Origin of the sequence: Brucella grignonensis, assembly GCF_002252505.1 — a bacterium.
Lineage (GTDB): Bacteria > Pseudomonadota > Alphaproteobacteria > Rhizobiales > Rhizobiaceae > Brucella > Brucella grignonensis.
In genome coordinates this window covers 1-230686 of sequence record NZ_NNRL01000151.1, presented here as the reverse complement: position 1 = coordinate 230686, position 230686 = coordinate 1, and the positions used below count along the sequence as shown (strand labels likewise).

The window sequence follows — 230686 nt, the reverse complement described above, 5'->3', positions numbered from 1 at the left end:
TATCCGAATGCAGCCGCGCAAGTGATTGCACTGTGGTTCGGCGAAGGCGATTTCGACCGCACGCTCGAAATCGTCTGCGGCATTGGCCACGACGTCGACTGCAATGCCGCGCAGATTCTGAGCATGATCGCCATACAGCGCGGGTCCGCCATCATCGCCGAACGATGGTCGAAGCCGCTGCTGGCCGACGACATCGTCACCTATATGCGCCGCCCGGCGAAAATCTCCTTCGACGCGCTTGTCGATCAGACGGTCAGTGCCGCGCGCAACGCTCTCTAAATCCCCTCATCAGGAAACCATCATGGCCCGTAAAATCATTATCGATACCGATCCCGGTCAGGACGATGCAGTCGCCATTCTTCTGGCCTTGGCAAGCCCGGAACTCAACATTCTCGGCATCACCGCAGTGGCAGGCAACGGCCCACTGGCGCGCACCGAAATCAACGCCCGCACAATCTGTGAAGTGGCTAAAAAGCCGGAAACCAAGGTTTTTGCAGGCTCCATCCGTCCTCTGGTGCGCCCGCTTGTGACGGCTGAAAACGTCCACGGCAAGACCGGTCTCGACGGTTACGACCTGCCCAAGCCGACCATGCCGCTGCAGGCGCAGCACGGCGTCGATTTCATCATCGAAACGCTGATGAAAGAGGAGCCGGGCACCGTCACGCTTTGCCCGCTCGGACCTCTGACCAACATCGCATCCGCACTGATCCGCGAGCCGAAGATTGCTGAGCGCGTCAAGGAAATCGTGCTGATGGGTGGCGGCTATTTCGAGGGCGGCAACATCACGCCGTCGGCGGAATTCAACATCTATGTCGATCCGCATGCCGCTGCGGTCGTGTTCAAATCCGGCATCAAGATCACCATGATGCCGCTCGATGTGACACACAAGGTGCTCACCACCGAAAAGCGCATCGCCGCCATTCGCGGCATCGGCACGCATGTCGGCGAAGTGGTTGCGGCATGGCTCGAATTCTTCGAGCGCTATGACGAAGCCAAGTACGGCACCGATGGCGGCCCGCTGCACGATCCGAACGTCATCGCCTATCTCATCAAGCCGGAGCTCTATTCGGGCCGCGAGTGCAATGTAGAAATCGAGATCAATTCGGAACTGACGGTCGGCGAAACAGTCGTCGACTGGTGGGAAGTGACCGACCGTCCGAAGAACGCGCTCTTCATCAAGGATGTGGATGCTGACGGCTTTTTCAGTCTGCTGACCGAACGTCTCGCAACGCTGTAAAATCTGTCTCCCAAAAACGGGACCCGGTTTTGGGAAAAGACTTGCGAACGGATCATAAGCAAAAAGCCGCGCTGGCAGAACCAGCGCGGCTTTTCAATATTGATCCGCTCTAGTTTTTGCCCAAAAGTTGCGCCACTTCCTGAGCCGTTGGCGCAGCCGATCCGGCACCCACACGAGTGACAGCAATTGCACCGGAAGCCGACGCAAAGCGCACGCAATCATGCAGCGACTGACCTTGCGAATAAGCAACGGCAAAGCCGCCATTGAAACTATCGCCAGCAGCAACCGTATCGACCACCTTCACCTTGAACGGTTCAAAGTGCTTGACCTCGTCGGCAGTGACAAGCAATGAGCCGCGCCCGCCAAGCTTGACGATCACGATCTTCGGACCGCGTTCGAGAAGCTTGCGCGCCGCAGCTTCTGCCGACGTAAGATCGGTCGGCTCAATGCCTGTGATTTCCGCAGCTTCCGTTTCATTGGGCGAAATGATTTCGCTCAATGAAATCAGGTCAGCCATTTGGCTTGCATCACCCACAGGTGCTGGATCGAGCAACACAGTGCCGCCTGCAGCTTTTACAGCCTTTGCCACGGCCAGATTGGCTTCATGTGGAACTTCGCGTTGCAATAGCGTGATTTTGGCCTTTGCAATATCAGACGCATAGCCGTCGATATCGGATGCCGCCCAATTTGCATTGGCGCCCGCACAAACAGCAATCGTATTCTGCCCGGCTTCTTCAACCTGAATGATCGCTATGCCGGTATCGACACCGTCAATCACGCGCACGCTTCCGGTATTGAGGCCAAATTCCTGCATCTGCTTCAAGGCCAGTTCGCCAAAGGCATCGTTGCCAACGGCACCGACGAAGCGAATGTCGCCGCCAAGCTTGGCGACCGCAACCGCCTGATTGGCACCCTTGCCACCAAGGCCGATACCATAGCCAGACGCATTGACAGTCTGGCCGGGACGCGGCAGTGCTGCCATTCTGGCGCTGACATCCACGTTCACACTGCCGAAAATGAAAATCTTCAATGGAATTCTCCATGATTGCAATTACCGCCGAACATAGCGTCGGTTGTGGCAAACTTCCATGCCACGGCGCAAGCCATACACAAATACCCAAAGCCGCACACTCTGATCGACGGTGCCCGAGCGGGTCTGATCAGCAAGCGGACAAAGTGCAGAAAACAACCGGAACGGAAAGACGCGGAGCGGAGTGTTTCAAATTCATACCAAATACCTGAAATTACTGATCGACCGATTTCATATCGCAGGTTGTTTCTGCATTTGAACACAGACCTCTGAACCAGGCACGCCCGGTGAGCCGTTCATCACTCGCAAGTTCGACAAGTTCTTCGCCCGCCATACGCTTGCGCAGCATCGTATAATCCAACAGAACCCAGTCCTCATTGCAGGCGAGAATATTGTTGATCCGGCCCATTTCCGTCAGCCAGTCGCTGCCGATATCGAGGAGCCGCTCGCTCTGAGGATCGGGCATCAGAAAGCCCCGCGCCGACTGAATGCCAACTCTCGCTTCGTCCGATTTGATCCAGCCTTCGCCCTTATAGACCTCACGCGGAACATAGTCGTCGCTCTCTTCATTATAGGCGTCGCTCGCATTGGCGATCTTCAGCCAGCCATCTTTGGCTTCGAGCACGTCAAAGCCGATGCTGTAGGCATATTCCGCTTCTCCGACTTTGGAGCCGGTCGGTATTTGCCCTAATAATTTGGCATCGGTGGATGGCGCTTCGCGCACCTCAATCGCGGCCTTGTCATTGTTGGTCCAGGCACTGAAAGCGCATGACGTGGCACCTGCTGGAGCTTCCGCCTGATTGCCTGCCGCTTGTGTCGGGACGATTTGCAAAAGCATTGGCAAAGAAAGAGCAAAAACTGCCAAAAGAGGACGAAAGCGCATTAAAACCTCCAAATATCAATTCTCCCGATTGAGCGGACTGTATTTATGAGCCTCACTCAATGAAAACCTTCACACTGGCTGCGCGTCCGCCCGCATCAACGACGGTCAGCGTCGAATAACCGGTGCCATCCGGCAGCCAAGTGGCCGTGCGGCGGCGATTGGGTTCAGCAATCGGTTTACCATTGGCAAGCCAGCGAAACGGTGCGCGTCCGCCCTGTAATTTCAGCACCAATGGCGAGGCATTATCGGTCAGGGCTTTCAATTCGACATGCGCGCCATCAGGCGGAAATACGATGCGCGGCGCAGGCTCAATCGTGGCTTTGAGAACCGGCAGAGGATCGCTGCTCGATGAAAAACGTATCTGCGTCACCGGGAGATCAGCGCGTGCCGTGCGAAATGCGCCAGCAGGCGCACGCGGTAACGGCACGGAAACAACGCCTGAGCGCACAAAGGCTTCAAACAAGATGGGCGCTGCCGAAACATAACCGGCAAGGCCCGGCACCGAGCCACCATCGGCACGCCCGACCCAGACACCCAGCACATAACGCCCGTCATAACCGACCGACCATGCATCACGATATCCATAGGACGTGCCGGTCTTGTAAGCGAGGCCGAGGCGTTTCGCGCCTTGCGGCGGCACGACACCGGCCAGAATATCGCCAATCTGCCACGATGCCTGCTCGCTCAGAATAGGAGCCGATGGCTGGACAGGTTCTGAACCTTCGGTGCCGTCACGAAGGGCTGCCCCTCGCCCGCCATTGGCAAGGCCAGTATAGAGCTGCACCAGATCGCGCAGGCTGATGCCCGCGCCACCAAGGCCGATAGCCAGTCCCGGCGCTTCACCTTTCGGCAATTGCAGATTAACCGCCGCCTGACGAATGCGCGTCGTGAGCCGTGCAGGACCGACAGCATCAAGCAGGCTGATGGTCGGAACATTCAGTGACATTTGCAGCGCCTGACGGATGCTGACATCGCCCTGATAGCTCATATCAAAATTGCGTGGACGATAGCCTGCAAAATCCTGCGGGCGGTCCTCGATGATGGTTTCCTGCGCAATCAGTCCCTGCTCGAAGGCCAGCCCATAGATGAAAGGTTTTAACGTTGAACCGGGCGAGCGCACGGCGCGGGTCATGTCGATCCAGCCCTGCCGCTTGCCATCAAAATAATCAGCGGAGCCGACTTCGCCTAAGATATTGCCGTTGCGACTGTCGGCCAGCACGATTGCCACAGAGACTTTTGGCCCAAGCTTGGCAGCAGCTTCGCGCGCCACCGCTTCCAGTCCCGCCTGTACCGATTTTTTAAGCGTCAGGTGATGCCGGGCCTCGGTCGGTGCCTGTTTCAATACGAGATCGGCAAAGTGGGCAGCCAATGCGGGCAGCGGATGACGCGTAGCGGATATGCGCTCACGCGATGCACGTTCGGCTTCCTCGCTAGTGAAAACTGCAGAGGTTACCATGCGTGTTAACACACGATCCCGCGCGGCAACCGCGTTCTTCATCTCGCGATCCGGGCGGCGGCGTTCAGGCAATTGCGGCAGAGCCACAAGAAGTGCTGCTTCCGAAGTGGTGAGGCGCAACGGCTCCTTGCCAAAATAGACAAGTGATGCCGACCGCACGCCCTCCAGATTGCCGCCATAAGGTGCAAGCGTCAGATAGCGTTCAAGAATTTCAGACTTGCTTAACCGCCGTTCGATCTGGATTGCACGCGCCAGCTGTCGGAACTTGGAGCCGAAGCTGCGGCTTTCGCGCGGTTCGATCAGACGGGCAAGCTGCATGGACAGTGTGGAGCCGCCGGAAACAATACGACCACTCCCTGCAAGCTGATAAGCGGCGCGCAACAGCGCCCAGCCATCAATGCCGCCATGATCGTAAAAACGCTTGTCCTCATAGGCGATCAGCATTTTCACGAATTTCGGATCGACATCTTCGATGCGGGTATTCAAACGCCAATAGCCGTCCGGCGTTGCGTAGGCACGCAGCAAAGCGCCGTCGCGATCCATGACTTCGGTGGAAATGGTCAGCCGTTCCGGCAAAGGCGGAGGATAAGCGCGGTCGAGCCAGTCAAGCCCAGCAACCGTTCCTACAGCGGCGATGCCGAGAAACGCGGCACCGCCAATCGCTATTTTCATCTTTCTGACCATGATCTTGTCCGAAAACCGGTTCCCACTTTTCGGGATCATGGCTTACGGTGCCGCCACCTCCATCATGCCCGTTGCCGTGCGCGCTGCAAATTGCGGACGATACATGTCCTCAACCGTTGCTGCCGGATGGGTATAAAGACCCGGCGTCACCGCACGCACCACATAAGCCAGCGTGATCGGCTGCTTCTCACCTGCCGAGCGGTCGAAAGCGGCCACAAAACGATCATTGCGGAATTCGAGATGCGCAGCCTGTGTGCTGGTCAGCCAGGAGAAATTGCCAAGATCGGCACTGGAAACAAGGCCCGGATTATCGATCTCAAAACCGGCTGGCAAGAGATCAGTCACAAGCAGACGCGACTGCCATTGCTGCAGATCATCGATTTTCAGAACAACCACATAGCGCTCATTCTGATTGACGCCGGTGACATTGGCCGGTTCGCCATCAAGCGTATAATAAGTGCGCTCGATGTTGAAACCTTCACCACCCGCAGGCAGTGACTGAGCGGGTGCAGCAACAGCCGTGACGACCGCATCGACCGAGCCTTTGCCGGTATTTGTGACGACGAGAGGCTGCGCTTCAAGGGTCGCGCCGTTGAGACGCTCGGAGAACGCACCTTCATGCGCGGTGCCATTGATGTCGAGGCTGATTACACCATTGTCATCCTGAAGCCCACGTGCTGCAAGCAGCATCCATGCCTGATCCTGCGTGCTCAGATAACGCGCGCGCTCACGTTGGAACTCGACCAGCGTAATCAGCGACGGCAGCACTTTCGGCGCAGGCTTGGTTTCCGCAGCAAGCGCCAGCATGGCCGCACCATCACGCAGCGGCGAACCATAATCGGAGCGATTATAGTCGTAGCTGGACTGGTTGGTTGCAAGCTGGAGCGACGCATTGAACACGCGTTCCGAACGCGGCTGATCTCCATAAAGAGCAAGTGCTGCACCGAGCTGGGCGACGGCCATCGGGCTTGCGAAGTTTTCGAGCTGGGTATCGGCGAAGTAACGCAGATCGCCAACAGAAGCCTTCTTGTTGCGGGAGAGAACATAGAGCGCATAGGCAATGTCGTTGCCGCGTTCCTTGACGTCGGTGGTATAGCCGAGCGCGTTCTGCAGATTGGCAAGTGCGGAGAGCATCGCCTGCTGCGGAACGTCATAACCCTTTTCACGGGCACGCGTGAGGAAGTCGGTCACATAAGCGTCTATCCAGAGATCACCCGATCCCGGCGACCAGAGGCCAAACGAACCGCTTGAAGACTGGTTGTTCAGCACGCGGAAGATCGAGTCCTGAACGCGCTTCTTGAGCTCTTCCTGACTTTCCAGACCTGCTGCCGCTTCCGTACCTGCAGCCATTTCGCTCAAATAAAGCAGCGGTAACGCGCGGCTGGTGGTCTGCTCTGTGCAGCCATAAGGATAGCGGTCGAGCGCCATCAAAAGCGCTGGCACATCAAATGCAGCGCTGCGCGTCACACCAACGCTGACAAAAGCACCATCAAGCAGGCTTTCCGACAGAAGGCCGCCGTCGACTTTCAGGCTTCCGCCATTGGCCGCGAGATTGACGACATGACGGCTCGTGACCGGCAGATCGACCGGACGCACCGGCAATGCCAAGGCTTGTTCAACGTTAAGGCCTGCATCGTTGGAAAGCCGGATCGTCACACCACCGGCACCTGTCGCCACTGCATTCAGCGGCACGGTGATTGACTGCCGCTTGCCACCTGTAAGCGCAATGCTTTCAGGATAAGAGCCAACTTCGACACCGAGATTATCGGTGGTCTCAAGGCTCACACGATAATCGCCGTCCGGTGCATCCGTATTGGCAATATCGAAGCGGATATTGGCCTGATCCCCGGGGGCCATGAAGCGCGGCAGACCAGCGGTGATGACCACAGGATCGCGGATGATGACATCTGTAACCGCGTGACCGACAGCCTTCTTGGTCCATGCAACCGCCATGACACGCGCGGTGCCGTTGAACTGCGGTATGTCGAAGGTGATCGTAGCCTTGCCGTCGCTATCCAGTTCAACTGGACCGGAGAACAGCGCAACCAGCTTTTCGGTGGGCGGGCTGCCTTCGGCTGCCATATTGCCACCGTCGCCACCTGTGCGCAGCTTGCCGGTGACACCGAGCGAACCATCGATCAGGCGACCATACATATCGCGCATTTCAAGGCCCAGCTGACGCTGGCCGAAGAACCAGTCTTCAGGGTTCGGCGGCTGATAGCGGGTCAGGTTGAGAATACCGACATCGACTGCCGCGACCATGACATAGGCCTGCTCGCCACCCGCATTTTCAACCGAAACAGGGATGGAAAGTGTGGAACGCGGTGCGATCTTTTCAGGCGGGGTCAGCTTGACTGCAAGCTGCTTATCGGCAGGGTCAACCTTCAGCCATTTAAGACCAATCGCACGCGCAGGCATACGGCTTTCAATCGCCTCACCCGGACGGAACAAAGTTGCCGTAACGTAGGCGCCCGCACCCCAATCCTCACCAACCGGAATATCGATGGTCGTGCCACCTTCCGGCACACTGGCCGTGATGGTCTGGAGCAGCTTTTCTGCACCAATGGTGATGAGCAGTTCACCAGCAAAACGTGGGGATATTTTCAGTTCAGCCGTATCACCCGCCGCATAATGTTCCTTGTCGAGCGCGATTTCCAGCCCGTCCGGTGTTTCGGTCGAAGTGGAGCTCACATACCAGCCCGCGTCGAATTCGTAGCTTGTGGTCGGACCCGAGGCATCAGCCGTTTCGATTTCAAGACGATAACGACCCCAATCAACCGGCAGGCTGATTTCAGCTTCGCTATCGGTTTTCAGGTCGATCTTGCCGTTGGAGACAGCCTTGGTGAACGTCACCGGCTCGTAGTTCCAGCTGTTGCCGCTGCGATACCACTGATAATTACGCTCAATCTTGACCAGCGACCATTGTGCGCCATCGAGCGCCTTGCGATCACCCTTGCTATCAGATGCGATTACACTGAACTTAGCGGTTCCGCCCTGCGGAACTTCCCCGCCGGAGAAATCCGGACGAATGCCGATCATGTCGGTTTCCGGCTGCACGGCAACATTGATGGTGCGTTCAACCGCACGACCGCCGGTTTCGCGCATACGAACGGTCACGGCTGCATTGACGAGACGTGTCGTCGACGGCATCTCATCGACAGCAAGCGGAAAACTCGCCTTGCCGTTGTCATCGACCTTCGACAGACCATCAAGCGGAAGGCGCGAGGCTTCACCCTGTTGCTCATCCGTGAGGCCGAAATAATAGCCAGCAAAGCGGTCCCACTGGCGTTTGGTTGAAAGCGTGACTTCGCCTTCAAGAGCGAGACCCGCAGCAGGCGCACCATAGAGGAAACGACCATCCACGGTGATATTGGCGGTTTCACCCACAGCAATTTCTGGTTTGTCAGACGTCAGATCGAACTCGATCCGGTCCGGTACAAAATCTTCAACCAGAAACATCTGCGTTGCAATCGCTGGCTGTTTGGGATCGGTATAGACCGACACAGACCATGTGCCGCGCATGGCGTTGGTTGGCAATGTCAGGTCGATGGCATGACCACCGGCCAGTTTGCTGTCGGAAACGAGACGGCGATCTTCCACGCCATCGGGACGCGTGAAGATGAAGGTGAGCGGCAGATCTTCAATTGCGTTGGCACTATCATCACGCGCCAGCGCACCCACATGCACAACTTCGCCCGCGCGATAGATACCGCGCTCGGTCCATGCATAAAGATCAAGTGCTTTCGGGACTGCACGGCCCGTCACACCACGATCGGAAAGATCAAAACCAGCGCGCGCCATATCGAGGAATGTGAAATCCTCATCATGCTGACTTGCCATCAGCACCGCTGGCACCATGCCGTCCGTGCCGCGTGTCAGTCCCGGCGTAAACGTCGCACGGCCATCGCTGTCGGTGGTCGCTTCGCCCAGCACTTCATTGTTGCGTGCAAGCAGCGTCAGCTTCACGCCTTTAAGCGGCTCTGCGCTTTCCAGCGAACGGGCAAACACATTGATGCCGTCCTGTCCGGTATAGGTCGAAAGGCCGATGTCGGAAACAACAAACCACTGCGTTGCCTTGGTGCCATATTCATCATCGGACTTCTTGACCAGCGGTTCAGCGGTCAGCACATAGACGCCGGGTTTACGTTCCGGCAGTGCTTCATCAACCGGGAAACTGGTCGTTGCTTCCTTGTTCAGCTCATTGCCTGCAACCTCGATCTCACCTTCCCAGACAGGCGACCCCATCTGTTCGGAAACCGTGCTGATGTCGTAGCTGTCCAACTGACGCAGGAACTGGTAGCCGGAAAGGAGCTGTGCCAGCGAACGGTCGCCGACACGATAAAGCTTGACTTTCGCTGCATCGAGATTGACGCTGACCAGCGGAATGCCGCGACGGGCTTTCGCAGGCAGCACGAAGCTGTCGCCGGTAAAGCGCACGGATGGCGCACGATCCTGCACATAGATCGAAAGGCTGACCGGCGCTGGCAGCACTTCGCCAACAGCTGACGGCAGGCCCTGACGGAACGTCACCGTATAATTGCGGCCATGCTCCAGACCCTCGACACAGATCTGACGATCCTTGGCTTCAACTGCCTGCGGCGTGCCATTGTCAAGCTTGACGAAGCTTGAATATTCGACACCACTCTTGACCAGTTCTTCCGAGAACTGCGCGCAAATGCGCGGGGCGGCATTATCATTATCGACCGTGTTGTTGACGATGCGGAAACCTTTGCGGGCTTTCAGATCTTCATAGGCAGCACGAACCGATGCGGAGTTAACGAGATCAAGGCTCGCTTCATAGGCCTGCAAGGCCGGGCGCGATGCATCGCGCTTTTCGAGTGCCTGCGCCATGACGGCAAGCGCTTCCGCGCGCTCTTCTTTGGTGCGTGAAGCCTGATAGGCAAACCACGAAGCCGACGTCGCATCGCGCTGGAACTTTGCACGTTCCTGACCGTTGGAAGGCTCAGTGGCAAGCGCTGAAAGTGCATATCCGGTCCAGATTTCGCTTTCATCCGGCGACATGCTGGCAGCCAAGCGGAACTTTTCCATCGCCATGCGCGGATCGCCATTCAGGCCCGCTGCACCTGCTTCATTTCGCAAAGTGCGCAGACTGTCGGAGCTTTCAAGGCTATTGATTTCGCGCTTCAGACGACGGGCTTCGTCAATCAGATTGGTGGCGAAGAACGAGATGGCAGGTGCGGCACCAAGATCTTTGCCCTTGGCGGCTTTTGCTTCCGTCACAACCTTGCCGGCAACGGAGCCGACAGACTCGTTGAGCTTATTGAAATCGGCTTTCAGAAAGCACCATTTGACCTTGGGATTATAAGTGAAGGCCAGACAGGAATTATCACCAAGGCAGATGCTTTTGCATTGCTCAAGCGAGACATTCTTTTCGGTTCTCAGATCGAAGCCGAAATAATCGGCATCCTGCGTGGTTTCGATGCGCCGGGTTTCGGCGGCATTGGCCCCGGAGGATAATCCGAATGATGTCGCAAGGCAGAACGCAGTCGTAAAGGCCAGTATCAGCCGATTAAACCGATCAGACATGAGTGTCACTCTTCTGTAGTTGTCCCTCATCCCGCGCGGTTGTCGTCGACCCGGACCCGCACGCTCTCCAGATCAGACCTTACCAATTTATCCAGAACTGGATAGTTGGATTCGTGCCTGAACTTCCGAATAGAGTCTGATACAGCACAAACCTGATCAGACAAGGGTTCTTTTAGCGTCGGCTCAATCAGCTCGCCAGAATTTCATGCCAATTTTCAAATTTATTAGAACGATATTCTAATTCTCTTTTCAGCAATGGAATTCCGTTCGTCGTAAACAGGGTTCTCCTTCCTGTAAATTCGCACCAGCTTAAACGAAGGAATTCCCCCATGATCCTCAGCGTCAAAAACCTCACCAAGACCCTTGTTGCGGGTTCTCTCATAGCCCTTGCAGCATCGGGTGCGGCCCATGCAGACGCAACATTGGATCGCATCAAAGCCAAGGGCAAACTGACCGTCGGTGTCATCCTGTCAGGCGCGCCATTCGGCTATATTGATCCCAAGACGCAAGAGCAGAAGGGTATCAACATCGACATCGCCAATGAACTGGCGAAGGGCCTCGGCGTGGAACTTGCAACGCAAACCGTTACACCACCAAACCGCGTGCAATTTCTTCAGCAGGGCAAGGTCGATATCCTGATCGCCAACATGCAGTACACGGAAGAACGCGCCAAGTCGCTCGGCTATGTGAAGACACCCTATGACCGTATGGGCGGTGCAGCCCTTGGCCGCAAAGACAGCGGCATCAAGGACTGGAAAGACCTCAAGGGCAAGATCGCCTGCGTTTCACAGGGGTCTAACTACACTCAGCCGCTGATCGAAGAATATGGTGCGAACGTCAAGGCGCTGCCAAGCCAGCCGGAATCACTGCTGGCACTCAAGGGTGGCAATTGCGACGTTTCGGTTCATGTCAGCGGTACACTGGGCCTGATGCTTCAGGACCGTGCTGATGAGTGGAAAGATTATGGTATCCTGATCCCGACCGACCTCATCCCTTCGGATTCAGTCATCTGGCTGAAAAAGGACGAGAACGACACGGAAGCCGCTCTCGACAAGATCGTCCGTGATCTGCACGCGTCCGGCAAGATGATCGAGATCGCCAAGGCAAACCGCCTGCCGAACCTGAGCTATCTCGAAGAAGAGCACAACAAGCTCAAGGCACAGTAAAGCGCTCATTTCTACGTCACCATGACATTTGCGGACGGTTCATCCGTCCGCAATTCCAAAGCGTTTGCATAACGCAATCGGATTATTTCAATGAAAGAAGCTCTGATTTCGCGCTTTATCGAGCTCACCAGCGCAATCGGCCTCAATTATGAATTTCTCAATAGTGGCTATGAGCTTGATATGTGGCTCAATGGCATGGTCACGACGCTTGAGCTTGTCGCGATCACTATCCCGCTGAGCCTGTTTTTCGGCGTTTTGTTTGCAGGTGCACTGACATCCGGCAAACGCTGGTTGTCGGTGCCGGTACGCGGCTATGTCGAACTCACCCGCAATACGCCTACGCTCGTTCAGCTGATGTGCGGCTTTCTCGTGCTCAATATGCTGATTTCCAACGCAATCGGCGGTGCGCAGAATAATCCACTCACGCCGTTCTTCTGGCTGGTGGCGGTCACCGGCCTGCATATTGCCGCCCTTCACGCAGAAGCACTGCGTGGCGGCATTGAAGCTGTTCCCGGTACGACCATCGAGGCTGCACGCGCCATCGGTTTCAATTCGTTTCAGGTCTTGATCTATGTCGAACTGCCGCTGGCAATCCGCACGGCACTTCCGGCAATTGTCAACAATCTCGTCAACTTGGTGAAGCTCACGACCGTTGGCTCGGCCATTGCCGTGGGCGAGATAACCTATGCTTCGATCCTGATCTGGACACAGCGCGATAATGTGGTCGAGCTGATGTTGGTCATTCTTCTGTTCTTCAGCATCATCAATCTCATCGTCGCGCGCGTTGGCTACTGGTTTGAAAAGCGACTTGCAATTCCGGGATATGGCCAATGAACATCGCTATCGAACAAAAGCCTGGCATCTGGCTGTCGCCTGCGACCCTCACATTCACGACCATCATTCTGGCCACGGCACTCTGGTTCTATCTTGATCCGTCGCTGGGCCGGATTTGGCTCGACTGGTTGCCCTATCTTGGCAAAGGCTTTGCCATGAATGTTTTGATCAGCGTTTTTGCGATCACGCTCGGCACCTTTGCGGGCGTGCTGCTCGGCATCATGGAACTGGCCCCTTACAGGATCATTCGCGCGCCGGCTGTGACCTATGTGCAAATTTTCCGCAACGCGCCGCATCTCGTGCTGATCTTTGCTGCGACCTATATTTTCCCGTTCGAACTGGTGATCTTCGGCAATTACATTGCTTTCCCCGACTGGATCAAAGCAGTCGTCGGCCTTGCCATTCCAGCGAGCGCGCATATCGCGGAAATCACCCGCGGTTCCATCCAGTCGATCCCAACTGCTCAATGGGAGGCAGCGCAGGGCCTCGGCTTTTCGCGCCTGCAATCACTGCGCTGGATCATCCTGCCGCAATGCGTGAAGCGTTCGCTGCCGCCCTGGATGAACCTCTATACCTCCATCACCATGGGCACGGCTTTGGCCTCGCTCGTGGGCGTGCATGAGCTGTTGCATTCGGCAACCGATGCAAGCACCGCAGTCCAGCGCAACGACTTCACCGTCATCATCTATCTGACCGTGCTGATGGCGTTCTTCCTCTTCTGCTATCCCGTGTCGCGCTTCACGCAGCGGCTCGAAAAGCGGCTTTCCTCCCGCTGACAAGGATCTGAAATTCACATGAGCGACACCACCAAAACTACACTGGTCGAACTGGAGAACGTTCATCTGTCTTTCGGGCAGAATGAAGTGCTCAAGGGCATCGACCTCAAGATCAACAAGGGTGATGCAGTCTCGATCATCGGTCCATCTGGGTCGGGAAAATCTACAATCCTGCGCTGCATCAACGGCCTTCTGATCCCGCAATCGGGCAAGATCACCGTGGGTTCGACCCGCGTTGACGAGCTGAAAAACGAAGCCGAGCGCATCAGCCTGCGCAAGCGCATCGGCATTGTGTTTCAGCAGTTCAACCTGTTTCCGCACTTAACGGTTCTGGAAAACATCACCATCGCGCCGGTCAAAATCCTGCGAACGTCAAAGGCAGAAGCCGAACGCCATGCGAAAGAACTGCTAAAAAAAGTGCGTCTTGAGCACAAGACCGATGCCTATCCGGGCGAACTTTCGGGCGGTCAGCAACAGCGCGTCGCCATTGCCCGCGCCCTTGCCATGCGTCCGGAACTCGTTCTGTTTGATGAAGTCACCTCCGCACTTGATCCGGAAACCGTCGGTGAAGTGCTGTCGGTCATTCGTGATCTCGTCAATGAAGGTATGACCAGCATCCTCGTAACCCACGAAATGCGCTTTGCCGAAGAAATCAGCGATACCATCGTGTTTACCGAAAATGGTCGCATCATCGAGCAAGGCACGCCTGAGCAGCTTTTCTATAAGTCAACGAACCCACGCATAAGCGCCTTCGTCAACGGCTTAGGCGGCAATGTAAGCCGCGTCAATGAAGGCGGTGAAGGGATCTGATATGACCGATCATGTGACGGAGGCATTAAGCCGGGCCATCATTGGTTCCAAGCCATCAGCAGAAGCAGTCGCCATTGCCCGAACAGCAATCGTTGATTTTCTCGCTTGCGCAGTTGGCGGTGCGAATGATCGCAGCACGCGTCTCGTCAGCAAGGTTCTGGGTGCCAGTGGCAATGTCGTGCTGATTGGCCAAAGCGGGACCGCTGACCCTTTCACGGCAGCACTCATCAATGGTCATGCGGCGCATGTGCTCGACTATGACGATGTGCATGGCAGCGTGCGCGGACACCCGACGATTGCCATCATTCCGGCCCTTCTGTCGGTTGCCGCTGAACGAAAAATCAGGGCCGATGCTCTGATCTCGGCCTATATTGTCGGACTGGAAACCATGGCCCGGCTCGGCCTTGCCATGGGCACAAAGCATTACGAAACCGGCTTTCATGCAACTGCAACGCTCGGCACAATAGGAGCTGCAGCAGCAATCGCGCATCTCCTGAAATTTGATGCATCAACCACTGCAATTGCGCTCGGCCTCGCCGCCACGCAATCGGCTGGGCTTCGTCTGCAATTTGGCTTTGATGCCAAACCGCTTCATGCGGGGTTTGCCGCGCGCGCTGGCCTCACGGCTGCCCGACTGGCGGAAGCCGGTTTCCTTGGTGCGCCTGATTTCATTGACAATGCAAACGGCTTTTTCAAAGCCTTCGCCTTTGGTGCAGACGATGTATCGCGCGTGACGCAAGGCTGGGGTGAGCCGTGGCAGATCATCGTGCCGGGCCTGACACTCAAAGCTTTCCCGTGTTGCACCGCCGCCCATCCGGTTGCCGTTGGCGCTCTGGCGCTACGCAATGAGAAAGCTTTGCAGCCCGATCAGATCTCAGCGGTTTCGATTACTTTTCCGCCTGGTGGTGATGCCGCACTGGTAACGACCAGGCCCGTGACGGGTATCGATGCGCGGTTCAGCCCCGAATATATTTTTGCGGCTGCTTTGCGTGACGGAAAACTGGCAATTGCTCACTTTGATGAGCGTCCGGTCGATGCTGATCTGGCGCAACTTTCGGCCAAAGTGACACGGCGTCATGACGAGAACGCCCCGCGGCTCTCGCCCGATCCGAAAACCCGCTTCGTCGTCATCGATGTCACGCTCACCGACGGATCCAAACTTTCGCAACGCGTCGATGGTCTGCCGAGCATCAGCGACCCGACCGATAAATTCAAAGACGCAACGAAGAATGACCAGCGCTTTGCAGGCATACCCGACCTCGTGCAATCCATGACGACGGTGGACGACTTGCAGACACTCATCTCGTCGCTCAACCAATCCCCGGAGTAAAAAACATGACCAAGAAACAGATGCATCTCGGCCTTTTTCTGCAAGGTGCAGGCCACCATGTTTCCGGCTGGCGGCACCCGGATGCGGAAGCGGGCAGCGAAAATTTCGATCTGCTGCGTCGCGTGGCGAAAGAAGCGGAAGACGCAAAGTTCGACATGGTGTTTCTGGCCGACGGCCTGACCAGCGGCGTTGATGCGCATCCATCGATGGTTGCGCGGTTTGAACCGCTGACCCTGCTATCCGCACTGGCCATGGTCACGGACAAGATCGGGCTGGCTGCCACCGCTTCAACCACTTACGGCGAGCCCTATCATACAGCACGCGCATTCGCGTCCATCGATCATTTGAGCCACGGACGGGCTGCGTGGAACATCGTCACCACCTCTTACGCCCGCACGGCCAACAATTTCTCGAAGAGCCACCCTGAACATGACGAGCGTTATGCGGTTGCCGGGGAATTCGTCGATGTCGTGCGCGGTCTTTGGGATAGCTGGGACGACGATGCCTTTCCGAAAGACAAGGAAAGCGGCGTCTATGCCGATCCCAACAAGGTGCATGTGCTCAATCATGCAGGCAAATATTATTCGGTTCAGGGTCCGCTCAACATTCCGCGTTCTCCGCAGGGCCATCCCGTTCTCATTCAGGCAGGCTCGTCCGGGCCGGGTCAGGATCTCGCAGCGCGTATTGCAGATATTGTGTTCACGGCACAGCAAAGCCTTGCCGAAGCACAGGCCTTCTATGCAAGCCTGAAGGATCGTGTGGTCAAGGCTGGTCGTAACCCCGACAGCGTTGCAGTGATGCCCGGTTTCATGCCGGTGATCGGCGACAGTTTTGAAGATGCTGCGGAGAAGCTCAAGGAGCTGAACCGCTGGACAGACATCAAGAGCGCCATGCCGCTTCTTGAAGAACGCATCGGCCATAGCCTTGCTGATTACGATCTCGACGGTCCGCTGCCTGATCTGCCGATTTCCGATCAGCTTCGCAGCCGTGCAGAGCTTCTGCGCGATCTGGCACGCCGTGAAAACCTCACCATCCGTGATCTCGCGCTTCGCGTTGCCGCTGGCCGTGGCCACCACATCGTGCTCGGCACGCCTGAGCAGATTGCCGACCGGATGCAGGAATGGTTTGAGGGCAAAGCCGCTGATGGCTTCAACGTGATGCCACCTTATTTCCCGGGCGGTCTTGAAGACTTTAATAAGAAAGTCGTGCCAATCCTTCAGGATCGCGGATTGTTCCGCACCGAATATACGGGCTCGACATTACGTGATCATCTCAATATTGCTCGGCCCGAAATAAAGCATACATAACGACAGTAGCCGCATCGCCCTCCTCCCCCAGGAATACGATGCGGCCGCAACATTTATATCCCCCAAACAAAAGGCCGGAAGCGCTCCCAAGGTTTCCGGTTGGCATGATTGATGGCACATCCCAACAGACTGAACTCTGCAGCGCTCGATTTAATCCCCGGTACGGCCACGGCGGATGAATTGAAAGCTGCGATGCGACAGCTTGCTGCCGGCATCAGTGTCCTGACCACAGGAACTGGAAACGCGAAAACCGGCGCAACCGTGACATCTGCGACCGCTCTTTCGGTTGAACCGCCGACAATCATCGTCAATATCAATCTGAAGGCCTCGGTCTGGCCGACACTCAATGCCGAACGCCGCTTCTGTCTCAACATTCTTTCGGGTGAGCAGCAGGCCGTGGCCGACCGTTTCGCAGGCCGGAATGGCGAGAAGGGTGCGGCGCGCTATGAAGGTGCGGAATGGTATGCACTTGAAAGCGGCGCGCTGGCACTGAAAGGCGCGCTTGCTTCCATCGATTGCGAAGTTGAAGAGATCATCGAGCGTCATACCCACGCCATCGTCATCGGTCGTACGCTCAAGATTGTCACCAGCGAGGGTGAACCACTCGTTTATCATCACGGACGCTATCACACCCTGTAGCCCTAACTTCTTTGTCAAACATTCGTGTTGCCTGAAACAACTGTTGCCCTACTGTCATAAATTGCCTAGCTGTTAGACAAGTTGCATAGAAGTGAGAGAGTTTGGCGTGGTGAAAGAATGGTTGGCCAATAGCAGGCCGGTAAATCGGAAAAATGCGGCTGAAATCGTATTCGAGGATATCCGCTCTGCAATTACAACCGGACGGCTGATCGTTGGAACACGCCTACCCTCCGAAGCTCAACTTGCCGCAAAATACAGCGTGAGCCGCCCCATCGTGCGCGAGGCTTTGCGCTCATTGCAAACACTTGGCCTCACCCAGACACGCACCGGCAGCGGCACTTATGTGCTCAAAGCTGCCCCCGGACCGGAACTGAGCTATGACGGCTATTCAGCCCGCGATCTTATTGAAGCCCGTCCTTTCATCGAAGTGCCAGCTGCGGGCTGGGCCGCAATCCGCCACACGGATGATCAGATGGCAAAGCTTATTGATCTCTGTGATCGCATGGACAAGCAGACCGATCCGCATAAATGGGTGCTGCTCGACACCGAGTTTCACAGCATGATTGCGTCTGCTTCCGGCAATGTCATGTTTGCAAAAATCGTGGCCGATGCCCGCGTCGCACTTTCGCGCCAGTCTGAACTTGTCAATCTGATGGCCGGTCGTCGTGAGGCTTCCAACATCGAGCATCGCCAGATTGCCGAGGCCATCAAGAGCGGATCTGAGGAACAGGCACGTCTTGCCATGCAAAGCCATCTCGGGCAGGTGAAACTGGCCGTCACCATCATCATGGCCGAGGACAAAAGCGCATCAGACTAGAACGAGCGCATTTAGAGCGCATCCCGAAAAGTGTAAAACGGTTTTCGGACAAAGATGCGCGTTATAACAAATATTTAGAGCGCCGATCTGATCCAATCAGATCGAAACGCGCTCTAATCGTACGCACCGCGCTCGCTCTATCTCTTTATTTTCACGCATGTTGGTATCGGAAAACCGGTTCCCACTTTTCCGCGATATGCTTTAGAGCATAATCCGACCGGAGTGAAACGAGGATCGGCTCAAACGCATTCAGCCACAACTGACTGCATTCGGCTGCCATGGCGATCGTCATATCGCGGCCGATGATTGCGAAAGCCGTCTGATTGGCCACTTCCGGGATCACCGAATTGATCTTTTCCGCATGATACTGGAGTCTGCCTGAACGATTGGCAGATTGCATTATCTGCAGTGTTGTCAGACAGATATGATCCGGATGCTCCTCTTCGTGACGACCGTCAACACACTTGTGAACTTGACTAGCTTTTTCTGATATGCGTTAAGACCTCCATAAAACCTGTCATGCAGCTTTACAGAAGCTCAACAAGGACCATTGAGGCATGTCAGGACCGGTTCGTTCTGCGGGAAACTGGTCTTGCCAGAAAAACATGCGTCAAAGCACAACTGAAGATGCATTGCCTGGCCGCGTTTGAGCCCCATGTATTTTGACAGCTTCGGGATTGCCGTTCTTCGTTGCGAGCACTGCATAAAGCTATTGCCTTTATTCAAATCTGAGCTCTCAGGGAGGAGCAATGACAACGGAATTTATCAAGGCCACCCCAGCCGAACGCGAAGTCTTCACCGAAGAAGATCGCGGCTATCACAAGGCGCTGAAACCGCGCCAGATCCAGATGATTGCCATCGGGGGAGCAATCGGTACGGGTCTGTTTCTGGGCGCGGGCGGACGTCTGGCCCAGGCTGGCCCGTCACTTGTGTTCGTTTATGCCGTCTGTGGCTTTTTCGCATTTCTGGTGTTGCGCGCCCTTGGCGAGCTGATCATGCATCGCCCGAGCTCCGGCTCCTTCGTCTCCTATGCCCGTGAATTCTACGGCGAGAAGATGGCCTTTGCGGCTGGCTGGATGTACTGGCTCAACTGGGCCATGACATCGATTGCGGATGTGACCGCAGTCGCGCTCTACATGAATTTCTTCAAGCATTATGTTCCATGGCTCGAAGGCATCGACCAGTGGATGTTTGCGATGACCGCGCTCATCCTCGTGCTGTCGATGAACCTGCTCTCGGTCAAGGTTTTCGGTGAGCTGGAATTCTGGTTCAGCCTTGTCAAAGTGTTGTCGCTGGTAATCTTCCTGGCTGTCGGCATTTATTTCGTCGTGTCCGGCACACCGATTGACGGTCAGCAACCGGGTTTCCATCTCATTCGTGAAAGCGGCGGTTTCTTCCCGAACGGCATCCTGCCCGCCCTTGTAATCATACAAGGCGTCGTTTTCGCCTATGCCTCGATCGAGCTGATCGGCACCACGGCGGGTGAAACCGAAGACCCACGCAAGATCATGCCGGGTGCAATCCGTACCGTCGTTTTCCGCCTGCTGGTTTTTTATGTCGGCTCGGTTCTGCTGCTCACCCTTCTGCTACCGCACACACTCTATTCGGCCGGCGAAAGCCCGTTTGTGACCTTCTTCAGCAAGATCGGCGTTCAGGGTGCGGATATCATTATGAACCTCGTCGTGCTGACTGCGGTTCTGTCATCGCTGAATGCCGGTCTTTATTCGACCGGACGCATTCTGCACTCAATGGCTGTCTCCGGTTCTGCTCCGGCGGCACTTGCCAAGATGAACAAGAGCGGCGTTCCTTATGGCGGCATTGCTGTTACCGCAGTCGTCACCGCATTGGGCGTTGCACTCAACGCGGTTGTGCCTGCCGCAGCTTTTGAAATCGCGCTCAATCTGGCTTCGCTCGGTATCATCACGGCCTGGGGCGTGATTATCCTTTGCCAGCTCAAGCTCTGGCATCTCGCACGCAAGGGCGAGATTGCCCGCCCGGACTTCCGTATGTTCGGCGCGCCTTACACCGGCATCCTGACGCTGTTCTTCCTATTTGGCGTTCTGGTTCTGATGGCGGCAGACTATCCGGTCGGCTCCTACACCATCGGCTCGCTGATTATCATTGTACCCGCACTGGTTATTGGCTGGTATGGTCTGCGTGACCGAATCTATCGTCTGGCGGCAGAACGCGCAGCTGAGACGCAAAAAACAGCTGATTGAGGGGCAGAGTGAATAATTCGCAATTCAAACCATTGGTGGCGGTCATCGCCACCGGTGGAACTATTGCAAGCAAGCGCGGGGAAGATGGCGCAGCCACGCCGACGCTCAATGGCGACGATCTGCTTGCAACCCTTGGCGATGTCGGCGCACGGCTGCGCCCAATCGATCTGATGGCCAAGGATTCATCCAGCCTGACACTGATCGATATGCAAACCATCTCCGATGCGGTTGCAGCGCAGATTGCAGATCCTGAGATTCATGGCATTGTGGTGCTGCATGGCACGGATGCCATGGAAGAAACGGTGCTGCTCGTTCACCTGCAACGCCATCTTTCCAAGCCGGTGATTTTCACCGGCGCGCAGTTCACCGCTGATCATCCCGGTGCGGATGGTCCATCCAATCTGACGACTGCAATCAATCTCGCAACAGACCCGGCCAATGCGGAAAAAGGCGTGCTTATCGCCTTTGGCGGCAGGATCGTGCCTGCATGGGGCGCATTCAAGTTCAGCAGTGACCACGCCGATGCTTTCCGGTCGGTTCGCGATCTGGAAAGACCGGATGCAATCCGCCTGCCCGCATCGGTCAGCGCAACACGGGTCGATATTGTTGCCATCCATCCCGGTTGCGATGACGTGCATATTCAGGCCAGCATTCAGGCAGGGTGCCAGGGTATCGTGCTGGCAGCTCTCGGCTCCGGCAATGCCAATGCGACAATCGTTGAAGCCGTGAAGCAATGCACGAAACGCAATATCCCGGTGGTGGTTTCAAGCCGTGTTCCGACCGGCGTGCTGGTGCCGGGTTATGGCGGCGGCGGTGGCGGCCATGACCTGGTTGCAGCCGGTGCTGTGCATTCGCAGACCCTGCGTCCGGGTCAGGCGCGGATTCTTCTGGCAAGCCTGATTGCCAGCAAAAGCCCGAAAGATGCGATCACAAAGGCTTTTGACGATCTGAACCCATAACGCGCATCGCAAAATTGAAACCTGAAGCGCGTCGCAACCAGCTGCGCGCTTTTTGTTTTCATGCACATCCGACGCCAAAACATATATGACTTTTTTATTTTTCGGCCTTTTCCCCTCTCTCGAAACCCTATGCACAGCGGCAGCATAATGCCCGCGTGAAACAGGGAGCCCCACAGGCAATCAGGCCGGGGGCAATCAAAATGACAATGGATATCGCCGTTCTTGGTATCGGCATCGCTTTTTTCGTAATGCTGTTTGGCTATTTGCGTCTTTGCGAGAAGCTTTGAGGAACCTGCCATGCTGATTGAGTATATCGCAGGCGCTTTGGTCGCGGCCTTTGTTGCCGCCTACCTTCTTTACGCGCTGATACGTCCGGAACGGTTCTGAATAAGCAGTTAATTTGAGCCTAGAGCGCATCCCGAAAAGTGGGAAGCCAATTTCGGATAAGATGCGCGTTAAACCAAAGATTTAGAGCGCCGATCTGTTTCAATCAGATCGAAACGCGCTCTAATCGGGCTTGGGAAAAACCATGACAATCAATGGATGGATACAGATCCTCATCTTTTGCGGGATCATCATCGCGCTCGTAAAGCCGCTCGGCGGCTATATAACGCGCGTTTTCAATGGCGAGCGCACCTTCCTTTCGCCTGTTCTCGTTCCCATCGAACGGGGACTTTATCGTCTGGCGGGCACAAGCGAGCGTGAGGAACAGCACTGGACGAGTTATACAGCCGCCATGCTGCTGTTCAATCTCGCGGGCTTCCTGCTGCTCTATTTCCTGCAGCGTTCGCAAGGTTCTCTGCCTTTCAACCCGATGGGCATGAGCAATGTGCCTGCGGACCTCGCCTTCAACACGGCAACAAGTTTTGTGACCAACACCAACTGGCAGAACTATGGCGGCGAAAGCACCATGTCCTACCTCACTCAGATGGCTGGTCTCACGGTTCAGAACTTCGTTTCGGCCGCAACGGGTGTGTCCATTGCCATGGCGCTCATTCGCGCTTTCTCGCGCAAATCCATGAAGACGCTAGGCAATTTCTGGATCGACCTCACGCGCTGCGTACTCTATATCCTGCTGCCGCTTTGCATCCTCATGACACTGGCCTTTGTCGCACTTGGCGTGCCGCAAACGCTCGGCTCCTATGTCGAAGCCACCACGCTTGAAGGTGCGCGTCAGGTCATAGCACTTGGCCCGGTCGCCTCGCAGCTTGCCATCAAGATGCTCGGCACCAATGGCGGTGGCTTTTTCAATGCCAACTCCGCACATCCGTTTGAAAATCCAGACGCCATCTCGAACATGATCCAGATGGTAGCGATCTTCGCGATCGGTGCCAGCCTCACCAATGTGTTTGGCCGCATGGTCGGTAATGAGAAGCAGGGCTGGGCGATCTTCGCCGCGATGGGCGTGCTTTTCGTGGCTGGTGTTGCCATTTGCTACTGGGCAGAAGCTGCGGGCAATCCGCTGATCCATGCGCTTGGCATTGATGGCGGCAATATGGAAGGCAAGGAAACCCGCTTCGGGATCGCCATGTCGACCCTGTTTGCAGTGGTGACGACAGCCGCGTCCTGTGGCGCAGTCATTGCCATGCATGACAGCATGATGGCGCTTGGCGGCATGATCCCCATGATCAACATGATGCTGGGTGAAATCATTATCGGCGGCGTGGGCGCAGGCTTCTACGGCATCATTCTGTTTGTGGTTGTTGCAATCTTTGTCGCCGGTCTGATGGTCGGACGCACTCCGGAATATCTGGGCAAGAAGATTGAGGCCAAAGAAGTGAAGATGGCCATGCTTGCCGTCCTCTGCCTGCCGCTGTCGATCCTTGGCTTTACCGCTATTGCCTCGGTCATTCCGACCGGCCTTGCATCGATTGCCAATCCCGGACCGCACGGCTTTTCGGAAATCCTCTATGCCTATACGTCTGGCACAGCCAATAACGGCTCAGCCTTTGGCGGTCTCTCGGGCAACACGCCCTGGTACAACATCACCATCGGTCTTGCGATGCTGATGGGCCGCTTTCTGGTCATCGTTCCGGCACTGGCAATTGCAGGTTCACTGGTTGCCAAGAAGGCAGCGCCCGAATCTGCCGGGACATTCCCGACCCATGGGCCGCTTTTCGTCGGTCTTCTGATCGGTGTCATTCTCGTTGTGGGTGGCCTCATCTTCTTCCCGGCGCTGGCGCTCGGACCTGTGGCTGAACATCTTGCAATGATCAACGGGCAGACCTTCCAATGATCAGCCCCTTAAACATCATTCTCTTCTTCCTCGCAGCAGTGCTGATGATTGTCTTTGCTGCAGAATTTCTGGGTCCGCTTTTCCGGAGTTCCCTATGAGCAAGTCCCAATCCACAAAAGTAGTTAAAACCGGCATGCTTGATGCCCGCATCCTCATTCCCGCCATCGGCGATGCCTTTCGCAAGCTCAACCCCAAGAGCCTTGCGCGCAATCCCGTCATGTTCGTCGTGGCTGTCGTCTCGCTGCTCACCACCGTTCTTCTGTTGAAGGACGTCGCGACCAGCGGTGCCAATATCGGCTTTTCGTTCCAGATCGTGCTGTGGCTCTGGTTCACGGTGTTGTTTGCCAATTTTGCCGAAGCCGTCGCCGAGGGTCGCGGCAAAGCACAGGCGGAATCCCTGCGTCGCACCCGCACGGAAACCCAGGCCAAACTGCTCCGTGATATAGGCCAGAAAGACTTTACGACCGTACCTGGCACAAGCCTCAAGGTCGGCGATGTGGTGATCGTTGAAGCAGGCGACATCATTCCATCCGATGGTGAAGTCATCGAAGGTGTCGCTTCCGTCAACGAAGCAGCCATCACCGGTGAATCCGCTCCGGTCATTCGTGAATCGGGCGGCGACCGCTCTGCGGTCACGGGCGGCACGCAGGTTCTGTCTGACTGGATCAAGGTCCGCATCACGGCAGCACAGGGTTCGACCTTCATCGACAAGATGATCAGCCTTGTCGAAGGGGCTGAACGCCAGAAGACGCCAAACGAAATCGCGCTCAACATCCTGCTTGCAGGCATGACGCTGATCTTCGTTCTGGCTGTCGTGACAATTCCGAGCTTTGCCTCCTATGCGGGCGGCTATATCCCCGTCATCGTGCTGGTTGCCCTTTTCGTGACCCTGATCCCGACCACAATCGGCGCACTTTTGTCGGCAATCGGCATTGCAGGTATGGACCGTCTGGTGCGTTTCAATGTGCTTGCGATGTCCGGTCGTGCGGTGGAAGCTGCCGGTGATGTTGACACGCTTTTGCTCGACAAGACCGGCACGATCACGCTCGGCAATCGACAGGCCACCGCCTTCATGCCGGTCAGCGGTGTGAATGAACTGGCCCTTGCCGATGCCGCACAATTGGCCTCGCTTGCCGACGAAACGCCGGAAGGCCGCTCCATCGTCGTTCTTGCCAAGGAAAAATACGACATGCGCGGCCGCGACATGCAGAGCCTGAATGCGAGCTTCGTGCCTTTCACGGCGCAAAGCCGGATGAGCGGTGTCGATGTTGACGGATCATCGATCCGCAAGGGTGCGGTTGATGCGGTGCTCAAACATGCAACGTCGGATGAGAAGACCGTTCATGAACTGCAAGCCATTGCCGACACGATAGCCAAATCCGGCGGAACGCCGCTGGCAGTCAGCAAGGATGGCCGCCTGCTTGGCGTCATTCACCTCAAGGATATCGTCAAGGGCGGTATCCGCGAGCGTTTCACTGAACTGCGTCGCATGGGTATCCGCACTGTAATGATCACCGGCGATAATCCTATGACCGCAGCTGCGATTGCTGCAGAAGCAGGTGTCGATGATTTTCTGGCGCAGGCAACACCTGAAAACAAGCTCGAACTCATCCGTGAGGAACAGGCCAAGGGCAAGCTTGTGGCCATGTGCGGCGATGGTACCAATGACGCGCCAGCCTTGGCACAGGCCGATGTCGGCGTTGCCATGAATACGGGTACGGTTGCCGCGCGCGAGGCCGGTAACATGGTCGATCTCGACAGCGATCCGACCAAACTCATCGAGATTGTTGAGATCGGCAAGCAATTGCTGATGACACGCGGAGCGCTGACGACCTTCTCGATTGCCAATGATATCGCCAAGTATTTTGCGATCATCCCGGCGATGTTCCTCGCCTTCTATCCGCAGCTTGGCGCGCTCAACATCATGGGTCTTGCAACACCGCAAAGCGCGATCCTCTCAGCGATCATCTTCAATGCACTCATCATCGTGGCGCTGATCCCGCTGTCGCTGAAGGGCGTCACTTACAAGCCCGTCGGTGCAGGCGCCCTGCTGTCGCGCAATCTGCTGATCTATGGCCTTGGCGGCGTCATTGTTCCGTTCATCGGCATCAAAGCCATTGATATGGCCATCGTCGCTCTTGGTCTGGTTTAAGGATAAGAAAATGCTGAAACAACTTCGTCCAGCCCTCGTCATGATCGTTGCCCTTACTGCCATCACAGGGCTGATTTATCCGCTCGGCATGACCGGTCTTGCGCAGGCCATCTTTCCTCAACAGGCCAATGGCAGCCTGATCGAGAAAGACGGCAAGGTGATCGGTTCCGAACGGATCGGGCAGAAATTTGCAGGCGACCGCTATTTCCATGGCCGACCTTCTGCAGCCGGCAAGGAGGGCTATGATGCAGCCAGTTCAGGTGGCTCCAATTTGGGGCCAACCAATCCGGTGCTGATCGAACGCATCAAAGCCGATGCGGATGCTCTCAGGCAAGGAAATCCCAACGCTGAGGTGCCGATTGATCTCGTGACGACATCGGCAAGTGGTCTCGATCCGCATATCTCGCCGGAAGCAGCCCTTTTTCAGGTGCCGCGTGTTGCCAAAGCACGCGGACTTGATGAGGCAAGCCTCCGCGGTATCGTCGAACAGCAGATCGAGCAGCGCGAACTTGGTTTTCTGGGCGAGCCTGTGGTCAATGTGCTGAAGCTCAATCTTGTTCTGGACAGAATGGGTAGTAATTAGAATAGATCAAAGCATTTCCAGCAAAAATGCATCGCGGCTTTGCGTGGGATAATGCTTGAAAACAAAGAAATAGAGCGGTTCCAACGATTCTGCTAAACCCGGAACCGCTCTACCGGCGGGTTTTCCCGCCGCCTTATCATTTCAAGGATCTTGCTCTTGGTATCGGATGATCTTCGCGCTGGCGATATGAGACCCTCCCCCGATGCGCTGCTTGAACAGGCGGAGCGCGAAATGCGCGGCCGTCTGAAAATATTTCTGGGCGCAGCTCCGGGCGTTGGCAAGACCTATGAAATGCTGATGTCGGGCCGCGCCCGCAAGGCTGATGGCATCGATGTGGTGATCGGCATCGTCGAGACGCATGGTCGCCAGGAAACCGAAGCGCTTGTCGACGGGCTTGAGATCATCGACCGTAGGCAAGTGTCCTATCATGGCCACCGGCTCGACGAGATGGACATCGACGCTATCTTGGCAAGGCAGCCGCAGCTGGTTCTGGTGGATGAGCTTGCCCATACCAATGCACCGGGCAGCCGTCATCCCAAGCGTTATCAGGATGTCGAGGAAATTCTGGCGCGCGGGATTGATGTCTATACCACGCTCAATATCCAGCATGTCGAAAGCCTCAATGATGTGGTGGCGCAGATCACGCGCATCCGCGTGCGTGAAACCGTGCCAGACAGCATCATTGACCGGGCCGACGATATCGAACTGATCGATCTCACGCCGGATGATCTCATAAAGAGGCTCGATCAGGGCAAAATCTATCTGCCGAAAACCGCAAAACGCGCCATTCGCAACTATTTTTCTCCCGGCAATCTGACTGCTTTGCGTGAGCTGGCACTCCGCCGCACCGCACAGCGGGTTGACGAGCAGTTGCTGACCCATATGCGCGCCAACGCTATTCAGGGGCCATGGGCTGCGGGTGACAGAGTGCTTGTCGCGGTCGACCAGCGTCCAAACAGCGCTTCACTGGTCCGCTATGCGCGGCGACTCGCGGATCGGATGCGGGCACCTTGGGCCGCCATTCATATTGAAACGCCGCGTTCGGCAAATCTTTCCGATGAAGCCAAGGATCGGCTTGCGGCAACCATGCGACTTGCCGAGCAGCTTGGCGGCGAGACCATCATTATTCCCGGTCAAAGCATTGCCGAAGACCTCGTACGTTATGCCACAACGCATAATTTCACGCATATCGTTGCCGGAAAATCGGCCAAGCCGCGCTGGCGCGAGGCAATCGAAGGCTCCGTCGGACATGCACTGATCCGCCATTCCGGCGCAATCGACGTTCATATCACGGCCGCCGCGAACCACGACAATGCTGGTTCTTCCGCGCGCAGCATTAAAACCGTCAGCCATCCAACCGGCTATAATCTCAAGCCTTATCTCGCTGCATCTCTTGTCACAGTCTGCGCGCTTGCTGTCGGTCTTCTGCTCGATCAATTTCTCGATGTGCGAAGCATCGCACTGGTTTTCGTGGTCGGGGTTCTCGGTGTTGCAGTTACCCTCGGCCTCTGGCCAGCATTGTTCGTCTCGGTTTTAAGCGCATTTGCCTATAACTTTTTCTTCCTCTCCCCGCTCTACACGCTATCCATCGCCGATCCCGAAAGCGTGGTGGCGCTGTTATTCTTCCTGCTAGTCAGCTTCGTTGCCAGCAATCTGGCAAGCCGTGTCCAGCGGCAAGCGACCGCCGCACGCCAGCGCGCGCATATGACGGAAGACCTTTATCTTTTCAGTAAGAAGCTCGCAGGAACCGGCTCGCTCGATGATGTGCTCTGGGCAACCGCCTTTCAGATCGCTTCCATGCTCAAGGTACGGGTCGTCATCCTGTTGCCGGAAGGCGAAAGCATCGCCGTTCGTGCGGGCTATCCGCCGGATGACAGTCTTGTCGACGCCGATATTGCGGCCGCACATTGGGCCTGGGAGCATGAACTGCCAGCGGGACGCGGGGCTGATACCCTGCCCGGTGCCAAGCGGCTTTATCTTCCGCTTAAAACCGCGCGAACTTCCGTGGGCGTGATCGGTCTCGACAATGATCGGCAGGGGCCAATTCTTACGCCGGAACAGCAAAGGCTTTTTGAAGCGCTCAGTGATCAGGCGGCCATTGCCATCGAACGCGTACAGCTTGTTGGCGATGTTGAGCGCGCAAAGCTTGCAGCAGAGGCAGACAAGCTCCGCTCGGCGCTTCTCACTTCGATATCGCATGATCTCAAGACCCCGCTTGCAGGCATCATGGGTGCGGCAACCACATTGCGCGACTATTCTGCTTCGCTGCCCGAGAGTGATCGCACCGAATTGCTATCCACCATTGTCGAGCAATCCGAGCGGCTCAATCGTTTCATCGCCAATCTGCTCGACATGACGCGGATTGAATCGGGCGCTATGGAGCCCAATCTGTCGCAGTATTATCTCGGTGATATTGTCGGCGCAGCGCTGCATCGTGCCACCAAGATTTTGGCGCACCACAAAGTTGAGGTGGCAGTGCCAACCGACCTTCCCATGGTGCGGCTCGATGCGGTTTTGTTCGAGCAGGTGCTGTTCAATCTTTTGGACAATGCCGCAAAATACGCGCCGCAAGGTTCAGAAATCGCCCTTGAAGCGCATGTCGAACGTGATCGTGTGATGCTCGAAATCAGCGATCATGGCCCCGGCATTCCCAATGTCGATCTTGAACGGATTTTCGATACGTTCTATCGCGTGCGCAAGGGTGATCATGTGCAGGCAGGAACCGGTCTTGGTCTTTCCATCGCGCGTGGCTTTACTGAAGCAATGGGCGGAACCATTCGGGCCGGGAACAGGGCTGACGGGTCCGGTGCGTGTTTCGCAATAACCATACCGCTGCCGGTTCAAGAAACGGACAAGAACGCATGAACGACCCCAAGCCGAAAATTCTGGTCGTCGACGACGAACCGCCCATTCGCAAATTGTTGCGGGTCGGGCTTACGACCGAAGGCTATGCTGTGGTCGAAGCGACCAATGCACAGGAAGCATTTGCCCTTCTGGACAGCGAAAAGCCCGATCTCGTTCTGCTTGACCTTGGCTTGCCGGATACGGACGGTCACGCAGTTCTGCGTTTATGGCGCGAACAGGGGCTGACGCTGCCAATCATCATTCTTTCAAGCCGCACCGATGAAGCGGGCATTGTGCGCGCCCTTGAAACAGGCGCGGACGATTATGTCACCAAGCCCTTCGGCATGAAGGAACTGGCTGCCAGAACGCGCGTTGCTCTGCGTCACAAGTTGCATCAGCAGGGCGAAAAGCCAGTGTTTCAAAGCGATGGCCTGTCGGTCGATCTGGTCAGACGCATCGTCAAGCTGGATGAGACAGAGATAAAGCTCTCGCCAAAGGAATATGAAATCCTGCGCCTGCTCGTGCAGCATGCGGGCAAGGTGCTGACGCATCAGTATATTCTGAGTCATGTTTGGGGACCGGCAGCCGATGTGCAATATCTGCGCATCTATGTCCGCCAGTTGCGCCAGAAGATCGAGAAATCTCCCGATCAACCGCACTATATTCTGACGGAAACAGGCGTCGGCTATCGTCTGCGCGAAGCCGACCCAATGGGCATCTGATCAGGCTTTCGTCGTTTTGGACTTTTTCAGCGTCTTGCCGTGATTGGCAATCCAGTCCATGGCCGCCAGAAGCACGCCGGAAATCACGAAAACCAGATGGATGATGACCATCCACTTGATGTGATCGGCGGAATATTTAGCAACGTCCATAAAGACTTTGAGAAGATGGATACCGGAAATCGCCACGATGGACGCGACCAGCTTCAGCTTGAGCGTCGAAAAATCGACTTCGCCCTGCCAGTCCGGACGGTCCTTATGATCTCCCAAATCCATGCGGCTGACAAAGTTTTCATAGCCTGCGAAGATCACGATCATCAACAGATTGGCTGCAAGGCTGAGATCGATCAGGGCCAGCACACCAAGAACGGCGTCATTGACAGTCATCGAAGGGACGATCAGGGCAAAGCGCCAAAGCTCGACAATGAAAACCCAGACCAGAATGACCAGTGCCAAGGCCAGACCGATATACATCGGGGCCATCAGCCAGCGACTGGCGAAAAGGCTGCGTTCGATCAGTCGTTCCATGGCATGCTCCTAAAATCTGGCAGGAGACGCCACTATCACGCGGGCGTGATCGCAGCAAGATAGTGTTTTCACCACGCCACGTTCAAACCGATATTGCCTTCCCCTATGCAACTGCGTTGGCCATAAAGGTCGGTGGTCGCGCAAAGTCAGAGCCGTGTCTATTCAGACGTCACAAAACTTGCATAGCCATCACCAAGCGTCTTATTGATAAAACTGGAATACTGGCCATAAGGCAGGTCAGCTGGGGATACCCGGCCAAAAACCGGTGTTTCAAACACCTTCATCGGGATCAGTGCCAAAGGTACGGACACAGGCGTCAGTTGTGCGCCCTGCCCCGCACGCAAGGTCGTAAGAATTCCATACATTTCGCCAGCGATACTCGGGCGCGATAGAACCGCCATCCGATATTGCCCGGACGTGTTGGTCACAAGATAAACATGACCTGAAAGATGTGGAACAGAAACTCGCCCATGCTGTGAAAACGACGTATCGGTGCGTTCGCGCTCCTCGAATTTCAAATGCGTGTTCTCGGCATCCCAGCTGATATCCGTGCAATAAGCGAAGATGTCGTTTCGATTGCCGAATGACGGACGCAAAGTGAGAAACGTTCCCTCAAGCCAGGAAACGGCAACGCGCGAATAGGCACCAAGTTCTTCCGCTGCATGTCCGTTGTTCGCGGCAGGCTTTGGTTTTTCTGTTTCCGCCTGATCGCGCAGTTCAAATCCCATCGCCTGCTCAAGCCGGATGATCGTCGCAAGCGTGAAAGGCCTGTGCCCTGAGAGCGCTTTTTCAAGTGTCGAGAGACTGATACGTGCCTCATCAGCCAGATGCTGGCGGGAAATCCTGCGGCGTGCGATCTCCTCACGCACACGTTCAGCGACGCGGAGATTCAATTGATCGGACAAAACCGCATCGTGCTGAGACATGAGAACTTCCTGAATCCGTACTTTCCTTCACAATTCCACACATAGGTGGAGCCTGCAAGGTGGCTTGCGGCAAAGTACGGACAAAACTTGGCAAAGCTTACGCTGGCGAGGAAACAGCACTCCGGCGCAAAATGTCTCCAGTTATCCGATAGATACAGGAGCGCACAATGTCGCCTGCCTTCAGACACTCCCATAACAGCGCAAGGGCAATCAGCCTCTCGCAATTCTGCAAACTCATCTGGTTTGTGAATATGCTGATACTGCCAATCTTGGCTGTTGTTCTTTCGCTTCTCAACGTGGCTGCGGCCCGTGCGGAAAAGCCAGCCTATGTAACACCGAATGCCGTGCAGAGCGGCAGCCTCCTCCTTCAGAGCAGTGAAGCTGGCCAATATGTCGAAGCGCCACGGCTTGCCACTGATTTCAACATCGATGTCAGTGGCCCCACCGCCCGCGCCCGTCTCAGTCAGGTTTTTGAAAACCCGACCAGCGGCTGGGTCGAAGGGCTTTATGTCTTCCCTCTGCCCGAAGACAGTGCGGTCTATTCCCTGAAAATGATCGTCGGCGATAAGGTCATCATTGCCGATATCAAGGAAAAACAGGCAGCACGCGAAATCTATGAGAAGGCCAAAAGCGAAGGCAAGAAGGCTGCTCTCATCGAACAGCAGCGCCCCAACATCTTTACCAATGCAGTTGCAAATCTCGGTCCGAATGAAAAAGTCGTCATTCAGATTGAATATCAGCAGGCGGTTCGCCTGAACGACAATCGCTTTTCTCTCCGTGTGCCGCTCGTTGTCGCGCCGCGCTATAATCCTGAAAATAACGACCCGATTATTGAAACCGCAGATATTCAGAGTGGCTGGGGACAGCAGAAAACGGAACCAACCCATGGTCCCGACAATGGCGCCATTGAAACGCCTATCGTGATGCCGGGCGAAGACCGCACCAATCCGGTGACGATCACTATCAATCTCAAGCCCGGTTTCCCCGCCGCCAATATCAAGAGCCTTTATCATGCTATTAAAATCGACCAGCAGGGCGAGCAGACATCAAAAATTGTTCTGGATGGCAAAGCTGCGGCCGATCGCGATTTCGTTCTCGAATGGCAGACTGCTGAAACCGCTATGCCCAATGTCGGCCTGTTTCGCGAACGCGTGGGAAATGACGACTATGTGCTGGCCTATGTCACGCCGCCGGTTGTCAAAAGCTCTGCAAATCAGTCACGAGAAATCGTGTTCGTCATCGACAATTCAGGTTCGATGGGCGGAACTTCGATCAAGCAGGCCAAAGCCAGTCTCGATTACGCCCTCTCCCGCTTGAAGCCCAGCGACCGTTTCAACGTCATTCGTTTCGATGACACTTTGACCAAGGTTTTCGATGACTCAGTCCCTGCTACGCCACTCAATATTACCGATGCCCGCGAATATGTGGCCACGCTTGACGCAGTCGGCGGAACAGAAATGCTGCCCGCATTGCACGCGGCTCTTGATGACAGCCACCAGAAAGACGGTTTGCGCCAGATCGTGTTTCTGACCGATGGCGAGATCAGCAACGAGCAGCAAATGCTTGATGTCATCGCATCACGCCGGGATCGCTCCCGCCTCTTCATGGTCGGTATTGGTTCGGCACCCAACACCTATTTGATGAACAAGGCCTCTGAACTTGGTCGTGGCACCTTTACACACATCGGCTCTGTTGAAGAGGTCGACCAGCGCATGCGTGAACTGTTCGCTAAGCTCGAAAACCCGGTCGTCACCAACGTAAAAGCCAGCTTCTCGCAAGAGGGTGTCAATCTGACGCCAGGACTTCTTCCCGATCTTTATCAGGGCGAACCGTTGGTGATCGCCGCCCGCACAAAACAGGCAACTGGCACCATTACAATTGAAGGTACAGTTGGACGTCGCCCATGGACAGTGACCTTACTGCTTGATGCGGCAAGCCCGGCAGAAGGCATTTCCAGGATCTGGGCGCGCCGCAAGATCGATGATGCTGAGGTGGAAATGAAGCTTGGCAAGATTACAGGACTGGCAGCCGATACACGGATTCTCAGCCTCGCGCTAGAGCACCATCTGGTAACACGTCTTACAAGCCTTGTTGCCGTCGATCAGACACCGAGCCGTCCAGCAAATACCCCACTCACCCGCGCCGACATTCCTTTGCAGCTTCCTGCCGGTTGGGATTTTGATGCGCTGTTCGGTATTCGTGCAGACCGTAATGTGCTTGATCATGCTGATGGTCAGGAACAGATACTGGTTCGAAACAATGATCGTCCAGCATCGCCCGATGCTTCAGCACCCGCAATGCCGCTGCCGCAAACCGCAACCCCGGCAACGCTTAACATGCTTCAGGGATTGGGCGTTCTGTTCATCGGGTTTCTCATCTTCTGGTTCTCACGCCGCAAGGAGAATGCATGATGAATGTCATTGTTGCACGAAACACAAAGGCAAAGGAGCGCACATGGTTGCGCTCCCCCCTCTCCCTTCTGTCGATCGTCGTTATGGCCTGCGGTTTCATTCTTCTCGGTCAGGGCGTCTGGATCCATGCCAAAGCCTATGCGGCTCAAATTCTTCTTGAACGTGCTTTCACACAGAGCATTGTGACAGGTGAAACGGTTAAGCCTTGGGCATGGGCGGACACATGGCCGGTAGCGCGTATCGAAGCACCACGTCTGGCTGCATCAACAATCGCTCTTAATGGAGCAAGCGGACAGGCTCTCGCTTTTGGTCCTGGCCATCTGCAGAACACACCGCAAGCTGGCGAACAGGGAACTGCGGTTTATGCTGCCCATCGCGACACGCATTTTGCGTTTCTCAAAGATGTCGAGAAAGGCGACCTTATTCGTATTACCCGCACTGACGGTAAAACATACACCTATCGTGCCACTCAGATGAGCGTTGCGCGTTGGGATGAAGCGCAGATCGATGTCCATGCATCCGGCTCTCATCTGGTTCTTGCGACCTGCTATCCCTTTGATGCTGTTACACAAGGTCCGCTTCGTTATCTCGTCTATGCGGATCTGGCAGAATAGTCTTAGCCACCCGGTCGGCAGTTCATCTCGGTGAAGGCCGCGAGTTCGCTTTTGACCTTGCTGAAACCAAAAGCTTTGATGGTGAGCTTGCCTATCATCGTGTCGTTGCACAGCATGATGGAAGTGGGCTCTTTGCCTGAGATCTTCATATCGCAAACCGCGCCGACGCTTTCGTCGTTAGATTCGCCCCGAGTTCCGATCAGGAGATCGCAGGTCAGCTTTGCCGCGATGCCCAGCTGTTTCAGATCTTTTTCAAAATCACCGGTACGTTTTGATGTCTCCTGTTTGTCCGTGATATCGCGGACCGTGAAAGTTTCGGCAGCCACTGGCGCAGTCAAAAGTATCAACCCTGCGGTCATCAAGCTACCCAATTGGAAATACATGCTTTCTTCTCCTTAGCCGTCACCAGATCTGAAATTTCAAAGCAGATTGTCAATACGATCACTCTGCCTATGTCTAGACTTTATGTGGTTCAAGCCAGTCCCAAGGTCAGCGGATCGTATAGGCCTTCATTCGCTCGATCATCACCAGTTTACGAAAGTTAACTCTTTGTTAAGTTTCAACACTGTGACTACACCAAAACCCTGCTCAAATCCTGTTTCAAAACGCTCTCAGGAAATATGAGCAGATATCAGTTCATTGCATTTGCCTTTGTTGAATATGCAGAGCGCTGACCATGAGAGCTTTTATCGAAAACGCGTCTTCAGCAGCTTTTTCCGTGAGAATGCGAAGATAACCACTCACAGAGCGAATATCGTTATAGCGCTGGAGCAGATAGGCAATTGTGATAGCGGTATTCTGCCTTCCAAGCATTTTCAGAGCCATTTCATAGAGTTTGGTATCGATGCCGATAAAGCCTCGTACCTTCTCTGCTGTGGCTATCAGATGTTCCCACTGACTTATCCGATTTGATGCGTAAGCGCTGATCTCTGGACAGGCTCTGAGAACCATATCGAGAGAAATGCCGGCCTCAATTGCGTAATCGGTTATCGTTGTGATCGCAACTGTTTCTGAATTTGCCACGTTCCTATCAAAATGGGAATCTGGTTTTGATTCATTATGCTGCCGCTCATTTTGGGATTCATTGTCGCTCAGATTTTGAACTTTTTGATTATTATTCAAAGCCTTATCAACAGAAGCATGAATATCCTGCAGTTTTGAGACCAATATAGCCAGTTCCTGCATCTCTGCACGACGTGGAATGCTGTCGACAACCGTACGGAACTGGACTTTGAGCTCATCCCAAGGACCAATAAGAGATGCTTCGATTGCATAGTCGAGCAGCTTTGATATGTCGCGACGCAGCAAAGTCAGCTGTTCACGGATTTCACGCAGAGCGATCTTCTCGGATTTGACCTGTTCGGCAGCAGCCTCAAACTCATCTGCTCGCGCCAAAAGTGGTGCAAGCGAGAAACCAAAGGCAACCTTTAACTCACCGGATTTGCTGCGACGAGCATAGCGTTTGCCATTCGGGCTATCCTGACGAGTGATGATACCAGCCTCGACCAGCGCTGCCAGATGACGACGCAATGTTGCATCAGCCATGCCGTGTGCGCGCAAGGTCAGCTGTTTGTTGGATGGAAACACCACCAGAGCGCCGGTTTCGACCAGCGTGTTCTCAGGATAAAACGACAGCAAAGCAGACAGAACCGCCAAAGAACGGTCACTAATGCCAATGATATTCTTGCCTTCGCACAGCCAACGATGAAGCTGCCACTTATCTGCAGTTGCTCCTTGAGGGATTTCTCGAGCTTTTTGATGCACTGCCAACAAGGCATGTGTCATCCGCTGACTGCCGAAAGGCGTCAGTCCGAATTGAGACTCCATTTTCTTTCACCTTCCACAAGGCAAAAGAAATCCACCCGCCGAAATGACGCTGATAACACTTGACAGTGATTCGTGAATTTGCGATTCTCTAGCTGCTAAACCAATGAGAAGGGCTTCCACGCGGCAACGTTTGGGGGCCTTTTTCTTTTGCTGCTGTTTCCTCTTCGTCAAATTATGCAGATGATCATCACCTGCACTCTTCCACTTTTATACGTTACGCTGATTAGGCGGGGGATAAGTCCCCTCACCTGATACGCTTACTCACTTCTCGTCGTCGCTGAATGACGCATAAAGCGTATCCAGATTACGCGAAATCCATTCAGCAAAACGCGGACCATTGGCTGCACTCAGCGCCAGAGTTGCTGTCTTGCCGTTCTGCTTGATGGTGGCACTGACGCTTTTGTCAGCGGCACTCCAGGTCGAACCGGCGCGGGAAGCGGCCTTCGTAACCGGCTTCTTCTGGTTTGAACCTTTGAGATAACCGTAAAGCTGTTCAAAGCGCGTGCCAGACTGTGCTACCTTGAAGGCATCGGTTGCCATTAGTTCACGCGCTGCATCAGCCTTACCGGGCATTTCAATCAGCTTGCGCAGTTCAAGCCAGCGGTCACGTCCGATGCCTTTCGCTGGTCCGATAGCAACGAGCATATCTTCGGAGATTGCGCGCGGAATGGTCAGCATCTTCGACAGGGTCTGATAATCGATGGAAAGGGCCGCCTGAATAGCTTCACGGCTATACTGCAGTTCCTCAAGGCGCGCTGCAAACAGCACGCGCTCAATGAAGCTGAGATTGGCACGAGCAGAGTTTTCCTGACCCTGGCTCAGAATATGCTCAAGATCGGCTAGTGGCTTGATGACGGCCTTGACCTTGATGCCAAGTTCACGCGCAACCTTGGCCCGACGATGACCGAACACGATCATATAGCGACCGCTGGTCTCCGGGTGAGGGCGCACGAGAATAGGGCTATCCTGTCCACGGTCGCGAACAGCTTCCAGAAGCTCGGCATATTCTTGATCGTCAGCCTCTGGCAGGCGATCGGCAATGAACGACGCGTCGAGAACAGAAGGATCGAGTTCGACGATGGCTTCACCATCGAGTTTCTGAGAAGCCTGCTTGGCAAGTTCATCGATAGATGCAGACAAAGACTTTGCAGCACCAAAACGGCGCGAAACATTTTCGACCGGAGAAACGGGCTTTTCTTCCGCTTCTTCGGTCTGCATTACGCTCTGAAAAATGTTCTTCCGTGCCATTCTCTTATCCTCAAATCAGTCATAAGCCTGATTTCATTTCATATTTTCCGAATTAGACTGCCGTCTAACGACCCCAGGCTTCATGAATAAGCCCGCGAATTTCCGAATTAACGCCCTCAAGAGCCTCCATAGCGCGATCATAAGTTCCGCGGTTCATGGAAGAACGTTCAACTTCATAGAGTGTCTGTTTTGTAAGACCCGCATCCGACACCGCAGTCGATTTGAGCATCTGATGCTTAAGCATGTGGGACGCCAGCATGCTCTGCATGAAACCAACCATCTGCGCCTGCGGCACATCGGTCGGTTCATAGCGTGTGATCAGATAACGGAACCAGTCGAGCTGTACCGCACCGCCAGCCTGACGAACGGTCTTGAGGATATCGCCAAGCATCAATAGGAACTGCGACATTGACATAAGATCGAGCATCTGCGGATGAACGGTAATGAGAACTGACGTTGCCGCTGAAAGAGCGGTCAGCGTCAGATAACCAAGCTGCGGCGGGCAATCGATGACGACCACATCATATTCCGCATCCACTTCAGCGAGTGCAGACGCAATACGATTCCAGAAGGTTTTGCCTTCGCCGCCGTTCTGCATTGCAAGCGGCGTGTCGTATTCATATTCCTGCAACTCGAGCATCGCAGGGATAATATCGAGACCCGGGAAATTGGTCTTGCGAATGACGTCGCGGATGGATTTGCGCTGCTCGTCATAGCGAACGGCTTCGTAGAGCGATGGGAACTCATCAAGCTCTGGCTGGATGCCGTGAAGTGCTGAAAGCGACGCCTGTGGATCGAGATCGATTGCAAGTACGCGATGGCCGGTGAGGGCAAGATGCTGCGCCAGATGCGCAGCGGTCGTCGTTTTGCCGGAGCCACCCTTGAAGTTTACAACACCGATGACCTGCAATTTATCATTGCCACGACGATGGGGAACATAACGTTTCACTTCGGCACGACCGTTCTGATCAAGCCAATGACGGAGTTCCTGAAGCTGTTCAATTGTATAAGCACGGCGCCCACCGGAAAGGATGATCGGCTCGACGCCTTTGCCTTCCAGATGAAGCTTCTTGAGATTGCTCGGAGAGACACCAAGGAAGTAAGCCGCTTCTGCCATAGAAAACTGGCGCAGGTTTTTGCGCGCATCCGGCGGGAAGTTCTCATGACGCAGCAGATTGAGCTTGCGCGAGATCTCTCGCCCTTGCGTCAATATCATGTCGTCAAACGACACTTGCTCTGCTTTATTTGCGATATTCATAGACTTGGGATCCCTAGTGACGGCACTGGAACTAATACCGTCTAAATACCGTCATTATGTCCGATTCTTATTTTGCCGCAAGGGGCGTATATTAACAAACAGTTAGCATCGCTGGCGGGCCGGTCTGGAATCTATGTCCATTGGAATCGAAATAACCCTATCTAGCTGAATACAAAGAGAATTAAGGATAATAGACGGCAGTCTATTCAAGGCTGTCGTTTAAAATTATGAGATTCTCTCCTGCATTCAAGCAGGATCGGCACTGCGAGGAACAATACTTGTGGGAGAATCGGTCTTCTATCTCATAGTCAGTAAAGCAGCTCAAATAAGCAATGGTGTGCGCTGGTCACCGGATTATTGGAGATGTGCTGCTAAGACAGTTGGAGAAGCCTATCGGTTGCATGTAGCGGACAATCTGCTCGAAGGTGTCGTTCTTAATGTGCCGCTTCTTGTGAAGGGGCAAGCAGAAGCTTCTTGTTTGGGTGTCGCTCAATAAGAGCGCCGCAATTTCCCGGAATCGGTGATCGTGTTGAACGGAGCTTCATTAGATTGTGCTGACGGCAACGCAAAGCAGGAATAATGCAAATCAGTTTAGAGCGCATCTCTGTCTGAATGAACACTCTAACGCTATATTCTAATGCGCGGTTGGGTTCCAAAAGTACCCCACACTTTACAGGATGCGCACTGATTGGCTGCGCCGTGAAGGGACATGTGTAGCTGCGTAATGCTTTGAACAATTTCTTGAAAAGCGCTCAAAGGGCAGGGCAGTTATCATGAGGCGGTGGAGGGACAGCGTTTGCAAGGATGAAGGCGGACTGTGAAGTTATGTATGTTAGACGTAGACATTCTTAACCAAATCGTCCTATAGTGCCCATCAGTGAAGGTGAGCAATTTCAGGAACTTCTTCACGCTGGTTCTGGGAAAATAAGCCTCCCAGCTGCTTGTCTAAGTGGCTAAACAAAAATCTCATTTAAGTTAAATTACACGCGATATCTTGTTCTTTTTCAAGAACATAGATTTACAGCACATTGATCCGTTGCGGAGGCGTAACGATCAATAAACGCCTCGTTGGGGTGCTGGTTGTATGATTCCCGAACTTTTATTTCCCGAGCTTCTGATAGCGCTTGATGAGCCGGTCGCGCTTGAGCTTTGACAGACGCTGTATCCAGAAAATGCCGTTGAGCTGATCGATCTCGTGTTGATGGCAGACCGCAAGCAAACCGTCGGATTCTTCCGTGTGCTCATTGCCGTCCATGTCCTGATAGCGGATATGGATACGGGCATGTCTTTCAACATCATCCACGATACCCGGCATAGAAACACTGCCTTCCTGATGGCGGATCGTCTCATCGGAAGCCCAGATGATTTCGGGATTGATGTAGGTCCTGGCACTGCCAGGGCCTGAAAGCTCGAGCACCACCACGCGTTTCATGACACCAATATGCGGAGCCGTGATGCCGATACCGGGTGCAGCGCGCACCGTATCGAGCAGGTCCTGCGCGAGAATGCGCAGATCTTCATCAAAAACCGTGACGGGCGTGGCTGGTGCTTTCAAACCTGTATCCGGATATTTGACGATCTCTCTCACGCTCATTCTGCTTCTCTGCTCTTTGCTGTCCGTTGGCTATGCGCTTGAGCAATGTCTTCATTTCGCAAAATGCGCAAGCGGGCACTGCAAGATGCAGTGCCCGTCAGCGATTTTAAAGTTGGGTCAGTTAGACACGACTACTTGGCATTCAAAAAGTCTGCGACTTCGAGCAGGATAAACTCGTTGTTCGCAGCTTCACCAATTTGACGACCGCCCGAGAATGGCAGGTTGTTGTCGTTGGCGATCAGAATGTGCGTATCGTCAACGCGCATCACGTCTTCGATGGTGAAGAACGGGAAGGTGAATTTGCCCTTGAGGTCACGTGCTGATGCGGTTTTCAGGATTGCCTTGTTGTCCGGGTCCTGAATGTCCATCAGATTGATATGACCGATACGATGGATGTAACCATCAGCGTCAATCTTCGATGTGTCGACGAGAACGATATTCTTGACTTTGGCTGGCAGCGGGTAGCAGGCTGAAAGATCGTCGGTCTTGCACTCAAGGCTCGGATCGCCTTCGCCATTGTCACGTTCGATGACCAGCGCGCGGGTGTCATCGATGAAGTTGAAGTCGCCGATAGCCGTCGCACCTTCAGCGAGGCGGAAGCGGTAGCTGTTGCCAGTCCATTCGCCCTTGCCTGTATCGAAAGTGATGACACGCAGGAAATCGCCTTCCGGCTTGCCGTTCTCATCAGAAAGCGGCTTTTCAAGCATGGCCCAGAGCTGATTGGTTTTTGGCTGCAGCGCCATGCCTTCATAACCGCCCGAACGCTGAACGCGATAATCCTTGCCGGCAACCGCAGGCACCACGATGCCCGGCGTATCCGGACCCATCAGCTGCTTGCCATCGAGCATGGTTGGGTAGACGGCTTTCACATGGCCATCAAGACCAGCGCGAATGATGTAAGGGCCGAACTCATCACCGATCCAGATCTCGTCATTGAGATATTGAATGCTTTCCGGATCGAAATCTGCACCCGTCAGGTAGCGGCCATCGGTGCCTTCATAGGCGATACGAAATGGCACTTTCTTATCAGGATCGCGCAGAAACACCGATTCCACGCGTTCAACCTTGCCGGTTTCAAAATCAGGCTTCATGCGATGGAAGAACAGCAGTGCGTCCGGGCTGTTTGCTTTGGTGCCGAAACCATTGTCGGTCAGGGTGAAGACGCTGCCATCGGCTGCACGGTTCATCGCAAAGCCCGACATGCCCTGTACCGGCTGGCCAATGAAGGGAAGGGAGATGCCGGTGGTGTGGCTGCCATAGGCCTTGCCGACATCACCCATGACGGTCATCGGCTTGTCGTTGCGGGTCTTGCCGGTGAACTTGCCGGAAACCCACGCGTCGCGAGGGGCATCGGCAGGCGGTGTAATCAGCGTCAGAGCTGGCAGATAAGCGTGACCTGCCAGTTTTGCGGTAAATGTCTCTTCAGCCATTGCTGAAGATGTCATTGCAATTGTTGCAATGGAAGCAAGAAGATAGCCAAGGCGCATAGGGAACCCCTCAAATTGCGGAAACAAACGCAATGGTCCTTAAAGGTGCCCTGTGACGCGTGATTATCATCACGATAAAGGTTTGATGACAGGTCCTATGGAAGTCTGATTGCCACGAACTGCGTGAACTGACCGGCATTGAAATTATTGTCGGATGCAATCACCAGCGTTTTGGCACCATCAATTTCCGGGCCCCATGTGATGGATTCGATATTGTCGATATCGAGGTCGAACGTACCTTCATCAAGGCGCAGCAAAAGCGCTTTCTTCAGCGGTGTTGCGGCGACGTTCTCAAGTGATGGCTTGCCGTTGACATCACTCGCTCCATCGAACGATGTGCGATAGATGCTGATGCGGTTTCCTACACCGTGCGCATAGCTTCGTTCGACCGTGAGAAGGTTCGGGCCGTCCGTCACGAATTCGCTCAGCCCATTGTCATTCCAGAAAGGTGGCAGCGTTGCCTTTGCAAAAATGGGATCGGTTTCATAGACATGCTCGGCGGTTGCTGCGCCTGATGCAATATCAAAGGAGACGATCCGCGACTTGCTGCCTTTATCAAGTGTGGCAATGTCACCATCCTGAGCCAGGGCGTTTTCTGTACCAGCCAGAAGCATCTTCCCGTCCGCAGTGATTGCGAGACTTTCAAAAGCCAGATTGTTTCGCGTGCCGTGTGTTTTATTTTCATCCGGCAGATAGGCTTCCGGCAGTTTGAACTCACGAACAAAGGTGCCGTCGAGTTTCATTTCACGGATAGATGGCTTTCCTGTGAGATCGCCTTCGCTGGACCAGTAGAGCGTCTGGGTTTCAGGGTTGAAGCGAATGCTTTCCGCATCGACATCCTTGACGGTGAAAGGCTTGCCGCCAGCATCAAGCAGCGTAGTCGTTTCAAGAATATCCAACCCATGAATGCCAGCTCCATCAATATCGAGCTTGAGCTTGTAGAATCGGGCAGGGGCCTTCTCCGACCTATCATCGGAAATCGCATAATAGACATTTTGGGCCGGATCGTAATCAAGGCCGGAAATACCGCCAAATTCCACACCATTGAGTTTCAGCCCGGTCGGCAGAACAAACTCGCCGACCAAAGTGGGCACTTTTTCTTGCGCAAAGACAGGCAGGGCTGTGCTGAACAGGATTGCGGTCAATGGAATGATCGAGAGCGTTTTGCGTATCATATGTCACCTGTCTGATTGATCCGCAGACAATTAGCCCACGTTTTTTACATTGCCATGAAGGGGTATGAAACGTGTACGTAAAACTGTCGATCGATAAAGATAGCCGGCAAACTAAAATTTATGAATAAATAGGCTCGCTGTTATACCAGTGTCATCTAGCTTTCTTATTTGAGCTTCGCACGCATTACACAGTGGGGATTTCCGATATGCGCAAACTGCTTCTTGCTCTCGCCTCCGCAACTATGTTGACGACGGCAGCTGGTGCTGCAACGGTCTATCCGATTGACCGGGCGACAATCCTTGTCAATTCGCCATTCGATTTCAAGGTTGAGTTCGATAAGGTCGTCAAGCCAGAGGACGTGAAGATCACCGTCAATGGTCAGGACTATGAAGCTGTATTTGGCAGCAAAGCCGAATTTACGGCTGAAGAAAAAGGCGCTGAAGACAAGGTTCTGGGCTCAGCTCTTATTTTGCGCGGCCTGAAAATCGGCAAGGCTGGCGATTATAAGGTTGAAGTTTCTGCTGGCGATGAAACAAAGTCGGTCAACTGGGATGTTTACTCGACTGGCAATGAAGCCAAGGCCAAGAACATCATCTTCCTGATTGCCGATGGTCTTTCGGTTGCTCACCGCACCGGCGCGCGCATCATGTCCAAGGGCATGAGCGAAGGTAAAGCCAATGGCCGCCTTGCTATGGACGACATTCCACCGGTCGCTTTCATCGGTACTTCGTCGACTCATTCGATTGCGACCGACAGTGCGAACACCATGTCGGCATATATGACGGGTCATAAGTCGCGCGTGAATGCACTCGGCGTCTATGCCGACCGCACGCCGAACAGCCTGGACGACCCGAAGGTCGAAACCATTGCAGAAGCGATGCGCCGCGAAACAGGCAAGTCGATCGGTATTGTTTCGACCTCCGAACTGCAGGATGCAACTCCTGCCGCACTCGTTGCACATACGCGTAAGCGCGCCGATAAGGCTGATATTGTCGGCATGATATATGACGTGAAGCCAGATGTTCTTTTGGGCGGTGGTTCTGCTTACTTTCTCGGAAAAGACGTTCCCGGCTCCAAGCGCAAGGACGACAAGGATTATATCCAGCTATTCAAAGATGCGGGTTACGCATTGGTCACCAGCAAGGACGAGCTTGCTGCATCGGGCACGTCCAATCAGGACAAGCTGCTCGGCCTTTTCCACACCGGCAATATGGACGTGACGCTTGACCGTGAGTTCCTCAAGAAGGGCACTGTCGAAAAGTTCCCGAACCAGCCGGGTCTTGTTGAAATGACCAAGACGGCTCTCGAAAAGCTCTCCAAGAATCCGGAAGGCTTCTTCCTGATGGTTGAAGGCGCATCGGTTGATAAGATGAGCCATCCGCTCGATTGGGATCGAGCGCTGGTCGAAACCATTGAGTTCGACAAAGCCGTTGGCGTTGCACGCGAATTTGCCGAAAAGAACCCGGATACGCTGATCATTGTCACCGGCGACCACACCCATGGCGTTGCCATTATTGGCACGGTCGATGATGAAAAGCCGGGCGATGAAATGCGCGAAAAGGTTGGCACCTATGATGCCGCCGGATTCCCGAACTACGAAGACACCAATGGCGACGGTTATCCGGATCGTGTTGACGTATCGCGTCGTCTGTTCCTCGCCGCCAATAACGGCCCGGATCATTACGAAACCTTCCGTCCAAAGATGGATGGTGCTTTCGTGCCTGCCGTTAAGAACGAGAAGGGCGAATATGTAGCCAATGAGGTCTACAAGGACGTTCCGGGTGCGGTCTTCGTTCAGGGCAACTTGCCCAAGGAAGATGATACCGGCGTTCATGCCGTCGATGACGTTGTTCTGCAGGCAACGGGTCCAGGTTCCGAAGGTCTTCGCGGCTATATGGAACAGAGCGACGTTTACCGTGTGCTGGCCGATACTTTCGCGCTTGGCAAAGCAAAGTCCGAGTAATCGTCTTTTGAATAAGGGCAGGCGGGCTTCCCGCCTGTCCATTTAGACAGGAGTTCAGGATGCGCACAGGACAGCATTTCAATCGCAGGCAACTCATGCTTGGTGCATTGGCAACCGCGCCCTTGATGTGCATTGCCAACAGAGCGCAGGCAGCAGAACAGCTTGGTTTCGACAACCTCTATAAGAGCTTTGGCGTTCTGGGCCTTGAGTTCTCCGATCAGGTCAAAAATGCTTCCGGTAAGCAAGTGGCGATCAGCGGGTTTATGGCGCCGCCACTCAAGGCCGAGGCCAATTTCTTCGTTCTGACGGAAATTCCGATGTCGATCTGCCCGTTCTGTTCCTCGGATTCCGACTGGCCGGACAATATCGTGGTTGTTTATCTGGCTTCCAAACAGACATTTGTTCAGTTCAATGCACCGATATTGACGCAGGGCACGCTCGAATATGGTTCCTGGACCGATCCTGAAACCGGTTTTGTCAGCCAGCTTCGCCTGCGTGACGCTTCTTTCAAAACGGTCTGATGATGATGCTTGCCAAGCCATCGGGCCTGTCGCTCGATATTGCCAATCTGGAAGTGCGGTTTCCGGGTCTTGCATTGCCCGTGCTTTCCATTGAAAAATTCAATCTGGTTGCTGGTGGTCATCTGGCAATTACCGGTGCCTCCGGCTCGGGTAAAAGCACGCTGGTCAACGCCATAACCGGTCTCGAACCTGTGAAAGCAGGCAAAATCGTCTGGGACGAAACGGAAATCAGCAGCCTGTCTTCTTTCAGGCGCGATGCGTTTCGTGCGCGCAATATCGGGCTGGTGATGCAGGATTTTCATCTGTTTCCCGGTCTTTCGGCACTGGCCAATGTGCTGTTGCCGCTCAAGCTGAGTGGTAGGGTGAAGCTGGCAGATCGCGAGCGGGCACTTCAATTGCTAAAAACAGTCGGGATTGTGCGCCCCGCCCAACATATCGAAACCCTGTCACGTGGCGAGATGCAGCGCGTGGCTATCGCGCGTGCGCTTCTTTCAAAGCCAGGTGTGATCGTGGCCGACGAGCCGACCGCAAGTCTTGATCAAAAAACCGGTGGCGATGTTGCCGAGCTTCTGGTGCGGCTTGCGACTGAAGAAAAGGCGACATTGGTGGTCGTCACGCATGATCCGCAGCTGATGCAATATTTGCAGCGCCGCATCCGCCTTGAAGGCGGAAAGATTACAAGTGACAGCGCGGAGATGGAATTGTCATGATCGCATTCATTCTTGCCGATCTGCGCCGTTTCTGGAGTGGTGCTGTTGCCATCATCGTTCTGTTGGCTTTGTCGGTTGCATTAAGCTCGGTCGTAACCTTGCAGGAACGCGCCATACGGCTTGGCACGGCGCGGGCATCTGACAAGTTCGATCTTGTGATCGGTGCTGCAGGAAGTGACACGCAGCTCACACTTTCATCGGTCTTTTTGCAGCCGTCGCCTCTGCCGCTTATGTCGGGTGCGATGCTGGGCAAACTTGCCAATGACAAGCGCGTGGCCTTCGCAGCACCCATAGGCTTTGGCGACAGCGCGATGGGCTTTCCCATTGTAGGCACGACAACTGAGCTTATTTCCGCCCTGTCACCACAGCTCGCCGAAGGCACGATGTTCGCACGTCTGGGCGAGGCGGTTATCGGTTCGGCAGTCGATCTGCCTGTCGGGGCTAAAGTCAATCCAATGCACGGCACTGTTGAAACCGGTGGACATGCACATATCGAAGTCAGCTATCATGTAGCTGGCAAAATGGCTCCGACCGGCACTGCATGGGATCGGTCCATTCTGGTTCCCATTCGCACTGTCTGGCAGCTGCATGGCATGGAAGCTCATGAAGAGCACGAGCACGACGACCATGCTGAAAAGCCGGGTAACGGATTTGGTGTGCTTATCAATGAAAAGCCGCATGACCATGATCACGAAATCGACGTCAATGCGCGGCTTGATGAGGCTTTTGATGCCGATAGCCCCGGCGTTCCGGCCATTCTTGTAAAGCCAAAGACCATTGCGGATGCCTATCGGCTGCGGCAGGAATATCGTTCTGATCGCACATTGGCGGTCTTCCCGGCAGAGGTTCTCACACGGCTCTATTCGACGCTAGGCGATGCGCGCAGTCTGTTGCTTGGCATAGCGGTCGGTACTCAGGTGATTGTGGTTTTCGCCTTGCTGCTGGTGGCTGTCATGCATATCGGCGCGCGCAAACGCCAGATCGGAGCATTGCGGGCGCTTGGTGCACCGTTGCGTTCCATCATGACGATTGTCTGGGGCGAGTTGTTTTTCCTGCTGCTGCTTGGAATCTTCCTTGGGCTGGCAATCGGATATACTGTTGCGCACGCCATTACATCATGGCTCACGGCAACAACAGCGGTCAGAATGCCGGTGGAGTTCGCGATGAGTGATGTCCGGCTTGCCCTTGGGTTTATCGCCGTTGCGGCGGTGGTTTCGCTGGTTCCGGCATTGATGACACTTCGCATGAGTGCGGCATCGGCTTTGCGTTCGTAATCTGGAAAAGCAGACGTCGCCAAAAGAAGTTTATGCAGCGTTGGAGAGAGCAGGCGTCAAGATAATCTATGGAGTTTTTAGAGCGCATCCCGAAAAGTATGAAACGGTTTTCGGACAAAGATGTGCGTTAAAACAAATATTTAGAGCGCCGATCTGATCCAATCAGATCGAAGCGCGCTCTAAAGAAGGCCCGAACCTTTAGGTCCGGGCAGATGTATGTCCATCTTTACGACTGATGATGGATTACCGGCTTTTCCACATCCTTGGTTTTTACAAGCGAGACAATGACGCCTGTGCCAAGGATTGCGAAGGTAATGCCCAGCGACCAGGCAGGCGGGAACTTTTCCCAACCCATCAGATCGGCAATAAACATCTTCGAGCCGATGAAGATCAGCAGGATCGACAGCGCATATTTAAGATAGGCGAAGCGATGCAAGATGGCCGACAGGGCAAAGAACAGCGCTCTGAGACCAAGAATTGCGAAGATATTCGACGTGTAAACGATGAAGGGATCGGTGGTGATGGTGAACACTGCCGGAACAGAGTCGACCGCAAAGATCAGATCGGCAACTTCGATCATGATGAGCGCCAGAAACAACGGCGTTGCGAAACGTACCATCTTGCCGGTCGTGCTGTCTTTCAATCGAACGAAGAAGGCATTGCCGTGCAGCTCATCCGTGACGCGCATATGCTTTCGGGCAAAACGCAGCAGCGGATTGCGGCTCATATCCGGCTCGTCATCTTCACCCGAAAACAGCATCTTGATGCCGGTGATGATGAGGAATACCGCGAAAAGATAGAGAACCCAATGATAGTTCGCGACGATTGTTGCGCCAAGGCCGATCATGATGCCACGCAGAATGATGACGCCAAGAATGCCCCAGAAGAGAACGCGATGCTGGTATTTGCGCGGGATAGCGAAGAAGCTGAAAATCAGCGCGATGACAAAGATATTGTCGAGCGCCAGCGTCTTTTCCACCACGAAGGCCGTAAGATACTGTGCCGTTGCCTCACTGCTCAACTGCCACCAGACGAAGCCGGAAAAAGCCAGTCCGAGTGTAATGTAGAAAGCCGACATTTTCAGGCTTTCAGCGATTTCGATCTCATGGTCTTCCTTGTTGAAGACGCCAAGATCAAGCACCAGCAATGTCAGAACAATGCCGATAAACACCAGCCACATCCAGACCGGTGTTCCCATAAAAAGAGATGTAAAGAGTTCCATATCCGACCTCTGTTCAAAATATCACAAGGTCGGCTGGGAGTTTCCGGGCTGACCTCGAGCGCGCTCGAAGTGGTCCGACATCACGGTTTGAAAAAACCGCCAGAGGGGCCCGGTCCACTTTCCAACAGTTAGTAAGCGAAATTTCAGTTTCAAGCCGGGTTTGGAATTTTTTCGGCGATTGACTGTTGGAAGGGCGAGTGAATCTCGAAAAGGATGAAAGGGGGCTCTGGAAAAGATCGTGTTCAGACAAGGGATGAGAGCATCAACCTCATTCAATCAGATTTGGAGCGCTTTCTGAATGTGCTCTCAAGCACTGTAAGTCACCTTAAGAATCGCCGTCTGCAAGACGCTTGATGCCGGACATATTGATCACTGTGAGCTTTTGACGTCCACCGCGAACGAAGCCTTTTGTCTCCCAGTTGCTGAGAATACGGGAGACGGTGTGAAGGGTTGTTCCGGTCATTTCGGCAATGTCCTGACGGGTGATCGGAAAATCGATACGGATGCCGTCGTCTTCCTTTTTGCCGGCTTGCCGGGCAAGGCGGAGAACAGCATGGGCCACGCGGCGTTCAACTTCCTCGGTCGACATTTCGCGAATGCGGGTGTGGGCTTCTTCAAGCCGCTTGCCGATGGTTTGGATCGCATTCATGGCGAGGCCGGGATTCTGCTCGACGAAATAGTCCCAAAGCTCCGTCGGCCAGGCCAGAACAATGCTTTCAGCAACAGCCATTGCGGTGCCGGGATAGTCTGTGCGTTGCAAAGCCTTGGCAAAGCCGAACAGATCGCCGGGATGAACCATGCGAACAATGATCTGCTGTCCGTCCGGTGTTACCTGATTGACTTTGAGGCGACCGTGAAGCAGCAAAAAGAACAGGACGGCATCGTCGCCCTGTTCGAAAATGGTTTCGCCAGCAATGACACGCCGCGTTGAGGCATAAGATACAAGCTTGTCCAGCTCGTCATCGCTCATTTTAGCGAATAACGATAGTTTTCTGACAAGCCCGCGATCTATCGTCGCCATCACGCATCCCCTGCTGAAAATCCCCGTCGTCGCTTTAGCACAGCAAGAGGAAGCAGGGATAGTCTCAGGGACATAAAATTGGGCATTCAAGCATAAACCATCATATTGAGAATTCTTTCAGCCGTTTCAGAACGACCGCATACCAGCGACCGTCGCGAACCAGACGAAAGCCCAGATTGTCGGGCGGTACACCCACGCTGCAGCCGCCTGTCTTGGGATTGCGGATGAAGGAGCTCATGGCTGCGCGATGTTTGCCATTGACCACGTAGACGCCACAGACAGGCGTCTCGGCAACGATCTTGCCATAGGCGTCGATATTCACACGGCGATGGCAGGTCTGCGTCCATTCCCAAACATTACCGGCAACATCCGCAATACCAAGTTCGTTTTCACCAAATGCCCCCGCAGAACGGACTTCAGGGCTGCGTTCGAGCTTGCGCGCGCTTTGCTGTTCATAATCTTTCAGCCATCTTAGAGCAGGATTGGCCGCATCATCGTCCGCAATGCCAAGAGCAGTATCGGTAAAGCGTGAACCGGCAGCAAAAGCCCATTGCTCGTCGGTTGGCAGGTGCCAGACTTCGCCGGTCTTTTGCGACAGCCAGTTTGCATAGCTTTCCGCGTCATCGTAGCTCACGCCGACAATTGGTGCGTCTGCGCTTAGCCCGTTTCGATTATGCGGCAACGCTTCTGCCGGTTGGCAGCCGCCATCGGCAATGCATTGCTCATAATCGGATGCACTGACTTGATATTTCATGATCTCAAAAGACCGCGTGAGTTTACGCGTCGTCAGCGGTGCATCCACCGGATAGTTGTTTTTCTGAAAGTCGCCATCGGCGCGATAGGTCATGCTGCGTGGAGCGACGATAACGGTCTGTGGGCGCTCAAATTTTGTATCCTGAAATGTGCGGTCCACGCGTCCCGCAGCATTGACCACGAACAGACCCGCGACCACAGCCAGCAAAACGGCAGGCACAGCCACGGCCAAATCGCGCAGGCACTTTTTCTTGTTACCTTTGGTCATTCGGTATCAGGGAGCCGTGTCCTTTTGCAGATACGGCCCCGAGCCTTTCCTCATTCGACAATCACCAAAGAAGTTTTCAGTCCGGGAGAACGCGCCTTCCGCTTGGGGAAGGCGCGATCGCGTTGTTACATGCCTGACGGCGCCAGAACCGATGTCATCAGATCGTCATTCCATTCGCCGGTGACTTTGAAGTGCGCAGCCGCACCCAGTTCAAAGGCTTCGATCAGATTGTGGTTCACATAGGCATAGATGCCGGGTTGCTGGAATGTGTAGAAGGCTGCTGCCGCGGCCCCACCCGGAATGAACCATGTTTCCTGATCAAGATCTGGCGGCGTGTTGAACTTGCCTGTTGCCCAGACATAGTCGCCATGCCCGCCAATAAGATGCGGTCTGGTATCGCGATTGGCCTGCGAGTGAACGATCAGCACCTTCTCGCCAACCTTGGCGGTCATTGCCTTATCGCCGGTCAAGGCACCGACTGCACCGTTAAAGACAACATGTGTCGGTGTCAGGGTCCGCATTACCTTCACTGTGTCTTCATAAGCGTCACCCGGCGTATCGTATTTTTTATACTGACCGGCCTCATCGCGAGGTACATAGAAATCCTGCTCACCGACATAATAGACCTTGTCATAAGAGAGCTTGTTGCCCTTGCCGTCGTGCAGTCCTTCGCGTGGCAACACCATGATCGCCCCGTTCATGCCCGAGACAACGTGCCAGGGAACCATTCCGGGAGGTGCGCAGTGATAGACGAAGACGCCAGGCTTGGTGGCCTTGAAGCGCAGGATCGTCTTTTCACCGGGGTTGATCTCGGTGAGCCCACCGCCACCCAATGCACCGGTCGCCGCATGGAAATCGATGTTGTGCATGAGCGTGTTGGTTTCAAGATTGATGAGTGTCAGCTCAACGTAGTCGTCCTGATGCACCACCATCAGCGGTCCGGGAACCGTGCCATTGAAAGCCATGGCATGAACTTCAGTCCCCGCATCATCGATGACGATCTTCTTTTCTTCGATCACCATCGTAAACTCGATGACCTTCGGCCCACCCTCTGCGACCTGGCTGTGAGCGTGAACGAATGGCGGGTCCACCAGTTCCACTTTCTGCCGGGGAAGCGCTGCAATTTCCGCTGCACTGGCCTTCCGGATCGCACCGCCACCCCAGGCGGATGTTGTCGCAAGCACCGGTGCAAGTGCACCCGCGAGTGCTGCTCCTGCCAGTATCGTGCGGCGGTTGATCTGCATCTGGTCTGCCATCGATTCTCTCCTATACGATAGGACCGAGCGCTCTTTGCTCTGTCGTTGTATGTATAGGAGATCGGGCAGGTCGCTTCCTTGAGCGTAATCAACATAGAACATAAATCGATGAAATAATTATTGTTTATTTACAATATGTTGAGCGTAGTCCACCAAGTTTGCCAGCGCTTGTTTGCGATAGCACAAAGGCCGATTACAGCTTGCTTGTGTTGTCAAAAATAAAACCAGCGATTGAAATTTATCAATCGCTGGTTTTCGTGAAATGGTTGAAACCGATGCTTGTTATAAAGAAAAGCCCGTAAAGCGAGACTGAACTTCCGGGAGCGCCATCTCTGGCATCCAAGGAGGTTCATATGTCAAATCGATATTGGCACGTGAGACACCGTCAACGGCTTCCACACATGTCTGCACGGCTTCAATGAGAAATCCGGCAGCAGGACAGCCCGGTGTCGTCGTGGTCATCTGCACATTGACCGTTCCGTTGTCCACGATCTCAATGTGGTAGATCATGCCCAGATCAACCAGATTAACGCCCAGCTCCGGGTCGAGTATCAGCCGCAGCGCATCGAGTATGGCATATTCGAGTTGGGCATCGTTCTCGCTGTGCATGGATTTGTCCTCACGCTTCACCAACGCGGATCATGATGCGATAGGCGCTGCCCGTTTCATCGAAATTGCCTACCCATTCATGACCGCGCCTTTCAAGCTCCGGAAACAGGAAGAGTGGTTCGCGATGCAGCAGAGCGAACAAGACCTGACCGCCTGTCATACGTTCGAGTTCTGCCAGAATATGAACCATCGGTTCAGGTGGCTGCATGTCCGAGCAATCGAGGTAATGCGAAGGCTCGGGCCAGATATCGGGTGAACTCACATTGTTGGAAAGCTGTATTTCCGGCACTGCTTCTTGCGACGGAGAAAAGAGCGTTTGCCAGTCGCCCTCACCGATAGGCTGCGGCTCTGCAAGGTAGCCTTTGCGTTCCATGACCGCAAAGAGCGGAACCGGCTTGAAGGGTGTTATAAGCAGAAGGCTTTGGCCGGGCAGCAGATTTTCCGCAGCATCCATGATTGCCTGAAACGGCTCCACCCCGCTTTTAAGCAAAGGGCGCACATCCAGCTCACGATGAGCGATTTCCTGAATGGATAATGTCATTTCGACCTCCTAAACACGGGCGTACCGGCATGGATAAGGTTGGGTAGGGTCACGCCTTTAGGCAAGCGTAAACTGGTCGGTACGTCCAGAAGCCGCCGGGCGCGGAAAAAGTGAATGCTCAAAGCCAGAATGGCGATGAGGCTGAGTGCAGATGACAATCTGAAAACGGTTGGATAGTTGAAGATCAGCGCCAATGTGCCAAACCCGACGCTCCCATAATAAAGGACGAACCAGTGGCGGGCATTCTGCTCACGCACCATGTCCTGAACGCGTGGCGTCTGCACGCGGCCCATGACAGGGCCATAGCATTCGAGCCAGGTGAGAAACGGTACGATCTTGTAAAGCTGTGCGAGGCTCAGACCTGACAGCCAGCCGAAAACAAAGAGATAAACGAGGGCGGCGACCATCCGATCGGTCATCCCTGTCCAGAGCATTGTCAGGGCAAACGCCATAGAAATCAGCAATGCAGCAAACGCGGAAATACTGGCAATGCTGTTTAATTCAATCGCCTTGCGTTTGCGTTGCCGGTAGATCGCGCGCACGTCGAGAGCATAAAGAGTAATACAAGCGATCCCCGGAACGAGCGCGACGGATAATGCGATCTCCGGCTGACCGATACCGAAGGCAAAAACTGCGATGCTGAGGCCAAGAATTAGCAATGCAGCAAGACCGAGCCACCATAGAAGCCTGGTTCGTTTCGCGTTGCTGTCTGGCGAAAGCATGAACATGGTAAGCAATCGGTAGCTTACACCCATCGCGGTGAAAGTCATCCAGCCGCCAAGTGCAAGCGCCGCATGGATGGATATGGTCGATCCGGCAATATCAAGGGCCAGCACCTGTTCGGTCACGCCTGAAAGGACGAAAGTATAAAGCCCCCCGAGGCAGGCGACGATCAGCAAGCAGCTGATGCCGACGACAACAAAGCGTGTAGGTAGCGATATAGGTCGTGCTTTCCAGATGGTCACTCCGAGCATCAGAACGATCAGCGAAAAGCCTGTGATCAAAAGCAGTCCAGATATGGGAAGCAGCCAGATCGTATCGTCGAGCAGCCCGGCCATGCCTGCGAAGCCTGAAAGCAGCCCGATCAACCCTGCAAACAGCAGCAGAAGTGCTGGCAGTTGTGCGGAACTTCCCCAAAGAGGTTTTGCAACCAAAACCGGCACAAACTGCAGCAGCGCGCCGCTCATCAGCAATGCCAGCCAGCCGATGGCGATGATATGGACGAGAATGAGAGTTTCCGGTGCCCGAATTCCGTGGAACGGATAGCCAAAGCCGCCTGCCATCAATCCAACCCCAATGATGAGGAAGGTGAGGGAGGCTGCAAAATAGGACAACGTCCAGCGGGAAAGCGCGGCACCGATCATCTCAACCCTCCATGAGGAGCTGGTTAGTGATTACCGCAAGTGCATTCATGGTCTGAACCATGGAGCTTGCGTCGTGCAATTTCGACACGCCAGATAGGACCAGCCTCTTTATAGACCCACGAAAAGTCGCCCGGATTGCGGGCTTCGAGCTGGCGGCGTAAAGGCACCGGATCGTGGTCGTTGACGATTTCCAGTGCGTCGCCCGGCTCCAGCGCATCAATCATAGAAAAGATCGTCGCATGTCGTGTGATGGGCGGAATGGTGCGTACATCGATGACAGGATTTACCGAAACTGGTTCGATTGACATTATAGTTTTCCAAGGCCGTCACTGTCGAAAGATGATGACGACAGCCAACGCCATCATGAGAGCTATTCTAATCTGGATGATGCGGTGCTGCTTTGTTGCATCTCAAACAAGATGACAAATAATGGCTCCCAGGCAAAGCAGCCTTGTTCTGGATCAATTATGATATGTTCGTGCTCCACTATGATGCAGTTCTTGGAAATGTTCACTGAAACACGATTTCTGAGGTGAAACTTGCGGATGATATCAGATCTCTTCGATCATAACCGGCAATGGGCTGCGGAAAGAGAGCGGGAAGACCCTGACTATTTCAGGCGACTGTCTGCCATGCAGCGACCGGAATATCTTTGGATCGGCTGTTCCGATAGCCGTGTACCCGCCAACGTCGTAACGGGTTTGCAGCCGGGCGAAGTTTTCGTCCATCGCAACGTCGCCAACCTCGTTCATCGTGCTGATCTCAATCTGCTTTCCGTGCTTGAATTTGCGGTGGAGACGCTGGAGATCAAACACATCATCGTTTGCGGTCATTACGGTTGCGGTGGTGTGCGCGCAGCCATGGATGGGTATCGTCACGGGATAATCGATCATTGGTTGCAGCCTGTTCGCGATATTGCGCAGGCGTCAGAAACCGAACTCGAGGCCATAACGGAGCCGGAAGAGCGGTTAAACAGACTTTGTGAGCTGACGGTCGTTTCTCAAGTGCAGAGCCTTTCCCGAACCCCCGTTTTGCAATCGGCATGGAAGGAGGGAAAGAGCATTGCTATCCATGGTTGGATTTACGGCCTTAAAGACGGATTGCTGCGTGATCTTGGTTGCAATTGTACCGGCCCCGATGGGCAATTGTCCTGTATGGATGCGGACAGTTACAGCGGTTCCAGTTAAGAAAGAATCGTTGGAACCACTGTAACTGTTTGTTTTTACGCATTATCCGACGCAAAACCGCTTCGCACTTTTGCTGGAAATGCTAAAAGACAATTTGAGCAGTCACTTATCCAAACACTTCCCGTTTTTCCGATTTGGCAGCAAGCAAGGCTTCCAGCATCAGATTTTCAGAGAGGATATGGCGGCGCAAGCTCTCGAGAAAGCCGCTGATCATATAGGTCACGGTATCGGCTGCGAGCGGGCATCGTCCTTCAGACAAGGCTTGCAGGGTTGCTGCAAGCTCTTCGGCGGCAAGCCGGTCGCAGCGGTGTTCAGCCTTCAACCGCTCAATAACGACCGTTGCAAAGCCCGATCCGGCATGATGGTCGAAATCCGGAAACAGCACGGTCTCTTCCAGCAAATGGGCTTCTGAAAGGAGCGCAGGAATTGCTTTGGCGAGTGCCTGATAATCGAATGCTGTCGCGGCACCGGTCGTTACATCCTCCGCGGCTTCTTCGAGCTGCAGGCACAATTTAAGCAAGGCATTGTGGTGTGTTTCCAGCCGACTAATGTCGGCTGCATGAAGAGGGGAGCCAGCGGTCATGTCCGGTTCCACCTATTGGCCAAAGAACAGCACGATGGCGATCACGATGGATGCTGCAACTGCTGAAAGCGTGCCCGCACCCTGCAAGGCCCCCATACGATAAAGAACCAGTGAAAAACCAATGATTGCGGGCGTGGCAACCATGAGTCCGATCTGTGCATCCGTCATTGAAACATTCCTTGCGTTGAAAAGGAACGATGCATCCGCGCACATGATTTTTCTTTGTCACAACGCAAAGAAGATGGGCGATGAGCGGGCTAGGCAGATCCATGCTTGGAACAGAAGACACTGCCTTCGCGGTAACAATTTCAGATGAAGAACCAGCGGACAACCTCCTGCTTTGGATTCTCGTCTGGAGTGAACTCATCACCTTTGCCATTTTGCTGATTGCCTTCATGGTGATGTCGATCATCAATGTGGAAGGCGTTGCGCAATTGCGCGCGTATCTCAGCCCCGGCCTTGCTGCAGCCAACACAGTCGTTCTGCTGATGAGCGGCTGGCAGGCCGCAATCGCTGTGCGACAACGACATGATACAAAGGCGGTAAGACGCCCGCTCCTGGGAGCGGCCTTTTTCGGTCTTGCTTTCGTGGTCGTCAAACTCGTCGAATATTCGCACGAAATCCACTTCGTGGGCGATGAAGCTGTGGGGGCATTTTTCGAACTCTACTTTCTTCTCACCGGCTTTCACCTCATGCACGTTCTGTTCGGATCAATCATTCTGGCGCTGGTCGCATGGCGACCGTCTGCTTCCAATGTTCTGCTGATCACCACTCTCTGGCACGCGATTGATCTCGTCTGGCTGGTGATGTTCCCGGTGCTTTATCTTGCGTGAGGCTATCAAATGACAAGCGACAAATACTCTTCCCTGAACCGCACGCTTCTCATTTTGCTGGCACTTGCACTCAGTGGTGCACTGATTGCCGGTTTCAGCGCCGGGCTGCTCGCAGCAATCGTTGTTGTGTTGATCCTCGCTTTTGCCAAAGGCTGGTTCGTCATCCTCGACTTCATGGAAATGCGCGGAACCGACGGCATATTGAAGCCTGCCTTGCTGGCTTGGCCCGCCGTTCTGCTCACACTGGCGCTGGTGCGTTCTGTCGCAGTACGCTTCCTCCTTTGAAGAACAGGTGTGGTCTTTGCCAAAACGCAAAGACGTCTTTCCCCTGCCCGATAGAAGGATGAAGTCCCGTGATGCTGGCGAGGGGATTGACCAGCCACACTATCGACGGGGGATTTGATGCCGAGGCTCCGCCTTCGGCCAATGAAAGGACGAAGGGGATGGCAGAACGCCTAACCAAGACCGGTGCCCGAAACGTCTTCTACGGCGGTTCAATTTTCTTTTTCGCGATCTTCGTGGGACTGACTGCGCACAGCCACTACTACATGAAAACCACATCCACGGATGAATCGACGCTCACCGAAGGGGTCGCGCGAGGCAAGCACGTCTGGGAGAAAAATTCCTGCATCAACTGCCACACGCTGCTGGGTGAGGGCGCTTACTTCGCTCCTGAACTCGGCAATGTCTGGAAGCGCTGGGGTGGCGAAGAAGACCCGGAAAGCGCACGCGAGACGATGAAAGCCTGGATGCAGGCGCAGCCTACGGGAATTGAGGGGCGTCGTCAGATGCCGCAGTTCAACCTGAGCGAACAGGAACTCAACGATCTGGCTGATTTCCTCGAATGGACAAGCCGCATCAAGACGCAGAATTGGCCGCCCAACGAGGCAGGCTGAGGCGCGGGATGAACGGAGTTTTATGATATGAAATATGAAAGCCAAAAGGTTGCGATGCTCTATTTCTACGGAGCACTCGTGCTGTTCATCGCGCAGGTCGCGTTCGGTGTGCTGGCCGGGACAATCTATGTCCTGCCCAATACGCTCTCCGAGCTTCTGCCCTTCAACATTGTCCGCATGATCCACACCAATGCGCTGGTCGTCTGGCTGCTGATGGGGTTTATGGGTTCGACCTATTATCTTCTGCCTGAAGAAACGGAAACCGAGCTTTACAGCACCAAACTCGCCGTCATCCAGTTCTGGCTGTTCTTCGTGGCGGCCGGTATCGCTGTTGTCGGTTATCTGTTCCACATTCACGAGGGGCGCGAATTTCTCGAACAGCCATTCATCATCAAGGTCGGCATCGTCGTCGTCTGCCTGATCTTCCTGTTCAATATCACGCTGACGGCGCTCAAGGGCCGCAAGACCACCGTGACCAACATCCTTCTGTTCGGTCTGTGGGGCCTTGCCCTGTTCTTCCTGTTCGCCTTCTACAATCCGATCAATCTCGCGCTCGACAAGCTCTATTGGTGGTATGTGATCCATCTCTGGGTTGAAGGCGTGTGGGAACTCATCATGGCGTCGATCCTCGCCTTCCTGATGATCAAGCTGAACGGCATCGACCGCGAAGTCGTCGAAAAATGGCTCTATGTCATCGTCGGTCTGGCCCTGTTCTCGGGCATTCTTGGCACTGGTCATCACTATTACTGGATCGGTGCGCCGGGCTACTGGCAGTGGATCGGTTCGCTGTTCTCGACACTGGAAGTCGCTCCGTTCTTCACCATGGTTATCTTCACTTTCGTGATGACATGGAAGGCCGGGCGCAAACATCCAAACCGTGCAGCCCTTCTCTGGTCCATCGGTTGTTCGGTGATGGCCTTCTTTGGAGCAGGCGTATGGGGCTTCCTGCACACACTGTCGTCGGTCAACTACTACACCCACGGCACGCAGCTTACCGCCGCCCACGGACACCTCGCCTTCTTCGGTGCCTATGTCATGCTCAATCTCGCAGTCATGGCCTATGCGATCCCGGAACTGCGCGGACGGGCGCCATACAATCAGATGCTCTCCATGGTGAGCTTCTGGGCCATGTGCACGGCGATGTCCGTGATGACCTTTGCGCTCACCTTCGCAGGCGTGGTGCAGACCCATCTGCAGCGTGTTCTGGGTGAGAGCTTCATGGTCGTGCAGGACCAGCTGGCGCTGTTCTACTGGATCCGTCTTGGCTCAGGCGTCGTCGTGGTGATCTCGGCCTTCATGTTCATCTGGGCCGTTTTGGTTCCGGGCAAAGAACGCCGCGAAAGCACCTCTGGCTTCGTACAGCCCGCTGAATAATCGACGCAAAAGCCCTGCCGGAAGGTGGGGCTTTTTCACTTAAACAAATAGGAAGACGGCCATGAATAGCGTTCTTAAGAATATTGAAACAATCAATGCATCCATCCCCGCTTACAGCCCTTCGGACAATGAATGCGCCCTGTTTGAACTGGCATGGAAGCGCAAGCTTCCGCTGCTTCTTAAAGGTCCGACCGGCTGCGGTAAGACACGTTTCGTAAGTCACATGGCAGCAAGGCTTGGCCTGCCGCTCTCGACGGTTTCCTGCCATGACGATCTGGCGGCTGCCGATCTGACCGGGCGCTATCTGCTCAAAGGCGGCGATACCATATGGGTCGATGGCCCGCTGACCCGCGCGGTGCGTGAAGGTGGCATCTGCTATCTCGATGAGATTGTCGAAGCGCGCAAGGACGTGGCCGTGGTTCTGCATCCGCTGACTGACGACCGCCGTCTTCTTCCTTTGGAACGCACCGGCGAAATGCTTGAAGCACCGGACCGCTTCATGCTCGTCGTGTCTTACAATCCGGGTTACCAGAATCTGCTGAAATCCCTGAAGCCGAGCACGCGCCAGCGCTTTGTCGCCATTGAGTTCGACTTCCTGCCAAAGGAGCAGGAAATCGCGGTGGTGAGTGAAGAAAGTGGCCTTGCGGCTCAAAAGGTTGCGCCACTGGTAGCACTTGCCCATCGTCTGCGTGGTCTTAAGGGGCACGATCTGGAAGAAGGTGTTTCAACACGTCTGCTGGTTTATTGCGCTACGCTGATCGACGCCGGCATGTCGCAACGCGAAGCCGCACGTGCCGCGATGATCGAGCCACTGACCGATGAGCCGGACGTGAAAGCCGCCTTGCTTGAAGTTGCCGATGCAATGCTGAAATAGGCGGGTGCACAATGCTGGATTTTCTGGAACTTGAGGAAACCGTTGGCCGGGCCTGGCACCGCCTGATCGGCAAGACCGGATCATGGCCGCATTATCCCGATCAGGCCGTGAAGCTTGCCGATATTCGTCAGCGACTTGCGATTTGCTTCCGCGGTTTTGGTGGTGATGTTGCGGTGCAGATTGCCCCAGCCCGTGCCCGTACGTCCGGGCACAGGCTGGGCTTGCGGCAGCGTATGGCTCTGGGCGAAGAAAAACTGAACCACCCCTTGCGCGATGAAGCAACATTGATGCTACCGCCCGAGATTGCGCTCTTTCCCGATCGCATGCTCAATTACGATCTCTATGTCTGGCTCGCGGGCTATATGGCGACTATGCCGACTGATCTGGAAACAATGCCCGATGATCCGTTACGCCGCGATCTTGCTGCTCTCGATATGGCAGCGGAAACGGCGGCAAAAGCCTGCGAATTGTTTCCGGGGCTGGAAGATCGCTATGCGCGGCTTTGTGATGCGATCCTGGACGCACGACCGAATAGACGGCTCAATCAGTTGGAGCAATTGATCGAAGAGCGTATTCTCTCAATGCTGAAAGATGGTGCGGGTCTGGCGGATTTCAGTCTTCCAGCCATTTTCCCGCATCGTGCTCCCGCGGGCTATCTGCCAATCCTTCCCGTTCCGCTTTGGCCGGGGCTTATCCGGCGCGATGAAACAGCATCCCGCGCAGCGGAAGACGAACCGGTCCGCAACTCTCAGGCTGAAGGTGCTGAAACCGGTCGCCAGATAGCGCAGCGCGAGAAGCAGGATACACGACTTACCGATAGAAGCCCGTTCATTCTCAACCGTTTCGAGAAAATTCTCGCTATGGCAGAAATGGTCAGTGTTGACCGACCTTCGGATGACAGTGACGAGCAGAATGCAAAATCCGCCGATGAGCTTGATGATCTGACATTGGGCGAACGCAGAGGCAGACCTGCGGCCCGTTTCCGTTTCGATCTCGATCTACCGCCAGAAGCGGTTGATCGCAGCCTGCTGACTGCCAAGCTTACCTATCCGGAATGGGATTATCGCAGGGCGACCTATTTGCAAGATCATTGTAGTGTTCTGGCAGCGCCGGTGCAGGAGCGTGAAGACGCGCTGGAACTGGATGACGAAGCGCAAAGCCTTGTGCGTCGGGTGCGCCGCCAGTTTGAAATCCTGCGGCCGGGCCGCGAATTGATGCGTGCGCAGCTTGATGGCAATGATCTTGATCTCGATGCGGTGGTCCGTTCTCGATGCGATTTTGCGGCCGGAGGTCAGGGCAGCGAGCGGGTGCATCTGATGAGCCGCCCGCAGGCCAATGATCTGGCCGTGACCATTCTGGTCGATGTCTCGCTGTCCACCGATGCGTGGATCGATAATCGGCGCGTGCTGGATGTGGAGAAAGAGGCGCTTCTGGTTCTGGCCAACGGCATTGCTGCCTGTGGCGACCGCTGTTCGATCCTGACTTTCACGTCGCGGCGACGCTCCTGGGTGCGGGTTGAAACTGTGAAGGATTTCGATGAGGCTTTCAGCCCAACGGTTGAGCATCGCATTGCAGCGCTGAAGCCGGGCTTTTATACCCGTATGGGTGCTGCCATGCGCCATGCAACGGCAAAACTCAGCGAACAGCACAACCGAAAAAAGCTTCTGCTGCTTTTAACCGATGGCAAACCGAATGATGTTGATCATTATGAGGGGCGCTTTGCACTGGAAGATACACGCCGGGCTGTGAGTGAAGCGCGCGCCAAGGGCGTCAATGTCTTTGCCGTGACGGTTGACCGCGAGGCCAATGCTTATCTGCCTGCACTTTTCGGACATGGTGGCTTTGCAATGGTTGCAAAACTTGCGAAATTGCCAGTTGCTTTGCCCGCGATCTATCGAATGCTCGCGGGCTAATTGCAGCAAAATCACGATGCCGGAAGCTTCCGGCATCGATCATTGTGGCCAATGAGAAATGAGCAAATGACTACACAGCCTATCCTCGCAGCAGTTCTTGCCGAGAAAGACGCACCCGTTGATCTGCTTTTGGCAGAAGTTGTTGCGCAGAGTGAGGCTTGCGGATTGAAGGTCGCGGGGTTCTTGCAGCGCCGCAGCTCTGATGCAGACGATTGCTGCCGTGAAATTATCATCGAACGGATCGGCGACGGAGTCCGACAGGTTATCTCGCAGCCGCTCGGTTCAGGATCGCGCGGCTGCCGCCTTGATCCCGCAGCACTTGCAGATGTCGCTGGTTCTTTGCTTGCCGAGATCGATGCAGGCGTCGATTTACTGATCCTCAATCGCTTCGGCAAAAGTGAAGCCGAAGGTCACGGCTTTCGTGCGGTCATTGAAGCTGCTTATTCAAAGCAGATTCCGGTGCTGACCGTTTTGCGTGATGCTTATGTAGGCGATTGGCACGACTTTGCGGGCGATTGCGGTGTGTTGCTGTCACCCGACAAGGCGGCTCTTGCAGCGTGGCTGGAAAGCGCCGTCTCGCTCAAAGTTCTGTCAGCTGCCAGCTAACTTTCCTCAATTATGCATGATGGACGCGGTTTTGTGTCGGCTGACCCAGGCTGCACCAATGCCGCCATGCAGAAAGCCGTTGGAAAGCGGAACGGCTGGATAGATCGCCTGCAATCGGGCAAGGCCTTCTTCAGTATCGATACGTTCCTGCAGCACATCGTCATGCACTTTTGCGACCGCAACCATATCGCAATCCTGCGGCGACAGCCTGAACCGGGCAACGCCTGCGGCTTTCAAGTCAGGCATGTCTTCAATCAGTGCCTGACACGTATGCGACAGTGTCTGCACCCCATTCAGGGCAAGGAACGACTGGCTATCGAGTGTCTTGACTGGCAAACCGTCCGGCTCTTCGGCACAAACAAACTGACAATTGTCTTTGATGTGTCCTTTAGAGCGCGCATGGGCGCAACGCGCTGAAATTGCGAGTGGTACCCGGCCGAAAGTGAAGATTTCGAAGGCAACATCTGGCGCTCCCTTGATGATTTCCCGGATTGAAGCCAACGGAAGTTCCGGTGGCAGGCAGATGGATTGTGCGCCGCGCTGAGCCAGGACCTTGGCGGTGGCAGCGTTGTAAACATTGACCAGTGGACCAACCATGTGCGGCTTGCCAGACAACAGGCCCAATGCGGAGAGATCGTTGGCTTCGACCGGAAAAAGCGATTGTTCAACGGTCTGCCGGACATGCTTTGCTTCGCGTTCTAGCATGACGAGTGCAAGCGAGCCGAGACTGATTGTCTTGCCTGCCTGTTCCAGGCGCTCGATCACATCTGCCATATAGGGATCGATGAAATGGAATCGTTTGGAGCAGACGATTTCACCGAGCGTGACGTGATCGACCGGCGCTTCATCGGCAATGCGGAAATAGAAATCGCGCCATTTCGGACCGTCCCAGAGAAAGAGAACAGGCCCGAGGCTAAGGCTGGGATTACAGCTTGAAACTGACATGGCTATCTCCAGCGTTTTTCATAGGCGCCCGATGTGGTCTGCTGACCTTCACTCAATGCGCGCAGTCGTGAAAGCAGAGCGGCCCGTTTTTCGGGCCCGGCTGCAAGTGTTTGGCGGAGTGTTGAAACCACTTCCGCGACATAGGCTTTGCCGCGCTGTCGCCCCTCGATTTTCAAGGCTGAAACACCAGCTGCACGAAGTTCGTCAATGTGGTTCATCACATCAAGAGACACCGGGTCTTCAAAGGCGTAGCCTTCTTCATCACCGATATTGAAGCGCCCTTTGCAAAGGGTCGGATAGCCTGCGGCTTCGCCTGCCGGAAAACGGTTGATGGTGTAATCGCCGAGTTCCGAAACGAGCTCGGAACCTTCGTTCCGATACCGCACATGGCTTGCAGGCGAGCAGACACCATTCATATTGGGTGAGCGTCCGGTGGCATAGGACGAAAGGGAGCAGCGCCCTTCGGCCATGACGCACAAGCCACCAAAGACGAAGACTTCCATTTCGCAGGCAATCTTGCGTCCGAGCTTCGCGATATCGGGGATCGTCAGCACGCGCGGCAGTACCACGCGCTTTGCCTTGAAGGCATCAATCAGAAAGCTGATCGCATCGGCATTGGAGGCAGATGCCTGCACTGAAACATGCAGCCGCTGTTGTGGATGCCGTTCAGCTGTGTAGGCCATCAGGCCAAAATCGGCGAGGATCACGGCATCGGCACCCAATGCCGAGGCATCGTCAACGGCCTTGTACCAGAGTTGCTCATCGCCTGCGCGCATGAAGGTGTTGATGGCGACGAAGACCTGCGTGCGACGCGCATGGGCGAAACTAATCGCCTCCCGCAACTCCCCGCGGCTGAAGTTGAGACCCGGAAAATTGCGTGCGTTGGTTTCATCGCGGAAGCCGCAATAAACTGCATCCGCTCCGGCTTGCACAGCTTCGCGAAATGCGGAGGGTGTTCCGGCAGGACAGATCAATTCCATGAGCGCGCGCCCTCTTTTGTGTCGGTGGCGAGCGCTTTGTCGCGAACAAAGCTTGCGATGGTTCGCACCACCGGTGCGAAAGGCCCCGCACCTTTCCCAAGGTCCGCTGGCAGATCCACATTGCAATCGTCCAGCGCATTGCGCAGGGCAAGCATGGCTTCCATGTCGCCAGTTACCGTGATGTCGCGCGAAAAGAACAAGGCATCGCCATCAAGCTTGCCTTCCAGAAGGGCAAGCAACATCACGAGCGGGCCTTCGATAGCGGCATCGGTCACAAGTTCTGCGCTGCTGCGCAGTACCGAAATGCGCGGGGCTCCTGGTTCAACCAGAAAAGCGAAGGGCAAATCTGATGGTTTGAACCCAAATCGCTTGTTGACGTGCTCCCCCAACCGTTCAAACAGGCCCGGATGGGCGCGGATAACCTGAAAGAAAACGCGAGAAACAAGCGGGCTGAGGAGAAATGGCGGAACAAACCGAACCGGGGCAACCACGGCGGGCGGGATTTTCATCATGATTTTGCTCCAGACACTTCTATGTGCACCTGCTCTACGACGTCTTCATAAGGACTAGGCGATTCAAGCCTTTAAGAATTTGATTTGGATCAAAGACGGCAGAAGAATTGCGTATTCAAAGTGAGGCATGAAAAATGCCTCATCACTGCCTTCCTCTTTTGACGATCTACAGAGTTTCGTGTCGGAACTTGAAAGACGCGGCGATCTTGTCCGCATCCAGCGTCCGGTTTCGCTCGTGCATGAGATCACCGAGATTCATAAGCGTGTTCTGGCGGCCGATGGCCCGGCCTTGCTGTTTGAAAAGCCGGTCGATGCAGAGGGCAAAGTGCAGTCCATTCCGCTTCTCGCCAATCTCTTTGGTGCCAAGCTGCGGATTGCCTGGGGGCTTGGTCGCGCGCCGGAGGAGCTGCCTGCTTTGGCCAATTTGTTGGCCGAACTGCGAGCGCCAACACCGCCGCGTTCCGCAGGCGAAATATGGAGCAAGCTGCCTTTGGCAAAAGCCGCCATGGCGATGCGACCACGTCGTGTCGCTCGCGCGCCAGTACATGAAATCGTGCGGGAGGGAGAGGCGATTGATCTCGGCATGTTACCGATACAATGGTGCTGGCCGGGAGAGCCCGCGCCACTCGTGACATGGCCTCTGGTGATCACCTGCGCGCCAGATGATCCGTCCGATATCAATGTTGGCATCTACCGGATGCAGAAGCTTGGACCCGACAGGCTGATCATGCGCTGGCTGGCGCATCGCGGTGGTGCCCGGCATCATCGCATGTGGCAAAAGGCTGGGAAGGATATGCCGGTTGCCGTTGCAATCGGTGCAGATCCGGCAACGATCCTTGCGGCTGTCATGCCTTTGCCGGAAGGGATGAGCGAGCTTGCGTTTTCAGGCCTTTTGTCGGGGCGGAGGCCTGCGATCGCAGAGGGGCGCACGGTGCCTCTCAGTGTGCCAGCCAATGCGGAAATTGTGCTTGAAGGTTTTGTATCGACAACTGAAACCGCGCCGGAAGGCCCTTATGGCGACCACACCGGCTATTATAACAGTGTTGAAGAATTTCCGGTTGTGCGTCTTAGCGCAATCACCATGCGCAAGAACCCGATCTATCTTTCCACTTACACGGGGCGACCGCCTGACGAGCCTTCAAAGCTTGGCGAGGTGATGAACCAGCTGTTTGTGCCGGTTGTGCGCAAGCAGTTTCCAGAGATTACCGATCTCTGGCTGCCGCCTGCCGCCTGTTCCTATCGCGCGATGGTAGTGGCAATCGATAAGCGATATCCGGGGCAAGCGCGCAGGGTCATGATGGGGCTTTGGTCGATGCTGCCGCAATTCAGCTACACCAAGCTTATCATCGCCGTCGATCCAGACATCGATATACGCAATTGGGATGATGTGCTCTGGGCACTGTCCACGCGCTTTGATGCAAGCCGTGATCTGGTGACGCTCGATCATACGCCGGTGGATTATCTCGATTTCGCGTCACCGCGCTCAGGGCTTGGCGGCAAGCTCGGGCTTGATGCGACCAATAAGATCGGTGCGGAAACGGATCGCGAATGGGGCAACGTCCTTTCCATGAATGAAGAGACCATTGCGCGTGTGGATGCAATGTGGGGCGAATTGGGCATTGACCGGGAGACGAGACGATGAAGCGTGTAGTCGTGGGTGTGTCCGGTGCGTCCGGGTCGTTGATCTCACTGAAAATACTGGAATGTCTGAACAAGATGCAGGGCGTTGAAACGCATCTTGTCATATCGCAAGCGGCCGAGCGGACACTGCGTTATGAGCTTGGCCCGAATGGCTATTCAATGCTGCATCGGCTGGCAGAAAAGACCTATTCGATCGAGGATGTGGGAGCGGCGATTGCGAGCGGATCGGTTCCGACCGCCGGTATGATCGTGGCGCCCTGTTCCATGCGCACGTTAGCATCGATTGCCCATGGTTTCAGCGATAGTTTGCTGACGCGCGCAGCCGATGTGCAGCTGAAAGAGCGGCGCAGGCTGCTGCTGATCACGCGCGAGACACCGCTGCATCTGGTCCACTTGCGCAATATGTGCACGGTCACCGAAATGGGGGCAATCGTGATGCCACCGGTACCGGCCTTTTATCTGCATCCGCAAACGGTAGAAGATGTTGCCCAACAGATCGCAGCGCGCGCCATTGATCTGATGGGACTTGGGGAGCATCAGGCCGAAAGCTGGTTTGGTTCCGATAAGGTTGATAAGTAGTCAGCAAAGATGACAGGCTGTTGCTTCATGCCGGTCCAAGCATGATGAAGGTTTCACTTTTGCTGACCCCTTGAAGCGAACGGATTGTCGAAATCACTTCATTGAGCTCGGAAATGGTCGAAACCTCCAGCTCTGCAATCACATCCCAGATGCCATTGGTGTTGAATACGCCGGTGAGCCCCGGAACGCGCTTGATTGCGCTGATTGTTGCTTTCAGCGACGAGCCTGACATTTCAATAAGCATGAGGGCACGTATCTGATCCTTGCCGATGTCATCGCGAACGCGAACCGTGAAGCCTTTGATGTCGCCATTGGCAATCAGCCGATCGAGGCGCTTTTGCGCTGTGGCACGTGCAACGCCCAAGAGTTCCGCAAGCTGTGGAACAGATGCGCGACCGTTAATGCGGAGCTCAGTGACCAGTCTCTTGTCCAGCTCATCCATGGCGTTATCTTTCTTTAAAGTAAGTCAGACTGACGATATCGTCACTATTTTATAAAAATAATCACTTTATATTCTTTTTTGTCAATCTGATTGCAGATAATGATTTTGCCAAGGGGAATGCAAAAGCAGCTTCTAATGCAGACGAAGTGATAGGAGCGTTGTGCAATCAAATCCCTGTTCAGGCCGGTTACAAGGTCACGAAGACAGCATTAATGTAGCTCCGAAACGGGGCTCTCTTAGGGGAATCTTCAATATGAAATTTGCGAAACTTTTTTCCACCGCCCTTGTGGCGCTTGGCATTTGCGTTTCCTTGAACGCAGCCAAAGCCGACGATCTGGAAAAGATCCAGAGCAAGGGCAAGATGACGATTGCCCTATCGGGTGTGTTCCCTCCGTTCAGCTTTGTCGACGAGAGCAATAAGGTTGTCGGCTTTGACGTCGATATTGGCTCGGAAATCGCGCGTCGCCTGAAGGCCGAACCTGAAATCGTCACAACGGCCTGGGACGGCATCATTGCAGGCCTCGTTACCGGTCGTTACGACACGATCGTCGGCTCGATGGGCATCACGGAAGAACGCAAGAAGGCAATCGATTTCGTTGGACCTTACTATCGTTCAGGCTTGGCTCTGTTCATTCGCAAGGGTGATACAGTCAAGTCGCTTAACGAACTGGAAGGCAAGACAATCGGTGTGACGCTGGGCGAAACCTCCGAAAAATGGGTTCGTGAGCAGGGCAAATATGAAGTCCGCACCTATAAGGGCTTGCCTGAAATGCTTCTCGATCTTGGTTCGGGCCGTATCGATGCTGTGGTCGCCGATGATGTTCCTGTGCTTGTTGCAATAACCAAGAGCAACGCGCCGATTGAACAGGTGAAGGACGATCAGCTGCCGCGTTACGATATCGGTATTGCGGTTCGCAAGAACAACCCGGAACTTCAGGCTGCCATGCAGAAGGCGCTCGATGATATGATGGCTGATGGCACCTATAAGGCCATTTCCGAAAAATGGATTGGTACGGATATCCGCTAATTCGAGCTGTTTCGGGTGAGGGTAGCAAAGTGAGCTGCTCTCATCCGACTAATAGTCCCTAAACTCTGCTTTACAGCTTCTCCCCAGCCCCTCGGCTGAGAGACATATGCGCCATAGGAGATGTTTCCTGATGGAGCAGAAAGGTTGAAGGATGGATATCGCACTTATCGGGCGGGTTTTTCCCTTCATTGTTGAATCGGCCTGGGTCACAGTCCAACTGACTATCGTATCCCTGATAATCGGCCTCGTTGTTGCCAGCCTTCTCGTTATGGCGCGTTTTTCGCGCTATGCACCCATTCGCTGGGTTGCCATCGGCTATATCAGCATCATGCGCGGCACGCCGCTTCTGGTGCAGCTATTCCTGGTCTTCTTTGGTGGTCCCCAGTTCGGTTTTGAGTTTACCCCGTTTGTGGCTGGCGTCATCACGATGGGCTTCAACATCGGTGCCTATATGTCCGAAGGGATGCGTGGGGCAATTCTGGCGGTCGATAAAGGCCAGAACGAAGCGGCACGCTCGCTGGGCTTTGGCAGGGCCGGAACCATGCGGCTCTTCATCCTGCCGCAGGCGGCTCCTCTGATGATCCGCTCGCTCGGTGTCAATACGGTCATCCTGACCAAGAGCACCGCGCTCGTTTCAACGATCGGCGTGGTTGAACTGACCTATACCGCCCAGCGCTTTGTGACTTCGACATACAAGCCATTTGAGGTTTTTGCGATTGCCGGTGCGGCATACATCGTCATCATTGCTATCATTTCACTGATCATCCGCGGCATTGAGATATTCTTCAACGCTGACAGGAGGGCGGAAGCATGAGCCTGGATTTCACCGTTGTTCCGTCTTATCTGGAACTGCTGCTGATTGGTCTGCTCTGGACCGTTCTGATTACCGTACTTGCCGGTGTGATCAGCATTGTGCTTGGTATTCTGATCGCAATCACCACGCTTCACGCGCCCAAAATAATCAGCCTGCCCGTGCGCGGTATTGTTTTCCTTTTCATGGGAACACCTCTGCTGTTGCAGCTCTATCTGCTCTATTATGGCCTTTCGCAGATCGGGATTATGGTGCCGGCGTTCTGGACCGGCGTGTTCGGTCTTGGCATGCATTATGCAGCCTATAATGCCGATATTTTTCGTGCATCGCTTGAGGCTGTCGACGAAGGACAGATGGAAGCCGCCCGGTCACTTGGTTTTAGCCGTGGATCGTCGCTTCGCTATTTCATCATTCCTCAGGCGATCCTCACGGCGCTGCCGCAGGTTGGCAATAACAGCATTATTCTGCTCAAGGACACAGCCGTTCTCTCGGTGCTCGGCATCACAGAACTGGTGTTGAATGCGCAACGCGCTATCAGCGAAACCTATCGTCCTTTTGAGTTCTACTTCGTTGCAGCCGTGCTCTATTATCTCGTCAATCTCTTGATGGAATGGGGTTTGAGCAAAGCGGCCAAGAAAGCGGAAGCTATCCGATGAACACACAGACCCCCATGATCGAGTTGCGTCAGATCAGGAAATCCTACGGCGAGCATGAGGTGCTGAAAGGCATCGACCTGACCGTCGCACGCGGTAAGATCGTTTCCATTATTGGTCCCAGCGGATCGGGCAAGAGCACACTGCTGCGTTCGATCAACATGCTGGAAGAAACCTCGAGCGGTGAAATCTGGCTTGATGGACATCAGGTCAATCGCCCGCTTAAAGGCCGCGCTTTTGAAAAACACATCAACCATATCCGTCAGGAAATGGGGATGGTTTTCCAGCAGTTTAACCTGTTCCCGCATTTGACGGTTCTGCAGAACATCATGGTCGGACCGATGAAGCTCAAGGGTCTGTCCCGAGCCGATGCACTGGAACGCGCCAACAATCTGCTCGCCAAGGTCGGTCTTGTCGATAAGGGCAATGCTTATCCTGCACGTCTTTCCGGCGGACAGAAACAGCGCGTTGCGATTGCCCGCGCTCTGGCGATGCAGCCCAAGGTCATGCTTTTCGATGAAGCAACCTCTGCGCTCGATCCAGAGCTGGTTGAGGAAGTCAATCAGGTCATGAAGCAGCTCGCAAATGAGCACATGACCATGTTGATCGTGACGCACGAAATGCGCTTTGCGGCGGAAGTGTCCGATCATGTGATGTTCATGGATGGAGGTGTGGTGGTCGAACAGGGTTTGCCGCAGCAGGTCCTGTCCGATCCAACCGAGGAACGGACGCGGGCATTCCTGCGAAAGCATCTCTCGCATTAGAGCATTTGAGCCAAAAATGCGAAGCGGCTTTGCGCGGGATAATGCGTAAAAACAAATAGTTACAGCCTGTCTGAAACGACAGGTGCCTTAAAACTTATATTCTGCAGCGTATTTCTATCGTCTCGGAATACGCTCTAATCGACGGAGACTAGAGTCCATGACTGCGAATGTTTCAAACGGCGCGCAAAACGCCGTAACGACCGCGCACAACCATATCGATGCGCAGCATGTCGAAGAGCTGGCCCTGCGTATGGTCGGTTGGAGCAGCGAAACCGGCACTCCCGGTGAAGCCGAGTTCTCCGAACGTCTCGTCGGGTTGTTGAAGGAAATTCCATATTTCCAGCAAAACCCGGACAATATTCGTACCGTTGCCAGCCATGGCGATCCACTGACGCATAATGTGGTGGCGCTGGTGCGTGGCAGAGGCAAACGCACGCTCGCATTGGCAGGCCATTTCGATACAGTCGCGACGGACAATTATCACGAGCTGAAGTCGCTTGCTTGCGACAGCCGCAATCTCAAAGATGCCCTTATCAGGGATTTGTCGAAGCGTGCCCGTTCCGCCCAGGAAGAACGCGCGCTCGAAGATCTGCTCGGTGGCGATTTCCTTCCCGGTCGTGGTCTGCTTGATATGAAAAGCGGCCTTGCCGCCGGTATTGCATGCGTTGAGAAATTCGCAGCCGACCCGGATCGCAGCGGAAATCTCCTGCTGGTCTTTACGCCTGATGAAGAGCGCGAAAGCCGCGGCATGCGCTCAATGCGCAATGCATTGCCGACGATTGCCCGCGATTTCGACATTGAAATTGCAGCAGCGATCAATCTCGATGTGACCTCTGATCAGGGGGATGGCAGCGAAGGCCGTGCCGTCTATGCAGGCACAATCGGAAAACTATTGCCCTTTGCGCTGGTTATCGGTTTGAGCTCGCATGCAAGCTACCCTTATGAAGGTGTTAGCGCACAGGCGATGGCCGCCAGCATTCTGGCACGCTTTGAAGGCAATGCAGCGCTCGCCGACCGTGATGAGAATGACATCTCGCCACCACCCATCTGCCTTGAAGCGAAAGACCTCCGCGACGGCTATGAAGTGACGACGCCGGAGCGCTTCTGGATCGCGCTTAACTGGCTTTATCATGCCATGACTGCTGATGAGCTGTTCAGTCGTTTTAAGAGTGAAGTGCTTGCCGGCGCGACAGAGGCTGTCGAACGTTTTTCCGCACAATCCGAAGCTTTCGGTCAGTTGATCGGCAAACGTGCGGGCGCCGTTCCGGCAGCACCAAAGCTCATCACTTTCGAGCAGTTGCGTGCTATGGCGGCCGATGTGGCCGGCGAGAAATTCGAGGCGCTTTACGACGAGCAGGAGAAGCGTCTTGCCGATATCGACAATCCGCTGTCAGTCAGCCGTCAATTGACCGAGTGGCTCGTCGGCGTTGCGCATCTGTCAGGTCCGGCAGTTGTTGTTGGTTTTGCTGGTTTGCATTATCCGGCAAGCCATCTCGACCATGCTCAGGCCGATGATCGCGCTTTCAAGCAGGCCATCGACACAACGATGCAGACATTTGCAGCCTTTCCGGATCAGTCGCTTGTCTGGAAACCGCATTTCCAGGGTATCTCTGACATGAGCTTCCTGGGGCAGGCAACGCTTGGGCAGGATATCGTGTCGAACAATACGCCGGTTGCGCGTCTTGTTGATCATCCAGCGGGCGATGCTTTGCGCTTTCCGGTGGTCAATATCGGCCCATGGGGGCGTGAGTTCCATCAGAAGCTGGAGCGTGTACACGCGCCTTATGCCTTTGAAGTGCTGCCGCAGATCGTTTCGATGATCGCGGAAAACTTCCTCGCAACCAAGGCCTGAGCCTGCAGCGCTCTGCTGAAATATGTTGGATAAAGGTTCATATCAATGACCAATGAAAAGCTGAACATTGTTCCTTTCGTCAGCGTCGATCACATGATGAAGCTCGTGCTCACCGTGGGTGTCGAAACCTTCCTCAAGGAACTTGCTGAGGTTATCGAGGAAGATTTCCGCCGCTGGGAACAGTTCGACAAGACGCCGCGCGTTGCCTCGCATTCTGATGAAGGCGTCATCGAGTTGATGCCAACGAGCGACGGTACGCTTTATGGCTTCAAATATGTGAACGGTCATCCGAAGAACACCAAGGAAGGTCGCCAGACCGTCACTGCCTTTGGTGTGCTGGCCGACGTCGGCAATGGCTATCCGATGCTGCTGACCGAAATGACGATCCTGACAGCCTTGCGCACGGCGGCTATGTCGGCGGTTGCTGCCAAACATCTAGCGCGGCCTGATTCAAAGACCATGACGATCATCGGTAATGGTGCCCAGAGCGAGTTCCAGGCACTGGCGTTCAAAGCCATTCTGGGGATTGAAAACCTGCGTCTGTTCGATATTGATCGCTCTGCAAGTGAACGTTGCGCACGCAATCTGAGCGATAATGGCCTTTCGATTACGATCCACGCCACCTCGCAGGAAGCCGTTGAGGGTGCTGACATCATCACGACGGTCACAGCCGACAAGCAATATGCGACCATTCTGAGCGACAACATGGTTGGCCCGGGCGTGCATATCAACGCAGTTGGCGGCGATTGCCCCGGCAAGACGGAACTGAACAAGGATATCCTGTTGCGCTCCGACATTTTTGTCGAATACCCGCCGCAGACCCGCATTGAAGGTGAGATCCAGCAGCTTGATGCCGATTATCCAGTCAAGGAACTGTGGGAAGTGATCACCGGAGCAATTGCTGGTCGTTCGTCAGATCGTGCCATCACGCTGTTTGACAGTGTCGGTTTCGCAATCGAAGACTTTTCTGCGCTGCGTTATGTTCGCAGCAAGTTGCAGGAAACAGGTCTCTATGTCGAGCTCGACATGCTTGCGGACCCTGATGAGCCGCGCGATCTCTATGGTATGCTGCTCCGGTGTGAAAAGGCACTCAAAAAGGCAGCCTAACAGGAAGTGTAATACCAAAGTTCATTGAATGGAACTCATTGGACTTTGGTTAAGCCCGAGTGGCGCTTGAACTTTATCAAGGCGCGATCAATAATCCGGCCAATTCACCAATGGCCAGCGACGCGCCACAATTGCGCGCACTCATAGTGAAGCCCGAACTCACGTTGCTTTAACTTCAGAGAGAAATGCGCCGCAAATCCTTATCGAGAGCGAGAACCTCTGGCAGGGGCATTCCGGGAGCAAGGTTCGGTGCAGCTCTGCCCATCACATCGGCAGGCACGATGCATGCCGCGCGGATGGCCTCTTCAAGTGGCACGCCGACCTGTTGAACCAGATTGGCAAGACAGCCAACCATATCGATATGTGCACCTGCAAGAGAACCGGCGGCATTGACGAGTGCGCCGTCACGCACTTCGATTTGTTCGCCGTAAAGCTCGAAATGATCCGGTCCCCCAATTGTGGACATGGCGTCAGATACAAGGAACATGTGGTCACGCTTTGGCCGTGCGCGCCATGCGATACCGACCATTTCCCAGGCTACATGATGCCCGTCGACAATGATGCCGACGAAAGCATCGCTGCCAATTGCTGTGCCGACCACTCCGGGTTCACGCGAAGTCATTGGCGGCATGGCATTGTAGAGATGGGTAAAGCAGCTGATGCCAGCGTCAAGCCCTGCTTTTGCCTCAGCGGTCGTGCCATTGGTATGGCCTGCCGAAACGACGACACCCATATCGACGATCTGGCGGATCGTATTGCTTGGCACCATTTCGGGCGCAAGCGTGAGCATCACCGGCACATCGGCCTTGCGCAGAATTTTCAACGCTTCAAGCGTGGATGCATCCATCGGACGGATAAATTCGACGCGATGCGTGCCCTTGCGGACAGGGTTGAGATGCGGCCCTTCGATATGCAGGCCGAAGAAGCCATCCATTCCTTTGCATTCCACTGCCGCGTGAGCCGCCTGAATGATACGTTCCGGCTCGCAGGTGATCAGCGTCGGAAGCACCCAGCCAGTGCCGCGTTTGCGCAGTGTCGAAATGATATGCCCAATACTCTTTGCGCTGGTGTCTGAATTCAGCATGACGCCGCCCGCACCATTGACCTGCAGATCAATACAGGCAGGCATCAGGATATGTGGGGTGAGGTCTGGAGTTTCATTCGATTTGCGCGGACGCAGGCGGTGGATAGCCGCATTGCCGACCTCGGCCACGAGACCAGTCTGAAGCTGCCCGTTCAGGAATACATAGTCGGGGGCGACAAGACGGGTCATTGGCTTGCTCCTGAATGCTTGAGTGCGTAAAGGGCAACGCCGCGTGCACCCGAACTGTCGCCGAAACGTGCAGTCCTGATGGCGGGTATGCGGGTTGGACCAAGCTTTTGCTTTTCGAATGCTTTCGATACGCGTTCGGCAACGCCATCCATGTTGGAAAGACCGCCACCAAGCACAATGCAATCGGGGTCGACAACCATCTGCATGGTCAGAAGCGATTCCGCCATCAATTCGGCCCAGTCATCGAGAACCTGTTCTGCCGCAGCGTCACCGTTGGATGCACGCAGTGTCAGTTCCTGATTGGAAATTGTCTCGCCAAGTTTGATCTTTGCAATATCGGCAAGACCTGTGCCGGAAACATAGCGCTCCATGCAGCCCGTCTTGCCACAACCGCAAGGGATCAAGGGCAAGTTCTGCTGGCTTAAAATACGTGCTGGCATGCCCGTATGGCCGATTTCCAGTGCCAGGCCATTATAGCGCGGCGGAATATCGCCATTAATCACGAGGCCAGCACCCATGCCGGTGCCGACAATGAGACCAATCACAACGTCGCCGCCTTCGCCTGCGCCGCCGTGAACTTCCGAATAAGCGAAAGCCATACAGTCGTTCATCAGCGGAAAGCTGCGTCCGAAGCGCGCCAGGAGTGCTGCACCCACATCACGCCCGGTGATTGGAATATTGGAGGCAAAGCCGTGGCCGGTGGCTGGATCGATCCAGCCGGGCAGGCTTATACCAACAGGCAGTTTCGGATTGTCTGCAGTTTCGATCAGCCATTCAATCTGCGTCGAAAGCCCATCGATAAAGGCTTCAAAATCGCCGATAGGTGTCGGAATCCGTCGCGTCCGAACGGTTTCCATATTCGCGTCGAACAGGCGGCCCTCAATTTTGGTGCCGCCCAGATCAATGGCGCCGCAGATCATGCTGACCTCATGCTTCATGCTTTAAAGGGGTAAATCTTAACCCCGGAAACGACACGTGTCAGGTTGCCTTGATCGATAAATGGATTGTCGATGTTGAGATCGAGTTCCGCGGACCAGCGGGCAGACCAGATTTGCGCCAAAAGCACATAAAGCACAGCATCCCAACGGCTGTCACCCCGATGATTGGCACCAGTTAGCGCAAGCGCGAGATCACAGCCTTCACCGCCGACAGTCGTAACTGTTGCAAGCGGGAACTGCTGCGCGATTTCATGCGCGATATCGAGATCGTAGCGTGCGGTGTGCTGATCCGGATGGATGAAAACCACGACGCGAGTGTTGCCAACGACTGAAGCCTTCGGGCCGTGACGGAAGCCAAGCGTGCTGTCCCAATTGGTCATGACCTGACCTGCGGTTAGCTCCAGAACCTTGAGAGCGCTTTCGCGCGCAACCCCGGTCAGTGCGCCGGAACCAAGGAAAATGGCCCGTTCAGGATGCGGTGCGGGGGTCGCGTCAAGCTGGGCGATTGCCTTTGCAGCCGCAGCAGAAAGTTGGCCAAGTTTCGTGCTCACATCAGCCGTGTCGTCAATGCAAGCGAGCGCTGACAGAAGCATCGTCGTGTAGCTTGAAGTCATAGCAAAGGCACGATCATGGGTTGCTTCAGGCAACACGATGACACGCTGCTCGCCCGGACCTTTTGCCGGACGGACAGCCAATGCGCTTTCACCGTTGCAGGTGATGTTGAGGCGGTGGACTTTGGGGAAATGCTCATCCAGAAGGTCAAGCGTTGCGATGGTTTCCGAGCTGTTGCCGCTGCGGCCAAACTGCACGACGAGGAGTTCTGCATCGTCGGAAAGCGTTTCAGACGGATTGGAAACGATATCGGTTGTCGCAATAGCTGCCAGTGAAATTGCGCCAGTCTTTGTCGAGGCCAAGGCCTGACCGATGAAGGCCGATGTGCCTGCACCACTGAACACGATATGTTTGATGCCCTTGGCGGCGATCCATTCACGGATTTCAGCCGACTGTGCGGCAAGTGGCTCTGCCCATGCCTGCCAGATACCCGGCTGCGCATGAATTTCCTGCCAGGTGTGGCTCGTTTCCAGCTTAGTCATTAACGCCGTCCTCTTGAGTACTGATGACACGCACGCCACGTTCGCGGATGCGGTTGGCTATTTCATGGTTCGGTTCAAGATCGGTCACGATTGCTGAAATCCGATCCATAGCGCAAATACGATGCAGTCGTGGTTTGCTGAATTTGGTCTTGTCGGCCAGCACAATAACGCGGCCCGAAGCCTCAATCATTGCGCGGTTCTGATGGGCCTCGTCTTCGAGAAATGTGCTGATGCCGGTTTCCGGATCGACGCTGTCGGCACCCATGACGAAGGTGTCGAAGCGCATCTCGGAAAGGGCCGTATCAACCAGTCGTCCGGTCACAGACATGGTTTCGCGACGAATGTTGCCGCCGGTCAGCATCACCTGATGCTGCTTGTGGCTGAGCACAGTTTGCGCGACATCGAGACTGCGGGTCATGATGACAAGCGGCGCGAGATTGCCAAGATGAGCTGCAAGACGTTCAGCGCTGGAACCATTGTCAAAAAGTACAGACGTATCGCCTTCAAGCAGGTGAACCGCCTTGCGCCCGATTGTATCCTTGGCGCTGAAGTTAACGGCGCGCCGATCAACCGGATTGGATTCAACACCAAATGGTGTGAGGGCAGGCTTTTGGGCAAGCGACAAAGCGAGATCGATACGAAAATCGGCAAGACCGGCATAGCCAAAGCGCTGACAGAAACGGATAAGGGTCGGCTCCGACGTGCCGAGCTGGTTGCACAACTCGCGCGCTGTGGAGCGGATAAAGCCGACCGGATCCGTTTCGATCAACTGGCATATGCCACGCAGCTTCGGAGTGAGCTCCGGTGCCGCAGCCTGCACAGTCTGATAGAGATCTTCGGTCGGTTGCAACTCATAACCCTTCCCAAAACGTGTTCCCAGTTTTGGGCGACATGCTTCGGCGCCAGTTTTTATTTGAAAGCGTTTTTTACTTCAACACAAATATTGTGTGTCAAATATTTATTTTAACACAAATCTTATTAGCTGAGCTGAAGTGCTGCGCGTAGTTCTGCGACTTTGCCTGCTGCTGTTCGGGTGGCGCCGGAAGCGGCGAAGCCGAAATGCAACAATGTCTGATCGGCAGTTAGTGGCGCACTGCATGACGCGTGGATTTCGGTGATATCTGGCAGGGCCGCAAGGATTGTGGGTAGCGTGTCGATATTGACGCCCGAGCCCGGCATGATGACGATCTCGTCTCCGGCTGCTTTCTGCATCGTCGCCAATCTTTCCAGACCGGATACGGCTTTTTGTGCACCACCAGATGAGAGAATGCGGTTGATGCCAAGCTGTTTGGCAATCTCAACGGCTTCTACTACATCTGGTGTCAGATCGATTGAGCGGTGTAGTGCGATATCAAGGCCATCCGCTGCTTTGATCAGTCGTTGGAGTGCAGATTGGTCGAGCCTGCCATCGGGCAGATTGGCACCGATCACCACACCAGCGAGACCAAGGGTGCGTGCTGCCGCAATCTCGGCTTCCATGATCTCCAATTCATCTTCGGTCCAAATGAAGCTTCCCGCGCGTGGTCGTATCATCACCATGATCGGGATGAGGGCTTTTGCGGAGAGCTGCATGAGGCCGATGGATGGCGTCAGTCCGCCAATGGCAAGTGCCGAGCAGAGTTCGATACGATCAGCGCCGCCTTCGATTGCGGCGACCAAACCTTCCGCATCATCGACACAGACTTCCAGCAATATTCTGTTCAAGCACATTCTCACTTTTTCAGTTTGTTTGTGCTCGACCTTAGTCAGAACCGCCACACCAGCCAAGCCTGTAATCGCTCGCATGGTGGTTACAGTTATGACTCAACTACTCTAGCCGAAGTTGTGCTTGTCTGATGGATAGCTGTAATAAAGTGGAAAAATCAGCCCATAAGGAATGATAGCGATTTCCGTTGCAGGTTCTCGTTCGGGACCTTTATAGGCTCCGGACCGGTTTTGTCGTCTGGCTTGGCTTTCACTGGACAGGGCAACAATGATCGATCCCCAGACAATGAAGGGAAGCAAGGCTATCGCGATATAAACATAGCTTGTGTAATCCATCCCACCATGATGACCCGGCTTATTTGGCTGAACAAGAAATCCGCTTCTCAAAGGCGGATCGTTTTTAGCTTTGTTTGCTCAAATCTTCTGCTGACCGCTATTCAGCGGCAACCATGGCAACGCCCGCGTCGATCGTGAAATGGGTTGGACGCAGCGAGACATAGCCATTGCGGATTTCAAGAACATGTGAATAGACGTTTTCGCCGTTTTCCAGTGTCGGCAGCTTTTCTTCATGCATGATGCTGATGACGATGGCGTCGGGGCAACGTGTCTTGAGTGCGGTGTGAAAACGCAGTTTTGATGCAGGGTCAAGCGCGCCTGTAGCTTCATCAAGATAGATGATTGCAGGCTTGTGCAGCAGGATGCGCGCCAGCACCAGCTTCTGCTTCTGTCCGCCTGAAAGCACCATGTCCCATGGGGAACCGTCGGCATCTGGATCGTTCATGCGTTCGATAAATTCGCCGAGTCCTGCTTCATGGAGAACCACAGCGATAGACAGATCGTTGAAGTCGTTCGCGTCATCCGGGAGGCAGACAAGCTGTTTGAGCGACACGGACGGAAACTTGGCTTCCTGCGGTGCGTAGATTGATTTGGCCTTCTGCGGATAGATGATATCGCCAGTGCCATAAGCCCAAAGTCCGTTGAGTGCTTTGATGAACGAGGTTTTACCCGAACCGGATTCACCGCGCATATAAACCCAGTCGCCACTACGGATATTGATCACACCGGAGCGCAGGAACGGTGCTTCACTGTCGGGACCCTGCATCAGGGTGAGGTTACGAACAGAAAGTCCGAAGCGAGGGTGCTGCTTGGAAAAGGTGAAGCGGTTGACGCCAGAACTTGCGTAAAACTCGCTCGGTTCCTGAACATTTTCGATTGCCTGAGCAAGACCTGTAACGCGACCGGCATTGGCGCGCAGATTGGCAATTGCTGGCATGACCTGAATGAACCACGAGCAGTCATTGATCATGGCGGCGACAAGCTCAGCGCCAGTCACATAATTGCGGAAGCTGACAGCGCCGCTCATATAGGGCACGAGGCCCGGAATATAAGCGATGATGCGGTTCGACATGAAACCATAGGCCTGTGAGAAGGCGAGATAGGCAGCATCGAAGCGGTTAAGCTTGTTCCAGGTGCCGTCAACGTCCTTGTAAAGACGCTTGTTGACGGAATGCTGCACAGCTTCGCCTTCAGAAGCAGAAATCTGGAAGCTGCGACGTAGAAGTGTCGTCCACTCGCCACGATAGGAACCTTCCGCTTTCTGCATGCCGAGGTTGAGGCGTTCAAGCTGACGGCCGATCTTGATCGCGATCAGTGTGCCAATCGGTACATAAATAATGATTGCTGTGAAGGCGAGAATGGCACCGCCATAGGAGCCGAGGAATTCCAGCCCGGTTACTTCGGTGGAGATTTCGAGCAGCTTCTGCCCGACAAAAAATGCGGAAAGCACCACGCCGACAACGCCCATCACAAGGCCAATGGCCCCGCCTGTCATGCCTTTGATGGATTCCTGCAAGCGCTGGTCGACATTGTCGGGAAGGTTTGCGCCTTTCCCTTGCTGCAGATGGAAATGGGTGTGATTGCTATCAAGCAGAGCGCTGGAGAAGCTGTCGTTAAGCCACTTGCGCCATTTGCGATGCAATGTCGTGGACAAGAGGTGCCTAAAGCCAACCAGCATCACATCCTTGGCCAGCATCAGCAGGATCAAAATGCCGGCATTCATGGCAATCGCTATCAGCGGATTTTGAACGGGTGCACTTTTGACATTGACGATTGAGTTCATCAGCAAGCCAGAAGCTTCGGCCACCCAAACAGTGGTCTTGCTGATAAAGGCCGTGAAGATGAAGATTGCAATCGTGAGGCCCCAAGCTTCCTTCCAGCGCTCGGATACCCAGTAGGCGCGCATGAGGCCCCAGAAAGACGTCATCTGAGACACGGCAGAGCTGTTCCTTGGCTGTAAGGACTGCTGATTTATCTGCCGTGTTGTTTTCAATATGCACCTCGTATTGATACGCCTGTCACCACGATTGTAACGCTTTGTAACAGATTGCAACAAACTGTGGTTAACGAAGTGTTAATAGTCAACACAAATGGCGATCACATTTGCAGGCGTGTTTTGAAACACATCGCAAGGAGCTGAAATCATTGTGCTAATGAGAACGACGAATTTGTGTGGAATCCGGATTTCACGCGTGGTGTTGCGTGCGAGTCACGCTCATTTTGATGTGCAATTTGAGCGGTCGCTGAAGCAGTGCTTCGTAAGCCAAAGCAAATCGGTTTCATTTCGTGATCGGGAGCCGTCCAACCGTCAGGTTCATCGTGATATCTGACTGTCTTAATCAACTATCTTGAATGTGTTTGATCCCAATCAAAGAGATTGAGAGAGAGACGGTCTAAATCTTCATCAGCACGGTTCTTCGGGCACCATTGTGATGCTGCAGAAACCGGCCCATGGAGATGAAATTAGATGCGTAAGTTTGCTATCCCGTTCGCAGCATTCGGACTTTGCTTTGCAATGGCCGCTCCCGCTTTGGCCGAGAATATTGAGGTTCACATGCTCAATAAGGGTGCCGAAGGTGCGATGGTTTTTGAGCCTGCCTATATCAAAGCCAATCCCGGTGACACGATTACCTTCGTTCCAGTCGACAAGGGACACAATGTCGAGTCGATTAAGGGCATGATCCCCGAGGGTGCCGAAGCCTTCAAAAGCAAAATCAACGAGAGCTACGTTCTGTCCGTCACTGAACCTGGCGCGTATTTGGTCAAATGCACGCCGCACTACGCTATGGGCATGGTCGCTCTGATCGTTGTCGGTGACAATCCGGCCAATCTTGAAGGAATCGTTGCCGCCAAAAAGCCAAAGCCCGTTCAGATGCGTCTCGAAAAGGCAATTGCCAGCGCGAAATAATGGGTTTCAAATAAGCAGCGGTGCTGCATAAATCCCCCTACTGCTAGAGCGCAGATATACTTGATCAGAATAAATTGCGCTCTGGCTGCGGTCCCGTGATGAGGACGTCATGACAATAAAGGAAGGCCTGCTGGCCACCCCCACAGCTTCAACCGCCCAACCAGCCCCCACAGCAACATCTCCCGAACGCCGTGGCGCGATTGCTCGCGGCTACAAAAAGACCGGCCCGGCAATCTTCAGCTATGGATTTCGCCCATTCTTTCTTGGTGGCGCAATATGGGCCGTTATGGCCATGCTGCTCTGGATACTCTCTCTCACATTCGGCCTGTCGGTTGGCGGCGCTTATGGGGCGCTCAACTGGCACGCGCATGAGATGGTATTTGGCTTCTCATCGGCAATTCTCGCCGGATTTCTTCTGACTGCCGTCCCCAACTGGACTGGCCGTCTGCCGGTTTCAGGAACGCCGCTTGCTTTGCTTTTCAGTGTCTGGCTTGCCGGACGGCTGGTTTTTCTGGTTCCTGATCTTGTTGGTCTCTATGTTGCAATCGGTATCGAAAGTCTCTTTCTGCCTTTGCTTCTGTTTATCGCCTCACGCGAAATCATCGCCGGTCATCAGTGGAAGAACCTCAAGGTCCTGATTGGTGTCACCATTGTCATGCTGGCCAATTTTTGTTTTCACTATCTGGCGATTACCAACGGCGATATCGCCGCTGCCAATCGCGCCGGTGTCAGCGCTTATGTCTTGTTGGTGATGCTGATCGGCGGGCGGATTATTCCGAGCTTCACGCGCAACTGGCTTAATCGCATGGGTGAAAAGCGCTTTCCGGTGCCGTTTAATCGCTATGACGGTCTCGCCATTCTGGTCGGTGCCATTGCATGCGTGAGCTGGATTGCTGCGCCTGAACATTCATTGACAGCCGTCATTGCAATCATCGCGGCGGTTCTGCATTTTGTGCGGCTTTATCGCTGGCGTGGATGGAGCGTGGCGAGAGACAAGCTCGTGCTCATCCTGCACATTGCCTATCTCTTTGTGCCTGTGGGTTTTGTCGCCATAGCGCTGGCAGCACTTGAACAGCTCAATCCATTTTCAGCGCTGCATGTCATGACGGTGGGTGTCATCGGCTGCATGATGCTGGCGGTGATGACCCGCGCAACCCGTGGTCATACGGGTCGTGAACTGGTGGCTTCGCCCCTGACCCAGATTGCCTATCTCTGTCTGATCCTGTCAGCTCTGCTTCGTCCTTTTGCGGAAATGATGCCGAATTTCTTCCACACGTTCCTGGCGGCGTCGGCACTCTTATGGATGCTGGCTTTCGGGCTGTATGTTCTCGAATATGCACCCATGCTGATGACGAAACGGCGTCAGCGTGCAGAATAAAGCATTTGAGCTAGAGCATTTCCAACGATTCAGTCTTCGCTGGAAATGCGGTAAGATTTACCGAATGGGCCTCTAAACGGCCCACTCGACATCGGTCGTGAAGGCAATCGTCAACCAACGATCAGGGCCTTCGCCGCCAAGCGCATCGCCGATTTCGTCACGCAAAGCATCCCATTCTTCGAGCTTTCTTGCGGGCTGATCGGGTGGGACGATGAAGTAGAGTTCTATCTGCTTGCCACGTCCGACCTTGGCGACATAGGCACGAAAAGACTTGAAGCCGTTGCGCTCCACGACCTCTTTTGCGACCTGATCCACATGTTGCTTGAGATCCAGAGGTGTTACGAGCAGCATATCCGCCAGCGCCTGCTTAATCGTCCCAATCGGCATTGGAATGATGGCGATACAGATGAGGGCCAGCACAGCAGGATCGATATACGGCGTTATCCAATGGAACTGGGTTCCCTGAATGGCGTAGCCTATCAGGAAGGCGAGGAGCAGTGCTGCGGTAATGCCGCCTGACATGATCCAGGCTTTGGCGTCCAGCGCAATGAAGTCGGATTTGAGCTTGCGGTTGGCACGCGTCTCAAACCAGGCCATGCCGAGGCAGGCAACAAGAGCAACGACGGCATAGAAGATCGCGTAACTGAATTCGAGATCACGGCCGCCATGCATCAGACTGCCGATGGCATTGATAAGCGCATAGACCGCAACGCCGGTCAGCATGATGCCATTGAGGCCCAGAACCATCGGTTCAAGATGCCAGAAACCCATGGTGAACCGATCACGCAATTTTCCGCTTGGAGGCTCTGGTAGTGCAGACAGTGCAATCAGCCGGGCAACAACAAGTGCAAGCCCGCTCATGGCAGCGTCGGCAAACATGTAAACACCGTCAAAAACAATAGAAAATGAGCCAGACAAAAGGCCGAATACGACGCCAAAGCCCGCAACAAAAATAGTAACTGCTATGGATACTTTAAGAATAGATTGTTCACTACGCAATTTTTACTCCGAATTGACACGCAGCGCGCGGCAATAGACGTTGGGAGAAGAAATGCGATTGCCGGACTGCGGCTGAAATCTATAGGAATCTTCTTGAAGAGGCAAATCGGCCTCGGGGTAACTTGTTCGGAGTGAGAGTCTCCCGGTGGCTTTCCGGGAGACTTTTTGGCGAGATTACTGCGACTGCTTGTCTTTGGTAAATGTGCTGTCGACTTCACCACGGAAGAAATCACGACCGTAAATCAGCAAGCAGAGGATAACGCCGGTTGCAAATGCCCAGGTTGCTCCTCGTGTGGCCAGAACAGCACCAACGATACCGGCAATACCAAGATCACGTTGCGAGCGCGCTTCCAGAATACCGACGCGGACTGATACATAGCCCTGGATAAGCAAGGTCAGTGCCAGCGCTACGCCGAGGATCGGCTGTACAAGCGTAACAATAGGCATCAAAAGCAGGCCGGTATTGGTGCCCCAACGGAAGGAACCAGCGCCGCCATAAAGCGAATGCATCGCCTTCTTGCCCTGTGAAAAACGCTCGACGATCACAACATGCATGGCTGACCACAGCGGTCCACACATGCAGACATCTGGTCCAAGCACACTCATCGCGGCATTGCGTCCACCGAAAATCAGATGAGCGCGATCGGGGCTATAGTCGATCTTCTCGTCGGGGCGTGCCTCGTCAGCTTCCTGAAGGATGGCACGGCTCTGCAAAACGTCGCCGAAGAGCACGATATATGCAGCTAACATGGTTGGTATGGCTGTCAGGAACATCGATAGCGGCGGCATGCCGAGACCGAAGATCGTATATTCGCGCCATAGGGTGCCGAAATCCGGGCTTGTGAAAGACCATTCAATCTTTGGCCATGGTGCCTCGCCGAACAAAGGTGCGATGACGACCGCCAGAAGGATGATGGGGAAGATGCCCAGCTTGCCGATAGTCGCCAGAACAGGATTGCTGTTTTTGATGCGGGCGAAGTGACGCGAGAAAATCACGTAGAAACCAAGACCGACCGCGATGCTGATCGTGAAGGGAAAACTATCGAAACGACCCCCGACATTGAATACGGCGATCACAGCGGCAAAGCCTGCGCCAACAATGACCCCGGCTTTGATTGCAGAGGGTATCAATTGCACAACGCGGTGGGCGAGGCCGGTCGCCCCGATGAAGATCGAGAATATTCCGAGCATCATTTGAAATGCAACGAGCGCATGCACACGCTCCGGTCCTTCCGGGAACGTCGCGCAATAGGCCATAAGAAGCGGGATGGCGGGTGTGATCCAGCCTGGGACAACAGGATCGCCCAGAAGATGATGGGCGAGATAGAAAAGGCCGTTCAAAATGACGACGGCAAGGGCAACTTCAAATGGCATGCCCAGCAGCTCGGTCATCAGCGGGATCGCTGAAAGATCGACGGCACACATCAGAAGGCCCTGACAGTAATCAGGCCACTCGAATTTGTAATGAACGAAAGGAAGACGGATTTTGAACGGTCCGGCAGGCCAATATGGCTGCTCCTGGCCGTCGATGCGTTCAGTGCTCAAGATTTTACTCCGAAAGGACGAAACAGGGCTCCGGAAGAGCGGCGATTAAAGCCAGCCCCTCCGGGGTTCTGCTTTTAGAAGTTTTGGCTATTGGTTCAGAATGCTTCGCGATAAAGCGCCAGCGCGTCAGCTTCCGTCACATCGACAGGGTTGTTACCCAGAAGACGTGTCTGAAGCATTGCATCGCGTGCCAACATTTCGAGGCTTTCTTCGGTGACATCGACGTCGCGCAGACGGCGCGGTGCGCCGGAGCGGTTCATCAGATCTTCCATATAATCGACGAAAGCTGCTGAACGTTGTTCTGTGGTGCCTTCCGACTTGCCGAGCAGCAGGTCTGCGAGTTCTGCGTAGAGTTCAGCCGCACCCGCCATGTTGAAGCGCAGGACGGGTCCGAGCATCAATGCGTTGGAAAGGCCATGCGGCACATGATAGTGACCGCCGAGTGGGTAAGCCAAAGCGTGAACAGCGCCAACCGGCGAGTTCGAGAAAGCCTGACCGGCATAGTTCGCGCCAAGCAGCATGGCTTCGCGGGCATGACGATCTTTGCCGTTTTCGCAGGCTGCAACCAGATTGGTCGACAAGAGCTTCAGCGCTTCACGCGCAAAAGCGTCGGAAAGCGGGTTTTTCTTGATGCGGCTGGTATAAGCCTCAATCGCGTGAACCATGGCGTCAATGCCGGTGGCAGCCGTGTGAAGTGCTGGCAGGCCGCAGGTCAGCTCTGCATCCAGAATGACGAAATCTGCATAAAGCTGGCGGGAGACGACACCCATTTTGGTGGTTTCGCCGGTGGTCAGGATCGTGATGTTCGTCACTTCCGATCCGGTGCCAGCAGTGGTCGGGATCTGGATCAGCGGCAGGCGCGTGCCCTGCACTTTGCCAATACCATAAAGCTCGGACAGTTCCTGCTCTGATACGATAAGCACCGCAGCAAGCTTTGCAATATCCATCGACGAACCGCCGCCGAGACCCAGCACGATATCGCAACCAGCGGCCTTGGCCAGATCGACACATTCGAACAGAACCGATTCCGGCGGGTCAGCAACGACGGCATCAAAAATGCTGATGCTGAAGCCTGCCTTCTCAAGCGAAGCAAGGGCTTCGTTGAGCACGCCAGCCTTGTGCAGGCCCTTGTCGGTCACAATGAGGATTTTGCGTTCGGAGAACCGCTCGCCCAGAATTTCGCCGAGACGCTTTGCAGCCCCCCACTCGACGAGCATCGAGCCGACCGTGTCGAACGAAAATGGCTTGATCCCTACAGTCATATTTCCACCCTTATTCAAATTTCCCCAGAGCCGAGGTCTCTCATTCCTCACCGGCACAAAGGCGCTGGGTTTCAAGCGGTCCGGCTTTCGGGTAAAGGAAAGCCAGACCGACAGTTTTCCGATGCAGCCGGTGCATCGGTCGTCTGAAGAGATGCTTGGGAGGATCTCTTCTTAATTGTTCAATATATTGAACAATGTTCAGGATTTAATGAAGCGATACAGGATATGAAGCCCGGCTGTCAATTTATCCCTTCGACGAAGATATAGGATTTTAATCGATTCAATTGATGTCCAGACGATGTCGTTCAGTAGGCCGTTGATTTCGTTAAACTCTTTGTCCGTCATCTCACACGGCTTTGTGAAGGCTTGGCATGCCCACGAGCAAGTTCTCGGTACTGGACGGCCCGACGAAGTGAATTGTAAGCTCGGAAACATGACCATTCGTGCGAGCAAGGGAGGGCTTCATGGAAGTTACGATCATCACAGGCGCATCCGATGGCATAGGTGCTGAAACTGCACGCCAGATAAGCATGCGTGACGGTAACAAGGCAGCGCTGGTTCTGGCGGCACGTAACGTTGAAAAATTGCGAACGCTTGCTGCTGAAATAGAGCCGTCAGGCAGTAAAGTTCTGATCGTTCCGACCGATGTTACGGATCGCAATGCCTGCCTTACTCTCATTGAGAAGGCGGTTTCTGCTTTTGGTCGGATTGATACGCTGATCGCCAATGCGGGCATGTCGGCCCATGCCAATTTTGCTGAAATCAAGCCGGAAGATTTGCATTGGATGCATGATCTGATGGAGCTCAATTATTGGGGCAGCGTCTGGCCGATCCATGCAGCACTTCCCCACTTGGCCAAAACCAAGGGCCGCATTGTTGCGGTTTCATCTGTTGCCGGACTGATTGGCGTGCCGGGACGCACCGCCTATAGCGGCACCAAATTTGCGCTTTCAGGGTTTTGTGAAGCGCTACGATCGGAGCTTGAGCCAAGCGGTATTTCGGTGACGATTGTTTATCCGGGCGTCGTCAAAACCGACATTCGCAAGACTGGATATGGAGCCAGTGGGGGCGCTCTCGGGATGAGCGGCGTTCGCGAAGACGATATGATGTCTGTGCAGCAGGCAGTGGAGCTGCTGCTGGATGGAATCACTAGGCGCAAACGTGAGGTATTGATGACACGTCAGATGCGTTTGGGGCGCTGGTTGAAACTATTGGCACCACATCTGGTGGATCGCATGGCATTGAAGGCCATAAAGCCCGAGTTCCAACCCAAGCCGATAGGGCCTGTGGAATAAGTCGGCTACATATCCCTGCTATTCACAGGTTGCGCGGGGTAAAAGCCAGATTAAGTTTTTTTGAACCGTCTATCCGTTGACGACTTTTTAACTTCAGATACTATATCTTGTGTTCAAGGTGCTTGCGATTCGTGTGGATCAAAAGCGAAGATGGGAATACGGTGCGTGGCATTTATGATGAATGTTGTTAAGCCGTAGCTGCCCCCGCAACTGTAAACGGCGAGCTCAATCCAGATGTCACTGGCATAGGCCGGGAAGACGGATGCGAGCGATGAGCTGTGAGCCAGGAGACCTGCCTTGAACGTGAACGTCCACGGGCGGGGTGTCCGGTTGGCGTGTGATGGAATGTTGGCAGGGTACTGCTGCGTCTTTTGCCGCCCCCGTATATCCCTCTCATAAAGCTTCGGGGTGACAAGCATGTCGATTAATTCAAGACCAAACAGCTCCGGTCCGCCCGGTACGGGCTAGTTTACAGGACACACGCTCTCAAAGAGCGTTTTGCCTCTCAGTTTTGTGTTTGTCACACGCATTTCGCAATGCGTGTATGTTTTTTTGCGTGTTCATTCCAGTAAAGCGCAGTCAGTAAAATCTCAGTTTTTAACCATGATCCGGTGCAATGCGGCTTCGGATTGTTGCTGAAAAACCCTTATCCCCAGTGAGGAAAAAATGAACGTCACCGTCTATAGCAAGCCTGCCTGCGTCCAGTGCACCGCCACCACCCGCGCACTTGATCGTCAGGGCATTGAATATGATGTCATCGACATTTCCGCCGATGCCGATGCTTACGATCTCGTTCAGGGTCTCGGATACCGTCAGGTGCCGGTCGTTGTTGCTGGTGAATCCCACTGGGCCGGTTTCCGTCCGGATATGATCAGCTCGCTCGCTTAAGCCCAATCGCTGTCAGGGTTTGCTATGGGCCAGATCGTCTATTTTTCCAGCCGTTCCGAGAACACGCATCGCTTTGTGATGCGTCTTGGCATGCGTTCAAAGCGCATTCCGCTGGAAAGTCATCAAGACGATGCTGGCCTGTTACGGGTCAACGAGCCTTTTGTGCTCGTGACTCCAACCTATGGCGGCGGAGGTGCAAAAGGCGCTGTTCCCAAACCGGTCATCCGCTTTCTCAATGATGCGGATAACCGATCCCTCATTCGCGGCGTTATTGCCGCTGGAAACAGCAATTTCGGCGAAGGCTTTGGCCTTGCAGGCAAAATAATTTCGGAAAAATGTCAGGTTCCCTATCTCTATCGCTTTGAGCTTCTGGGAACCGATGAAGACATTGGCAATGTTAAAGACGGGATGGAACGATTTTGGACACGGCAGACACAACCCTGACCCGTGAGCGCGAGACGGTCGCCGCTTCGGAAAAGCACGAGTCACCCCCAGCATCGGGTGCTGCATCTGGCAGCAAGTCGCAGAAGCCGACGGAGACCTCGCTGGATTATCATGCGTTGAACGCCATGCTGAATCTCTATGACGATGACGGCAAGATTCAACTGCATCGCGACCGACAGGCGGCACAGCAATATTTCCTGCAGCACGTTAATCAGAACACGGTGTTCTTTCACAATCTGCGTGAAAAGCTCGGCTATCTGGTCGATGAAGGCTATTACGAGAGGGAAGTGCTGGATCAGTATTCCTTCAATTTCGTGCGTGATCTTTTCGATCATGCCTATGACAAGAAGTTCCGCTTCCCGACCTTCCTCGGCGCGTTCAAATATTACACCAGCTATACGTTAAAGACGTTTGACGGTAAGCGCTATCTCGAGCGCTACGAAGATCGCGTCTGCATGGTGGCGTTGGCACTTGCACGCGGTAACGAACAGCACGCACGCGAAATGGTCGATGAGATTATTTCGGGCCGTTATCAGCCGGCAACGCCGACCTTCCTCAATGCTGGCAAAAAGCAGCGCGGCGAACTGGTCTCGTGTTTTCTTCTGCGCGTTGAAGACAATATGGAGTCGATTGGTCGCTCGATTAATTCCGCACTCCAGCTTTCAAAGCGCGGCGGCGGTGTGGCGCTCAGCCTGACCAATATTCGTGAATCCGGCGCGCCGATCAAGCAGATCCAGAACCAGTCTTCCGGCATCATTCCGGTGATGAAGCTTTTGGAAGATTCATTCTCCTACGCCAACCAGCTTGGTGCGCGTCAGGGCGCGGGCGCAGTTTATTTGCACGCCCATCACCCGGATATTATGCGCTTCCTCGATACCAAGCGCGAAAATGCGGACGAAAAAATCCGCATCAAGACGCTGTCGCTTGGCGTTGTGATCCCGGACATCACGTTCGAACTCGCCAAGAACGACGAGGATATGTACCTCTTCTCGCCTTATGACGTTGAGCGCGTCTATGGCGTGCCGATGACCGAGATTTCAATCACCGAAAAATACCGCGAAATGGTGGATGACGGTCGTATCCGCAAGAAGAAGATCAACGCGCGTGACTTCTTCCAGGTGCTGGCAGAAATCCAGTTTGAGTCCGGCTATCCTTACATCATGTTTGAAGACACGGTGAACCGCGCCAATCCGATTGATGGCCGCATCACCATGAGCAATCTCTGCTCGGAAATTCTTCAGGTGAGCGAAGCCAGCATCTTCAATGATGATCTGTCTTATGAGCATCTCGGCAAGGATATTTCCTGCAACCTCGGTTCGCTCAATATTGCCGCAGCCATGGATAGCCCGGATTTTGGCAAGACGATTGAAACCTCGATCCGTGCACTGACGGCCGTTGCAGATATGAGCCATATCGGCTCGGTTCCTTCGATTGCCCGTGGCAATGACGAAAGCCATGCTATCGGCCTCGGCCAGATGAACCTGCACGGCTATCTCGCTCGCGAACGCATCTTCTACGGTTCGGAAGAGGGCGTCGATTTCACCAATATCTACTTCTACACCGTTGCCTATCACGCGGTGCGCGCCTCCAATCGCATTGCTGTCGAACAGGGCAGCTCGTTCAAGGGCTTTGAGAAGTCGAAATATGCGACGGGTGAATATTTCGACAAATATACCGATCAGGTCTGGGAGCCTGTAACTGACAAGGTGCGCGAGATTTTCGAGAATGCCGGTATTGCGATCCCGACGCAGAAAGACTGGCAGGAACTGAAAAAGGCCGTCATGGAAGGCGGACTTTATAACCAGAACCTGCAGGCTGTGCCGCCGACAGGATCGATCTCCTATATCAACCACTCGACCTCTTCGATCCATCCGATCGTTTCCAAGATCGAAATTCGCAAAGAAGGCAAGATTGGCCGCGTTTATTACCCGGCTGCTTTCATGACGAATGATAATCTCGAATATTATCAGGATGCCTATGAGATTGGCCCGGAAAAGATTATCGACACTTATGCAGCGGCAACACAGCATGTCGATCAGGGTCTGTCCTTGACGCTGTTCTTCCGTGATACCGCCACCACACGCGATATCAACAAGGCGCAGATCTACGCCTGGAAGAAGGGCATCAAGACGATTTATTACATCCGCCTGCGCCAGATGGCGCTTGAAGGTACGCAGGTTGAAGGCTGCGTTTCCTGCGCCCTTTAGGATCGCGGATATTCAGGCTCCGGCGGCCTGCAAATGGCGTCGTTCTGCGAGCCGGTGCTCATGTACTTTATGTACACTGCGCTCCGGTTCTCGAACCCCACCATTTTCGGCACTCCACAGCCAGAATCTCACGCCGATCCCAACCAAGGTAGAGACAAATGAACATGCAGTTCAAAAACAACAATGCAAAAAAGCCGGCGGTTGTGCGCGCCATCAACTGGAACCGGATCGAAGACGACAAAGACCTTGAAGTCTGGAACCGCCTGACCGGCAATTTCTGGCTGCCTGAAAAAGTGCCGCTGTCCAACGATATTCAGTCGTGGGAAACGCTCAAGGCCGAAGAAAAACAGCTCACCATCCGTGTGTTCACGGGCCTGACGCTTCTGGATACCATCCAGAACGCCGTTGGCGCTGTGACGCTGATGGATGACGCCGTGACCCCGCATGAAGAAGCTGTTCTGTCGAACATTTCCTTCATGGAAGCGGTCCATGCACGGTCTTACTCGTCGATCTTTTCGACGCTGTGCCTGACGCCTGATGTGGATGATGCCTATCGCTGGTCGGAAGAAAACGAATTCCTGCAAAGGAAGTCACAGCTGATCCTTGAGAATTACAACGCTGAAGATCCGCTCAAGAAGAAGATCGCCAGCGTGTTTCTGGAAAGCTTCCTGTTTTATTCGGGCTTTTATCTGCCGATGTACTGGTCGAGCCGCGCCAAGCTCACCAACACGGCTGACCTTATCCGCCTGATCATCCGCGATGAAGCCGTTCATGGTTATTATATCGGCTATAAATATCAGCGCGCACTTGAGAAGCTTGATGAAGCCAAGAAGCAGGAAATCAAGGATTTTGCCTTTGATCTGCTGCTGGAGCTATACGACAATGAAGTGCGCTATACCGAAGCGCTATATGATGGCGTCGGTCTGACCGAGGACGTGAAAAAGTTCCTGCATTACAATGCGAACAAGGCATTGATGAATCTGGGTTACGAAGCTCTGTTTCCGGCGGAAGCCTGCAAGGTCAACCCGGCGATCCTCTCGGCGCTTTCGCCGAATGCCGACGAGAACCACGACTTCTTCTCTGGCTCCGGCTCTTCTTATGTCATCGGCAAGGCAGTCGCGACTGAAGACGAAGACTGGGATTTCTGATCTAAAAAAGCGCGCTGTGAAAATGGCGCGCTTTTTGTTTCGTTCTTATGGCTGGTTTAGCTCTTTGGGCTCAGATCAATCGAGAACCATTTTTCAGACATTTTCGAGAGCGTCCCATCGGCCTGCATCTCGCCAAGTGCCTTATTGAGCTTGGCTTTGAGTTCCGGCTCATCCTTGCGCAGACCAATACAAACATTCGTCGCCTGAATGCCACCGACCAGAAGCGGTCCGGTAATCTTGAGCGCGCCATTGCTTTTCTCTGCACGATCCCGCGCAAAGACAACATTGTCATATTGACCGTCGAGACGGCCGGATTGCAGGTCGAGTTTAACCTGTTCTGAGCCCTTGTAAGAACGAATCTGAGCGACATCACCAAAATTCTGCTCGACAAATTGCAGCTGGCTGGTTGAAAGCGATGCACCGAGCGTCATGCCTTTTACGGCTTCCTTGATGTCGGCGATGGCCTTTTTGCCTTCCTCGGTATCGGTGTTGAGGCTCTCTCCCGTATGCGGAAGATTGGCAAGCGGACTTTCAGTCGGCACAAGGAATGTATTGGGCGTGATTACATAAGGGTCGGAGAAGTCGATAACCTTACGGCGCTCGGGATTAGGGCCCATTGTCAGCACCACATCGAATTTGCCAGCAAGAAGCGATGGGATCTGACCATCCCAGTCCTGCGCCACGATCTTGCATTCAAGTTCGGCACGCTTGCAGACTTCCTTGATGACATCAAGATCCAGTCCCTGAAGCTCGCCGCCGGACGTGGTCAGATTGAAGGGCGGAAATGCCCCTTCAACGCCGACAGTTACGGATTTCCATTCCTTGGCGAGAACGCTGCCGCTGTAAAGAACGGACAAAGTGCAAAGGCTGATAGCTGCTATTTTCTTGATCATAGTTCCCTCGTTCCTGGAGTGGTTCCCGCTAAAGTTGGAACCGCGTCTCACTCTTTGTTTTTACGCATCATCCCACGCAAAACCGCACCGCAGTTTTGGCTCAAATGCCTTATCGATATTGGGATGCGTTCTTCTTCTGAGAACCATTTTCGCACCCGTCTCACCAATGAGTGTGGACCTGCTGTCGGGTGATGAAAAGCAGAATAGTGTTCACATATATGAATTTAATTCTGATTTTATCAGCGGAACGATGCTCCGGGACAACGCAGAAACACCCGGCCCGAATCCCGAACCAGGTGCAATGTCGTGATAAGAAAAATCTATTCCTATCAGCCGTTTAACGTTGCATAACGCGCTATGTCCGCATGAGTTGCGAACCAGATATCCTTGTGTTGACGAATGTGGCCAATCAGCTCTTTGAGTATCCAGATGCGGGAGCGGTGACCGATAATGTCAGGGTGCATGGTCAGCTGGAAAATTCCGCCCTCTTCATAGGCCGCATCAAACTCGCGGATGAAGATCTGCAGAATATCGTGTGGCGCAATTTGCGGACGCAGGCCACCCCAACGATCCATCACCAGATAGGCGGCATCGTCGCGAATCCATTCGACAGGCAGTTCGGTTACGCCGCAGGGTTCGCCATTCAGCAGAAGCTCGTAGCAGTCGACATCGGCCATAAGAGATGAGTCATAAATCAGGCCCATCTCGGCTGTGATTTGCAGCGTGTTGTTGCTGAAGTCCCATGAGGGTGTCCGGATGCCGACAGGCCGCACGCCGGTAATTTTTTCCAGCACATCGGCAGAACGATGCTGAAGATCGCGCTCGGTATCGCCGTCGAGCAAAGTATTGCGCTCATGAATCCAGCCGTGGAGCGCAATCTCATGTCCTTCATCGATTAGGGCGCGCTGTTCTTCGGGATAATGGATCGCCGAAACTGCTGGCACAAAGAACGTTGCAGGAATGTTGTCGCGGCGCAGAAGCTCGCGAATGCGTGGAATGCCTTGCCTTGGTCCGAACTGGCCTTGCGAAAGGGCCGAAATAGAGCGGCCGCCGTCGCGTAATTCAAACGTATCATGGTCGGAATCAAACGACAGTCCAACCGCGCATTTGGCGCTTTCCGGCCAGGCAGATGGCTTCAGGCTGCGTCCGGCGCGCGCCCGGTTCATGATCGTTTGCAGCCGTTCTTCCGGCCATGTCCATGTTGGGACAAGTGTTTCGGTTGTCATGTTGTTGGTCCTCCACTGACCGACAAGGTCTGGCCTGTGATCCAGCTTGCATAGGGGGACGCGAGGAACAGCACGGCATTCGAGATATCTTCCGGCAGTCCGATCCGGCGCAGCGGAATTTCATTGAGCATGGCGGCTTGGCCGTCTTCTCCATAGGACGCCCACTGACGCTCATAATCGGGGCTGGTGCGCAGAAAGCCCGGCGCGACGGCATTCACATTGATGCCGAATGGGCCGAGCTCATGACCAAGCTGGCGAGCGAGACTGATGAGAGCCGCCTTGGCACTGGCATAGGCCTGAATTCCGGTGAGGCTTACGCCCAGACCGGCACCGCTTGAAATGAAGACCATTTTACCAGCACCACGGCGTTTCATGGCCGGAACGATGGCGCGCGCAACGAGAAATGCACCGCGCACATTGATGTCATAGATGCGATCCCAGTCTGCTGCCGGCACCTCTTCAAGTGGGCGCTTTTTCTGACCCAGAACACCACCAGCCACGTGGACGAACACATCGAAACCGCCTTCGGTCTCGGCTTCTGTGGCCAGTTCCGCAATTGCTGTCTCATCCGTTACATCAAGATGAACCGCGCGGATCGACCCGCCGCGTGCAGGACGCGCTTCGCTTGCAAGGCTTGCCAGTTCAGCATCGAGAACATCGGTTGCCGTCACATGTGCGCCATCGGCAGCAAATGCCTCGCATATTGCACGGCCAATTCCCCTTGCGGCCCCGGTGACCAGGACTCTTTTTTCTTTGAAATGAATATCCATTTTACTGCTTGTCTGTTGTGGATGGTTTGTGTCCGAGGCGTGCGCTCAATTCGGCGGCATGTTTGACCACCGCGTCGATCATGCGCTGACGGCAGGCGGCAAAGCGCGATGAAATCGTCGCCATATTGAGCGTCGCAATGACTTCACCGCTGGCATCAAAGACCGGTGCGGCAACGCCTGAGCCACCGATAACCGCTTCTTCGTCGCAAACCGCGTAACCGTTTTCGCGGGCCGCATCGATGATACGGCGGATTTGCACACGATCGATCACAGTCTTGTCGGTCAAAGGGATGATGCGCTCTTTTGCGAGATAGCTCGCAGTCTTCTCCGGCTGCCAGTGTGCGAGGAGAATACGTCCCATCGCTGTACAATAGGCGGGGTCTGAGCCAGTGAGATCGGAATCAAAGCGCACAACCTGATGACTGGCGCTTTTTGCCAGAAGCTTGACCCGGCCATCCTTGCGGCGGGTGCCGAGAAACACAGTTTCCCCTTCACTGTCGCGCATGGCATCCATGATCGGTTGCGCGGTGGCAATCAGATAGGCGTCGCTGCCGCTGCACCAGCCGGGGCCGTTCCTGAAAGTCTCGTGGATTTTATAGGATTCTGTGTCGTCGCGAACGACATAGGCACGGGCTACCAGTGTGGCGAGCAGATTGAAGGTGCTGCTCTTGGGGTAACCCAGTTCCGCAACGATTGCCTTCAGCGTCACCGGTTTATGGGCACGTGCAAGGAACTCTAGGATTTCGAGAATCCGAACCGCGGATTTCACTTCGCCGTTATTTTCAATGTTCATATATGTGAACCAAATTCCTGTTGTGGAATAATGTGGCAGACATACCATCATATGGCAACACAAAAGGAGCACGTTTTGAAATGAATACAGAAAACAAGGTTGCCATCGTCACGGGGGGCGCGCGTGGCATCGGAAAGGCATGTGCTCTTGATCTGGCGCGGGCTGGTTATCATGTGACTCTGGTCGATCTGCTGGAAGCGGAACTCGCTGACACGGCAGCAGAGATTGAGGCTCTGGGCGTGCGTGCGCTGCGATGTGTTGCGGATGTCTCAAGTCATAAGCGGGCAGGCGAAGTTGTCGCCGAAACTGTAGATGCGTTCGGTCGCGTCGATTTCCTTCTCAACAATGCCGGGCGGTCAGCACCTGTCGGTATTCTTGATATTTCGGAAGATGAGTTCGACCGGGCCATCGCGATCAATCTGAAAAGCTGCTTCAACTATATTCAGCATACTGCACCACATATGCTGAAACAGGGCGGTGGCCGGATTGTTTCGATGTCGTCGCTCAATGCCTATTCGGGCGGTGTGACGGCTGCAGTCAGCAAGTTCGCTTATGCGGCAGCAAAGGCCGGTATCCTTGGCATGACTCGTTCCCTTGCCAAGGAACTGGGACCAAACATTGCAGTGAATGCCATTTGCCCCGGCGTCATTCGTACCGAGATCGATACGAATGTAACCGAACGTGCGGATGAGGTTATCAGGGGTATTGCGTTGGGACGACTTGGTTGTGCCGACGATGTTGCCCGTCTGGTGACTTTTCTGGCGACCTCCGAGCCTTGTTTCATCACGGGACAAGCATTCACGGTTGATGGCTTCCAGTTCAATGTTTGAACTTTTGCGCGCGAGACAGGGATGAAGCTGAGCTCGAAAGCGCTCACCCTCCCATCGGAGGCTGTGCCGGTTCTTACCGGGGCGGCCTCTGGCTGGGACCTGGCAGGAATCTGTCTGCATGAGGTTTCCTGTCTGTGTCCTCGTAAATGCTTATCAATCCGGCAATTCTTGCTGGCCATAATGTCGATTTTGATGGGGGTTTTGAGCAATTTCACTTATATCTGTTGCCACAAGTTTAGAGTACCTCTAGGTACAGCTCGGGAGGAGCGCTCGCTTCTGTGGCAGCAGTCAGATCGGATTGTTTCAGCCATAAAAGCCGATAAAAGCGGAAGCCAGAATGAGGGGCTTCTCTATTGTCCTTGATCTGCTTCTTCCGTCCAAAATGTTAAAACCTGAGCCGAGAGCGTGAACCTCAAGTTGAAGAACCACCACGACATCTGGGATATTGTCGACGCGAAAAGCGCCGCCTATTTCGAACTGAGCGATACGGTTTGGGACAACCCGGAAACGAATTACGAAGAGTACAAGTCCAGCGACGCTCATGCAGCCATGTTGCAGGCGGAAGGTTTTCGCGTCGAGCGCGGCATTGCTGGTCTGCCGACCGCTGTGATGGGTGAGGCGGGCGACGAGGGTCCGGTCATCGCCATTCTGGGTGAGTTCGATGCGCTTCCGGGGTTGAGCCAGATTGCCGGTGTTACTGAGGAACAGGCGATTGAAGCGGGCGGTAATGGCCACGGCTGCGGTCACAATCTGCTCGGTTCAGGCTCCTTGCTGGCAGCAAGTGCGGTTAAGGATTACCTTGCTGCCAATGGTATCAAGGGTCGTGTACGTTATTATGGCTGTCCTGCTGAAGAAGGCGGGTCGGCCAAGGGTTTCATGGTGCGCGAAGGTCTGTTCGATGATGTCGATATTGCGTTCTGCTGGCACCCGGCGCCTTTTGCGGGCGTAAACGATCCGGTTTCACTGGCCTGCAACGAGATCAATTTCAACTTTACGGGTCGTGCAGCCCACGCAGCTTCCGCTCCGCATCTGGGACGCAGTGCGCTTGATGCAGTCGAGTTGATGAATGTTGGCGTCAACTATATGCGCGAGCATATGCCGTCTTCGGCGCGCATTCATTATGCTGTCACTGATACGGGTGGTTTTGCCCCCAATGTCGTGCAGGCCAAAGCCAGCGTGCGCTATCTGATCCGCGCGCTCGATTTGCCTCAAATGCAGATTCTGCTGGAACGCGTGAAGAAGATTGCGGAAGGTGCGGCTCTGATGACCGAAACTTCGGTCAAGAGCGACATCGTCAGCGGCGACGCCAATCTTATTGGCAATCCAACGCTGGAACAGCTGATGCAGCGCGAGCTCGATCGCCTTGGTCCGCCGGTTTTTGATGAGCAGGACCGCAAAACTGCACAACAGTTTCAGGCAACTTTATCAAAAGAAGATATTTCCGATGCGTTCCGCCGTTTTGGTGTTGAGCCAAAGGCAGAACTTACGCTTTGCGAAGGCGTCTATGCGCCTTATAAGGGCGATAACTCACTCGTCGGCTCGACGGATGTGGGCAGTGTAAGCTGGGTTGTTCCGACTGTGCAGATGCGTGGTGCAACCTGTGCAATTGGTACGCCGCTTCATTCATGGCAAATGGTGGCGCAGGGCAAATTGCCTGCGGCGCACAAAGGCATGGCGCATGCGGCAAAGATTATGGGAAGTACGGCTATCGAACTGTTCCTCAATCCGGAACAGATCGAGAGAGCCAAAAAAGATCATGAGAAAAAGCTCGACGGCGCTGTTTTTGTGAATCCTATTCCCGATAGTGTTCAACCCGCCTTGCCTGTTTCTGATAAAGCGCATCCCGAAAAGTGAGAAACGGTTTTCGGATAAGATCGCGTTAGTTCAAAATATAAAGCGCGCTGGTCTGTTAGCAGCAGATCAGGACGCGCTCGAAGTGAAGCCCGAGCCTAATAGAAATACCCGGAAAACAATATGACGTTCATTTCCTTATGCCCCACAAGGCCTGACGCATCATGAAGGCGTTTCTCGATATCTTAAGCTTCGGGCCTGACGGCTGGGGCCATGTGCTGATGATGGCCGCATTGGTGAGTGTGTCGCTTGCCGTTCTCGGCTTTCTTCTTGGTGCAATCATCGGCGTGTTTGCAGCCTGGGCGAAGATTTCCGGCGGTCTTGCACTGCGCGGCATTGCCGACGGTTACACGACAGTCATCCGCGGCATACCAGATCTGCTGGTCATTTATCTGTTCTATTTCGGTGGCAGTGCTGCGGTGACCGCGATTGGCCGCATGTTCGGCGCGCAGGGTTTTGTTGGTTTTCCGGCATTTCTAGCGGGTGTGCTGGCAATCGGTATTTCTTGCGGCGCACATCACACGGAAGTTTTCCGTGGTGCATTCCGTGCGGTTTCCAAGGGTGAGCTTGAAGCAGCTTCGGCTTGTGGCATGGGACAGGCGCTCAAGTTCCGCCGCATCATTGCTCCCCTGGCGCTGCGTCACGCTCTGCCGGGCCTTGGCAATGTCTGGCAGGTTGCGTTGAAGGAATCTGCACTGATCTCCGTTGTGGGTGTGGTGGATATTCTGCGTCAGGCTCAGATTGGTGCCGGCTCGACCGGTCTGCCGTTCAATTTCTATCTCATTGCCGGTGCGTTGTATCTGCTGATTTCATCGGTCTCAGGCACCATCCTGCAAAGAGCTGAACGCCACTTCTCGCGTGGCGTCAGGAGGGCAAAATGAACCTCGAATTTTATTCTGAAGCCTTCATGCAGATGCTGAGTGGCGTGCCACTTACGTTGCAGCTCGCTGCAAGTTCGATTGTATTTGGCGCTATTCTGGCACTGCTTTTTGCCATGATGCGTTTGTCGGGTGTCGCTGTTCTCGACTGGATCGCCCGGCTCTATGTGTTCGTGTTTCGCGGCACGCCGCTTCTGGTTCAGATTTTCATCATCTATTACGGTCTCAGCCAGTTCCCGGTCATCCGCTATTCGTTCCTGTGGCCGATCCTGCGCGAGCCATATTGGTGTGCGATCATTGCGCTGACTTTGAACAACGCAGCTTACGCCAGCGAAATCATTCGTGGTGGTCTTCTGTCAGTGCCAAGCGGCCAGATCGAAGCAGCAAAAGCCTGCGGCATGTCGCGCTTCACCTGCTTCCGTCGTATCGTCATGCCATTGGCAATCCGTCAGGCACTTCCCGGTTACGGCAATGAAATGATCTCCATGGTCAAGGCAACCTCGCTGGCCTCCATCATTACGCTGATGGAAGTGACCGGTATCGCTGCCAAGCTGATTGCGGAAACCTATCGTGCGATTGAGGTATTCGTCATTGCGGGTGCCATCTATCTCGCCATCAACTTCGTTCTGACGCGCGCACTGATGTTCGCGGAATACAAGCTGACGCCCTATCTGCGCCAGCCCGTCGTCAAGATCACCACCGAAGGAAAAACATCGTGAGTAAAGTCGTCTCTCCAAATGCCCCGGTGGCACTCAAAGTTGAAAATCTGCGCAAGAGCTTCGGCGCCAATGAGGTGCTCAAGGGTATCTCGCTTGAAGCGCGTGAAGGCGAAGTGATCTCGATCCTCGGCTCTTCCGGTTCCGGCAAGTCAACTTTCCTGCGTTGCATCAATCTGCTGGAAACTCCAACCTCGGGTACTGTAACCGTTTCCGGCGAGACCATTCGCATGGCGAAGAACTCGAAGGGCGAAGCCTATCCGACCGACAAGAAGCAAGTTTCGCGTATTCGATCTGAGCTTGGTATGGTGTTCCAGAGCTTCAATCTCTGGTCACATAAGACCATTCTCGAAAACATCATCGAAGCGCCGATCTATGTTCAGGGCCGTTCGCGCGCTGAATGTGTGGAAGAAGCAGAAGCACTTCTGGCCAAGGTTGGTATTGCTGACAAGCGCGATTTCTATCCGGCACATCTTTCCGGTGGTCAGCAGCAGCGTGCAGCAATCGCGCGTGCGCTCGCCATGAAGCCGAAAGTCATGCTCTTTGATGAGCCGACATCGGCGCTCGACCCGGAACTGGTCGGCGAAGTGCTGCGCGTTATGCGTGGTCTGGCTGAAGAAGGCCGCACCATGCTGGTCGTAACCCATGAAATGGGGTTTGCCCGTGACGTGTCCAATCGTGTGGTGTTCGTGCATCAGGGATTGGTCGAAGAAGATGGCGCGCCTGAAGACGTGTTCGGAAATTCGAAATCCGAGCGTTTCCGCAAGTTTATTAGCCACGAAAATGCGGCCTGATTATTTCAAACAACGCTGATTTGTGCCAAAAGGCGCGTCAGCAAATAACTGCGTAAGGTTAAGTCAAATGAAGACCCAAATGAAAACTGTGGGATTGTTCAAAGCCCTGTTCGTTTCTGCGCTGGTTCTCACGACCGCTTCTGCACATGCAGAAGAAAAGAAGTGGACCAAGATCACGATCGCTACGGAAGGCGCTTTCCGTCCGTATAACTTCACCAAGCCAGATGGCACGCTGGATGGTTACGAAGTCGATCTCTACAAGGATCTCTGCGCGCGCATGAAGGTTGAGTGCACGCTCGTTGCACAGCCTTTCGACGGTATCATTCCAGCGCTCAATGCTGGCAAGTTCGATGCTATCATGGCTGGTCTGACCGCGACCCCAAAGCGTGAAGAAACGATCGATTTCACCGTTTCCTACGGCCTGACGCCACAGACCTTTGCAACGCTGAAGGATAGCCCGTTCGCCAAGCTGCCGCACACTGGTGAAACGCTTTATCTCGCAAAGGATGAAGCAGCGAGCCAGAAGGCAATCGACGACGTTGCTGCTGAAATCAAGGGTCGCACCGTTGGCGTTCAGACAGCTTCGCTCGGCCTTTCGCTTCTCGACAAGTATTTCAAGGATTCAACCGATATCCGCGAATACAAGACCACCGATCAGCACGACCTTGACCTCAAGTCGGGCCGCGTCGATCTGGTCGTTGCTTCGCTGGCTTATTTGACGGATGCTGCCAAGAAGCCAGGCAATGAAGACATCGTCATGACCGGTCCTTACTTCAAGGGCGGCATCCTTGGCCGTGGTGTTGCCGTTGGTATCCGCAAGAACGAACCTGAACTTCAGAAAATGTTCAACGAAGCCATCGAAGCTGCCAAGGCTGATGGCACGATCAAGAAGCTTTCCGAAAAGTGGTTTGGCTTTGACGTAACGCCATAATCGGGACAGTTTTAGAGCATGATTCCGAAAAGTGGGAACCGGTTTGCGGATAAAATCATGCTCAAGCAAAAGTTTAGAGCGGGATAACGATTCAACCTAAAAACATCACGCTCTAGTCCAATTGAAACGCCGCCCAATGGGCGGCGTTTTTTATGGCGGATAGCTTATGCCGACGCCAAGCTTTTGAATTGATTTTATGTGTTATCCAACGCACAACCGTTCATAGGGTTCTGTATGCCTCTGGATGTTGAGTGGAGAAAGAAGCTGCTGCGTTGACCGATGATATTGCCCATACCGAGCTGATCGCTGTTTTGACCGCTGTCACAGGGGAACAGCCACGCGTCATGACCGTGCGTCAGGGGCAGGCCTTGCCGTCTGGTCCGTTCGAGACGGAGCACCGTTCGTTGCAGGCTGGGTTGCGAGCCTGGGTGCAGACCGAAACAGCACATCCTGTTGGTTATCTCGAGCAGCTTTATACCTTTGCCGATCGCGACCGTCACAGGCAGGGTGAACGCACGATTTCAATCAGCTATCTCGGCCTCGTGCGCGAGGACGATGCGGCTGGCCAACAGGCCAGCTGGCGCGGCTGGTATGACTATCTGCCATGGGAAGACCATCGACAGGGTGTGCCGGACGTTGTTGGCCATTTGAGCAATGGTCTGCGGGTCTGGTCGCATCAGGCGGCATCTGCAGAACTGACGGCGCAGCGCTTGCGGCGCATTGCATTCTCGTTTGGACTGAATGGCGAGCGCTGGAATGAAGATCTCGTGCTTCAGCGCTATGAACTGCTCTATGAAGCCGGTCTGGTGAGCGAGGCCGGAAAAGGCGATGAAGAAAACGGCCGCCATATGTTTGCCGATCATCGCCGAATTCTTGCGACAGCCATCGCGCGGTTGCGGGCCAAGATCAAATATCGCCCCGTTGTTTTTGAATTGATGCCCGACAGTTTTACGCTTTTGCAGTTGCAGCGCACCGTTGAGGCATTGGCGGGATTGCGGCTGCATAAGCAGAATTTCCGTCGTCTGATCGAACAGCAGGATCTCGTTGAAGAAACCGGCGAAAGCGACAGCGAAACCGGCGGTCGTCCGGCAAAACTGTTCCGTTTCCGCTATTCGATTGTTGAGGAACGTGCGCTTTCGGAGCGTCACCTCGCCGGAACAAAGCTCCCGATCTCTCGCGATTGACAATATACTCGAATCGAGTATAACTTCACACCTATGAAATACTCATAATGAGTATAATAAGGCATCCCGCTATAGCGGGATTTTATGCGCTGCTCGGGAGGCCGCCATGAATGAATTCGTTTCCGTATCAAAGCTTTATGATCGCGTAGCCTCGGTGCTGCCCAAGGCTGAATGGATGGGGTTCGAAGACGATGTCGCGGCAATCCTTGAACTCAAGCGCAAGCGGAATGCAGTTATTCTCGCGCATAATTACCAGACCCCGGAAATCTTTCACTGCGTAGCGGATATTGTTGGCGACAGTCTTGCGCTTGCTCGCAAGGCGATTGATGTTGAGGCCGATGTGATCGTTCTCGCGGGCGTCCATTTCATGGCCGAGACGGCCAAGCTGCTTAACCCGAAAAAGACTGTTCTGATCCCCGATATGGGCGCGGGCTGTTCGCTTGCGGATTCGATTACGCCGCAAGATGTAGCACTTCTGCGCGAGGCGCATCCGGGCGTGCCGATCATTACCTATGTGAATACGTCGGCTGCGGTTAAGGCCGTCTCCGATATTTGTTGTACATCCGGTAACGCCAAGAAGGTGGTCGAGTCGCTCGGCGTGCCACGCGTGCTGATGATCCCTGACGAATATCTCGCGCAGAACATCGCGCGGGAAACCCATGTGGAGATCCTCGCCTGGCACGGCCATTGCGAGGTGCATGAGCGCTTTACCCCTGACGATATTCGCGAACTGCGTGAGAGCCATCCGGGCGTGATGGTGCTGGCCCATCCGGAATGCCCGCCGGAAGTGGTGGAAGCCGCAGATTTTGCCGGGTCAACGGCTGTCATGTCGGATTTTGTCGGCGAGAAGAAGCCGCAACGCGTGGTGCTTCTCACGGAATGCTCGATGAGCGACAATGTGGCTGTCGATCATCCAGAGGTCGAATTCATCCGGCCCTGCAACCTCTGCCCACACATGAAGCGGATCACACTTGCCAATATTCGGCAGGCGCTTGAAGAAAACCGCCATGAAGTAACGGTCGATCCAGCGATTGCCGAGCCTGCGCGCCGCGCGGTCGAACGGATGCTTGCGGTATGAGTACAGTACCTGTGATTGTTATTGGCAGTGGCCTCGCCGGACTGATGACAGCGTTGACCCTTGCACCGCAGCCTGTGCTGCTGGTGACGGCGGGAACTTTTGTGTTCGATGGCTCAAGCGCGCTGGCGCAAGGCGGCATCGCAGCAAGCATTGGTGAAGATGACAGCCCAGCATTGCATCTGGCGGACACATTGGCAGCAGGAGCCGACCTTTGTGACACGGCTGTTGCAAAAGACATAATTGAAGCTGCTGCGGAGGCGATTGCAACGCTTGAAGATTATGGCGTTCGCTTCGACCGCAAGCCGGATGGGTCTTATGCGCTGGGTCTTGAAGCGGCTCACAGCCGTCACCGCATTGTCCATGTCGATGGGGACGCAACAGGGGCGGGCATCATGCGCGCGCTTGCCGCCAAAGTGCGGGCGACACCATCTATAACAATTAAAGAAAACACCCGTGCGCTGCGCCTTATCACGTATGAAAAGTGGGTTTGCGGGGTCGAGCTTGAAGGCATCGGACCAGTTGCAGGCTGTGCCGTCGTCTTGGCCACGGGTGGCGTAGGTGGGCTCTATGAGGCAACCACCACACCGCTTGGCAATCTAGGTCAGGGAGCGGCACTTGCCGGGCGGGCTGATGCGGTGCTTGCCGATATGGAATTTGTGCAATTTCATCCGACGGCCTTAGCCGTTTCAGCTCCCCGATTGCCATTGATCAGTGAGGCTGTGCGTGGTGAAGGGGCGATCCTTGTCAATGATCGCGGCAAGCGCTTCATGCGGGATATTCCGGGCCAGGAATTGGCGGCGCGCGATATCGTCGCGCGGGCAATTGGTCAGCAACTTGTGCAAGGTCACAAAGTGTTTCTCGATGCACGTGCGCCATTAGGCAAGGGCTTTGCAAAGCGGTTTCCCGGCATTGATGCGCTCTGCAAGCAATACGGCATTGATCCGTCTTGCGATCTCATGCCGGTGCGGCCTGCCACCCACTACCATATGGGGGGCGTGGCTACCGATAGCGATGGCCGTACCAGCCTTCCGGGGCTATGGGCTGTGGGTGAAGCTGCCTCAACGGGCCTTCATGGTGCAAATCGTCTGGCGAGCAACTCGCTTCTTGAAGCCGCAGTCATGGGGCTTCGTGCCGGGCACGCCATTGCATCTACACCGCATGCTGCCACGCTGCCGCTTGCATCGAAAGCCAAGTCATCATCATCCAGTCTGCTTTATCTGCGATCAATTGCCTCCCGGCATTTGGGTCTGTTGCGTGATGAGGACGGTTTGCGTTCGGCAATTACAGCGCTTCTGCCGCTTGCACAGACGGATGACGCGGCTGCGGTGGCACTCATTATGAGTGTCGCAGCATTTGAGCGATGCGAGACTCGCGGCAGTCATGCGCGGACAGATTTTCCGGGAAAAGCGGCTGCGACCGAGCGCAGCTATTACACATTCGAGCAGGCTTTCGCACTCGCTCGCGAAATCGCTTTGCCTGAACCTTTATCGAGGATCGCATGATGGATCTGCCACGCCTTTCCCCATTGCTCATCGAACCGCTGGTGCGCGCCACACTTTTAGAGGATCTCGGACTTGCAGGCGACATTACCAGCAATGCGGTTGTGCCTTCGAACCATCGTTCGACTATGGTTTTCAGCCTGCGTCAGCCGGGCGCCATTGCCGGGCTGGACGTTGCTGAAATGACGTTTCGACTTGTCGATCCTGCGGTCGTCTTTGAGCGAATGGTCGATGACGGCGATTTTCTGACAGAGGGCACGACGATTGCTCGCGTATCCGGTTCCTCGCGGAGCATTCTTGCGGCCGAACGTACCGCGCTGAATTTTCTCGGCCATATGTCTGGTGTTGCGACTGCTACGGCCAATCTGGTCAAGGCTGTTCAGGGCACGAAGGCCGCAATCGTGTGTACACGCAAGACCATGCCGGGCCTGCGAGCCCCGCAAAAATATGCCGTGCGGGCAGGCGGTGGCATGAACCACCGGTTTGCGCTTTATGATGCCGTGCTCATCAAAGACAATCATATCGCGGTTGCAGGCAGCGTTGGTGAAGCCATCCAACGCGCCAAGGAGCACGCTGGTCATATGGTCAAGATCGAAGTCGAGGTCGACACACTGGAACAACTGCATGAAGCAATGGCAATTGGTGTCGATGCGGTACTGCTTGATAATATGTCGCCTGCGCAATTACGCGAAGCGGTGAAAATCATTGGCGGTCGGGCGATTGCGGAGGCCTCGGGTGGTATTACCCCAGAAACTGTTGCGGCAGTCGCCGCCAGTGGTGTTGATCTTATTTCCGTGGGATGGACGACACACAGCGCGCCCAACCTTGATATCGGTCTCGACTTCAGTTTCGCTTGATAGGCTATTCGCTCAGGTGATGAGCGAAAGTATTGCCGGTATAGTCGGCGCGGAGGAGACCCGCTTCACTCAGTCGCGGCATCAAATCGTCAAGAGCGAGATGCATCGATGACGTTGAGCCACCGGGAGCAGTGATAAAGCCGTCAATCGCTCCAGCTTCAGACCATTGGCGGATTTCTGCAACCGCATCATCGACCGTTCCGATGATCTGCCAATGGGCCGCGCTGATAACTTCCGATCGGCGGAGCAGATCATCAAGGCGGAGCGTCTCTTTTTGCAGAAGGCGTTGCAACAATCCGGCATGGGTTTTGCTGCGAACTTTTTCCGGCGGTGGCGGCAAATCGGACGGGCGGATCAATCGATCTTCAGGCCAGTCTGTGAGATCAAGACCCGTCATATCTCGAATATAGACAATCTTGCGGGTGCGGTCGCCACGCGCGTGGGTATAGGAAAACAGCTCTTCAGCTTCCTTGCGTGTGGGCGCGAGATAGAGGCTGAGGCCGGGAAGCAGGCGCACGTCATCCGCATTGCGGCCTTTGGATTGTGCGAGGGAACGCAGGTCTTTGCGCAGATTGATGGCCACATCGATGTCCGGTGTTGCGGAAAAGATTGCATCCGAAACCGAGGCAGCGAAACTGCGCCCGGCAGGCGAGGCTCCAGCCTGCACAAGTGGGATCGGCACATTCTCAAGCGAAGGAATGTTGAGCGGGCCTTTGACTTTAAAGAAGTCGCCCTCGTGATCGATCGGTTGAATAAGCGCTGTGTCTGCATAGGTTCCGCTGGCCCGGTCGCGCTTGAGGGCTGAGCCGGGAAAGCTTTCCCACAATGCGCGCACAACTTCTGTAAACTCTGCTGCTCTCGCATAACGCTCGTCAGATGTTGGCATCTCATCAAGGCCGAAATTCACATTGCCATCCAGTGCTGTGACGATGTTCCAGCCAGCACGACCATTGCTCAGATGATGCAGTGACAGAACCTGCCGTGCCACAGCATATGGCGGCATGAAAGTGGTCGAAATGGTCGTGAGCAACCCGATCTTTGAGGTTTCACGGGCAAGTGTTGTCATCAGCAAAGTTGCATCGAGACTGGCAAAGCCCGGTGTGGTCTCCATGATCTGGCTGTTGAGAAACAGACTGTCGGGACGAAACACAAAGTCGAGTTTGGCTGCTTCCGCACGTCTGGCTATATCGAGATAAAAGTCTGATCCGAAGGCGCCTTCGATGTCGCTGTTTGCGTGGCGCCAGCCATCGCCGCTCAGCCAGGTGGGAGCAAGCGACATGCCGATATGGAGCGTTTTACGAGGAGCCATGATCAATTCCGGTCTGTTTTTAAGACAATAACCGCGAGCTGAGAGCCCGCAGTTTGATTGATTGAAGCATTTGATAAAAGTGCGAAGTGATTTTGGTCAAATGTGTAAAACGAACAGTGAGACACGGTTCCAGTGATTCAATCTTAACTGGAACCGCTCCAAAGCAGCCGATCAGAAGCTGCCTTTGATGCCGACACCAAATGTGCGTGGCATGGTCATGCTGGCTTCCAATCCGCCAATGCCACGGTTTTGCTGCAGGTAGGTCGGCGTGCGTTCATCGAAGATGTTCTTGACGTAACCGTACAATTCAAGCGACTCGTGGAAATCATAGCTCACGCGTGCATCGGCAATCGTATAGGCGTCCACAACGTAAGCCTGCGTGTTTGCGATGTCGGAATAATATCCGTCCGTATGACGCACCTGACCTGAAAGGTTGAGTTTTTCGGTTGCGTCCCAGCTTGCTCCGATACTGAACATGTAACCGGGTGATTTAGCAAATTCCTTGCCTTCATAGGCGCTGTTGCTGGAAATCTCATCAATCTCGGTACGCAATATGCCGGCACTTGTCTTGAGCGCGAGATTGTCGAGTACCTGATAATCCAGACCAAGCTCAAGACCGTAGGAATGGGCCTTTTCAGCATTGATCGTATAGGATTGTACCAGATTGTCGGGCAGGACAACGGGAATGTTATACTGCGCGTTTTTGAAGTCCATGTAGAACAAATTGCTGGTCAGTGTCAGCTTGTTGTCCAGCAGATCGGCCCGGGTGAACAGCTCGTAATTCCAAAGCTCTTCCTCTTCGAAAGGATGCCACTGGCGGGAGGAAAGATTGAGCGAGACACCGCCCGGATTGTAGCCTTTGCTCACCATAGCGCCCACCGTCAGGTCAGGCGTAACGGCATAGGCCAGCGATATTTTCGGCAGGACAGCAGAGAAAGTCTCATCATAATTGAGGGGCCTCGTCGTCAGTGCCGATTGGCCTATACGCTGAATGCTGTCTTGTTGAAAACGCAGACCACCCGTCAGAGTCCACTGATCGGTGATGCGGTAGCTGGCTTCGGCAAACAGGCCTAGATTTTCTTTGGTATCATCAAAGCTGGTTGTTCCCTGAAGCAGAAGAATTTCATCAGATTTTGTGTTCGCATAGAAGATGCCAGCGACGCCGCTGATTATGTCTTCCTGCTCTCCGAATGTGATGCGAGCTTCGTTTGAAATATTTTTCTGGTTGATGTCCGCCTTGCCATTTGTCGGTGTCCCGGTATGGCGATGGACTGCTGACGCTGAGAACTGCGTCTGATTGTAAAACTTAATGCCGTTGTCGAAATCATAGCTGATGTCGAGAATACCGGTGTTTGTATCCTGCTTCCAGCTCGGCATCGATGTGGTCAGATGCTCCAGTTCGTCGAAAGGCGCTGATGCCGCTTCCTGGCTCGGCCGGTTGCTGCGCGCATGCGAATAGGTGAGTTTTGTCACCAGTCCCGGAATTTCAGCCGGTTCCCAGAGAAGTTTCAGACGGGCTGTCAGAGCACTGAAATCCTGATCGGTGCCTGCGGATTGGAAATTCGGGCTGATATAATCGATAAATGTATCGCGGCCTGAATAGTCCACCGCAAGACGAGCCGCGAGTTCGTCTTTATAAATGGGGCTGTTCAGCATGATCGAGCTGCGCTTGGAATTGTAGTTTCCAATTTCGACCTGATATGCGCCTTCACGTTCGAAGGTTGGATCGTTCGTATTGACGATGATCGTTCCGGCGATTGCATTGGCACCCTGAGATGTTGTCTGAGGGCCACGGAACACTTCGATATTATTGACGTCCCAGATGGAGGTGCCGCCATAATAATATTCGTTATAATTCAGGTAGTGGCCGTCCACATTGATGGTCGCACGCGGGACAGTGCCGCCCCAGAATACGTTCTGGCCGTTGTGTGGGCCCTGCGTGTCCTGACCGCGAATAACGGGTGCACCGACGGTGTCGGTGTAAACGACATTGGGTGTGCCGCGAACAGCTTCTGAGACAGAAGAATCGCCAGTTTTTTCTTTAGCGATCTCCTTGGCGGAAATTACGGTCACCGATGAGGCGGTGTTCTTGATATCACGCGCGACTTTTTCGCCGGTAATGACCAGTGTATCGAGCACCAATGTTTTGGATTCGCCGGACGTCTGGGCATCCTGCGCAAGGGCAGGCGAACCAGCAAGTGCCACAAGCGTCAACGCGCTGACACTATAGAAAAAGCCACGGGTAGAACGGATAATCATAGATCGCCCCAAACATGAGTGTGTAAGTCATGTTCTGTTATCCTTGTGGCATCAATTCCGCAATAAGGAATGCATACCGCAATACAGTATGAGCGCAAACTGATTGTTGATGTTGCACATTAGCAACGCATTGACCTGTCGACCTCCGCGAAGCACAGTTTTTTGAAACGCAATCATGGAAATAGCCTTCATGCCGGGCATGACTTTGTGTGAGCTTGACGCTAAACATCGCTCAAAGCGGAAGAAAAAAGATCGAATGGTTCTGATGATCTGGAATCGTTCTGATGGGAGGCGGAGCATTTGAAAGAACAGGATGAATTTCCGGCTGATGAGGCTGAGACCGTGGGAGATAAACGCTCCGGTACGATCCAGTCGGTATCGATTGCAGCACGGTTTCTCAAAATTCTGGCCAATGCCGAGAATGAACTCGCCTTGGGAGAGGTTGCAAAGCGGGCAGGTACAGGCGGATCGACGGCGCATCGCTATATGCAAAGTCTTGTGAAGGAAGGGCTTGCAAAGCAGGACCCGGTCAGCGGATTTTACGATCTCGGACCAACGGCGCTCAGCATTGGCATTGGAGCGCTCAAGCGCGTCGATGCGGTGGAAATCGCCGCACAGCATATGAAAGCTCTTGCGCAGCGTCATGCCATGAGCGGCGGCGTGGCGATCTGGACGGATCGTGGTCCAACTTTGGTGCGCTGGTATCGCAGCGCCTATTTTTCGGTAAACCCGCTGGCGCTCGGCGATACTTTGCCGGTCGATAACACGGCCTGCGGTCTGGTCTTTCAGTCTTTCCTGCCAAAGAGCAGCATTGATGCGGTTCGTAAGGTTCAGCCCGCCAGTTTTCGTGGTACACCGCCGACTAAAGCCGTACTGGATAAGGTGCGCGGCGACCGCTGGTCAGAGATGACCAGCCATCTTTTGTCGAATGTAACTGGGCAGGCATCACCTGTGTTGGATGCGCAGGGCGAAATCGTCTGTGTCATGACGACCGTCGCCGACCTCGGCCAGCTTCGTACCGATGAAGAACGCAGGGCGCTTTTTCATGAAGCCTGCATTGTCAATCAATCTACGGGCGGCCTGATTGTCGACACGCAGCTGGAAATGCCTGAGAGCTAAGCAGCGCTGCTTTTAGGAACAATGAGCGGCGTACCGGAAACAGGGTCCGGGATGATGATGGAGGTCAGGCCAAACACATCTTCGACCAGCTTTTCTGTAACGATATCGGCAGGCTTCCCCTGTGCAACCAAGGAGCCTTCCCGCATTGCGATCAGATGCGAAGCATAGCGGCAGGCATGATTGAGTTCATGCAAGACCGCCACGACGGTTCGTCCCTGTTTGTTGAGATGCGCCAGAAGATCGAGCAACTCGATCTGATGCGCGATATCGAGATAGGTTGTTGGTTCATCGAGAAGCAGGATCGGCGTGTTTTGTGCCAGCACCAAAGCGATCCAGACGCGTTGGCGCTGGCCGCCTGAGAGCTCATCCACGGGCCGGTCCGCGAGTTCGGTGATTTTGGTGGCTTCCATGGCTCGTGCCACAGCCACTTCATCCGCTTCGGACCATTGCCGCAGGAAGGATTGATGCGGGTAACGGCCACGCGCAACGAGATCGGCAACCGTGATCCCTTCAGGTGCAATCGAGCTTTGCGGCAGCAGGCCGAGCCGGCGCGCGGTTTCCTTCGCGGGCAGGCTCGCAATGTCGCCGCCGTCCAGAATGATCTTCCCGGACGTTGGTTTCAACAGCCGTGATAAAGCCCGGAGTAGTGTCGATTTTCCACACGCATTCGGCCCTACAATGACAGTAAAGGATGCATCAGGAATAGAAACGGACAAATCAGTCGCGACTGTTCTCTCATCATATTTCAGCGTCACGGTATCAGCGTGAAGGCGATGCATCATTGCTATGGTTCCGGTGGCAAGTCAGTAGAAATCATTGGTGTGTTGGATGTGATCTGTATTGCATTGCAGAATGCGTTCTGCAATATGGAGTGGAATAATCATATTTTAGCAGAGTGTTTTCACTTTGCCAGAACCGCAGAAAAACGATCTCCGGTAAGGATCGGTCATGAAATCCTGGAAAATCCTCTTTTCATTCCTGACTGTGCTTGCGGCTTTTGCGCTGCCATTTAAAGCCGCGCTGGCACAGGATGATCAATGGCCCCGCACGATCAAGCACTATTCTGGCGAGCTGACGCTAAAGTCAAAGCCTGTGCGGATTGTTTCGACCGCTCCAAGCCTCACGGGAATTCTGCTTGCAATCAACGCGCCGGTTATCGCGAGCACAGCGACTACGCCTAGCATGCTGACCGACGACAAGGGCTTCTTTTCACAATGGGCCAAGGTCGCGGATGAGCGTGGTGTTGAGGTGCTCTATTCCAACCTCGATTTCGATATTGAAGCAATCATTGCGCTGGAGCCTGATCTCGTCGTGGCATCTGCGACGGGCGCCGACAGTGTTCTTCAGCATTATCCTGAGCTGAAAGCGCAGGGCATTCCAACGATGGTCGTCAATTATTCCAATCAGAGCTGGCAGGATATTGCAGCCGAATTTGGAAAAGCTACCGGCCTTGAAGATGAGGTCGTTGCAGCAGTGGCGCGCTTTAACGATTATGCTGCCAAAGCTGCAGCCACCATCGCGCGTTCCGAAGCGCCCGTCAGCATTGTCGGGTATAATATTGGCAACAGCTATTCGATTGGCAAAGAAGCAAGTGCTCAGGGGCAATTGCTTGAAGCGCTTGGTTTCAAGGTCGATGGGTTGCCTGAAGCACTGGCGAGGCAGGTGACGCGCAGTTCTGATTTTGATTTTATTTCACATGAAAACCTGTCCGCAGCGATCACCGGCAAAACCGTGTTTCTGCTGCGCGGCGTTGATGCTGACGTAACGGCTTTTTTGAATGATCCGGTTCTGGCCAATCTGCCTGCCGTCAAGGACAAACAGGTTTACCCATTGGGTGCTACTTCTTTTCGGATAGACTATTATTCTGGGATTCAGCTGATTGATATTGTTGCCGCGCATTTTCGTAAATGACGTCTGATCTAACATCACTTTCTGATAGAAGCCGGGCTTTGCGCGTCTCGTTGCGCCAGCGGCGAATGTGGGGTCTTGGTGCCGGTCTGCTTGTGCTTGGCATCGCGGTTCTGGCCAGCCTTGCGCTTGGCTCCCGGTCTATACCTCTTGGCGATACATTGCAGGCTTTGTGGTTACCCGATCTCCAGAATGATCAACATCTGATTATTCGCGAATTGCGTATCCCTCGCACAATCGTTGCAATCCTCGCGGGCCTTGCTTTGGGTGTCGCGGGTGCCGTGATGCAGGCGGTTACGCGTAACCCGTTGGCAGAACCGGGACTGCTTGGCATCAATGCAGGCGCGGCGGTCGCCGTCATTCTTGGAATTGTTGCCTTCAATCTGACATCGATGGCGCAATATGTCTGGTTTGCATTTCTGGGGGCCGGACTTGCAGGCGTTGCCGTCTTCATTCTGGGACGAAGCAACGGAGCCGGAACCAATCCGGTAAGGCTTGTTCTTGCAGGCGCTGGCGTTTCTGTGGTGCTCGCATCAGTCACCGGGATCATCATTATCAATGCGCCATTGGCCATTTTCGATCAGTTTCGTCACTGGTCCGCTGGCTCGGTTGAAGGTAGAGGCTATGATGTGATTGCAGTCCTGGCCGTTTCCGTCGTGCTTGGACTGATCATTGCCTTTTCCATAGCGGGCAAACTGAATGCCATCGCTCTGGGCAAGGAGTTGGGAGCTGCACTCGGCGTCAATGTATATACAACATGGCTGCTGTCCTGCCTGACTGTGATGCTTTTGGCAGGTGCTGCCACTGCAGGTGCAGGGCCGATAGGCTTTGTTGGTCTTGTCGCGCCGCATCTCGCACGTGCAATCGTTGGGCCGAATTATCGTTGGATTTTGCCCTATTCGGCATTGTTTGCAGCCATTCTGCTGCTTGGCGCTGACATCATTGGACGGGTGATTGCAGCTCCTTCGGAAGTGGCAGCCGGTATCGTTTCAATGCTTATCGGTGGTCCGTTCTTCATTTTCGTTGTCCGCAGATTTCGGTTGTCCAAGCTATGAGCGACACGAAAAAATCCGTTTTACGCATCGGCGGCTTCTCCATTCAGTGGCGAATGAGAGCGCTTATTATCTGTAGCCTGTTGCTGCTTGCTGCTCTGATACTCGGCATTCTGCATATCGGCACAGGCACAATGTCTTTCACGCCAAGTGAGATCATCAAAAGCCTTTTGGGTGATGGTGCCAGCCCGACAACCGACCGCATCATCATGCGCGTGCGTCTTCCGCGTCTCGTAACCGCGCTCTTTGTAGGTGCTTCGTTGGGAATGGCCGGATCTATCTTTCAATCGGTATCGCGCAATGCACTCGGATCGCCGGATATTATCGGTTTCACAACGGGGGCTGCGACAGGCGCAATCGTCCAGATTATTCTATTCAATGCAGGCCCGTTTGAGACGGCCTTGGCTGCAGTTTTGTCGGGTATAGGGACTGCGCTTATTGTGTTTCTGCTGTCGATGAAAGGCCGCACCACCGGCGGCTACAAGCTTATTCTGGTGGGGATCGGAATCGGAGCCGTCCTCTCGGGCGTCAATACGGTCTTGTTGGTCGTGGGTGATCTGGATCAGGCGGCTTCCGCACAGCTCTGGCTGGCGGGATCGCTCAACACGAGGACATGGTCACATGCGATTCCAGCTATTCTCGGCTTTGTCATCGTCGTACCGATTGCGATCTATCACGCGCAGCGCATTAACCTGCTCGAAATGGGTGATGATGCAGCAAGCCAGCTCGGCGTCCCGGTCGAAACCACGCGTCTGATCATGGTTCTGGCTGCGGTTGGGCTGACATCGGTCGCGACAGCTGCTGCCGGGCCGATTGCCTTTATCGCACTTGCGGCGCCGCAACTTGTACGACGGCTAACTCGCGCATCGGGCGTGCCTCTGCTCGCCAGTGCTTTGATGGGGGCGGTTTTGCTTGTGGGGGCGGATCTCGTCAGCCAGCACTTCCCGCTCAATGTGAAGATGCCGATCGGCCTGACAACAGGTTTGTTGGGCGGCGTATATCTTCTCTGGGTGCTCGCGCGCAATCGCCGGATTTCCTGAGAATATATCTCAACGTCGGACCAGCTGATTGAGCCGGAATCAATAACGATGAATGCAATTCAAGCGCAGATTTATCTGCTCATTCATGTTTACTTTTATGATTTTTGGAGAGATCTGATCGGAAAACTGGAGCGGGCGAAGGGATTCGAACCCTCGACCCCAACCTTGGCAAGGTTGTGCTCTACCCCTGAGCTACACCCGCTCGCGCCAGTCATTTCCGTCAGGCAGGCGCTATATGGACTAACGACTTTGAGATTGCAACAGGGAAATGAGCGGAAAACGCTGTTTCTTGCGAAGAAACTGCTGATTCCAGTCTAATCATCTGAAATTATTATATTTATTTTTGTCTGAGGAGCTGTTGATCAAGTGTTGACGGGCAAATGGAGCGCTGCTTTTGCGGTTTCTGTTGGCATTCATCCGCCCCGGGGCGCAATAGATTCCCATGTTAAGTGATTCACTTGCGTGGACCGGACGCCCTCAGCCAGTCTTTGAGAAAGTCTGTGATATTGCGTGTTCAGCTCGGCGCATTAAGAGTATATAAAATCACGAATAAACAGAGTGGGCCAGTCTGGCACCTTGGGGAATAGGGTTAAGCATGCCTTTGACATCGCATGAACTTCACGACTATCTGAAAAATCTCGATATCGAGGTTACAACGGTGGAGCATCCACCATTATTCACGGTTGCCGATTCACAGCACCTGCGCGGGGAAATCGCCGGTGGGCACACCAAGAACCTGTTTCTGAAAGACAAGAAGGACAATTTCTTTCTGGTGACGGTAGACGAGGAAGCTGTTGTCGATCTCAAGTCGATCCATCAGATCATTGGTGCCAGCAGCCGCGTTTCATTCGGCAAGCCTGAAAAGCTGATGGAATATCTCGGTGTCGTGCCGGGTGGCGTGACGGTGTTTGGTGCGGTGAATGATACCGACCATAATGTTCAGGTCATCCTCGACGCTGGTCTCATGGAAAACGACGTCATCAATGGCCATCCTTTGACCAATGAAGCGACAACATCAATCAAACGCGATGATCTGCTGCGGTTTCTGACTGCGACGGGGCACGAGCCGCGCATATTGGCTGTTTCAGAGGATGCTAAGGCAGCATCATCGGTGTAGACTGCACATTGACGTCTCGATTGCGAAAGCGTCTTGAAATTGGCCGCTGCAAATACGAACTGAAATATCGAAACCAGCCTGGTGCTGTCCTATATGCAAGCTGGAAGACATAAGGAATATCAGATGACGAGCCAGAACAATCCTTATTCGAGTGCAAGCGGACAAATGACAGGGAACGTGTCGTTTGGCACTGCAACACCAGCCGTTGGTGGTGGCGATCTTATCAAGGACACCACGACTGCGGGCTTTCAGGCAGATGTTCTGGCGGAATCGCGCAATCAGCCTGTGCTTGTTGATTTTTGGGCGCCATGGTGCGGCCCCTGCAAGCAGTTGACGCCAATTATCGAGAATGCCGTGCGTGAAGCGGGCGGCGCGGTAAAGCTGGTGAAGATGAATATTGATGATCATCCCTCAATCGCGGGTCAGCTCGGAATTCAGTCAATTCCGGCGGTTATTGCCTTCGTCAACGGCCAGCCAGCCGATGGCTTTATGGGTGCTTTACCAGAATCCAAGGTCAAGGAATTCATCGCCAAGATTGGTGGCCCAAGCGATCAGGAAACGGCGATTATCGAAGCGGTGAATGCGGCTAAGGAGCTGGTTGAGGCAGGCGATTTTGTGCAGGCTTCGCAGATATTCTCATCGATCCTGCAAGTTGCACCCGACAATGTGGATGCCGTTGTTGGTCTTGCGACATGTTTGCTTGAATCAGGTGATGCTGACAAGGCGCGTGAAATTCTGGCAAGCCTGCCCGAAGACAAGCAGGATGCAGCACCTGTCCGCGCACTTGAAGCCCGCCTTGCGCTTGCAGATCAGGTGAAACTCATCGGCGATCCGATTGAACTGGAACGCCGCGTGCAGGCCGATCCGAAGGACTATCAGGCACGGTTTGATCTTGCGCAGGTGCGCAATGCGCAGGGACGCCGTGAAGATGCGGCTGACGAGTTGCTGGCGATCATGAAAGTGGATCGCAGCTGGGAGGACGATGGAGCGCGTAAACAGCTTTTGCAGTTCTTTGAGGCATGGGGCAGTGCGGACCCGGCAACTCTGGGTGCACGCCGCAAGCTTTCGTCGCTCCTGTTCTCCTGAACAGGACGCGGTATAACGATGTATTGAAGCGCGCCCGAAAATCCGTTCTACCTATTCGGGATGCGCTGATTACTTGTTTTCTGGCATTATCCTACGCAAAACCGCCACGCAGTTTTGCTGAAAATGCGTTGAGGGAGAGTGTGATGCAAGTGGGCAATGCCCGTTACCGGACGGGCGCTGATATACCGGAGCTGGTGTCGATCTTTCCATTGAGAGGCGCGCTGCTTTTGCCCGGTGGACAGCTGCCGCTGAATATTTTCGAGCCTCGCTATCTGGAAATGGTTGAAGATGCGCTGGCCGGAAAGCGTATTATCGCGATGATCCAACCGCGCATCGAAGAAGGCCTCGATGATGAGGACGAGGACGGCAGTGACAGGTTTGACGAGACTGCGCGACCGCAGTTGAGCCAGGTTGGTTGTCTCGGGCGCATAACCACATATGCGGAAACCGGCGATGGGCGTGTTCTCATCACGCTTCAGGGCATATGCCGTTTCCGGGTGTTGGAAGAGATCAACTGCCGCAGACCTTATCGTCAATGCCGGATTGCACCGTTTTTGACGGATCTGGAAACTGCGCCTGATCTGGCTGAGATTGATCGCGATGCGCTGCTCCGCGCTTTCAGGGATTATCTTGAAGTGCATAATCTTGAAGCCGATTGGGACAGCATTTCACGTGCTGGCAATGATACATTGGTCAATGCTTTATCGATGATGTCGCCTTTCGGACCTGCCGAAAAGCAGACATTGTTGGAAGCACCTGATTTGAAGACACGTGCAGCGACACTCATCGCTATTACGGAAATGGTCCTTGCGAAGGTCAGGGACGATTACGGCTCGCGTCTACAATGAGCGATGAGAGCGTGTCGCGCTTATTCGCACCCATGATGCTCGCTCTAGTTTCTTTTAATTGTTGCACGTTCGCGAACGCGAAATGAGTTCATTTAAGCGCGACGTGCTTTAGGAAAAAACCAATGACTGAGAATGAAAATACCGGCAATATCGATGTCAAGCTGCTTGAATTGCTTGTGTGCCCTCTGACCAAGGGATCGCTGAAATATGATGCAGAAAACAGCGAACTGATCTCCGTGAAAGCCAAGCTTGCCTATCCGGTTCGCGGCGGTATTCCGATCATGCTGCCGTCGGAAGCGCGTACTCTGGAATAGATCGTGCGTGGTCTTTGAACGGGACCTGTAATTGCTGTTATATAATTTCTACATATCCGCCGTTCTTTTTCATAAATTTCACGCTGCTGCTTGTTGCTTGCCACGCGAGGGGGCTCTATAACCCTCGCGGAACTTGAAAACACAATTGCGGAATCTGATTTCCCTGCCGTTATTGTGTGAGAAAAAACAGAGGCTTGGCATTATGGCATCCAGAAAACTCCTTCTCCTGCCCGGTGATGGCATCGGTCCTGAAGCAATGGCTGAGGTCCGCAAAATTATCGCTTTCCTCAACTCTGGTCTTAATCTCGGTTTTGAAACCGATGAAGGTCTTGTTGGCGGATCGGCATATGATGCGCATGGACAGGCTATTTCTGATGCCGATATGGAAAAGGCGCTTGCCGCCGATGCCGTGCTTTTCGGTGCTGTTGGTGGTCCGAAGTGGGACAGTGTTCCCTATGAAGTACGCCCGGAAGCAGGCCTCCTGCGTCTGCGCAAGGATCTGGCACTCTATGCCAATCTGCGCCCGGCAATCTGCTATCCAGCGCTTGCCCATTCATCGTCGCTGAAGCCCGAAGTGATCGAAGGTCTGGACATTCTGATCCTGCGCGAATTGACTGGTGGTGTTTATTTCGGCGAGCCGAAGGAAATCATCGATCTGGGCAATGGCCAGAAGCGCGGTATCGATACACAGGTTTATGATACCTACGAAATCGAACGCATTGCCGATGTGGCTTTTGAGCTTGCGCGCACACGCCGCAACAAGGTCACGTCGATGGAAAAGCGCAATGTGATGAAGTCGGGCGTCTTGTGGAATCAGGTCGTCACGGCTCGCCACAAGGAAAAGCATTCCGATGTTGAACTCGAGCATATGCTGGCCGATGCTGGTGGTATGCAGCTTGTCCGTTGGCCAAAGCAGTTTGACGTGATTGTCACCGACAATCTGTTCGGCGATATGCTTTCTGACGTTGCAGCAATGCTGACCGGTTCGCTGGGCATGTTGCCATCTGCATCGCTCGGTGCTGCTGATGCCAAAACCGGCAAGCGCAAGGCGCTTTATGAGCCGGTACACGGTTCCGCACCGGATATCGCCGGCAAGGGTATTGCCAATCCGATTGCCATGATCGCCTCGCTTGCCATGTGCCTGCGCTACTCGTTCAATCTGATCGATGAAGCTGATCGTCTGGAAGCAGCAATCGCCGGTGTTCTTGATGATGGCCTGCGTACTGCCGACATCTGGTCGGAAGGCAAGACCAAGATCGGTACTGGCGAAATGGGCGATGCGATCCTCGCAAAGTTCAAGGCGCTTTCGGCTTAATCACCGATTGTAAGATTATTGAAAAGCCGTCGTGACAGGCTCACGGCGGCTTTTTGTTCTCAGTTATTAGTCGAACTGAAGTGTAAAATCTGCAAACACGCCAGCGATTAGCACTGTGATGAAGAAATACTGAAATCCTTTGCGCTTTAGGCGCATGGCAAAGAGTATGGCGACAGTCTCAATAACAAGTATGATGAATTCGCCAACATAAGAGTGACGGTCATTGATCAAGATTTGGGGGCCAGCTCCATTTAAGAACTGAACCAGGTCGAGAAAGATGAAAAGCGAAAACAGCCATATCTTTCTCGATAGAAAATAGCTGTCATAATCGCCATATTCTTTAATGTCATCTGGCGTCAGTGTAACGCAGACGAAGAAAAGGCCAAAGACATAAAGCAGGTCGAGCAAATAAATGTAGATATTGTAGCTCTTCGCGCCACTTTGAAAGAGATATTCCCACCAGAACTGAATGACCCAGAGGAAGACAACGACGACCCACCCTATATGCATATAGGATATCTTATGCTTTTTGGGATGCTGTACGAATTTGGACGCAAAGATGAGCAATCGTGACAGGCACAGACTGATGCCCATGCCGTTGATAATTCTCATATGAGAAAAAGCATCAGCCGCGCTGATAGTGGTTTCAACTCCAGAAGGCAACTTCCACCTGTATCTATAGTTTCGCGAACATGATCAATAACTACCGCTTCTTGATGAATAGCGCGTTGTTTATTGAAAATGAAACGAATTGTTCTGTTGTGGTAAAGCGGTTGTCAGTACATGTCAGTTGACTGGGCGACAGGAAATAAATGCCCGATTTCCGGCTACCATTTCCGGCAAAGACATTAAGAATGGTAAGCATGTTAAACAGACTTCCAAATCCGAGCATCCTCTATGATGCATTGCTTGCCCGTGACGCAGCTTATGAGGGAAAAGCCTATGTAGGCGTCCTTTCAACCGGCATTTTCTGTCGGCTCACCTGCCCAGCAAGAAAGCCGCTCAAAGAAAATTGCCGTTTTTTTGCTTCTATTCCCGAATGTATTGCCGATGGTTTCAGACCTTGTAAAAGATGTCATCCGTTGCAGCCTGCGGCGGAAGCAGACGTGTCTGTTGACCGCTTGCTGAAGGCACTGGAAGCGCAACCGCAAAGGCGCTGGAGTGAGGACGATGTTGCCGGAATGGGCTTTGACCCCTCGACCGTGCGCCGCAGTTTTAGAAGACATTTCGGCATTACATTTCTGGAAATGGCGCGACAGGAACGATTGCGGCAAGGTTTTCAGGCTTTGGCACAGGGTGAGCGCGTCATTGATGCACAAGTCGATGCGGGGTTTGAATCGCCGGATGCTTTCCGCAATGCCTTTGCCCGTATTCTGGGTCTTCCGCCAGCGCAGTTGCAAAAGGATGGCTTGCTCCGCGCAGACTGGATCAAGACGCCACTCGGTACGATGATTGCAGTATGCGATCAGTCAGCCCTGCATCTGCTGGAATTCGCTGATCGCAAGGCGCTGCCGCAAGAGCTTAAAAAGCTGTACAAGGCTTGCCATGGTGCAATCGGGATAGGGCGATATTCGTCGCATGATGTCCTGGAGCAGCAGCTTGATACATTTTTTGCAGGCCAATCCGCCAATTTCGATATTCCGCTGGTACTGCATGGAAGCGCATTCACACGCGACGTCTGGCGCGAGTTGCAGAATATCGAAGCAGGCGAGACACGAAGCTATAGCGAAATTGCAAGGGCCGTAGCAAAGCCACTCGCAGTGCGCGCCGTGGCACGCGCCAATGGTGCCAATCAGATTGCCATTATCATTCCATGCCATCGCGTTATTGGTGCAGATGGTTCTTTGACGGGCTACGGCGGAGGTCTCTGGCGCAAGCAGAAGCTGATCGAGATTGAAGCGCAGTACCGTTGATAGTCTTTCATAAAAAACGCCGCCCACATGGGCGGCGCTTTAGCTTTGGAGCGCATCCCGAAAAGTGTGAAACGGTTTTCGGACAAAGATGCGCGTTAAAACAAATATTTAGAGCGCCGATCTGATCCAATCAGATCGGCGCTCTAAAAGTCTGACCGACTACTCGACCTTGTTGAGGTCGACATCCTTGGTTTCCTTGACAAAGAGGATGCCAATAACCAGCGTGATTGTTGCAAGGATGATCGGATACCAAAGGCCGTAATAGATGTCGCCCTTAGCCGCACTCATTGCGAAGACGGTTGCGGGCAGAAGACCGCCGAACCAGCCGTTGCCGATGTGATATGGCAGCGACATACCGGTATAACGGATGCGGGTCGGGAACATTTCAACAAGGATAGCGGCGATCGGGCCATAGACCATCGTGACGTAAATCACGAGGACGGTAAGAATAGCGATCGTCATAACCCAGTTGATCTGAGATGGATCGGCAACCATCTTGAACGCACCGGCATTCGGGATGGTGTAGACAGCCTGTTCAGGCTGTGCTGCAGCATCGGCCTCAGCCTGCGTGATGATCTTGGCCTTGACGAGATCGGCGCTCGACATGGTTGCCTTTTCACCGGCACGGACAGCTTCAGCATTCAGTTCGAGTTCCGGATTGGCTGCGACGAAGGCATCGAGCTTGGAATCCGCAATTTTTGCAGGACTGCGAACCAGTGGCCAGCCTGCTTTCTGCAAGGAAAGATTGATGTCGTGGGTCAAAGCGGCCTGCTTGGCAGTTGCTTCCGCTCCAGCCTGGATTGCATCAAAGGACGTCACAGTGGAATCGCCGATTTTGATGGTTGCAGGCTGTCCGGCAGGGCCGGTTACGACGTCATAAGGAACAGCACTGCGCGACAGGAAGCTCGTTGCAATATCACAGGAGCTGGTGAACTTCGATGTGCCGGTTGCATTGAACTGGAAGTTACAGTCGCCAGGTGCCGCAGAAACGGTGGCTCGGATCGTCTGCTCAGCTTGGGCAAGAGCCGGGTTGGCTGCATGAGTCAGTGCTTTAAACAGCGGGAAGTAGGTGACCGCTGCGAGAAGCAAGCCTGCCATGATGATCGGCTTGCGGCCAATCTTATCCGAGAGCCAGCCAAAAACCACGAAGAAGCCGGTGCCGATCACGAGCGCGGACGCGACCATGATGTTTGCCGACTGGTTCTCAACCTTAAGTACGTTCTGAAGGAAAAACAGCGCATAGAACTGGCCGGTATACCAGACGACAGCTTGCCCCATTGTCAGGCCGAACAGAGCGATGAGGGCAATTTTGGCATTCTTCCACTGACCGAATGCTTCGGAAAGCGGTGCTTTGGAAGTCTTTCCTTCTTCCTTCATCTTCTTGAATGCAGGGGATTCGCTCATCTGCAAACGAATCCAGACCGAGATGCCCAGAAGAATGATCGAAACCAGGAAAGGAATGCGCCAACCCCAGGCAGCAAAAGACTCAGTGGTCATTACGTTCTGAATGCTCAGGATGACCATCAGCGAAAGGAAAAGCCCCAGCGTCGCTGTTGTCTGAATCCATGACGTATAGAAGCCGCGACGGCCATTCGGTGCGTGTTCGGCAACATAAGTTGCAGCGCCACCATATTCACCGCCAAGCGCCAGACCCTGCAACATGCGCAGAATGATCAGGATTGTGGGCGCGACGATACCAAGTGTTGCCGATCCGGGCAGAATACCGACGAGAAAGGTCGATGCACCCATGATGACGATGGTAACGAGAAAGGTGTATTTACGACCGACGAGATCGCCAATGCGTCCGAAGACAAGCGCGCCGAACGGGCGGACGAGAAAGCCTGCTGCGAATGCGAGCAAGACGAAGATATTGCGGGTTGTTTCCGGATATTCATTAAAGAACGCCGCGCCAATGAAGGCAGCCAGTGTTCCGTAGAGATAAAAGTCGTACCATTCAAAGACTGTACCGAGTGAAGAAGCGAAAATTACCTTCTTTTCTTCACGCGTCATTTTTGGCGCGCCAGCCTTGGCGCTCGATTGAACTGACATAAGTAAGGTTCCTCCCAACAGCATTCTTGCTGATGTGTGCGGATGTTCTCCTCCAACTTCCGCGCACTTTTCCACGAGCGCATGATGAACTGAATCGTTTAATCCGTTTATTATCTTTTAGTATGAGAAAGGCGCGGCCTTGACTTAGGGGGGGAAGTTCAAGTTCAGCGGTCCAAAGACAAATTGGATTGGTACTGTTGTTCGAGGTAGGATTTCACTTGGCAATTATTCTAGGGGAGTAAGAAATGGACCATTTTACCGGTGGTTGTCTGTGTGGAGATGTTCGGTTCGCCGCTTCCGGACGCCCCTACCGCGTAGGCGTCTGTCACTGCCTCGATTGTCGCAAGCAACATGGAGCACTGTTTCATGCTTCGGCAATTTTTCCCGAGGCTGCGGTTACCATTCATGGCGAGACGCGCGATTATGAAGGACGGTTTTTCTGCGCGCGCTGTGGCTCGTCTGTCTTTTCCCGTTCGGATGATGAAGTTGAGATCAATCTTGGCTCACTCGATGCTATCGATTTGTTGACGCCGACCTATGAGCTCTGGACCATTCGGCGTGAGTCCTGGCTGCCGCCATTTCCACTTAAAAGACATTATGAACGTGATCGCACTGGCGCGACTCGGAACGAAGACTAGATCGGGCGATCTGAACAACAGGTCAATCGCGCACTTTTTCCTGTCTGTTTTGCACTGGAATGCCTTTATTTTAGGCGCGACTGGCCGCGCGGCGATGATGAAATTGGAATGATTATCCAAATACGACGCGAATCGGCCAGTTTTCGTCGAATTGGCTTTTTTCCATGAGCTTTGAGTGCTAAGTCGCTCTCGCGATAAATGCCGACAAATTCCCAGAGTTCAATTCATCCGCATGCCCCCAAATATCGCAGTGACGACATTGGCAGATTGATTTATGTCGCTGAGCGAACATTGAGCCAGAGCCTGAAAGCCCCAACCATGACTGCACGTCTTTCATTCGCGCGTGAGCGTATCAACGTTCTTCTTCTCGAAGGCATCAACCAGTCCGCCGTCGATTATTTCAAATCGTCTGGCTACACGAACGTCGTTCATTTGCCGAAAGCGCTGGACAAGGCTGAGCTGATTGAGGCGATTTCTTCGGCTCATATCGTGGGTATTCGTTCACGCACACAGCTCACTGACGAAGTGTTTGAAGCAGCACAGCGCCTGATTGCGGTCGGTTGCTACTCGGTCGGCACAAATCAGGTGGATCTGAAGGCTGCTCGCAAGCGCGGCATTCCCGTTTTCAATGCACCGTTCTCCAATACGCGCTCTGTGGCTGAGCTGGTGATTGGTGAAATCATCATGCTGATGCGCCGTATTTTCCCACGTTCCAACGCGGCCCATACGGGCGGCTGGGACAAGAGCGCGGTTGGCAGCCGCGAAGTGCGTGGCAAAACGCTGGGTATCGTCGGCTATGGCAATATCGGTTCGCAGGTCGGCAATCTGGCTGAAAGCCTCGGCATGACGGTCCGCTATTTCGACATGACCGACAAGCTGCAATACGGTAATGTTATTCCGACTGAAACGCTCGACGAATTGCTCGAAATTTCGGATGTGATCAGCCTGCATGTGCCGTCGAACAAGTCGACGGCCAAGATGATCACCGAAGCCAAGCTGCGCAAGATGAAGAAGGGCGCCTTCTTCATCAACAATGCGCGCGGTTCTGTGGTCGATCTGGAAGCGCTGGCCAAGGTTCTGAAAGAAGGCCATCTCGCCGGTGCGGCAATTGACGTGTTTCCCGTTGAGCCTGCTTCTAACAAGGACCCGTTTGTTTCGCCATTGCAGGGGCTGGAGAATGTCATTCTCACCCCGCATATCGGCGGCTCGACCGAAGAAGCGCAGGAACGCATTGGTTTGGAAGTCACCCGTAAGCTGGTGGAATATTCCGATGTTGGCTCGACGCTGGGTGCGGTTAACTTCCCGCAGGTGCAGCTGCCTGCGCGTCCGAATGGCACGCGTTTCATGCATGTGCATGAAAACCGCCCAGGCATTCTCAACAGTCTCGTGAATATTTTCTCCTCACATAACATCAACATCGTCAGCCAGTTTCTGCAGACCGATGGTGAAGTCGGCTATGTGGTGATTGAAGGTGACGCGATGGAAGAACATGCCGAAGACGTTCTTCAGGCAATGCGCGAAATTCCGGGTACGGTCCGCACGCGCCTCCTTTATTGATAAAGCAGCATGCCATTTGAAGGCCCGCGCAGCATTCGCCGCGCGGGCCTTTGCATTTCAATATCGCAACGTAATAAGCGGTATTGTTCCTGTATTTTTGAGCAGTTTTGTTGCGCTTCTCCTCGAGAAATCATTGACTCTTTTTTCAAAGGGCTTAAAAGCGCAATCGGAAAAGGAGACAATCTCGTGAACGCTTCTCGCGCATCACATAGCCTGTGTGAACTGAATGGCCTCATCGCCATCGGTGCCCTCATGGCATCCGTTTCCAAAACTACCACGGCCACTTGCATTAAAACGACCACCAAAAAGGTCTGACCCCTTGGCCTGCTCGCCCACTCTCCCCGGGTCCGGCCCAGGGAAAAGGCCCGCTGGTCGCGGGTTTTTATGGAAGCGGAGAGGACAGGAGAAGGTAAATGGGTTTTAAAGTTGCAGTCGTCGGCGCCACCGGAAATGTCGGTCGCGAAATGCTCAATATCCTCGAAGAACGTGGCTTTCCGGCTGATGAAGTCGTCGCTCTCGCTTCGCGTCGCAGCCAGGGTACGGAAGTGTCCTATGGCGACAAGACGCTGAAGGTGAAGGCGCTTGACCAGTACGACTTCTCCGATACCGACATTTGCCTCATGTCCGCTGGTGGAAATATTTCCAAGGAATGGTCGCCAAAGATTGGTGCGCAGGGCTGCGTCGTTATCGATAATTCCTCCGCATGGCGTTATGACTCCAATGTCCCGCTGATCGTTCCGGAAGTGAACCCTGACGCGATTGAAGGCTTCCGCAAGAAGAACATCATTGCCAATCCGAACTGCTCGACGGCACAGCTCGTGGTAGCTCTGAAGCCGTTGCATGATGCAGCCAAGATCAAGCGCGTTGTAGTCTCGACCTACCAGTCGGTTTCGGGCGCTGGCAAGGAAGGCATGGATGAGCTGTTCCAGCAATCGCGCGCTGTGTTCGTTGCTGATCCTGTGACAGCACAGAAGTTCACCAAGCGCATCGCATTCAATGTGATTCCGCATATCGATGTCTTCATGGAAGACGGCTACACCAAGGAAGAATGGAAGATGGTGGCCGAAACCAAGAAGATGCTCGATCCGAAGATCAAGCTCACCGCGACAGCCGTACGCGTTCCAGTGTTTATCGGACACTCGGAAGCGGTTAATATCGAGTTTGAAAACCCGATCAGCGCTGAAGAAGCCCGCGAAATTCTGCGTGATGCACCGGGCTGTCAGGTCGTCGATAAGCACGAAGATGGTGGTTACATCACGCCTTATGAATCGGCAGGCGAAGATGCAACTTACATCAGCCGTATCCGCGAAGACATCACCGTTGAAAACGGTCTTGCCATGTGGGTTGTTTCTGACAATCTGCGCAAGGGTGCTGCTCTCAACACGATCCAGATCGCAGAGCTGCTGGTCGCTCGTGGCCTGATCACGCCAAAGGCGCTTGCTGCTTAATTGATACTGCAGTTTAAAAAACAAAAGCGCCGGGAAACCGGCGCTTTTTTTGTTAGAGCGGTTCCAGCAAAAGTGCGAAGCGGTTTTGCGTCGGATAATGCGAAAAACAAAGAGATAGAGCATTTCCAATGACGCAAGAAAACAGGAAATGCTCTAGCGTGAAACACTGTCTGTAAGATTGCTGCGAATATCGAGCAATCGCGCACGCAAATCTTTCAGGTCGTCCAATGGCTGACCCAGCGCGCAGAAAATCTGTTCGGGGATACTTTCCGCAGCTTCGCGCAAGGCCTGTCCCTCATCAGTCAGTGTGATGCGCACCTGACGTTCATCCTGTGGGTCGCGGCGGCGCCTGATGCGGCCAGCCGTTTCAAGCCGCTTGAGGAGAGGGGTCAATGTGCCGGAATCAAGATTAAGCTTCCCACCGATCTCCGATACCGTCTGATCGTCTTTTTCCCAGAGGACCAGCATGACCAGAAATTGCGGATAGGTCAGGTCGAGCTTGCTCAGGATGGGCTGATAGGCACGCGTCAGCGCATTCGCGGTTGAATAGATCGCGAAGCAGACCATATCTGATAGGTGCAAGTGGGAGTCTTTGTGGTCGCTGTTCATGATCCACCTTCCTTACCGCGACTATAAGCTATGCACAATTGAATTGCGCGTCACATAATCGTGAAAAACGATTTTGCAAAATTAGATTGCGAACAATTTAATTATTTGCAACTCTGTTCGCGAAGATAAGTTCACAAACAGGAGAAGTCATATGTCCATTCTCTATACCACACAGTCTACCGCAACGGGCGGACGTACCGGCAGTGCCAAGACCGCTGACGGACGCCTCAGCGTCGTTCTTGATACGCCAAAGGAATTGGGCGGCTCGGGCGGTGAGGGCACCAATCCCGAACAGCTTTTCGCCTCCGGCTATGCAGCCTGCTTTCTTGGTGCACTGAAATTTGTGGCTTCCAAGGAGAAGGTTTCGATTTCAGCTGACAGCACTGTGACTGCGACGGTTGGCATCGGTCCGCGCGACGATGGCACGGGCTTTGGTCTTGATGTTGCCCTTGAAGTTGCTCTGCCGGGCGTGGACAAGGCCAAGGCCGAAGAGCTGGTCAATGCAGCACACATCGTCTGCCCTTATTCGCACGCAACCCGCGGCAATATCGATGTCCGTTTGAGCGTGGCTTGATCCCAAGAATATAAAAGGCGCCCTTTTCGGGCGCCTTTTTGGTTTTATGGCATCCTGCATATTTTCAGCAGAAAGTGACTTCGATGGGAATTTTGCCCAACATGGATGAGCTGCGTTCTACCTGTGCGAGAATGGAGCAACGATATCTTTTGAACCCATCAGTCGAAACATCTTATCGCCGGGTTAGCGAACGTTTTGCTGCTGATCTGGCAGATGAACGAGACATATTGCTCAGTCGTTGTGCAGCTCTCATGACTATCAAATTTCTGATCGAAGAGAGAGCGCTTTGATTTTGGCGAGTGCATTTTCCACTTGCCCATGTATCTCTGCAGCTAATGGCAGAATGGGTCGTGGCGGCTCGATCTTTGCAAGGCCCAGAAGGTCAGCAATCACATACATGACGCGGAAGCTGCCGAAGGTCTTAAACAGCTCCCATAGTGGTTCAAATGCTGCATTGATGCGTTCGGATTCAGCCTGATTGCCGCTTTGTGCGGTGCGGACCAATGCTACTGACTGCGCCGGCAGAAGGCCCGCAGCGACACTGTAGAAAGCGTCAGCGCCTGCGAGTAGTGCATCCTTTGCGCCCCAATCACCACTATAACCGATGGCAAAGTCATCGGGTGTTGCAGAGCGTAGTTTTGTGATTTCTGCCGCATAGCCGTCATCGGCTGGCAGAGGCATTTTGATTGCTTTGATGTTTTTGACAGCCCCTAGTCGTGCAATCAGTTCATCACTGAAAATGAATCGGGTGGTGCCGGGATTATTATAGATACACAGCGGCAAGTCAGTGGCTTCTGCAACCGCTTTGAAGTGCTGAAAGCCTTCTTCCTGCGTTAGCGGCGTATAGGAGACGGGGGCAAGCAGCAGCGCATCAGCACCGGCATCCGCAGCATCGCGCGCAAGCGCACTCGCCTCATCGGTGCGCAATGCACCCACGCCAACGATGATCGGCGTTTTCCCGCCAATGCATTTAACGGCTGTCTTCACTGTATGCCGACGCTGTTCACGCGTGAGAAAGGCATAGCCGCCGGTGCTTCCCAGAAGACCGATTGAATCCGCGCCCGCCTCGTGAATGCGCTCAAGGAAACGGCACAGCGCCTCCTCCATGAGATTACCGGTTGCGTCGATTGGTGTGAGCGGGAAAGCGGAGAGGCCTTTGAAAATCTTCATTGCGGTACTCGTTTCTCAAACAGTTTCAGCGTGACAGAAGCAGACGGATACCGGCAAGACCAAAGACTGCAGCCAGTACACCTTCGATCCAGCGACGGGCGCCGCGATATAAACGGACCATGGGCGCCGTTGAAAACACAATCGCATAGCCGCAGAAAATAGTGACGCTAAGCACTATGCAACCACCCAGAAACGCAGCCGAGTGAGACCATGATGAGTTGGTGCCGAGGCCCAGTGTCACCAAAGCAATCCAGGACAGAATGGATTTGGGATTGGAGAGATGCATCAATAATCCACGCCGGTAAAGTTCACCGCCTGAGAGAAATGCGTCGCCATTTGGCGCTCGGGCTGCGATTTTCGCATCTGACGTCATGGCGGCGCGTCCGGCCTTGAAGGCCAGATACAGCAGATAAAGACCACCGAAGATTTTAAGGATAATCAGTGCTTCTGCAAAGCGTGTGAGGATGGCCGAGACACCGGTTGCGGCCATCAAGCCCCAGAAGATCGAGCCAGTAACAACACCGGCAGCGAATATAAGCCCCGCCTTTCGACCCTGATGCATGGCGACGCCCATGATGCGCATATTGCTCGGGCCGGGGCTTCCGGCAGCAATAACATATGTCGTGTAAACGAGAAGAAGCTGGTAGGCGGCCGGAGAAAGGCTCATGATCATCACTCAGATTGCACTGAGGGAATTCATAGCATTCTCCACATTCAATATCTGTATGCGATTGTATCGAAATCTACTGGAAAAATACCGAAATTGTCACTGTTTTGATCAGAAATGACAAATTTGTGCAACACAACGCCAATGTGTTGTTCTAATCAGCATGCGCTTCCAGAGCTTCCATATCATCATCAGAAAGGCCAAAATGGTGGCCGATTTCATGGATGAGGACATGGGTGATGATGTCGCCAAGCGTTTCTTCATTCTCTGACCAATAGTCGAGAATCGCCCGGCGAAAAAGTGTGATGCGGTTGGGAGTGTCGCCGGTTTGAAGGCTGAAACGCTCGCCAATACCCACACCTTCAAACAGGCCAAGAAGATCGAAAGGCGTTTCGAGGCCCATATCTTCGACGATCTGCTCTTCGGGAAAGTCTGCGATCTGAATGATGATGTCGCCGCAAAGCGCACGAAATTCCTGCGGGAGATGCGCTAACGCTTCAATCGCAATGGATTCGACTTCATCAAGCGAAGGCGAGAGACGTCCCGCCCAGTCGCCGCTTTGATCTTCTCGGGCCATTTCAGCCAATCGGGTCCTATTCAATGATTGAGGCCGCCGGACTTTCTGGCAATGAGTTTGTAAATACTGAAAGCCATTATGCCCAAGGACGCTGTTGAGCGTTCTTTGCCTCGAATGTGTCGATGTTCGTTACCTTTTCCATGGTCAGTCCGATGTCATCGAGACCATTGAGCAGGCAATGACGCTTAAAATCGTCAAGGTCGAAGGAGATTGTGCCGCCATCTGGGCCATGAATTTCCTTGGCTTCAAGATCGACGGTCAGTGTTGCATTGGCGCCACGCGAAGCATCGTCCATCAGCTTGTCGAGATCTTCCTGACTGACTTTGATCGGCAAGATGCCGTTCTTGAAGCAGTTGTTGTAGAAGATATCAGCGAATGAGGTCGAGATCACGCAACGGATGCCGAAATCCAGCAGCGCCCAAGGCGCATGTTCGCGCGAAGAGCCGCAACCAAAATTATCGCCAGCAACCAGAATTTGTGCATTGCGATAGCCAGGCTTGTTGAGCACGAAATCCGGATTTTCGGTTCCGTCTTCGTTGAAGCGCATCTCGGCAAAAAGCCCCTTGCTCAGACCCGTACGCTTGATCGTCTTCAGATAATCCTTGGGGATAATCATGTCCGTATCGATATTGACGATCGGCAGGGGGGCCGCGACGCCCGTGAGCTTGGTGAACTTGTCCATGTTCCTGACCTGTCGGTTGGGTATTTTAAATTTGCTGTCTGATTTACATCAGCATCGCAGAGAGTCAATGTTTCAGGCCACAAGTGCCCAATAGGTCGCAACCTTTGAGCTTATTATTGTACTTCCGGCCCATTTTTAAGGCAGGCCGGAAGTGCTTGGTTGCGCTCGACGCATGAATATGTCTGAAATTCACCAGAATATTTTAGAATCATGCGCCGAAGTTCTTTCAGGCGAAATTATTGCACGCTGAGTGCAATCCCACCGGCTTCACTGCCGGTCAACCTGCGAGACTTTCCATCCGCCCCGACAACGACCGTAAAGCGCCTGCGCAGCATCGAGAGGTTTGGTGAGACTGCGACATTGATCGCTGGATCGAACTGCAGCGTAATCCGCCAGAGATCGGGCTTGATGGTTTCCTCGACACCGATGATGCGTGCGTCGAAAGCGGTTGTATGGAACATGCCTGAAACGCGCTGGCTGACACGATAAGGCGCAGCATTATCTTCAACGCGTGCGGCTTCAGCTTTTACGTCCTGAGCGGCAAGCGTGTTCCAGTCACGCGTCCCGGACTGGCGGGCAACGAGGTCAAGCGCCTTTCCGTGGCTGATGTTGATGCCTTCTTCACCCAAAGCCTGCCGCAAACGGCGAGCCTGGTGTTTGAAATCAGTCGTATTGTGCCCAGCAAGGATGGCTGTGGTCATGGTTTCGCTCCTGAATGTGAGCAGCATTTTCGTAAACGGGTGCTCGCATTGCCGTTTCTGCCGTCACCGGAACAGGAACGTGAATTCAGAATGCTTTACCATGGCCATAAGGCTGCGAGCGGCGGGTGCATTCCAACCGAAGGCTGGAAAATAAGCAGGCATAAGGCAGATTTCAAGTCTTATGAATGGGAGGTGTTGCAACACCTCACTTCTATCAACTTTCGCTCCCGAAAGATCAATTATGCTGACAGCACGGAAATATTATATGTGCTTGACCGGATCGCCTAAATAATCAAAGTCTTATCTACGTTTTTATGTCTTACGATAAGCAGCGATGGGTGGAATATGCTTCGAATTTTTCTCTTGGGATTGACAGTTGCAGTGATGAGTTTGCCAGCTTCTGCGGAAAACAAGCCTGACTTCAATCCGCATGAAGGACTTTTTACAAGCAATAAAGGCATGGAACTTAAGGCTGATGTGACGCACAAAAGTGGCGATCAATATGCCGTATCTCTGTCTACAAGCGTCCCGATGGTCGATAATCAGCCAGGCTGTGGTGGCGGCGTCTCCGGTGATGTCACCATCAAAGACAAAAAGGCGACATTCAAAATCCAGAGTGAAGGTTTTGATCCGCAAGAAGCGGAGTCCGACCGGAACCCTCGCTATTGCGAAATCAAGATGAATTTCGTTGGTGACTACAAGCTTGAGATCGAAGAGGTCGGCGGATGCACCTATTACCACGGCGCATCATGTGAGTTCACAGGAACGCTGGAACACGAAGCAAGCGGCATTTAAAAACTTTGTGTGGCGAGTGCTTGTCTGCTGATGCGGATCGGTGCACAAATTGCGCATGAAAACAATTGCTCGCCCACGTCGTTCTGTATTGTTCCTACCCGCATCCAATAGTCGGGCGCTCGAAAAGTCACTGACGCTTGCAGCAGATTGCGTGATCTACGATCTGGAAGATTCCGTAGCACCCGAGACAAAAAATGCAGCGCGTGACGCGCTGTCTGCACATTTTGCCGAGCATCCGAAAGTTGGTTTTGAACGCATTGTGCGGGTGAATGCAGCTGATACCGTGTGGGGCAAGGCTGACGTGACTGCCGTGGCTAAAATCGGGGCTGATGCTGTGCTTCTGCCGAAGGTGGAACGACCGCAGGATGTTATCGATACGGCGAACCGGCTTGATCGCAACGATGCAGATCTCGACGTGCGTGTATGGGCAATGATCGAGACCCCGCGTGGCATTCTCAATGCCGATGAAATTGCAGTTCTCGGACATCGTTCTGCAGCACGGCTTGGCTGCTTTGTGGTTGGACCAAACGATATTGCGCGGGCAACAGGCGTCCGACCGCAAGCCGGGCGACCCTATTTGATCCCATGGCTTATGCAGATCATTCTCGCTGCGCGCGCTGGTGGTATCGATGTGCTGGACGGCGTTTATAACGACTTTCGCGACAGCGTTGGGCATGAAGCCGAGTGCATGCAGGCGGCTCTGATGGGGTTCGATGGCAAGACGCTCATTCATCCTTCGCAAATTGCGGCGGCCAACCGTGCCTTTTCGCCCTCAGACGAAGATGTGGCTCATGCCCGTGCGGTGATTTCGGCCTTCGCCCAACCCGAGAATGCGGGCAAGGGCGTGGTGTCGCTTGATGGCCAGATGGTCGAACGTCTGCATCTCGAAATGGCTGAGCGCCTGCTCGCGAAATCCAACTCATAATCATAACAAAGGAAGAAAGACTATGAAGCTCTACCGTTTCATCACTGGCCCGGACGATTCCGCATTCTGTCACCGTGTTACTGCAGCTTTAAACAAGGGCTGGCAGCTTTACGGCTCCCCGACCTATGCATTCAACGCGGCAACCGGCGTTCTGCATTGCGGCCAGCCAGTGGTGAAGGAAGTTGATGGTGTCGACTATACGCCGGACATCAAACTCGGCGAATATTGATGGCCGTCCGCCGCATCGTATCCAATATAGCCGCCGATAATCTGTCGGCCGCGAAGCGTTTCTATGGTGACGTGCTGGAACTCGATGTGGTGATGGACCACGGCTGGATCGTGACCTATGCCGCTGATGCGGACGCGCGGGTGCAGATCAGTTTTGCCACCGAAGGCGGATCGGGCACGCCAGTGCCCGATCTTTCCATCGAGGTCGATGATGTTGATGCAGTGCTTGAGCGGATGACTGCTGCTGGCTTTGCTGTCGAATATGGACCGAGTGATGAAGAATGGGGCGTGCGCCGTTTCTTTGTGCGTGATCCCTATGGACGTCTTGTGAATATTCTCAGTCACAAGAACTGAAAAGGCCGGTTTCCCGGCCTTTTCATTTTTTAGTTTAACCCACGCTTTTCAATCATCGCATCCGGCGTCGGCATCTTGCCGCGGAAGGCTTTGTAAAGCTCTTCCGGATCACGGCTGCCACCGGCAGAATAGATATATTGCTTGAGCTTTGCTGCGAGTTCCGGGTTGAAGGCATCGCCGGTTTCTTCAAATGCCGAGAATGCATCGGCATCCAGCACTTCCGACCACATGTAGGAATAGTAGCCGGCTGAGTAGCCATCGCCGGAGAAGACGTGGGTGAAATGTGGCGTGCGGTGACGCATAATGATGGCATCAGGCATCGACAGTTTTTTGAGTGTTGCCGCCTCAAAAGCCAATGGGTCGGCAATCTTTTCCTTGCCCGTATGAAAAGCCATATCGACAAGTGCCGACGAGGTGAATTCGACCGTGTTGAACCCTGCATTGAACGAGCGGGCCGCGAGCACCTTGTCGAGCAGCGCCTTTGGCATCGCTTCGCCCGTGCGATAATGCACAGCGTATTTTTCCAAAACGGCTGGCACGGTCAGCCAATGCTCATAGAGCTGCGATGGCAGTTCGACAAAGTCGCGCGAAACGGCGGTGCCGGAAACTGCTGGCCAAGTCACATCCGAAAGAAGCCCATGTAGCGCATGGCCGAACTCATGGAACAATGTGCGCGCGTCGTCCAGCGAAAGCAGCGCTGGTTCACCGGCCTTGGGTTTTGCAAAATTCATCACATTGTAGATGATCGGCTTTTGCCCGGCATCGAGCTTATGGCTTGATTGCAATGCGCTCATCCATGCACCGGAGCGCTTGGAGGTGCGGGCGAAATAGTCGCCGAGGAAAAGACCGCGTTCGCTGCCATCGGCATTCAGGACCTGAAACACCCTTACGTCCGGATGCCATGTGGTGATGCCTTTCTTCTCCTCGAAACGGATGCCGAAAAGACGGGTCGCCACATCGAAACTTGCTTCAATGATTTTTTCGAGCTGCAGATAAGGTTTCAATTCCGCTTCATCGAACGCGAAACGTTCAGCACGAAGTTTTTCCGCATAAAAGCGCCAGTCCCACGGCGCAACCTTGTGGTTACCACCATTGGCCACAATCAGCCGTTCAAGTTCGTTTTCTTCTTCATGCGCTTTGGCGCGGGCCTTGTCCCAGACAGGCTCGAGCAGATCCATAACGGCTTTCGGCGTTTTGGCCATGGTGTCGTCGAGCTTGTAGGCCGCGAAATTGGCGTAACCGAGCAGATGCGCCTTGCGCTCACGCAGTTCCACCATCTCGCGCACAATCTCGCGATTGTCGGTCTCGCCGCCGTTTTCGCCGCGCTTGCCCCATGCGTTAAAGGCCTGTTCGCGCAATTCGCGGTTTTCCGAGAACGAAAGGAACGGCTCGACAATCGAACGGGAAAGTGTGACCGCCCATGCATCGGGCTGACCACGTTCAGCGGCGGCACTCTGCATCGCATTTTTGAGGAAATCTGGAAGGCCTGCGAGGTCGGCTTCATCGGTGATGAAAAGCGCCCAACTTGATTCATCCTTCAGCACGTTCTGGCCGAAGCGCGCACCAAGCCCGGCAAGCTTTTCATTGATGCCCGCCAGTTCCTTCTTGCCAGCTTCATCAAGCCTGGCACCGGAACGAACAAACCCTTTCCAGGTCTTTTCCAGCACACGCTTGGTTTCTATATCCAGATCAAGATGGTCGCGATTTTCATAAAGCGCATCGATGCGCGCAAACAGTGCCGGGTCCATCATGATGCGAGAATAATGGCGCGACATTTTCGGAGCGATTTCGCGCTCAAGTGCCTGAATATCGTCATTGCTGTGCGCGCCAGCGCGCATCCAGAAAATCGAAGATACGCGGTCGAGGGATTTACCGGTTAGCTGCAGAGCCTTGAGCGTATTTTCAATAGTCGGCTCAGTGGTTTCACCGGCAATGGCTTCCACCTCGGCAAGATCTTCCGCAAGTGCCGCATCAAAAGCGGGTGCGAAATCATCATCCTTGAATGCGGCGAAATCCGGCAGCCCCAGAGGTCCATTCCATTCGGTCAGTGCGTGATTGTAGGTGGGCTTGGCGGACATGAGAAAACTCCGGATCAAATGAATTCGATATGCACCAGACTTAGGAGTTCAGTGTCGTTGGGGCAAGGGTATTTCCCAAGCTTTCGGTCTGCGGATGAGCCTTTGCTTGACCCTTTTCCATACAGACAATAGGGATGAAAGACAGCTTGCTTGCATAAAAATGTGGGCACTTCTTTTCTCAAAGATTAGGCCTCTGGTTGCGGGTTTTTCCGCCGCTGTCGGGCAGAGAGTGATTGTTGCAATCCATGAATGTGGCGCCTGATCATCGCACTGCCCAGGATGCGAAGCCCGTGATGAGCGAGTTGCGGGTTGGTGTTATTGGTGGTCTTCTGGCCGCATTGGGCCTCATGTCGATGGCACTCTATACGCCAGCCATGACCGAGATTGTTCATGCCTTTGGTACGACCGAAGCAATGGTCAAGCTCACCATATCGGTCTATCTCGCGGGTTTCTGCCTTTCGCAGCTTGTCTGCGGGCCGTTGTCGGACGGTTTTGGGCGCAGGCCGATCACGATTGCCTTCATGGTGATTTACCTTGCTGCCAGCATCCTCGCTCTATTCGCCACGACCATCGACATGCTTTTGGTCGCACGGTTTTTGCAAGGCGTGGGAGCGGCTGTAGGGGTTACGATTTCACGCGCAATCGTGCGTGATCTTTTCACCCATGAGGCATCGGCCCGTGTGATGAACCTCATCGGCATTGTCATTGCGGTGGGGCCTGCTGTCGCGCCGACATTGGGCGGTCTCACCATGGAGCTCTTCGGCTGGCAGGCGATTTTCATCGTCATGGTCTGCCTGGGCATTCTGGTTGTCCTGATGGCGATCTTCATCATCAAGGAAACGGTCACGCGTGATCTTAGCCGGATTCGACCGAAGGAACTGCTACGCTCTTACTGCACATTACTAACCAGCCGCCAATTCATCTATGCGAGCCTTGGGGTCGGTGGCACGACTGGCGGGCTATACACGGCGGCGACCATTCTGCCCTTCATTCTGATGGGGCGCGTGGGTATGACGGCCACACAATTCGGCATGGGACTGCTTTTGCAGACGAGCTGCTATTTTGCTGGCAGCCTGCTGTTTCGGCGGTTGATGAAGCCCTATAGTCCCCGCCAGCTGGCCGCGGCCGGATATGTCGCCATGGTCATTGCCAGTATTCTTATCGCAACGCTGCTGCGCATTTTCGAGCCATCCTATTTGCTCGTGATGTTGCCGATGACACTCTTTGCTTTCGGCGTTGCTCTGGTGATGCCGGTGATGACATCAGCGGGCATGGCACCGTTCCCCAAGATGGCGGGTGCCGCGTCCGCCATGATGGGTTTCTTTCAAATGGGTGGCGGGCTTGCGGGCGGTGCAATCGCAGCTCTTATGGGTGATCCGGTCATTGCTTTTGCAACGCTGATCCCGGCGCTTGGCTTCATTGCCGCGATTGCTTTTCTGCTGTGGTTGCGTTTGCAGCAGACAAGTTAAAACCAAATATGAAAAAGCTTTCATCATCGTTCGCCGGGGCTTGACTTTGAGGGCCGTCGGGGGCACATCACGCTCGCAGCCGCATTTTATCTGGCTGCATTTCAACCGGAGCTTTATTCTCTTATGCCAAGCGACAGTCACAGTCGATTGTTTCAGCCGTCAAGGCAGTTCGTGATCTGATCGCTTGAGGTCGGCTTGCACGGTCTGTCTTTGACGGCGGATCGACAGAAAGGCAAGCCCATGACCGGCCTTAAGCCCGACAACAACTTCGTCTCTGAAGTGCTCAATGTTGCCGACCTCCCTGCTGCAGCAATTGCCAGCCGCCTCGCCGATATTCGTACGGGCGACGCGGTCGAGATCGTCAATGAGCTGGATGCCGATGACGCAGTAGCCGTTATCGCCCAGCTTTCGCACGAAGATGCCATCCGCCTGCTTGATCAGCCGGAGCTTGAACGTGCAACCGAAATTCTGGCCATCCTTCCTCCAAACACTGCCAGTTTGTTGCTTGATGGTATGTCCGCTGACCGTGCTACCGACGTCTTTCAGGAACTGGAAGATGCCGATCGCGCGCGTCTGTTTCCCATTCTTGCGCCTGAAACCAAGGCTGCATTGAAGAAGCTCATGGGCTATCCGCCGAACACGGCTGGTAGCTTGATGACCATCGAATTCATCACTGTGCCTTCCAATTGGAATGTCGGGCAGACGCTCGACCATATCCGCAAGGTCGAGCGCACGCGTGAGACTGTCTACGCAATCTATGTGGTTGATCCACAAAGCCGTGTTTTGCTGGGTGTTGTCAGCTTGCGCCGTCTGATCATTCGTGAGTTGGACGAGCCGATCCTGTCACTTGCCCGCGATGATGATCCGATCACGATCTCGCCACATGCGGATCGCGAGGATGTCGCGCGTCTGTTCCGTAAGCACGACTTGTTGGCCGTTCCTGTCGTTGATGACAGCCGCCACATCATCGGCATTGTTACCGTCGATGATGTGCTGGATGCCATGACAGAAGAAGCCAGTGAAGACGCCTACCGCTTCGGTGGTATGGAGGCGCTCGACAAGCCTTATATGCGTATCGGCTTTGGTGAGATGCTCAAGAAACGTGCTGGCTGGCTGGGTATCCTGTTTCTGGGCGAAATGCTGACGGCAAGTGCCATGCAGCATTTTGAACTTGAACTGGAAAAAGCGCTCGTGCTGACGCTGTTCATTCCGCTTATCATGTCTTCGGGCGGCAATTCCGGTTCGCAGGCAACGTCGCTGATCATCCGCGCGCTTGCACTTCAGGAAGTCAGGCTGAAAGACTGGTGGCGGGTTGCGATGCGCGAAGTGCCGACTGGTCTGGCACTGGGCAGCTTTTTGGGTCTGATTGGCATGGTGCGAATTGCGCTGTGGCAGAAGCTCGGTATTTACGATTACGGCGAGCACTGGATTCTGGTGGGTGCAACGGTCGGGATGGCGCTGGTCTGTATTGTGACATTCGGCTCGGTAACGGGTTCGATGCTGCCGTTCATTCTCAAACGGCTTGGCTTTGATCCGGCTAGTGCATCAGCACCTTTTGTTGCCACTTTGGTCGACGTGACGGGCCTTGTGATCTACTTCAGTGTTGCGCTGATAATTTTGTCGGGAACGCTTTTATAGGTCCTGGCGACAAAAAACTGTCAGAATGGCAGTGTAAAAAAGCAATTAAATCCGGGCTTTTCGGGTTAATTGAGGGGCAGTTTCGCACTGCCCCTTTCTAAAACGCAAAAAAACCTGTAAGAGCGCCCCATTGATTTTCCGTGCATCCATCTTGGCGCGGCTCCCAACTCATATAGAAGTGATCTCCATATGGAATTGCGTAATATCGCTATTATCGCACACGTCGATCATGGCAAAACAACACTGGTCGACGAACTCCTGAAGCAGTCGGGCTCGTTCCGCGAGAACCAGCGCGTTGCAGAACGCATGATGGACTCCAACGATATCGAAAAGGAACGCGGGATCACCATTCTCGCGAAAGCCACTTCGGTTGTCTGGAAGAACACCCGCATCAACATCGTCGATACACCCGGCCACGCCGACTTCGGCGGCGAAGTTGAGCGTATCCTTTCGATGGTGGACGGCGCTATCGTTCTCGTTGATGCTGCTGAAGGTCCAATGCCACAGACGAAGTTCGTTGTTGGCAAGGCGCTGAAAGTCGGCCTGCGTCCGATCGTTGCGATCAACAAGATCGACCGTCCGGATGGCCGTCATGAAGAAGTCATCAACGAAGTGTTCGACCTTTTCGCCAATCTCGACGCAACCGACGAACAGCTCGACTTCCCGATCCTTTACGGTTCGGGCCGTAACGGCTGGATGGCACTTGGACCGGATGGTCCGAAGGACGAAGGTCTGGCTCCGCTGTTCGACCTCGTGCTGAAGCATGTGCCTGCGCCAAAGGTCGCCGAAGGTCCGTTCCGCATGATCGGTACGATCCTTGAAGCCGATCCATTCCTGGGCCGCATCATCACCGGTCGCATTCATTCGGGTTCGATCAAGTCCAACCAGGCCGTCAAGGTTCTCGGTCAGGATGGTTCGCTGCTCGAAACCGGCCGTATCTCGAAGATCCTTGCATTCCGCGGCATCGAGCGTCAGGCTATTGACGAAGCCCATGCAGGCGACATCGTCGCTATTGCCGGTCTTTCCAAGGGCACCGTTGCCGACACCTTCTGCGATCCTTCGGTAAGCGTTCCGCTTGAAGCACAGCCAATCGATCCGCCGACCGTGACCATGTCCTTCATCGTCAATGACAGCCCTTATGCTGGCACCGAAGGCGACAAGGTGACGAGCCGCGTTATTCGTGACCGTCTCTTCAAGGAAGCGGAAGGCAACGTTGCGCTCAAGATCGAAGAATCGAACGAAAAAGACTCTTTCTTCGTTTCCGGTCGCGGCGAATTGCAGCTCGCAGTTCTGATCGAAAACATGCGCCGTGAAGGCTTCGAACTTGGCGTCTCGCGTCCACGTGTCGTCATGAAGGAAGGCGAGAACGGCGAAATGCTGGAGCCTGTGGAAGAAGTCGTTATCGACGTCGATGAAGAATATTCCGGCACCGTCGTCCAGAAGATGTCCGAACGCAAGGCCGAAATGGTCGAGCTGCGTCCTTCGGGCGGCAACCGCGTTCGTATGGTGTTCTACGCACCGACCCGTGGTCTGATCGGTTATCAGTCGGAACTTCTGACAGATACACGCGGTACGGCGATTATGAACCGCCTGTTCCACGATTATCAGCCATACAAGGGTGAAATCGCTGGCCGTAACAATGGTGTTCTGATTTCCAACGATCAGGGTGAAGCTGTTGCTTACGCGCTCTTCAATCTTGAAGATCGCGGTCCGATGATCATCGATGCTGGTGTCAAGGTCTATCAGGGTATGCTGATCGGCATTCACAGCCGTGACAATGACCTTGAAGTCAACGTGCTTAAGGGCAAGAAGCTCACCAACATCCGCGCTGCCGGCAAGGATGAGGCTGTGAAGCTGACGCCTCCGATCCGCATGACGCTGGAACGCGCTCTGTCGTGGATTCAGGACGACGAACTGGTTGAAGTGACACCAAAGTCGATCCGTCTGCGCAAGCTCTACCTCGACCCGAATGAGCGTAAGCGCTTTGAAAAGAGCGGCAAGTCGAGCGTTGCTTGATCTGCTTTAATTTTATAAAAGAACGGCGCCTCTGGGCGCCGTTTTTGTTTTAAATACTAAATAGTATTATAGTTATTATAAGTGATAAATATTTTAGATAGACACAATATAAACATTGTATGATAATTTTATTTGCCTATTTATAATTTTTGTAGTTCTTTTTGATGGGTAAGGCAAAGTATTCCCCCATTTATAGGAATTACGACCCATGTGTTTAGCCTGCAATCCCGGACTGATGGCTGTATTTAAGCACACGACTTCACGACGCGACTTTCTTAAATACATGGGCGGTGCTGCTGCCGCGATCTTTGCCGCAACGGCGGTGGAACCAGCAATGGCCAAGGGCAATTTGTCGAGCGCCAATGCTCCGGCCGATATAATCTTCCGTCGCGGAACCATTCTCACGCTCAATGCTGAAAGACTGGGGGGCGAAACACCGAACGTCGAGGCAATCGCTGTGCGTGGAAACCGCATCCTTGCAGTCGGCACGACAGACCATGTCGACAAGTTTCGCGGCAAAGCCACACGTATCGTGGAACTGGATGGCAGAACGCTGATGCCGGGTCTGATCGATCCGCATATGCATTCAGTTTTTGTTGTTATGGATGACTGGATCGATGTCAGTCCGATCACTACGCCGACATTCGAACAGGTCTGGAACACGCTGCGCAATGGTGTCAGCAAGGCCAGTGAGGGCGAATGGGTGAGGGCCAAGCAATTTGATCCAAGCATCACCAAAGGCGCCCATATCCCGACCTTGGCAGAGCTGGATGAGCTGGCACCGAACAATCCATTTTTCATGATGGAGAGCAACGGCCACATCGCTTATGCCAATAGCAAGGCCTTTGCGCTGATAGGTATCACCGATACGACACCGAACCCTCCTGAGGCGCGCTACGTCAAAACACCCAACGGTCAATTGAGCGGCCGTCTTGAAGAGCCGCCTGCGTTCAATGCATTTATCGAGAAAATGCCATTGCCTACGGCGGCTGACGTTTCGACCAGTATCCGCCGCATGCTCGATAAGGCTGCGTCGGTTGGCTGCACATCCCTGCATGATTGCGGTGTAGGAATGATGGCGCCAGCGGAGCATCTGGCGTTGCTGGATCAGGTTATGTCGCAAAATCCGCCGATCCGCTATCGCGGCATGCTGGTCTCGACTGCATTGGATCAGTGGGAGAAAATGAATATCAAACCGGGACGTGGCAGCGATCTTTATCGCTATGATGGCATCAAGGCCTGGGCGGACGGTTCCAATCAGGCACGCACCGGCTATCAGCGTGAAAACTATCTCGGGACAAATGATCGTGGCGCGATGAACTATACGCTCGAACAGTTGACCGCTGCGGTCCGTCGCGCGCATCAGGGCGGCTGGCAGGTCGGTGTTCACGCTAATGGTGATGCGGCAATTGATGCAACGATTGAAGCCTACGAAGCAGTGCTGAAAGAAATGCCGCGTGACGATCACCGTCATCGCATTGAGCATTGCAGCATTTTTCATCAGGATCAGATGCAAAAGGCAAAAGAGCTCGGGCTGCAACCCTCCTTTCTCATCGGACATGTGCGGTGGTGGGGCAAAGCCTTCCGTGACGAAATTCTTGGACCTGATCGTGCGAAGTTCTACGACCCGTGTGCAACGGCGCTGGCTGAAGGCCTGCGTATTTCCTTCCACTCAGACTGGAATGTGACGCCGATTGAACCGCTGCGCTGTGTTGAGGATGCTGTCGCACGTGTCATGAATGACGGTGGTGACGTGTTCTTTCCCGATGAGCGTATCCCGGTGGAGCAGGCGCTGCGCGCCGTAACCATTGATGCAGCCTATCACTGCAGGATGGATGATATTGTCGGAAGTCTCGAAGAAGGCAAATGCGCTGATTTCGCGATTCTCGAAGAAGACCCGACGAAGGTTGAGCCGACGAAGATCAGCAAGATCAAGGTCAGTGAAACCTGGATGGATGGTCAGAAGCGCTATAGCGCCTGATTATAATAAAAAAGCGGCGGCAAACATGCCGCCGCTTTTTTGCTCATCGCTCGCCGCGGCGATAGGGCTGCATCAGTGCCTGTGGCACGCGTGCGCGGCGCGCCATGACGATGAGCGCCACAATCGACATGATGTAAGGGATCATCAGGAAGAGCTGGTAAGGCACGACCTTGCCGTAAACCGTCTGCAGGCGCAGCTGGAACGCATCAAAGAGAGCGAAGAGCAATGCGCCCAGAAGCGCGCGGGCAGGCTTCCACGAGGCAAATACGACCAGTGCAATGCATACCCAGCCTCGTCCCTGCATCATAGTGGGGAAGAACGAGTTGAAAGCGGAGAGTGTCAAAAAGGAGCCGCCGACAGCCATTAAGGCGCTACCGAACATGATCGTGAAGACACGGACTCGGATCGGGTTGATACCTTGTGCTTCAGCGGCATGTGGGTTTTCGCCAGTCATGCGGATGGCAAGGCCGAGCGGCGTGCGGAAAAGCACGTAACCGAGCAGGATTGCCAGTGGAATGGCGATCCATGTGAGGGCTGTCTGTGTTCCGAGGACCTGCCCGATAAACGGAATATCCGCAAGCCAGGATGGATTGATGGGCTGGAATGGCGTGACGGTGGGTGGCGTCGATGAAAGCGGCACCAGAAGACGGAACAGGAAATAGCTGAGGCTCGACGCAAACAGCGTTATGCCCAAGCCCACCACATGTTGCGACAAGCCCAACGGCACGGTGAGGGCCGCATGAATCAGGCCGAACAGGGCACCCGATGCTGCCGCTGCAAGCACGCCCACCCAGAGGTCTGCGCCGTTATAAACCGTCAGCCAGCCGATCATCGCGCCGAAGGTCATGATGCCTTCAATGCCGAGATTGAGCACACCCGCCCGTTCGCAATAAAGCGCGCCGAGCGTGCCGAAGATCAGTGGCGTTGCAATGCGCAGGACCGAGACCCAGAGGCCTGCGGAAAGCAGGATATCCATCAACTCGTTCATCGGGCGATCCTGTATTGTGTGAAGAACAGAGCAACCAGCATAGTCAGAAGCGACAGCGCCACGGTGACATCGGCAATGAAGCTTGGAATGCCGATGGCGCGGCTCATGCCGTCGGCACCGACAAACATTGCGGCTGCAAAAAGTGCCGAGAAAATTGCCCCGATAGGGTTCAGATTGGCCAACATCGCGACAATGATACCGGAATAGCCGAAGCCCGGTGAGAGATCGGTCGTGACGTAACCTTTCACGCCCATGACCTGTATCGCGCCTGCAAGGCCTGCAAGGCCACCAGAAATACAGGCGACTTTCACCAGTGTCTTGCCAAGCGGAACGCCTGCAAAACGCGCGGCTTGCGGGTTGAGACCGGCAGCCTTGGTTTCAAGCCCGAACACGGTGCGCTTCTGCACATAGGCGATGATGAGCGCCAGAGCGATAGCGATGATGATGCCGATGTGAAGCCGCATGCCTGCCATGATTTTTGGCAGGATTGCCGCATCTGGCACAGGCTCGGATTGCGGCCAGCCAAAGGCGAGGGGGTCTTTCATCGGCCCTTCGATCATCATCGAGACGATGAGCACCGCAACGAAGTTCAAAAGCAGTGTCGTTACCACTTCATCAACACCGAAGCGCAGGCGAAGACCGAGTGGAATGAGCAGGAAAATCATGCCTGCAATCGCGCCGACGACGAGCAATAGCGGAATGAGAATAGCGGCTGGAAGCTGCAACTGCGTGCCACAGGCGACGACTGCCAGCGCGCCCATATAAAACTGGCCTTCGGCACCGATATTCCAGAGTTTCGAGCGAAAGGCGACGGCAGCCGCCAGGCCGGTCAGCATCAAGGGCGTTGCGCGGGTGAGCGTTTCGGTGATTGAGAGCTTCGTGCCGAAGGCTCCAATTGCAATCTGGCGGAAGGATTCGAAGACCGGCGCGCCAGCGGCGGCGATCAACAGGCCAGCAAGCACAAAGGCAGCGAGAACAGCGATCACCGGTGCGGTTGCCACCAGAGCCATGGGCCGTGTTTCGCGTCGTTCAATACGCATCAGTTCAGCCCCTTCTTGGTATTTGTCTGCCACTCGCCAGCCATCATCAGACCCAGCCGTTGCGCGTTGGCCTCGCTTGCATCAATTGGTTGTGACAGCCTGCCCTTGACGATGGCCTGTACGCGGTCGGCAAGGCCGATGATTTCATCCAGGTCTTCCGAGATTAGCAGCACGGCGGCACCCTTGGCGCGCGCCTCGAGAATGCGGGCATGGACGGCCGCAACTGCACCTTCGTCGAGGCCGCGTGTCGGCTGTGCCGCAATCAGGATACGAGGGGCAGTTTCAAGATTGCGACCCAGAATAAGCTTCTGCATGTTGCCGCCGGATAGCAGGCGAATGCGGCTGTCGGGCGTCCCGCCACGCACATCGAAATCCTTGATGATGCGGTCGGTAAATTCACGCGCTGCAGTGCGGTTGACCAGAAGACCATTGGAGAATTGCGGATTGCGGACGCGTTCAAGCACAGCATTTTCCCAGAGTGTCAGATCGCCGATTGCCCCTTCGGCATTGCGGTCTTCCGGGATACGGCCGACACCTTCCGCCACAAACTGGCGCGGGTCGAACTTGGTGACCGTTTGCCCGAACATGACGAGCGAGCCACTCGCAGGCTGACTGAGACCCGAAACCAGACGCCCGAGCGCAGCTTGTCCATTGCCCGATACGCCGATGATGCCAAGCGTTTCGCCAGCCCGAAGGTGAAAGTCGAGATCGCTAAGGCGGGTCGCGCCATCCTCTACCACGGTCACGTTCTTGGCTTCGAGCAAAGTCTCGCCGGGTGTGGCCGCAGCACGTGAAGGGCGCGAAACGCGACGACCGACCATCAGTTCGGCGAGTTCCTCCTTCGAGGTCTCGGAAGCCTTGCGCTCCGCCACAACCTTGCCGCCGCGCAACACCACGACGCGGTCGGCTGCGGACATGACTTCATGCAGCTTGTGCGAAATGAAGATCAATGACAGGCCCTGACGTGCCATCTCTTTCAGTGTCGCAAACAGGTTTTCGGCTTCCTGTGTGGTCAGGACGGCGGTCGGTTCGTCGAGGATCAGAATATCGGCGTCGTTATAGAGCGCTTTGAGAATTTCCACGCGCTGTTGCTCGCCAACAGACAGATCACCAAGCCGCGCATCGGGATCGACCTGCAAGCCAAAGCGCTTGGCGATTTCCGCAATCTTGCTGCGGGCAGCACTGTGCGCTGATTTGAGCTTCCAGAGGCTTTCGGTGCCGGTGATGATGTTTTCAAGCACGGTGAGATTGGGCGCGAGCGTGAAATGCTGGTGCACCATGCCCACGCCCGCATTGATGGCGGCGCGGGGCTTGCCCTGCGGGATTTCCTCGCCCTTGACGAAAACGCGGCCTTCATCCGGCACATAATGGCCGAACAGGATGTTCATCAGCGTGGTTTTGCCTGCGCCATTCTCGCCAAGGAAAGCGAGGATTTCACCGCGCTCAAGCTTCAGCGAAATATCGTCATTGGCGGTAAGCGCGCCAAACCGCTTGGTGATGTTTTGCAGTTCAAGAACTGTGGTGGTCATGTGTTCAACCCCGCAACGGGAAATCTGTGCTGCCAACGCTGGTCCTCCTCCAGACGCTCGCCAAGGTTCAAGAGAAGATTGTCCGCTCCCATTCGTCCAATCAACTGAATTGCAAGCGGCATACCATTTGCGTCCTCGCCAAAAGGCATGGAAAGCGCCGGGAAACCGGAAATATTCGCCAATGCCGCATAAGGGGCAAACTCATTCATCTTATGCCAATGTACGTCCACATCGTCATGATCCATCGCGTATGCGCCAATTGGCTGCGGTGCACGCGAGAGCATCGGTGTGATCAGCACATCGATATCGTGGAAAATCTGCCAGAGCTGATAGGCGGCCATCACACCACCATTCATGGCGTTGTAAAGTGCGACAGCGCTCATCTTGCGTCCGCGTGATGCCACGGCCTGCGTCAGTCTTTCGAGCTTTGCTTCATCAATCGAAAAGGCATCAATTGCCGATGCGAGATTGGCCGAGATAATCCGGTCAAAGGCTGTGGCGCTGGCATCGACGAGTGGTGCAAGCTCATCCGCATCGATGGCGTGGATCGTGTGGCCCTGTGCTTCCAGAAAGTATGCTGCGTCAGCAACCACTTGTTTGCGTTCAGCCGTCACCGGATATTTACAGAGATCGCCTGAAATAATGCCGATGCGCAATTTTTCGGGCACTGCGTCTGATGCAAGTGCTACGTCGGGAAGGAAGCTTTCGATCTTGCCAGCGACAAGTGGGAACAAAGCTTTTGCATCGCGGATTGAACGGCAAAGGGCAAATTCGCTCGCAATTGCTGCAAGATAATTGCCGAAATGCGGGCCAGCAGGCATGGCACCGCGGCTTGGCTTCAAACCAATGAGTCCGCACGTGGCCGCTGGAACGCGGATCGAGCCGCCTGCATCCGTTGCATGAGCTATCGAAACGATGCCTGCTGCAACAGCTGCTGCTGCGCCGCCAGACGAACCGGCAGGGGACAGCCTTTCATTGAAGGGATGTCGCGCGACGGGGCCGTCGAGAGGTTCACTGGCAAGTGCCATGCCGAACTCCGGCACGGTTGTCGTTCCAAAGAAATTAAGTCCGGCTTTGCGCAGTCGCGCGGCCAGTTCTGAATCAAGGTCGCGCGGCGCATCTGCACAGGCGCGTGAGCCAAGGCGGATTGGCAGACCAGCGCAAGGTCCGCCCAGATCCTTGAACAGCGATGGCACACCAGCAAAGGGTACTTTGTCAGTACTTGCATCAAAAGCTGCTGCATTGCTGTGGCCAAGTTCTGTATCGAGATATGCAATGGCGCCCAGAGGGCGCCATTTTTCTGCGGCTTCAACGGCGGCATCCATGGCCTCTCGCGCAGTCAAAACGCCCTTCGCGATCGCGTTGGCGAGCGCGGTTGCATCCTGTCGCTTCATATGGAGTGCCACTTCTGCTGCCCTGAATGTATATTACTTAGGCTCAGCCGGATTTGGCTCGACCTTGAAAGTGCCAGCCTTGATCTCGGCCCGACGGGCTTCCATCTTGGCTTCAACTTCTGCAGGTGCAGCGCCCTTGACATAAACGATATCGTTGCCGCCTTCCTTCATCAGGCTGAATGGCGTGTAATCCTTGCCGGTTGGCGATCCTGCCTTAACATCAGCAATGGCTGCATTGAGAATCGGACGGAAGTACCACATCGCATTGGCGAAGACAGTGTCTGGATAGCGTGGTGTATAGTCGATCAGCGAGCCGATTGCCTTGATGCCGCGTTCCTTGGCGGCGTCTGCAGTACCAATGCGTTCGCCAAACAGAATATCTGCACCGGCGTCGATCTGGGCGAGGCCAGCTTCACGAGCCTTTGGTGGATCGAAGAACGTGCCGATGAACGACGCATTGAATTTCGCATCCGGGCGGGTTTCTTTCACGCCTTCCTGAAACGCATTGATGAGCATGTTGACTTCAGGGATTGGAATAGCACCGACCGAACCGAAAGTACCTGATTTGCTCATGCCGCCTGCAAGCATTCCTGCAAGATAGGCTGCTTCAAAATTCCAGGTGCCGAAAACACCGAAGTTGTCGCCCTGTTCTTTGCCGGAAGAACCCATGATGAATGTGGTCTGCGGATAGTCGCCTGCAACCTGACGCGCTTCGCGCTCGACGGCATAAGATTCACCAACGATCAGCTTGATGCCCTGTTCGGCATATTCACGCATGGCGCGTGGATAGTCGCTCGCCGAAACGCCTTCCGAGAAGACATATTCGATGACGCCTTCGTCATGTGCCTGCTTAAGCGCTTCATGAAGGCGTGAATTCCATGCATTCTCGACCGGCGAAGCGTGAATACCCGCAACCTTGAGCTTCTCGTCCGCAGCAAAAACGCGCGTTGTGATGGCGGTTGCACCGAGAGCCGCAGACATCGCGAGAATGTCGCGGCGGGTAAAGTTCGATGTTTTAATGATTTTGGTCATTGGACCCCTCGTGTGTGTTTTCGGCGTGCCGGGACTGCACTACCGGTTGCTTCGTTTTGTGTGAGCAGAATGTATGAGCAACAGTTCTATCTTTGCTCAATCTGCCTCGAATACAAGCGAATTAGGTCGCGGCCTCAAAAATAGGCACGACTTTTTCAGTCGCGACTGTTCTTGTTCGTTCATCCGGCAATCTGTCGGGTAGGCTGAAACTGTTGATATCGTTAGCCTAACGGCGCGTAATCTGCCCCGTCAACCGATGATGGGCGACCTTCGAGGTTGAGCGCGCTGATACGTTGCGGAGTCTCGGCGATAACCTTGCCGCGCTTGACGACGGTCAGGCGGTTGGCCTTGAGACGCAGCGCTTCCAACGGGTCCCGCGCCTGCAGCACCACGAAATCAGCGTTACAGCCTTTTTCAAGACCGTAGCCTTCGAGGCCCAACGCTTTTGCCGAATTGACGGTGAGTGCATCGAAAACCTGCTTCTTGCCTTCGATCGACGTCATCTGCGCCACGTGAATGGCCATATGGCCGACTTCTAGCATGTCGCCGGAACCCATCGAGTACCACGGATCCATAACGCAGTCGTGGCCAAAAGCAACGTTAATGCCAGCCGCCATCAGTTCCGGCACACGGGTCATGCCGCGACGCTTCGGATAGGTGTCCGCGCGGCCCTGCAATGTGATGTTGATGAGCGGGTTCGGAATGGCGTTCATCTTCGCTTCCGCAATCAGCGGAATGAGCTTCGAGACATAATAATTGTCCATGGAATGCATGGAGGTAAGGTGCGAGCCGGATACACGGCCCTGCAAGCCGAAACGCATCGTCTGTGCTGCCAGCGTTTCGACATGGCGCGACATTGGGTCGTCGGTTTCATCGCAGTGAATATCAACGGGCAGGCCGCGTTCGGCGGCAATGCGGCAGAGTTCTTCGAGCGATGCCGCGCCATCGGCCATGGTGCGCTCAAAGTGTGGAATGCCGCCCACGACATCAAGGCCCATATCGAGCGAGCGATTGACGAGATCGACCGCGCCTGGCGAACGATAATAGCCGTCCTGCGGGAAGGCCACCAACTGCAGATCGATGTAAGGCTTCACCTTCTCGCGTACTTCGATCATCGCGGTCGCAGTGAGAAGGCGCGGGTCGCTCACGTCGACATGGCTGCGGATCGCCAGTAGGCCCTGCGAAACGGCCAGATCGCAATAACGCAACGCGCGCTCGACCATGGCTTCAACGGTCAGCATCGGCTTAAGCTCACCCCAGAGCGTGATACCTTCCAACAATGTGCCCGAGCGATTGAGGCGTGGCAGGCCGAGCGACAAGGTCGCGTCCATATGGAAATGCGGATCGACGAAAGGCGGGGTTACGAGCCGGTCGGTTGCATCGATTTCTTTGGCTGCCTGATGTTCGCCCTTGGATGGGACTATATCAGCAATTTTGCCGTCCTTGACCAGAATGTCGTGCTTTTCACGTCCGTCGCGAAGATTGGCGTTTCTCACAATCAAATCGAACATCGGCGGACCTTTCAAATTTTCGGCGGGGGTGAGCGGCTGTCAGGACGCGCGGCTCATTTTTCAATGCCTTATACCCTAGTTTGCATGTGTGCAATGCTAACGCAGGCATAAGGAGTCGTCATCCGCAACGTAAAATGCTAGGTCGCAAAAATACCGTTTGCAGGATAGCCATGTTCACCATCAGTCGCATTGAAACCATCACGCAGGAGATCAAGAAAAGCCGCTTTTTAGGCGTGGCAGCTCCTGTGGCAAATGAACAGGCGGCTAAGGATTTTCTGACTGAGCATTCCGATCTTGCGGCCAATCACAATTGCTGGGCGTGGCGCATTGGGCAGAATTATCGTTTCAGCGATGATGGCGAGCCGAGTGGTACGGCGGGCAAGCCCATTCTGCAAGCAATCGACGGGCAACAGCTTGATAATATCGTGGTCGTGGTCACGCGCTGGTTCGGTGGTATTCTGCTTGGCAGTGGCGGTTTGATGCGGGCCTATGGTGGCACTGCTGCGATGTGTCTGCGACAGGCCGAGAAAACCGAGGTAATCCCGGTGATCGGCTTTTCGTTTGCTTGTGACTTTTCAGATCACGCGCTTCTTAAAGCGCGTCTTACGGCTGTCGAACATGTCACCATTGCAAACGAAAACTTCACAGCAACCGGCGTGGAAATGACCGGCGCGATGCCGCTCGCTGTCCAAAGTGAGCTGGCGCAGCTTGTCACCGATCTCACGCGCGGCAAGACGATTATCAAGTTTGATGATTGATCAGGAAAGTTTCGACTTTCGCAGTGCTTCCGCCGAATAGTGCATGCGCTTGTCTTCATACATCAGAAGGTCTGCACGTTTCGCAACCGTTTCCAGCTTTTCGCCGGGCATGCTGGTGGCAGTACCCATAGAAAGCTCGATTTTCAGCTGTGAATAATACTGGTTGTTGATATCGACCAGTCGGCGAATATCTTCCATGACGGCTTCTGCACCGCGCTCGTCGACATAAGGCAGCACGACTGCAAACTCGTCGCCGCCAATACGGGCAGCGTGGCCCGGCAACTTTACAGCCTCATTCAATACTTCGCCGATGCGACGCAGCAAGCCATCGCCGCTCGCATGTCCAAGCAGGTCATTGGCTGCTTTCAGGCCATTAAGGTCGATGATGATGATCGAGACAGGCACGTGTCCTTTGCGCTCGAGGCGGTTCAACTCATCAACATAGAAGGCGCGATTATGCAGCTTGGTCAGCACATCATGCTTGCCAAGATATTCGAGATAGGCTTCGGCCTTCTTGCGCGCTGTAATGTCTGCAAGTGCGACCTGAACCAGTGACCAGTCTTCTTCATGGCCCGGTAGGACCGAGAATTGCAGGAGCAAATGCCGTTCGGTTCCATCGAGCGCATAATTGACAACTTCGCGGCGCTGAAACAGCACGCCGTTCCAGAGATCGATCAGTTGTTCGCGGAAATTGGTTTCCATATCGGCTTTGAAAACATGCGGCAGGTTTTGCAGAAGCGTCTGTTTGTCTGGTGCGAGAAACAGCTCGAGCGTTTCTCGATTGATATCCAGAACGCGGATTTCGCTCATGCATTGGCGCACGAATTCCGGATGTACATCAGTGAAGACGCGGAAATCGACAATGCCACGCTCGCGGATATCGTCCATCAGCTGTTTGATACGGCTGAAGTCTTCCACCCAAAGCGAGACTGGCGAATGTTCAAACAGGCCTTCTGCATGCTGCTTATGCTTGTTTTGCTCACGTCGAGCCTCTTCACGTGCGGTCACGTCTTCGATGGACAAAAGAACGCGGTTCCAGCTTTCCTCATGGCCCGGCAAAACCACACCTTTGAGCTGGATGTCGAGGCGCTTGCCACCTAGCGAATAATTCACCGTATCGCTTATGAAAGCGTTATCGCCGTTCCAGAGCTGAACCATTTCTTCTATATGTGGATCGAGCATGTCGTCGCGGAAAACGCGCTCAAGATTTTCGATCAGATGGTTGACGTCACGCGCCTCATAAAGAGACAGAGTTTTGCGATTGACCTTGAGAACACGGATGTGGCTTGTGCAGATACGCAAGCGACTCGTGTCTTCGTGAAGAAACGTCCTGAGATCCGTAACACCAAGTTTCCGCCATTGTTCGAACTGCGCACGCAATCCACTATAGTCTTCTAGCCACAGGGAAATTGGTGCCAGTTCAAAGACATTGGCACCATCATTCAAGGCAGATTCAATATTCATGGTTCGGCTCTAAACCTGAGGTGTTCGTGCAAGAAGCGCAGATCAAAATGGAAAATAATCAACGCCTTATATTACGCGATGAAAAGATAGACCAGCAATTATGTGAGATCGCGTGTTTATTAACCAAAACTTGTAGCGATTGTTTAAAGGGCAATTTGATAGAGACAAGCCTATCAATAACAATTATCGACTGTAGAATAGACTATTCATTGTTCATTTGTACTTTTGTCTTTTGGGGTGCCAAGGGGGCTTGGTTGACGAAAGTTGCCGGGGGTGGGGTTGAAGGGGATAGCGAAAAATGGATGAGCGGCTCAAAAGTCAGGACGTGCCTCTGGCCGTGGATCTCGACGGGACGCTCATCGCAACCGACTTGCTTTGGGAAAGCACCTTCATTCTTCTGAAGAAGAATCCGCTTTATCTTTTCCTGCTGCCGATCTGGCTCCTGTCAGGCAAGGCTCATCTCAAGCAGCAAATCGCACGCCGGATCGTCATTGATGCGTCTTTGTTGCCTTATCGACAAGAATTTCTCGATTATCTTCGTCAAGAACATACCAATGGTCGCAGGCTGGTTCTGGCGACAGCAGCAGCAGAACCCTTGGCGCAAGCGGTTGCTTCGGGGCTCGGTATTTTTGAAGCTGTTTTAGCCACGACAGGCAAAAACAATCTGTCTTCACATGCCAAGGCACGTGCTCTCACAGAACATTATGGCCCACAAGGCTTCGATTATGCGGGCAATGATCGCGCCGATATAGCGGTCTTTGAAGCTGCGCGAAAGGTGGTTGTCGTTGCTCCGGATCGGGCAGCTGCACGTTTTCAGAAAGCCAATGGCAGCCGGCTCTTTGAGAAAAGTGTAACGGGCATCAAGCCCTATCTGAAAATGCTCCGTGTGCATCAATGGCTTAAGAACCTTCTGGTTTTTGTGCCGGCGCTCCTCGCTCACACGATCTTCTTTCCCGACGTGCTGTTAGCGTCCATCCTTGCCTTCATTGCCTTTTCTGCGGCTGCCTCAGCGATCTACATTCTCAATGATATTATTGATCTGCCGCTCGATCGCCAGCATACCAGAAAGCGTTCACGCCCCTTTGCAAGCGGTGCATTGAGTATTCCGTTCGGCCTCAAGGTTTCAGCGTTGCTTTTGTTGATTGCAGCGGCAATCTGCTTTTTCCTGCCGCCAGCTTTTGCTCTGGTTATCGGTCTTTATCTGGTTGCGACGACTGCCTATTCGCTGGTGTTGAAGCGCGCATTGCTGGTTGATGTCATCTGCCTTGCAGCGCTTTACACCTTGCGGCTTTTGGGTGGCACGGCGGCGACCGAAATTCCGCAGTCTTTCTGGCTGATGGCGTTTGCAATGTTCTTCTTCCTGTCGCTGGCGCTGGTGAAGCGCTATGTTGAGTTGCAGCATTCCACGGTTACAGAAAAAGATCGTATCGCCGGTCGAGGCTACCGCCCCGAAGATAAAGACGTCATAGGCCAGAGCGGTGTCGCTTCTGGCTTCACCGCCGTGGTGGTTCTGGCACTTTATATCAACAGTGGTGCGGTGCAGGTGCTGTATACCTACCCATGGCTGATCTGGCCGCTGGTGCCGATTGTTCTCTACATCATCATCCGTGTGTGGATTCTGGCGCATCGCAGGGAAATGGACGACGACCCTGTCGTGTTCCTGGCCAATGACTGGCGCAGTCAGGTGGTGATCGCGATTGGTGCAGTCCTGCTGTTTGTTGCCGGGATGCGGTGATGGATCAGTCTTTCGATAGCTTTGGACGCATCATTCGTCGCCGGCGAAACGCGATTGCGTTCGATGATGTGTTTTCCAAGCTGGAAGGTCCAGAAAGCCTGCTCGCTTTCGGCAATGGCCGTTCTTATGGTGACAGCTGCCATAACGATGCGGGATTGCTTGTTCCGATGCGAACGCACGCCCGGATTGTTAGCTTCGATGTTCATACCGGCGTTCTTGAGGCTGAATCCGGTGTTCTGCTAAGTGAAATTATCGAGGCGGTCGCCAAACACGGTTATTTTCTACCGGTGACGCCCGGCACGCGTTTTGTGACGCTCGGTGGCGCAATCGCCAACGATGTGCATGGCAAAAACCATCATCTGCGGGGCACTTTCGGCAGTCATGTGGAAAGCTTGGAGCTCCTGCGCTCTGATGGTGTGCATTACATTTGTTCGAGCGCAGAAAATGCTGAACTCTTTTCAGCAACAATTGGCGGTATGGGCCTCACGGGATTGATCCTCAACGCTCGCATCCGACTGATGCCGGTTGGCTCCCTTGATGTTGAAGAACGCATCACATCTTTCCGGAACCTATCCGAATATTTTGCGATTGCTGAAGAATCCGATCGGCAGAATGAATATGCGGTTGCCTGGGTGGATCAACTGGCAAGCGGTCGCTCGGAAGGTCGCGGTGTGTTGATTACCGGTAATCACGCGATCAATGGCAATCATATAGCAAACAGTGGTGAAGCACTGCTCGGTGTACCGGTTGACCTGCCGTTTTCGATGCTCAACAGGTTGAGCCTGACGGCATTCAATAGTCTCTATTTTCATGCCAAGCGCCGCAAACAGCAGCCGCATCTGACGGGATTTGCGAGCTTCTTCTATCCGCTGGATGGTCTTCGCAACTGGAACCGCTTTTACGGCCCCACAGGGCTTTATCAGCATCAGAGCGTTGTGCCTTTTGAGGCAGCGGAAAAGACGATTCCGGCGCTGCTTCAGGCCAGCCGCGATGCAGGCCAGTCGTCATTTCTCACGGTCCTCAAGCGTTTCGGCAATCTGCATTCTCCGGGTCTGCTGTCATTTCCAAAGCCCGGTTATACCCTGACGATGGACTTCCCCAATCGCGGGCGGAAAACGCTTGAGCTGCTCGACCAGCTTGACAGTATGACGATCGAGGCGGGCGGGCGCGTCAATCCCTACAAGGATCAGCGGATGAGTGCCGAGACATTCAAAGCGGGCTTTCCGGAATGGCAGCAGCTTGAGGACATGCGTGATGCGCGGTTCTGCTCCGATTTCTGGCGGCGTACCGCTCTAACCAATTAAACGGGACCGAACATGAAATATATCCCATTCATTCTTTTCACGGTCATGACCAATGCGGCCGCACAGCTGCTGCTCAAATATGGCATGATGTCATTCAGTACGGCTAGTTACTCTGCGGACACACTGATTTATCGGATATTTCAGATTGTCTTTAATCCATGGGTTTTCGCTGGATTGACCATGTTTGTGATTTCCATGGCATCACATATGTATGTGCTGTCGAAAGTCGATCTGTCTTTTGCATATCCTTTTTTAAGCCTCGCCTATGTCGCTGTCGCGCTGTTCGCATGGCTTTTGTTCAAGGAAGAGCTGGGCGCTTATAAGATCGCGGGCATCGCCTTCATTTGCATCGGAACAGTGCTGATCGCGCAGAGCGGCAAGACGCCGAATGCAGAACAGAACGCGGCGGTTCATGACCGCTCAGCATCATAAGTTTAAGGTTGGGGCAGGATTATGAGACATATTATTTTCGGTGGTGATGGCTTTGTGGGGCGTTATCTGGCTCCCATGCTTCTCGCTGACGGCCATGAAGTGATCGTTGCAGATATCGTGAAAAGCGATCTCGCGCATTATGCGCAAGCAACTTTTGTGCATACGGATGTGACCGATCCGGAAGCAATCCGCAAGCTTGGCATTCGCGCTGACGATATGGTCTATAATCTCTCGGCCAAGATGCTGTCGCCGCTTCAGGTGCGGGCCAAGCGTCACGATTTCTTCTTCCCGGTCAATTATTACGGCACGGAAAACATCATCAAGGCGATGGATGAAGCTGGTGCAAAGCGGCTTGTGCATTTCACGACTGATATGGTTTATGGCCATACCTATGTCTGGCCGCAGAAGGAAGATCATCCCTGCAATCCGCTGGGCGAATATGGCTTGTCCAAGCTGAAGACCGAGGAACTGGCCGCTGAATGGCGCAAGCGCGGCATGAATATTTCGCTGTTCCGTCCGCGTCTGATTATCGGACCGGGACGCCTTGGCATTCTGGAAAAATTGTTCAAGTTGATCGATAGCAATCTGCCGGTTCCGATGATCGGCTCAGGCAAGAACCCTTATCAATTCATCTCGGTGTTTGATTGCGCATCTGCTTGCTATGCGGCCTTCAAGGCAGGCGTGCCAAACGAGGTTTATAATCTTGGTTCTTTGAACCCGCCGCCGGTGCGTAAACTGCTGGGTGATCTGGTCAAGCACGCGGGATCGAAATCCATTCTAGTGCCGACGCCTGCATGGGCGGTGAAACGCACGCTGGATTTCCTCGACTGGCTCAACAAGCCTTTGATGGATCCTGAGCAATATCTGATCGCCGATGAAATGTGCGTTCTTGATGTTTCAAAAGGCGAACGGGAATTGGGTTGGATACCGCAATATCGTGATGAGGACATGCTGATCGCGGCCTATAGCGAATATCGCAAGAAACTTGCCAATGCATCGAAGGCGGCGTGAGGACAGAACCATGACAAAGACAGTTACGACACATGATGCGGTTGCTGTTGCCAACCACACGCCCAAGCCGAAGCTTCTGACAGTCGAAGATGCGAAGGCGCTCGATCTGCCGCGCATGACCGAGCTTTTTACCGATCATCTTAACCCGGGCCAGCTGCATTTCATGAAGCTGCTCGGCTTTCACAAGGTTAAGATCGAGCGCGCCGAAGGCATGTATTATTATGACCAGAATGGCCGCAAGATTCTCGATTTCTTCGGCGGTTTCGGATCTCTGGCGCTGGGACATAATCATCCGCGCATTCTTGAGGCGCGCCGCAAATTTCAGGAGGAAATGCGGCACGAAATCGCCATCGCCTTCATGTCGCAATATGCAGCAGCACTTGCTTATGACATTGCAGCCTGCTCGCCGGGTGATCTCGATATGGTCTTCTTGGGCTCGTCCGGTTCGGAAGCCATGGAAGCTGCGATCAAGGTTGCAGAACGTGCAGCGGGTCCTAAGAAGCCCAAGATTGTCTATGCCGAAAACTCATTCCATGGAAAGACCAAGGGCGTGCTGTCGATCACCGATGGCGGGCTTTACCGTGGCGAGTTCAAGCTGGTCGATAATACGGTTCGCGTACCGTTTGGTGATATTGATGCCATCGAAAACGCCTTCCGCACCGATCCGGAAATCGGTGTCATCGTGCTCGAAACTGTTCAGGGTGGCGGCGGCATCATTCAGGCCGATGCCGCATTCTGGCAGAAGTTGCGCCAGTTGTGCGACCAGTATGGCGTGGTCTGGGTAGCAGATGAAGTGCAGTGCGGCTTTGGCCGTACCGGAAAGTTCTATGCTTTCGAACATTATGGTGTCATTCCGGATGTCACAGCGCTTGCCAAGTCGCTGGGTGGCGGCAAGACAGCTATGGCTGCGATGATCGCAAAGCGCGACGTCTATATGAAAGCGTACGGCACGCCGAAAACAGCGATGATCCATGCCATGGCGACCTTCGGCGGCATTGGTGAAGCCTGCATAACGTCGATTGAAACGATCAACGTGCTCTATGATGAACATCTCATCGATAACTCGGCAGAAACCGGCGATTATCTGCTCGATCGGCTGAAAGAGTTGCACGAGCGCTACCCAAAACTCATCAAGGACGTGCGCGGCAAAGGCATGATGGTGGGGCTGGAGTTCCACGATTTCTCAAATGCCATGCCGTTGGTGTTGCGCCCTGTGCTCGCCATGCTCGACGATAAGCTGAAAGGATCGCTGCCGGGCTTTATCGGCAGCCATCTGCTGCGTGATCACGGTGTGCTGGTGGCTTTCACCGAGTATAATCGCAATGTGATCCGGCTGGAGCCGCCATTGATTTGTGGCCGCGCGCATGTCGATGAGTTCATCGCTGCGCTTGATGAGATTCTTGGGCGCGGCATCGTCGGTATCGTCAAGGATTTCGTGAAAGCGCAAATCAAGTAACAAAGAAAGGCCGGGTGGTTTCATCCGGCCTTTCGCTTTTGTTCGACTATTTTTGCAGAATGCCGGGGCGCAGCAACAAGTCCCAGCACGCGTCAAGCGGCACAACTTCGCGATCCTTGAGTGCGTCCGCATAAATTTCCTGCAGGGCAAGACGGGTTGTCGTCATTGGGCATTTAGGACGCAAAATGCCGTCGGTTGCCTCAACCGCCACTCTTGTTTCATCTGTCATTGCAGGAACCGTGCGGAACGGATCAGCACCGATCTGGATTTTCCGGGTGGGCTCGCGGTTCAGCAGCCATGGAAATGGATCGGTGAAATCGAGCGTCATCAGCGTTTTGATATAAACGCCGTCACGGCTTTCGAACGCTTTGAAGGCTTTGATGGCTTCATCGGCGGAGATGATCCAGTACATCTGATAATCCAGCTCTGAGTAAAGCCGCCAGCTTGGCAATTGCCCCTGCGTTGCCAATGCTTCGTAAGGTGCAGAATAATCTGCATAATGCATGGGTAGCAATTTCGCACGATCCATGATGTCCGGCCTGACGGATACCTGGCGCATGGTTTTAAGTTCTGTCACAGGTGGTTGGACATAAGTGGGTGCTACCGCAATGACGCGCAGAATCTTGTGCGTGACCTTGCTGAAGGTGGGGATGACGCAGAAGGCCGCAAGCACCAGAAAGGCAATCCTTGCCTTGCCTTTGATGCGTTTAATGCGCTCGTAGATCATCAACAGAAGAGGCCAGATGAAGATGAATTCTTGACTGCCGGTATTTTGTGTTTCCAGAATGATGCCACCAAGCAAAATGACCGTGAGCCATATGGAGCTACGATCAAAAAAGCGTGTTGCAAATGGGCTGCGCGTCAACTCAATCCAGAAAAGAACCGGAATGAGAATTGCGGCAGGCAGGATCACATCAAGTTTGCCGGATAAGACTGTCAAAAAGCGTGGCAGCAGCGCGCCTTCATTCAAGATCAGAAGCTGCTCGATATCGACGAGATAGGCAGAGATCATGTGGCCGTTTAGTTCGAGTGTGGCCAATCCGATCAGTGTTATGGCGGCGGCAATCAAAGCGGTTTTAATTGACAAGCGCCCTGCCAGAAGTGCAGTCAGCCCGAACAGTCCTCCAACCAGAAAGCCTGTGATCTTGGTAAGAAACAGGGCAAGCATTGTAATGGCGCAAAAGGCTGCGAGCTTGCGTCCGTCAGCAATAAACATCAGACCGCATGTCAGCACATAAAGCAGCAGCGACACCTGACGGTTATAGATGCCGAAGCCGTCGAGGCCCGGATAAGATGTATAGGTTTGCACATTGGCGGGGAAAATGGCGAAGGCCAGAAAGGGAATGAGAAGTGCGAAGGCAATCGCCCGACTTTTATGTCCCACTTCGGCGAGAACCACTGCCATGAGGGGAGCTGCAACGACAAGCGTGGACCACTGCACAAGCAACAAGGATTGCGCTTGAGGAAATAGCCTCTTTCCCCAAGAAAAGAGATAATACCCCAGCGGGCCTACCGGGGTGAAGAAATCGACCGAGGGAATTTGCCCTGTGTTTATGCGTTGCGCTGCATCGAGATAGAGATAGGTATCCCAATACATCGGGCCAATTGGAACGGTCAGCGGGATGCTCAACAGACCAATCAGCACGACAAGGACAAGCAGCATCCAAAAGACGCTTCCCCCCGCAAAACGGGTCTGTCCGTTTGCTATATCAGGCGCTGATGAGACTGAAACCTTCAAATTCTGCCCCCGCTTCTTTGAAAATGGTCCATCCTTATACTCTTTCTAACGGCCAGATGTTTAAAAACTCCAAAACACGTCTTGCGCTTGCGATCTAGCGCAATATGGTGCCCCGAAGAATTGACCCGGAGTAGACTGTTGCAGAGCGTCGATGTTTTGGTGATAGGCGCTGGCGCTGCTGGCATGATGTGCGCGATCGAAGCCGCAAAGCGCGGTCGCTCCGTGTTGGTGTTGGACCACGCGAAAAAGCCCGGTGACAAGATTCGTATTTCGGGCGGTGGGCGCTGTAACTTCACCAACATTCATGCAAGCCCGAAAAACTTTCTGTCACAGAATCCGCATTTCTGTATTTCTGCACTTAGTCGCTACACCCAGCGCGATTTCATCAAGCTCGTGGAAAACTATCGCATCGCCTATCACGAAAAAACGCTTGGACAGCTTTTCTGCGATGGTTCCGCAACGCAGATCATCGATATGCTGCTTGACGTGATGCATCGTTACGGTGCGCGTTTGCAGCTTGAAACAGCAATCGAGACTGTTGAGAAAACCGATCGCGGTTTTGTCATTCGCCACTCTGGCGGCACCGTTTCAGCAAAGTCATTGGTTATTGCGACCGGCGGTAAATCCATTCCGAAAATGGGTGCGACAGGCTTTGGTTATGACGTTGCCACGCGTTTCGGGCTGCGTATTGTTGAAACACGTCCCGGTCTGGTGCCGCTGACTTTCGAGCCGCATTTGCTGGAGCGATTGAAGCCACTTGCGGGCGTTGCCGTCGATGCTGTGGTTTCATGCAAGAAGACGAAATTTGCCGAGGCGATGCTGTTCACGCATCGCGGCATCAGTGGCCCCTCCATTCTTCAGATTTCATCTTACTGGCGTGAAGGCGATGAGATTGTCATCTCCATGCTGCCAGCGACCGATCTGTTTGAAGCTCTTAAGGCGCAGCGCTCCAAAAACGGTAAGCAGGCACTGCAAACGGCTCTATCGTTCTTCATTCCCAAGAAACTCGCCCAGCTTATCGCTGCGGACTTTCCGGCGACCAATCTTGCAGATCTTTCGGACGCCATCTTGCGGCGGGCTGCAGCTGCGATCAATAACTGGCATGTAAAACCAGCGGGTTCAGAAGGCTATCGCACCGCTGAGGTGACATTGGGTGGTGTCGATACACGCGACCTCGATTCCAAGACTATGGAGGCGAAGAACGTATCCGGCCTTTATTTCATTGGCGAAGTGGTCGATGTCACCGGTTGGCTTGGCGGCTATAATTTCCAATGGGCATGGTCGTCCGGCTGGTGTGCAGGGCAGGTAGCTTAAGAAGCCCCGAACCATTCTCTCTATTGAAAAGTGGAAGCAGTTCGATTTGTCGGATCGGCAGCTCTGCATAAGTTGATAATCCGGCACACAAATTTCATTCTCTTCAAGCTGGTACAGTGATTTAACTGTGTCGTCCGGTCGCGTTCGATGGAACCTTCTTGTTCCTCGGATACGATTCGCGTATCGCCTAAAGGAACGGATGAGGATGGAGGTCGTCCGAATGCCGCAAAGAAATTCCCCCTTGGCGCCGTTTCAGTACGGAACTTTTCGCGCTTTATGGTCTGCCACGCTATTTTCAAACCTGGGCGGTCTTGTGCAGACTGTCGGTGCGGGCTGGATGATGGCCACCATCGCGCATTCGGATGATATGGTCGCGCTGGTTCAGGCCTCCACTACTTTGCCGGTAATGATCTTCTCGGTTGCGGCGGGTGCGCTTGCGGATAATTTCGACCGCCGCCGCATCATGCTTACCGCTCAGATTCTCCTGCTCGTCATTTCGGTTGCGCTTGCGGCTTTCGCCTATTTTGGCATGTTGACGCCATGGATGTTGCTCGGCTTCACTTTTCTCATCGGTTGTGGCGGTGCTTTGCATAATCCGTCGTGGCAGGCATCGATGGGGGACATTGTTCCGAGAGCCGACTTGCCTGCAGCGGTTGCTCTTAATTCCATGAGCTTCAATCTGATGCGCAGCATTGGCCCGGCAATTGGTGGTGCAATTGTTGCAGCAGCCGGTGCTGCTTTTGCGTTCATTTTCAATGCTTTCAGCTACTGCGCACTTATTCTGGCACTTTGGCGCTGGCAACCACAGATAACAAAATCCAGTTTGCCGCGCGAAGCATTGGGGCCTGCAATGGTTGCAGGGCTCCGCTATGTGGCCATGTCGCCAAACCTCCTGAAGGTCATGTTTCGCGGATTTCTGTTCGGCCTGTCTGCGATTGTCATTCTCGCGTTGTTACCGCTTGTGGCGCGAGACCTCGTTAAAGGCACCGCGCTGACATATGGCATCATGCTCGGCTTTTTCGGGATAGGTGCTATTGGCGGTGCGCTTTCAAGCGCGCGATTGCGCGAACTTCTCGGCAATGAATGGCTGGTACGCAGTGCTTTTGTTGCCTTTGCGCTAAGCTGTCTTTTGCTCTCGGTTAGCCGCAGCATCTGGATGAGCTGCATTTTCCTGCTGCCTGCAGGATTGTCGTGGGTTCTGGCACTTTCTCTGTTTAACGTGACTGTGCAGCTTTCAACGCCGCGATGGGTGGTTGGCCGTGCGTTGGCGCTGTATCAGACTGCCACGTTCGGTGGCATGGCGGCGGGCAGTTGGCTCTGGGGTTCGGTTGCCGATGAGTTCAGTGTCCCGGGAGCTTTGCTGGCGGCAGCCTGTGTTTTGCTCTTCGGTGCACTTGTCGGATTTCTGCTGCCGCAGCCAGAATTTGAATCGCTCAATCTCGATCCGCTCAATCGCTTCAGCGAGCCGCAATTGCGCCTCGACCTACGGTCACGCAGTGGCCCGATCATGATCATGGTCGATTATAAAATCGCTCAGGAAGATGTGCAGGCATTTCTTGCGGCAATGACGCTGCGGCGGCGCATCCGCATTCGCGATGGCGCACGACAATGGGCCTTGCTGCGTGATCTGGAAAATCCGGAAACCTGGACAGAAAGCTATCACGTCCCGACATGGGTGGAATATGTGCGTCACAATCAGCGGCGTACGCAATCTGACGCGGAAGTTTCAGAAAGGCTGCTTGCGCTGCACAAGGGGACAACGCCCCCTCTGGTGCATCGGATGATCGAACGGCAGACTGTTTCCATTCACGATGACATGCCGCTTAAGGCGCATCTCGATCTGACGTGATGAAGTCAGCTCAGGCTACCGAAAATTCGGTCCTTGCAATCTGATTGCGACCGCTTTTCTTGCTTGTGTAGAGTTGATGGTCGGCGTGCTGCAGCCAAAGGGAGCCACTCATATCCGGATGCGTGCGCGCAGACGCAATCCCCATACTGACGGTTACATTGGTGCTGACTTCCGAACCCTGATGTGGAATGTTCAGCGACTGGATCTGAAACTGGATTTCATGTGCCGTGGCCAAAGCTGTTTCAGGGTCTGCACCGGGCAGGACACAGGCAAATTCTTCACCGCCATAACGTGCCGTCATGCCCGAAACCTTGTGCACAGCACGGTTCAAAGCGGCCGCAACCATGGCAATGCAACGATCGCCTTCGGGATGGCCATAGGTGTCATTGAAGAGCTTGAAGAAGTCGATGTCGAGCATGATCACCGAAAGCCATGCACCAACAGGTGCAAGGCGCGAGATTTCACCCGCCAGAATGACCTCAAGCTGACGACGGTTGCTAAGGCCCGTCAAAGCGTCGGTAACAGCCATCTGAGCAAGCTGATCGCGCAGACGCTTGAGTTCGATATGGTTGGAGACGCGTGCCCGCAGAACAACCGGATTGATCGGCTTTGTCACATAATCGATAGCACCCAGCGACAGGCCGCGCACTTCCGCTTCCTGATCATCGAGGCCCGTCGTGAAGATGACCGGCACATCGGCCAGCAAACGATCATTCTTTAGGCGGAGACAGACTTCATAGCCATCGAGACCCGGCATCATGACATCGAGCAAAATCAGGTCCGGCAAAACCGAGCGGGCAACTTCCAGCGCTTGTTCACCAGATGTGGCAAAGCAGATTTCATAGTGGTCTTCCAGCACCGCGTTCATGATCTCGATATTTGAAACTTCGTCATCGACGATCATGACGGTTGCACGATCAGGCATTTTTTTACTCCGGTAGTGTTTAGATTGCCGCGTAGTTTTTATGATCTGCGGCGAATTCTGGAGCGTCGGTCTGATCCAACCAGATCGACGCTCTAACTCTTCATTTTAACACGCATCTCGTCCGAAAGCCGCTTCGCGCTTTTGCTGGAAATGCTTTAACTCGCTGGAGGACGTTCCTCAGCAAAAGCTTCGTCCAGACTGCGCAGGGCCTGTTCGTAATCGAGCTTGTCCAGTGCAGCCTTTGCAGCGCGTAGGGTGCCCGCATTGTTGCCTTGATCAGCATCAGAGCCGAGTGTTTGGAGCAGCGCGTCGAAACTGCTCCGCGCCCGCATGCTCCGGCGTGTGAGGTGGTCGCGCAGTGTGGTCACAGCCGATGCAATATCCGCGGTCTGAGGATTGGCATTTATCTGCTGCTGTGGCGCTGACACTTGATCCTTCAGGCTGGCTGCAGCCTTCAAGGCTGGCTTCATGGCGGAATTCAGCGCCGATAGTGTTGGTTCCAGACCGACCAGCTGTTCGTTGGCTATTGCCAGTTCCACCTCAGCAGAAATACGCGCAATTTCCGGTAGCTCCAGCGATGCTGCAACACCTTTGAGCGTATGAGCAAGGCGCCGCGCCCCGGTCAGATCGCCCTTGGCAATCTGATCCATTAGGGTTTCTATGACATTCTCAAAATCATCATGGAAACTTATGATGAGACGACGCAGAAGAGCTTGCTTTCCGTTTACCCGCACGAGTGCTCGCGTGAGGTCGAATGGTGGAAGGCGTTCAGGAAGATCGGCCTGAACGACTTCAATCTTGTTTTCCTGCTGTTGGACAACGGCAAGATCCACCCGGCGGGGTTTCATCCAGCGCTCAAGTGTCCCGATAAGTACACTTGGATCGATTGGTTTGGCCACATGATCGTTCATACCGGCTTCGGCGCATCTGCGGCGCTCTTCTTCATAGGCATGTGCGGTCAGTGCGATAATAGGCAGAGCCTCCGGACTCCAGTCGCGACGGATATGACGCGTGGCTTCCAGACCATCCATTTCCGGCATTTGAACATCCATCAGCACGGCTGAATAGAGCGAGCCGGATCGCGCAACGCTTTCGCAGGCAATGCGTCCGTTCTCGGCGGTGTCGACATCAAGGCCCGCATCACAAAGGAGCTGATAAGCGATTTCGCGATTGATCGCATTGTCTTCAACGAGCAGAACATGTGCGCCACGCAGCGGCTCTGCGATCAGTTCTGAACCTCTTGCTGCTTCCTCTGCATCTTTCGACAGTGGGAAAAGCATATTCAGCGTTTGCAGAATTTGCTGGGCTTCGATTGGCTTTGGCAGATAGGCCGCAATGCCAGCGCGTGAAGCTTTTTCCTTGAACTCGTCACTGCCATAGGCTGTTATCAGGACGATTTCGGGCAGTTTGGCAAGCTTTGCATTGGCATAAAGACTGCCTACTGTTTCCATGCCGTCCATACCTGGCATTTTCCAATCGAGCAGCAACAGATCATAGGGGTGGCCACGCTGGAACGCGGTTTCCAGTGCTCCGATAACCTCGGTGCCGGATGAGACCAGATCGACCGGGATTGACCAGTCCGCAAAAATGCTCTGTAGAATCTCACGGGAAGCCGGATTATCGTCTGCTACAAGTACCCGAAGCTTCTGGATATGCGCTTGCGGTTTTTCGACAATTGAGTGCGTGCGATCCACGTTGCCGAGCGTGGTTGTAACGGTGAAGACACTGCCCTTGCCTGGGGTGCTGAGTACGGTGATGTCACCGCCCATCTGCCCGGCAATCTGCTTGCTGATGACCAGTCCGAGGCCGGTGCCGCCAAAGCGACGTGTGGTGGAGCTATCGGCCTGCGAGAAGGAGCTGAACAGCTTGGATTGCTGGTCGGGTGTCATACCAATGCCGGTATCTGCAACGGCAATCTGCAGGCGGTAGTCGCCGTTATCTGTTGCATTTCCGCTGACACGAAGGGTAACCGAACCATTCTCGCTGAACTTGATGGCATTGCTCATCAGGTTGAGCAGCACTTGGCCGAGGCGCATTTCATCGCCGACAAGGCGTTCTGGGACGCCCTGATCGATGTGCAGGCTCATGGTCACATTTTTGGCTCGGGCATCGGCACTGGTAATCTGCAATTTGCGATCAAAGAGGGCACGCAGCTCAAACGGACGGTTTTCCAGCGTAAGTTTGCCAGCATCGTTCTTGGAGAAATCCAGAATGTCATTGATCAGGCGCAGCAGAGAGCCACTGGCGCCGCTAATTTTGGAAAGATAATCGCGCTGGCGCTCTGTCATGTCGGTGCGGAGCATCAGATGGCAGAAACCCAGTATCGCATTGAGCGGGGTGCGGATTTCATGGCTCATATTGGCCAGGAACATGCCCTTGGCCTTGTAGGCCTGCTCAACCTGGACAGAACGTTTCTCGATTTCCGCATTCTTGACCATGATTTCGTCGCGCATTCTGCTGATGCTGTCGACGCAAGCGACAAGCATGTCGCAGAACCAGACGAGAACGGCTGCCTGAAAAGCGACAATCACAGCGTGAATCATCACGCGGCGAATATCGCTGCCTGTCGGGAAGACGAGGGACGGCAGAAAGTAATCGAGTGTCAGGTGGTGCAACGCAACTGCAACGGCTGCAATGATGGTTGCTCGGCGGTCGCACCAGCCGATAGTGAGTGCGAGCATGGCAAAGAAATACATGTGCATGTCCATCTGCCAGATGTGCCCACGAAGCAGATAGAGCAGGATCGCAGGCTCAGCCACGAGAGCTACGGCAGATAGAAAGCGCGTTGCGGGCGCGATATCGGCACGCCACCACATCAGATTATAGCTTGCTGCAAGGAAAGCACCAGCAAGTGCGCCGCCGAGGATGGAAGCACCAGTTCCATAGGCGATGACCGCAAACAGCGGAACATGCAGCCAGAAAAGGATCACTAGAAAGCGCGCAAAACGTCTGCGGATATCGTCAAGCTCAATGATCATGGATTAGGCCCCGGTAACAGCAAGATCAAAACAGCCGGACAGCTGTGCGGGTTCAAAGACGAGCCACGCGCCTGCATCGTAAAGTGCGTCGATTGCGTCAGGACGTGCGGCGTATACAACCACAACGTTCATGCGCTCATTGAATGAAAGGATCTGTGCGTCGGCTTTGCCAAGCAGCGTTGCCACTTGTGAGGCATTGGCCCATGGCTGCATGAGAACGGCAAACTGGCCGTTCTCACCACGTGGAGAAAGCATCGCATAGATGAGTGCTGTGAGGCCGATCACGAAAAGGGCGATAGCTGGCAGCAGGTCCAGCATACGCCATTTTGACTGCGTTAAATGAGAGTTCATGTCTCTGTATCCGCAATTCAACACGCCTCGGGCGTTACCTTTTCATAGTATACAAAAAAAGGCGCGTGTCTTGCTGTATGTGCTAATTGAAGATTGTATTAGTTATATTGATCGTCAAAAGTTGATCATTTACCGTTTTAAAGCACCCCCAAAAGGTGTGCGACAGTTTTCGGATAAGATGCACGTCAGATCAAATGCGCTCTAATGGCCCGGTAACGCGGCAGGGTACGTCGTACATCGAATTTACGGCCTTTCAACATATGCAGTGCGCTTTGTCTTCTCATTATCGAGTGACCAGCGGTACGCTGAATATCAGTCCAAATTATGATTTGAGTATACCTTTTAGTTCAATGCCTCAAACCCTCACATAACCAATTGTGTGAATTACACAGCTATTAATTGCCAATGATTTTTGCGCGGTGCAGAATTTTGCTTTACGTACCTCAAAGCCAACGTTAAGGTTGCGCAGTGAAGCTTTGGGAGGAGTTCACATGCAGATGCAAATTCTGACAATTGGAAGTGGCGTTGAATGCTCGCGCTGTCGTGCTTGCATTGGTATGCGCGCATGAACGCAACCCGAAGCGAGCATGGCACGCCGCTGCTGGAGGCGGTTTCGCTGTCGAAATCGTTCGGACCTGTTCAGGTTCTGAAAAATATAAATCTCAGCATCTATGGCGGCGAAGTTCACGCAATTATCGGCGAAAACGGTGCCGGTAAGTCGACACTGATGAAGTTGCTCGCCGGCAATGAACGCCCGACCAGCGGCGAAATTCATATAGATGGTAAGCCGGTTTCATTTTCCGGTCCGGTGGAAGCGGAAGCGCAGGGCATTGTTCTGGTACATCAGGAAATTTTGCTGGCGCCCGATTTGACTGTCGCCCAGAATATTTATCTGGGACGTGAACTTTCCAACGGTCTGGTTGTCGATGACAAGTCAATGCGTGAAGGTGCACGCAAAGCCATTCGTGATCTTGGTGCGGATATTAATCCCGATGCCATTGTGGGCCGCTTGTCGATCGCGCAACGTCAGCTTGTGCAGATCGCTCGTGTTTTGCTCGTGCCGCATCGTGTGGTGATCTTTGACGAGCCAACAGCATCGCTTACGCCGGTTGAAACCGAGGCACTTCTGAAAGTCATTTGTGATATCCGCGCCAAAGGCGTTGCGGTTCTCTATATTTCGCATCGGTTGCCGGAAGTGAAAGAAATCTCGGACCGTGTGACGGTCTTGCGCGATGGGACGCTTGTGGCGGCTCACATGGCATCAGAGCTTCAGCCAAACGATATGGCCCGGCTGATGGTGGGGCGCGATGTTGCCAAACTTTACCCGGACCGCGCAGTACGTCACGGACAGATGCCAGTGCTTGAGGTCGATAATTTCAGCGTTCCGGGTTATGTCAAAACCGCAAGTTTTACATTGAGCGAGGGTGAAATTCTGGGCTTTGCAGGGTTGGTCGGTGCGGGCCGAACGGAACTGATGGAAGGTATTGTTGGACTGCGTCCCGGCAAAGGCCAGGTGCGTCATAATGGAAAGCCTGTCAATTTCCACAATGCCCATGCCAGTCTTTCCGCTGGCATCGCCTATCTGAGCGAAGATCGGAAGGGCAAAGGTCTGCTGCTTACCAAGGACCTCGGTATCAATCTGACACTCGCTTCGATCAGCAAGTTTGTCCGGGGCTTACAGATAGATCGTCGCAAAGAGCGTACGGCACTCAACGATGCGATCAAAGAGTTCGATATCCGTACGGGTCGCAAGGATATTCTTGCAGGGCAGCTTTCTGGCGGCAACCAGCAGAAGCTTCTTCTGGCAAAGATGATGATGCTCAACCCGTCCATTGTTATCATTGACGAGCCAACCCGCGGCATCGACGTGGGCACCAAAGAGCAGATCTATCAGTTCATTGCCAATTTGGCCGACGAGGGTAAGTCGATCATCGTCGTATCGTCTGAAATGCCGGAACTTATTGGCGTATGTGACCGTATCGTCGTCATGCGTGAGGGCAGGGTCGCAGGCGAGGTCACAGGTGAACGCATGACCGAAAATGACATCGTTGTCTTAGCCACAGGCATCAGCGCCGAAGCGGCGGCTTAGAGCATTTGGACCAAAAGCGGGAACCGCTTTTGCGAAGGGTAAGTGCTTACAAACAAGTAGTTAGAACGGTTCCAGCAGTTCAATCATAACGGGGCCGCTCTAAAGAAAAAAGGGGAGTAAATGACAGACGTAGTGACCGATAAAAGCAGGGTGCCGAAGACTTCCAAGGATTGGGATCTGAGGGCTGTTGCACCTTTTATTGCGCTGCTTTTGCTGCTTGTTCTGGGTACAATTGCCAATCCGAATTTCATCAGCATCGACAATCTGATGAATGTTGCGACACGTAGTGCGTTCATCGCAATCATAGCGCTGGGTGCCACCTATGTGATTTCGTCGGGCGGGCTGGATTTGTCGGTCGGCGCTATGGCGGCTTTTGTCGGCAGCATCATGATCATGTTCATGAACAGCGGTGTTATTGCCGATCCGGTCATGATGCTGATCGCAGCCGTGCTTCTGGCTGTTGTGGTGGGTGCACTTTGTGGCCTGACGAATGGATTGATCACAACACTTGGCGGTATAGAGCCGTTCATCGCCACGCTTGGCACGATGGGCATTTATCGTGGTCTGACGACATGGCTGTCGCAGGGCGGTGCAATTACCCTGCGCAATCCTGAAATTCAGGCGCTTTACAGGCCCGTCTATTTCGGCTCGGTCTTTGGTATTCCCTTCCCGGTTATTGCGATCTTTGTCACGGCAGCAATTGCGGCATTCGTTCTTTATCGCACACGCTATGGCCGCCATGTGATTGCGGTTGGTTCCAGCGAAGATGTTGCACGCTACTCGGGTATATCCGTCAAACGTGTTCGCACGATTGCCTATATCGTGCAGGGGCTTTGCGTGGCTGTCGCGGTGCTTCTCTATGTACCGCGACTGGGTTCGACATCTGCAACAACCGGTATGTTGTGGGAGTTGCAGGCGATTACTGCCGTTGTTGTCGGTGGTACGGCATTGCGCGGTGGTGTGGGGCGTGTCTGGGGCACGATCTGCGGTGCATTCATTCTGGAAATTGTCGGCAATATCATGCTGCTTTCCAACTTCATCAGCGAATATCTGATCGGGGCCATTCAAGGGGCGATCATCATCATCGCCATGCTGGTGCAACGGTGGTTGTCGCGGCGATAAAAACCACGGTGTGATGGGTAATCTCATCCCGCCTTGGACAATGAGTTTGACAGGATTGAAGGGGCGGTCCGGTCACAGAGGGATAAAGCCCCCTGAACATTTGGGAGGAAAGAATGCGAGGAAAACTTTTAGGCGTTGCTTTTGCAGCATTGGCCGCCGGTGCGCTGGCCTTTACGGGCATTGCAAGCGCGCAGGACAAAAAGGTCACGATCGGCGTATCCATTCCAGCTGCCGACCATGGCTGGACTGCTGGTGTGGTCTATCATGCCGAACGCGTGGCCAAGCTTTTGATGGCTGAGCATCCGGGCCTTAATGTCATCGTTAAGACATCTCCGGATGCCGCCAGTCAGGCAAATGCGTTGCAGGATCTTGCTGTGCAGGGTCTGGACGGTCTGGTCGTGCTGCCGTCCGATCCTGATCCACTTGTGAACGCTATCAAGGAGATCAAGGACAAGGGTACGTTTGTGGCGCTGGTCGATCGCGCACCAAGCAATAATGACAATTCCATCCGTGATCTTTATGTAGCGGGCAACAACCCGGCTCTTGGTCAGGTTGCTGGCGAATATATCAAGAAGAACACGCCAGACGCACAGGTTGTCGTCATTCGTGGTTTGCCTATCCCCATCGACCAGCAGCGTCAGGATGGTTTCGACAAGGGTATCGAAGGTTCGAACGTGAAGGTTCTTGATCGCCAGTATGGCAACTGGAACCGTGACGATGCGTTCCGCGTGATGCAGGACTTCCTGACGAAATATCCGAAGATCGATGTCGTCTGGTGTCAGGATGATGACATGGCCGTTGGTGTGCTCGAAGCGATAAAGCAGGCCAACCGGGAAGATATCCAGTATGTTATCGGCGGCGCCGGTTCCAAGGACATGATCAAGAAGGTCATGGATGGCGACAAGCTTATGCCGGTCGACGTCCTTTACCCACCTGCGATGGTTTCAACAGCCATGGAGCTCGCGGCCGGTCATTTCTACGATCAGATTCCAGTGAGCGGTAACTATATCCTGGATGCCACGTTGGTGACCAAGGATAACGCCGAGCAGTTCTATTTCCCGGATTCTCCGTTCTAATACCCATCTGCGCGTCCGCCAAAGCGGACGCGCAGTTTAACGTTTGAGGGCTTTATGCCCTTGTTTCCGATATCGGGTCGAATTTTTAGTTGGAGGACTTTTGATGAAGACGATCAAAGGGCCTGGGATATTTCTCGGGCAGTTTGCGGGCGATGAAGCGCCATTTAATACATGGGACGGCATCACCAAATGGGCCGCAGAAAAAGGCTATGTCGGTGTGCAGGTGCCGACATGGGCGAGCCAGTTGATCGATCTCAAAAAGGCCTCGGAATCCGGAGACTATTGCGATGAGTTTGCCGGTGTCGCGCGTGAAAATGGCGTCGAGGTGACTGAGCTCTCGACGCATCTGCAAGGCCAGCTTGTTGCCGTGCATCCGGCTTATGATGAGGCTTTTGACGGATTTGCTGCTCCAGAAGTGCGCGGCAATCCGAGAGCGCGTCAGGCATGGGCGGTTGAGCAGGTGAAGATGGCCATCAAGGCCTCTCGCAACTTAGGCATTGGTGCTCATGCGACCTTCTCAGGCGCCTTGGCATGGCCGTTCATCTATCCATGGCCGCAACGTCCTGCTGGTCTGGTTGAAACGGCATTTGACGAGCTTGCACGTCGCTGGACGCCGATTCTCGATTATGCCGACGAACATGGCGTCGATATCTGCTATGAAATCCATCCCGGTGAAGATCTGCATGACGGCGTGACCTTCGAGATGTTTCTGGATCGGGTTAAGAACCATCCGCGCGCCAATATGCTTTATGATCCATCGCATTATGTTCTGCAATGTCTCGATTATCTCGACAATATCGACATCTACAAAGATCGCATCAAGATGTTCCACGTCAAGGATGCCGAGTTTAATCCAACCGGGCGACAGGGTGTTTATGGCGGTTATCAGGGTTGGGTCAATCGCGCTGGTCGCTTCCGCTCGCTCGGCGATGGACAGGTTGATTTTGGTGCTGTGTTCTCGAAAATGGCTGCCAATGATTTCGATGGCTGGGCTGTGGTCGAATGGGAATGTGCGTTGAAGCATTCGGAAGACGGTGCGCGCGAGGGCGCGGAGTTTGTTAAGCACCATATCATTCGCGTGACCGACAAAGCATTCGATGACTTTGCTGCTGGCGGAACCGATGATGCAGCCAATCGGCGCATGCTGGGGCTTTGAGGGGAAGCAGACACAATGACCATTGAAGCAAAAACCAAAGAAACCGCAAATCCACGCATTCGTTTAGGTATGGTTGGCGGTGGTGCGGGTGCTTTCATCGGGGGCGTGCATCGCATGGCCTCGCGGCTCGACAATCGCTTTGAACTGGTGGCGGGAGCGTTGTCGTCGTCACCTGAAAAAGCGCAAGCCTCCGGTCGTGAGCTTGGCCTTGCGGAAGACCGGATCTATTCAAGCTACAAGGAAATGGCAATTCGTGAAGCGCGCCTCAAGAACGGCATTGAGGCGGTGGCCATCGTGACGCCAAATCATGTGCATTACGATGCGGCCAAGGAGTTTCTGCGGCGCGGCATTCACGTGATCTGCGATAAGCCGCTGACATCGACATTGGCTGATGCGAAGAAGCTCAAGAAAGTGGCGGATGAGAGCGGCGCGCTGTTTGTGCTGACCCATAATTATACCGGTTATCCGATGGTTCGTCAGGCGCGCGAAATGATCGCGAATGGTGAGCTGGGTGATCTCCGTGTTGTTCAGGTGGAATATGCACAGGACTGGTTGACGGAAGCGGTGGAAAAAACCGGTGCCAAGGGGGCTGTCTGGCGCACCGATCCGGCTCAGTCCGGCCTTGGTGGCGCAACGGGCGATATTGGTACTCATGCCTTCAATCTTGCTTCGTTTGTGACTGGTTTGACGCTCGACAGTCTCGCAGCTGATCTCGATAGCTTTGTTCCGGGCCGTCGTCTTGATGACAATGCGCATGTGATGCTGCGTTTTGCGGGCGGCGCCAAGGGGATGCTCTGGTGCAGTCAGGTCGCACCGGGCAATGAGAATGCGCTGCGTCTTCGCGTTTATGGCACCAAAGGCGGGATCGAATGGGCGCAGGAAGACCCGAACCGGCTGTGGTTCACGCCGTTCGGCGAGCAGAAGCGGCTGATAACGCGTGGCGGTTCAGGTGTTGGGGATGCCGCAACCCGCGTGACACGCGTACCGGGCGGCCATCCGGAAGGCTATCTGGAGGCGTTCGCGACAATCTATGTTGAAGCCGCCAATGCCATTCAGGCCAAGCGCGACAATACGAAGCCCGACAGTGCTGTCGTGTATCCAACCGTCGACGATGGCGTCAAAGGCGTAGCATTCATCGATGCTTGCGTCCGATCTTCCAATAAGAATGGCGGATGGGTTAGTCTCTGACATAAATTCAAATCGCAAAACGCCGCCGTTTATGGCGGCGTTTTTGTTTGTGCGTTCCAGCATGATCAGCCGTCCAATTTGTCCGCCGTAGAAAAGCCATCTTGATTTCATGTTTGACGGAGATGTGCCTGATATCGCTGACCGGTTGCATCTGTCGGCCCGGTTAGGTACGCGAATTCAAAGCCGTCCGAAAGCGTGTGCATGCAGAAATTTCGCCCCACAATTGCCAGCGGACCGCTGTGCCTTTTAACAGCACTCTACATTCTTATTTTCACGAATACGTCCTTCTGGCATGCAATCGGCACTTATTATGCCGATGCGCCGTTGAGGCTGGCGGGTATAGTCGCCACATTGTTGTTTCTGCATGTGGCGCTGTTCGTCCTGTTCTCGGCAAAATACATCATCAAGCCGATGCTGATTTTGTTTGTGATAATCGCTGCGGGCGGTTCCTATTTCATGGATACATTTGGCACGATCATTGACAAGAATGTTGTTGAAGCAGCATTGACAACCACGCAAGCTGAATCCGGTGCGCTGCTTACACCCAGCTTCCTTTGGCATATGCTGCTTTTCGGTGTTGTTCCGTCGCTGCTGATTGTGTGGGTACGCGTTAAACATCGCCCGCTGCTTGGAAAGCTGATGGTCAATACGGGCGTTATCTTCACTTGCCTCATTGCAGCCGTCGTCATACTCGGTACAAATTATGCGGCCTATTCATCCATGTTCCGCGAGCATGGCACTGATATCATGCAGAAGCTTATCCCAAGCACCCCGATCACCAGCACAATCCAATATGTTTCGCATCTGTACAAAAATCGCGATATCCCGATGCAGCCGCTGGGCTTGGATGCCAAACAGACACTGACGCAATTGCCCGCAGGCAAAAAACTGGTCACGGTTGTGGTTGTGGGTGAAACGGCGCGTGCACAGAATTTCAGCCTCAATGGCTATGACCGTGAAACCAATCCGGAATTGAAGAAGCGCGACGTCGTTGCCTTTACCGATACGACGAGCTGTGGCACGGAAACTTCCGTTTCAGTGCCCTGCATGTTTTCGCCTTTCACCCGCGATGACTATTCCAATACAAAGTTCCGAGGCTCGGAAAACCTGATGGATGTGCTCAAACATGCGGGCGTTGAAGTTAGCTGGTACGAGAATAATACCGGCAGCAAAGGCGTTGCCGAGCGGATCAAGCTGATTGATTTGCAGGGCGCGCAGGACAAACGCTATTGCGAAGGCGGCGAGTGTATCGATCAGATCTTGATAGATAGTCTGTCAAAAGAGCTGAACGAAGTTTCCGGCAATGCGACAATCGTTCTGCACATGACGGGCAGTCACGGCCCGGCTTATTATCGCCGCTATCCGACAGAATATGCAGGCTTCAAACCAGATTGCCGCTCCAACGATTTTGCTAAATGTTCGCAGGAAGAAATCGTCAATGCCTATGACAATTCGATCCTCTACACGGATCATATTCTGTCCGAGGTGATTGATCTTCTCAAAGCGCATGAGGACAAGTTTGCTTCCGCGATGATCTATATGTCCGACCATGGCGAGTCGCTTGGTGAGGACGGTCTATATCTCCACGCGGCTCCCTATTTCATCGCACCATCGCAGCAGACCCTTATACCGTTCATCACATGGTTTGCGCCGGAATATGTAGCGGATACCGGCCTTAATCTCGATTGCTTGCGCAAGACGACGGCAGAACCGTCATCGCATGACAATCTGTTCCATACGGTGCTTGGTATGATGGCGGTCAAGACCTCCGCCTATGATCAGACGCTTGATCGTTTTGCCGCCTGTCGGACGCCGCATAGGGTGGCATCGAACTAAATATGAAAAGCCCCGCTCATTGAGCGGGACTTTTGTATTTGCAAAACCATTAAACGTAGCGGTTGACCACGTTTTCCAGATATTCCTGTCGGCCGGATCGTGGCTGTGGATTGATGTCTTTTGTTTCGACTTCTGAAGCAATCTGTTCCAGCGACATGCCGGTTGCAATTTTCTTGCCGAAATCGCCGGACCAGCCAGCATAGCGTTCATCAAGTGGCTTGGTCAGTGCGCCGTCCTGCAACATGCGGGCAGCAGCCTTAAGACCACGCGCACAGCAATCCATGCCGCCGATATGGCCGATCAACAGATCCTGCGGGTCGAGCGACTGACGACGCAGCTTGGCATCGAAATTAGTGCCGCCATTCTTGAAGCCGCCGTCAAGCAGCACCTGATAATAGGCGAGCGCCATTTCCGGCACATTGTTCGGGAACTGATCTGTATCCCAGCCCGACTGATAATCGTTACGGTTCATGTCGATGGAACCGAGAATGCCGAGGCTGCGGGCCAGTGCCAGCTCATGCTCGAACGAATGACCGGCAAGAATTGCATGGCCCTGTTCGATATTGACCTTCACCTCGTTTTCGAGGCCATAGCGCTTGAGGAAACCGTAAACCGTTGCGACATCATAATCATACTGATGCTTGGTCGGTTCCTGTGGCTTTGGCTCAATCAGGATCGTGCCCTTGAAGCCGATCTTGTGCTTGTATTCGACCACGAGGTTGAGGAAGCGGCCCATATTGTCGAGCTCGCGGTTGAGGTCGGTGTTGAGAAGGGTTTCATAACCTTCACGACCACCCCAAAGCACGTAATTGTCACCGCCAAGACGCTTGGTTGCATCGAGACAGGTTTTGACTGTGGCTGCTGCAAAAGCGAACACTTCCGGATCAGGATTGGTTGCAGCACCAGACATATAGCGGCGATGCGAAAAGAGATTGGCTGTGCCCCACAGAAGCTTGATGCCGGTTTCGGCCTGCTTCTGCTCAAAAACATCGATGATGGCTTCGAGGTTTCTGGTATTTTCAGCGAAGTTATTACCTTCCGGGCGGACGTCTGCATCGTGGAAGCAATAGAAAGGTGCGCCGAGAAGCGAGAAGAATTCAAAGGCCACATCGGCCTTCAGCTTTGCAGCTTCGAGGCCGTCCTTGTACCAGGGGCGGTCAAAGGTACGGCCGCCAAAAGGATCGCCACCCTCCCATGCAAATGTATGCCAATAGGCGACCGCAAAGCGCAGGTGGTCTTCCAGACGTTTGCCAAGGACAATCTCGTCCGGATTGTAATGACGGAATGCCAGCGGATTGTCGCTGTCTGGTCCTTCGTAACGTATTTTCTGGATGTCGCCGAAAAATCCGGTGCTCATCATGCTCCTCCGATGTTGATGCTGGTGACGCTGTGCTCTTGCTTGTTAAGCGAGTGGACGCAGCGCGGGATAAAGTGCGTGGTAGCGCTGATAAGCTTCGTTGTAAGACGAGATCAGCGACTGTTCGGGTTCAATCGTGCGGGCTGTGCGCGGCGGTTTGCAGATCGCAAAAGGATCGGCGCCGCTGGCGACAATCAGGCCTAGGCGCGCGGCACCGAATGCAGCACCGAAGTCGCCTTCTTCGGGAAGTGAAACCGGAACATTCAATGCGGTAGCGATTGATTTCAGCCAATAGGCAGAACGAGAGCCGCCACCCACAGCAATGAGTGATTTGATCTCTGTGCCAGCTGATTGCAGTGCCACGAGATTGTCGCGGATGGCAAAGGCTACGCCTTCAAGGACTGCCTGCGTCATCGCCTTGCGGTCGGTTTCATGTTCAAGGCCGCTGAAGACACCGCGAATTTTTGCGTCATTGTAAGGCGTGCGTTCACCAGAAAGATAAGGCAGGAATGTTACGCTCCCGGGTGCCTTGAGTGTGTCGCCAAGCTCGGAATCGAGCGCATGCGGGGTTGCGCCAACGATGTGGGAAAACCAGTCGAGCGCGCTCGCGGCAGACAGGATGACGCCCATCTGGTGCCATGTGTGGGGAAGTGCATGGCAGAACGCGTGTACGGCACTTTCAGGCTTTGGCTGGTAGGCACCATTGGCGGCAAACAACACGCCGGATGTGCCGAGTGAAACGAAAGCATGGCCGGGCTGGACCGTTCCCATGCCACAGGCAGAGGCTGCGTTATCGCCTGCACCACCTGCTACGACTGGAGCATTTGTAAGCCCCCAACGGGCGGTGAGTTCGGCACGCAAGGTGCCAGTTGCATCGCTGCCTTCGGCAAGCTTAGGCATATGGTTTTCAGTCAGCCCGGTCTTTGACAAAAGCTCAGTCGACCATTTGCGCGCGCCGGTATCGAGCCAGCTTGTGCCAGCTGAATCTGACATGTCGGATACATATTCGCCGGTCAGCCAGAGACGCAGATAGTCCTTTGGCAGAAGAACCTTGTGGGTACGGGCAAAAATATCTGGTTCAATACGCGCAATCCAGACGAGTTTAGGCGCGGTAAAGCCCGGAAAAACGATGTTACCGGTGATCGCGCGGAAGGCCGGATCGGCATCAAGCTCTGCCGCTTCTTTATAGCTGCGTGTGTCGTTCCACAGGATGCAGGGGCGAAGCACCTGATCGTTTTCGTCGAGCAAAGTCGCGCCATGCATCTGACCGGAAAGGCCAATGCCCGCAACGGCCGCAAACTCTTTAGGATGCGCTGCGCGCAGGCCGTCAATGGCTGTTTCGCATGCGCTGATCCATTGTGCAGGATCTTGTTCGCTCCAGCCGTGGTGCGGGCGTGAAACATCAAGCTCACCATGGGCAGAGCCAATCAACTTCTGTTCGCTGTCGATCAGAAGCGCCTTTACGCTGGATGTTCCAAGATCAAGGCCGAGATACATAATCGCTCCTGTGGAATTGTCGTTTGGCCTGCGGCTCAGTCGAGCTGTGGCAGGTTGTCTTTGAGAAAGATTTCGATGCGGATGTGTTCCTGTCCCGGCACAATGGCGAGGCGATCCGCCGTTGCTTTGAGAACACGGATGGCACTGCGGATTTCATGGCCCGCGTCTTGCGCAAGCACCGCATGAACGAGACCGTCTTTCAGTGCCTGCGATGTAACATCGTCACGTTCATGGGCGATGACCAAGGGGCGGCTGTCATTTCGGGAGGCCGTGAGCGCCCGGATTAGTCCGCTGTTACCTGCACCTAAACTATAAATTCCCGCGAGATCTTTACGCTTTTCAAGGAGTTCAAGCACGAGCTTTTCAACGCGCGCGCCTTCATCGAAGCCCTCCAGAACAGGTAGAATTTCCCGCCCGGAAAAGTCGGCGTCCATAGCGCTTTTGAAGCCTTCAAAACGCTCCTGATGGTCGCGCACTTTCAGCGAGCCAGCGATAACCGCAATGGCGCCATCGGTGCCGCTGGCAAAAAGGCCTAACAAGCGTGCGGCAGTGCGGCCAGCGGCACCATTATCGATGCCGACATAGTGTGCACGGGATGAATTGCCGAGGTCGGAAACAAGCGTAACTGCATGAACGCCCTGTTCTGCAAGTCTTAGGCAGGCGTCGCGCACCGGGTCAGTGTCGACCGCAACAAAGGCGACACCATCGGGTTTACGTTCTGCACTTGCATCCAATGCTCTAACAAGGGCTGCTTCATCAAATGCCGGTACAAGCACGAGATTGATGAGAATACGCTCTGAAAGTCCGCGTTCTGTTGCCGCTTCAAGCTCTGCGCGAAGGCTCTGCATGAAGGTGTTTTCATTATCCGGCAAAATGAAATCGAACTGATAAAGCCTGCCACGCGCAAGATTGGCAGCACCCACATCGCGAACATAGCCAAGCGTGTTCATGGCGTTCGTCACACGGTCGCGGGTCTTTGCTCTCACACCAGGACGATCGTTCAGCACACGGTCAACCGTGGCGAGACTAACGCCCGCAGTTCTGGCTATATCATGCACGGTGGGTTTCATTTTCACTCCTCGGAGCGGAACATAGGATCAAAAATGAGGTACGTAAATCAAAAAATGCTTGCTATTCATTTTTGTTCACGTATCAATTGCATCCGAGGATGAGATCTTGCACCTTCAAGGGTAAGACTCACTGGAGTGGTCTTGGCGCATTGCGCCGCAGGGAGGATCAGCCAGATATGAAATCAAGCAGCTTCGTCAGGAGCCGCTTTGTCGTGCCAGACTCCGGGGGCGGGTTCGTTCGGGGCGAGGAATTTATATCAACCGGCATAATGCCGGCGGTGATTGGAGGAACAGTGCATGAAACGTCGTAATTTTCTAACAGGCGCGCTGGTTGCAGCAGCTCTCGGCATTGGAGCCATGGGCGCAACACCAGCTTTTGCATCGCCGGAAAATCCGGTTATCGGTTTTTCCATTGACGATCTGCGCGTTGAGCGCTGGGCGCGCGACCGCGATTATTTCATCGCGGCAGCAGAGAAGCTCGGTGCCAAGGTCAATGTTCAGTCGGCTGACGGCAACGAAGAAAAGCAAGTCAAACAGGTCGAAAACCTGATCTCGCAGGGCGTCGATGCCATCGTGATCGTGCCAATGAATTCAAAGGTATTTGATGCGGTCGTCGCCGATGCAAAGGCTTCAGGTATCAAGGTTCTTTCCTATGATCGTCTGATCCTCAATGCCGATATCGACGCTTACATTTCGTTCGATAATGAGCGCGTTGGTTTCATGCAGGCCGAAGCCGTGCTTAAGGCAAAGCCGGAAGGCAATTATTACCTGCTCGGTGGTTCGCCCACCGACAACAATGCGAAGCTGCTGCGCGCTGGCCAGGAAAAGGCGCTGAAGGAAGCCGTCGATTCCGGTAAGGTCAAGATTATTGGCTCGCAGTGGGTTAAGGAATGGAGCCCGACTGAAGCGCTTTCGATCATGGAAAATGCGCTGACTGCCGCACAGAACAAGATCGATGCAGTCGTTGCTTCCAATGACGGCACGGCTGGTGGTGCAATTCAGGCACTCGCAGCACAAGGTCTTGCAGGTAAGACCGCTGTTTCCGGTCAGGATAGCGATCTTGCCGCTGTGAAGCGTCTGGTCGACGGCACGCAGACCGTTACAGTTTACAAGCCACTCAAGTTGATTGCCGAAGAAGCAGCCAAGCTCACCGTGCAGATGGTGAAGGGCGAAAAGCCGGAATTCAACGGCAAGATCGACAACGGTTCGAAGGAAGTCGACACGCTTCTGCTCACGCCAACGGCTGTGACCAAGGACAATATCGACATCTATGTGACCGATGGCTTCTACACCAAGGAGCAGATCGAAGGGAAATAAGCTCTCTTTCTGCGTAATTGAGTATAAATTGCGGGGCCGGATGTTGGAAACCTGTGCTTCCGGCCTCTGGCCTCACATCAAGTTTGACAGAACTGTCTTTGACAGCGTTGTCGGCCAATTTCTTATGTAGATACTGCAAGGTCGTTGTTTATGTCCGATTATCTTTTGGAAATGCGAAACATCGGTAAGGAGTTCAACGGCGTGAAGGCGCTGGATGGCATTTACCTGAAAGTGCGCGCGGGAGAATGTGTCGGACTGTGCGGCGAGAACGGGGCAGGCAAGTCCACCCTGATGAAAGTGCTTTCGGGTGTTTATCCCTATGGCACATGGACTGGCGAGATATTCTGGGAAGGCAACGAACTGAAAGCGAGCGGCATTCGTGATACGGAAGCTGCCGGTATTGTCATCATCCATCAGGAGCTGATGATGGTGCCGCATCTGTCCGTGGCTGAAAACATCTTTCTGGGTTCTGAGCCCACCAATGGCGGATTCATTGATTACGATCAGATGAATGCGCGGGCAACGGAGCTGCTTGCACGCCTTAATATCCACGACATCAATGTTGCATTGCCCGTTTATCATTATTCCGGCGGCAAACAGCAGCTGATCGAGATTGCAAAAGCGATCAACAAAAACGCCAAGCTGCTGATCCTTGATGAGCCAACCTCAGCGCTGACCGCATCCGAAACGCGGGTTCTGCTTGACCTGATCAAAGACTTCAAAGCGCAAGGCATGGCTTGCGTTTATATCTCGCACAAGCTCGACGAAGTGGCGGAAATCTCCGACACTGTGACTGTCATTCGTGACGGCGCGCATATCGCGACGAGGCCTATGGCTGAATTGACCACGCCTGACATCATAACCATGATGGTGGGGCGCGAGATGAAGAACCTCTTCCCGCGCGAGCCGCATGATATCGGCGAGGTGATGTTTGAAGCCCGCAATGTGAGTTGCTGGGATGTCACCAATCCCGACCGCAAAGTGGTCGATAATGTTTCCTTTGCGTTGAGACGTGGTGAGATTTTGGGCATTGCGGGTCTTGTTGGGGCCGGGCGCACTGAACTCGTATCGAGCCTGTTTGGTGTGTGGCCGGGATCCCATGAAGGGCAGGTCTTTCTTGACGGCAAGGAAATCAAGATCCGCACGCCGCGCGATGCTGTGCGGCAGGGCATTTGTATGGTGCCGGAAGATCGCAAGCGTGACGGTATCCTGCCAATCATGCCTGTTGGCCATAATATGACGATCTCGGTGCTGGATCGCTTTTCGCTGCGCGGCCTGATCGATAAGGAGTCGGAGCTTGCAACCATTCAGCGTGAGATTTTGCGGCTTAAAGTGAAAACTGCCGATCCAATGCTGGCGATAGCCTCGCTGTCGGGTGGTAATCAGCAGAAAGCCGTGCTTTCAAAAATGATGTTGCCTGATCCCAAGGTCCTCATACTTGATGAGCCGACGCGTGGTGTTGATGTCGGTGCAAAATATGAGATTTATAAGCTGATATTCGCACTCGCTAAACAAGGCGTGGCAATTTTGATGGTTTCGTCGGAAATGCCGGAGGTACTCGGCATCAGCGATCGTGTCCTCGTGATTGGTGAAGGCAAGTTGCGCGGCGATTTCCCAAATGAAAATCTCACCCAGGAGAAGGTTCTTGCCGCCGCAATCGGCAAACCTGCAACCAATGCGGCCTAGTCTTTGAAGACTGATCTGCAACTAATCTAACCGGTGCATGACATGACATTGACAGGCAAAAGCCTCAGAAAATTCCTTGCAGAATACAAGATCGTGGCGCTGCTGATTGTGGTGGCCCTCATCTGGGCATTCTTCGCCGTGATGACTTATGATCCGGAAATGGGGCGGTCGCAGTTTCTGACGGCCCGCAATTTCTCCAACCTTCTGCGTCAGATGGCGATTACAGGCATGCTGGCTTCGGCGATGGTGTTTGTCATTGTCGCGGGTGAAATAGACCTGTCCGTCGGGGCATTGCTTGGGCTTCTTGGCGGCGTCGCGGCGGTGCTTGATGTGGTTTATGGTTGGCCGCTATGGGCCACAGTCAGTACGGTTCTGGTTCTTGGCGTGATCTTGGGCGGGTTCAACGGCTGGATGACAGCCTATCTTGGTATTCCCTCATTTATTGTCACGCTTGGTGGCCAATTGGTGTTTCGCGGCATCGTGCTGGGCATCATGGGTGGCGTGACGATTGCGCCGATTTCGCCAGAGTTCAAATATATCGGACAAGGGTATCTGCCCGGCTGGCTTGGCAATGTCTGCGCCATGGTACTCTTTACGGTCCTTATTCTGATTACGCTCAGAACTCGTGCCAGCAAGCGCAAGCACAGTTTGCAAACCCTTTCACCAGCGATGGAAACCGCACGTCTTCTTGGCACAGGCATCCTGATCCTTGGTTTTATCCTGATCCTCAACAGCTATCAGGGCGTGCCGGTTCCGGTTCTGGTGCTGCTGGTCATTTTGGGTGTTTTCACCGTCATTTCGCGCCAGACGGTTTTCGGACGACACATTTATGCGGTTGGTTCCAACCTGGAAGCCACGCGCTTTTCGGGCGTCAATGTGAACTTCGTCAAAATGGCGGTGTTTGCGCTGATGGGCTTGATGGCCGCGGTTGCCGGTCTGACGACAACGGCGCGTCTTGCGGCTGGGACACCATCTGCAGGCTTTGGCGGTGAACTGGATGCGATTGCGTCCTGCTTTATCGGCGGTACATCAATGCGTGGTGGTGTGGGTTCAGTCATTGGTGCGCTGGTCGGCGCGCTGATCATGTCGAGCCTCGACAATGGTATGTCGATGCTGGGTGTCGATACGTTCTGGCAGCAGATCATCAAGGGCAGCATTCTGGTGCTGGCCGTTTATCTTGATATCGTTTCGTCAGGTACGCGTCGCGCTTGATAAAAACGGGTGCTTGATATGGGCGGGGGAGTGTCGCGCAGAGCTTTAAAGGTTCCGCGCGACACTATTTTTACTTAGCTTTTTTCGTCGCCGCTTGGACGGCCGATGCTGAGCAGCTGATAGATTATCAGAGCTGCAAAGGTGGATGTGCCAATGCCGCCCAACGCAAAATTACCGATATTGACAGTAAAATCACCAGCACCAAAAATCAGTGCTACGCCCACTGTAAAGAGATTGCGCGGATCGGCGAAATTGACTTTATTCACCACCCATATACGCGCCATTGCTGAAGCAATAAGCCCGAAGACCGATACAGCAAGACCTGCAAGAACGGGTGCCGGGATGGTCTGCAAGATTGCTCCAAACTTCGGTGACATGCCGAGCGCAATGGCGACTATGGCAGCTATCACGAAGATCAGGGTCGAATAGACCTTGGTCATGGCCATGACACCGATATTTTCTGCATAAGTGGTAACGCCGGTGCCGCCGCCAGAACCGGAAATCATGGTTGCAAGACCATCGCCCAGAAAGCCACGACCGATATAGCGGTCCATATTCTGACCTGTAATCGAGCCAAGCGCTTTGATATGCCCGAGGTTTTCAGCAACGAGAACAATCGCAACAGGGGCAATCAGTGTGATAGCGGGCCAGGTGAAAACGGGTTTTGCAAAAGCGGGCAAACCAAACCAGGGAGCGGCACCGACCGCTGCAAAATCGATGCCAGGGACCATGCCGAGGCCATTGCCGAAAATCAGCACAAGGCAATAACCAAACAGAAGTGCCAGCAGCACCGCAATGCGTTTGGTAGCGAGCGGACCATAGGCCGAAATCATCGCCATGCAGAGGACCGTCAGCATTGCGATGGTCATATGCGCGCCCGTGCCCTTGAGCTGACCAACTGCCACAGGGGCAAGGTTCAGGCCGATGGCAACGCCGATTGCACCGGTGACGGCAGGTGGCATGAGTTTCTCAACCCAGCCTGTGCCGATCGTCATCACCACTAGACCGATGGCAGCATAAAGTGCGCCACAAGCAATGATGCCGCCAAGTGCCAGACCGATATTGGGATTGGGACCGCTTCCGGAATAGCCGGTGACGGCAATGACGACGGCAATGAAAGCGAAAGACGAGCCGAGATAGCTCGGTACGCGACCGCCGGTCATCAGGAAGAACAACAATGTGCCGATGCCTGAGAAGAACACCGCAACATTCGGATCAAACCCCATAAGCAAGGGAGCGACGATTGTCGAGCCGGACATTGCCAGGAGATGCTGGATACCCATCGGCACAGCCGCTGCCGCTGGAAGCCTCTCATCGGGCAGCACTGTGCTGTTATTGGTAAGACGCCATTTCGGGAAGTAAGACATAGACCCCTCATACTCATAATTATCAAGGTGCGTTTATCCGCATTCCATGCAGATCGCCAGTATCTATGAGCATGGGAGAATGCGACCGTGGCGATCGCACGATATTTTCTTTGGAGAAGTGAACTTGGGAGGCGATCTTGAGACCGTCTCCCGGATTGAATTGGTTAAACACTGGCCAACTGATTGAGCTCTCCTGCTGCTTTGATTAGTGAGCCGAGTTTTTTGGAGGTCTGGGTCTGATTGACGAAGTAGATGTAATGGAAGGCATCGGCTCTTCCGCCAATCAGGCAGATATCCTGACGGCTCCACTCCCATCCCAGGGTATCAAGTGTCTTTTCAAATTCGGGTGATGCAGTTGCAGACCAGAAACTCGCTATACCATTAAATGTGAGTGCGTTTTCTACCACAGTCAGACCGTGATCCGCATAAATTGCATCATTCGTGCTTCGGATCAGACAATCAGGACCATTATCGGTATCCATCAAAATCAGATCATATGTCGCCTGGTTCTGACTGAGGGTATCCATTACATCGCCGATCCGAATTTTCACGCGGCGGTCATGAAGTGGGAAACCAGTCAAGTGGCCAATACGAGAGCGATTCCATTCCACTATTTCAGGCACGAGCTCACAGACCGTAACCTCGGTATCAATCGGGAGGTAATCCAGAGCAGCCCGGAGCGTGAAGCCCATACCGAGTCCGCCAATCAGGACTCTCTTCGGGGCACGGCTGAGCAGTCTCAATGATCGTTCCGCCAGAACGGTCTCAGATTGGAAGTTGATATTCGACATGAGTTCCAGACCATTATATCGGATCTCGAAAATATCGTCTCTTTGGCGCAGGAGGATTTCATCGCCAGCATCGTTGCTTGCGCGCGCCAATTCAGTCCAGATAGCCATAATAAATCCCAAACGTTGGCACTACCGGTTGCCCGGCAGGACTTTTCGTATTCAGTGTGACTGGAATTTGAGGGTCGCTGCGGGGCTAAGCGCGCAGCAACCCAATGGCATCGTCCGACTTGGCGTCCATCATTAGAGGAAAGGCCGACTGGTTATTCGAGATAACGAGTGAAAGCAGCGTATTTCGAAAATGAGTCGTCATGTCCCCAGACTGAATTGCTCACCACGATGGTATGGTTCAGCCCTAGGTCTAGGAAATCGCCGGAGCTTTTGCAACCTCGTCGCGTTGTGGTCTTAGAGTGCGTTTCGATCTGATTGGATCAGATCGGCGCTCTAAATATTTATTTTAACGCGCAATCTTTAATTCGATCCGGGGATAGTCTCTGCACATCTACGCGCTATCTGACTCCCTGCACCGGATCGGTTCCAAGGAGGAAATGACAATGCAGCACAGAATCCACGAGAATATGGAAGTAATCGGAGCAGATGGCGTTCATGTTGGAACGGTTGATCGTCTTGAGGGGAATCGCATCAAGCTGAAGAAAAAGGATAATTCGGAAGCCCATCGAAATCATCATCATTACATCGAACTTGGCTTCGTGGCTGACATAGAGAGTGACGATAAGGTCAGGCTATCAGCCAATGCCGATGTGGCGGTGACTCTTGAAGAAGAAGACTCCGGAAAGCCGGTTGACCTCTGACGGTTCGGGTTTTGCGCAAAAGAAAGGCGGGCTCTTCCGATAAAGGGCGCCTTTCTTTTGTGAAATCCACACTACGCTTACCATTGTCGGGGGATTGCCGATGTTCTCAGCAGGTGCGATCACAGAGACTGAAAGCTTGATCAAGCTGCCTTATATCTCGGACAGTAACATACGGATAGAATTTCGTGACTTGCCCTCCTTCATCAGAAAGAGGATTGTAACTAGATAACATTCAGCAAAGAAGGCAGAAAGATCATGATCAATTTCAAAGCATTTACGTCTATGGGCGTGATCGCCTTGCTGTCATTTTCTCTGTCTGGATGCGTGAGCGAGTCGTATTCCTACGATGGTTATCGCAACTATGGTCCTGCATATGGTGATTTCTATTCTGGACCAGACATTATTTACCGCAGCGGACCGAGGTATAACTCAAGGTATTATCGAGATGATCGTTACTACCGTGATAGATCATACCGCGACAGACAGTACCGCGACAGGCCGGACCGCGAGAGAACCCGCTCAAGACCGGAGCAGCGCACTGATTATTCCAGACCTGACAATCGTTCCGATAAACGGCTTATCGTTGTGCCGAGGAACGACCAACCAGACGACACTTCCTCAAACTCAGGCGGAGTTCGTATCATAAAGAGAGAGTCCCATAACTAAAGCGTTCCCCCCGGACTCTAGAGCATTTCCCGTTTTTCTTGAATCATTGGAAATGCTCTATCTCTTTGTTTTTTCGCATTATCCGACGCAAAACCGCTTCGCACTTTTGCTGGAAATGCTCTAGAGTTTGATCGTGGTTTCGCGCAACTTGATTGTGGGTGTAAGCAAAATTGAGCGTTGCGGTGCATCTGTTCCCAGAAGTGCGGCGACGGCATTCTCAGCTATTGCTTTAACAGGCTGCACAATTGTCGAAAGGCGTGGTGTGGTAAGGCGAGCCAGCGGAATATCGTCGAAGCCAATGATGGAAACATCGCGGGGAATGGAGATGCCGTAATCAGACGCCCCACGCATGATACCAATTGCCTGCTGATCACTGGAGGCTGCGATAGCTGTCGGTAGCTCATCACGTTTGCGCATAAAGAGTTGCGCAGCCAATGCCTCGCCTGAATTATAGTCAAAGCCAGCTTCCAGCAATTCGGGCATAGGCATCACTGCCTCTCCAGATTGGATGGCACGTTGGCAATAATCCAGAAATCCCTTCCGCCGTTCAGCAGAGATCGTGAGATTGGATGGACCCGAAATATAACTAATCTTTCGGTGTCCCAGTCCGAGCAGGTGACGTGCTGCCAGCTCTCCACCTGCATAATGATCGACCGTAACGAGCGGGTGATTGCCATAGGGACGATCAAGAGCAATTGTTCGTATTGAACCAGTCAATGAACTCGGAGAGTGGGCATTGACGGGAATAATCAGAAAACCAGCGGGCAGATGCGCTCGCAGCCCGAGTATCTGTTGTTCTTCCCGCGCCGGGTCGCCATGTGTATCTGCCAAAACGACAAGATGCCCATAGCTATAGGCCGCAGCCTCAATGCGCTGAGCCAGCTCAGAGAAATACGGATTGGTTATATCGGGCAAGACAAGCGCGATCATATTGGTGCGGTGTCGCCGCAATCCGCGCGCAAGATTGTTCGGCCGGTATCCAAGCGCAGAGACTGCCTTGTCGACCGCTTCACGCATTTTAGGTGTGACGGAAGGATTGTTGCTCAACACGCGCGAAACCGTGCCAACCGATACGCCAGCCCGTTTCGCAACATCCTTTATCGTCGCCATGAATGCCTGTCCTGCAAATTGCTTTCTTGCCTCCCCATAAATCGAGAGAGGCAAGGAATTAAAGCATTTCCAGCAAAAGTGCGAAGCGGTTTTGCGTTGGATAATGCGTAAAAAAGTCGATAGAGCGGTTCCAATGATTAAGTCTTAACTGGAGCCGCTCTAAGTTCTATTTGTCGAACTTGATTGGTACTGGACGCTGCATCAAATCCACATAGAGATCAAAGAAGCGTTTTTTATCGAACTCTTTGACTACTTTCATCTTTTGCAATAGCGGCGTCGGCTGTTCCTGCCAATAGCCAAGAGTACGCCCATAACCCGGGCCAAAAGCGATATCGACGTCCATATAAAGATCGTCCACTTTCGTTGCGTAGCTCGGGTCGATTGCATAGGCGAGAGCGAGTGTATCAAAGACGCTTGCGCCGGCTTTCGGATCCTTTGCAAAGGTCTCCGCCATCCAGCTATCTGCAAAAAGCTTCTGAACTGGGCCGTCACCTGCGGTTACCCGATCAAATGTCTCTTTATCAAGCTGTGTAATGTCTGTGACATCCAGCGGAATCATAGCCTGTTCGATTGGTGCGCGCATAACGATACGTGTGGCTTCCGGATCAACCCAGACATTCATTTCGGCCGCTGGTGTCGTGTTGCCTTTCACATCGACAGCGCCCGCCATATACACGATGCGCTTGATAAGCGGCACAATCTCCGGGTTCTTGCGAATGGCCAGAGCGATATTCGTGGCAGGACCAATAACCAGAAGCGTTACTTCATTCGGGTTGGCTTTGATCGTATTGACTATAAAATCGACTGCGTCTTCTTTTTCGAGTTTTGCCTTTTTTGCAAAGCCATCTGGCGGAGCGATCAAGTCTTTTTCGGCTGGTTCAGGACGATGAAAAGCTGTCTTGTAGCTTTCGCCAAAACCGAACAGTGCTCGCTCGCTTTCAAAGCTGCGGGGATCATGTACCAATGGTAGGTTGGCTCCCGCATAGACACCAACTTTATCCTCGATACCCAGGCGTTCCACAGCGCGAAGCGCATCGGCCACTTCCTGCTTCAGCCAGTTATTTCCGGTGACAACAGTGACGCCCAGAAGATCGATGGTGCCTTGCTTGTAGAGCTGTGCAGCCATGATCAGGACCTGACCATCGTCACCAATTGTGCTGAAATCGGTATCAATGATCATTTTTTCAGTGGCGGCCTGTGCCGGTAGCATGAGTAAAGTGCTCGCTGCGATACAAATGGCGGCTAGTAATCGTTTCATTGAAAACTCCTCCTCTTCTCCCAAAGACCGAGCCGTCCCTTTCGGAATAATGTTACATTCTAAAAATGAAACGGTTCATCTGCAAAACGTAACAACTGATAATTGTCTTGTCCAGCAGTTCAGGTGCCGTGATGTGGCAGGGAAAACTGACCATTGCCTCAGTGAAGTCAACAAAATTGGGAGGTGGTGCGACGAAATCACGATTGTTATCAATGAACCGTTTCATATTGACTCGAAAATTCTATTCTGTTTTTGATTGAGCGTATGGACGTCATGTTACAAACATGTCGACCATTGGGTAGGAGAGATGTTTCCCGGGCAGGCTGCTCGCGAGACAATTATTGGGCCAATCGTCAACATCGTCGCAGGTCTTGTCCAAGACGAAAAGCGACGGACGGGGAGGAAAGAATGCGCTTTAAAGCTTTTGTTGCCGCAGCGACTGTGGTGAGTGGATTGATCGTAGCTCCGGTAGCCAGTTATGCTGCCGATAAACCTGTCGTCGGTCTTGTGATGAAATCACTCGCCAACGAGTTTTTCAAGAACATGCTCGAAGGTGCACAGGCCCACAATAAGGAAAAAGGCACCTACGAGCTGAAGGCTGTGGGTATGCAGTCCGAAACGGACATTGAAACCCAAATCAATGCTGTCGAAAATTTCATCACACAGGGTGTGAATGCCATCGTCATCGCTCCGGCAGATTCACGCGCTTTGGTTCCGCCGCTCAAACGCGCGGTTGATGCGGGTATTGTGGTTGTGAACATCGACGTGGAGCTCGATGCACAGGCCAAGAAAGACGCGGGGCTTGAGCTGGCGTTTGTCGGCCCGGATAATCGTGCTGGTGCAAAAATGTCCGGTGGCGAACTTGCCAAGGCGATCGGCAAAGGCGGCAAGGTTGTGATGCTTGAGGGAAATCCCGGCGCCGATAATGCTGTGCAGCGCAAACTTGGTTTCGACGATGCTGCAAAAGAGGGCGGTCTGGACGTACTCGACTCTCGTACGGCTCACTGGGAAACCGAGGAAGCCAATTCGGTATTCACGAATATGCTGACCGCGCATCCTGATATCCAGGGCGTAATGGCAGCAAATGACTCGATGGCACTTGGCGTTGTTAAAGCACTCGACGCGGCCAAGCGGAACGATATCAAGGTCGTGGGTTTCGACAATTTGCCTGCGATACAGCCAGAAATTAAAGCCGGAAAGGTTCTGGCTACGGTTGACCAGTTCGGATCGCAGATGGCTGCTATGGGTATCGATAAGGCACTTGAAGTGGTTGCGGGTGGCGCACCGCTTACAGGTTGGGTGAAAACCGATCTGGAGCTGATCACGGCTGATAAGCTGAAGTAATCTCAGTCGAGTGGTGGCTTCATACGCGTGGAGCCACTACCATTCAACCGGAGAAAAGCTATGGGCGAGACCAGCGCTGACGCGCAATCTGCCCCGATCCTTTCACTCAAAGGAATTCGGAAACGCTTCGGCGGTGTTATTGCCTTGGACGGTGTCGATCTTGAACTGATACCTGGTGAAATTCACGGACTTGTCGGTGAAAATGGTGCGGGTAAATCGACACTTATCAAGATAATGAGCGGCATTATCAGGCGCGATGACGGCACTATGGCGCTGGATGGCCAATCCTATGAGCCAGCCTCTCCACGCGAGGCAAAGCTGGCAGGCGTTCAGGTTGTTCACCAGGAATTCAGTCAGCTTCCTTATATGTCTGTCGCGGAGAATATCTGCTTCGAAAATCTACCAAGAAATGCTCTCGGAATCCTCGACCGCACAGCCTTAAAGCAAAAAGCACGCGCTGCCCTTGATACAATCGGCCTTGGTGAAGTGGATGTAGCGACACCGGTCGAGCGTCTGGGTATTGCACATCGTCAGCTCGTTGAAATTGCTCGGGCATTGATGAGCGACAGTCGTATCCTGATCCTTGATGAACCGACCGCGACATTGACCGCACATGAAGCACGCCGCCTTTTCGAGCTGCTCGATCTGTTGAAAGCACGTGGTGTGGCTATCGTCTTCGTTTCGCATCATCTGGACGAAATATTTGATCATTGTCAGCAAGTTACAGTCATGCGCAACGGCAAGACTGTGTTTACGAAGCCGATCAGCGAAACCAACAGCGATGATCTCATCCAAGGTATGGTTGGGCGTAGTCTGGTCGATCCCATGCATGCAAAAGTTCCTTCGGCCGCGACGGCAGAAGTGCTGTTGCGCGTGGATAGACTAAGACATGCGAAATCTCCCAATCCAGATGGCGTGAGCTTCGCCCTGCACAAGGGGGAAATTCTCGGTATTGGTGGGCTTATCGGCGCGGGCCGTACCGAATTGCTGCGCGCGATCTTCGGGATTGATAAAGCGCTTTCAGGCGATGTCTTCATCGAAGATGTGAAAACGCAGCTCCATTCTCCAGCCGAAGCAATTGAAGCGGGAATAGCCTTCGTAACGGAGGATCGCAAAGACGAGGGCCTGATCCTCGAAATGCCGATTGCAGCAAATATCAGCCTCGCCGATATGAAAGCCGTCTCCCGGTTTGGCGTTCTGGATCGCCAATCGGAGTTACAACTGGCAAAAGAAAAAGCTTCCGATCTGAAACTGAAATTCGGAGCTCTTGGTGATCGCGTTGCGACATTGTCAGGCGGTAATCAGCAAAAAGTTGTCCTGGCCAAATGGCTTGCTCGCTCGCCCTCTATTCTCTTGCTTGATGAACCCACGCGTGGTGTCGATGTTGGAGCCAAAGCAGAAATATACTCGCTGCTTCGTTCTTTTGCTGCTGAGGGAAAGGGGCTGCTTGTTGTTTCGTCTGAATTGCCGGAACTCATGGCTCTGTCAGATCGTATCCTCGTGATGGCCAATCACACGATTACCGGGGAATTGAAACGCGGAGAGTTTTCGGAAGAGCGGGTTCTCAATCTCGCTTACAAGACCTCAAAATCTCAATTGCATGCTTCAGAACAAGGAATGGCAGCCCATGGCTAATGTCGCTCCGAACCGCTCTTCTTCTATCCGGTTCGCAAATCTTTTGCGCGATTCTGGCATTGCCCTCGCGCTTTTATTGCTCATCGTAGTGTTCTCACTTACCACGCAGCATTTCCTGTCGTTCAATAACATCACCAACATTCTCACCCAGGTGACCATCAATCTTATTCTGGCGATAGGTATGACCTTTGTCATATTGATCGGCGGTATTGATCTGTCGGTGGGATCGCTTCTGGCCCTGTGTGCCGTGGTTGGTGGAACGGTGATGAACCTGCCAGGACTTGGCGTTGTCGAAGCCGTTGCTCTTGCCACACTCGCGTCCATCGCTGTGGGCATTGCTTGCGGGTTTCTTAACGGCTTCATAAGCGCCTATTGGGGGTTGCCGTCTTTCATCGTGACATTGGGTATGCTGAACATCGCGCGGGGTGCGGCACTGCAGGTGACTGACGCACGCGCGATCTATTCCTTTCCGCCAGCGTTCAATGCGTTTGGTTCGCAGACTCTGTTCGGAATACCGCTGGCCTTTCTCGTCGCTTTGGCGATGGTGGCTATAAGCTGGTTTGTACTTAATCGGACTGTTTTCGGCCGTCTTCTGTATGGTATTGGCAACAATGAGGAAGCCGTGCGGCTGGCCGGACATCCGGTGTTTTGGTACAAAATTGCTGCTTTCACGATTGCTGGCGCGGCCGTTGGGATTGGTGCAATCATCTATATGGCGCGCCTGAATGTCGCGAGCCCGATCATTGGTATCGGTTTTGAACTGAACGCCATCGCCGCAGTTATCATTGGTGGTGTCAGTCTGACGGGCGGCAGAGGCTCCATTCTGGGAACGCTTCTTGGAGCGGTGATTATCGGCGTGCTCGCCAATGGTCTCGTTTTGCTTGGTCTTAGCGACTTCATGCGTCAGATGATTACGGGATTTGTAATTATTCTCGCAGTCATTGTCGATAAATATCGTGAGCGCCTGTCGGCCATTGGCTGACCCGGAGACATCGGTGTTTCTGCGACAGTGCAGTCTCTTAGAGCGCATTTCGATCTGATTGGATCAGATCGAAATGCGCTCTAAATATTAGTTTTAACGCGCATCTTTGTCCGAAAACCGTTTCACATTTTTCGGGATGCGCTCTAAATAGACGCTCTGGCCGTATATCGGTTCAGAGCGTTATTGTTTTCTCATGCCCTCAATATCGGGCGTCTTTCGGCTTCTTGCTGTTTGGCCAATCCTTCACCTTTCCGGCAAAATCCGGTCGTGGCATGTGGGTGAAATATTCCGACACATCGATGGCTTCCTGATCGGTCAAGATGCCGCCCTGACCTATGGGCAGGTTGTGGTTCTGTGCAGGCGGCATCGCATATTTTACGAACTGTGCTGCCTTATAGGTACGGGCGAGTCCCGCGCCGATGTTGAAGCTTTCGTCACCCCAAAGTGGTGGGAAAATGTAATCGCCAGCCATGTCCTTCATGCCCTCTCCGTCTGCGCCGTGGCAGGTCGAACATTGCGCTGCGTAGATCTTTGCTCCGTTGGTGGGATCTGGAACGAGACTGTCATCGATAGGCCCAGCATTTCGGACTGCTACTTTGGTTCCCTTGGTCACGCCTTGCCCGAGCCAGTCCATGTAGGCAACCATCGCGGTCATGTCTGGCCCCTTCGGTGGCAGAGGCTTGCCGTTCATTGAACGTTGGAAGCAGCCATTGATGCGCATGACCAGATCAACTTCTTTGCCAGCACGCGGCATAACAGCAGGATAGAAATTGCTGGTGTTGATGTAAGAGGCGACATTATCCACCTTGCCCTGTCCTATATGGCAGGAACTACAGTTCAATCCATTGCCGACATTATCAGGAAGAAGGCGGGCTGTTTCGTTAAGCAGTCGCTTTCCCTGCATGATGTCAGAAGCATTGGGTTCTTTCAGGATGTCGCGGTCTGGTGGAACAACATAGGTGCCAACCTGCTTCTTGTCTTTGTCCAGCACTGCATAGGTCACGGGTGCCGGCGCGTCCAAGACCGGTCGCAAATGGTTGAAGACGAAGGCGCCGCCTGTTACTGCCACTGCAAATCCCGCACCGAGAACGACAATCGTGGTGGTTTTCATTGCTTGTTCTCCGGAACATAGTGAACAGGTTTATGGGCGATTTCACGCCGCATTCGCGCGATATCCTGCTCTGTTATGACATCGCCATGATTGCCCCAGCCATTTCGGATGAAATTGAGGATTTCAGCCACCTGCCAGTTGGGAAGACTGGCGAAACCCGGCATTGTGAAAGCCATTTTATCCTCAGGGGTTTCAGGCGTTCGGCCACCCGTCAGTGTAACCTGAATGAGCGAGCTTGGATCATCGGCGAATACGATGGAGTTGTCTGCAAGTGCGGGATAAATGCGCGGAGCGCCTTTGCCGTCCATACGGTGGCAGACAGAACATTGCTCGACATAGGACATGGCGCCCGGCGCACTGAAATCACCGGCTTTGAGCGCAGCCGTTGTGACATCTTCCTTTGGCTTCCACTGTCGCTCGCGACCCTCACTGGGTGGCAGTGATTTCAAATAACGCGCGATCGAGCGTAAATCTTCTTCCTCAAGATGCTGGGTTGAGTGTTGAACGACATCAGCCATAGAGCCAAATGCAGCTGTCCGATCTGTACGCCCGGTTTTGAGGAAGGTAACGATCTCGTCTTCGGCCCAAGTCGAAAGGCCTGTATCCTGATCGCGTAAGTTCTTCGCATACCAGCCTTCAAGCACTGACCCGGAAAGGAAGCTGCCTTTTGGATCGTTCTTTACGGCTTTTTCCTCATAGGCCAATCCACGCGGCGTATGACAGGCGCCGCAGTGACCAAGGCCCTCCACAAGATAGGCACCGCGTGCAATGACCGGGTCTGTATCGGCTGCGATTTCGAATGCGCGGGAATTTCCGAAAAGCAGCTGCCAATAAGCAAGTGGCCAGCGCATATTCGTCGGCCACGGCAACGTGCTTGGCTGGTTTTCCTGCTTTACGGCATCGACTTTCGACATGAAGAACGCGTAAAGCGCTTCGATATCGTCATCACTGACCACGGTATAAGAAACGAAAGGCATAGCCGGATAAAGGTGCACGTTATCCTTGCGCACACCCTGTCGCACGGCGCGTTCAAAGTCGCTGTAGCTATAATTGCCAATACCCGTTTCCGTGTCGGGCGTAATGTTGGTGGAGTAAATCGTGCCAAGCGGCGTTTGCATCCCCAAACCGCCAGCAAAGGCCTTGCCGCCGGGAGCCGTATGACAGGCCGCGCAGTCGCCTGCATAGGCTACATATTCTCCTTTGGCGATTAGCTTTTTGTCGCTGACATCAACGGTGTTTTCCCGCACGGGTGTCAGCCAATAGGGTGTCGAAAGCGCAAAGAGCCATGCTGCTGCCAGCGCGCCAGCGCCCGCAACTCCCGCTTTCCAGATCAGTTTCATTTGCCTTAGCCCCCAATAAAATAGGAATAGCCAAGGGTATGCGGAGATTAGACATCAGCAGCATTGATTGGAATCAAATGCTACAAATTATGACGTTAATAGATGTTTATTTCGGCACATGATGAAAGTTGAAATGGTAGCATGCTAATAATTGTTTCAGGACGGAACAGTTTTTCACCGAGATTGGGCGTTGCCCCACCTTCGGGAGACATGCTCTAATCTCTTGGCAGCTGCCTCGAATTCCACTGCGCTTCAGGGATAGCCTTGCCAATAGAATAGCTGAAATCAGTTATCTTCATCGCTTTGCTGTCGACCTGACATTTGAAATCGATCGAATACCACTTCGCCCGACTGCGAAAAGCTCCGTCGTGGATCGTGAAGCTGGTTTCTGAAACAACACCCGCACTGGGAGCAAGCATGTCTGGAAAAGTACCAGGTCTTTGGTGGCGAACCTGTTCCAGCGCCTCGATCCCGCAAATCTGAACGATCCGATCTCGTGGAGGGAGTTTGCCGATCGCTTGTTTTACGCGAGGATCTGAGAGCGTATCCTTTGAATAGATTTGCTGCGCAGAAGTGAGTTTGACCTTCACTTCCGTGGGCTTGTCAGGTGTAACGGTTGGATTTTGCGGCGCTGGAGCAGTCATTTTTGGCACGGCGGGCAGGCCTTCGGTGTCGGTGCTCAATTCAGTGACAGACGGCGCACTATTATCGGGTTTCTGGAGAGTTTTATTCTCCTCTTTCGAAATGGGATTGTGAGTTTCTGTTTTCTGTGGTTCGACCTTATTCATTACCGGTTGAGCGTGGTCTGCGGGGGCTGGCTGTTCTTTTTCCGCCGAAGCAGATTCGAAAGCCTGAGGCGACCGCTTGGTATCCGTATTCGACTTGCCATCTGATGGTGGCGCGTTTGGTTTCGGAGGAACCAGTTCCACATTGACGCTTTGATCCGGAGCCGGGGGCGACAACTCAGGGACACGATAGATCAGCAATAGCGCCAAAGTCAGATGAAGAACGACGGATGCCGGGAATCCCCAGCCTGCTTCTTCCAGTATTTTTTTGGCCAAGTGCTGCATTTGTTAAAAGGGGTGATCTCCACGCGTCGACACTAGAGCATTTCCAGCAAAAGTGCGAAGCGGTTTTGCGCCGGGTAATGCGAAAAAACAAAGAGATAGAGCATAATCCGACCGGAGTGAAACGAGGATCGATAAGATTATGCTTTAAATAATGAGGTTTTAGAGCGCCGAGCTGATTCAATCAGATCAAACGCGCTCTAAGGGCTTGTACCACGGGCAACAAAGGGGGGGCGGGATGGCATCTCGCCAGCGGTCCTTGTGATTGACGCATTTTTGATGAGCCCCGGATACGCTCGGTTGCTGCATATGGCGATATGCAATGTGTCAGAACGAAGGGGCAAAAGACGCCTGTTTGCGGGCATCTGCAATGAATGATTACTGTGGTGTATTGCGTTTGTGTATAAACAATGAGCAATACCAGCGCCAATCTGCAACACTTAAAAAACAATATTTTTAGTCAAGAGAATGTCACTTTCTTATTTTGATTATATTGCGTAGTTGCCTACGCCAGAAGCGGTCAGATGAGCCGCTGTGCACAGTCCGACGATAGACAATACCTGATCATATTCAGGTGTCTCGCCTAACGCGTACAAATGCCCGGCGATGCGCGACCTTTGGTCAGTGAGTATTTAAAATGAGCCACGGTATTGATGGTGCTGGATTGGATAAAATTCCATCCACAAATGATGAAAGTGACGCAAGCGAACGGCATGTGGGTATGCCGCCTCAGGCTTCGAGCACTTCTGCGCCACATCAGCAAATTCTGCTCGGCGCAGACTTTGCGCAGGCAGGCGAACCCGGCGAGCGGCTTGATATCTTTTTTGAAAAACTCGCAGAGAAGTTTGCAGGCTCTGTCGCAGTTATTTCCGATGGGCGGTCCTGGACTTACAAGGAACTTGATGAGCGTGCTAATCAATTCGCGCGGCTGTTGATCGAGCATGGCGTGAAGCCCGGCGATCGCATCGGCCTGTTGCTTGACCGCTCTGCTGAGACTTACATCACCCTTCTGGCGGTGATGAAGGCGGGTGCTGCATATGTGCCGCTCGCTACCGCTTTTCCAGAAGACCGTATGGCACTTATCATTGATGATGCCGGTGTCAAACTTGTGATTTCCCTTCGTGCCTATTCGGCACGCGTGGAACAAATGCCTGTTCCCCATATATTGATCGATGCCTGTTCTGCGGAAATATCTCAGCATTCCAATGCTCGATTGGATATTGCTGCAAGAGCGGCTAACCCTGACGAGATTTGCTACATTCTTTATACGTCGGGTACGACCGGGCGACCAAAAGGCGTTGCCATTCGTCATCAAAGCTTCTGCAACTTTCTGCGTGTGGCAGCCGTTTCATATGGGTACAAACCCAGTGACCGTGTCTATCACGGCATGACGATTGCTTTCGATTTCTCGGCCGAGGAATACTGGGTTCCCTTCGTGGCGGGCGCTACCGTCATCCCCGCGCCTGGTCCCTTGACGCTGGTTGGCGAAGAACTGGCCGATTTTCTGCGCACAAACGACATCAATTGCATGGCGTGCAGCCCGACATTGCTGTCGTCTATTGAAAGTGACGTTCCCAAGTTACGTCTGCTCATGGTTGGCGGCGAGGCATGTCCACTCAATCTGGTGACCCGCTGGACAAAACCCGGGCGCTTGCTTCTGAATACCTATGGTCCGACTGAAGCAACCGTTACCGCCACCATGGGGGTGCTGACGCCTGATAAACCGGTAACAATCGGTGCGCCGTTACCGACTTATTCGATCGTCATTATCGATCCGACAGAAGCAAAGCTGACGGATCCCGATGAGCTCGGTGAAATTGGCATTGCTGGCATTGGTCTTGCGGTGGGCTATCTCAACAGGCAGGACCTTACGGATCAGAAGTTCATTCCAGACTTTATAGGTCTGCCGAATAATCCTTCAAAAAGGATTTACCGTACGGGCGATCTCGGACGTATCAATGCACAAGGCGAAATCGAATATCGTGGTCGTATCGATACGCAGGTGAAAATACGTGGTTATCGTATTGAGCTTGGCGAAATCGAAGCGGTTCTTCTCGACAATCCTTCGGTGGCACAGGCAGCTGTGACAACGTGGGAGATTGAGCCGGGCCGCGTCGAACTCGTTGCCTATTATGCGCCTAAATCCGGAATGCCGCCCATCCAGCGCGCCGACATTGCACGCGAACTCAAACGCCGCCTTCCGTCTTACATGGTCCCGACCTATCTGGAAGAGCTCGACGCAATTCCGATGACGGTTTCCAACAAGGCTGATCTGCGTCAGCTACCAAAGCCAACCAATGTGCGTCTTTCGGCCGAACGCGTCATTATTCCGCCAGCCAATGACGACCAGCGTTTCATGGCTGAAGCCTTGGCGGAAGTGCTGAACCTCGACGAGGTTTCGGTCGAAGATAATTTCTTTGATGACCTTGGCGCCAATTCCTTGCTGATGGCACGCTTCTGTGCACGTCTGCGCACCGTGCAAGGCTGGGAGATGGCGTCAATGCGGGATATTTATCTGCATCCGTCAATCACCGGTCTTGCGAAACACTTACATTTGCCACAGCAATCGGTGGCATCTGTCACTGAACAAAGCCTCACCCATAAGGCATCCAATTTTGCATATTGGACGTGCGGCGCAGCCCAGCTCGCATTTTATGCAATCTACAGCTATGTCGGTTTGCTGTTTTTCGACAAGGGGCTTGACTGGGTCTACCTCAAACTCGATGAGCCTTTGCAGCTTTATTTCCGCTGTGTGGTTTTGGCTGGCGCCAGCTTTTTCGGGATGACGGGTTTTGCGATCCTTGCAAAATGGCTGCTTATTGGTCGCTGGAAAGAAGAACGTTTCCCGATCTGGGGCTTGCGATATTATCGCTTCTGGGTGGTCAAAACGCTGATCCGGACGGCACCTGTGGTGCTTTTCCGCGGCAACCCGCTTTATAGTCTCTATCTGCGGCTGCTTGGAGCGAAGCTCGGTCGCAACACTGCCATCGAATGTCGGGCAATACCGGTATGCACGGATCTGATTTCGATTGGCGAAAATTCAATTTTGCGTCGTGAATCCAATATTCTGGGTTACCGTGCGGAGAGCGGCTACATTCACACCGGGTCGATTACCATCGGAGATGATGCTTTCGTTGGTGTCGGATCCACGTTGGACATTGACACCAAGATTGGCAATGAATCCCAGCTTGGCCACGCTTCTTCGCTTCAACGCGGCCAGACTATTCCTGACGGTGAGCACTGGCATGGATCACCTGCGACGCAGACCGATGCCGACTATTGCAAAGTCCGCAATATCACCTTGTCCAAGACCCGACGCGTTGCTTTTGAAATGGTGCAGCTCATCGGGCTGTTTACGCTCGTCACGCCATTTCCACTGTTGTTCCATAGCTATTGGCAGAATGTCAGTGACGACTATCAGGAAACGATCGGTATTGTCGCCATCGGTACAACGGTAACGCTTGTGGGTGCGATTGTTGTATCGCTGCTGGCGGCTGTATTTGTGCCGCGTATCGTCAGCCTGTTTTTAAAGCCAAACCGAACCTATACGCTTTACGGCTTTCATTACTGGCTTCAGTCGATGGTGGAACTAAGCAGCAATTCGCGTCTGCTTAACCTGTTGTTCGGGGATAGTTCTGCGATCGTGCATTACATCCGGGCGATTGGCTGGAAGCTCAACAAGGTCGTCCAGACCGGTTCAAACTTCGGCACAAACCAACAACAGGAAAATCCGCTTCTGTGTGAAATCGGCACGCAGACGATGGTGTCGGACGGATTGTTCATGATCAACATGCACAAATCGGCTGCGACGTTCCGATTGGAACATACCAAAATCGGTGAACGGAACTATTTTGGTAACAATATTTTCTATCCGCCAGATGGCCGTACGGGTGATAACTGCCTGCTCGGCACCAAGGTAATGGTGCCTATTGATGGGCCGGTGCGTGAGAACGTCGGTTTGCTGGGATCACCATCCTTTGAAATTCCACGCATTGTAAATCGCGATAAGGAACTCATTGCAAATATTGAGGAAGAGGACCGCCTGCGTCGGTTGCGGCGTAAAAACTTCCATAACCTGCGCACGGGATTGATGTTCCTCGCGGCACAATGGTTGATGCTGTTTGCAACGATCGCAATCTGGGATCGTGCCCTTAATTATTACGATGCCTGGACGCATAAGGCGTTGTTTGTTGCAGTTGTCCTGACATCAGCTATCGCTATACCGTTTTATGTCCTCATCGAACGGCTTTCGTTGGGTTTCAAGAGATTGAAGCCGCGGATGACGACGATTTACGATCCAGCTTTCTGGCGTCATGAGCGGCACTGGAAACTATCGGACTCGCCCATTACGCAGCTGTTTGCGGGCACGCCCTTCCGCCCGATGATCCTTCGTATGCTGGGCGTGAAAATCGGTAAGCGCGTCTATGACGGAGGCGCAAACCTGACAGAACGTTCGCTTGTCGAGATTGGCGATGATGCCACCCTCAATGAAGGATCAGTTATTCAGCCGCATTCGCTGGAAGAGGGCGCTTTCAAGTCCGACTTCATTCGCATCGGCAGCGGTTGTACACTCGGACCTGCAGCATTCGTTCATTATGGTGTGGTCATGGGGGAAGGCTCGATTGTCGATGTGGATTCGTTCGTGATGAAGGGTGAAGTACTCGAGCCATATTCTGTCTGGCGCGGGAATCCGGCAAAGCTCAATCGTTTTGTGGTTCCAGTTGATGAAAATGGTATCGTACTTGTAGACGTCATGCATGCGGGGAAACTTCATCGCGGCGGAACCGTAGCGTTGGATGCAAAGAAAGGCCTCGCTTGAAGACGCTTCCTCCTGAAACGATCAAGGTCGAACTTCTGCCTGTGACTGGGGAACTCCGGTCGCAGGTGGAGGCGTTGGAACTTGCCTCTGATCAAACGAATTTGGTCGCAAGTAACACGGATTCGCTGCTTGAAGCCGATGAGGACGCGAATGCCAGGCCGCGAGCGGTTTTCGCTGCTGGAACACTTGTCGGCTTTCTCATGTATGATGCCACCAGTGAAGCCGGGATAGCCCAGCTTTACCGCTTCATGATCGACAGGTCTTTTCAGGGACGGGGCTATGGTAAGGCGGCGTTGCAGGCAGTGCTTGCAGAGATCAGAATGCTTGATCGGGTCCGCCAGATTTCCATCTGCTATGAACCGGAAAATTTAGCTGCCCAACAACTTTATGCGAAAGCAGGGTTTGTGGAAGATGGACTTGATGAAGACGGTGAGATGATCGCACATCTTACCCTCGAAGGGTAATCTGACCTATGTCGTGCTCTTCTGTTGATGGCTGGAGTTTGCCTCGTGCGGATGGGGCATTAGCGGAAGCGTTGGCGGCTGTTGTGCCACACGGAATATCGACCGGCTGTCGCACTATTCAAAGCGGAGACGAAACCCTCCTTCTTGCAGAGGAAAGGCAATCAATTCAGACCAGCTATCTCAAGCGGCTCAAAGCAAGCGGCGCGGTTCGCTATATTGCGCGCGGGTTGCTTGGGGAGCGGGACATAAACGAATTCCGGATTTTGCGTGCGCTCACTGGAGAGCCCATTTGGCCCGAGGGTATTGTCGGATCGCTCGCCCATGATGATGAAGTTGCTGTTGCTGCCGTGGGAAACGCGGTAGATTTCCAAGGGCTGGGCATTGATGTCGAACCTGCAACCCCTCTTCCTGTAGATATTCAATCTCTTGTAAGGATTCCCACAGACAAGACAGGAAATGAACATGCCTCAGGCATCTCTGATCGTGTCCTTTTTTGTGCGAAGGAGGCCGTCTATAAAGCTGTCTATCCGCTTGATCGGGTGATTTTGAACTACGACGACATCAGTGTTGATCTAACAACACATCAAGCAACAACAACGACGGGCAGACGGGCGCAGCTCGTCTTTTGCACGTTGCCCAGAATCATTGTCCTGGCGTTCATTCCAAACGCGTCGCTGAAAGTCGGCGGCTCTCTCTGACGTCAATGCGGTTTTTGCGACGGAGCCTGTGCGACCGCCTCAAGCCCCCCAATAGCGAAACGGTAGAGATGTTCGACAAGATCTTCACGCGACATGCGATGGATCTCATCTGCGAAGGGGGTGACGCGTGGTCCGATGACGAGAAGCACTGCGCAGGGAGCCATGACGCTGACCAGACAGCGAAGCAGGGCAGGATCTCCCGCAGGGACTGCGGTAATTTCGCTGAGGATTGATAAAACGAAAGGCAGCTTCTCCGGAATGACCGTTTTCTGGAGTGACTGTAAATGGGATGTTGGAGAGAGAATCTCACGACTGAGGACCGTAGCGTGCCAACCTTGGTCGACGAGTGCACTCGCCACCAGACCTTCGATCAGTTTTCTCAGCTTCTCGTGGGCCGATAGATTGGTTAAAGCGAGTTGTTCAAGACTGTCGACGCTCACAAGCCGATGATGCGCTTCCATCAGTACGGCCTGATAAAGTCCGTCGCGGCTTTTAAAATGATAGTTGATCGAAGCCAGATCCACCTCTGCACGCGCTGCGATCATCTTGTTCGTTGTTTCGGCGAAGCCGGACGACGCGAACAGTTCGCCGGCTACCTCCAGGATGCGGTTGTAGGTCACGCCGCCATCGGCGCGTTGCGTGCGTTGTCTTTTTCTCATAACGTCAACTCGATCATTGAGGTCGTTCAGTTTTCTTCTAGAGCATTTCCTGTTTTGATTGAATCATTGGAAATGCTCTATCTCTTTGTTTTTTCGCATTATCCGACACAAAACCGCTTCGCACTTTTGCTGGAAATGCTCTAGTGTTGCGGCCGTTCCGTTATTGCGATCCGGCAATAATTCTGGCTGTTCCTTCAAACGGCAATGACAGGATGCGCCCGGTGGTGTCGAGCAAAAAAACGCCGGCTTGTCGAGCGCCGCCAACCGATCCATCTCTTTGTGCGGCTGCGGCATAGCGTGATGCGAACACGACGAAACGATCATGATTGAAGACGTCGCCGGCGGGTAAGGTCGAGATATCGATGATCTGCGCACCGCTCTGGTGAGCGATCTCCTGTATTTGCGGGTCATCACCGCTGGCCAGACCAAGGCGCGGTTTACCGCCGGCCAACCGGCTCGACACTGCAAGAGCCCGGTCGTCCTTCGAAATCAGCACGGTCAGCGGCGGCGACAACCGGCCGACAACAGCCGCCTGCCTGCGGAAGACATCGATGTCGATGTCAGGTGAAGCCAGCCCAACCTGAAGGCGGGCGATAACGTCATCGCGACCTTCCAGACGAAGCTGCCGAAGCGCCTCCATCACCAGCCATCCGCCCATGCTGTGACCGACAACGGCGATTCGGCCGCTCGGACGCGACCGACTCAGCATGATCAGCAGGCGAACGAGATCGTCGCGTGCATAGGTCGTCGCATCCCGATCAGCGACATAGCCACGGAAATCGGCCATCGAAGGCCATGAGAAGAGGACGGGTACAACCCGCGCGTCGGTGCTCAACTGAGCGAGCCTGAACACCGCTTCCTGATAGCTGGTGTTGTAGCCGTGGACGAACACGGCGATCATCTCATCGGCTTTACGCATGCGGTCGATAGACTGTTCGAAGGACGCTTTATCGAGCTGTCGCCGCCCCGTCGTGATAAAATCTTTTGACGGATCACTCTCGCGAGAAAGGGCCGTGGCATCTTCCTTGCCACGAGTCGCCATCCCAACCGGCTGCATCGTAAACTGTTCATAGGTGAGGTTTCCGCGCCCATCACCGAGGACAGATGGCTTCGCCTCTGTCGGAGATCGGTCGGTTGCGGCAAAAATTATAATGCTTTTGATCCCCTGTGGATTGCTTGCGACAGGATCGAGTGTCTGAGGACCAGGCCGAGCAGCGCATCCGGCGAGTGCCATCATAAGGAACAGGATCGTCCATTTGCGACAGGATTTGCTGGAACGCGGGGTAAAGACGCGCCACGGCATATTGCCTCTTTTATACGACATATTTTCTTTTATTTGCCGACACGCAGATATCAATGATCCAGTTCCTTACACCAAAGTTCATTGAGTGAAACTCATTGGACTTTGGTTAAGCCCGAGTGGCGCTTGAACTTTGTCAAGGCGTGATGCGTCAGCATCTTGGCGCCTTGGTATTACACAGAGGACTCGACAATAGCCCTTCAAATTGCTAAATTCAATTTAAATTTAATAATCGCCCGGGTTAATGCGCTGGGCGCACATGTCCCGAGAGCCTGTCCGAATGAAGAAAATCCTGATCCCCCTCCTGTTGATTGCTATTATTGCCGCTGGCTGGTTCTGGTGGAGCCAGCGCAATGCCGGTGAGGCCGGTGAACTGGCGCTGCATGGTAATGTCGACATCCGACAGGTGTCACTTGCCTTCGACGGCAGTGGTCGGGTCGCCGAATTACGTGCCGAAGAGGGCGACAGCGTCAAGGCCGGACAGGTCATAGGCCTGTTGGATACAAGCACGCTGGAGCTGCAAGCACGACAGGCTGAGGCGCAGGTTGATGTGCAGAAGCAGGCGCTGCTGAAGCTTCGCAATGGCTCGCGACCGGAGGAAATCACACAGGCGAAAGCCCAGCTTGCTTCAGCGGAAGCATCGGCCGCTCTGGCGGAGCAGAGCCTTTCTCGCGTTACCCGTCTTCGCAGCAGTGGCACGTCCAGCGTACAGGCTGTCGATCAGGCGCAATCCGAAGCAGCCGCCGCACAAGCCCAGGTGGAACAACTACGCGCTGCCTTGCAGCTTGCGGAAGTGGGAGCGCGTGCGGAGGATATCGCCAGTGCCGAGGCGCAACTTGCTGCATCGGAAGCCAATCTCGCCCTGTTACGTCACCAAATCAATCAGGGTCAGCTTAAGGCTCCTGTGGATGCTGTCGTGCGTTCCCGACTGCGCGAGCCGGGTGACATGGTCACGTCATCGTCGGCCATTTTCGCGCTGGCATTGACAGAGCCCAAATGGATCCGTGTCTACGTAAGCGAACCGGACCTCGGCAAGATCAGGCCCGGCATGGCGGCGCAGATCGTCACTGACAGTCATCCTGACCAGCCCATCGTCGGCAAGGTGGGCTACATCTCCTCGGTGGCTGAATTCACGCCGAAATCGGTGCAGACGGAAGAGCTGCGGACCAGCCTCGTCTACGAAGTCCGTGTCGTCGTTGAGGATGCTGGTGACGTGCTTCGCCTCGGCCAGCCTGTCACCGTCCACCTCTCAGCCGGAACAGCGCAATGAATGTTGCCGAAGCGACAGTCGTCGCCAAAGATTTGCGCAAGTCTTTCGAAGGCCCCGATGGTAACAGCTTTGCGGCCGTCGACGACATCTCGATCACGATGCGCGCTGGCGAACTGACCGCGCTTGTCGGACCTGATGGCGCGGGCAAGACAACACTGATGCGCATGATCGCCGGATTGCTGAAGCCGAATGCCGGTTCGCTTTCCGTGCTCGGCATCGACGTTGCCGCTGATCCGCAATCGGTGCAGGACCGCATCAGCTACATGCCGCAGCGCTTCGGTCTCTACGATGATCTGAGCGTGCAGGAAAATCTTGACCTCTATGCCGACCTGCATGGTGTTCCGCAGGAGGAACGCAAGGAGCGCTTTACCCGTATGCTGGAGATGACCGATATGGCGCGTTTCACTGAACGTCCTGCCGGGAAGCTGTCGGGCGGCATGAAGCAGAAGCTGGGGCTTGCCTGCACGCTGGTCCGTTCTCCTGATCTGTTGCTTCTGGATGAGCCAAGCGTCGGCGTTGATCCTCTGTCGCGGCGCGACTTGTGGAAAATCGTTCAGCAACTCGTCGATGATGAAAAGCTTAGTGTGATCATCAGTACGGCTTATATGGACGAGGCCGAGCGCTGTGCGCAGGTCTTCGTTATGAACAAGGGCAAACTGCTGGCGGAAGGCCCGCCTGCCAGCCTGCAAAGTCGGGCCAGGGGCTTGACCTTCACTGCCGTTCCACTTGATGGAATGCCGGCGCGCGAGCTTCAGGCCCGGTTGATCGACGCACCCGGCCTTATCATCGATGCCGTGCCAAAGGGCGGTAATGTCAGTTTCATCCGCCAAAAAGAGGCCGATGAGGCACGGCTCAAGGAGCTTTTGCACGACGCTTCTGTTGAGCAGCGCGAGGAAGAGCTGGAAGACGCGTTCATGATGATGTTGCGCCAGCACGAACATGAAGAGGGTGAGGCAGCAGTGAAGTCAGTAACCGAAGCCGTCACAGAGAAGCATCGGCAGCGCGACGGGGACAAGCCTGTCATTATCGTGCGCGATCTCGTGCGCAAGTTCGGCGATTTCACTGCCGTGGCCAGTACCTCCTTTGATGTTACCCAAGGCGAGATCTTCGGACTGCTCGGCCCCAATGGAGCGGGCAAGACGACAACCTTCCGCATGCTGTGTGGGCTCTTGCCAGCCACGAGCGGCCATCTGGAGGTGGCGGGACTCAATCTGCGCACCGCTCGCGCCGAAGCGCGTGGCCGTATCGGTTATGTGTCTCAGAAATTCGCACTCTACGGTAACCTCTCCGTTCGGGAGAACCTTGAGTTTTTTGGTGGAGCCTATGGTTTGTTGGGCAAGGCACTGCGTAGTCGCATCGCCGCCTCACTGGAACAGTTCGATCTGGATCCCGCCGCACAGAGCGGCATCCTTCCGGCGGGCTACAAACAGCGGCTTGCCATGGCGACCGGGCTCCTGCATGAGCCGGATATTCTCTTCCTCGACGAGCCGACGAGCGGCATTGACCCGCTCGCCCGCCGCGCTTTCTGGCGCACCATTACCTCGCTTGCCAAAGGCGGTGTAACGATCATCATCACAACCCACTTCATGGAAGAAGCCGAATATTGCGACCGCATCGCTATCCAGGACGCGGGCGAGATGCTGGCGCTTGGCACGCCGAGAGAGGTCAGGAAACAGGCCGGAGATGAAAAGGCGGATATGAATAGCGCCTTTATCGCCATCGTCGAACAGGGCCGCGCTGCACGCGACCAGAAGCAGGCTGCCGCATGAGCGCTTCCGGCTTCATTCCCCGTCTCATCGCGCTGACGCGCAAGGAAACCCGGCAGATGCTGCGTGATCGCAGCAATCTGGTCGTTGGGTTGCTTCTGCCAGTGGTCCTCGTCCTGCTATTTGGCTATGGCCTTTCCTTCGACGTGAAAAACGCCCGCGTGACAGTTGTGCTGGAAGACAGCTCTCCGACAGCGCGCAACATTGTGGCGGGACTGCGAGGTTCTCCTTATCTGGCGCCAACCTGGACAACCTCGATGGCCGAGGCCGAGAAAATGATCCGCGCTGGCGAGACTGACGCCATCCTGCGCGTGCCGGGTGATTTCTCCCGAAATCTTGCCGCTGGCGAAGGACAGTTGCAGCTTCTGCTCAACGGCGTCGATTCCAGCACTGCTTCAGCCATCGAGGGCTATGTCGGCGGTGCTCTCGCTGTTCCGATACAGCAGCAGGCCGACCGCGCCGGCAATAAGTCTGCCAGCACTGCCAGCATCACCATCGTGCAGCGCATGTGGTTCAATGAGGCCGGAGAGAGCACCTGGTATTTGGTGCCGGGATTGATCGTGCTGGTCATGACGCTGATCGGCGCATTTCTCACTTCGCTGCTCGTCGCGCGCGAGTGGGAGCGCGGCACGCTGGAATCGCTCTTCGTCACGCCAGTCAGGCCGCTGGAGCTCGTGCTGTCGAAGCTCGCACCCTATATCGTCATTGGCGGCATCGATCTCATCATGTGCCTGCTCGCCGCGAAATATCTCTTCCAGGTGCCGATGCGCGGCTCGCTCTGGGTCATCGTCATCTCGTCGCTTCTGTACCTGCTGGTATCGCTGGCATTGGGCCTCTACATCTCGGCGGTCACCCGCAACCAGTTCGCCGCCAGCCAGATGGCACTGCTGGCAAGTTTTATGCCCGCCATGATGCTGTCGGGCTTTGTCTTCGACCTGCGCAACATGCCAGTGGTTATCCAGGTCATCAGTCAGCTCCTGCCGGCGACCCACTTCATGGGACTGATCAAAACACTGTTCATGGCCGGTGACTATTGGCCGGACATCCTGAAAAGCTGCGCCATCCTAGCGCTCTACGCAATTGTGCTGATCGTGCTGACGCGCCGATCACTCGCCAAGAACCTGGACTGACATAATGGCCAGACCGATCGTCTATATCGCCCAGATGTTGTCGCTGATCCGCAAGGAAATACTGGCGCTTGTCAAGGATCCTGCATCCCGGGCACTGCTGTTCATGCCAGCCATCATGCAGGCACTTCTGTTCGGCTATGGCGCGACCTACGATCTCAATTATGCGCCTTATGCCGTCCTCGACCAGAGTCGCGGAGCGGCATCAAAGGAGTTGCTGGCACGGCTTGATGGAACGGGGGTGTTCGTCCGGACTGCAACACTCACGTCATCCGATCAAATCGCGGCACAGATCGACAGTGGTGACGCGCTGCTTGTGATCAGTATCCCTTCCGATTTCGAGACGCGCCTTGCCGCTGGGCAGGAGGCTCCATTGCAGCTCATCCTCGACGGACGCAACTCTTCCACCGCCAGTCTCGCATCCGCTTATATCAGCTCGATCGTCACTGCTTATAACGGAACGCTGGGCATCTCGGCCCCGGTTACTATCGAGCGCCGCGCCTGGTTCAATCCGAATCTCGAATCCCGCTGGAACATGATGCCGGCACTGATCGCTGCGCTCAGCATGATGCAAACGCTCTTGCTGGCTGCGCTCTCCGTTGCTCGCGAACGCGAGCAAGGCACGTTCGACCAGTTGCTGGTGACGCCGCTCACGCCGCTTCAGATTCTCATCGGCAAGGCGCTGCCTTCTATGTTCGTAGGCATCCTCCAGTCGACCCTGATCTTCCTGATCATCCTGTTCTGGTTCCAGATACCGTTGAACGGATCGGTGTGGCTGCTCTATCTCGGGCTTGCCTTTTTCACGCTGGCCTCCGTCGGGATCGGTCTGTCGATCTCAGCGGTGTCGCTGACGATGCAACAGGCTATGCTCTATACGTTCATGCTCATCATGCCGCTGATGCTGTTGTCCGGTCTGCTGACCCCCGTGCGCAACATGCCAGCAATCCTGCAGATCGTCACCTATGTAAATCCGTTGCGCTTCGGCGTCGATCTCGTGCGCCGCGTTTATCTTGAGGGTGCGACCTTCGCCGATGTGGCTTTCAACTTCGTGCCGTTGCTCGCCGTCGCGGCCGTCACCCTGCCGCTCGCTGCATGGCTGTTCCGCAACCGTCTATCCTGAGCAGCGTTGGTTTAACTGGCATTCAACAGATACCATTTTAGAGCATGTCTCCCAAAAGTGGAAACCGGTTTTGAGGTAAAAACATGATTAAAAACAAATAGATATGGCACTTTCTACGATTCATCTTAAACAGGAAATGCTCTAAGTGTCTGGTCCCATGATGTGATAGTGCGGATTGACGATAAAGGCCGCTGGCTTTGATTTCCAGAATTCCTGAATCGCTTCATAGGGTATTTTGAACTTCTTAAGCTTTTCCCGGTCCCCTCTCGGTCGATGCGATATGCCGTGAGGTTGCAGGCATCGATGCAACGAGGAGCGGCTCAAATGCGGGATGACGTCCTTGAGCGCGATGTAGACATCATCCAGCGGTAACCGTGCCTGGACCCGCAATGCCACGATCGCAGCCTCTTCCACCGGCGCCAGAACCGTACTGCGCCGCTCTTTCAGCCCCATTCGGCATATCTTCGACGGAATGCCTCTTGCGCCATTTCAGGACCGTTTTCTCGTTGGTGCCGTACCGTCGCGCAAACTCCGCGGCCGAAGCTTTCGATCGCTGTAGTTCTGCTTGAATGGCGTGCGTGGTCTTGGCGCTGTCGTGGAGAATTTGTCCCTTAACTCCCCCGCTGTGGTGGTAACAATTCTACACCATCACATGCTGGGACCAAACAACTAGGCAAGTTGCTCTCTATTTTCTGCAAACTATTATCGTTGGTTGGCAGCTATCCCTGCTTTAGTCGCTTGTTCCGATAAGTGACGGGTGTAAGAGAAGCTGTACGGTTCAGCCGTTAAGAGAGGCGCACCGAACTTACTTGCATCTTTAGGAGATAAGCCGAACCTGACTTTGAATGCTTTGGTAAATTGCATGCTATCATGAAACCCATAGCGATAAGCAATCTCTTTCAAGGAAACCGCCTGACCTCTTTGCTTAATTAACATGCGATATGCGCTGTCCAGTCTCTTGTCACGAATGACTTTCGCTACGCCGCCATCCGGCTCGAACGCGCGATAAAGGTGCGACCGGGAGACGCGAAAATGATGCATGATAGTCTGCGGACCAAGTAGCGGGCTGGCAAGATTTTCATTGATGTAAGTGAGTATGCACTTGCGCATTGTAAGATTCACGGCGAGGTTTTCTGGCGCGCCTGCGGTAACGCTAATGCCCAGCAGGGATAGCATTGCTTCTTGTGCTGAGTAGACCTCGGTAGCATCCAGTTCCCCTGCCACATCATTCAGGCCTCGCAAATAAGCGAACAGGAGTCGTGTTGTAGGTTCGTGTGCACGGAGAACAACGCCGTGGAGATTACGCCAGCCAATCACTTTTTCCAACTCGTCGCGGGCGAGCATAACGGTTATTCGACTGCCGTCATATGCAGTGCTTTCAACCGTTTGTGTGAAATCAATAATGACGATATCGCCAGGTTTTGCCCATAAGTCGACACCGTTGAAATTGCCGCGCAAATCACCAGCGGTGATTAACTGCAGAATATAGTGGTCGAGACCGCTATGGGCGATGATCTTTGGTGTACGCAAATAGTTCTGAGTATTAAAAGAAGTCGAACCCACTTGAAGAGATGCGCCAATTGCTCGCCCCTTTGCAGAGCCGAAAAGTTGGTAATTCCGCCTCTCTTTGTCCAGCGTAATTTCATACATCGGTTTCAGAACTTCACGCCAGAAATCGTTGCGAAGTTCGTTTTCAATCATATCCGTTGAAAAAGAGATTTGATTCATTATGGCTCGTCGACACTCTCAACTTGAGAACCAATATTTATCATAGCCGTATTTTGTTGTGAAGAACAGAATAAAAATACTTAATAGGTGAAAGTTTCATCTATTTATAAAATTAGTATTTTTTGCTTTCGTGTATTAGTTTTCATATTCGGCTTATAAAATTCCTAGTTTCATCAGAGTTTAAGATAAAATGGAAATTTAATATTTAAGTAAATTGATGTTCTGGTCTGATAGACATAGTAAAGTTGCCCTAGAGCCTTGTTCCAAGAAGGGTTGAGCGGTTTCAGCAGGATATGGTTCAATTGGATTTCTGGCGTATGATGGAGATCACGATGGCCTGGACTGAAATCGCTCGCCGACAGTATGAGTGTCACAATTCGCGTTATGTAAGTGATTTAACGGATGCGGAATGGTCGATTATTGAGCCCCTGATACCAGCGTCCAAACGCCTTGGACGCCCTCGAAAGACGAACCTGCGCGAATTGGTGAACGCGCTTCTTTATATAGCCTCTTCAGATGGCAGTTGGCGGCTTCTGCCAACCGATTTTCCACCATTTTCCACGGTGCAGAAATACTTCTATCGGTGGCGGAATGAAGGGACATTGAGCGCGATCGGCGACACGCTTGTGATGGCAGCACGCGAGTTGGCGGATAAGCAGCCCAGCCCTACAGCTGGCGTAATCGATAGCCAGTCGGTGAAAACCACGGAAAGTGGCGGAATACGAGGCTTTGATGCAGGGAAGAAGATCAACCGACGCAAGCGTCATATCGTGGTTGATACACTGGATTTGATGATCGGTCTCGTGATCCATTCGGCGGGCAATCAGGACAGAGATAGTGCGCCGGGTGTCTTGAAACCATTATCAAATGCTGGCCATGGCTGCGGCATATCTTTGCTGGCGGCGGTTACGCAGGACCAAAGCTCAAAGGCAGGTTGGAAAAGATCGGGAAGTTTACACTGGAAATCGTCAAGCGGTCCGGTCACGCTGAAGGTTTCCAACTACTCCCACGAAGATGGGTTGTCGAGCGCACATTTGCATGGCTGGGACGGTGTCGCAGACTGGCCAAGACTTCGAGAAGACCATCGCTTCCTCACACGACGGATCGCAAGAGCTTGATATCGCTGCATTCATTATGATTCAGGCTCTTAACAACAATTGGTCGCTGACCCCGCAGGCGCAACTCATGTGGTCGTCAGTCAACTTCGAGACAGCGGTGGCTTTACATGATGGTGATTGTCTGACAAGCCGCATCATTGGATATCGGCCGACTAGTCTGAGGCGTCAAGGGTGTGTTTGGCGGGCTCTTAGGGTCCACTGGTTTCGTTATTTCTCTTTCTTCGCCTGATCGTGGTGCCACTTGATGGCGAAGAACATTCCCGTGCCCAACACCACAACCTTAAACGTAACGAAGACTATAATGAACCAATCCATCTTTTGAACATTTCCAGGCTGCTATCTATCGTGAGAGGTATTACCTCAAAACTCTAGATTTAACAGCTTCAAATTTTGTTGAACCCATCGTTTAATCGCCTTTGATGCAGTTTTTCATGCAGAATGGGAACCGGGAGACGATATCCGGCTGGATGTAGGGGCACGTCTCCCGGATACAGGCAATGATGGTAAACCAACGTCCTGTGGTAGCAGGAAGGCTTTCCGGGGGCGGGGGCCTTCCAAGGATCATTGTGTATGTTGATCCGGGTCGCTGCTTGGGCTTCCCAGATTAAAAGTAAACGTGAAAAAATCGTGCTTCAATATCTGTTTTGTAATGATTTGTTTCCCAAAGTTTCCAAAAATAAAAACCCCGGAAGGCGAGGCCTAACCGAGGCTACGCCTGATCGATTGTCACACCTCACCGACGCACAGCCATTGTCTCATAAATCGAAGGAAACACAATGGACAGAACCATGCCGGTAGGCGTGGCGCTTTTGCTCGGTTGCATTGCATAGACAGAAATTGGAAGCATAGGCCGCGCATCTTGTAACGGGATCTATGGTCATAAATCAGGCAAGAATCAAAGCTGACCACAAAGATGATGACAGGCAAACTGATTGACGCCCCGACCTTATTCATTAAGCTGTTCAACTCTTTAGCATCTGGACTTTGCCAAAGGCAGACATAATGCCATCGGGAGAAGTTGCAGCTACTTTGGCGCAATCTGCCATCATGTTGGCGCGCTCTGGCAATGTATTGTCGCGTAGCATAGCCTACCTCATGTGCATCGAAACACAGCGAGGCTGAGATGTTCATTAAGGGAAAGAAAACTGCTCTGGTCACTGGCGCATCGTCGGGCATGGGCAAGTCGATAGCAAAACGCCTGATCCAGGACGGCTATCAGGTCTACGTCGCGGCGCGCAGCGTTGAAAAGATGGCCGATTTGGCCACGCTCGGGGCACAGCCGCTGCGGATCGACGTTTCCAAGGACGAAGAGATCATTGCGAGCGTCAATATCATTCTTGCTCAGACCGGCGGCGTGGACGTTCTGGTCAACAATGCCGGGTTCGGACTTTATGGGCCGGTGGAGGAGATTCCGCTCGCGGAGGCCCGCTACCAGTTTGAGGTCAACGTGTTTGGCGCCGCCCGCCTGACGCAACTCCTGTTGCCCGCAATGCGCGACAAGAAGGCAGGCACCATCGTCAACATCACCTCGATGGGTGGCAAGATCTACACCGTTCTCGGGGCCTGGTATCACGCCACAAAGCACGCATTAGAAGGTTGGTCGGACAGTCTGCGACTGGAAGTCGAACCATTTGGCATCCGGGTAGTCATCATCGAACCCGGCCTTATCGAAACCGGCTTTGGCGCGGCCGGGCAGCAGGGCATTGCCGAGAGATCCAAGAACGGCCCTTATGAAAAGATCGCCAATGGCGTGGTGAAGGCAATGCAGACGAACTACGACCACAACCGTGGCACAAGTCCAGACGTCATCGCCGGCACGGTTTCCAAGGCGATCGCCTCTTCTCGTCCTCGCACCCGCTATGCGGTCGGCGCCTATGCCAAACCGATGATTTGGATACGCAAATGGCTCGGCGATCGCATTTTCGACCGCGTTATCAAGAGCCAGATGTAAGAGCGGAGCGGAGGTTTGCGATGTCCAAGCGCCCTGTCGATAAGTGCAATATCCCGCAGGCCTTCTGGCGCGCCGTCGAGCGCGCCAGCATACCGCCCGCCGCCTTGCTGCGACAGGCAAGGCTGTCGGCAACATTGCATGTGTCGGACGATACCTGGGTGACCACCGAACAGTATTTCGCACTTTGGCGCGCGCTTGAGGACCTGTCTCGCAATCCGGCCATCGGCATTACCATGACGGTCGAAACCGACACATCCTTGCATCCGCCCGCGACCATGTCGGCCTTCTTCGCCAGGGATTTTCGCGATGGCTTGGTGCGGTTGGCCCGGTTCAAGCGCCTCTGTACGCCTGAAGAACTCAGCCTTAGTGAAAAAGGCAGCGAAGCTCGGGTTGTGGTGGACTGGGTCCATGCCATCGGGCAGGAGCCCAATGCGGCGGCGGATGTGACCTTCGCCGCCATTTTGGAACTGGGACGCCGCGGCACTGGTCGGCATATCGTGCCGTTCCGCATTGAAATGACCCGCTCGGGACCGTTGACGAAGACGCATAAGGACTATTTCGGCGCGCCGGTCGTGTTCAACGCGCCGCGCAACGTCCTTATTCTCGACGCGGACGATCTTGACCGGCCTTTTGCCGGACACAATCCCGAATTGCTCGCCATTCTGACACCGGCTTTGTCGAGTGCCCTCGACGAGATCGACGCGCAAAGCTCCTTGCCCGAACAGGTCAAGATCGTGCTCAAGCGACGGCTGCCCAGCGGCAAACCGGAACTGCCAGATGTTGCCGATGCTCTTGGCCTTAGTCAGCGGACCTTACAAAGGCGTATTGCCGAAGCGGGCACGTCTTTCCGGCAATTGCTCGAAAGTTCCCGGCGAGAACTGGGTCGCGACATGCTGACCAATGGTGTCAGCGCAGCCGACGAGATTGCCTACCTTTTGGGCTATCAGGACACCAGCTCCTTCTACCGCGCTTTCCACGAGTGGGAAGGCGTTACGCCGCGCCAGTGGCGAGCGGACAATATAGGTCGCAGAAACTCCGCCCATTGAGGCCGACAGGCGCGTCGACCTGGATGATCATGTGAAGCAGCTACGAGATAGTGTGCGAGAGTTGCGAGACGAAACACGTGAGGCGTCACGCGAGACGAACAAGCGTCTTGATCAGGTTCTCGTGGTGCTGACGCAGGATAAAAAAGGGTGATTGCCAAAGCTCTTGATCGGCATTCCATGTTGCATGGATTTGCTGGACATTTTTGTAACTGATTGTAATCGTTGGGAATCTATTTGCAACAAGACGTGACATGAAAACGGATTTTCATTGAGCAGCTTTTTCTTTTAATTTTTTGATTTTCATGAAGAAATTTTTGGCTGGGGAACCTGGATTCGAACCAAGACTAACGGAGTCAGAGTCCGTCGTTCTACCATTAAACTATTCCCCAGCAGGGTTCGCGGATCAGTCATATTCGCCTGAAGCGCGATTGCGACAGAAGCGTGAAGCTTTATTCGTCGACGGCCTCCATCTAGCGAACTCAAACGACGAGTGCAAGCCCTTCTTTCAAAAAAATCTTGGCAAATTCAGTTATTTCGCAGTTGCATCCGAAAAGACTGGCTTTGAGGTGAGTTGGCGTAGGGCTTATGCATAAAAAAAGCCCGGCAGCAGAGGTGCAGCCGGGCAAAGAGACAGGCTGGCCGAGAGGGGACCCGGCCTGTGAAGGTGGCGCCTGCCAGATGTTCGATCAGCAGATGTGGCGCGTGGCCTCAACGCGCGAGCGCGCATCTGCAAGGGCAGCCAGAACGCGTGTCGGATCGTCTGCGCCGCGCTGGTGAACCGCTGTATAAATATCCCCACTTTGCAGCCCGATATCTTTCAGAAGATAATTGTCGAGCTCATTGAGGTGCATCACATGACGCCGATTTCGGAAGAGCGTCCAGCGACGCAGAACCGACGTAAACACGGCTTGTACCATTTGCTTAAGCACGGAGGTTGCTGCGCTCGTTGCTGGTAAGGGTGTCATGGTGGTCTTGCTTATCGCTATCATTGCCGCTCTCCTTCAAGCGCGCTTGGTTAAAATGTCTCTATCGTCAGGTCATTCGCTTTCGCGTCTCCATTCTCTGCGATGTCGCCTTTATCCAATAATTGAATTGATTGTTCTAACGAATGTTTTTAATGTGATAGTTCAATAATTATGATGGATGGTTCTGATGAGCGCGCCCTTGGATCTTGACCAGTTGCAGACCTTCATCGCCATTGCCGATACGGGTAGTTTTACCAAGGCGGCGGACGCTGTTTTCAAGACGCAATCGGCAGTTTCCATGCAGATGCGTCGCCTTGAAGAGCGGATCGGCAAAGCGTTGTTTGAACGTGATGGACGCATGAATCGTTTGACCGAAGATGGTGAGAGGTTGCTGCTTTACGCACGTCGTATGCTGCTGCTGAACGGCGAAACCATCGCTGCTTTTGATGACACGCAACTCGAAGGCCATGTGCGTATCGGTACGCCGGATGATTATGCTGATCGGTTCTTGCCAGAAATCATGGCACGGTTCGCGCGTTCCAATCCGCGTGTAGAGCTCTCGGTGATTTGTGAGCCGACTGTTAATCTTGATGAAATGATCCGTCGTGGGACGCTGGATATTGCCCTTGTGACGCAATGTGATGACAAGCGGCGATCTGAAGTGGTGCGTACAGAACCGCTCTTGTGGGTGACGTCAGCCAATCATGCGGTGCATGAGGAGGCGATGCTTCCGCTTGCTGTTGGGCGTCCGACCTGTATCTGGCGTCATGCGGCCATCGATGTTCTGGAACAGGTAGAGCGCGATTATCGCATTATCATCACGAGCTGGTCTGCAACAGTTCTTGCGGCGGCCGTGCTTTCGGGTCTTGCCGTATCCGTTTTGCCGGAATGTGCGCTGAGGCCGGGAATGCGTGTGTTGGGCGAGGCGGACGGCTTTGGAACTTTGCCAGAATTTGGCATTGGGATCATGCGCGGGCACACCAAACAGAATGCGATCGTTGATGCGCTGGCACAGCATATCATTGAAAGTCTTGATAATATCTCCTCGCCTGCTCCGGCGTCTATGGTTTCGGCTGAAATCGCACCGTTTCCGTCCGTTCGCACACGTCGCGTGCGCAGCAACGAGTTGCTGCCGGGTTGGTGACCGTGCATAATCGAAAAGGCGGCGTCTTGACCAGTTGACCGGAGGGGGTGGTTGGTTGCCTATAATGGGATGAGCATGGGTTCCGATTCTACACCAACCGGCACTGCTTCGAATGTAGCAGAGTATAGTGTTTCCGAGATTTCCGGCGCTTTGAAGCGGACGGTCGAGGATACGTTTTCGCATGTGCGCGTGCGCGGCGAGATTTCCGGTTATCGCGGTCCGCATTCGTCGGGACATGCCTATTTTGCATTGAAGGATGATCGCGCACGGCTGGAAGCTGTGATCTGGCGCGGGTCCATGGGGCGTTTGCGATTCCGCCCCGAAGAGGGGATGGAAGTCATTGCCACTGGCAAACTGACAACTTATCCGGGCTCGTCCAAATATCAGATCGTCATTGAGCAGATGGAGCCTGCAGGCGCGGGCGCTCTGATGGCGCTTCTCGAAGAGCGCAAGCGACGGCTTGGCGCCGAAGGTCTTTTCGATCCGGCAGCCAAGCAGCTTTTGCCTTTCATGCCGCGCGTGATTGGCGTTGTGACATCGCCGACGGGTGCGGTTATCCGCGATATTATTCACCGCATTTCGGATCGTTATCCGCTGCATGTGATTGTTTGGCCAGTGCGTGTGCAGGGGGAAACCAGCGGCGCCGAAGTGGCGGCAGCAGTCGAAGGTTTTAATGCCTTGGCTGAAAACGGCGCAATTGCACGGCCTGATGTATTGATCGTGGCGCGTGGCGGCGGCAGCCTTGAAGATCTCTGGGGCTTTAATGATGAAATCGTTGTGCGGGCAGTAGCGGCATCGCACATTCCGGTTATTTCGGCTGTCGGCCATGAAACCGACTGGACATTGATTGATCTGGCTGCCGATGTGCGTGCGCCAACGCCGACAGGCGCTGCTGAAATGGCCGTGCCGGTCAAAGCGGATCTGGTCGCAACGGTTGCAACGCAATCTGCGCGTCTGGCTTCGGCCATGTCGCGGTTTATCGACTTGAAGCGTCAGGCGCATCGCGCGGCAAGCCGCGCGTTGCCTTCGGCTGATCAGTTGCTGGCATTGCCGCGTCGTCGTTTCGATGAAGCGGCTTCGCGGTTAACGCGGGCGCTTTTTGTGAATACGCAAAAGAAGCGCGTTCATTTTGAAGGCCGCGCGCGTCAGTTGTCACCGCGCTTACTGCAACGCGGTTTCGATGAGCAAAAACGCCATATGAAGCTACTCGGTCAGCGGTTGCCCCGCGCGCTTGAGGCGTTCTTGCGCGAACGCCGGACGGTGTTTGCAAGGCGCGCCGACAGGCTGACGCCCGAGCCCTTATTACGGCGCACCACACTTGCAAAGAATACAATTGAGCAGCTTGATCGCCGGCGCGATCTGGCGATCAGTCTGCTTCTCGAACGGACAAAACGTCGGGGGCAGGAGTTGGAGCGTCTCATGCGTACGCTGTCTTATGAAAGCGTGTTGGAGCGTGGCTTCGCGATTGTTTTCGATGCGGAAGGTAATCCGGTCAAACAGGCGGCGAGCGTTTCTGAGGGGGACGCCTTGTCGATTCGCTTCCGTGATGGCGATGTTGCGGCGATCGCGGGTGGCACTCCCGGGACGACTTCGACCAAAGGGGCAACACGCAAAGCATCCTCTTCGCGTCCTGGCGGACAAGGATCGCTATTTTAGCAACAGTCGCCCGTTGAATGCCTCGTGATTACCTCAGATTGCATGTAAGTTGCAGATTATGTTGTTTTCTTAAGGCTGACTTAAGTTTGACCTTCTCTTTCTCCGCACACATTCGCCGACGTGTATTCCGGTTTGGAAGGCGCGTGGTTTTAAGTCGTGCAGATGAAAGAGTTTTTGAATGTCGCGTAAATTTTCTGAAAGTGGTGGTGGACCGCTCGTGCCAGCCGGGGTGACAAGCCGCCGGGCGTTCCTGATTGGTGCCAGTGCGGTTGCACTTTCTGGCTGTGTTTCGACAGCCCAACAGGCAGGTCCGGCAAAAGTGGCTGCTGCGCCAGCTCCGGTACGCGCTGTTCCCCCAATGTATGAGGCGATGCCCTATGAGCAGTTTCCTCTGCCCGCAGTGAATGTTGCCAAGGTCGATCCTAAATTCTGGCGGCAGGAAGTTGATTATCCGACCGACGAGAAAGTCGGCACGGTTATTGTCGATACGCCAAACAAATATCTCTATCATGTTCGCCGCAATGGTCGTGCCATGCGTTATGGTATTGGTGTTGGGCGTGATGGTTTCTCATGGTCAGGCCGTGCGATTATCGCTTACAAGCGCCAGTGGCCGCGCTGGACACCGCCAGATGAAATGGTGGCACGCCAGCCAGCTCTTCAGCCGTATAGCATCGCCAATGGCGGTATGCCTCCGGGTCTGAGAAATCCGCTGGGCGCACGAGCACTCTATATTCACAAGGATGGGCGTGACACGATCTATCGTATTCACGGTTCCACCGAAGAATGGAGCATCGGCAAGGCAGTGTCGTCTGGTTGTATCCGCCTGCTTAATCAAGATGTCATTGATCTATACAACAATGTGCGCGACGGCAGCACGATTGTCGTGATCCCCGATCCGACAAAAGGGACACAGGCAACGAGCTAAGTTAAAATAAGGGGTGCGATTTTCGCACCCCTTTGCTTATTTGCTGCCTGTTGCTGCGACAATTGTTGTGGCACCGCGCCAGAGCGATGGACCTTGCATGACAATGACTCCGATGGCGACGAGCACAACGCCAAAGATGCGGGTTGGGGGTGATTGCCTTGCTCGTAAAGGCATTGCCAAGTTTTTTGGATTTGGTACTTTGGGTTGCTTGCCTGTTCAAGTCAGGCGGTCATTTTCGCAGCGTAGTTTGCCATAGCCAGAATGCGTCAGCTCTTGCATGGCGGTATGAGGCGGGAGTGAGATTGTGGCGGCGAGGACGGAAGATCGTGTTGATTTTCTCGCGTTTTCGGTTCAGGCGGTGTGAATTTTAAATCCTATTATTCAAACCCTTATGAGCACGATGATCGGTATTTGGCGCGATCGACTGTATTGGCTTGGCAATGCGGTTCCAACTGAGTGGTGAGATTTGCTACAGCGGCTCTCCGGGAATGTTTCGACCCTTTCGTCGCAATTGGGTGGCTGCGCGGTTGAGATAAACCGTGTTCCAATCAACGATGGCACTAACGTCAGACTGGATATGACTGCCTCATCGCAACCCGATGTATCTTGCACGTGGTCTTATGAGGCGATTGTCATTATATTGTTCAATTGCGTGTCCAATCCATCCCACCACTCGACCCATGGCTAACAGACATATACCGGAGAAAATTGGCAGACCAAGATTCAGTGTAAGAGCAGCCAGAGCCCCATCGAAATTAAGTTTCTTGCCAGTTAAAGATTGAGCGACCATTATTGCTTTATGCACAGCTGTGCTCTGTGACGACGAAAATTCTCTACTCAATAATTCAAGCAAAGTGACCGCCCGTGGGTCTCCCTCTGGGTATAGCGGGTGACCAAAACCAGGAATCGTCTCACCTCTCCTCATCCATGCCGCAACGATTTGCCCGGGATCAACGCTTTCGAGTATCAATTCTTGCAAAAATCTATATGTGCGCTCAATTTCGCCGCCATGGCGAGATCCCTGTAATGTTGCAAGTCCAGCGGCAACGGCATCATAAAGAGACGCCCTGGCTGAAGCCGCAACTCTGACTGTAAAGGTTGATGCATTCAGTTCGTGGTCTGCCGCCAAAATCAACGCCGAGCGTACCAACGGTGCATGGCCAACAACGTTCCAAGCTAACGCGAGTGTCTCATGTACAGCGGTAGTGCTCGGCACTGTGTTGGTGATCAGGGAGGTCACGAGCCGCAAGATACAGGTACCGGTGCGACAGACTCCATTTTTCGAAAAATCATAAGCCCGCCAGTCCTTTTCTCCAATCATTGGGAGCATGGCCTGACAAAGTATAAGAGGGTGGCCAACACCCAGCGCACTTCTGGACAGAGATTCCTCTACAGGCAGCACTGGAGCAGGCTCTGTAAAGACCTGACGATCATCACAATCCCAAATAAGTGCAGCAACGGATTCTAAATTTGTACTAGTGGTGGCCAATAATGAACTGTCGCGTCCGCGAAAATACAAATACCTGCTATCAGTATATGTGATTTCTGAATCGAGGATAGGTATCCCGAACGTCAATATATTGGCCGCGTCTGAATGTTTTCCGCTGACTTTGCTTTTCTCCGCCAATGATCGGATGTCGGCTGTACGATAGCGCCGCACTCGTGTTCCCGGGCGAGCTTCAGACTGGATAATTCCTCTGCTCACATATGCATAAAGCGTTGCCACGCTGACGTTCAGTTCGGCCGCAGCTTCCTTTGCAGACATATACCCAGAATTATTCAGCATTACTTATACTAACGTCGATACATTGAATCAATCTATCAATATTGATCAAGCTCGAAGCACCTGTCAACTCCTGTGGAATGAGTGTTAGCGTTACACAGGAGGCAATATGTCTTGGAAGCTTGGCGTGATCGGTATGGGCCCTCGGGGTCTTTCTCTTCTTGATCGGCTTTCCAATCTGTCCGCTGAGCACAACATAAGCATTGAAATTCATATATTTGAGCCGGGAGTGCCGGGCTGTGGGGTTCACCAGTTGGAGCAGCCCGCCTACCTGCTCACCAATACTGTATGCGGACAAATTACTGCATTCGGTTCAACACAGTCGCCAGCGTTGAGACCGATAGGCCGCCCTTCTCTTTTCGAATGGGCTCGATCGCGTAATTACGAGATTATCGAGAGGGGATATTCTCGTAGACTTGTGCAGGAAAACGACTACCTCCCAAGAGTAGTTCTCGGACAATATTTAAATTGGGCGTTCCGCTATATAATGCGCAACCTTCCAAGTCATATCCACTCAGTGTTGCATAAGATTTCAGTGAATGAGGTTTGCGAGACGAGTGATCGCCAAATAGAAATTTTGACAAAAACTCAACGAGTATTGGTCGATGGTGTTGTACTTTGTACAGGTCATTCTAACGAAAACAGTACTGTGCCACTGACCACAGATATTGGTTTCGGCCACCAGCCTTATCCCGTTGAAAACTTGCTGCGCGAATTACCAGATAAGCACCGAATTGGTGTTGAAGGTATGGGGCTAAGCGCCTTGGACGTTATTTCTGCCGCCACGATAGGGCGTGGTGGGCGTTTTGTGCGGAAGGGTGCGATACTTACTTATCTCCCCTCCGGGAGGGAGCTGCAAATTGTGTGCTACTCACGCTCCGGACTTCCCTTGTCCGCTCGAGCTAGCAATCAGAAGACCAGTCAATGGAATTACCAGCCTATTTTTGCATCGATCGACAATATTAAAGCGCGACGATCTTTATACTCCATTGATCAGTCTCCAAAACAGAAACTTGATTTCAGGAGTGATGTGCTGCCATTGATCCAGGCAGAAATGGAATTTATCTATTACACGACCTATTTTCGCCGGACAAAAGGGGCGGAATCAGCAGAACAACTCGCGGAAGCGTATATTCGTTCAGGCCCAAAATCTGAAGAAGTCAAAACTCTTCTTTCTAAAATCCCCGAAGCCTCGCGTTTCTGCTGGCGCTCATTAGTGAACGCCGTTCCTGAGGCAATTACGTTGGATGCTGATAAGTATCGTAAATGGCTTCTCTCCCAATTAAGGCGCGATCTTGAAGAAGCCAGATTGGGAAACCTAGACAGCCCACTCAAGGCAGCCTGCGACGTGTTACGTGATATTCGTCCGAGCATTCGCTACGCAATCGATTTTGCGGGTGTAACCCCACAATCCCACCGCTTTTTCCTCAACGAGTTCGTGCCAATCATGAATCGGCTTGCGGTCGGGCCACCGTTACAGAAGCTTGAAGAGTTTCTTGTGCTTCTCGAAGCCGGTATCATCGATGTAGGAACTGGTCCCGCTCGAACAGTCGCCCCCCTTCCGGATCGTGATGGGTTCATGATTAAAGGAACTGCTGGCGAACGAGAAGTTGATGAACTCGTTAGTGCTCGGATCCCACTTGCATACTCGGATTCAAGGGCCAGTACAATTATCCAGTCGCTTATGTCTTCCAGAATAGCCAGACCGTACAAGAATGAGGGGTTTTCTCCTGGAGGACTCGATGTAACGGAAAAGTTCCGAATTGTTTCACGAGACGGTCGTGCCTCTTCACCTATTTGGGCGCTAGGGACACCAACTGAGGGACCCAAGTTCTACACTTACGTTCTTTCAGTACCTGGAGCAACCAATTCTCCCCTGAATGAAGCAGAGAGCTGCGTTAAAGACATTCTCGAATCAATACAAAATGACGCGCTACGGAAACCAAGTGCTCTTGGCGAATTCAACAATCAACTCGCGATGCCATCTTCACCAGTATTTTGAAATCGAACGCGCATTTAAAGGACCAATACTTCATGACAGCCCTGCTTCTTTGTACATCTAAAGTACTACTACAAAATAGCTTTGCAGAATGGCGCGATGCGACTGGTGGGGATGCTATTCTTTTTTCAGGGATGGGGAATCCTGAAACGCAGGAAGCGCAGCAAGCAATCGGCTGCGGTGCATTTCGAGAAGCGCGATTCTTTGCCGATTATGAGAAGAGTGATTTGATTGAAAAAGCAGCATTGGAGTTGAGGGCCAACGGCTACAATATTTCAACGGTGTTGTCATTCTCGGAAGTGGACGTCTTACGAGCAGCACGGGTGCGCAAGAAGCTAGGTATTATTGGTCAGGACAGCGATGATGCAGCATTCTTCCGAGACAAAACACTGATGAAAAGGCGCGCTTGGGAGAGAGGAATCGAAGTTCCGAAATTCGCTCGAATATCTTGCCCCGCAGACTTGGTGGAGTTTATTTCCGCAAACGGTTTTCCCGTCGTAACAAAGCCATATGATGGTAGAGGGTCTGCGGACGTGCGTGTACTGCAGTCTGATGACGATGTGGACGCCTTCCTCACGGACGGCGCTGCAACGGCAGGAAACCATACTGTCGAAGAATTTATTGAAGGTGACATGTACCGGGTGGATGGGTTGTATGTCAGCGGCGTTCCCGTTGTCATGCATGTCGGCCGCTATTTGAAGGATTGCCTTGCATTCATCCGTGGTGAAACCATCGGAACACACGGTCTGGACCAAAAGAATCCAGTATTAGGCAGGATCGAAGCGTTCACCCGACACCTCTTAGAGAAAGCATTACCATTCCCTTCCACCTCGATCTTCCATGTTCAACTCTTTCACACATCGAATGATAAGCTTGTCTTGTGTGAAGCGGCAAGTCGTCTTGGAGGCGGCGTAATTAATGAAGAGGTTCGATTTGCAACTGGCATCGACATCAAGATGGATTATGTCAAGAGTTCGGTACTTCAAGCAAAAGCGCCCATTTCGCTTCCGTATGAGGTCGTGAAACCTACGGCTCGGATCATTATCCCACCACGTCAAGGAACTCTGCAAAGATTTCCCGTTTCCTGTGATTTTGAGTGGGTTAATCTCTACAAAGCATATGGAATAGCTGGGCAGCGTTATGGTGGAGCCTCGATGACCAATGCTGAGGTAGCAGGTTTTGTGTTTCAGGGTGAAAATGAAGAACACTTGCGCCAACGTGCGGTAGCATTGGAAACATGGTTCAATACAAATTCGGAATGGTCATCATGACCACCACGAATGCTTACGCGGTTGCATCAACTCTTTGGGATCCGTTGAAGAACGGCCGGTTCCGTACACTCTGGTTAGCCAATGTGTTCTCGAATCTTGGGACCTGGATGCAGGGAATGGGAGCCACATGGCTCATGGTGCAAATTAGCTCGTCTTCGCAGATGGTCGCTTTAGTTCAGACCGCGATGACACTACCTATTTTTCTGCTTGTAATCCCGGCAGGGATTATTGCTGACAAATATGACCGTCCCACTTTTTTACTTTTGACTCATACTGCAATGGGACTTGCTGCCCTTGGACTTAGTATCTTAGTTACATTTGATATAGCAACGCCGGAAACGCTGCTTTTCGGCACTTTTTTGATTGGTTGTGGCGCTGCTATAACAATGCCGGCGTGGCAAGCAGCAATGTCCACCCTAGTGGAGCCTCATGAGCTGCACAGCGCCGCCGCGTTGAACGGTATGAGCTTTAATTTCGCGCGAGCGGTTGGACCTGCAATCGCGGGATTTATAGCTCAGGCTGCGGCATTATCAATGATTTTTTGGATCAACGCCATTTCGTATTTGGGATTAATAATCGTTTTTCGGCGTTGGAGCAAAACTTCTACACGTTCATCACGAAGAGAATGCGCCGAGAATATACCATCGTCGACTGCAAGCTTCCGCCATTTTTTGAGTGACATATGTTTCCGAGCCTTGCTGCTTCGAACCTTTGTTTGTTTTTTTGCAGCAAGCAGTATGTGGAGTTTATTGCCAGCGTTTGCTGGTATCGAATTACGTATGCAAGCGTCGGAAGTGGGACTGCTGTTGGGAACTATCGGATTCGGGGCCGTACTTGGAGGTGTTTTTGTTCCAACTCTAAAAGATAGTATCGGCATCAACCGGCTAACTTTGTTTGCTCCCGCTCTTCTCGGTTTTGCGCTTATTTTAGTGTCTTGGAAGGGGGAAACCTACTGGATATGGATATCAATGCTGCTTACTGGATTGGGTTGGGCTTTCGTAGTTTCTGGGCTTAACGGTTCAGCACAGGGAATGTTTCCAAAGGGCCTTCGGGCGCGGGCAATCTCCGTATACCTAATGGTTATGTACGGGGCAACGTCCGCCGGAAGCGCCCTCTGGGGCGCAGTATCCGCTCATTGGGGTTTAGGTACTGCATTCTTGGTGTCTGGTGCCATGCTAACGATTTCTATAGGTATTCTGCTGCGATGGTCGATCGAATAGATGAACTGACGACAATAATAATGCCAATGTTTTAACAATAGGTCCGGGCGGTCTGACGCTGATGAGGCGGACCAAAGTATAAATCCGCCTTCATCACTAATCATACATTCCAGACTTTTGACACTATCCTATTGCACTTTGGTCAAGTAAACCAAGTTGACGTTGCCCCCAAGTTTTATCGAGTTTTGAGTTCGCTCCAGCGGTTTTGGGTTGCTGTATTCGGGGCGGT

The 230686-nt window shown here is 53.8% G+C and carries 195 protein-coding genes, 2 tRNA genes, 3 pseudogenes and 1 riboswitch (1 of these 201 cut by a window edge); of the genes and pseudogenes, 117 read left to right on the top strand and 83 right to left on the bottom strand.

The window, feature by feature from the left end; all coding sequences use genetic code 11:
• Together CEV33_RS05680 and CEV33_RS05675 are read left to right on the top strand one after the other, a co-directional pair.
• On the top strand, positions 1–279 hold the 3' end of the coding sequence (locus tag CEV33_RS05680) for an ADP-ribosylglycohydrolase family protein (RefSeq protein WP_235818370.1). The gene continues 1107 nt to the left of window position 1, outside the view; 279 of the gene's 1386 nt are visible here — the last part of the coding sequence; the start codon falls outside the window, past its left edge; it ends in the stop codon at positions 277–279.
• 22 nt (positions 280–301) lie between these two features.
• Complete coding sequence (locus CEV33_RS05675; protein WP_094539514.1) at positions 302–1237, top strand: nucleoside hydrolase; 936 nt, start codon at positions 302–304, stop codon at positions 1235–1237.
• A 109-nt stretch (positions 1238–1346) separates the two neighbouring features.
• Here CEV33_RS05675 and rbsK read toward each other — a convergent pair whose 3' ends face one another.
• The 4 genes from rbsK to CEV33_RS05655 all read right to left on the bottom strand — a co-directional run bounded on the left by rbsK (position 1347) and on the right by CEV33_RS05655 (position 10837).
• Complete coding sequence (gene rbsK, locus CEV33_RS05670) at positions 1347–2219, bottom strand: ribokinase (protein ID WP_235818373.1); 873 nt, start codon at positions 2217–2219, stop codon at positions 1347–1349.
• A gap of 262 nt (positions 2220–2481) precedes the next feature.
• Positions 2482–3150 (bottom strand): SH3 domain-containing protein, encoded by a 669-nt coding sequence (locus CEV33_RS05665; protein ID WP_208620160.1) that lies wholly within the window; start codon positions 3148–3150, stop codon positions 2482–2484.
• A gap of 52 nt (positions 3151–3202) precedes the next feature.
• A complete protein-coding gene (pbpC, locus tag CEV33_RS05660) occupies positions 3203–5290 on the bottom strand; it encodes a penicillin-binding protein 1C (protein ID WP_167388129.1) in 2088 nt (695 codons plus the stop codon).
• Positions 5291–5332: 42 nt separating this feature from the next.
• Positions 5333–10837, bottom strand: coding sequence for an alpha-2-macroglobulin family protein (locus CEV33_RS05655; protein ID WP_094539511.1), 5505 nt, complete (start codon positions 10835–10837; stop codon positions 5333–5335).
• Positions 10838–11166: 329 nt separating this feature from the next.
• Here CEV33_RS05655 and CEV33_RS05650 point away from each other — a divergent pair, with 329 nt between their 5' ends.
• From CEV33_RS05650 to CEV33_RS05615, 8 genes are all read left to right on the top strand, one after another.
• A complete protein-coding gene (locus CEV33_RS05650; RefSeq protein WP_094539510.1) occupies positions 11167–12003 on the top strand; it encodes a transporter substrate-binding domain-containing protein in 837 nt (278 codons plus the stop codon).
• A gap of 90 nt (positions 12004–12093) precedes the next feature.
• Entirely contained in the window at positions 12094–12837 is a 744-nt protein-coding gene (locus CEV33_RS05645; RefSeq protein WP_094539509.1) for an amino acid ABC transporter permease, read from the top strand.
• Positions 12834–13613, top strand: a complete 780-nt coding sequence (locus tag CEV33_RS05640; RefSeq protein WP_094539508.1) for an amino acid ABC transporter permease — start codon at positions 12834–12836, stop codon at positions 13611–13613. The genes CEV33_RS05645 and CEV33_RS05640 overlap by 4 nt, the downstream gene beginning before the upstream one ends.
• Before the next feature lie 18 nt (positions 13614–13631).
• Positions 13632–14423 carry an amino acid ABC transporter ATP-binding protein gene (locus CEV33_RS05635; RefSeq protein WP_094539507.1) on the top strand — a complete coding sequence of 264 codons (792 nt, stop codon included), beginning with the start codon at positions 13632–13634 and terminating at the stop codon, positions 14421–14423.
• A gap of 1 nt (position 14424) precedes the next feature.
• Complete coding sequence (locus CEV33_RS05630; protein ID WP_167388128.1) at positions 14425–15753, top strand: MmgE/PrpD family protein; 1329 nt, start codon at positions 14425–14427, stop codon at positions 15751–15753.
• 5 nt (positions 15754–15758) lie between these two features.
• Positions 15759–17060 (top strand): LLM class flavin-dependent oxidoreductase, encoded by a 1302-nt coding sequence (locus CEV33_RS05625; RefSeq protein ID WP_094539505.1) that lies wholly within the window; start codon positions 15759–15761, stop codon positions 17058–17060.
• A gap of 111 nt (positions 17061–17171) precedes the next feature.
• The gene (locus CEV33_RS05620; protein WP_094539504.1) at positions 17172–17699 is read left to right on the top strand and encodes a flavin reductase family protein; all 528 of its coding nucleotides are present in this window, start codon (positions 17172–17174) and stop codon (positions 17697–17699) included.
• Positions 17700–17805: 106 nt separating this feature from the next.
• Positions 17806–18516, top strand: coding sequence for a FadR/GntR family transcriptional regulator (locus CEV33_RS05615; RefSeq protein WP_094539503.1), 711 nt, complete (start codon positions 17806–17808; stop codon positions 18514–18516).
• 151 nt (positions 18517–18667) lie between these two features.
• Here the strand turns inward: CEV33_RS05615 and CEV33_RS05610 are convergent, their stop codons facing one another.
• The gene (locus tag CEV33_RS05610; protein ID WP_374817392.1) at positions 18668–18916 is read right to left on the bottom strand and encodes a hypothetical protein; all 249 of its coding nucleotides are present in this window, start codon (positions 18914–18916) and stop codon (positions 18668–18670) included.
• 349 nt (positions 18917–19265) lie between these two features.
• Here CEV33_RS05610 and CEV33_RS05605 point away from each other — a divergent pair, with 349 nt between their 5' ends.
• The 9 genes from CEV33_RS05605 to CEV33_RS05570 all read left to right on the top strand — a co-directional run bounded on the left by CEV33_RS05605 (position 19266) and on the right by CEV33_RS05570 (position 30231).
• Positions 19266–20735 (top strand): amino acid permease, encoded by a 1470-nt coding sequence (locus CEV33_RS05605; RefSeq protein ID WP_094539502.1) that lies wholly within the window; start codon positions 19266–19268, stop codon positions 20733–20735.
• A gap of 8 nt (positions 20736–20743) precedes the next feature.
• The gene (locus CEV33_RS05600; protein WP_094539501.1) at positions 20744–21694 is read left to right on the top strand and encodes an asparaginase; all 951 of its coding nucleotides are present in this window, start codon (positions 20744–20746) and stop codon (positions 21692–21694) included.
• Positions 21695–21849: 155 nt separating this feature from the next.
• A complete protein-coding gene (locus CEV33_RS24600) occupies positions 21850–21981 on the top strand; it encodes a hypothetical protein (RefSeq protein ID WP_268875799.1) in 132 nt (43 codons plus the stop codon).
• Between the two features lie 10 nt (positions 21982–21991).
• Positions 21992–22081 carry a K(+)-transporting ATPase subunit F gene (kdpF, locus tag CEV33_RS05595; RefSeq protein WP_036567035.1) on the top strand — a complete coding sequence of 30 codons (90 nt, stop codon included), beginning with the start codon at positions 21992–21994 and terminating at the stop codon, positions 22079–22081.
• A 142-nt stretch (positions 22082–22223) separates the two neighbouring features.
• Positions 22224–23930, top strand: coding sequence for a potassium-transporting ATPase subunit KdpA (gene kdpA / locus CEV33_RS05590; RefSeq protein ID WP_094539500.1), 1707 nt, complete (start codon positions 22224–22226; stop codon positions 23928–23930).
• 94 nt (positions 23931–24024) lie between these two features.
• Positions 24025–26082 carry a potassium-transporting ATPase subunit KdpB gene (gene kdpB, locus CEV33_RS05585; protein ID WP_094539499.1) on the top strand — a complete coding sequence of 686 codons (2058 nt, stop codon included), beginning with the start codon at positions 24025–24027 and terminating at the stop codon, positions 26080–26082.
• Between the two features lie 10 nt (positions 26083–26092).
• Entirely contained in the window at positions 26093–26665 is a 573-nt protein-coding gene (gene kdpC / locus CEV33_RS05580) for a potassium-transporting ATPase subunit KdpC (RefSeq protein ID WP_094539498.1), read from the top strand.
• Between the two features lie 186 nt (positions 26666–26851).
• On the top strand, positions 26852–29530 hold the full coding sequence (locus CEV33_RS05575) for a sensor histidine kinase (RefSeq protein ID WP_235818372.1): 2679 nt from the start codon (positions 26852–26854) through the stop codon (positions 29528–29530).
• Complete coding sequence (locus CEV33_RS05570; RefSeq protein ID WP_094539497.1) at positions 29527–30231, top strand: response regulator transcription factor; 705 nt, start codon at positions 29527–29529, stop codon at positions 30229–30231. Before CEV33_RS05575 ends, CEV33_RS05570 begins: the two co-directional genes overlap by 4 nt.
• Here CEV33_RS05570 and CEV33_RS05565 read toward each other — a convergent pair whose 3' ends face one another.
• Both CEV33_RS05565 and CEV33_RS05560 read right to left on the bottom strand, forming a co-directional pair.
• The gene (locus CEV33_RS05565) at positions 30232–30756 is read right to left on the bottom strand and encodes a TIGR00645 family protein (RefSeq protein ID WP_094539496.1); all 525 of its coding nucleotides are present in this window, start codon (positions 30754–30756) and stop codon (positions 30232–30234) included. It abuts the gene before it with no gap.
• 158 nt (positions 30757–30914) lie between these two features.
• Positions 30915–31682: a helix-turn-helix domain-containing protein gene (locus CEV33_RS05560; protein WP_094539495.1), complete on the bottom strand. Its 768-nt coding sequence runs from the start codon at positions 31680–31682 to the stop codon at positions 30915–30917.
• Between the two features lie 167 nt (positions 31683–31849).
• Between CEV33_RS05560 and CEV33_RS05555 the strand changes: the two genes are divergently transcribed.
• Both CEV33_RS05555 and CEV33_RS05550 read left to right on the top strand, forming a co-directional pair.
• Complete coding sequence (locus CEV33_RS05555) at positions 31850–34093, top strand: marine proteobacterial sortase target protein (protein WP_094539494.1); 2244 nt, start codon at positions 31850–31852, stop codon at positions 34091–34093.
• The gene (locus tag CEV33_RS05550) at positions 34093–34707 is read left to right on the top strand and encodes a class GN sortase (protein WP_094539551.1); all 615 of its coding nucleotides are present in this window, start codon (positions 34093–34095) and stop codon (positions 34705–34707) included. The genes CEV33_RS05555 and CEV33_RS05550 overlap by 1 nt, the downstream gene beginning before the upstream one ends.
• A gap of 2 nt (positions 34708–34709) precedes the next feature.
• Here the strand turns inward: CEV33_RS05550 and CEV33_RS05545 are convergent, their stop codons facing one another.
• The 7 genes from CEV33_RS05545 to CEV33_RS05515 all read right to left on the bottom strand — a co-directional run bounded on the left by CEV33_RS05545 (position 34710) and on the right by CEV33_RS05515 (position 43296).
• The gene (locus CEV33_RS05545) at positions 34710–35090 is read right to left on the bottom strand and encodes a hypothetical protein (protein WP_094539493.1); all 381 of its coding nucleotides are present in this window, start codon (positions 35088–35090) and stop codon (positions 34710–34712) included.
• A gap of 253 nt (positions 35091–35343) precedes the next feature.
• Complete coding sequence (gene repC / locus CEV33_RS05540; RefSeq protein WP_094539492.1) at positions 35344–36534, bottom strand: plasmid replication protein RepC; 1191 nt, start codon at positions 36532–36534, stop codon at positions 35344–35346.
• A 261-nt stretch (positions 36535–36795) separates the two neighbouring features.
• Complete coding sequence (gene repB / locus CEV33_RS05535; protein ID WP_094539491.1) at positions 36796–37782, bottom strand: plasmid partitioning protein RepB; 987 nt, start codon at positions 37780–37782, stop codon at positions 36796–36798.
• A 64-nt stretch (positions 37783–37846) separates the two neighbouring features.
• Positions 37847–39040, bottom strand: a complete 1194-nt coding sequence (gene repA, locus CEV33_RS05530) for a plasmid partitioning protein RepA (RefSeq protein ID WP_094539490.1) — start codon at positions 39038–39040, stop codon at positions 37847–37849.
• 1099 nt (positions 39041–40139) lie between these two features.
• The gene (locus tag CEV33_RS05525) at positions 40140–40634 is read right to left on the bottom strand and encodes a peptide deformylase (RefSeq protein ID WP_094539489.1); all 495 of its coding nucleotides are present in this window, start codon (positions 40632–40634) and stop codon (positions 40140–40142) included.
• Positions 40635–40765: 131 nt separating this feature from the next.
• Complete coding sequence (locus tag CEV33_RS05520) at positions 40766–42121, bottom strand: esterase-like activity of phytase family protein (RefSeq protein ID WP_094539488.1); 1356 nt, start codon at positions 42119–42121, stop codon at positions 40766–40768.
• A gap of 95 nt (positions 42122–42216) precedes the next feature.
• The gene (locus CEV33_RS05515; RefSeq protein WP_094539487.1) at positions 42217–43296 is read right to left on the bottom strand and encodes an esterase-like activity of phytase family protein; all 1080 of its coding nucleotides are present in this window, start codon (positions 43294–43296) and stop codon (positions 42217–42219) included.
• A 206-nt stretch (positions 43297–43502) separates the two neighbouring features.
• On the opposite strand from CEV33_RS05515, the gene CEV33_RS05510 reads away from it, so the two are divergent.
• The 4 genes from CEV33_RS05510 to CEV33_RS05495 are packed head-to-tail and all read left to right on the top strand — an operon-like array spanning position 43503 to position 47765.
• Positions 43503–45260 (top strand): alkaline phosphatase, encoded by a 1758-nt coding sequence (locus tag CEV33_RS05510; protein ID WP_094539486.1) that lies wholly within the window; start codon positions 43503–43505, stop codon positions 45258–45260.
• A 59-nt stretch (positions 45261–45319) separates the two neighbouring features.
• Complete coding sequence (locus CEV33_RS05505) at positions 45320–45781, top strand: hypothetical protein (protein WP_094539485.1); 462 nt, start codon at positions 45320–45322, stop codon at positions 45779–45781.
• A complete protein-coding gene (locus CEV33_RS05500; protein ID WP_094539484.1) occupies positions 45781–46491 on the top strand; it encodes an ABC transporter ATP-binding protein in 711 nt (236 codons plus the stop codon). The genes CEV33_RS05505 and CEV33_RS05500 overlap by 1 nt, the downstream gene beginning before the upstream one ends.
• The gene (locus CEV33_RS05495) at positions 46488–47765 is read left to right on the top strand and encodes an FtsX-like permease family protein (RefSeq protein WP_094539483.1); all 1278 of its coding nucleotides are present in this window, start codon (positions 46488–46490) and stop codon (positions 47763–47765) included. The genes CEV33_RS05500 and CEV33_RS05495 overlap by 4 nt, the downstream gene beginning before the upstream one ends.
• A 226-nt stretch (positions 47766–47991) precedes the next feature.
• On the opposite strand, the gene CEV33_RS05490 is transcribed toward CEV33_RS05495, so the two are convergent.
• The 8 genes from CEV33_RS05490 to CEV33_RS05455 all read right to left on the bottom strand — a co-directional run bounded on the left by CEV33_RS05490 (position 47992) and on the right by CEV33_RS05455 (position 55107).
• Complete coding sequence (locus tag CEV33_RS05490) at positions 47992–48987, bottom strand: TerC family protein (RefSeq protein WP_094539482.1); 996 nt, start codon at positions 48985–48987, stop codon at positions 47992–47994.
• 325 nt (positions 48988–49312) lie between these two features.
• The gene (locus CEV33_RS05485) at positions 49313–50008 is read right to left on the bottom strand and encodes a Crp/Fnr family transcriptional regulator (RefSeq protein ID WP_094539481.1); all 696 of its coding nucleotides are present in this window, start codon (positions 50006–50008) and stop codon (positions 49313–49315) included.
• A 100-nt stretch (positions 50009–50108) separates the two neighbouring features.
• A complete protein-coding gene (locus CEV33_RS05480; RefSeq protein WP_094539480.1) occupies positions 50109–51029 on the bottom strand; it encodes an SUMF1/EgtB/PvdO family nonheme iron enzyme in 921 nt (306 codons plus the stop codon).
• Positions 51030–51154: 125 nt separating this feature from the next.
• Positions 51155–52285 carry a copper-containing nitrite reductase gene (nirK, locus tag CEV33_RS05475; RefSeq protein ID WP_094539479.1) on the bottom strand — a complete coding sequence of 377 codons (1131 nt, stop codon included), beginning with the start codon at positions 52283–52285 and terminating at the stop codon, positions 51155–51157.
• Positions 52286–52567: 282 nt separating this feature from the next.
• Positions 52568–52894, bottom strand: coding sequence for a metal-sulfur cluster assembly factor (locus CEV33_RS05470; RefSeq protein WP_094539478.1), 327 nt, complete (start codon positions 52892–52894; stop codon positions 52568–52570).
• Between the two features lie 10 nt (positions 52895–52904).
• Entirely contained in the window at positions 52905–53435 is a 531-nt protein-coding gene (locus tag CEV33_RS05465) for a DUF2249 domain-containing protein (RefSeq protein WP_094539477.1), read from the bottom strand.
• Complete coding sequence (locus tag CEV33_RS05460; protein ID WP_094539476.1) at positions 53432–54799, bottom strand: hypothetical protein; 1368 nt, start codon at positions 54797–54799, stop codon at positions 53432–53434. The genes CEV33_RS05465 and CEV33_RS05460 overlap by 4 nt, the downstream gene beginning before the upstream one ends.
• A 23-nt stretch (positions 54800–54822) precedes the next feature.
• Entirely contained in the window at positions 54823–55107 is a 285-nt protein-coding gene (locus CEV33_RS05455; protein ID WP_094539475.1) for a DUF2249 domain-containing protein, read from the bottom strand.
• A 237-nt stretch (positions 55108–55344) separates the two neighbouring features.
• On the opposite strand from CEV33_RS05455, the gene can reads away from it, so the two are divergent.
• Positions 55345–55986, top strand: coding sequence for a carbonate dehydratase (gene can / locus CEV33_RS05450; protein WP_094539474.1), 642 nt, complete (start codon positions 55345–55347; stop codon positions 55984–55986).
• 106 nt (positions 55987–56092) lie between these two features.
• Here the strand turns inward: can and CEV33_RS05445 are convergent, their stop codons facing one another.
• Together CEV33_RS05445 and CEV33_RS23965 are read right to left on the bottom strand one after the other, a co-directional pair.
• The gene (locus tag CEV33_RS05445; RefSeq protein ID WP_094539473.1) at positions 56093–56569 is read right to left on the bottom strand and encodes a hemerythrin domain-containing protein; all 477 of its coding nucleotides are present in this window, start codon (positions 56567–56569) and stop codon (positions 56093–56095) included.
• Positions 56570–56581: 12 nt separating this feature from the next.
• On the bottom strand, positions 56582–56737 hold the full coding sequence (locus CEV33_RS23965; protein WP_007877560.1) for a hypothetical protein: 156 nt from the start codon (positions 56735–56737) through the stop codon (positions 56582–56584).
• A 101-nt stretch (positions 56738–56838) separates the two neighbouring features.
• Here CEV33_RS23965 and CEV33_RS05435 point away from each other — a divergent pair, with 101 nt between their 5' ends.
• The 7 genes from CEV33_RS05435 (at position 56839) to CEV33_RS05405 (ending at position 63065) form a co-directional block, all read left to right on the top strand.
• Positions 56839–57402, top strand: a complete 564-nt coding sequence (locus CEV33_RS05435; RefSeq protein WP_094539472.1) for a cytochrome c oxidase subunit 3 — start codon at positions 56839–56841, stop codon at positions 57400–57402.
• A 9-nt stretch (positions 57403–57411) separates the two neighbouring features.
• On the top strand, positions 57412–57687 hold the full coding sequence (locus tag CEV33_RS05430) for a cytochrome C oxidase subunit IV family protein (protein ID WP_094539471.1): 276 nt from the start codon (positions 57412–57414) through the stop codon (positions 57685–57687).
• A gap of 158 nt (positions 57688–57845) precedes the next feature.
• Positions 57846–58298, top strand: coding sequence for a c-type cytochrome (locus CEV33_RS05425; RefSeq protein WP_094539470.1), 453 nt, complete (start codon positions 57846–57848; stop codon positions 58296–58298).
• 27 nt (positions 58299–58325) lie between these two features.
• Complete coding sequence (locus tag CEV33_RS05420; protein ID WP_094539469.1) at positions 58326–59672, top strand: nitric-oxide reductase large subunit; 1347 nt, start codon at positions 58326–58328, stop codon at positions 59670–59672.
• 61 nt (positions 59673–59733) lie between these two features.
• Entirely contained in the window at positions 59734–60546 is an 813-nt protein-coding gene (locus CEV33_RS05415) for a CbbQ/NirQ/NorQ/GpvN family protein (RefSeq protein ID WP_094539468.1), read from the top strand.
• A gap of 11 nt (positions 60547–60557) precedes the next feature.
• The gene (locus CEV33_RS05410) at positions 60558–62459 is read left to right on the top strand and encodes a nitric oxide reductase activation protein NorD (protein WP_094539467.1); all 1902 of its coding nucleotides are present in this window, start codon (positions 60558–60560) and stop codon (positions 62457–62459) included.
• A 66-nt stretch (positions 62460–62525) separates the two neighbouring features.
• Positions 62526–63065 (top strand): DUF2478 domain-containing protein, encoded by a 540-nt coding sequence (locus CEV33_RS05405; protein WP_094539466.1) that lies wholly within the window; start codon positions 62526–62528, stop codon positions 63063–63065.
• A 6-nt stretch (positions 63066–63071) separates the two neighbouring features.
• Here the strand turns inward: CEV33_RS05405 and CEV33_RS05400 are convergent, their stop codons facing one another.
• From CEV33_RS05400 to ubiT, 3 genes are read right to left on the bottom strand one after another with little or no spacing between them, the layout of a single operon-like run.
• Entirely contained in the window at positions 63072–64010 is a 939-nt protein-coding gene (locus CEV33_RS05400) for a U32 family peptidase (protein WP_094539465.1), read from the bottom strand.
• A 2-nt stretch (positions 64011–64012) separates the two neighbouring features.
• Positions 64013–64990, bottom strand: coding sequence for a ubiquinone anaerobic biosynthesis protein UbiU (gene ubiU, locus CEV33_RS05395; protein ID WP_094539464.1), 978 nt, complete (start codon positions 64988–64990; stop codon positions 64013–64015).
• Positions 64981–65502, bottom strand: a complete 522-nt coding sequence (ubiT, locus tag CEV33_RS05390) for a ubiquinone anaerobic biosynthesis accessory factor UbiT (protein WP_094539463.1) — start codon at positions 65500–65502, stop codon at positions 64981–64983. The genes ubiU and ubiT overlap by 10 nt, the downstream gene beginning before the upstream one ends.
• A 127-nt stretch (positions 65503–65629) precedes the next feature.
• Between ubiT and CEV33_RS05385 the strand changes: the two genes are divergently transcribed.
• Entirely contained in the window at positions 65630–67144 is a 1515-nt protein-coding gene (locus CEV33_RS05385) for a UbiD family decarboxylase (RefSeq protein ID WP_094539462.1), read from the top strand.
• Positions 67141–67722: a UbiX family flavin prenyltransferase gene (locus CEV33_RS05380; protein WP_094539461.1), complete on the top strand. Its 582-nt coding sequence runs from the start codon at positions 67141–67143 to the stop codon at positions 67720–67722. Before CEV33_RS05385 ends, CEV33_RS05380 begins: the two co-directional genes overlap by 4 nt.
• Positions 67723–67747: 25 nt before the next feature.
• Here CEV33_RS05380 and CEV33_RS05375 read toward each other — a convergent pair whose 3' ends face one another.
• Entirely contained in the window at positions 67748–68164 is a 417-nt protein-coding gene (locus CEV33_RS05375; RefSeq protein WP_094539460.1) for an Lrp/AsnC family transcriptional regulator, read from the bottom strand.
• Between the two features lie 253 nt (positions 68165–68417).
• On the opposite strand from CEV33_RS05375, the gene CEV33_RS05370 reads away from it, so the two are divergent.
• From CEV33_RS05370 to CEV33_RS05345, 6 genes are all read left to right on the top strand, one after another.
• On the top strand, positions 68418–69191 hold the full coding sequence (locus CEV33_RS05370; protein WP_094539459.1) for an ABC transporter substrate-binding protein: 774 nt from the start codon (positions 68418–68420) through the stop codon (positions 69189–69191).
• 151 nt (positions 69192–69342) lie between these two features.
• On the top strand, positions 69343–70005 hold the full coding sequence (locus CEV33_RS05365; protein WP_094539458.1) for an amino acid ABC transporter permease: 663 nt from the start codon (positions 69343–69345) through the stop codon (positions 70003–70005).
• Positions 70002–70658, top strand: a complete 657-nt coding sequence (locus tag CEV33_RS05360) for an amino acid ABC transporter permease (protein WP_094539457.1) — start codon at positions 70002–70004, stop codon at positions 70656–70658. The genes CEV33_RS05365 and CEV33_RS05360 overlap by 4 nt, the downstream gene beginning before the upstream one ends.
• Complete coding sequence (locus CEV33_RS05355; protein ID WP_094539456.1) at positions 70655–71419, top strand: amino acid ABC transporter ATP-binding protein; 765 nt, start codon at positions 70655–70657, stop codon at positions 71417–71419. Before CEV33_RS05360 ends, CEV33_RS05355 begins: the two co-directional genes overlap by 4 nt.
• Before the next feature lie 250 nt (positions 71420–71669).
• Positions 71670–73271: a M20/M25/M40 family metallo-hydrolase gene (locus CEV33_RS05350; protein WP_374817523.1), complete on the top strand. Its 1602-nt coding sequence runs from the start codon at positions 71670–71672 to the stop codon at positions 73269–73271.
• 45 nt (positions 73272–73316) lie between these two features.
• Positions 73317–74378 (top strand): ornithine cyclodeaminase, encoded by a 1062-nt coding sequence (locus tag CEV33_RS05345; protein WP_094539454.1) that lies wholly within the window; start codon positions 73317–73319, stop codon positions 74376–74378.
• Positions 74379–74553: 175 nt separating this feature from the next.
• Here CEV33_RS05345 and nagA read toward each other — a convergent pair whose 3' ends face one another.
• The 6 genes from nagA to CEV33_RS05310 form a co-directional block, all read right to left on the bottom strand.
• A complete protein-coding gene (gene nagA / locus CEV33_RS05340; protein ID WP_094539453.1) occupies positions 74554–75651 on the bottom strand; it encodes an N-acetylglucosamine-6-phosphate deacetylase in 1098 nt (365 codons plus the stop codon).
• Positions 75648–76571 carry an ROK family protein gene (locus tag CEV33_RS05335; RefSeq protein WP_235818368.1) on the bottom strand — a complete coding sequence of 308 codons (924 nt, stop codon included), beginning with the start codon at positions 76569–76571 and terminating at the stop codon, positions 75648–75650. The genes nagA and CEV33_RS05335 overlap by 4 nt, the downstream gene beginning before the upstream one ends.
• A gap of 14 nt (positions 76572–76585) precedes the next feature.
• Positions 76586–77683, bottom strand: a complete 1098-nt coding sequence (locus tag CEV33_RS05330; RefSeq protein WP_094539451.1) for an SIS domain-containing protein — start codon at positions 77681–77683, stop codon at positions 76586–76588.
• Positions 77676–78533: a DeoR/GlpR family DNA-binding transcription regulator gene (locus CEV33_RS05325; RefSeq protein ID WP_094539450.1), complete on the bottom strand. Its 858-nt coding sequence runs from the start codon at positions 78531–78533 to the stop codon at positions 77676–77678. The genes CEV33_RS05330 and CEV33_RS05325 overlap by 8 nt, the downstream gene beginning before the upstream one ends.
• A 128-nt stretch (positions 78534–78661) precedes the next feature.
• A complete protein-coding gene (locus CEV33_RS05320) occupies positions 78662–79387 on the bottom strand; it encodes a copper homeostasis protein CutC (RefSeq protein WP_094539550.1) in 726 nt (241 codons plus the stop codon).
• 433 nt (positions 79388–79820) lie between these two features.
• Positions 79821–81659 carry an ABC transporter ATP-binding protein/permease gene (locus CEV33_RS05310; protein WP_094539448.1) on the bottom strand — a complete coding sequence of 613 codons (1839 nt, stop codon included), beginning with the start codon at positions 81657–81659 and terminating at the stop codon, positions 79821–79823.
• A gap of 531 nt (positions 81660–82190) precedes the next feature.
• Here CEV33_RS05310 and CEV33_RS05305 point away from each other — a divergent pair.
• On the top strand, positions 82191–82631 hold the full coding sequence (locus CEV33_RS05305) for a pseudoazurin (RefSeq protein ID WP_094539447.1): 441 nt from the start codon (positions 82191–82193) through the stop codon (positions 82629–82631).
• Between the two features lie 109 nt (positions 82632–82740).
• A complete protein-coding gene (locus CEV33_RS05300) occupies positions 82741–84009 on the top strand; it encodes an NnrS family protein (protein WP_094539446.1) in 1269 nt (422 codons plus the stop codon).
• Positions 84010–84081: 72 nt separating this feature from the next.
• On the opposite strand, the gene CEV33_RS05295 is transcribed toward CEV33_RS05300, so the two are convergent.
• From CEV33_RS05295 to CEV33_RS05285, 3 genes are all read right to left on the bottom strand, one after another.
• Entirely contained in the window at positions 84082–85008 is a 927-nt protein-coding gene (locus CEV33_RS05295; protein ID WP_094539445.1) for a cation diffusion facilitator family transporter, read from the bottom strand.
• 174 nt (positions 85009–85182) lie between these two features.
• The gene (locus tag CEV33_RS05290; RefSeq protein WP_094539444.1) at positions 85183–86553 is read right to left on the bottom strand and encodes a hypothetical protein; all 1371 of its coding nucleotides are present in this window, start codon (positions 86551–86553) and stop codon (positions 85183–85185) included.
• A 95-nt stretch (positions 86554–86648) separates the two neighbouring features.
• Positions 86649–87815: an iron-containing alcohol dehydrogenase gene (locus CEV33_RS05285; protein ID WP_094539443.1), complete on the bottom strand. Its 1167-nt coding sequence runs from the start codon at positions 87813–87815 to the stop codon at positions 86649–86651.
• A 464-nt stretch (positions 87816–88279) separates the two neighbouring features.
• Here CEV33_RS05285 and CEV33_RS05280 point away from each other — a divergent pair, with 464 nt between their 5' ends.
• The 5 genes from CEV33_RS05280 to nrdF all read left to right on the top strand — a co-directional run bounded on the left by CEV33_RS05280 (position 88280) and on the right by nrdF (position 93797).
• Positions 88280–89110 (top strand): SDR family oxidoreductase, encoded by an 831-nt coding sequence (locus CEV33_RS05280; RefSeq protein WP_094539442.1) that lies wholly within the window; start codon positions 88280–88282, stop codon positions 89108–89110.
• Positions 89111–89209: 99 nt separating this feature from the next.
• Positions 89210–89424, top strand: a riboswitch (cobalamin riboswitch).
• A gap of 352 nt (positions 89425–89776) precedes the next feature.
• Positions 89777–89998, top strand: coding sequence for a glutaredoxin-like protein NrdH (nrdH, locus tag CEV33_RS05275; RefSeq protein WP_094539441.1), 222 nt, complete (start codon positions 89777–89779; stop codon positions 89996–89998).
• A 24-nt stretch (positions 89999–90022) separates the two neighbouring features.
• Positions 90023–90442, top strand: a complete 420-nt coding sequence (gene nrdI / locus CEV33_RS05270) for a class Ib ribonucleoside-diphosphate reductase assembly flavoprotein NrdI (protein WP_094539440.1) — start codon at positions 90023–90025, stop codon at positions 90440–90442.
• Positions 90418–92649, top strand: a complete 2232-nt coding sequence (gene nrdE, locus CEV33_RS05265; RefSeq protein ID WP_094539439.1) for a class 1b ribonucleoside-diphosphate reductase subunit alpha — start codon at positions 90418–90420, stop codon at positions 92647–92649. Before nrdI ends, nrdE begins: the two co-directional genes overlap by 25 nt.
• A gap of 158 nt (positions 92650–92807) precedes the next feature.
• Positions 92808–93797: a class 1b ribonucleoside-diphosphate reductase subunit beta gene (gene nrdF, locus CEV33_RS05260; RefSeq protein WP_094539438.1), complete on the top strand. Its 990-nt coding sequence runs from the start codon at positions 92808–92810 to the stop codon at positions 93795–93797.
• Positions 93798–93853: 56 nt separating this feature from the next.
• Here the strand turns inward: nrdF and CEV33_RS05255 are convergent, their stop codons facing one another.
• The 4 genes from CEV33_RS05255 to CEV33_RS05240 all read right to left on the bottom strand — a co-directional run bounded on the left by CEV33_RS05255 (position 93854) and on the right by CEV33_RS05240 (position 97479).
• A complete protein-coding gene (locus CEV33_RS05255) occupies positions 93854–94690 on the bottom strand; it encodes a transporter substrate-binding domain-containing protein (protein ID WP_094539437.1) in 837 nt (278 codons plus the stop codon).
• 329 nt (positions 94691–95019) lie between these two features.
• On the bottom strand, positions 95020–95916 hold the full coding sequence (locus tag CEV33_RS05250; protein WP_094539436.1) for a polysaccharide deacetylase family protein: 897 nt from the start codon (positions 95914–95916) through the stop codon (positions 95020–95022).
• Positions 95913–96686 (bottom strand): SDR family NAD(P)-dependent oxidoreductase, encoded by a 774-nt coding sequence (locus CEV33_RS05245; protein ID WP_094539435.1) that lies wholly within the window; start codon positions 96684–96686, stop codon positions 95913–95915. Before CEV33_RS05245 ends, CEV33_RS05250 begins: the two co-directional genes overlap by 4 nt.
• Before the next feature lies 1 nt (position 96687).
• Positions 96688–97479: an IclR family transcriptional regulator gene (locus tag CEV33_RS05240; protein ID WP_094539549.1), complete on the bottom strand. Its 792-nt coding sequence runs from the start codon at positions 97477–97479 to the stop codon at positions 96688–96690.
• Between the two features lie 80 nt (positions 97480–97559).
• On the opposite strand from CEV33_RS05240, the gene CEV33_RS05235 reads away from it, so the two are divergent.
• From CEV33_RS05235 to nadC, 10 genes are all read left to right on the top strand, one after another.
• Positions 97560–98309, top strand: coding sequence for an SDR family NAD(P)-dependent oxidoreductase (locus tag CEV33_RS05235; protein WP_094539434.1), 750 nt, complete (start codon positions 97560–97562; stop codon positions 98307–98309).
• Positions 98310–98714: 405 nt separating this feature from the next.
• Positions 98715–100163: a M20 family metallopeptidase gene (locus CEV33_RS05230; RefSeq protein WP_094539433.1), complete on the top strand. Its 1449-nt coding sequence runs from the start codon at positions 98715–98717 to the stop codon at positions 100161–100163.
• A 161-nt stretch (positions 100164–100324) separates the two neighbouring features.
• Complete coding sequence (locus CEV33_RS05225) at positions 100325–101041, top strand: ABC transporter permease (RefSeq protein ID WP_094539432.1); 717 nt, start codon at positions 100325–100327, stop codon at positions 101039–101041.
• Complete coding sequence (locus tag CEV33_RS05220) at positions 101038–101757, top strand: ABC transporter permease (protein ID WP_094539431.1); 720 nt, start codon at positions 101038–101040, stop codon at positions 101755–101757. The genes CEV33_RS05225 and CEV33_RS05220 overlap by 4 nt, the downstream gene beginning before the upstream one ends.
• The gene (locus CEV33_RS05215; RefSeq protein WP_094539430.1) at positions 101754–102548 is read left to right on the top strand and encodes an ABC transporter ATP-binding protein; all 795 of its coding nucleotides are present in this window, start codon (positions 101754–101756) and stop codon (positions 102546–102548) included. The genes CEV33_RS05220 and CEV33_RS05215 overlap by 4 nt, the downstream gene beginning before the upstream one ends.
• A gap of 79 nt (positions 102549–102627) precedes the next feature.
• Complete coding sequence (locus CEV33_RS05210) at positions 102628–103479, top strand: transporter substrate-binding domain-containing protein (protein WP_024897597.1); 852 nt, start codon at positions 102628–102630, stop codon at positions 103477–103479.
• A gap of 272 nt (positions 103480–103751) precedes the next feature.
• Entirely contained in the window at positions 103752–104663 is a 912-nt protein-coding gene (locus tag CEV33_RS05205; RefSeq protein ID WP_094539429.1) for an NUDIX hydrolase, read from the top strand.
• 106 nt (positions 104664–104769) lie between these two features.
• Complete coding sequence (gene nadA / locus CEV33_RS05200) at positions 104770–105741, top strand: quinolinate synthase NadA (protein ID WP_167388127.1); 972 nt, start codon at positions 104770–104772, stop codon at positions 105739–105741.
• Positions 105738–107243: an L-aspartate oxidase gene (locus CEV33_RS05195; RefSeq protein ID WP_094539427.1), complete on the top strand. Its 1506-nt coding sequence runs from the start codon at positions 105738–105740 to the stop codon at positions 107241–107243. The genes nadA and CEV33_RS05195 overlap by 4 nt, the downstream gene beginning before the upstream one ends.
• A complete protein-coding gene (nadC, locus tag CEV33_RS05190) occupies positions 107243–108097 on the top strand; it encodes a carboxylating nicotinate-nucleotide diphosphorylase (RefSeq protein ID WP_094539548.1) in 855 nt (284 codons plus the stop codon). The genes CEV33_RS05195 and nadC overlap by 1 nt, the downstream gene beginning before the upstream one ends.
• A gap of 4 nt (positions 108098–108101) precedes the next feature.
• Here nadC and CEV33_RS05185 read toward each other — a convergent pair whose 3' ends face one another.
• Positions 108102–109406: an NtaA/DmoA family FMN-dependent monooxygenase gene (locus CEV33_RS05185; RefSeq protein ID WP_094539426.1), complete on the bottom strand. Its 1305-nt coding sequence runs from the start codon at positions 109404–109406 to the stop codon at positions 108102–108104.
• Positions 109407–109577: 171 nt separating this feature from the next.
• Positions 109578–111665: a TonB-dependent receptor gene (locus CEV33_RS05180; protein WP_094539425.1), complete on the bottom strand. Its 2088-nt coding sequence runs from the start codon at positions 111663–111665 to the stop codon at positions 109578–109580.
• Between the two features lie 300 nt (positions 111666–111965).
• Here CEV33_RS05180 and CEV33_RS05170 point away from each other — a divergent pair, with 300 nt between their 5' ends.
• Positions 111966–112784: an IclR family transcriptional regulator gene (locus tag CEV33_RS05170; RefSeq protein WP_208620159.1), complete on the top strand. Its 819-nt coding sequence runs from the start codon at positions 111966–111968 to the stop codon at positions 112782–112784.
• Here the strand turns inward: CEV33_RS05170 and CEV33_RS05165 are convergent.
• Entirely contained in the window at positions 112781–113566 is a 786-nt protein-coding gene (locus tag CEV33_RS05165; protein WP_094539423.1) for an ABC transporter ATP-binding protein, read from the bottom strand. The genes CEV33_RS05170 and CEV33_RS05165 overlap by 4 nt on opposite strands.
• 166 nt (positions 113567–113732) lie before the next feature.
• Between CEV33_RS05165 and fepB the strand changes: the two genes are divergently transcribed.
• The 3 genes from fepB to CEV33_RS05150 all read left to right on the top strand — a co-directional run bounded on the left by fepB (position 113733) and on the right by CEV33_RS05150 (position 116784).
• On the top strand, positions 113733–114695 hold the full coding sequence (gene fepB, locus CEV33_RS05160) for a Fe2+-enterobactin ABC transporter substrate-binding protein (protein ID WP_094539422.1): 963 nt from the start codon (positions 113733–113735) through the stop codon (positions 114693–114695).
• A gap of 65 nt (positions 114696–114760) precedes the next feature.
• The gene (locus CEV33_RS05155; RefSeq protein ID WP_208620163.1) at positions 114761–115747 is read left to right on the top strand and encodes a FecCD family ABC transporter permease; all 987 of its coding nucleotides are present in this window, start codon (positions 114761–114763) and stop codon (positions 115745–115747) included.
• Complete coding sequence (locus CEV33_RS05150; RefSeq protein WP_094539420.1) at positions 115744–116784, top strand: FecCD family ABC transporter permease; 1041 nt, start codon at positions 115744–115746, stop codon at positions 116782–116784. The genes CEV33_RS05155 and CEV33_RS05150 overlap by 4 nt, the downstream gene beginning before the upstream one ends.
• A 127-nt stretch (positions 116785–116911) precedes the next feature.
• On the opposite strand, the gene CEV33_RS05145 is transcribed toward CEV33_RS05150, so the two are convergent.
• Positions 116912–116986 (bottom strand) — tRNA-Gly (locus CEV33_RS05145).
• A gap of 393 nt (positions 116987–117379) precedes the next feature.
• Between CEV33_RS05145 and CEV33_RS05140 the strand changes: the two genes are divergently transcribed.
• The 5 genes from CEV33_RS05140 to leuB all read left to right on the top strand — a co-directional run bounded on the left by CEV33_RS05140 (position 117380) and on the right by leuB (position 121464).
• On the top strand, positions 117380–117901 hold the full coding sequence (locus CEV33_RS05140) for a prolyl-tRNA synthetase associated domain-containing protein (protein ID WP_094539419.1): 522 nt from the start codon (positions 117380–117382) through the stop codon (positions 117899–117901).
• 123 nt (positions 117902–118024) lie between these two features.
• Positions 118025–118987, top strand: a complete 963-nt coding sequence (gene trxA / locus CEV33_RS05135; protein ID WP_094539418.1) for a thioredoxin — start codon at positions 118025–118027, stop codon at positions 118985–118987.
• A 143-nt stretch (positions 118988–119130) separates the two neighbouring features.
• Entirely contained in the window at positions 119131–119835 is a 705-nt protein-coding gene (locus CEV33_RS05130) for an LON peptidase substrate-binding domain-containing protein (protein ID WP_094539417.1), read from the top strand.
• A gap of 122 nt (positions 119836–119957) precedes the next feature.
• Positions 119958–120149, top strand: coding sequence for a Trm112 family protein (locus CEV33_RS05125; protein WP_094539416.1), 192 nt, complete (start codon positions 119958–119960; stop codon positions 120147–120149).
• Positions 120150–120351: 202 nt separating this feature from the next.
• Positions 120352–121464, top strand: a complete 1113-nt coding sequence (gene leuB, locus CEV33_RS05120; RefSeq protein ID WP_094539415.1) for a 3-isopropylmalate dehydrogenase — start codon at positions 120352–120354, stop codon at positions 121462–121464.
• A gap of 66 nt (positions 121465–121530) precedes the next feature.
• Here leuB and CEV33_RS05115 read toward each other — a convergent pair whose 3' ends face one another.
• Positions 121531–122076, bottom strand: coding sequence for a hypothetical protein (locus tag CEV33_RS05115; protein ID WP_235818367.1), 546 nt, complete (start codon positions 122074–122076; stop codon positions 121531–121533).
• Between the two features lie 251 nt (positions 122077–122327).
• Between CEV33_RS05115 and CEV33_RS05110 the strand changes: the two genes are divergently transcribed.
• Complete coding sequence (locus tag CEV33_RS05110) at positions 122328–123377, top strand: bifunctional transcriptional activator/DNA repair enzyme AdaA (protein WP_094539546.1); 1050 nt, start codon at positions 122328–122330, stop codon at positions 123375–123377.
• A 159-nt stretch (positions 123378–123536) separates the two neighbouring features.
• On the opposite strand, the gene CEV33_RS05105 is transcribed toward CEV33_RS05110, so the two are convergent.
• Complete coding sequence (locus tag CEV33_RS05105) at positions 123537–125426, bottom strand: MFS transporter (RefSeq protein WP_094539414.1); 1890 nt, start codon at positions 125424–125426, stop codon at positions 123537–123539.
• Between the two features lie 245 nt (positions 125427–125671).
• On the opposite strand from CEV33_RS05105, the gene CEV33_RS05100 reads away from it, so the two are divergent.
• The 3 genes from CEV33_RS05100 (at position 125672) to CEV33_RS05090 (ending at position 129069) form a co-directional block, all read left to right on the top strand.
• Positions 125672–126064, top strand: a complete 393-nt coding sequence (locus CEV33_RS05100) for a GFA family protein (protein WP_094539413.1) — start codon at positions 125672–125674, stop codon at positions 126062–126064.
• Between the two features lie 318 nt (positions 126065–126382).
• Positions 126383–127621: a phosphoglycerate dehydrogenase gene (serA, locus tag CEV33_RS05095; RefSeq protein ID WP_094539412.1), complete on the top strand. Its 1239-nt coding sequence runs from the start codon at positions 126383–126385 to the stop codon at positions 127619–127621.
• Between the two features lie 413 nt (positions 127622–128034).
• A complete protein-coding gene (locus tag CEV33_RS05090) occupies positions 128035–129069 on the top strand; it encodes an aspartate-semialdehyde dehydrogenase (protein WP_094539411.1) in 1035 nt (344 codons plus the stop codon).
• A 153-nt stretch (positions 129070–129222) separates the two neighbouring features.
• On the opposite strand, the gene CEV33_RS05085 is transcribed toward CEV33_RS05090, so the two are convergent.
• Entirely contained in the window at positions 129223–129678 is a 456-nt protein-coding gene (locus CEV33_RS05085; protein ID WP_094539410.1) for a MarR family winged helix-turn-helix transcriptional regulator, read from the bottom strand.
• 151 nt (positions 129679–129829) lie between these two features.
• Here CEV33_RS05085 and CEV33_RS05080 point away from each other — a divergent pair, with 151 nt between their 5' ends.
• Positions 129830–130252 carry an organic hydroperoxide resistance protein gene (locus CEV33_RS05080; RefSeq protein WP_024897622.1) on the top strand — a complete coding sequence of 141 codons (423 nt, stop codon included), beginning with the start codon at positions 129830–129832 and terminating at the stop codon, positions 130250–130252.
• Positions 130253–130510: 258 nt separating this feature from the next.
• Here CEV33_RS05080 and CEV33_RS05070 read toward each other — a convergent pair whose 3' ends face one another.
• From CEV33_RS05070 to CEV33_RS05050, 5 genes are all read right to left on the bottom strand, one after another.
• A complete protein-coding gene (locus tag CEV33_RS05070; RefSeq protein WP_094539409.1) occupies positions 130511–131422 on the bottom strand; it encodes a dihydrodipicolinate synthase family protein in 912 nt (303 codons plus the stop codon).
• A 25-nt stretch (positions 131423–131447) separates the two neighbouring features.
• Entirely contained in the window at positions 131448–132089 is a 642-nt protein-coding gene (locus CEV33_RS05065; protein WP_024897624.1) for a LysE family translocator, read from the bottom strand.
• 154 nt (positions 132090–132243) lie between these two features.
• A complete protein-coding gene (locus CEV33_RS05060) occupies positions 132244–132666 on the bottom strand; it encodes a metallopeptidase family protein (RefSeq protein WP_036567283.1) in 423 nt (140 codons plus the stop codon).
• Between the two features lie 76 nt (positions 132667–132742).
• Positions 132743–133348, bottom strand: coding sequence for a 3-isopropylmalate dehydratase small subunit (gene leuD / locus CEV33_RS05055; RefSeq protein ID WP_024897626.1), 606 nt, complete (start codon positions 133346–133348; stop codon positions 132743–132745).
• A 236-nt stretch (positions 133349–133584) separates the two neighbouring features.
• Positions 133585–134049 carry a glyoxalase superfamily protein gene (locus CEV33_RS05050; RefSeq protein ID WP_094539545.1) on the bottom strand — a complete coding sequence of 155 codons (465 nt, stop codon included), beginning with the start codon at positions 134047–134049 and terminating at the stop codon, positions 133585–133587.
• Between the two features lie 384 nt (positions 134050–134433).
• Between CEV33_RS05050 and CEV33_RS05040 the strand changes: the two genes are divergently transcribed.
• Genes CEV33_RS05040 through CEV33_RS05025 form a run of 4 tightly spaced genes read left to right on the top strand, consistent with a single transcriptional unit; the run spans position 134434 to position 136351 of the window.
• Positions 134434–134844: a hypothetical protein gene (locus tag CEV33_RS05040; protein ID WP_094539544.1), complete on the top strand. Its 411-nt coding sequence runs from the start codon at positions 134434–134436 to the stop codon at positions 134842–134844.
• Positions 134845–134884: 40 nt separating this feature from the next.
• Entirely contained in the window at positions 134885–135769 is an 885-nt protein-coding gene (locus CEV33_RS05035; RefSeq protein WP_235818366.1) for an HpcH/HpaI aldolase/citrate lyase family protein, read from the top strand.
• Positions 135770–135791: 22 nt separating this feature from the next.
• Positions 135792–135998: a DUF1737 domain-containing protein gene (locus CEV33_RS05030; RefSeq protein ID WP_007877777.1), complete on the top strand. Its 207-nt coding sequence runs from the start codon at positions 135792–135794 to the stop codon at positions 135996–135998.
• Complete coding sequence (locus CEV33_RS05025; protein WP_094539406.1) at positions 135998–136351, top strand: VOC family protein; 354 nt, start codon at positions 135998–136000, stop codon at positions 136349–136351. Before CEV33_RS05030 ends, CEV33_RS05025 begins: the two co-directional genes overlap by 1 nt.
• Positions 136352–136380: 29 nt before the next feature.
• Here the strand turns inward: CEV33_RS05025 and CEV33_RS05020 are convergent, their stop codons facing one another.
• Positions 136381–138429 carry a M3 family metallopeptidase gene (locus CEV33_RS05020; protein WP_094539405.1) on the bottom strand — a complete coding sequence of 683 codons (2049 nt, stop codon included), beginning with the start codon at positions 138427–138429 and terminating at the stop codon, positions 136381–136383.
• A 245-nt stretch (positions 138430–138674) separates the two neighbouring features.
• Here CEV33_RS05020 and CEV33_RS05015 point away from each other — a divergent pair, with 245 nt between their 5' ends.
• From CEV33_RS05015 to CEV33_RS05000, 4 genes are all read left to right on the top strand, one after another.
• A complete protein-coding gene (locus tag CEV33_RS05015) occupies positions 138675–139898 on the top strand; it encodes a multidrug effflux MFS transporter (protein WP_094539404.1) in 1224 nt (407 codons plus the stop codon).
• Between the two features lie 240 nt (positions 139899–140138).
• Positions 140139–141536 carry a magnesium transporter gene (gene mgtE / locus CEV33_RS05010; protein ID WP_094539543.1) on the top strand — a complete coding sequence of 466 codons (1398 nt, stop codon included), beginning with the start codon at positions 140139–140141 and terminating at the stop codon, positions 141534–141536.
• Between the two features lie 189 nt (positions 141537–141725).
• On the top strand, positions 141726–143552 hold the full coding sequence (typA, locus tag CEV33_RS05005; protein WP_094539403.1) for a translational GTPase TypA: 1827 nt from the start codon (positions 141726–141728) through the stop codon (positions 143550–143552).
• Between the two features lie 208 nt (positions 143553–143760).
• The gene (locus tag CEV33_RS05000) at positions 143761–145533 is read left to right on the top strand and encodes an amidohydrolase (RefSeq protein WP_208620158.1); all 1773 of its coding nucleotides are present in this window, start codon (positions 143761–143763) and stop codon (positions 145531–145533) included.
• A 43-nt stretch (positions 145534–145576) separates the two neighbouring features.
• Here CEV33_RS05000 and CEV33_RS04995 read toward each other — a convergent pair whose 3' ends face one another.
• From CEV33_RS04995 to CEV33_RS04970, 6 genes are all read right to left on the bottom strand, one after another.
• Entirely contained in the window at positions 145577–146521 is a 945-nt protein-coding gene (locus CEV33_RS04995) for an ABC transporter permease (protein ID WP_094539401.1), read from the bottom strand.
• Positions 146518–147561 carry an ABC transporter permease gene (locus tag CEV33_RS04990; protein WP_094539400.1) on the bottom strand — a complete coding sequence of 348 codons (1044 nt, stop codon included), beginning with the start codon at positions 147559–147561 and terminating at the stop codon, positions 146518–146520. The genes CEV33_RS04995 and CEV33_RS04990 overlap by 4 nt, the downstream gene beginning before the upstream one ends.
• Positions 147561–149090, bottom strand: a complete 1530-nt coding sequence (locus CEV33_RS04985; RefSeq protein WP_094539399.1) for an ABC transporter ATP-binding protein — start codon at positions 149088–149090, stop codon at positions 147561–147563. Before CEV33_RS04985 ends, CEV33_RS04990 begins: the two co-directional genes overlap by 1 nt.
• A complete protein-coding gene (locus tag CEV33_RS04980; RefSeq protein ID WP_094539398.1) occupies positions 149087–150484 on the bottom strand; it encodes an amidase in 1398 nt (465 codons plus the stop codon). Before CEV33_RS04980 ends, CEV33_RS04985 begins: the two co-directional genes overlap by 4 nt.
• A 33-nt stretch (positions 150485–150517) precedes the next feature.
• Positions 150518–151516, bottom strand: a complete 999-nt coding sequence (locus CEV33_RS04975) for a BMP family protein (RefSeq protein WP_094539397.1) — start codon at positions 151514–151516, stop codon at positions 150518–150520.
• A 221-nt stretch (positions 151517–151737) separates the two neighbouring features.
• Positions 151738–153027, bottom strand: a complete 1290-nt coding sequence (locus CEV33_RS04970) for an amidohydrolase family protein (RefSeq protein ID WP_094539396.1) — start codon at positions 153025–153027, stop codon at positions 151738–151740.
• Positions 153028–153197: 170 nt separating this feature from the next.
• Between CEV33_RS04970 and CEV33_RS04965 the strand changes: the two genes are divergently transcribed.
• Positions 153198–153785 carry an IMPACT family protein gene (locus CEV33_RS04965; RefSeq protein WP_094539395.1) on the top strand — a complete coding sequence of 196 codons (588 nt, stop codon included), beginning with the start codon at positions 153198–153200 and terminating at the stop codon, positions 153783–153785.
• On the opposite strand, the gene CEV33_RS04960 is transcribed toward CEV33_RS04965, so the two are convergent.
• Positions 153786–155249 carry a sensor domain-containing diguanylate cyclase gene (locus tag CEV33_RS04960; protein WP_094539394.1) on the bottom strand — a complete coding sequence of 488 codons (1464 nt, stop codon included), beginning with the start codon at positions 155247–155249 and terminating at the stop codon, positions 153786–153788.
• A gap of 298 nt (positions 155250–155547) precedes the next feature.
• Between CEV33_RS04960 and CEV33_RS04955 the strand changes: the two genes are divergently transcribed.
• Genes CEV33_RS04955 through CEV33_RS04935 form a run of 5 tightly spaced genes read left to right on the top strand, consistent with a single transcriptional unit; the run spans position 155548 to position 161187 of the window.
• Complete coding sequence (locus CEV33_RS04955) at positions 155548–156984, top strand: UbiA family prenyltransferase (protein WP_094539393.1); 1437 nt, start codon at positions 155548–155550, stop codon at positions 156982–156984.
• Complete coding sequence (locus tag CEV33_RS04950) at positions 156984–158288, top strand: FAD-binding oxidoreductase (RefSeq protein ID WP_094539392.1); 1305 nt, start codon at positions 156984–156986, stop codon at positions 158286–158288. Before CEV33_RS04955 ends, CEV33_RS04950 begins: the two co-directional genes overlap by 1 nt.
• A 12-nt stretch (positions 158289–158300) precedes the next feature.
• Positions 158301–158720, top strand: coding sequence for an EamA family transporter (locus CEV33_RS04945; protein ID WP_094539391.1), 420 nt, complete (start codon positions 158301–158303; stop codon positions 158718–158720).
• A gap of 21 nt (positions 158721–158741) precedes the next feature.
• Positions 158742–159731 carry an NAD-dependent epimerase/dehydratase family protein gene (locus CEV33_RS04940; RefSeq protein WP_094539389.1) on the top strand — a complete coding sequence of 330 codons (990 nt, stop codon included), beginning with the start codon at positions 158742–158744 and terminating at the stop codon, positions 159729–159731.
• A 10-nt stretch (positions 159732–159741) separates the two neighbouring features.
• A complete protein-coding gene (locus CEV33_RS04935) occupies positions 159742–161187 on the top strand; it encodes an aspartate aminotransferase family protein (RefSeq protein ID WP_094539387.1) in 1446 nt (481 codons plus the stop codon).
• A gap of 46 nt (positions 161188–161233) precedes the next feature.
• Here the strand turns inward: CEV33_RS04935 and CEV33_RS04930 are convergent, their stop codons facing one another.
• Positions 161234–162850 (bottom strand): hypothetical protein, encoded by a 1617-nt coding sequence (locus tag CEV33_RS04930; protein WP_235818365.1) that lies wholly within the window; start codon positions 162848–162850, stop codon positions 161234–161236.
• A 213-nt stretch (positions 162851–163063) separates the two neighbouring features.
• Here CEV33_RS04930 and CEV33_RS04925 point away from each other — a divergent pair, with 213 nt between their 5' ends.
• Positions 163064–164239: a BaiN/RdsA family NAD(P)/FAD-dependent oxidoreductase gene (locus CEV33_RS04925; RefSeq protein WP_094539385.1), complete on the top strand. Its 1176-nt coding sequence runs from the start codon at positions 163064–163066 to the stop codon at positions 164237–164239.
• A gap of 220 nt (positions 164240–164459) precedes the next feature.
• Positions 164460–166088 (top strand): MFS transporter, encoded by a 1629-nt coding sequence (locus CEV33_RS04920; protein ID WP_094539383.1) that lies wholly within the window; start codon positions 164460–164462, stop codon positions 166086–166088.
• A gap of 10 nt (positions 166089–166098) precedes the next feature.
• Here the strand turns inward: CEV33_RS04920 and CEV33_RS04915 are convergent, their stop codons facing one another.
• From CEV33_RS04915 to CEV33_RS04905, 3 genes are all read right to left on the bottom strand, one after another.
• A complete protein-coding gene (locus tag CEV33_RS04915) occupies positions 166099–167013 on the bottom strand; it encodes a diguanylate cyclase (protein WP_094539381.1) in 915 nt (304 codons plus the stop codon).
• A gap of 155 nt (positions 167014–167168) precedes the next feature.
• Positions 167169–169991: a response regulator gene (locus CEV33_RS04910; RefSeq protein WP_094539379.1), complete on the bottom strand. Its 2823-nt coding sequence runs from the start codon at positions 169989–169991 to the stop codon at positions 167169–167171.
• A 3-nt stretch (positions 169992–169994) separates the two neighbouring features.
• A complete protein-coding gene (locus tag CEV33_RS04905) occupies positions 169995–170342 on the bottom strand; it encodes a hypothetical protein (protein WP_141211564.1) in 348 nt (115 codons plus the stop codon).
• Between the two features lie 565 nt (positions 170343–170907).
• On the opposite strand from CEV33_RS04905, the gene CEV33_RS04900 reads away from it, so the two are divergent.
• The 6 genes from CEV33_RS04900 to CEV33_RS04875 all read left to right on the top strand — a co-directional run bounded on the left by CEV33_RS04900 (position 170908) and on the right by CEV33_RS04875 (position 178809).
• A complete protein-coding gene (locus CEV33_RS04900; protein WP_094539541.1) occupies positions 170908–172431 on the top strand; it encodes a sugar ABC transporter ATP-binding protein in 1524 nt (507 codons plus the stop codon).
• Between the two features lie 120 nt (positions 172432–172551).
• Complete coding sequence (locus CEV33_RS04895; protein WP_094539375.1) at positions 172552–173553, top strand: ABC transporter permease; 1002 nt, start codon at positions 172552–172554, stop codon at positions 173551–173553.
• Between the two features lie 113 nt (positions 173554–173666).
• The gene (locus tag CEV33_RS04890) at positions 173667–174629 is read left to right on the top strand and encodes a substrate-binding domain-containing protein (protein WP_094539373.1); all 963 of its coding nucleotides are present in this window, start codon (positions 173667–173669) and stop codon (positions 174627–174629) included.
• Positions 174630–174732: 103 nt separating this feature from the next.
• Positions 174733–175785: a sugar phosphate isomerase/epimerase family protein gene (locus CEV33_RS04885; RefSeq protein ID WP_094539371.1), complete on the top strand. Its 1053-nt coding sequence runs from the start codon at positions 174733–174735 to the stop codon at positions 175783–175785.
• Positions 175786–175800: 15 nt separating this feature from the next.
• Entirely contained in the window at positions 175801–176973 is a 1173-nt protein-coding gene (locus tag CEV33_RS04880; RefSeq protein WP_094539369.1) for a Gfo/Idh/MocA family protein, read from the top strand.
• Positions 176974–177174: 201 nt separating this feature from the next.
• The gene (locus tag CEV33_RS04875) at positions 177175–178809 is read left to right on the top strand and encodes a phosphoethanolamine transferase (protein WP_094539367.1); all 1635 of its coding nucleotides are present in this window, start codon (positions 177175–177177) and stop codon (positions 178807–178809) included.
• A gap of 49 nt (positions 178810–178858) precedes the next feature.
• Here the strand turns inward: CEV33_RS04875 and xylA are convergent, their stop codons facing one another.
• Genes xylA through CEV33_RS04860 form a run of 3 tightly spaced genes read right to left on the bottom strand, consistent with a single transcriptional unit; the run spans position 178859 to position 182733 of the window.
• Positions 178859–180166: a xylose isomerase gene (gene xylA, locus CEV33_RS04870; protein WP_094539365.1), complete on the bottom strand. Its 1308-nt coding sequence runs from the start codon at positions 180164–180166 to the stop codon at positions 178859–178861.
• A 45-nt stretch (positions 180167–180211) separates the two neighbouring features.
• Entirely contained in the window at positions 180212–181663 is a 1452-nt protein-coding gene (gene xylB / locus CEV33_RS04865) for a xylulokinase (protein ID WP_094539363.1), read from the bottom strand.
• Positions 181664–181698: 35 nt separating this feature from the next.
• Complete coding sequence (locus CEV33_RS04860; RefSeq protein ID WP_094539361.1) at positions 181699–182733, bottom strand: LacI family DNA-binding transcriptional regulator; 1035 nt, start codon at positions 182731–182733, stop codon at positions 181699–181701.
• Between the two features lie 297 nt (positions 182734–183030).
• On the opposite strand from CEV33_RS04860, the gene xylF reads away from it, so the two are divergent.
• From xylF to CEV33_RS04845, 3 genes are all read left to right on the top strand, one after another.
• The gene (gene xylF, locus CEV33_RS04855) at positions 183031–184050 is read left to right on the top strand and encodes a D-xylose ABC transporter substrate-binding protein (protein ID WP_094539359.1); all 1020 of its coding nucleotides are present in this window, start codon (positions 183031–183033) and stop codon (positions 184048–184050) included.
• A gap of 150 nt (positions 184051–184200) precedes the next feature.
• The gene (locus CEV33_RS04850; RefSeq protein WP_094539358.1) at positions 184201–185736 is read left to right on the top strand and encodes a xylose ABC transporter ATP-binding protein; all 1536 of its coding nucleotides are present in this window, start codon (positions 184201–184203) and stop codon (positions 185734–185736) included.
• A 42-nt stretch (positions 185737–185778) separates the two neighbouring features.
• Complete coding sequence (locus CEV33_RS04845) at positions 185779–186948, top strand: sugar ABC transporter permease (RefSeq protein ID WP_094539356.1); 1170 nt, start codon at positions 185779–185781, stop codon at positions 186946–186948.
• A gap of 74 nt (positions 186949–187022) precedes the next feature.
• Here CEV33_RS04845 and CEV33_RS04840 read toward each other — a convergent pair whose 3' ends face one another.
• Positions 187023–188315: a solute carrier family 23 protein gene (locus tag CEV33_RS04840; protein ID WP_094539354.1), complete on the bottom strand. Its 1293-nt coding sequence runs from the start codon at positions 188313–188315 to the stop codon at positions 187023–187025.
• Positions 188316–188479: 164 nt separating this feature from the next.
• Positions 188480–189214, bottom strand: a complete 735-nt coding sequence (locus tag CEV33_RS04835) for a spermidine synthase (RefSeq protein WP_094539353.1) — start codon at positions 189212–189214, stop codon at positions 188480–188482.
• 443 nt (positions 189215–189657) lie between these two features.
• On the opposite strand from CEV33_RS04835, the gene CEV33_RS04830 reads away from it, so the two are divergent.
• Positions 189658–189915: a DUF2171 domain-containing protein gene (locus tag CEV33_RS04830; protein WP_094539351.1), complete on the top strand. Its 258-nt coding sequence runs from the start codon at positions 189658–189660 to the stop codon at positions 189913–189915.
• A 786-nt stretch (positions 189916–190701) separates the two neighbouring features.
• Here CEV33_RS04830 and CEV33_RS04820 read toward each other — a convergent pair.
• Together CEV33_RS04820 and CEV33_RS04815 are read right to left on the bottom strand one after the other, a co-directional pair.
• Positions 190702–191691, bottom strand: a complete 990-nt coding sequence (locus tag CEV33_RS04820) for a LacI family DNA-binding transcriptional regulator (protein WP_094539347.1) — start codon at positions 191689–191691, stop codon at positions 190702–190704.
• Positions 191692–191857: 166 nt separating this feature from the next.
• A complete protein-coding gene (locus tag CEV33_RS04815) occupies positions 191858–192949 on the bottom strand; it encodes a nucleoside hydrolase (RefSeq protein ID WP_094539345.1) in 1092 nt (363 codons plus the stop codon).
• A 408-nt stretch (positions 192950–193357) separates the two neighbouring features.
• Between CEV33_RS04815 and CEV33_RS04810 the strand changes: the two genes are divergently transcribed.
• From CEV33_RS04810 to CEV33_RS04800, 3 genes are read left to right on the top strand one after another with little or no spacing between them, the layout of a single operon-like run.
• Positions 193358–194293, top strand: a complete 936-nt coding sequence (locus CEV33_RS04810; RefSeq protein WP_094539343.1) for a sugar ABC transporter substrate-binding protein — start codon at positions 193358–193360, stop codon at positions 194291–194293.
• A gap of 60 nt (positions 194294–194353) precedes the next feature.
• Positions 194354–195928 (top strand): sugar ABC transporter ATP-binding protein, encoded by a 1575-nt coding sequence (locus CEV33_RS04805; RefSeq protein WP_094539341.1) that lies wholly within the window; start codon positions 194354–194356, stop codon positions 195926–195928.
• Complete coding sequence (locus tag CEV33_RS04800; RefSeq protein ID WP_094539540.1) at positions 195921–196910, top strand: ABC transporter permease; 990 nt, start codon at positions 195921–195923, stop codon at positions 196908–196910. Before CEV33_RS04805 ends, CEV33_RS04800 begins: the two co-directional genes overlap by 8 nt.
• 199 nt (positions 196911–197109) lie before the next feature.
• Here CEV33_RS04800 and CEV33_RS04795 read toward each other — a convergent pair whose 3' ends face one another.
• From CEV33_RS04795 to CEV33_RS04785, 3 genes are all read right to left on the bottom strand, one after another.
• On the bottom strand, positions 197110–198021 hold the full coding sequence (locus tag CEV33_RS04795; protein WP_094539339.1) for a c-type cytochrome: 912 nt from the start codon (positions 198019–198021) through the stop codon (positions 197110–197112).
• Complete coding sequence (locus tag CEV33_RS04790) at positions 198018–199361, bottom strand: c-type cytochrome (RefSeq protein WP_094539337.1); 1344 nt, start codon at positions 199359–199361, stop codon at positions 198018–198020. Before CEV33_RS04790 ends, CEV33_RS04795 begins: the two co-directional genes overlap by 4 nt.
• A gap of 215 nt (positions 199362–199576) precedes the next feature.
• Positions 199577–200422 carry a DUF930 domain-containing protein gene (locus CEV33_RS04785; protein WP_374817501.1) on the bottom strand — a complete coding sequence of 282 codons (846 nt, stop codon included), beginning with the start codon at positions 200420–200422 and terminating at the stop codon, positions 199577–199579.
• 727 nt (positions 200423–201149) lie between these two features.
• On the opposite strand from CEV33_RS04785, the gene CEV33_RS04780 reads away from it, so the two are divergent.
• Genes CEV33_RS04780 through CEV33_RS04770 form a run of 3 tightly spaced genes read left to right on the top strand, consistent with a single transcriptional unit; the run spans position 201150 to position 206409 of the window.
• A complete protein-coding gene (locus CEV33_RS04780; protein ID WP_094539539.1) occupies positions 201150–205247 on the top strand; it encodes a Pls/PosA family non-ribosomal peptide synthetase in 4098 nt (1365 codons plus the stop codon).
• Entirely contained in the window at positions 205244–205711 is a 468-nt protein-coding gene (locus CEV33_RS04775) for a GNAT family N-acetyltransferase (protein WP_235818364.1), read from the top strand. Before CEV33_RS04780 ends, CEV33_RS04775 begins: the two co-directional genes overlap by 4 nt.
• Positions 205712–205719: 8 nt before the next feature.
• Complete coding sequence (locus CEV33_RS04770; protein WP_094539334.1) at positions 205720–206409, top strand: 4'-phosphopantetheinyl transferase family protein; 690 nt, start codon at positions 205720–205722, stop codon at positions 206407–206409.
• A 2-nt stretch (positions 206410–206411) separates the two neighbouring features.
• On the opposite strand, the gene CEV33_RS04765 is transcribed toward CEV33_RS04770, so the two are convergent.
• Together CEV33_RS04765 and CEV33_RS04760 are read right to left on the bottom strand one after the other, a co-directional pair.
• Positions 206412–207068, bottom strand: a complete 657-nt coding sequence (locus CEV33_RS04765) for a TetR/AcrR family transcriptional regulator (protein WP_094539332.1) — start codon at positions 207066–207068, stop codon at positions 206412–206414.
• Between the two features lie 160 nt (positions 207069–207228).
• Positions 207229–208371 carry an alpha/beta hydrolase gene (locus CEV33_RS04760; protein ID WP_167388125.1) on the bottom strand — a complete coding sequence of 381 codons (1143 nt, stop codon included), beginning with the start codon at positions 208369–208371 and terminating at the stop codon, positions 207229–207231.
• A gap of 277 nt (positions 208372–208648) precedes the next feature.
• Here CEV33_RS04760 and CEV33_RS04755 point away from each other — a divergent pair, with 277 nt between their 5' ends.
• Genes CEV33_RS04755 through CEV33_RS04740 form a run of 4 tightly spaced genes read left to right on the top strand, consistent with a single transcriptional unit; the run spans position 208649 to position 213651 of the window.
• Positions 208649–209638 (top strand): HlyD family efflux transporter periplasmic adaptor subunit, encoded by a 990-nt coding sequence (locus tag CEV33_RS04755; RefSeq protein WP_094539328.1) that lies wholly within the window; start codon positions 208649–208651, stop codon positions 209636–209638.
• A complete protein-coding gene (locus tag CEV33_RS04750; protein ID WP_094539326.1) occupies positions 209635–211407 on the top strand; it encodes an ATP-binding cassette domain-containing protein in 1773 nt (590 codons plus the stop codon). The genes CEV33_RS04755 and CEV33_RS04750 overlap by 4 nt, the downstream gene beginning before the upstream one ends.
• A complete protein-coding gene (locus tag CEV33_RS04745; RefSeq protein ID WP_094539324.1) occupies positions 211404–212534 on the top strand; it encodes an ABC transporter permease in 1131 nt (376 codons plus the stop codon). The genes CEV33_RS04750 and CEV33_RS04745 overlap by 4 nt, the downstream gene beginning before the upstream one ends.
• 4 nt (positions 212535–212538) lie before the next feature.
• On the top strand, positions 212539–213651 hold the full coding sequence (locus CEV33_RS04740; protein ID WP_094539322.1) for an ABC transporter permease: 1113 nt from the start codon (positions 212539–212541) through the stop codon (positions 213649–213651).
• Positions 213652–213885: 234 nt separating this feature from the next.
• Here the strand turns inward: CEV33_RS04740 and CEV33_RS04735 are convergent.
• Positions 213886–214255 (bottom strand): annotated as a pseudogene (locus CEV33_RS04735) (IS481 family transposase); the annotation flags it as partial.
• Between the two features lie 98 nt (positions 214256–214353).
• Positions 214354–215382 (bottom strand): helix-turn-helix domain-containing protein, encoded by a 1029-nt coding sequence (locus tag CEV33_RS04730; protein WP_374817533.1) that lies wholly within the window; start codon positions 215380–215382, stop codon positions 214354–214356.
• Between the two features lie 329 nt (positions 215383–215711).
• Between CEV33_RS04730 and CEV33_RS04725 the strand changes: the two are divergent.
• The 3 genes and pseudogenes from CEV33_RS04725 to CEV33_RS04705 all read left to right on the top strand — a co-directional run.
• Positions 215712–216474, top strand: a pseudogene (locus CEV33_RS04725) (IS5 family transposase); the annotation flags it as partial.
• Positions 216475–217620: 1146 nt separating this feature from the next.
• The gene (locus CEV33_RS04710; protein ID WP_094539315.1) at positions 217621–218448 is read left to right on the top strand and encodes an oxidoreductase; all 828 of its coding nucleotides are present in this window, start codon (positions 217621–217623) and stop codon (positions 218446–218448) included.
• Between the two features lie 20 nt (positions 218449–218468).
• A complete protein-coding gene (locus tag CEV33_RS04705) occupies positions 218469–219494 on the top strand; it encodes an AraC family transcriptional regulator (protein WP_094539313.1) in 1026 nt (341 codons plus the stop codon).
• 315 nt (positions 219495–219809) lie between these two features.
• Here the strand turns inward: CEV33_RS04705 and CEV33_RS04700 are convergent.
• A tRNA-Gln gene (locus CEV33_RS04700) sits at positions 219810–219883 on the bottom strand.
• A 297-nt stretch (positions 219884–220180) separates the two neighbouring features.
• Positions 220181–220483, bottom strand: coding sequence for a DUF1127 domain-containing protein (locus CEV33_RS04695; RefSeq protein WP_094539312.1), 303 nt, complete (start codon positions 220481–220483; stop codon positions 220181–220183).
• Between the two features lie 163 nt (positions 220484–220646).
• On the opposite strand from CEV33_RS04695, the gene CEV33_RS04690 reads away from it, so the two are divergent.
• The 3 genes from CEV33_RS04690 to CEV33_RS04680 all read left to right on the top strand — a co-directional run bounded on the left by CEV33_RS04690 (position 220647) and on the right by CEV33_RS04680 (position 224184).
• Positions 220647–221603, top strand: coding sequence for a LysR substrate-binding domain-containing protein (locus tag CEV33_RS04690; RefSeq protein ID WP_094539537.1), 957 nt, complete (start codon positions 220647–220649; stop codon positions 221601–221603).
• A 75-nt stretch (positions 221604–221678) separates the two neighbouring features.
• The gene (xseA, locus tag CEV33_RS04685) at positions 221679–223259 is read left to right on the top strand and encodes an exodeoxyribonuclease VII large subunit (protein ID WP_094539310.1); all 1581 of its coding nucleotides are present in this window, start codon (positions 221679–221681) and stop codon (positions 223257–223259) included.
• Positions 223260–223437: 178 nt separating this feature from the next.
• On the top strand, positions 223438–224184 hold the full coding sequence (locus CEV33_RS04680; RefSeq protein ID WP_094539308.1) for a L,D-transpeptidase: 747 nt from the start codon (positions 223438–223440) through the stop codon (positions 224182–224184).
• Between the two features lie 221 nt (positions 224185–224405).
• On the opposite strand, the pseudogene CEV33_RS24420 reads toward CEV33_RS04680, so the two are convergent.
• A pseudogene (locus CEV33_RS24420) lies at positions 224406–224620 on the bottom strand (IS6 family transposase); the annotation flags it as partial.
• A gap of 150 nt (positions 224621–224770) precedes the next feature.
• Positions 224771–225970 (bottom strand): citrate synthase family protein, encoded by a 1200-nt coding sequence (locus CEV33_RS04670; RefSeq protein ID WP_094539306.1) that lies wholly within the window; start codon positions 225968–225970, stop codon positions 224771–224773.
• Between the two features lie 106 nt (positions 225971–226076).
• Between CEV33_RS04670 and CEV33_RS04665 the strand changes: the two genes are divergently transcribed.
• The 3 genes from CEV33_RS04665 to CEV33_RS04655 are packed head-to-tail and all read left to right on the top strand — an operon-like array spanning position 226077 to position 230457.
• Positions 226077–227969, top strand: a complete 1893-nt coding sequence (locus CEV33_RS04665; protein WP_094539304.1) for an FAD/NAD(P)-binding protein — start codon at positions 226077–226079, stop codon at positions 227967–227969.
• A gap of 32 nt (positions 227970–228001) precedes the next feature.
• The gene (locus CEV33_RS04660; RefSeq protein ID WP_094539302.1) at positions 228002–229237 is read left to right on the top strand and encodes an ATP-grasp domain-containing protein; all 1236 of its coding nucleotides are present in this window, start codon (positions 228002–228004) and stop codon (positions 229235–229237) included.
• Complete coding sequence (locus CEV33_RS04655) at positions 229234–230457, top strand: MFS transporter (protein WP_167388124.1); 1224 nt, start codon at positions 229234–229236, stop codon at positions 230455–230457. Before CEV33_RS04660 ends, CEV33_RS04655 begins: the two co-directional genes overlap by 4 nt.
• Positions 230458–230686 lie beyond the last annotated feature (229 nt).

Bases quoted from the DNA above. Each gene is read 5' to 3' on its own strand.
- CEV33_RS05545 (WP_094539493.1), bottom strand. From the start codon at position 35,090: ATGTATTTCCAATTGGGTAGCTTGATGACCGCAGGGTTGATACTTTTG.
- CEV33_RS05350 (WP_374817523.1), top strand. From the start codon at position 71,670: ATGGTCGGTTGGAGCAGCGAAACCGGCACTCCCGGTGAAGCCGAGTTC.
- CEV33_RS05515 (WP_094539487.1), bottom strand. From the start codon at position 43,296: ATGATACGCAAAACGCTCTCGATCATTCCATTGACCGCAATCCTGTTC.
- CEV33_RS05495 (WP_094539483.1), top strand. From the start codon at position 46,488: ATGATCGCATTCATTCTTGCCGATCTGCGCCGTTTCTGGAGTGGTGCT.
- CEV33_RS05605 (WP_094539502.1), top strand. From the start codon at position 19,266: ATGACAACGGAATTTATCAAGGCCACCCCAGCCGAACGCGAAGTCTTC.
- CEV33_RS04995 (WP_094539401.1), bottom strand. From the start codon at position 146,521: ATGAACGAGTTGATGGATATCCTGCTTTCCGCAGGCCTCTGGGTCTCG.
- CEV33_RS04795 (WP_094539339.1), bottom strand. From the start codon at position 198,021: ATGAAAACCACCACGATTGTCGTTCTCGGTGCGGGATTTGCAGTGGCA.
- CEV33_RS04740 (WP_094539322.1), top strand. From the start codon at position 212,539: ATGGCCAGACCGATCGTCTATATCGCCCAGATGTTGTCGCTGATCCGC.
- CEV33_RS05070 (WP_094539409.1), bottom strand. From the start codon at position 131,422: ATGAAGATTTTCAAAGGCCTCTCCGCTTTCCCGCTCACACCAATCGAC.
- CEV33_RS05250 (WP_094539436.1), bottom strand. From the start codon at position 95,916: ATGACAACCGAAACACTTGTCCCAACATGGACATGGCCGGAAGAACGG.
- leuD (WP_024897626.1), bottom strand. From the start codon at position 133,348: ATGGACAAGTTCACCAAGCTCACGGGCGTCGCGGCCCCCCTGCCGATC.
- mgtE (WP_094539543.1), top strand. From the start codon at position 140,139: ATGACCGGCCTTAAGCCCGACAACAACTTCGTCTCTGAAGTGCTCAAT.
- CEV33_RS05030 (WP_007877777.1), top strand. From the start codon at position 135,792: ATGAAGCTCTACCGTTTCATCACTGGCCCGGACGATTCCGCATTCTGT.
- CEV33_RS05335 (WP_235818368.1), bottom strand. From the start codon at position 76,571: ATGATCTGCGGCGCCATTGATCTGGGCGGCACCAAAATTGAGGGCCGC.
- CEV33_RS05255 (WP_094539437.1), bottom strand. From the start codon at position 94,690: ATGATCAAGAAAATAGCAGCTATCAGCCTTTGCACTTTGTCCGTTCTT.
- nirK (WP_094539479.1), bottom strand. From the start codon at position 52,285: ATGGCAGACCAGATGCAGATCAACCGCCGCACGATACTGGCAGGAGCA.
- CEV33_RS04970 (WP_094539396.1), bottom strand. From the start codon at position 153,027: ATGTTCGATTTGATTGTGAGAAACGCCAATCTTCGCGACGGACGTGAA.
- xylB (WP_094539363.1), bottom strand. From the start codon at position 181,663: ATGTATCTCGGCCTTGATCTTGGAACATCCAGCGTAAAGGCGCTTCTG.
- CEV33_RS04850 (WP_094539358.1), top strand. From the start codon at position 184,201: ATGTCCGATTATCTTTTGGAAATGCGAAACATCGGTAAGGAGTTCAAC.
- CEV33_RS04980 (WP_094539398.1), bottom strand. From the start codon at position 150,484: ATGAAGCGACAGGATGCAACCGCGCTCGCCAACGCGATCGCGAAGGGC.
- CEV33_RS05560 (WP_094539495.1), bottom strand. From the start codon at position 31,682: ATGTCTCAGCACGATGCGGTTTTGTCCGATCAATTGAATCTCCGCGTC.
- CEV33_RS05165 (WP_094539423.1), bottom strand. From the start codon at position 113,566: ATGATGCATCGCCTTCACGCTGATACCGTGACGCTGAAATATGATGAG.
- can (WP_094539474.1), top strand. From the start codon at position 55,345: ATGATATCAGATCTCTTCGATCATAACCGGCAATGGGCTGCGGAAAGA.
- xylA (WP_094539365.1), bottom strand. From the start codon at position 180,166: ATGAGCACCGGATTTTTCGGCGACATCCAGAAAATACGTTACGAAGGA.
- pbpC (WP_167388129.1), bottom strand. From the start codon at position 5,290: ATGGTCAGAAAGATGAAAATAGCGATTGGCGGTGCCGCGTTTCTCGGC.
- CEV33_RS04705 (WP_094539313.1), top strand. From the start codon at position 218,469: ATGTCCAAGCGCCCTGTCGATAAGTGCAATATCCCGCAGGCCTTCTGG.
- CEV33_RS04950 (WP_094539392.1), top strand. From the start codon at position 156,984: ATGGATCAGTCTTTCGATAGCTTTGGACGCATCATTCGTCGCCGGCGA.
- CEV33_RS04760 (WP_167388125.1), bottom strand. From the start codon at position 208,371: ATGCCGTGGCGCGTCTTTACCCCGCGTTCCAGCAAATCCTGTCGCAAA.
- CEV33_RS05110 (WP_094539546.1), top strand. From the start codon at position 122,328: ATGTTAAACAGACTTCCAAATCCGAGCATCCTCTATGATGCATTGCTT.
- CEV33_RS05575 (WP_235818372.1), top strand. From the start codon at position 26,852: ATGAGACCCTCCCCCGATGCGCTGCTTGAACAGGCGGAGCGCGAAATG.
- CEV33_RS05485 (WP_094539481.1), bottom strand. From the start codon at position 50,008: ATGGCGACGATAGATCGCGGGCTTGTCAGAAAACTATCGTTATTCGCT.
- CEV33_RS04765 (WP_094539332.1), bottom strand. From the start codon at position 207,068: ATGAGAAAAAGACAACGCACGCAACGCGCCGATGGCGGCGTGACCTAC.
- CEV33_RS04790 (WP_094539337.1), bottom strand. From the start codon at position 199,361: ATGAAACTGATCTGGAAAGCGGGAGTTGCGGGCGCTGGCGCGCTGGCA.
- CEV33_RS05125 (WP_094539416.1), top strand. From the start codon at position 119,958: ATGACTGAGAATGAAAATACCGGCAATATCGATGTCAAGCTGCTTGAA.
- CEV33_RS04860 (WP_094539361.1), bottom strand. From the start codon at position 182,733: ATGAAACCCACCGTGCATGATATAGCCAGAACTGCGGGCGTTAGTCTC.
- CEV33_RS04985 (WP_094539399.1), bottom strand. From the start codon at position 149,090: ATGACCACCACAGTTCTTGAACTGCAAAACATCACCAAGCGGTTTGGC.
- CEV33_RS04820 (WP_094539347.1), bottom strand. From the start codon at position 191,691: ATGGCGACGATAAAGGATGTTGCGAAACGGGCTGGCGTATCGGTTGGC.
- CEV33_RS05480 (WP_094539480.1), bottom strand. From the start codon at position 51,029: ATGACCAAAGGTAACAAGAAAAAGTGCCTGCGCGATTTGGCCGTGGCT.
- CEV33_RS04930 (WP_235818365.1), bottom strand. From the start codon at position 162,850: ATGCTGCTTGTCCTTGTCGTGCTGATTGGTCTGTTGAGCATCCCGCTG.
- CEV33_RS05405 (WP_094539466.1), top strand. From the start codon at position 62,526: ATGACTACACAGCCTATCCTCGCAGCAGTTCTTGCCGAGAAAGACGCA.
- CEV33_RS05050 (WP_094539545.1), bottom strand. From the start codon at position 134,049: ATGACCACAGCCATCCTTGCTGGGCACAATACGACTGATTTCAAACAC.
- CEV33_RS05400 (WP_094539465.1), bottom strand. From the start codon at position 64,010: ATGTCAGTTTCAAGCTGTAATCCCAGCCTTAGCCTCGGGCCTGTTCTC.
- typA (WP_094539403.1), top strand. From the start codon at position 141,726: ATGGAATTGCGTAATATCGCTATTATCGCACACGTCGATCATGGCAAA.
- CEV33_RS05155 (WP_208620163.1), top strand. From the start codon at position 114,761: ATGTGGGGTCTTGGTGCCGGTCTGCTTGTGCTTGGCATCGCGGTTCTG.
- xylF (WP_094539359.1), top strand. From the start codon at position 183,031: ATGAAACGTCGTAATTTTCTAACAGGCGCGCTGGTTGCAGCAGCTCTC.
- nadA (WP_167388127.1), top strand. From the start codon at position 104,770: ATGAATGAATTCGTTTCCGTATCAAAGCTTTATGATCGCGTAGCCTCG.
- serA (WP_094539412.1), top strand. From the start codon at position 126,383: ATGACTGCACGTCTTTCATTCGCGCGTGAGCGTATCAACGTTCTTCTT.
- repB (WP_094539491.1), bottom strand. From the start codon at position 37,782: ATGGCACGGAAGAACATTTTTCAGAGCGTAATGCAGACCGAAGAAGCG.
- CEV33_RS04895 (WP_094539375.1), top strand. From the start codon at position 172,552: ATGACAGACGTAGTGACCGATAAAAGCAGGGTGCCGAAGACTTCCAAG.
- fepB (WP_094539422.1), top strand. From the start codon at position 113,733: ATGAAATCCTGGAAAATCCTCTTTTCATTCCTGACTGTGCTTGCGGCT.
- CEV33_RS04920 (WP_094539383.1), top strand. From the start codon at position 164,460: ATGCCGCAAAGAAATTCCCCCTTGGCGCCGTTTCAGTACGGAACTTTT.
- CEV33_RS05370 (WP_094539459.1), top strand. From the start codon at position 68,418: ATGAAATTTGCGAAACTTTTTTCCACCGCCCTTGTGGCGCTTGGCATT.
- CEV33_RS05635 (WP_094539507.1), top strand. From the start codon at position 13,632: ATGAGCGACACCACCAAAACTACACTGGTCGAACTGGAGAACGTTCAT.
- CEV33_RS04905 (WP_141211564.1), bottom strand. From the start codon at position 170,342: ATGAACTCTCATTTAACGCAGTCAAAATGGCGTATGCTGGACCTGCTG.
- CEV33_RS05500 (WP_094539484.1), top strand. From the start codon at position 45,781: ATGATGATGCTTGCCAAGCCATCGGGCCTGTCGCTCGATATTGCCAAT.
- CEV33_RS04695 (WP_094539312.1), bottom strand. From the start codon at position 220,483: ATGATAGCGATAAGCAAGACCACCATGACACCCTTACCAGCAACGAGC.
- CEV33_RS05280 (WP_094539442.1), top strand. From the start codon at position 88,280: ATGGAAGTTACGATCATCACAGGCGCATCCGATGGCATAGGTGCTGAA.
- CEV33_RS23965 (WP_007877560.1), bottom strand. From the start codon at position 56,737: ATGACGGATGCACAGATCGGACTCATGGTTGCCACGCCCGCAATCATT.
- CEV33_RS05140 (WP_094539419.1), top strand. From the start codon at position 117,380: ATGCCTTTGACATCGCATGAACTTCACGACTATCTGAAAAATCTCGAT.
- CEV33_RS05020 (WP_094539405.1), bottom strand. From the start codon at position 138,429: ATGTCCGCCAAGCCCACCTACAATCACGCACTGACCGAATGGAATGGA.
- CEV33_RS04710 (WP_094539315.1), top strand. From the start codon at position 217,621: ATGTTCATTAAGGGAAAGAAAACTGCTCTGGTCACTGGCGCATCGTCG.
- CEV33_RS05610 (WP_374817392.1), bottom strand. From the start codon at position 18,916: ATGCAATCTGCCAATCGTTCAGGCAGACTCCAGTATCATGCGGAAAAG.
- CEV33_RS04745 (WP_094539324.1), top strand. From the start codon at position 211,404: ATGAGCGCTTCCGGCTTCATTCCCCGTCTCATCGCGCTGACGCGCAAG.
- nrdF (WP_094539438.1), top strand. From the start codon at position 92,808: ATGAACATGCAGTTCAAAAACAACAATGCAAAAAAGCCGGCGGTTGTG.
- CEV33_RS04815 (WP_094539345.1), bottom strand. From the start codon at position 192,949: ATGAAACGATTACTAGCCGCCATTTGTATCGCAGCGAGCACTTTACTC.
- CEV33_RS05415 (WP_094539468.1), top strand. From the start codon at position 59,734: ATGAATAGCGTTCTTAAGAATATTGAAACAATCAATGCATCCATCCCC.
- CEV33_RS05180 (WP_094539425.1), bottom strand. From the start codon at position 111,665: ATGATTATCCGTTCTACCCGTGGCTTTTTCTATAGTGTCAGCGCGTTG.
- CEV33_RS04750 (WP_094539326.1), top strand. From the start codon at position 209,635: ATGAATGTTGCCGAAGCGACAGTCGTCGCCAAAGATTTGCGCAAGTCT.
- CEV33_RS05460 (WP_094539476.1), bottom strand. From the start codon at position 54,799: ATGATCGGTGCCGCGCTTTCCCGCTGGACGTTGTCCTATTTTGCAGCC.
- CEV33_RS04990 (WP_094539400.1), bottom strand. From the start codon at position 147,561: ATGCGTATTGAACGACGCGAAACACGGCCCATGGCTCTGGTGGCAACC.
- kdpF (WP_036567035.1), top strand. From the start codon at position 21,992: ATGCTGATTGAGTATATCGCAGGCGCTTTGGTCGCGGCCTTTGTTGCC.
- CEV33_RS04810 (WP_094539343.1), top strand. From the start codon at position 193,358: ATGCGCTTTAAAGCTTTTGTTGCCGCAGCGACTGTGGTGAGTGGATTG.
- CEV33_RS05425 (WP_094539470.1), top strand. From the start codon at position 57,846: ATGGCAGAACGCCTAACCAAGACCGGTGCCCGAAACGTCTTCTACGGC.
- CEV33_RS05430 (WP_094539471.1), top strand. From the start codon at position 57,412: ATGACAAGCGACAAATACTCTTCCCTGAACCGCACGCTTCTCATTTTG.
- CEV33_RS05630 (WP_167388128.1), top strand. From the start codon at position 14,425: ATGACCGATCATGTGACGGAGGCATTAAGCCGGGCCATCATTGGTTCC.
- CEV33_RS04910 (WP_094539379.1), bottom strand. From the start codon at position 169,991: ATGATCATTGAGCTTGACGATATCCGCAGACGTTTTGCGCGCTTTCTA.
- CEV33_RS05410 (WP_094539467.1), top strand. From the start codon at position 60,558: ATGCTGGATTTTCTGGAACTTGAGGAAACCGTTGGCCGGGCCTGGCAC.
- CEV33_RS05385 (WP_094539462.1), top strand. From the start codon at position 65,630: ATGAAAAATGCCTCATCACTGCCTTCCTCTTTTGACGATCTACAGAGT.
- CEV33_RS05365 (WP_094539458.1), top strand. From the start codon at position 69,343: ATGGATATCGCACTTATCGGGCGGGTTTTTCCCTTCATTGTTGAATCG.
- CEV33_RS05330 (WP_094539451.1), bottom strand. From the start codon at position 77,683: ATGACTAAGCTGGAAACGAGCCACACCTGGCAGGAAATTCATGCGCAG.
- CEV33_RS04965 (WP_094539395.1), top strand. From the start codon at position 153,198: ATGTTCACCATCAGTCGCATTGAAACCATCACGCAGGAGATCAAGAAA.
- CEV33_RS05525 (WP_094539489.1), bottom strand. From the start codon at position 40,634: ATGAGCGTGAGAGAGATCGTCAAATATCCGGATACAGGTTTGAAAGCA.
- leuB (WP_094539415.1), top strand. From the start codon at position 120,352: ATGGCATCCAGAAAACTCCTTCTCCTGCCCGGTGATGGCATCGGTCCT.
- CEV33_RS04665 (WP_094539304.1), top strand. From the start codon at position 226,077: ATGTCTTGGAAGCTTGGCGTGATCGGTATGGGCCCTCGGGGTCTTTCT.
- CEV33_RS04845 (WP_094539356.1), top strand. From the start codon at position 185,779: ATGACATTGACAGGCAAAAGCCTCAGAAAATTCCTTGCAGAATACAAG.
- CEV33_RS04960 (WP_094539394.1), bottom strand. From the start codon at position 155,249: ATGAATATTGAATCTGCCTTGAATGATGGTGCCAATGTCTTTGAACTG.
- repC (WP_094539492.1), bottom strand. From the start codon at position 36,534: ATGGAGTCTCAATTCGGACTGACGCCTTTCGGCAGTCAGCGGATGACA.
- CEV33_RS05060 (WP_036567283.1), bottom strand. From the start codon at position 132,666: ATGGCCCGAGAAGATCAAAGCGGCGACTGGGCGGGACGTCTCTCGCCT.
- CEV33_RS05565 (WP_094539496.1), bottom strand. From the start codon at position 30,756: ATGGAACGACTGATCGAACGCAGCCTTTTCGCCAGTCGCTGGCTGATG.
- CEV33_RS04655 (WP_167388124.1), top strand. From the start codon at position 229,234: ATGACCACCACGAATGCTTACGCGGTTGCATCAACTCTTTGGGATCCG.
- CEV33_RS05015 (WP_094539404.1), top strand. From the start codon at position 138,675: ATGAATGTGGCGCCTGATCATCGCACTGCCCAGGATGCGAAGCCCGTG.
- xseA (WP_094539310.1), top strand. From the start codon at position 221,679: ATGGGTTCCGATTCTACACCAACCGGCACTGCTTCGAATGTAGCAGAG.
- CEV33_RS04975 (WP_094539397.1), bottom strand. From the start codon at position 151,516: ATGACCAAAATCATTAAAACATCGAACTTTACCCGCCGCGACATTCTC.
- nrdH (WP_094539441.1), top strand. From the start codon at position 89,777: ATGAACGTCACCGTCTATAGCAAGCCTGCCTGCGTCCAGTGCACCGCC.
- repA (WP_094539490.1), bottom strand. From the start codon at position 39,040: ATGAATATCGCAAATAAAGCAGAGCAAGTGTCGTTTGACGACATGATA.
- CEV33_RS05195 (WP_094539427.1), top strand. From the start codon at position 105,738: ATGAGTACAGTACCTGTGATTGTTATTGGCAGTGGCCTCGCCGGACTG.
- CEV33_RS04890 (WP_094539373.1), top strand. From the start codon at position 173,667: ATGCGAGGAAAACTTTTAGGCGTTGCTTTTGCAGCATTGGCCGCCGGT.
- CEV33_RS05150 (WP_094539420.1), top strand. From the start codon at position 115,744: ATGAGCGACACGAAAAAATCCGTTTTACGCATCGGCGGCTTCTCCATT.
- CEV33_RS04940 (WP_094539389.1), top strand. From the start codon at position 158,742: ATGAGACATATTATTTTCGGTGGTGATGGCTTTGTGGGGCGTTATCTG.
- CEV33_RS05650 (WP_094539510.1), top strand. From the start codon at position 11,167: ATGATCCTCAGCGTCAAAAACCTCACCAAGACCCTTGTTGCGGGTTCT.
- CEV33_RS05465 (WP_094539477.1), bottom strand. From the start codon at position 53,435: ATGACATTATCCATTCAGGAAATCGCTCATCGTGAGCTGGATGTGCGC.
- CEV33_RS05240 (WP_094539549.1), bottom strand. From the start codon at position 97,479: ATGAACATTGAAAATAACGGCGAAGTGAAATCCGCGGTTCGGATTCTC.
- CEV33_RS04770 (WP_094539334.1), top strand. From the start codon at position 205,720: ATGTCGTGCTCTTCTGTTGATGGCTGGAGTTTGCCTCGTGCGGATGGG.
- CEV33_RS05285 (WP_094539443.1), bottom strand. From the start codon at position 87,815: ATGACTGTAGGGATCAAGCCATTTTCGTTCGACACGGTCGGCTCGATG.
- CEV33_RS05065 (WP_024897624.1), bottom strand. From the start codon at position 132,089: ATGAGCCTTTCTCCGGCCGCCTACCAGCTTCTTCTCGTTTACACGACA.
- nadC (WP_094539548.1), top strand. From the start codon at position 107,243: ATGGATCTGCCACGCCTTTCCCCATTGCTCATCGAACCGCTGGTGCGC.
- CEV33_RS05520 (WP_094539488.1), bottom strand. From the start codon at position 42,121: ATGCGCCTTGGCTATCTTCTTGCTTCCATTGCAACAATTGCAATGACA.
- CEV33_RS04660 (WP_094539302.1), top strand. From the start codon at position 228,002: ATGACAGCCCTGCTTCTTTGTACATCTAAAGTACTACTACAAAATAGC.
- CEV33_RS04885 (WP_094539371.1), top strand. From the start codon at position 174,733: ATGAAGACGATCAAAGGGCCTGGGATATTTCTCGGGCAGTTTGCGGGC.
- CEV33_RS04800 (WP_094539540.1), top strand. From the start codon at position 195,921: ATGGCTAATGTCGCTCCGAACCGCTCTTCTTCTATCCGGTTCGCAAAT.
- CEV33_RS05300 (WP_094539446.1), top strand. From the start codon at position 82,741: ATGACAATAAAGGAAGGCCTGCTGGCCACCCCCACAGCTTCAACCGCC.
- CEV33_RS04755 (WP_094539328.1), top strand. From the start codon at position 208,649: ATGAAGAAAATCCTGATCCCCCTCCTGTTGATTGCTATTATTGCCGCT.
- CEV33_RS05345 (WP_094539454.1), top strand. From the start codon at position 73,317: ATGACCAATGAAAAGCTGAACATTGTTCCTTTCGTCAGCGTCGATCAC.
- CEV33_RS05625 (WP_094539505.1), top strand. From the start codon at position 15,759: ATGACCAAGAAACAGATGCATCTCGGCCTTTTTCTGCAAGGTGCAGGC.
- nagA (WP_094539453.1), bottom strand. From the start codon at position 75,651: ATGACCCGTCTTGTCGCCCCCGACTATGTATTCCTGAACGGGCAGCTT.
- CEV33_RS05470 (WP_094539478.1), bottom strand. From the start codon at position 52,894: ATGCACAGCGAGAACGATGCCCAACTCGAATATGCCATACTCGATGCG.
- CEV33_RS05490 (WP_094539482.1), bottom strand. From the start codon at position 48,987: ATGGAACTCTTTACATCTCTTTTTATGGGAACACCGGTCTGGATGTGG.
- CEV33_RS04935 (WP_094539387.1), top strand. From the start codon at position 159,742: ATGACAAAGACAGTTACGACACATGATGCGGTTGCTGTTGCCAACCAC.
- CEV33_RS05100 (WP_094539413.1), top strand. From the start codon at position 125,672: ATGGACCATTTTACCGGTGGTTGTCTGTGTGGAGATGTTCGGTTCGCC.
- CEV33_RS05210 (WP_024897597.1), top strand. From the start codon at position 102,628: ATGAAAACTGTGGGATTGTTCAAAGCCCTGTTCGTTTCTGCGCTGGTT.
- CEV33_RS05130 (WP_094539417.1), top strand. From the start codon at position 119,131: ATGCAAGTGGGCAATGCCCGTTACCGGACGGGCGCTGATATACCGGAG.
- CEV33_RS05375 (WP_094539460.1), bottom strand. From the start codon at position 68,164: ATGGATGAGCTGGACAAGAGACTGGTCACTGAGCTCCGCATTAACGGT.
- kdpA (WP_094539500.1), top strand. From the start codon at position 22,224: ATGACAATCAATGGATGGATACAGATCCTCATCTTTTGCGGGATCATC.
- CEV33_RS05665 (WP_208620160.1), bottom strand. From the start codon at position 3,150: ATGCGCTTTCGTCCTCTTTTGGCAGTTTTTGCTCTTTCTTTGCCAATG.
- CEV33_RS04830 (WP_094539351.1), top strand. From the start codon at position 189,658: ATGCAGCACAGAATCCACGAGAATATGGAAGTAATCGGAGCAGATGGC.
- CEV33_RS04955 (WP_094539393.1), top strand. From the start codon at position 155,548: ATGGATGAGCGGCTCAAAAGTCAGGACGTGCCTCTGGCCGTGGATCTC.
- CEV33_RS05220 (WP_094539431.1), top strand. From the start codon at position 101,038: ATGAACCTCGAATTTTATTCTGAAGCCTTCATGCAGATGCTGAGTGGC.
- CEV33_RS05355 (WP_094539456.1), top strand. From the start codon at position 70,655: ATGAACACACAGACCCCCATGATCGAGTTGCGTCAGATCAGGAAATCC.
- CEV33_RS05445 (WP_094539473.1), bottom strand. From the start codon at position 56,569: ATGACCGCTGGCTCCCCTCTTCATGCAGCCGACATTAGTCGGCTGGAA.
- CEV33_RS04875 (WP_094539367.1), top strand. From the start codon at position 177,175: ATGCAGAAATTTCGCCCCACAATTGCCAGCGGACCGCTGTGCCTTTTA.
- rbsK (WP_235818373.1), bottom strand. From the start codon at position 2,219: ATGGCAGCACTGCCGCGTCCCGGCCAGACTGTCAATGCGTCTGGCTAT.
- CEV33_RS05675 (WP_094539514.1), top strand. From the start codon at position 302: ATGGCCCGTAAAATCATTATCGATACCGATCCCGGTCAGGACGATGCA.
- CEV33_RS04880 (WP_094539369.1), top strand. From the start codon at position 175,801: ATGACCATTGAAGCAAAAACCAAAGAAACCGCAAATCCACGCATTCGT.
- CEV33_RS05225 (WP_094539432.1), top strand. From the start codon at position 100,325: ATGAAGGCGTTTCTCGATATCTTAAGCTTCGGGCCTGACGGCTGGGGC.
- ubiT (WP_094539463.1), bottom strand. From the start codon at position 65,502: ATGATGAAAATCCCGCCCGCCGTGGTTGCCCCGGTTCGGTTTGTTCCG.
- ubiU (WP_094539464.1), bottom strand. From the start codon at position 64,990: ATGGAATTGATCTGTCCTGCCGGAACACCCTCCGCATTTCGCGAAGCT.
- CEV33_RS05080 (WP_024897622.1), top strand. From the start codon at position 129,830: ATGTCCATTCTCTATACCACACAGTCTACCGCAACGGGCGGACGTACC.
- CEV33_RS05570 (WP_094539497.1), top strand. From the start codon at position 29,527: ATGAACGACCCCAAGCCGAAAATTCTGGTCGTCGACGACGAACCGCCC.
- CEV33_RS05000 (WP_208620158.1), top strand. From the start codon at position 143,761: ATGTGTTTAGCCTGCAATCCCGGACTGATGGCTGTATTTAAGCACACG.
- kdpC (WP_094539498.1), top strand. From the start codon at position 26,093: ATGCTGAAACAACTTCGTCCAGCCCTCGTCATGATCGTTGCCCTTACT.
- CEV33_RS04915 (WP_094539381.1), bottom strand. From the start codon at position 167,013: ATGCCTGATCGTGCAACCGTCATGATCGTCGATGACGAAGTTTCAAAT.
- CEV33_RS05105 (WP_094539414.1), bottom strand. From the start codon at position 125,426: ATGTCAGTTCAATCGAGCGCCAAGGCTGGCGCGCCAAAAATGACGCGT.
- CEV33_RS05360 (WP_094539457.1), top strand. From the start codon at position 70,002: ATGAGCCTGGATTTCACCGTTGTTCCGTCTTATCTGGAACTGCTGCTG.
- CEV33_RS04680 (WP_094539308.1), top strand. From the start codon at position 223,438: ATGTCGCGTAAATTTTCTGAAAGTGGTGGTGGACCGCTCGTGCCAGCC.
- CEV33_RS05040 (WP_094539544.1), top strand. From the start codon at position 134,434: ATGAGTTTGCCAGCTTCTGCGGAAAACAAGCCTGACTTCAATCCGCAT.
- CEV33_RS05640 (WP_094539508.1), top strand. From the start codon at position 12,834: ATGAACATCGCTATCGAACAAAAGCCTGGCATCTGGCTGTCGCCTGCG.
- CEV33_RS05245 (WP_094539435.1), bottom strand. From the start codon at position 96,686: ATGGATATTCATTTCAAAGAAAAAAGAGTCCTGGTCACCGGGGCCGCA.
- CEV33_RS05510 (WP_094539486.1), top strand. From the start codon at position 43,503: ATGCGCAAACTGCTTCTTGCTCTCGCCTCCGCAACTATGTTGACGACG.
- CEV33_RS05090 (WP_094539411.1), top strand. From the start codon at position 128,035: ATGGGTTTTAAAGTTGCAGTCGTCGGCGCCACCGGAAATGTCGGTCGC.
- CEV33_RS05555 (WP_094539494.1), top strand. From the start codon at position 31,850: ATGTCGCCTGCCTTCAGACACTCCCATAACAGCGCAAGGGCAATCAGC.
- CEV33_RS05655 (WP_094539511.1), bottom strand. From the start codon at position 10,837: ATGTCTGATCGGTTTAATCGGCTGATACTGGCCTTTACGACTGCGTTC.
- CEV33_RS05455 (WP_094539475.1), bottom strand. From the start codon at position 55,107: ATGTCAATCGAACCAGTTTCGGTAAATCCTGTCATCGATGTACGCACC.
- CEV33_RS04805 (WP_094539341.1), top strand. From the start codon at position 194,354: ATGGGCGAGACCAGCGCTGACGCGCAATCTGCCCCGATCCTTTCACTC.
- CEV33_RS05085 (WP_094539410.1), bottom strand. From the start codon at position 129,678: ATGAACAGCGACCACAAAGACTCCCACTTGCACCTATCAGATATGGTC.
- CEV33_RS04840 (WP_094539354.1), bottom strand. From the start codon at position 188,315: ATGTCTTACTTCCCGAAATGGCGTCTTACCAATAACAGCACAGTGCTG.
- CEV33_RS05435 (WP_094539472.1), top strand. From the start codon at position 56,839: ATGCTTGGAACAGAAGACACTGCCTTCGCGGTAACAATTTCAGATGAA.
- CEV33_RS05505 (WP_094539485.1), top strand. From the start codon at position 45,320: ATGCGCACAGGACAGCATTTCAATCGCAGGCAACTCATGCTTGGTGCA.
- CEV33_RS05025 (WP_094539406.1), top strand. From the start codon at position 135,998: ATGGCCGTCCGCCGCATCGTATCCAATATAGCCGCCGATAATCTGTCG.
- CEV33_RS05115 (WP_235818367.1), bottom strand. From the start codon at position 122,076: ATGAGAATTATCAACGGCATGGGCATCAGTCTGTGCCTGTCACGATTG.
- CEV33_RS05420 (WP_094539469.1), top strand. From the start codon at position 58,326: ATGAAATATGAAAGCCAAAAGGTTGCGATGCTCTATTTCTACGGAGCA.
- CEV33_RS04945 (WP_094539391.1), top strand. From the start codon at position 158,301: ATGAAATATATCCCATTCATTCTTTTCACGGTCATGACCAATGCGGCC.
- nrdI (WP_094539440.1), top strand. From the start codon at position 90,023: ATGGGCCAGATCGTCTATTTTTCCAGCCGTTCCGAGAACACGCATCGC.
- CEV33_RS04835 (WP_094539353.1), bottom strand. From the start codon at position 189,214: ATGGCTATCTGGACTGAATTGGCGCGCGCAAGCAACGATGCTGGCGAT.
- trxA (WP_094539418.1), top strand. From the start codon at position 118,025: ATGACGAGCCAGAACAATCCTTATTCGAGTGCAAGCGGACAAATGACA.
- CEV33_RS04690 (WP_094539537.1), top strand. From the start codon at position 220,647: ATGAGCGCGCCCTTGGATCTTGACCAGTTGCAGACCTTCATCGCCATT.
- CEV33_RS05305 (WP_094539447.1), top strand. From the start codon at position 82,191: ATGCGTAAGTTTGCTATCCCGTTCGCAGCATTCGGACTTTGCTTTGCA.
- CEV33_RS05380 (WP_094539461.1), top strand. From the start codon at position 67,141: ATGAAGCGTGTAGTCGTGGGTGTGTCCGGTGCGTCCGGGTCGTTGATC.
- CEV33_RS04900 (WP_094539541.1), top strand. From the start codon at position 170,908: ATGAACGCAACCCGAAGCGAGCATGGCACGCCGCTGCTGGAGGCGGTT.
- CEV33_RS05645 (WP_094539509.1), top strand. From the start codon at position 12,094: ATGAAAGAAGCTCTGATTTCGCGCTTTATCGAGCTCACCAGCGCAATC.
- CEV33_RS05185 (WP_094539426.1), bottom strand. From the start codon at position 109,406: ATGGCTCCTCGTAAAACGCTCCATATCGGCATGTCGCTTGCTCCCACC.
- CEV33_RS05235 (WP_094539434.1), top strand. From the start codon at position 97,560: ATGAATACAGAAAACAAGGTTGCCATCGTCACGGGGGGCGCGCGTGGC.
- CEV33_RS05550 (WP_094539551.1), top strand. From the start codon at position 34,093: ATGAATGTCATTGTTGCACGAAACACAAAGGCAAAGGAGCGCACATGG.
- CEV33_RS05620 (WP_094539504.1), top strand. From the start codon at position 17,172: ATGGCACATCCCAACAGACTGAACTCTGCAGCGCTCGATTTAATCCCC.
- CEV33_RS04670 (WP_094539306.1), bottom strand. From the start codon at position 225,970: ATGCTGAATAATTCTGGGTATATGTCTGCAAAGGAAGCTGCGGCCGAA.
- CEV33_RS04780 (WP_094539539.1), top strand. From the start codon at position 201,150: ATGCCGCCTCAGGCTTCGAGCACTTCTGCGCCACATCAGCAAATTCTG.
- kdpB (WP_094539499.1), top strand. From the start codon at position 24,025: ATGAGCAAGTCCCAATCCACAAAAGTAGTTAAAACCGGCATGCTTGAT.